The sequence below is a fragment of the Ectopseudomonas toyotomiensis genome (assembly GCF_900115695.1).
GTDB classification, from domain to species: domain Bacteria; phylum Pseudomonadota; class Gammaproteobacteria; order Pseudomonadales; family Pseudomonadaceae; genus Aquipseudomonas; species Aquipseudomonas toyotomiensis.
The window spans coordinates 113,821-339,283 of record NZ_FOXK01000005.1 but is presented as its reverse complement, the minus strand read 5'-3'; the positions used below and the strand labels follow the sequence as shown (position 1 = coordinate 339,283).

Here is a 225,463-nt window from a genome sequence, read left to right as displayed (position 1 = left end):
CGGGCGGCGTTATGGCTGATCTGTGCGGCGTAGGGGTGGGTCAGATCCAGCAGCAGCTCGATGCCTTCGCTGGCGATAAAGGCCGCCAGGCCTTCGGCACCGCCAAAGCCACCGACGCGCACGCGGCAAGCCAGGTCATCCGGCACGCGACCAAGGCCGGCCAGGCTGTAGATGGTTTCCGGCCCCATCCGACGCGCCAGACGCAGCGCCTCGGTGGTGCCACCGAGCAACAGGATGCGTGCGCTCACGGTTTGCGCACCGCCAGCAGGGTGATCGGCAGCGCCGCGCGCCAGGTGTCGAAGCCGCCCAGCGGCTGCGCCTGGGCCACGGTGAGCCGCAGCAGCTCGCCGCCCTGCTGCTCACGGAAGGCCACCAGCGCCGCCTCGCTCTGCAGGGTAACGGCATTGGCCAGCAGGCGCCCATTCGGCTTGAGCGCGGCCCAGCAATCATCCAGCACACCGGGCACGGTGACGCCGCCGCCGATAAAGATCGCATCCGGTGCCGGCAATCCGACCAGCGCCTCAGGTGCATGCCCGGCGACCAGTTGCAGACCGGGTACGCCGAGGGCATCGCGGTTGTGGCGGATATGATCCTGACGGCCTTCGTGGGCCTCGATGGCGATGGCGCGGCAGGCCGGGTGTGCTCGCATCCACTCGATGCCGATGGAGCCACAACCAGCGCCGACATCCCACAGCAGCTCGCCAGGCAGCGGCGCCAGCCGCGCCAGGGTCACTGCGCGCACGTCACGCTTGGTCAGTTGGCCGTCGTGGCGGTAGGCCTCGTCCGGCAGGCCGCAGGTGGGCGGCAACAGCGTTGTCCCGGCGTCCGCCAGGCACTCCACCGCCAGCAGGTTGAGGTCGGCGCCGCGCGGCAAGTCCCAGCTCGCGGCCAGGCCTTCGATGCGGCGCTCATCCGGCCCGCCAAGGTGTTCCAGCAGGGTCAGGCGACTGGCGCCGAAACCGCGTACGCACAGAGCTGCGGCGACTTGCGCGGGGGTGTCACCATCGGCGCTCAACACCAGCAGGCGCATGCCGGGAAACAGTTTGCCATTGAGCATGGCCAGCGGCCGCCCGACCAAGGAGACCACTTCCATCTCCTGCAGCGGCCAGCCCAGGCGCGCCGCCGCCAGCGACACCGAGGACGGCGCCGACAACACCTGCAACTCGTCGGCCGGCACCTGCCGCGCCAGGCTGGCGCCCACGCCGTAGAACATCGGGTCGCCACTGGCCAGCACGCACACCGCCTCACCACGCCGCGCCAGCAGCGGTTGCAAGTCGAAGGGGCTGGGCCAGGCTTCCCGCTCGCCCGTGATGCACGGCGGCAACAGCGCCAGCTGGCGCGGCGCACCGACGATGCGCGTGGCTGCCAGCAAGGCGCGACGCGCGGCCTTGCCCAGGCCGGGGTAGCCGTCTTCGCCGATACCGACCAGGGTCAACCAGGGTTTCATCCAATGTCCTCGCACAGGCCCGACGGACCGCCTGTCCGCGCTCCGGGCAAAGCGGGCATAATACAACCTTCGTCGGTGCCCAAGAGCCTGAACAGGTGTCTGCTGCGCGTCGGCCATGCTGCGTTGGAAGTGGCTTCGAACTGCTCATTTACTACTCGTAAACTCCGCGTTCTCAGCCACTTCCGCCTTGCCTGGCTCTAGCTCGCTAACCCCCTGGATCAGGCTCGATAACGGGCCTAAGAGGGAATCCGGAACGATCATCGATCGCCACCGAGCTGCCCCCGCAACTGTAAGCAGCGAGTCCAATGCAATCGGCCACTGGGTAACCGGGAAGGCGCGGCGGACGAAGACCTGTCAGCCAGGAGACCTGCCGACGAACGCTGGTCGCGAGTGCCAACATCGGGCGGGGTGTACCGATGCCATGGAGTCCCCTATGGGATTTCGCTGGTTCGGTCGCCGCGTCGTTATCCACAGGTGACCGCTTGCCCACATCCGTCCGTCCTTCCGCCTGCCCCGGCCTGCTACGCATCGTGCCTGCGCTGGATGGCGGCATCTGCCGGGTCAAACTGCCCGGCGGCGTGCTGCGCAGTGCCCAGGCGCGAGCGATTGCCGAAGCAGCGCGGCAGCATGCCAGCGGCGTGCTGGAGCTGACCAACCGCAGCAATCTGCAGATTCGTGGCGTACTGCCCGGCCAGGAAAGCACACTGATCGACGCCCTGCTCGGCACCGGCCTCGGCCCGCGCGTGGCCAGCGCCGACGACGTGCGCAACCTGCTGCTCAGCCCCGCTGCCGGCCTCGACCCGCAGGCGCGGATGGACGTGCGCCCTTTGGCCAGTCAGTTGCTCGACCTGCTGCAGGACACCCCGGCGCTGCACGCGCTGTCGCCCAAGTTCGCCCTGCAACTGGACGGCGGCGAAGCCCTGGCCGTGCGCGAACACCCGCACGACCTGTGGCTGGCCGCCGAAGACGAACAGCACCTGCTGCTGGGCCTGGCCGGCTGCCCCGTCGACGCGCCGCTGGCGCGAGTCGAGGCGACCCAGGCAGTCGAGTTGGTGCGTCAGCTTCTGCTGCTGTTCCTCGAACTGGCCACGCCCGAGCAGTCACGCATGCGCCAATTACTGGCAAAGAACCCGGCCAACGAGCTGTTGCAACGCCTGCAGACGCGTCTGGATTTTCCCCTGCAGCCGGCACCGGCCAGTTGGCAGCCTGCCGCGACGATCAAACGCACGCCGGCTGGGCTTTATCCACAGGCACAGAATGGCCTGCACATGGTGGTAGCCGGCGCCCGACTCGGCCGCCTGCACGCCGAACAACTGCTGGCGTTGGCCGAGCTGAGCGAGCACCACGGCGATGGCGAGCTGCGCCTGACGCCCTGGCAAGGCGTGCTGCTGGGCAACGTGCCCGAGGCAAAGGCCGCTGAGCTGCTGACGGCGCTGAACGATCTGGGCCTGCTAATTCACGCCGACGAGCCGCTGCTTGGCCTGGTCGCCTGCACCGGCTCGGCAGCCTGCGCGCGCGGCCTGGCCGACAGCAAGCACCACGCCCTGCACCTGGCGGAGCTGCTGCGCGAAAGCGGCGTCCGCCCACAAGTGCATCTCAGCGCCTGCCCGCGCAGCTGCGCCAGCGCACGCGTGCAGCCCTACACCCTGCTGGCCAGTACGCCCGATCACTACCAGCTCTACCAACGCATGCCCGAGGCGCCCGGTTTCGGTCGTCTGCTGGCGCCAGCCATGACCATCGACGAGGCCGGCGCCTGGTTCGCCCGCCAACACCCCGCAGGAACACCCGATGCTTGATTACATCCGCGACGGCCAGGAAATCTACCGCCGCTCCTTCGCCACCATTCGCGCCGAGGCCAACCTCTATGGCATCCCCGCCGATATGGAAAAACTCGCCGTTCGGGTAATCCACGCCTGCGGCATGGTCGACGTCGTGGAAGACCTGCGCTTCTCCCCCGGTGCCGGCGCGGCCGGCCGTGCGGCGCTGCTCGCTGGCGCGCCGATTCTCTGCGATGCGCGCATGGTCGCCGAGGGCATCACCCGCCCGCGCCTGCCGGCGAACAACGAGGTGATCTGCACCCTGCACGACGCTGGCGTGCCGGAGCTGGCCCGCGAGTTGGGCAACACCCGCTCGGCGGTGGCCCTGGAGCACTGGCGCGAACACCTGGAAGGCAGCGTGGTGGTGATCGGCAACGCCCCCACGGCGCTGTTCTACTTGCTGGAGATACTCGACGCCGGCGCGCCGAAGCCGGCACTGATCATCGGCATGCCGGTGGGCTTTATCGGCGCGGCGGAATCCAAGGATGCCCTGGCCGCAGACAGCCGTGGCGTGCCCTACGTGATCGTGCGGGGCCGCCGTGGCGGCAGCGCCATGGCGGTAGCGGCGGTCAACGCCCTCGCCTCGGAGGTGGAATGATGGCCGGTCGTCTGCTCGGCCTCGGTGTCGGCCCCGGCGACCCTGAGCTGCTTACCCTCAAGGCCCTACGCCTGCTCAAAGGCGCGCCGGTGGTGGCCTACTTCGTGGCCAAGGCCAAACATAATGCCGGCCACGGCGGCAATGCCTTCGGCATCATCGAGGCCCATCTGGACGCCACCCAACAGCGGCTGCCGCTGGTCTACCCGGTGACCACCGAGAAGCTCGCCCCGCCGCTAAGTTACGAGGATGTGATCGCCGATTTCTACGACACCTGCGCGCAGCAGATCGCCCAATTGCTGGACGCGGGCCAGGACGTGGCGGTGATCTGCGAGGGTGACCCATTCTTCTACGGTTCCTACATGTACCTGCATGACCGCCTGGCCGGCCGGTATGAGGTGGAAGTGGTGCCCGGCGTGTGCTCCATGCTCGGCTGCGCCTCGGTGCTCGGTACTCCGCTGGTGTACCGCAACCAATCCTTGAGCGTGCTTTCCGGCGTGCTGCCGGAAGACGAGCTGGAACAGCGCCTGCGCGACGCCGAAGCGGCGGTGGTGATGAAGCTCGGACGCAACTTCGACAAGGTGCGCCGCGTGCTGCGCAAGCTCGGCCTGGATGGCCGCGCCCACTACGTCGAACGTGCCACTATGGCCAGCCAGAAGATCGTGCCGCTGGACGAGGTGGAGCCGATGGATTCGCCGTACTTTTCCATGATTCTGGTGCCCGGCCAAAAATGGCGGGGGTGAACGAGCTGCTGCGCGTCGGCCCTACTGCGTTAAAAACAGGCTCGGCAAGCCGGTTGCGGCTAACGCGCTTTAGCGCGGCCCGTAGGGCGAACGAAGTGAGTACTGCTCATGTACAAAAGTACACTCCGCTTCCTCCCCTGTTTTTGCCTTGTAGAGCTCTAGCTCGCGAGCTCGTTCGAATCAGTTTGTAGGGTGCATGGGAGGGGCTTCAGCCGCGACAGTCGCCGCTGAAGCGCCTCCCACGGATCGCGCCCCATTCCCCGGATTGCATCCGGGCTACAGGATATGCCGCATGAATATCGTCATCCTCGGCGCCAGCGCACTGGCCACTGCACAACGCCTCAAGGCGCTTTATCCACAGGCCTTGATCCATGGCCTACGCGGGCGCGCCGATGGCGCCGAGCGCCACTACGATGAGTTCGGTGAAACCCTGCGCGCCCTGTACCGCGCCGGCCAGCCGCTTGTGGTGCTATGCGCCGCCGGGATCGTCATCCGCAGCCTGGCCGCGCTGCTAGCGGAGAAAGGCGCCGAGCCGCCGGTGCTGGCCCTGGCCGAAGATGGCAGCGCCGTGGTGCCGCTGCTCGGCGGGCTGGCCGGGGTCAATCGCCTGGCCCGCGAGATCGCCGCGCACCTGGGCGTGACGCCGGCCATCACTACCAGCGGCGAGCTGCGCTTCGGCACCTGCCTGCTGGAGCCGCCGGCCGGCTACGCCCTGGCGGACCTGCAACAGGGCAAGCGTTTCGTCAGCGATCTGCTCGGCGGCGAGACGGTACGCATCGAAGGCCAGGCACCCTGGCTGGAAACCGCGCAACTGCCTGTGGATAACACCGCCAGCCGGGTTATCCACATCACCGCACAGGCGCGCCCGGCGCAACCGGACGAACTGTTGATCCACCCGCGCGTCGCCGCTGCGCTGATCGAACGCCCGGATGCCGAGTTGCCGGCACGTCTGCAACAGGCGCTGGGCGATGCCAAGCTGGCGCCGCAGGCACTGGCCTGCCTGTTGGCCGACAAAGGCTGGATGGCCAATACCGAGCTGCACGCCGCAGCGAACAAACTGAAGCTGCCGCTGCGTTTTATCCACAGCGACTCCCAGCTACCCGCCGAATGCCACCGAGGCGAGGGCCTGAGCCTGCTTTTGGCCGAGCAGCCCATCGATATCGACCGCCTCGGCCAACGCCGTGGCCGCCTCAGCGTGGTCGGCCTCGGCCCCGGCGCAGCCGAGCATATGACCCCCGCCGTGCGCCGCGCCCTCAACGAGGCCGAAGATCTGCTCGGCTACGACACCTACGTGAAAATGGCCGGCCCACTGCGAGCCGATCAGTGCCTGCATCCCAGCGACAACCGCGAGGAATTGCAGCGCGCTGCCCACGCCTTCGAACTGGCCGCCAGCGGCCGCCGCGTGGTGATGATTTCCTCCGGCGACCCCGGCGTATTCGCCATGGCCGCCGCCGTGATGGAGGCGCTGGAAAGCCCGCAAAGCGAGACCTGGCAAGGTGTCGAACTGGAAGTGCTGCCGGGCGTCTCCGCCGCCCTGGCCACCGCCGCCAAGGCCGGCGCGCCGCTGGGCCATGACTTCTGCCTGATCTCCCTGTCCGACAACCTCAAGCCCTGGGCAGTGATCGAAAAGCGCCTGCAGCACGCCGCCGCCGCCGACCTGGCCATGGCCTTCTACAACCCGATCTCCAAGTCGCGCCCCTGGCAGCTCGGCCGCGCGCTGGAGCTGCTGCGCCAGCACCGCGAACCGCAGACCCTGGTGGTGCTCGGCCGCGATATCGGTCGCCCCGCCGAAGCCCTGCGCAACCTCACCCTAGGCGAGCTGACCCCGGAGATGGTCGATATGCGCACCCTGGTGATCATCGGCTCCAGCCAGACCCGCCGCTTCCCCCGTGCCGATGGCGGCGAGTGGGTCTATACGCCGCGCTGGTATCCCGATCTGTAGGAGCCCGCTTGCGGACGATGCAGCTCCGCCGGACACATCGATCGCCGGCAAGCCGGCTCTTACGAAAGGCGCGTGCACAAACCTTCTAGTCCTGTTCGCCGAACGCGGTAAGCTCAAGCGTTCACAGCACAAGCGGGCAGCAGGCGATGAACACGCAGTCATGGGTCGACCTCAAGCAGGATGCCGATACCGGCATCGAGGTGATCCGTGCGCATTTCGAGGGCCACGCCTACGACCCGCACTGGCACGACAGCTACCTGATCGGTTTCACCGAGCAGGGCGTGCAGCAGTTCCATTGCCGCCGTGCGCTGTTCAGCAGCGTGCCGGGACAGACCTTCTTCCTCGAGCCCGGCGATATCCACGACGGCCATGCGCCGACACCGGGCGGCTTCACCTACTCCACCCTCTATCTCGAGCCGGCCTGGCTGGAGCGCGCGCTGCCGGCGCTGTTCGAGCAGGCACCTGCCGACTGCCTGCCCGGCGTGCCGCGCACCCAACCGGACGACCCCGGCCTGCTGCCCTGTATCGCCAATGCCCTGCAGGCGTTGAACGACAATGAGCCGCGCATGGTGCGCGACGCCGCGCTGGATGCGCTGCTGGAGCGCATCTCACGCAGTCTTTATTGGCGCCAGCGCCTGCCGGGCAATCCGCAGATTCCCAGTGTGGCCCTGCGTGCCCGCGACTACCTGCACGCACACTTTCACCAGAACGTCGGCCTCGACGAACTGGCGCGAGTCTGCGGCGTCGACCGCTTCCGCCTCAGCCGTGCGTTCAAGGCGGCCTTCGGCATCGCTCCGCATGGTTACCTGATCCAGCTGCGTCTGGTGCGCGCACGCCGGTTGCTGGCCCTCGGCACGGCACCGGCGGATGTCGCCAGCGACTTGGGCTTCGCCGACCAGAGTCACCTGGGCCGCTGGTTCCGCCGCGCCAACGGCCTTACCCCGGGCGCCTACCGCAGCCTCTGCACAAAGCTTCAAGACCACTGAATCAGCCAGCCGGACAATCGCGCCATACCCGATATGGAGCGATACCCGATGCCCTTCACTGCTCAACGAGCGCGGCCATGAACCAGTGGCTGCCCTTCATCCTCTTCGCCTCGGTGGCGTCGATCACCCCCGGCCCGACCAACCTGCTGATCCTCGGCAGCGCCGCGCGCTTCGGCCTGTCCATCGCCCTGGCCATCGCCTTGGGCGCCAGCCTCGCTGCCAGTCTGATGCTGCTGGTGGTCGGCCTGGGCCTCGGCGAAATACTGGCCCGCGCCCCGCTGTTGCAGACGGCGATGACCTGGGCCGGCGCGGCCTGGATCAGCTGGATGGCCTGCAAGCTCATGCGCGCCGAGGCAGCCGGCCTGGACCAACGCAGCGTCGACCGGCGCCAGGGCTTCGCCCAGGGCGCCGGCCTGCAACTGATCAACCCCAAGACCTGGCTGATGACCGTCTCGGTCACGGCGATCTTTCTCGACGGCCAGGCCTCGTTCGGCGCGGTAGCGAGCTACGCGACGCTATTCCTGCTGGTGTCCACGCCCTGCCTGCTGGCCTGGGGCCTGCTCGGCATCGGCAGTGCACACTTGTTGCGGCAACCGACCAGGCTGCTGTTGTTCAACCGCTGCATGGCCGCGCTGCTGCTGGCTTCGGTTTGGCTGCCGCTGCTGGCAAGCCTGTAGGAGCGCCGCCCCCGGCGCGAAGCGATTATGGCGATGCAGCGATACCTACATTATTCGCAGCATTCGCCGCGGGGGGCGGCTCCTAAAACGCTCCGCCCTGACGACGGAAGGTGCCGGGCGCCACACCGAAGCGCTGCCGGAACAGCTTGCCCAGATGGCTGGCATCGCTGACGCCGATCTCGTCGGCGAGTTGCGCCAGGCTGTGGCTGGAATTGAGCAGGCGCCAGCGCACGTGTTGCAGGCGCAGCTCGTTCCAGTATTCGCGCGCACTCATGCCCTGGCTGGCGTGAAACAGGCGGTCGAGCTGACGCCGGCTGATACCGACGCTGGTCGCCAACTGCTCGATGCCGTCGGCACTGGCCAGGCCGTGGTGCATCAGGGCGATGGCGCGGTCGACGTGACGCTCGCCGCTCGGCATGGTGTGCAGCGAACGCAGCGCGTGCTGGCCGCTGCGCGTCTCGTCCACCAGCATGTCGGCCAGGCCCTTGAGCGCCCGCGCCCGGCCGCTGCCCTGGGCCAATAGCTCCACCGCCAGGTCGATGGCTCCCGTGCCGCCAGCGCAGGAAATCCGCGCGCCATCGACGCAATACAGACGCTCATGGGCCAGACGCAGGTGCGGGAAGCTGGCACGGAATTCCGCCTCATGACGCCAGTGCACCGCCACCCGATGGCCGTCGAGCAGACCGCAGGCGGCGAGCAGGAAGCTGGCATTGTCGATCGCCACCAACTTCACCCCTGCGCGCGCGGCACGACGCAGCAACGACCGATAGGCCGGGGCCAGCCCCGCGGTGGCCTGTGCGTTGCGCCCACCGAACAACACTAGATAGTCGAAGTCGGCCAGAGCGATTTCCTCCGGCGTGGCCTCGATACTCAGCGCCGCGCCGCTGCTGGACAGCACATGCCCCGGCTGCAGGCCGAGAATGGTCCAGGCGCAATAGCGCTGGCGGCTGTAGTCCTCGTCGTCGGCGCTGAAGCGTAATTTGTCGAGAAAACCACCGAACGGCAGCAGGGCAAATTCCGGCAGGGGCAGCAAGAGAAAATGCAGGTCGGGGTTTTCGGCCATGTGATGTCCAGAATCAACCGTTAAATACCCAGAATCTACCTCATTCAAGTGCCTGTCGCTGACTAGACTGGCCGCGCCCAAACAGGAGACCCGCATGGCCCTCGAACTCTGGCTCGTCTACTTCGTCGCCACCCTCGGCCTGGCACTCACGCCCGGCCCCAATAGCCTGTTGGCACTGACCCACGGCGGGCTGTATGGCGCACGCATGGCGATGGCCACCATCCTCGGCGGCGTGGTCGGCTTCAGTACCTTGATCGCCCTGGCCATGTTCGGCCTCGGCGCCCTGCTCAAGACCGCGCCCAACGCGCTGCTGGCGCTAAAGTGGATCGGCGGCGCCTACCTGATCTGGCTGGGCGTGCAGCTGTGGCGCTCGCCACCGATGAACCTGACTCTGGCCGACAGCGGCGTCCGCCCCAGCGCCAGCCGGCTGTTTCGCCAGGGACTGCTGTCGGCGCTGTCGAACCCCAAGGTGATCCTGTTCTACGGCGCCTTTCTGCCGCAGTTCGTCGACCCGCAACGCGGCCTGGCCGTGCAGTTCGTGGTGATGGCAGCGACCTTCGCCGCGGTCGAGTTCCTCGTCGAACTGCTGCTGGCGCTACTGGCGTTTCGCGTACGCCCCTGGTTGCAGCGCGGCGGCCGCACCTTCAACCGCGGTTGCGGCGTGCTCTTCGTGCTGATCGGTGTGGCGCTACCGCTGGCGCGTTAAGCGAGCGCTGGACCACCGCGTCAGGGATAGGCCCCTCTCACTCGGGGCGGTGGCATACCACGCAAAGCTTGTTGCCATCGAGGTCGCGAAAATAGGCACCGTAGTAATCCGGGTGATAGTGCACGCGCAGGCCTGGAGCGCCCTCGCAACGCCCACCCTGAGCGAGCGCCAGCCGGTGAGCCTGATCGACCTGTGCACGGCTCTGCGCCAGCAGCGCCACCATCTGCCCGTTGCCGGAGTGGTGCGCTGCGCCATCGTAAGGTGTGCTGATCAGCAACAGAGGCCGGGGCTCCGGGCTCGACTGCCAGACCGCCCAAGGCTTTTCCGCATCGAGTAAACGCAACTCGACACCCAGCAGATCCATCAGCGGCTGGTAAAACCTCAGGGCGCGTGGAAAATCGCTCACGCCGATGCAGATATGGGAAAACATACTGCCCCCTCTCCTTTGAACGAAACGGCGCCTGCATCCTGGCCTAGTGCAGCCCGGTATCGCAAGCGCCTGGAAAGGGGCCAACCTGCCGCAGACGCGGCAGGCGCGGATCAGAATTCCTGCACGGTCGGGCGCAGGACGATCTCGTTGATGTCGACGTCGGCCGGCTGTTCGATGGCGTAGGCGATGGCACGCGCCACCGATTCCGCCGGAATCGCCTGCTTGTAGAAGTCGACGACGAAGTCGCGGCTCTGCTGATGGGCGCTGCCGAACTTCAGCTCGGAGTCCACCGCGCCCGGCTCGATGGTGGTGGTGCGGATGCTGCCACCGACCTCGTGACGCAAACCTTCGGAGATGGCCCGCACGGCAAACTTGGTGCCGCTGTAGACGGTGCCGCCCGGGCTGAACACCTTGATCCCGGCCACCGAGGCGATGTTGATGAAATGCCCGGCGTTCTGCTGCTGGAACACCGGCAGCGCCGCGGCGATGCCGTACAGCACGCCCTTGATGTTGATGTCGATCATGCGCTCCCACTCCTCGACACGCACGTCGCTCATCGGCGCGATGGCCATCAGCCCGGCGTTGTTGACCAGCACATCGACGCGGCCGAAGGTGTCCAGCGCCCCCTGGATCAGCGCTTTCACCTCATCGGCACGGGTCACGTCGGTCTGGTAGGCCACGGCCTCGCCGCCAGCGGCGACCAGCTCGCTGACCAGTTGCTCGAGACGCTCCTTGCGCCGTGCGGCCAGCACCACCTTGGCGCCCAACTTGCTCAAATGACGGGCGGTCGCTTCGCCCAGGCCGCTGCTGGCGCCGGTGATGACCACGACCTTGCCGGAAATGTTGTTGCTCATGGTGATGCCCTCTCGATTCGTTGGAGTGTCCGGCGTCGCTCGCTGGACATGGGCTCACGTTAGAGGCGATTTAAGTTTCAATGAATGGAAGAGTTTGGATTAGGCTATTCCACATTCTGGAATACAGAGGCGCCCCGACATGCTCAACCGCATGGAGATGATCCGCATCTTCTGCAGCGCGGCCGACTGCAGCAATTTCCGCGAGGCAGCGACTCGCCTGGGGGTTTCTCCGCAGACGGTGGCCCGCGCGATCAAGGCGCTGGAGGAAGAACTCGGCGAGATTCTTTTTCACCGCAACACCCGCCAGGTGCATATCACCGCTTTCGGCGAGGCCTATGCGGTGCGCGCCCGGCAGATGCTGGAGGATTTTGACGCGCTGTTTCGTGGCCACCGCGCCGAGGGCGAATCGGCCATCGCCGGGCGCATCGGCATCACCGCACCACAAGCCATCGGCAAGCGCTTTCTGGTGGCGTTCCTGCAACCCTTGCTCAAGCAGCACCCGCAACTGGTGCTGAACCTGCGCCTGGAGGACGAGATCACCGACGCGGTGGAAGCGCAGATCGACATCGGCATCCGCGTCGGCTTCCTGCGTGACAGCCGCTACGTCGCCCGCGCCCTGGCACCGGTGCCGTTGCAGGTGGTGGCCACGCCGCAACTGATCAAAGCCACCGGCAAGCCGCACACCCTCGACGAGCTGCAGCAGCGGCCGCTGTCGGTGCTGATCGACCGCAAGAACGGCCGCCCCTGGCCGTGGACCTTCGCCCATGGCCCCAGCCTGCATCCGCCCACGCCAGCGCTGGTGTGTGACGACCCCGAAGCCGAGCTGGAGGCCGTGCTCGCCGGCCTGGCCTACGGCCAGTTACCCGCCTACCTGGCGCAGCCCTATCTGCAGAGCGGCCACCTGCAGGCGGTGCTGACGGAGCAGGCGCCCGAGCCCTGGCAGCTGTTCATCTACCGCCCACAGCAGGGCCCGGTGCCCCCAAGGGTGCGCCTGGTGTTCGATCACCTGCGCGCCTGCTTCTGCGATCCGGCGCAGTTTCCCCAGGGCTGAGGTCGCTCACGGCAACGCCACTGTCGCCTGCGAAGCGCCCGCCCCGGCTATCGCTCCGTAACCTGCCTGAAGCCGTCTAAATCAGGGATCAGGAGCGTCGCATGAATGCCATCAACACGGGCCAGCAGGTCAGCCCGGCCACCTTGCACAAGGTGATCGCCGCCTCGGCCATCGGCAACTTCGTCGAGTGGTTCGACTTCGCCGTCTACGGTTTTCTCGCCGTGACCATCGCCTCGCTGTTCTTCCCACCGGGCAATCCGACCCTGGCGCTGCTGCAGACCTTCGCCGTGTTTGCCGTGTCGTTCGCCCTGCGCCCGCTCGGTGGCATCGTCTTCGGCATTCTCGGCGACCGCATCGGACGCAAGCGCGTGCTGTCGATCACCGTGCTGCTGATGGCCGGCGCCACCACGCTGATCGGCCTGCTGCCAACCTACGCCAGCATCGGCCTGTTCGCCCCGCTGCTGCTGGCGCTGGCGCGTTGCCTGCAGGGTTTCTCCGCCGGTGGCGAGTATGCCGGCGCCTGCGCCTTCGTCATGGAACACGCGCCCACCGAACAGAAGGCCCGTTATGGCAGCTTCGTGCCGGTCTCGACCTTCATGGCGTTCGCCTGCGCCGCCGGGTTGGTATTCGGCATGGGCTTGTGGCTGGACGAAGCGCAGATGCAGGCCTGGGGCTGGCGCGTGCCCTTCCTGATCGCCGCACCGCTGGGCCTGGTCGGCCTGTACATGCGCCTGCGTCTGGACGAGTCACCGGCCTTCCAGGCCCTGGCCGCGCAACCTCATCCGGAACATTCGCCGCTGCGCGAAACCCTGCGCGAGCACGGCGGCACCGTGCTCTGCCTGTCGGCGTTCATCTCCGCCACGGCGCTGTCGTTCTACATGTTCACCACCTACCTGACCACCTACATGCAGGTGGTCGGTGGCGCAGCACGGCCGGTGGCATTGCTGGCCAGCCTGATCGCGCTGTTCTTCGCCGCCCTGCTGTGCCCTTTCGTTGGTCGCTATTCGGATCGCGTTGGCCGCCGCCGCACCATCCTGACTGCCGGGGTGGCGCTGATCGTCGCGGTGTATCCGGCCTTTGCCCTGGCCGCCTCGGGCACCCTGCTGGCTTCAGCTCTGGGCGCCATGCTGCTGGCAGTGGGTGCGGTGATCTGCGGCGTGGTAACCGCCGTGCTGCTGTCCGAGCAGTTCCCCACCCGGGTGCGTTACACCGCCTCGGCGTTCACCTACAACCTGGCCTACACCATCTTCGGCGGTACCGCGCCATTGATCGCCACCTGGCTGATCGAGGCAACCGGTAATCGCATGTCGCCGGCCTACTATCTGATCGTCATCGCCCTGCTGGCCCTGGCGGGTGGCCTGGCACTGCCCGAGTCGTCAAGGCGGCCGCTGAACTATCAACCGGCCTGAGGCCTCGCCGAGTCTCGGCTGCGGCACACAGGTCGCAGCCTACCTCCTACCACCCCGGCTGGCGCTGGCCGTCATCGATGGCCACATAACGAAGGACTCAGTTGCGCAAAGTGGACCAGTAAAAATCCACAAAAATGGATCTATGTGGCTAGACCACTGGTGCGTACATTCGTCCTCACCGGGCCGCAGTGGTACTGCCAGTTGCAGAGGGGCATCGGTTTCTTCTCAACTCGCATATGGATGAAAACCATGAGCAAGCGCCTCGATTACTTCGCACTCTCCCCCAAGGCCTCCGGCAAGTACGCCGAATTCTCCACACTGCTGACCCGCAGCCCGTTCCTCGCACCGCTGGCTCATCTGGTCATGCTGCGTGCCTCGCAGATCAATGGCTGCGCCTTCTGCGTCGACATGCACGTCAAGGAAGCGAAGATCCATGGCGAGCGCGAGCTGCGCCTGCACCATGTCGCCGTCTGGCGCGAATCGCCGCTGTTCTCCGCGCAGGAGCGCGCCGCGCTGGAGTGGACGGAAGCCCTGACCCAGCTGTCGCCGCATGGCGTGTCCGACGCTATCTACGCCAGCGTGCGCGAGCAGTTCTCCGAGCAGGAACTGTCGGACCTGAGCTTCCTGGTGGTCGCCATCAATGGCTGGAATCGCCTGAGCGTGGCCTTCCGTAACGTGCCGGGCTCCGCCGACAAGCAGTTCGGCCTGGACAAGGCCGACCTGGCCTGAAGCCCGATCTCAGAGAGGTTACGCCCATGTCTGCAGCTATCCGCGTGCTGCGCCTGATCAGCAGCCCGCGTGGCGCTGAATCAGAAAGCCTGCGTCTGTCTCACCTGGTGCTCGACGGCCTCGCTGGCCAGCACTCACTGCAGGTGCAGGACGTCGACCTCAACGATCTGCAACATGTCGACCGCGACTATGCCATGGCTCTAGCGTCCCCCTCTGACGCTGACCAGGCAGAGCCCGGCAGTGCCCTGCAGCGCTCCGCCGAGCTGATCAGTCAGCTCGACGAAGCGGATGTGCTGCTGATCGCCACCCCCATGCACAACTACACCGTGCCCTCGACACTCAAGGCCTGGGTCGATCACATCGTGCGCATACGTATGACATTCAACGGCACACCGCAAGGCAAGGTTGGCCTGCTACGTGATTGTCCGGTGTACGTGGCGCTGGCCTCAGGCGGGCTGATCAGCGGCGAGCAGGCGCGGCAGCCAGACTTCCTGCGCCCCTACCTGCAGGCGGCCCTGGCCACGGTGGGCCTCAGGAACATGCACTTCTTCTGTGTGGAGGGTACCGCCAGAGGTGAGCAGGCCCTGCTGGAGGCCCGCGCCATGGCGCAGTCACAGGTAGCCGCGTTCTTCTCTGCCGAGTGAAACGGCTGACAACATGTCAGGCGTCTGAGCGAAGGATTCTGTAGGGTTGCGGACGATGGTGACGAATAGCCTGCGTCATCCATCAGACAGACTCGTAGCCCGCTCAATGGAACCTTCGCATGTTGCCCCAGCCGCTATACGCTCGACCGGCCCGCCTGGCCCTGCTGACCTTCAACTGCCTGGCAGCGCCAATCGCCCTGGCTCAGCAGCCTATGCAGCTGGACGCCATGCAAGTCAGCGGCGCACCGCTGAGCGAAATCGAGGCCGCGCAGGAAGAGCTGAAACAGGTCCCCGGCGCCACCAACCTGGTGGACATGGACAAGGTCGAGCAGGGCCGCGTGGCCGGCGTCGCCGACGTGCTGGCCTACCAGCCCGGCGTCTACGCGCAGTCCCCCGGCAACGAAGGGGTGAAGATCAGCCTACGTGGCTCGGGCATCAACCGAGGCCCCGGCTCGCACGCCTCCGGCACCCACATCATGCTCGACGGCCTGCCGCTGACCGGCTCCGGCGGCACGCCCTACGAACTGCTGGAGCCCCTGTGGATAAGTCGCGCCGAGGTGCTGCGTGGCGCCAATGGCTTCGACCGCGGCTCGCTGGCCCTCGGCGGCGCCATCGACTACATCACCCACACCGGCTACACCGCGCCCAAGCTGCAACTGCGCTATGAAACCGGCAGCTACGGTTACCAGAAGCGCAACATCGCCTCCGGTCAGGTGCTGGGCGATTTCGACTACTACCTCGCCCTCACCGACAGCCGCACCGACGGCTATCAGGATCACTCATCGGGCAAGGGCAAAGGCATCGCCGCCAACTTCGGCTATCAGCTCAACGAGAATCTGGAGACGCGCTTCTACCTGCGCTACCGCGAAACCGAGCACGAAACGCCCGGCCGCCTGACCAAGGCCCAGCTCAAGGACGACCCGCGCCAGGCCGCTGCGGCCAATCGCAGTATCGACGCCCACCGCGACCAGCCCGGCAGCACCTGGCTGGCGAACAAGACCACCTGGCGCATCGACGATGACTCCACCCTGGTCGCCGGCCTGGCCTATCACCACTACCCCATGGATATCACCGAGACCGCCTATCGCGGCGGCGCCTACCGTATCCGCGTGGACTACAGCGATATCAGCGGCACCCTGAACTACACGCGCCGGCATACCCTGTTCGGCCTCAATAGCAGCACCACCATCGGCTGGCGCAGCACCACCAACCTGCCGAGCAGCAAAGCGAAAGAGACCGCGGCGTTGCCGATCAACGTCAACGGCACACCCTATCCGGCCGGCACACTGATGCGCGACTACGAGCACCTGGGTTCGGACAACGTGCTGCACTTCAGCAACGACACGGAGCTGACCCCCGATCTGTGGCTGACCAGCGGCCTGGCGCTGATCTACACCTGCCGTGAAGCCGAAGTGACCTGGCCGGCCACCGACGACAGGCTCAGCGAACACACCTGGGACTACGCCCCGCGCATCGGCCTGCGCTACCAGCTCAATCCTGATGTGCAGTTATTCGGCAATATCAGCCGCTCGGTGGAACCGCCACATGCCTGGTCGATGCTCTGGGGCTCGCCGCTACGCTTCTCCAGCACCACCACGCAGCCCTATGCCGCGCGCCAGCGCGCTGCCATCAGCCTGGACAACCAGACCGCCACCACCTTCGAGGTCGGCGGCCGCGGCAATTCCGCGCTGGGTCAGTGGGAGCTGACCTACTACTACTCACAGGTGCGCCACGAATTGCTCACAGTCGAGATCGAGCCCAACGTCTTCGCCGAATCCAACGCCAGCCCCACCGTGCACCAGGGCATCGAAGCCGGCCTGACCAGCCCGCTATGGCAAGGTGGCGCCGCCGGCGCCCTGAGCCTGCGCCAGGCCTACACCTTCAGCGACTTCCACTACCGCGACGACGATGCCTTCGGCGACAACCGCCTGCCCGGCCTGCCGCGCCACTACTACCAGGCCGAACTACGCTACGACCACCCGAGCGGTTTCTACGCAGGCCTCAACAGCCAGTACGCCTCCAAGGTGGCGGTGGACTACGCCAACTCCTACTATGCCGACGCCTACGCCACCTTCGGCGCCACCCTCGGCTACGCCTCGCCCAAAGACGACTGGCAAGCCTGGCTCGACCTGCGCAACCTGACCGACAAACGCTATGCCGCCACCGTTACACCGGGCTATGACGACAATGGCGCCGATGTGGCGCGATCCACGCCTGGGGAAGGGTTTGGGGTGTATACCGGACTGTCCTGGAGTTGGCTCTGATGGCACAGACCTACACAACGTACTACCTGGAGATGACCTCGCCGGATCAACTGAAAGCCAAGCCTCAGCGCAGCGATCTGCAGATCGTCGAATGCGAAGAACCGCAACCTGAACTCAATCGCTTTCTCTACCAACTGGTCGGCTCGACCTGGGAATGGGGTGATCTGGACGACTGGAGCGACGAACAATGGCGCACCGTGGTGGAAAACCCAGCGCACCGAACCTGGGTCGCCTATCACCGTGGCTCCATCGCTGGTTACTACGAGCTATTCCGTCCTGACGGTCGCAGCACGGAGATCCGCTACTTCGGCCTGGCTCCGCAGTTTCTAGACCGCGGCTTCGGCGGCACATTGCTCAGCCATGCCATTCACTCGGCCTGGCAGTGGCCGGGGACTGAGCGCGTTTGGGTGCACACCTGCACCTTCGATCATCCGGCGGCCCTGGCCAACTATCAGGCGCGTGGTATGCGGGTTTATCAGGAAGAAGTCTGCGATATATCCAGCTAAAGAAGACTTTTACCCAGCTTCCAATACTGCTGCATCATCGGGGGGTGATCGCCCAGCACGTAGGGTGGACAGCGCTCTTCCTGTCCACCGCCCCTCACATTACGCCCCCGCCACACCCTCTTTGCGCAGCAGATAGCTGTCCATGATCCACCCATTGCGCTCGCGCGCCTCGGCGCGGGTGGTGACGATGCGTTCAGCCACTTCGTCCAGCGGGCCGGCGATCAGGATTTCATCGGCAGTACCGACGTAGGCGCCCCAGTAGATATGCAGGCCCTGGCCGACGAAACGGCGGTAGGTGTCCTTGGCGTCGAGCATCACCGCCACGCTGTCTACGCCCTGCGGCCAGCCTTCTGCGAGCAGGCGGCCGGTGGTGATTTCCACGGCGCGACCGATGCTGTTGAGCGGGATGCGGTGGCGCGCGGTCAGCGCCTGCAGGCTGGTGATGCCAGGGATCACGTCATAGACGAAATCGCTACGCCGCGCGGCGATGCCTTCGATGATGCGGATGCTGCTGTCGTACAGCGAGGGGTCGCCCCAGACCATGAAAGCCGCCGTCTCGCCATCGGCCATCTGCTCGTCGATAAGCTGCTCGAACACCGCCTGTTTGTCGCGGTTGAGTTCGTCGACGCTGGCGCGGTAGTCCGCCGCCTCGCGTTCACGCTCCGGTTGCAGGCCTTCGGCGAAACGAGGCGTGTGACCATCGAGGAAACGTGCGCAGATCTCGCGGCGCAGGGCGTTGAGCTTGTGCTTGGCCGCGCCCTTGTCCATCAGGAAGATCACATCGCTACGGCGCAGTGCCTTGATCGCCTGGTAGGTGATGTAGTCCGGGTCGCCGGCGCCAATGCCGACCAGCAGCAGGGTTTTCATGAGGTTCTCCAGGTGCGCCCCAGCACGCCGGGCGCCAGGTCGTCGATATGGTGGTAGTCGGCTTCCAACGCCTGCGCCAGTTGGCGGGCTCGGCCCAAGCGGATGGGGGCGAGCTCGGTATCGAGCAGCAGGGTTGGGCACGGCAAGGGCGCCAGTGGCGGCAGGTCACGCAAGCGGCCATCGGTCAGGATCAGCAGGCGCTGGCGTTCGCTCGGCTTCGCTCGTTGCCGACGCAGCAGCCAGTCACCCGCCTGATTGAGCGCATCGAGCAACGGCGTGCCGCCTCCGGCGCCCAATTCTTGAAGCCATCGATGCAACTCCGCGCTGGCCTTGCGCCCGTGCCATAACCATTGCGCCTCACGGCCCCCGGCTTGCAGCACGGCCAGTCGCGCGCGCTGGCGATAGGCGCTGTCGAAGACTTCGGCGAGCACGCCCTTGGCCAGGCTCAGGGCGCCATGGCGGCGGGTGGAGGCAGAGGCATCGACCAGCACCAGCCACAGCTCGTCGGCCTGCTGGCTGCGCGGGCGCAGCACCAGTTGTTCACGGCGTTGCGGCCGGCCCTGGCGCAGGGTCGCCGGCCAATCGATACGCCCGTCCGCACCGCTGCGGGCGGCACCACGCAGGCCGCCGCCGAGTCGTCCGGGCCGGTTACGGGCATCCGCGCCTGTGGCTGTGCGCGGGCGGATGCTCAGGGCTTTTTTGGCCAGCGTGGCGGAACGCGCCGCTCACCCATAGCCTGCGGCTGCGCCGGCAGTTCGCCCCACTGACCTTCAGCCTGATTCTGTTCCTGCGCCTGCTGCGGCGCCTGGTTCTGCTCGGGCGGCGTGACAGCAGGCGGTTGTGGCTGGCGACGGCGGTGACGCAGGACGAAGTCCTCCACCGCGTCGATATCCACAGGCTCGATGCCCGCCGCGCCACGCCAGGCGGCATGTGCTCGGGCGGCGCGCAGCCAGACCAGATCGGCGCGCAGACCATCGACGCCGGCAGCGAAGCAGCGCTGACTGATCTCGCCCAGGGCGGCGTCATCCAGCGGGATATCGACCAGGCACTGGCGGGCATTGCGGCAGCGCTCGGCGAGGGCATCCTGCTCGCCCTGCCAGCGTTGCAGGAAGGCAGCAGAGTCGGCATCGAAGGCCAGCCGGCGACGCACGATCTCAGCGCGCTCGGACGGCTGCGGCTGGCCATCGAGGGCCAGGTTGAGGCCGAAACGGTCGAGCAGTTGCGGGCGCAACTCGCCCTCCTCGGCGTTCATGGTGCCAATCAGCACGAAGCGTGCGGCATGCCGATGGGAGATGCCGTCACGTTCGACATGGTTGACCCCGCTGGCGGCGGCATCGAGCAGCAGGTCGACCAGATGATCGGGCAGCAGGTTGACCTCATCGACATAGAGCACGCCGCCATCGGCACGGGCCAGCAACCCAGGGGAAAACTGCGCCCGGCCTTCGCCCAGCGCTGCGTCCAGATCCAGGGTGCCGACGATGCGCTCCTCACTCGCCCCCAGCGGCAGGGTGACGAAGCGTCCACCATCGAGCAGATCGGCCAGGCCACGGGCCAGGGTGGACTTGGCCATGCCGCGCGGCCCCTCGATCAGCACCCCGCCGATGGCCGGATCGATGGCCGCCAGGCACAGCGCCAGCTTCAGCGAATCGGCACCGACCACAGCGGCGAGGGGGAAGTGATGTTCGGTCATGGCTTATCTCAGATCAATGACGATGGGTGGCGCGCACCAGATTGCTTATGGCCCACGCTCAATTCCCAATACCGCAGATGCTCAGTGGAAACAGGATGATCCCGACGACACGGGGAAGAAGGGCTCCCAATCCGGCGCAGACCAATGCCCCCAGCAAAGCCCAAATGCCCAGTTCTCCCAGGCCAACCGGCTCACTGGTCAGCAGTACGCACATCAGCAAACCGACCCATATTCCAGCCACAGCACCAATACAGGCCGAACGAATACGCTCGCGCCGGGTGATCGGGCTTCGCCACCAAAGCTGTAAACGGTTAAGTACGCCGAGAGTCATGGGTGCCTCGCGATCCGTAGGGTGGGTTAGCGGCGCTGAACGCCGGCCTTATATCTGCAGAAAAACTCGGCGCGCCGCGTAACCCACCAGGCGATACTCCGTGTGACGCCGATGGTGGGTTACGCCGCACCCGCTTCAGCGAGTTGGCCAGCAACCATGACAGGCGGCTAACCCACCCTACGGGAACGTGTCGCGTCATGCTTCCTCGCTATCGAGCAGCAGGTTTTCCAGCGCTTCGCGGTAAGGCCCGGGATTCTCCCACAGGCCGCGCTGCTGGGCTTCCAGCAGCCGTTCGAGGATGTCGTTGAGGGCGCCGGGGTTGTGCTGCTGGATAAAGTCGCGAGTGTCCTTATCGAGCAGGTAGGCATCGGTCAGCAGCGCGTACTGGTGGTCATCGACCAGCTCGCTGGTGGCGTCGAAGGCGAACAGGTAGTCGATGGTCGCGGCCAGCTCGAAGGCGCCCTTGTAGCCGTGGCGCTTCATGCCCGCGATCCATTTGAGATTGGCGGCGCGGGCACGCACCACGCGGTTGAGTTCTTCCTTCAAGGTGCGAATACGCGGCGTATCAGGGTGGCTGTTGTCACCGTGATAGCTGGCCACCTTAAGCCCGCGCAGGGTTTCCACTGCCGCCAGCATGCCGCCCTGGAACTGGTAGTAGTCGTTGGAATCGAGGATGTCGTGCTCGCGGTTGTCCTGGTTGTGCAGCACCGCCTGCATCTGCTCCAGGCGCTCGACGAAGCGCTGCCGTGCGGGCGCGCCCTCGGCGCCGCTACCGTAGGCGTAGCCGCCCCAGTTCAGGTAGACCTCGGCGAGATCGGCACGGCTCTGCCACAGACGCTCCTCAATGGCGTTCTGCACCCCGGAGCCATAGGCCCCCGGCTTGGCGCCGAACACCCGCCAGCCAGCCTGACGCCGCGCTTCGGCTTCATCCAGGCCACCATCCTTGAGCGCCAGCGACTCGCGCCAGACCTGCGCCGAAAGCGGGTTCATGTCTTCCGACTCGTCCAGCTCGATAACCGCCTGCACGGCGTCATCGAACAGGCGAATCAGGTTGCTGAAGGCATCGCGGAAAAAGCCCGAGACGCGCAGGGTGACATCCACCCGGGGTCGACCAAGCTGTTCCAGCGGCAGCACCTCGAAGCGCTCGACGCGCTGACTGCCCGGCTGCCACACCGGCCGCACGCCCATCAGCGCCAGTGCCTGGGCGATATCGTCGCCGCCGGTACGCATGGTCGCCGTGCCCCACACCGACAGGCCGAGCTGGCGCAGGTGGTCGCCCTCGTCTTGCAGATGGCGCTCCAGCAGGCGATCCGCGGCCTGCACGCCAAGACGCCAGGCAGTCGGTGTAGGCAGATGGCGCACGTCGACGGTAAAGAAGTTGCGCCCGGTGGGCAGCACATCGAGGCGACCACGACTCGGTGCGCCGCTCGGCCCGGCGGAGACGAAACGCCCTTCCAAAGCCGCCAGCAGGCCGTTCATCTCTGCATCGCCGCAAGCATCCAGCAAAGGCGCGATATGCTCAGCCAGGCCATCGAGGATCAGCGCCACCTCGGTGCCGAAATCTTCGATGCGCTCGCCGGCCAGACGCCGCTCGATCAGCCCCAGCGCCAGCAGCTCCAGGCGCTCGCGGGTATCACCGACCGTGCGCCACAGGCTGTTATCCACAACCTGCAACGTCTGTGGACATGGCCCTTGCCAGGACTGGCCCATATCGCAATCCAGCGGATCGAGGCCCAGTTCCAGGCCACGGGCCAACGCGCGCAGCAGGCTGGCATTGGCACCCTGACCATCGCCACGGGGAATGCGCAGCAGCGCCAGGAGCGTGTCACGGCGCAGTTGCCCGGCAGGCGATTCGCCGAACACATGCAGCCCATCACGAATCTGCGATTCCTTGAGGTCGCACAGATAGGTGTCGAGCTGCGGTAGCCAACTGTCAGCATCGTCGTTTAGCTGCAGACCCAGTTCGCGGTCAAGGCTGGCCTCGCGCACCTTGGCCAGTATCTCGCCACGCAATTCCACGGCGCGGCGCAGGTCGAGCTGGCTGGCGTCGTAATACTCGTCAGCCAGGCGCTCCAGATCGCGCAGCGGGCCGTAGCTTTCGGCGCGGGTCAAAGGCGGCATCAGGTGGTCGATGATCACCGCCTGGGTGCGGCGCTTGGCCTGCGCGCCCTCGCCCGGATCGTTGACGATAAAGGGATAGATATTCGGCAGCGGGCCAATCAGCGCCTGCGGCCAGCAGCCCTCGGACAGGCCGACGCTCTTGCCCGGCAGCCATTCCAGGTTGCCGTGCTTGCCGACGTGGATCAGCGCATCGGCGTCGAAAGCCGTGCGCAGCCAGGCGTAGAAGGCGATATAACCGTGCGGCGGCACCAGGTCGGGGTCGTGGTAAACCGCTGCCGGGTCGAGCTGGTAGCCGCGCGCCGGCTGGATACCAACGAAGGTCAGGTCGAAGCGCAGGCCGGCAACCATCATCCGCCCACTGCGGAACATCGGATCGTTCTGCGGCTCGCCCCAGCGCTCGCGCACCGCCTGCTGATTGGCCGCTGGCAGGCTGTGGAAAAACCCCAGGTAGTCGTCCAGCGCCAGGCTCTGCGCGCAGGGCCGTGTATCCAGACCATTGAGGTCATTGGTGACGCCACCGAGCAGGCTGTGGACAAGTGCGGTACCGCTGTCCGGCAGGTTATCCACTGGATAGCCATGGGCCTGCAGGGCGCGGAGGATATTCAGCGCGGCAGCCGGTGTATCCAGGCCGACGCCGTTGCCGATGCGGCCATCGCGGGTCGGGTAGTTGGCCAGGATCAGGCCGATTCGCTTCTGATCGTTGCTTTTGATCGCCAACTGGCACCAGTTCCTCGCCAGTTCCGCGACATAAGCCATACCCGGTTCATGCGCCTGGTAGCACACCACATCGCTCTGGCTACGCTCGCTGCGCCAGGCCAGACCTTTGAAGCTGATGGCGGTACCAATCAGCCGGCCATCCAGCTCAGGCAGCACCACATGCATGGCCAAGTCACGCGAGCCCAGACCTTGGGCGCTGGCCTGCCATTGCGCGTGATTGTCCAGCGAGCAGATAGCCTGCAGCACCGGGATATCACGGCGAAACACCCGCGCCTGTGGCGCCTCGGGGTTGGAAAGGGCGAAGCCGGTGGTGTTGATGATCAACGCAGCGTTGGTTTCGTCCAGCCAGGTCTGTACCTGATCCAGGCAGGCAGATTCCTTGAGGCTGGCCACGGCGATAGGCAGCGGGTTAAGGCCGTGGCCGAACAGGTGCTCGCAGAAGGTATCGACGAAGGCGGTGTTCGCCGACTGCACATGATTGCGGTAGAACAGCAGCGCCACCACGGGCGCCTCCGGCAGCCACTGCGTCTGCCAGTCAGCCAACTGAGCAGGGCTACGCTGCGGGTGATAGAGGCCGACACGCGGTAGCGGCTGCGGCTCCTGCCAACTGTCGTCACGCCCCAGCCAGCGGCTGCCGATGCAGCGAAACAACTGCCGGGCATTGTCCAAACCGCCCTGGCGCAGGTACTTCCAGAGGCGCTGGCTATCTTCTTCACTGACATTACCGAGCGCATTCAGCTCCGGGTCGGGCTTGTCGTCGCCGGGCACCATGATCACCGTGGCGCCGCGCGCGCCCAGCTCCACCAGACGCTCGACGCCATAACGCCAGTAGCTGACCCCGCCATGCACCGAGATCAGGATGACCTTGGCGTACTGCAGCACCTGCTCGAAATAGAAGTCTACCGAGGCGTTGTTGCTCAGCTGCGCCGGGCTGGCCAGGCGCAGGCTGGGGTAGTCGTCCGGCAATTGCCGAGCGGCCTCGGCCAGCAGGGAGAGGTGCGAATCACCCGTGCACAGCAGCACCAGCTCGGCAGGCGTCTGGCCAAGGTCGGCGATGCTGTCGGCCGGCAGTTGGGCGCCGGGTTGGGTGCGCAATAGGTGCATGTTCGTTCCGTGGTAGGGGCTTTAACCGCGACTGGTGGTAGCGCCGTAGGGTGGACTCAGTTATCCGGCGGACTGTTCGCTTCGCTCCTGAGTCCGCCCTACGATCGAGTACGTCCTACGCTCCGTATCCGGCCAGCGACGCTTTCAGCTCGGCCTCGATGGCCGCGCGGTCAAGCTGCTGGCCGATCACCACCAGGCGACTCAGGCGCGGCTCGTCGGCCTGCCAGGCGCGGTCGAAGTGGCGGTCGAAGCGCTGGCCCACGCCCTGCACCAGTAGGCGCATGGGTTTGCCAGGGATCGCCGCGAAGCCTTTCACGCGCAGGATGCCGTACTTGGCCACTGCCTCCTTCAACGCGGCGAGCAGGCGCGCCTCCTGGGCTTCCGGTAGTTCCACGTGGAACGAGTCGAATTCCTCGTGATCGTGGTCTTCATCTTCATCGTCGTGATGAGTGCGGCGGCTGTCGATATGCAGCTCAGCTTCACTGTTCAGGCCGAGCAGCACGTCCAGCGGCAGCTCGCCGCCGTGCGCCTCGATCACCTTGACTGCCGGCGGTAGCTCTTCGGCCACCTCGGCGCGCACGGCAGCCAGCGCCTCGGCGTCGAGCAAATCGGCCTTGTTGAGGATCACTAGGTCGGCGCTGGCCAACTGGTCGGCGAACAGTTCATGCAGCGGCGATTCGTGGTCGAGGTTGGGGTCGAGCTTGCGCTGCTCGTCCACCTGATCGGGGAAGGCGGCGAAGGTGCCGGCGATCACCGCCGGGCTGTCGACCACGGTGATCACCGCGTCGACCGTACAAGCGTTGCGGATTTCCGGCCAGTTGAAGGCCTGCACCAAAGGCTTGGGCAAAGCCAGGCCACTGGTCTCGATGAGGATATGGTCGAGATCGCCGCGGCGCGCCACCAGCTCGCGCATCACCGGGAAGAACTCTTCCTGCACGGTGCAGCACAGGCAGCCGTTGGCCAGCTCGAAGACGCGGCCATTGGCTTCTTCCTCACTGCAGCCGATGGAGCACTGCTTGAGGATCTCGCCATCAATGCCCAGCTCGCCGAACTCGTTGACGATCACCGCGATACGGCGGCCGCCGGCATTGGCCAGCAGGTGGCGCAGCAGAGTGGTTTTGCCGGCACCGAGAAAACCGGTGACGATGGTGACAGGCAGTTTGGCGAGGGTTTTCATGGATGGCCCCGTGGCGTCGGTAAGTTCGGCGGACGGGTACGCGCAGGCGGACACGCAGGAGCGTGCTGGCCGCGTCGGATCACCCCGTCCGAGCATATGGCTGGTCATTCGAGGCAGGTCTCCTGGCTCACGGTCTGCGCGTTGCGCGTCCTTCACCTTCCCGCTGTTGAGCAGTGGCGTATCGAAGGGTTTAAGACCGTTTACAGTTGCGGGGGCAGCCAGGGCATCGACCCTGTTCCCTCTTAGCTCCCCGGCGGTTTGCCGGGAAGAACCTCGAAAGCGAGAAGGCTACGCAGGCCGCGGCGGCCGGTCAATCGCGGTTGACCGCTGGCAGGTGCCATGATGAGCTACATCACCCTCCGACACGAATACCGCTCATGACCGCCAGCCACCTCGATCACCCCGCTGCCCCCCCTAAGGTGGTTGCCGGCCTGGGTTGCCGGCGCGGTTGTGCACAGGACGAGCTGCTCACCCTGCTGACCCACAGCCTGGCCCAACATGAGTTGACTGTGGATAACCTCGTTGGACTGGCCAGCATCGCCCACAAGCTCGACGAACCGGGGCTGCGTGAACTGGCCATGCACGTGAATCTGCAGCTGACATTCTTCACTCCCGAAGCGCTCACGCTCCACCAGCCAGAGAAAGCCGGCAGTCCCCTCATCCGATCCATAACCGGCAGCCCCGCAGTGGCTGAACCCTGCGCCCTTGCCCTGGCCTCACGACTGGGCAAGGCAGCTCGCCTGCTGGGCGATAAAACCCGCACGGCCAACGCCACCTGCGCGTTGGCCACCTTCGATAGAGAACCCGCAGCATGACCGTCTACTTCATCGGCGCCGGCCCCGGCGACCCCGAGCTGATCACCGTCAAGGGCCAGCGCCTGATCTGTTCGTGCTCGGTGATCCTCTACGCCGGCTCGCTGGTACCCGAAGCGGTGCTACAAGGCCATAGCGCCGAGCAAGTGGTGAACACCGCCGAGCTGAACCTGGGCGAGATCATCGAGCTGTTGCGCCAGGCCCATGAGCGTGGCCTGGACGTAGCCCGGGTGCATTCCGGTGACCCGTCGCTGTACGGCGCCATCGGCGAGCAGATTCGCGAGTTGCGTGCCCTGGGCATTCCCTTCGAGATCATTCCCGGCGTCACTGCCACTGCCGCCTGCGCAGCCCTGCTGGAATCCGAGCTGACCCTGCCCGGCATCGCCCAGACGGTGATCCTTACCCGCTACGGCACCACCTCGCCGATGCCCGAGGGCGAGCAGCTGCATGACCTGGCCAGGCACCGCGCAACAATGGCCATCCACCTCGGCGTACGCCATCTGCCGACCATAATCGCAGAACTGCTGCCGCACTACGGCGCCGATTGTCCCATCGCGGTTATCCACCGAGCGAGCTGGCCGGATCAGGACTGGGTACTGGGCACCCTGGCCGATATCGAAGAAAAGGTCGCTGCCAAGGGCTTTCGCCGCACGGCATTGATCCTCGTTGGGCGGGTGCTCGACGCGGGTGCTTTCGCCGAGTCGGCACTGTACGACGCTACCCATCGGCATCTCTACCGTCCCGGGCGCGATTGACCTGGCGATAAACTGAGCACATCGCTGAAAGCCTTGTATTCAGAGGCTTTCGACCACTTATCAACAAGAAAGGCGGGACGTTATCCCAGCCTACTGTGGATAGCCATTCGATGAGGATCAGTTTTTGTACAATTGACTGAAAGACCCATTATTAAGGGGCTGTAGCCAAGTATAACGAGGATATCCACAGGATGATCCACGCCAATTGTTAGCAACTGTGGATCAGAGTTGTACCTCGACCCGCTTGATACCCAATGCCCGCAACTCCACCATCAGCTCGTTCAGGCTGGAGAAGCTCTCCACCTGCTCGGCTTCGTCCACCAGAAAGAAGCTGCGCCCTGCGTCCTTCTTGAAGAATACGATCCATTCGGACGTATTGGCCGGGTTGACCATGACCTGGGTGTCGAACAGCACCCCTTCGTCTGTTCTGCGTTTCACATCTACGCGCTTCATCCTCTCTCCTCTACCAACATGACTCCATGCGACCCGCACCTGAACTGGGCCAGTCAGCGGATTTGCCGCCCAGTTTAAGGGATCGGAACACTTACCGGCGCTGGCGACGATCAGACTTAGCGACCGCAGGATGAAATTCCCGGGGAAGCTCTATATGATTTATATACGAAACATATATGAGGAAGTTTCCATGGGCATCGTCAATATCGATGACGAACTGCACGACCAGATTCGCAGAGCGAGCGCCGTCTCGGGCCGTTCGATCAATGCACAGGCGGGTTTCTGGATTCGCATCGGCATGCTCTGCGAGATGAACCCGACGCTGAGTTTCAATGAACTGATGGTCGCCGAGATGCGTGCAGCCGGCGTGGTGATTCCGCCAAGAATGGCGGACGCCTCATGAGCAAGACGCCGCAACAGATCGCCCTGATGGCGGAATCCGGCAGGTTGCTCGCGTCCGTGTTCGGCTACCTGGATCGCTTGGATCTGCTCGGCATGTCGACTCTGCAGGTCAATGACCTTGTGGATAACTACATCGTGGGTGAACTCAAGGCGCGTCCGGCGAGCAAGGGGCAGTATGGTTTCGCCTACGCCATGAACACGTCGCGCAACGAAGTGGTGTGCCATGGCGTACCCAGCGCCAACGATATTCTGCGCGATGGCGATCTGGTGAATTTCGACATCACCCTGGAGAAGAACGGCTACATCGCCGATTCGAGCAAGACCTACCTGATCGGCGAGGTGTCGGACCAGGCTCGTCAGCTCGCCCAAGTGACCTATGAAGCGATGTGCAAGGGCATCGAAGCCGTCAAACCCGGCGCCCGCCTCGGCGATATCGGCCATGCCATCGAACGGCACGCTCGCGCCCATCGCTACTCGGTGGTCAAAGAGTACTGCGGCCACGGCATCGGCCGGGAAATGCACGAACCACCCGAAGTGCTGCACTGGGGCAAAGCCGGCACCGGCCTGACGCTGCGCGAAGGCATGACCTTCACCATCGAACCCATGCTCAACCGGGGAACGGAGGATGTACGCACCCTGCGCGACGGCTGGACGGTGGTGACCCGCGATGGTCAGCTCTCGGCGCAATTCGAACATACCGTGGCGGTCACCCGCGACGGCGTTCGCGTGCTTACACTGCGCCCCGAAGAGCTGCACCTGAGCAGGATTTCGGCGTGATGGAAACGCAAAAGCCCGTCCAGATGGACGGGCTTTTCTTCGTCAGCGGTCTTATTCGACCGTGACGCTCTTGGCCAGATTACGCGGCTGGTCGACGTCGGTGCCCTTGAGCACAGCGACGTAGTACGACAGCAGTTGCAGCGGCACGGTGTACAGGATCGGCGCGAGCAGGTCGTGGATATGCGGCATGGCCACCACGTGGGTGCCCTCGCCGTTGCTCATGCCAGCCTGCTGGTCAGCGAATACGATCAGCTCGCCGCCACGGGCGCGCACTTCCTGCAGGTTGGACTTGAGCTTCTCCAGCAGCTCGTTGTTCGGCGCCACGGTGACCACCGGCATGTCGGCGTCAACCAGGGCCAGCGGGCCGTGCTTGAGCTCGCCGGCCGGGTAGGCCTCGGCGTGGATGTAGGAGATTTCCTTGAGTTTGAGCGCCCCTTCCATGGCCACCGGGTACTGCGCGCCACGACCAAGGAACAGGCTGTGGTGCTTCTCGGCGAACAGTTCGGCGATCTTCTCCACAGTCTTGTCCATGGCCAGGGCTTCGCCCAGGCGGGTCGGCAGGCGACGCAATTCTTCCACCAGTTCGGCGGCCAGCGTCTTGTCCAGGCTGCCGTGCACTTGGCCGAGGGCCAGGGTCAGCAGCATCAGACCGACCAGCTGGGTGGTGAAGGCCTTGGTCGAGGCCACACCGATTTCCGGGCCGGCCTGGGTCAGCAGGCACAGGTCGGATTCGCGCACCAGCGAGCTGGTGCCAACGTTGCAGATCACCAGACTGGCCAGGTAGCCGCCCTGCCCCGGTGCCTTCTCCTTGGCATTGCGCAGCGCGGCCAGGGTATCGGCGGTTTCGCCGGACTGCGAGACGCTGACGAACAGGGTGTCCGGCTGCACCACCACCTTGCGGTAGCGGAATTCGCTGGCCACTTCGACCTGGCAGGGAATCCCGGCCAGCTCTTCCAGCCAGTAACGGGCAACCATACCGGCATGGTAGCTGGTGCCACAGGCGACGATCTGCACGTTCTTCACCTTGGCGAACAGCTCGGCGGCCTGCGGGCCAAAGGCCTGCACCAGCACGTGGTCGCTGCCCAGACGGCCTTCCAGGGTGCGTTGCACCACCTTGGGCTGCTCGTGGATCTCCTTGAGCATGAAGTGGCGGTACTCGCCCTTGTCCGCTGCCTCGGCACCTTCGTGGTACTGCACGGCTTCACGCTGCACCGGATTGCCGGCGGCGTCCCAGATCTGCACGCCGTCTCGGCGGATCTCGGCGATATCGCCCTCTTCCAGGTACATGAAGCGGTCGGTGACCTGGCGCAGGGCCAACTGGTCGGAGGCGAGGAAGTTCTCGCCCAGGCCCAGACCGATCACCAGCGGGCTGCCACTGCGCGCGGCGAGCAGGCGGTCCGGCTGCCTGGCGCTGATCACCGCCAGGCCGTAGGCGCCATGCAGCTCGGGTATCGCGGCCTTGAGCGCGGCGCTGAGGTCGCCCAACTGCTGCAGCTTGTGCTCGAGCAGGTGGACGATGGTTTCGGTGTCGGTGTCGGAGGTGAAGACGTAGCCCAGGCCCTTGAGGCGCTCGCGCAGCTCTTCGTGGTTCTCGATGATGCCGTTGTGCACCACGGCGAGCTCGTGCCCGGGCTCTTTACCAGAAAAATGCGGGTGGGCATTGCGCTCGCTCGGCGCACCGTGGGTGGCCCAACGGGTGTGGGCGATACCCAGACGCCCGCCCAGTGGCTCGGCCTGCAGCGCAGCCTGCAGCTCGCTGACCTTGCCAACACGACGACGGCGATCCAGTGCACCCTGCTCGGTCAGAAGCGCCACGCCAGCGCTGTCATAGCCGCGGTATTCCAGGCGCTTGAGGCCTTCTACCAGAACAGCGGTGATATTGCGCTCCGCGATAGCGCCTACGATTCCACACATGGTTGTCTCCTCAAGTTTCCAGCGGCGCGAGGATCAGCTGGATGCCGCGCGCGCGTATTTGTTCGGCCGCCTGGGCATCCAGGCGCTCGTCGGTGATCAGGGTATTCAGGCTGCTCCAGGGCAGCTCCAGATTGGGAATGCGCCGGCCAATCTTGTCGCTCTCGACCATGACGATGACCTCGCGTGCCACTTCGGCCATCACCCTCGACAGACCGAGCAGCTCGTTGAAGGTGGTGGTGCCACGCTCCAGGTCGATGCCATCGGCGCCGATGAACAGCTGGTCGAAGTCGTAGGAGCGCAGCACCTGCTCGGCCACCTGGCCCTGAAAGGATTCCGAATGCGGGTCCCAAGTGCCGCCGGTCATCAGCAGAACCGGCTCGTGCTCGATATCGCGCAGGGCGTTGGCCACGTTGAGCGAGTTGGTCATCACCACCAGACCAGGCTTGTGGCCAAGCTGCGGGATCATCGCCGCCGTAGTGGTGCCGCTGTCGATGATGATGCGTGCGTGTTCGCGGATACGCGCCACCCCGGCGCGGGCAATCGCCTGCTTGTACGGCGAAATGGGTTGGCTCGGCTCGCTGATCAGCTCCTGCGGCACCGGCACGGCGCCGCCGTAGCGACGCAGCAGCAGGCCGTTCTTTTCCAGGGCGGCGAGATCCTTGCGAATGGTCACTTCGCTGGTGGCGAAGTGCTGCGCCAGGGCGTCCACGCTCACTTCGCCCTGCTCGGCGAGCAAGGCAAGGATGGTGTGGCGACGTTGCGGCGTGTTGCGCTTCGACATGCTTAAGTTTCGATTCGAAAGATAATGGCGCGAATCAAAACATATGATCAAAAAACCCGCAAGCGTCCGTCGATCAGTTCAACGTCAGTTTGACCCCGAAGCCGACCAGGCACAGCCCGCCCAGTTTCTCCAGTCCCCGCGCGATACGTGGGTTGGCGCGCATGCGCTCGGCGAGAAAGTGCGTCAGCAGCACGATCAGCAGGCCGTAGAGAAAGGTCAGCGCCATGATGGTCACGGCCATGAAACCGAAAGTAATCAGACCCTGATGGCGCTGCGGATCGATGAACAGCGGAAAGAACGCCATGTAGAAGATGATGGCCTTGGGGTTGAAGACGGTGATCACCAAGGTTTGCCACAGGTATTGGCGCGGCTTGATGTCCAGCGTCGGCGCCGCCCCCGGCTTGGCCAGGATCATGCGCAGGCCGAGGTAGACTAGATAGGCCGCGCCAAGCCACTGCACCAGATGGAAGGCTGCCGGATAGGCCTTGAGCAACGCGGCGACGCCGGCCACCGCCAACCACAGCAGTACCTGATCGCCAAGCATGATCCCCAGGGTAGAGGCCAATCCACCACGAATCCCGCCTTTGCCGGTGGACAGGATCAGCGCCAGGTTACCTGGGCCAGGAATAGCCAGCAGGATGATGAAGGCCACCACGAAGGCGGCGTAATCCGTCACACCGAACATACAGGACTGCCTCCGGCAGGTTATCCACAGGCCTGGTCACCCAGGCTGGATCGGGTTCACTTCTTGGTGGGGCGCTTCCAGCCTTCGATATTGCGCTGCTTGGCCCGACCCACTGCCAGCGTATCTGCCGGCACATCGCTGGTCACTACCGAACCGGCACCGGTGGTGGCGCGGTCACCCAGCGTTACCGGTGCGACCAGGGCGCTGTTGGAGCCGATGAAGACGTCCTCGCCCATTACCGTGCGGAATTTGTTGGCACCGTCGTAATTGCAGGTGATGGTGCCGGCACCGATATTCGTCCGCGCACCTATCTGGGCATCGCCCAGGTAGCTCAGGTGGCCGGCCTTGGCGCCTTCACCCATTACTGCATTCTTCAGCTCGACGAAGTTACCCACATGGGCCTTGGCACCCAGTTTGGTCCCTGGACGCAGGCGAGCGAACGGACCACAGTCGGCGCCCTCGCCCATCTCGGCACCTTCCAGGTGGCTGTTGGCCTTGACGATGGCACCCCTGCGCAGAACCGAGTCCTTGATCACGCAGTTCGGACCGATCTGTACATCATCCTCGATCACTACCTTGCCTTCGAGGATGACGTTGATGTCGATGGTCACGTCGCGGCCAACGCTCACCTCGCCGCGTACATCGAAGCGATGCGGATCGCGCAGGGTGACGCCCTGGGCCATCAAGCGGCGGGCCAGGCGCTGCTGGTAATGGCATTCGAGCTGAGCCAGCTGGATGCGGTCGTTGGCACCCAGCACTTCCATCTCGTCGGCGGCGCGCTCGGTGGCCACCACTAGGCCATCGGCCACGGCCATGGCGATCACGTCGGTCAGGTAGTACTCACCCTGGGCATTGCTGTTGGACAGGCGGCCCAGCCAGTCGGCCAGGCGCTTGCCCGGTACGGCGAGGATGCCGGTGTTGCCCTCGCGGATCTGCCGCTGCGCTTCGCTGGCGTCCTTGTGCTCGACGATGGCCTGCACCACGCCATCGGCGTCACGAACGATACGGCCATAGCCCGTCGGGTCAGCCAGCTCGACGGTAAGCAGGCCCAACTGATCATCGCTGACCAGGGCCAGCAGGCGCTGCAGGGTGGCCGTTTCGATCAGCGGCACATCGCCATAGAGGATCAGCACGCGCTCGGCGCTTAGCTGCGGCAGGGCCTGGGCCACGGCATGGCCGGTGCCGAGCTGCTCGGCCTGGATGACGAAATTCAGGTCATCGGCGGCCAGCCGTTCGCGCACCTTGTCGGCGCCATGCCCGATCACCACCTGGATGCTCTGCGGCTGCAGGCTGCGCGCGGTGTCGATGACATGCCCGAGCATGGGCTTGTCGGCAACCGGGTGCAGCACCTTGGGCAGCGCCGAACGCATGCGCGTGCCCTGGCCAGCGGCAAGAATGACGATATCCAGACTCATAGAAAGCTCCTTGCTGGGCAAGAGTTGGCCGCGGCCAGAGAGCCGCGCGAAGAAAGCGCTATTTTGCCAGAAACGCAAAGGGGCGACCTAAGTCGCCCCTTTGCGTGATACCGCGATACGCGATCAGCGGCTGCGGCCGCCGAACTTCTTGCGCATCTCTTCGATGGTGCGCAGCTGGGCAGCAGCCTCGGCCAGGCGTGCCGAAGCACTGCCGTAGTCGAACTCGGTACCCTTCTCGCTCAGCGCCTTCTCGGCAGCCTTGCGCGCCTCGATGGCAGCGGCCTCATCCAGGTCGCCGGCACGAACGGCGGTGTCGGCAAGAACCTTCACCATGCTCGGCTGGACTTCCAGGAAGCCACCGGAGATGTAGAACACCTCCTCGGTGCCACCCTGCTTGATCACTCGCACCGGACCCGGCTTGAGATCGGTCAGCAGCGGGGTGTGGCCCGGCAGGATACCCAGGTCACCGAGGTGACCGTGGGCGATGACCATTTCCACCAGCCCCGAGAACAGCTCTTCTTCCGCACTGACGATATCGCAGTGGACTGACATAGCCATAACAATGCCTCGGTTGAGAGGCCGGATCGGGCTGCTGCCCGCTCCGGCCTGGACGCCCTCTGGAGGGCGCACCCGTTACTTACAGTTTCTTGGCTTTCTCGATGGCTTCGTCGATGCCGCCTACCATGTAGAACGCTTGTTCCGGCAGGTGGTCGTAGTCGCCTTTGAGAATGCCGCTGAAGCCGGCAATGGTGTCCTTCAGGGACACGTACTTGCCCGGGGCACCGGTGAAGACTTCAGCCACGAAGAACGGCTGGGACAGGAAGCGCTGGATCTTACGAGCACGCGATACCAGCTGCTTGTCGTCTTCGGACAGTTCGTCCATACCCAGGATCGCGATGATGTCCTTCAGCTCCTTGTAGCGCTGCAGAACATACTGAACGCCACGAGCAGTCTCGTAGTGCTCCTGGCCGATCACGTTCGGGTCCAGCTGACGGCTGGTGGAGTCCAGCGGGTCAACGGCCGGGTAGATACCCAGGGAAGCGATGTCACGGCTCAGAACGACGGTGGCGTCCAAGTGAGCGAAGGTGGTCGCCGGGCTCGGGTCGGTCAGGTCGTCCGCAGGTACGTATACAGCCTGGATCGAGGTGATCGAGCCTTTCTTGGTGGAGGTAATACGCTCCTGCAGAACGCCCATCTCCTCGGCCAGAGTCGGCTGGTAACCTACTGCCGACGGCATACGGCCGAGCAGTGCGGATACTTCGGTACCGGCGAGGGTGTAACGGTAGATGTTGTCGACGAACAGCAGAACGTCACGACCTTCGTCACGGAACTTCTCGGCCATGGTCAGGCCGGTCAGTGCGACGCGCAGACGGTTGCCTGGTGGCTCGTTCATCTGACCGTAAACCAGGGCTACCTTGTCGAGAACGTTGGAGTCCTTCATCTCGTGGTAGAAGTCGTTACCCTCACGAGTACGCTCACCCACACCGGCGAACACGGAATAACCGCTGTGCTCGATGGCGATGTTACGGATCAGTTCCATCATGTTCACGGTCTTGCCGACACCGGCACCACCGAACAGACCGACCTTACCGCCCTTGGCGAACGGGCAGACCAGGTCGATAACCTTGATGCCAGTTTCCAGCAGCTCGTTGGAGCCAGCCTGTTCGGCATAGCTCGGCGCAGGGCGGTGGATTTCCCACTGCTCTTCTTCACCGATGGGGCCGGCTTCGTCGATCGGGTTGCCCAGCACGTCCATGATCCGGCCCAGGGTCGCTTTACCGACCGGTACGGAGATGGCCTTGCCAGAGCTGTTGACGTCCAGGCCACGCTTGAGGCCTTCGGTCGAACCCATCGCAATGGTACGTACCACACCGTCGCCCAGCTGCTGCTGAACTTCCAGGGTGGTTTCGGCGCCAACTACTTTCAGCGCTTCATAAACACTCGGCACCTTGTCACGCGGGAATTCCACGTCGATGACGGCGCCGATGATTTGAACGATACGTCCGCTACTCATCTTTGGTTCCTCTGAATATTTGAACCGTTCTTAAACCGCGGCAGCGCCGCCGACGATTTCCGAAATTTCCTGGGTGATCGCTGCCTGACGTGCCTTGTTGTAAACCAGCTGCAGGTCTTTGATGAGCTCACCGGCGTTGTCGGTTGCGTTCTTCATCGCGATCATCCGCGCAGCCTGTTCGCACGCGCTGTTCTCGACCACGGACTGATAGACCTGCGACTCGACGTAGCGTACCAGCAGCGCATCCAGCAATTGCTGGGCGTCCGGCTCGTACACGTAGTCCCACAGACCTTTCTGTACGCCTTGCGCATCGCTCGCGGCCAACGGCAACAACTGCTGCACTTCCGGCTTCTGCGTCATGGTGTTGACGAACTTGTTCGACACCAGATACAGACGGTCGATACGGCCCTCGGCGTAGGCATCCAGCACGACCTTGACGCTACCGATCAGGTCGTTGATGGACGGCTCTTCACCCAGCTTGCTGATGGCGGCAACCACGTTGCCCCCGTTGCTGCGGAAGAAGCTCGCGCCCTTGCTGCCCACCACGCAGAAATCAGCCTCGACCTTCTGGTCGCGCCATTCCTTCAGGCTTCTGAGCAGCGCCTTGAACAGGTTGATGTTCAAGCCACCACACAGACCACGGTCCGAGGTCACCACGATATAACCGACGCGCTTTACATCACGCTCCACCATGAACGAGTGGCGGTATTCCGGGTTCGCCTTGGCCAGGTGACCGATCACCTGACGAATACGCTCGGCGTAGGGGCGACCGGCAGCCATGCGCTGTTGAGCCTTGCGCATTTTGCTGACCGCCACTTTTTCCATGGCGCTGGTGATCTTTTGCGTGCTTTTGATGCTCGCAATCTTGCTGCGAATCTCTTTTGCGCCTGCCATTTCACACCTTTTGGTTCAAGCAGGCGGGGGCCGAAGCCCCCGCTGCGGTTACCAGGTTTGGGTGGCCTTGAACTTCTCGATACCGGCTTTCAGGCCAGCGTCGATTTCGTCGTTGAAGTCACCCTTCTCGTTGATCTTCGCCATCAGGTCGGCGTGATCACGCTTGAAGAAGGCGATCAGGGCCTGCTCGAAGCTGATGATCTTGGCGACTTCGACGTCCTGCAGGAAGCCACGCTCGGCTGCGTACAGAGACACCGACATTTCGGCAATGGACATCGGCGCATACTGCTTCTGCTTCATCAGCTCGGTTACGCGCTGACCATGCTCGAGCTGCTTGCGGGTGGCTTCGTCCAGGTCAGATGCGAACTGGGCGAAGGCCGCCAGCTCACGGTACTGAGCCAGAGCGGTACGGATACCACCGGAGAGCTTCTTGATGATCTTGGTCTGAGCCGCGCCACCTACACGAGATACCGAGATACCGGCGTTGACGGCCGGACGGATACCCGAGTTGAACATGGCCGATTCCAGGAAGATCTGACCGTCGGTGATCGAGATCACGTTGGTCGGAACGAACGCGGAAACGTCACCGGCCTGAGTTTCGATGATCGGCAGAGCGGTCAGGGAACCGGTCTTGCCAGTCACGGCGCCATTGGTGAACTTCTCGACGTACTCTTCGGAAACGCGGGAAGCGCGCTCCAGCAGACGGCTGTGGAGATAGAACACGTCGCCCGGGTAGGCTTCACGGCCTGGCGGACGGCGCAGCAGCAGGGAGATCTGACGGTAGGCAACGGCCTGCTTGGACAGGTCGTCGTACACGATCAGGGCATCTTCACCGCGGTCGCGGAAGTATTCACCCATGGTGCAACCGGAGTACGGTGCGAGGAACTGCAGGGCAGCCGATTCGGAAGCCGAAGCTGCAACCACGATGGTGTTGGCCAGGGCGCCAGCTTCTTCCAGCTTGCGTACCACGTTGGCGATGGTCGATTGCTTCTGACCAATGGCGACGTAGACGCAACGGATGCCGCTGTCTTTCTGGTTGATGATGGCGTCGACGGCCAGAGCAGTCTTACCGATCTGACGGTCACCGATGATCAGCTCGCGCTGGCCACGGCCTACCGGGATCATGGCATCGACCGACTTGTAACCGGTCTGCACCGGCTGGTCGACCGACTTACGCCAGATCACGCCCGGCGCAACCTTTTCAACGGCGTCTGTAGCGGCGGCGTTGATCGGGCCTTTGCCATCGATCGGGTTGCCCAGTGCGTCAACGACGCGACCCAGCAGCTCCGGACCAACCGGAACTTCCAGGATGCGACCGGTGCACTTGGCGCTCATGCCTTCGGCGAGGGTCAGGTAACCACCCAGTACTACGGCACCTACGGAGTCTTGCTCCAGGTTCAGGGCCATGCCGTACACGCCACCAGGGAATTCGATCATCTCACCGTACATGACGTCGGCGAGGCCGTAGATGCGCACGATACCGTCGGAAACGCTGACGATGGTGCCTTCATTACGGGCTTGAGCGGATACATCAAGCGACTCAATGCGCTGCTTGATGATTTCGCTAATTTCGGAAGGATTCAATTGCTGCATGCCAGTTCCCTCAAATCAGGATTTCAACGCTTCGGCCAGCTTGTTCAGCTTGCCGCGGACCGAACCGTCGATGACCAGGTCACCTGCACGAATGACAACACCGCCGATCAGGGCGGGATTGACCACGGGCGTGGGCTGGACGGTGCGATCGAGCCGCTTGGAAAGGGCGGCAGCCAGAGTTTGCAATTGCTCAGCACTGAGCTCGAAAGCCGACTCGACCTCGACATCGAGGGCGCGTTCGGCTTCAGCCTTCAGCACTGCGAATTGTTCGCGTACTACCGGCAGCAGCGACAGTCGGTCGTTGCTGCCCAGCGAGCGCAGGAAGTTGCTGAACGAAGCGTCGATGTGACCGGCACAGAGCTGCGCCAGCACATTGACTTTCTGCTCATCGGTCAACGCCGGGTTGACCAACTGCTGAGCCATGGCCGACGCTTGAACCGCGGCCGCGGACAGCGACAGCATGTTCAGCCAGGCATCGGCCTGCTGTGCAGCACTGGCAAACTCAAACGCAGCTTTCGCGTAGGGCCGAGCGAGCGTGTTGGTATTGATCATCGCGAGCCTCGCTTAGAGTTGAGAGGCCAGTTTTGCGACCAGATCGTTGTGCGCAGCGCCGTCCACGGAGGACTGCAGGATCTGCTCGGCGCCGGTGACAGCCAGAGCTGCTACCTGCGAACGCAGTTGATCCTTGGCACGGTTCACTTCCAGATCGATTTCGGCTTTGGCGCCAGCGATCAGCTTTTCACCTTCAGAGCGGGCCTGGGCCTTGGCTTCTTCGACGATTGCGTTGGCGGTCTTGTTCGCCCGATCGAGAATCTCGGCAGCTTGCTCTTTGGTTTCACGAAGCATCTGGGCAGCGCGTTCCTGGGCCAACTGCAGATCGCGCTCAGCGCGCCCGGCAGCATCCAGACCTTCTGCGATTTTCTTCTGGCGTTCCTGCATGGCCAGCGTCAGCGGCGGCCATACGAACTTCATGCAGAACCAGACGAAAATAGCGAAGGCAATCGTTTGACCGAACAGGGTCAGGTTAATGTTCACAGCGATTTACCTCGTGCTATCTCGTGTTCAGGGAAGAAAAGCCTGAAGAGGCAGCACTCATCATGCTGCCTCGAACTCAGGAACTCTTAACCCGCGACAACGAAGATCAGGTACATCGCGATACCAACACCGATCATCGGAACGGCGTCGAGCAGACCGGCCATCAGGAAGGTCTTGGTTTGCAGCTGCGGGCCCAGCTCAGGCTGGCGAGCGGTGGATTCCAGCAGCTTGCCGCCCAGCAGGGCGAAGCCGATACCGGTACCCAGGGCACCCAGACCGATCATGATGGCAGCGGCGATGTAGACGAGTTCCATAGTTAGCTCCAGAGTTTTTAGAGGTTAAGGTTACGAGTTAGGGGTTTTCGGGTTTTTCGATGTTGATCAGTGGTGATCTTCGTGCGCAGCACTCAGATAAACCACGGTCAGCACCATGAAAATGAACGCCTGCAGCGGAATGACCAGGATGTGGAAGATAGCCCATGGCACGTTGAGACCCCACTGAACGTAGAAGGGCAGCAGCGCGATCAGGATAAACACCACTTCACCGGCATACATGTTGCCGAACAGACGCAGGGCCAGGCTCAGCGGCTTGGTCAGCAGGCCGATGATTTCCAGGAACAGGTTGAAAGGAATCAGCGCCCAGTGATTGAAGGGGGTGAACGACAGTTCCTTGGTAAAGCCACCGATACCCTTGACCTTGATGCTGTAGAAGATGATCAGCAGGAACACGCCCAGGGAGATACCGAAGGTACCGTTAGGGTCGGCGGTGGGGACGATCTTGAAGTAGGGCAGACCCATGGCATGGGCCAGGCCAGGAATGTAGTCGACCGGGATCCACTTCAGGCTGTTCATCAAAAACACCCAGACGAAGATGGTCAGGGCCAACGGCGCAACCAGCGGGTTCTTGCCGTGGAAAGTGTCCTTGACGATGCCCTGGACGAACTCGATGCACATCTCGGCCATGTTCTGCAGGCCGGTCGGTACGCCGGTGACGGCGCGCTTGGCGGCAATGCGGAACAAAGTGATGAAGATCAGGCCCATGAACAGGGACCAGCCCAGAGTGTCCACATGGACAGCCCAGAAGCCCATCGCTTTCACCTCTTCCGGGGTCTGGGCAATGATCCAGCCCTTATCCGGATGAGAGCCGTAGACCAGGTTCTGCAGGTGATGCTGGATATATTCTGCTGGGGTATCAGCCATAAACGCCTCAAACGGTCCAATGCTTCAGAAAACTTTCATGAGTAGGGGGGCACAGGCTGCTGCCAGAAGGCCAAGCAGATAACCGATGAACAGCTGCATCGGTGCAAGTGGTTCAACCCCTACGAACGCCAGTGCAAACAGCACCGCCGTGATAATCCATTTACCCATGGCCCCGGCCCAGATCGACTGGACGATGGCTCGGGCCGAACGCGCGCCAAAGTAACGAAAGGCCTTGAATGCGAAATACGCGTTGGCCAGCAGGGCGATCAGCCCTCCCAGCAATGCCGAATAGGCCGCAACCCATCCGCCACTGACGGCAAAAATCACTGCAATCACAGCCGTCACGATGGCCTGAAGAATCAGGATCGGAAAACCTGGCTGACGATGAAACGGGACCTTACTGGGGATGCCCATCGACCTCTCCCTGCAAGGTGCCGAAGCTCGGCCCGTAGCCGACAAAATTGCGCGGGGAGTATAGGGTTCAGCCTGCGCCCGATCAACCGTGCTGTAGTAGGAGTGAAGTAGGACTACAGACTGAATTGTTTCAACGAATGTGCGCCAGTACACCCTGCAATTCGTCGAGGGAGCTGTAGCGAATCACCAACTGCCCTTTGCCCTTGCTGCCGTGCTTGATCTGCACGGGCGAGCCCAGACGCTCTGCGAGCTTCTGCTCCAGGCGGCTGATGTCGGGGTCGGCCTTGGCTTTGGCCGGGGCAGGTTTGGCGCTCAGCCACTGGCGCACCAGGGCCTCGGTCTGACGAACGGTCAGGCCACGTGCGACAACATGTCGCGCGGCTTCGACCTGCTGTTCGAGGGGTAGACCGAGCAGCGCACGAGCATGACCCATCTCCAGATCGCCATGGGCGAGCAGGGTCTTGATCTCCTCCGGCAAGGCGATCAGGCGCAGCAGGTTGGTGATGGTGACGCGCGATTTGCCCACGGCATCGGCGACCTGTTGCTGAGTCAGCTCGAATTCCTGCTGCAGGCGCTGTAGGGCCACGGCTTCCTCGATCGGATTGAGGTCTTCGCGCTGGATGTTCTCGATCAACGCCATGGCGATGGCGGCTTCATCCGGCAGCTCACGGACCATGGCCGGAATCTTGTCCTGACCGGCCAGTTGGCTGGCACGCCAACGGCGTTCACCGGCGACGATCTCGAAACGACCACCACCGATGGGGCGCAGGACGATGGGCTGCATCACGCCCTGGGCGCGAATGGAGGCGGCGAGTTCTTCCAGAGCGGTCTGGTCCATGTCACGACGCGGCTGGTACTTGCCACGCTGGATCAGCTCCAGGGGCACGTATTGCAGTTCACGGGTGTCGACCTGGGCGGCCTCTTCCTGCAGTGCATTGACGGAGTTGCCGCCGAGCAGTGCGTCCAGACCTCGACCCAGACCTCGTTTCTTCGCAGCCATGCGGATGTTCCTTAAGCGGTAGCGGTTTTCGCGGCGGCGCGCTGACGGCGCACCAGCTCGCCGGCCAAAGCCAGGTAGGCGATGGCCCCACGGGATTGTTTGTCGTAGACCAGCGCCGGCATGCCGAAGCTCGGTGCTTCGGCCAGGCGCACGTTGCGCGGAATCACGGCGTCATACAGCTTGTCGCCGAAGTGTTCCTTGAGCTGAGCCGTGACGTCATTGGTCAGGCTGATGCGCGGGTCGTACATGGTGCGCAGCAGACCTTCGATCTGCAGCTTGGGATTGAGCAGCTGGGCGATGCGCTGGATGCTGTTGACCAGGTCGGAAAGCCCCTCGAGCGCGTAGTACTCGCACTGCATGGGGATGATCACGCCATCGGCGGCGACCAGGGCGTTGATGGTCAGCATGTTCAGCGATGGCGGGCAGTCGATGAGGATGTAGTCGTAGTTCTCGCGGATCGGCGCCAGGGCATAACGCAGGCGGCTTTCCTTCATCTTCATTTCCAGCAGGGCGACTTCCGCGGCGGTCAGGTCACGGTTGGCCGGCAGCAGCTGGTAGCCACCGTGCTCGGAGAACTGCATGGCCTGGCTCAGGTCGCATTCGCCGATCAGCACGTCGTAGATCGAGTGCTCTAGACCATGCTTGTCGACACCGCTGCCCATGGTCGCGTTGCCCTGCGGGTCGAGGTCGATCAGCAGCACGCGGCGCTTGGTCGCCACCAGAGAAGCGGCCAGGTTGATGCACGTCGTGGTTTTGCCCACGCCGCCTTTCTGATTGGCGATCGCGAATACCTTGGCCATCTTCTTTCCCCTTAGACCGAGCGACGCAGTATCAACAGATGGCGCTGGCCTTGGCAACCGGGAACCCGCAACACATGCGTGGCGCTGAGACGGAAGTCCGTCGGCAGGGCCTGCAATTCGTCATCCGGGTGCACGCCTTTCATCGCCAGCCACTGGGTGTCGACGCTGCCAAGGTGACGCGTCCAGTTGCTGAAGTCTTCCAGGCTGCTGAACGCGCGCGAGCTGATGCCATCGAACGGCTGCTCGGGGCGATAGGCTTCGACCCGGCTGTGGACAACCTCGAGGTTGGCGAGTTTCAGCTCCAGCTTCACCTGGACCAGAAAACGGGTTTTCTTGCCGTTGGAGTCGAGCAGGGTGAAACGCCGCTCGGGGAACATGATCGCCAGCGGCACGCCGGGCATACCGCCGCCACTGCCGACGTCGAGCCAGTTATCCCCAAGCTCGGCCACGAACGGCACTACCGACAAGCTGTCGAGCAAGTGGCGCGACACCATCTCGTCGGGATCGCGCACGGCGGTGAGGTTGTAGGCCTTGTTCCACTTGATCAGCAGGCCCAGATAGGCGAGCAGTTGTTCCTGCTGCTGCGCGCTGAGTTCGATACCCAGTTCGCGGGCACCCTGCAGCAGTTCTTCGGCGTGACGCTGAGTGACCGACATCAGGCGCTCTGCTCCAGCTTCTGTCCCGCGCTGCGTTTTTTCAGGTGAATCAGCAGCAGGGAAATAGCCGCCGGAGTGACCCCAGGGATACGTGAGGCCTGACCGAGTGTCGCCGGGCGAGTGTTGCCGAGCTTGAACTGGATCTCCTTGGACAGCCCGGAGATCGAGGCATAGTCCAGATCATCCGGCAGCTTGGTGTCCTCACTGGCCCGTAGCTTGGCGATTTCGTCCTGCTGGCGGTCGATATAGCCGGCGTACTTGGTCTTGATCTCGACCTGCTCGGCCACCTGGTTATCCACAACCGGCGCGTCGGTCAGCTCGACCAGGGTGGCGTAGTCGATCTCCGGGCGAGCCAGCAGGTTGAGCAGGTTGTATTCGTGGGCCAGCGGCGTGCCGAAACGTGCGGCGATGGCATCGCCCTGCGGCGTGCCCGGGCGCACCCAGGTGCTCTTCAGGCGCTGCTCTTCCTGCACGATGCCTTCACGCTTGGCCTCGAAAGCGGCCCAGCGCTCATCGTCGATCAGGCCCAGCTCGCGGCCTTTCTCGGTCAGGCGCAGGTCGGCGTTGTCCTCGCGCAGGATCAGCCGGTATTCGGCGCGCGAGGTGAACATGCGGTACGGCTCCTGGGTGCCGAGGGTGATCAGGTCGTCGACCAGCACGCCGATGTAGGCTTCGTCACGACGGGGGCACCAGGCTTCTTTGCCCTGCGCGCGCAGGGCAGCGTTGCAGCCCGCCAGCAGGCCTTGAGCACCGGCTTCTTCGTAGCCGGTAGTGCCATTGATCTGGCCAGCGAAGAACAGGCCGGCGATGACCTTGGTTTCCAGGCTGTACTTGAGATCGCGCGGGTCGAAGTAATCGTATTCGATGGCGTAACCGGGACGCACGATATGCGCGTTCTCCATGCCACGGATGCTACGCACGATCTCCAGCTGCACGTCGAACGGCAGCGAGGTAGAGATGCCGTTGGGATACAGCTCATGGGTGGTCAGGCCTTCCGGCTCGATGAACACCTGGTGGCTGTCCTTGTCGGCGAAGCGGTGAATCTTGTCTTCGATCGACGGGCAATAACGCGGGCCAACCCCTTCGATCACTCCAGAGTACATCGGCGAGCGATCGAGGTTGGCGGCGATGATCTCGTGGGTACGCGCGTTGGTGTGGGTGATCCAGCAGCTGATCTGCTTGGGCTGATGTTCACGCTTGCCAAGGAAGGACATCAGCGGCGTGGGGGTATCGCCCGGTTGCTCGGTCATCACTGAGAAATCCACCGAACGACCGTCGATGCGTGGTGGCGTACCGGTTTTCAGGCGACCGACGCGCAGTGGCAACTCACGTAGGCGATGCGCCAGAGCGATGGAGGGCGGATCACCGGCACGGCCGCCGGAGTAGTTCTGCAGACCAATGTGGATAAGTCCGCCGAGGAATGTGCCTGTGGTCAAAACCACGGAATCCGCATGGAACCTGAGGCCCATCTGGGTGACCACGCCTTTGACTGCGGCGTTTTCCACAATCAGGTCATCGGCTGCCTGTTGAAAAATCCACAGGTTGGCCTGGTTTTCCAGAATCTCGCGTACCGCAGCCTTGTACAGCACGCGGTCAGCCTGTGCACGCGTGGCGCGAACGGCTGGGCCCTTGCGGCTGTTGAGGATACGGAACTGGATGCCGCCCTTGTCGGTAGCGATGGCCATGGCGCCACCCAGGGCATCGATTTCCTTGACCAGATGGCTCTTGCCGATCCCGCCAATGGCCGGGTTGCAGCTCATCTGGCCGAGGGTCTCGACATTGTGGGTGAGCAGCAGGGTCTTCACGCCCATGCGTGCCGCAGCCAGGGCTGCTTCGGTACCGGCATGACCGCCACCGATCACGATCACGTCAAAACGGGAAGGAAAATCCACCACGCACCTCGTGCCTGTTGAGAAGGGGTCTGAAAGAAAGGCGGCAAGTATAGGGACTTAAGCCTCTTGAATGAAGCCTTCTGCACAAAAAATAGCCAGCAGATTGGCTGTGTTCCTCTCTCCTCGAGCCTTTACCTGATGACCCCTTCCTGATGAAAAGTACGCTCAGGCTTATAAAGAATAGAAAAGAGAGATTTTTTATAAAGCTTGTTCTTTATGTTTATGTATAGAGGGAGCCTTTTCTGTGGATAAAGCTTTACAAGCCCTGCGGCTACTGGTGTACAGCGAATAATAAGCCTGTGTTATTCCTGCTCGGTTCCGCTGGGCAAGCTGCTGAATCACTGTGGATGAAAGTGCAGGTTACCCACAGGGGCAGTTACGCCCAGCTTTGTCATAGGGTTATGGGCAGGGTTCAGGGCCTGTTTTCCACAGGGTTTATTTCGCTATGAATAACTCTTCGGAACACCCGCAATCCGGCTGAAAACCGGGCATTGGCACGGTGCCGTGTTAGCCCTCAAGGGGCCTCAAGCTTATGTAAGGTGGGCTGGGCGAGCCGACGATTGCCATCGGTGTCAGCCCGAGACGCAGCCGGTGTCTGGGCTGCATTTCGTAGCCCGGATGAAATCCGGGTAGGCAGGAAGAGGCGTATTGACGGCGCGACCTATGCTCTTTTTGCGGATAAATCCGCTCCTACAGGCTAGCTGTGGATAAGAGGGCGGTGAGTGCAGAGTGCCTGAGTATTTGCTTTCACTTGCCAATACAGAAGCTGGAGAAGATGCGCCCCAGCAGGTCGTCGCTGCTGAAGGCGCCGGTGATCTCGCCCAGGGCTTGCTGGGCCATGCGTAGGTCCTCGGCCAGCAGTTCACCCGCGCCCATCAGGGTGAGTTGGTTGCGGCCGTGCTCGAGGTGCTGCTCGGCCTGATGCAACGCCTCAAGATGACGGCGGCGGGCGCTGAAGCCGCTCTCGGCGGTCTGTTGATAACCCATGCAGGCCTTCAGGTGTTCGCGCAGCAGATCGAGGCCATCGGCAGATTTGGCTGACAGGCTGAGGGTGACGTGGCCATCGGCGCTGGTTTCAAGTGTTACTGCCTCGCCGGAGAGATCGGCCTTGTTACGGATCAGGGTGACGTGTGCCGGATCCGGGCGCTGCTCCAGAAACTCTGGCCACAGGGCAAAAGGATCGGCGGCTTCCGGCGCGGTGGAGTCCACTACCAACAACACGCGATCGGCTTCGCCGATGGCCTTGAGCGCGCGTTCCACGCCGATGCGTTCGACCTGGTCGTCGGTATCACGCAGGCCGGCGGTGTCGACCACATGCAGGGGCATGCCATCGATGTGGATATGTTCGCGCAGCACGTCGCGGGTGGTACCGGCGATATCGGTGACGATGGCCGCTTCGCGCCCGGCCAAGGCGTTGAGCAGGCTGGATTTGCCGGCATTGGGCCGGCCGGCGATGACCACGGTCATACCGTCACGCAGCAGGGCGCCCTGGCCCGCTTCGCGCAAGACTGTGGATAAGTCGGCGCGCACGCTGTCGAGCTGGTTCAGTACATGGCCGTCGGCGAGAAAGTCAATCTCCTCCTCGGGAAAGTCGATGGCCGCCTCGACGTAGATGCGCAGCTGGATCAACGACTCGGTCAGCGCGTGCACGCGCTTGGAGAACTCGCCCTGCAGCGAACGCAGCGCATTGCGCGCGGCCTGTTCGGAGCTGGCTTCGATCAGATCGGCGATGGCCTCGGCTTGAGCCAGGTCGAGCTTGTCATTGAGGAAGGCTCGTTCGCTGAACTCGCCGGGGCGCGCCAGGCGTGCTCCCAACGCCATGCAGCGGCGCAGCAGCAGATCGAGCACCACCGGGCCACCGTGGCCCTGCAGCTCCAGGACGTCTTCACCAGTGAAGGAGTTGGGGCCGGGAAAGTAGATGGCCAGGCCTTCGTCCAGAGTCAGATCGCTCTCGCCATAGAACGGCCCGTGATGAGCAAAGCGTGGCTTCAACTCGCGTCTGCAGATGGCCTGAGCCAATTGACCGGCCAGTGGACCGGATACCCGCACGATGCCCACACCACCACGACCCTGGGCGGTAGCGACGGCGGCAATGGTGTCTCGGGCATGGTTCATGGCGGTTTACTCGATGTTTACGGGGCTAGTAGGCGCGAGGGAGAAGCTGTGGATAACAGCGATTCGCGAGCAGAGCTCGCTCCTACGACAAATGTTTGGATAGCAAAACGCCCCAATCATGGGGCGTTTGCTTGATGCTTGGAAGCCTTGGCGAATCAGGCGTTGGCCGGTTTCGCTGCCGCTTCGATCTTGCGCGTAATGTACCACTGCTGGGCGATGGACAGGCAGTTGTTGACCACCCAGTACAGCACCAGACCAGCCGGGAACCACAGGAAGAAGAAGGTGAAGATGATCGGCATCAGCTTCAGCACGCGGGCCTGCATGGGGTCCGGCGGCGTCGGGTTGAGCTGCTGCTGGATGAACATGGTCGCGCCCATGATGATCGGCAGGATGAAGAACGGATCCTTGATCGACAGGTCGGTGATCCACAGCAGCCAGGGCGCCTGACGCATCTCGACCGATTCCAGCAGCACCCAGTACAGGGCGAGGAATACCGGCATTTGCACCAGGATCGGCAAGCAGCCGCCCAGCGGGTTGATCTTCTCTTTCTTGTACAGCTCCATCATCGCCTGGGACATCTTCTGGCGATCATCTCCGTGCTGCTCTTTCAGCGCCTGCAGTTTCGGCGATACGGCACGCATGCGCGCCATGGAGCGGTAGCTGGCAGCCGACAGCGGGAAGAAGATCAGCTTGATGATGATGGTCAGGACGATGATCGACCAACCCCAGTTGCCGAGCACGCCGTGGATCACTTCCAGCAGCCAGAAGATCGGTTGCGCCAGGAACCACAGGAAGCCGTAGTCGACGGTCAGCTCCAGACCCGGGGACAGGGTGCCCAGGTGCTCCTGCAGCTTGGGACCGGCATAGAGAATCGCGCCAGTTTCGCCCTGCGCGCCGGCAGCGACCTGCACGGACGGGCCGGTGAAGCCGACGATGTAGTTACCCTGGCTGTCCTTGCGGGTCTGTACCAGGTTGGTGCTGTCCTTGTTCGGCACCCAGGCGGTGACGAAGTAGTGCTGCAGCCAGGCGACCCAGCCGCCCTGCACGGTTTCCTTGAAGGACTGCTTGTCGATGTCCTTCATCGACACCTTCTTGTACGGCTCGTCGGTGGTCCACAGTGCCGCGCCAAGATAGGTGGCGGTGCCGGTAGCGGTGGTCGAGGACGGGTCGCCGCTGTTGTCGCGCTTGAGCTGAGCGAACAGGTTGCCGCTCCAGGCCTGCTCGCTCTGGTTGTCGATCAGGTAACGCACGTCAACCTGATAGGCGGAGGGATCGATGCAGCCAGGCTTCTTCAGTTGTTGCTCACGCGCCGAGCACTGCGGGTTGAGGCCGCGTTTGAAGCTGTAGCGCTTGATATAGTTGATGCCGTTCTCGCTGAATGTGAGATCGACCACCAGGCTGTCCTGGCCTTCGGCCAGTTCGTAGTTCTGCTTCTCGCTGCTCCACAGGGAACGACCGCTGGATTTGTCCGGCGCGTTCTGACCGATCAGGCCGCTCTGCGCCAGGTAAGTACGCTCGTTGCCGTTGTCGAACAGCTGGAACGGAACGTCCGGGCGGTCTTGACGACGCGGGTACTGCGGCAGACGCAGCTGCACGATATCGCCACCACGCGGGTCGATGGCCAGGTCCAGCACATCGGTCTTGACGCGAATCAGCTCGTCGCTGACAGCGGCGGTAGGCGCAACGGCAGCAGCAGTCGGCTCGGCCACGGCAGTGGGAATGTCGTCGCCGCCAGTGCTGGCGGTTGCAGCAGGTGTGTCGGGCAGGGCAGGCGTCGCAGCGGTCGAGGTACTAACCTCGGCTGGCAAGGCAGCCTGGCCGTAGTCCTCGTTCCATTGCAGGACCATGAGGTAGGACACGACTGCCAGGGCGACGATCAGGATCGAGCGTTGGATATCCATGATTATTCGGCCATCGAAGGGGAACGGGATTTTTTAACGGGTGGAACCGGATCGAAACCGCCGGCATTCCAGGGGTGACAGCGACCGAGACGGCGCACTGTCAGCCAGCCACCACGCAGGAAGCCATGTTGTTCGATGGCTTCGTAGGCATAGCAGGAGCAGCTGGGATAGAAGCGACAATGACTGGCCATCAGCGGACTGATGGCGTAGCGATAAACCTGAATACAGGCTAGAGCCGCTTTACGCATGGGGATTGTCGCTTGTCCCGGGGGATAAGTCTGCGTCGCGACTGGGCCGGCTTCGGGCCAAGCGTTTCCAGAGTTTGCCGAACTGCTGAGCAAGTTCGCCATTCTCTAGATCACCTAGCCCTTTGCGGGCGACCACCACGATGTCCCAGCCTGTCAGGTTGTCCTGATTGAGGCGAAAGGACTCGCGGATTTGACGCTTGATGCGGTTGCGCTCGACGGCGAGCTTGACGCTCTTTTTGCCGATCACCAAACCTAGGCGGGGATGATCAAGCTGGTTATCGCGCGCTAGCAGCAGGACACTTTTGCCCGGAGCTTTACCGCTTGGGGAGTCGAAGACTGCCTTGAATTGCCGGGGAGTCAGCAGTCGCTTTTCCCGGCCGAAGCCTCGACTCACCACCTGTCAGGATGAATTAGACAGTCAGACGCTTGCGGCCCTTGGCGCGACGACGCGACAGGACGGCACGGCCGTTCTTGGTGGCCATGCGGGCACGGAAACCGTGGGTGCGAGCGCGCTTGATGGTGCTGGGTTGGAAAGTGCGTTTCATGGTGCGTTACCTGGGTGATCGACTAGGGTCGGAATGACCCTGGTTTAAAGAGACCGGCAATTCTAGAGAAAGCCGCGCGGTAGGTCAATTTCCAACCAACCTTATTCGCTAGATAGAAATAGAAAGGAGAAAAAGGGTTTAAAGCTCTTTTTCTATGTTTATGTTGAATGGTGCTGCCAGCGTCTGTGGACAACCCTTTGGCTGCAGCGCCCTGCTTGCTCATCCGGCGATGATAAGTCTGTCCAAAAGGCGTGGTTCCTCTGTGCGTGTCCTGCAGACAGCCTGAGGATAGAATGCCGTGTTACCCACAGCAGGGTTATCCGCCCGTTCATCCCCAGGCTTTTACAGAAGCTTATGGGGTGCTTATCCACAAGGCTCATGCCGCTACTGATAAGTCTGGTGAATGGAACTAAGGCTTTGATTTTGCTTGGCCATCTAGTCCCTGCTGTGTGGATAACTCGGTCGTTGGCCGTTACAATGGCGGCTGTTTTTGCATCGCCGCCTGGATAGGGGATAGTCAGTGTCAGTGGAACTATGGCAGCAATGCGTCGAGCTTTTGCGCGACGAGTTGCCGGCCCAGCAATTCAACACCTGGATCCGTCCTCTGCAGGTCGAAGCCGAAGGCGACGAGCTGCGCGTGTATGCGCCGAATCGTTTCGTACTCGATTGGGTCAACGAGAAGTACCTGAGCCGTTTGCTCGAGTTGCTCGGTGAGCGCGCTGGGGGTCTGGTTCCTGCGCTTTCCTTATTAATAGGCAGCAAGCGTGCAGCGACTGCCCGTGTCGCGCCAACGGCCCCTTTGCCTGCTGCTGCGCGTGCCGCTCAGGTTCAGGCCGCCGCATCCGTCAGCAAGCCGGTGCCGCCGCCTGCACAGCAGGAGCCGTCGCGTGCCAGCTTCGACTCCATGGGCGGCGCCGCGCCACAACCGCCGACCCCCGCGGTGGCGCCACGCACCGAACGTACCGTACAGGTCGAAGGTGGCCTCAAGCACACCAGCTACCTCAATCGCACCTTTACCTTCGATAACTTCGTCGAGGGCAAGTCGAACCAGTTGGCGCGCGCTGCCGCCTGGCAGGTGGCGGACAATCCCAAGCACGGTTACAACCCGCTGTTCCTGTATGGCGGCGTTGGCCTGGGCAAGACTCACCTGATGCATGCTGTGGGTAATCACCTGCTGGCGAAGAATCCTAACGCCAAGGTCGTGTACCTGCACTCCGAGCGCTTCGTCGCCGATATGGTCAAGGCGTTGCAGCTCAACGCCATCAACGAATTCAAGCGCTTCTACCGTTCGGTCGATGCGCTGTTGATCGACGACATCCAGTTCTTCGCCAAGAAGGAGCGCTCCCAGGAGGAGTTCTTCCACACTTTCAACGCACTGCTCGAGGGTGGTCAGCAGGTGATTCTCACCAGCGACCGCTACCCGAAAGAGATCGAAGGTCTGGAAGAGCGCTTGAAGTCGCGCTTTGGCTGGGGCCTGACCGTAGCGGTGGAACCGCCGGAACTGGAAACCCGCGTGGCGATCCTGATGAAGAAGGCCGATCAGGCCAAGGTCGATCTGCCGCACGATGCCGCGTTCTTCATCGCCCAGCGCATTCGCTCCAACGTGCGGGAGCTTGAAGGCGCGCTGAAGCGCGTGATTGCCCATTCGCACTTCATGGGCCGCGACATCACCATCGAGCTGATCCGCGAGTCGCTCAAGGATCTGCTGGCCCTGCAGGATAAACTGGTCAGCATCGATAATATTCAGCGCACCACCGCTGAGTACTACAAGATCAAGATCACCGATCTGCTTTCCAAGCGTCGTTCGCGTTCGATCGCCCGGCCACGTCAGGTGGCCATGGCATTGTCGAAGGAACTGACCAATCACAGCCTGCCGGAAATCGGTGTGGCCTTCGGCGGCCGCGATCACACCACGGTGTTGCACGCATGCCGTAAGATTGCTGAACTTAGGGGATCCGACGCGGACATCCGCGAGGACTACAAGAACCTGCTGCGCACCCTGACTACCTGATCAAATCAATGCAGCTCCACGAGGCAAGGGACTAGACCATGCATTTCACTATTCAACGCGAAGCCCTGTTGAAACCCCTGCAACTGGTCGCCGGTGTCGTGGAACGACGCCAGACGCTGCCGGTTCTGTCCAACGTCCTGCTGGTGGTCGAAGGCCAGCAGCTATCGCTCACCGGTACTGACCTCGAGGTCGAGTTGGTTGGTCGCGTCACGCTCGAAGATGCCGCCGAGCCGGGTGAGATCACCGTGCCGGCTCGCAAGCTGATGGACATCTGCAAAAGCCTGCCGAGCGATGCGCTGATCGACATTCGCGTCGACGAGCAGAAGTTGCTGGTCAAGGCCGGGCGCAGCCGTTTCACCCTGTCGACTCTGCCGGCCAACGACTTCCCCACCGTCGAGGAAGGTCCGGGGTCGCTGACCTTCAACCTGCCGCAAGCCAAGCTGCGCCGTCTGATTGAACGCACCAGCTTCGCCATGGCCCAGCAGGATGTGCGCTACTACCTCAACGGCATGCTTCTGGAGGTACAGAGTGGTCTGCTGCGAGCGGTTGCTACCGACGGTCACCGTCTGGCCATGTGCTCCATGGAAGCGATCATCCAGCAGGAGGGCAAGCATCAGGTCATCGTGCCGCGCAAAGGTATTCTTGAACTGGCTCGCCTGCTCACCGAGCAGGACGCCGAAGTCGCCATCGTTCTTGGTCAGCATCACATCCGTGCCAACACCGGCGAGTTCACCTTCACCTCGAAACTGGTCGACGGCAAGTTCCCGGATTACGAGCGCGTGCTGCCGCGTGGTGGTGACAAACTGGTGCTGGCGGATCGTCAGGGCCTGCGCGAAGCCTTCAGTCGCACCGCGATTCTGTCCAACGAGAAGTACCGCGGCATTCGCCTGACCCTGGCTTCTGGTCTGCTGAAGATTCAAGCCAACAACCCTGAACAGGAAGAGGCCGAGGAAGAGATCGTTGTCAACTATGCGGGCAGCGGCCTGGAGATCGGTTTCAACGTCAGCTATCTGCTGGATGTGCTGGGCGTGATGGGCACCGAGCAGGTGCGCCTGATCCTCTCCGACTCCAACAGCAGTGCCCTGCTGCAGGAAGCCGACAATGACGATTCTGCCTACGTTGTCATGCCGATGCGTCTTTAATGTCCCTAAGCCGTATCACGGTCACCGCGGTGCGCAATCTGCACCCGGTGACCCTCTCCCCCTCCTCCCGCATCAACATCCTTCACGGCGCCAACGGCAGCGGCAAGACCAGCGTGCTCGAGGCGATCCATCTGCTTGGCCTCGCCCGTTCCTTCCGCAGCACACGCCTGCAGCCCGTTATCCATTACGAACAACCCGCCTGCACCATTTTCGGTCAGGTGCAGTTGGCCGAGGGCGGCTCGAGCAATCTGGGTATATCTCGTGATCGTCAGGGTGAGCTGCAGATTCGTATCGATGGGCAGAACGCGCGTAGTGCTGCGCAGCTAGCCGATCTGTTGCCACTACAGCTGATAAACCCCGACAGTTTTCGCCTGCTTGAAGGTGCACCGAAGATTCGCCGGCAGTTTCTCGATTGGGGAGTGTTCCACGTGGAACATCGCTTTCTCGGCGCCTGGCAACGCCTGCAGAAAGCCCTGCGGCAGCGGAACTCGTGGCTGCGCCATGGTACACTTGACGGTGCTTCGCAGGCCGCATGGGACCGTGAACTGTGCAGTGCCAGCGAGGAAATCGACACCTACCGACGCGCCTACATTCAGGCCCTGAAACCGGTGTTCGAACGGACCCTGGCCGAGCTGCTGGAGTTGGAAGGACTGACCCTGAGTTACTACCGCGGTTGGGATAAGGATCGTGAGTTGAGCGAAGTGCTCGCCACCTCCCTCCTCCGCGACCAGCAACTCGGGCATACCCAGGCCGGACCGCAGCGCGCTGATCTGCGTCTGCGACTGGCGGGGCACAACGCGGCAGAGATCCTGTCGCGAGGACAACAGAAATTGGTGGTGTGCGCTTTGCGCATCGCCCAGGGCCACTTGGTCAACGAAGCCAAGCGTGGCCAGTGTATCTATCTGGTGGACGACTTACCGTCGGAGCTGGATGAACAGCATCGTCAGGCATTGTGCCGGCTGCTGGAAGATTTGCGCTGCCAGGTGTTCATCACCTGTGTAGATCATGAATTGTTGAGGGAAGGCTGGCAGACGGATACGCCGGTTGCCATGTTCCACGTGGAACATGGCCGTATCACCCAGACCCAAGACCATCGGGAGTGAAGGCATGAGCGAGAACCAAACGTACGACTCCTCCAGCATCAAGGTGCTGAAAGGACTGGACGCCGTACGCAAACGTCCCGGGATGTACATCGGTGACACTGACGATGGTAGTGGTCTGCACCACATGGTGTTCGAGGTGGTCGACAACTCGATCGACGAAGCGCTGGCAGGCTACTGCAGCGAAATCACCATCACCATCCACCCGGATGAGTCGATCAGTGTGCGCGATAACGGCCGTGGTATCCCGGTCGACATGCACAAGGAAGAAGGCGTCTCGGCGGCCGAGGTCATCATGACCGTGCTTCACGCCGGCGGTAAGTTCGATGACAACAGCTACAAGGTGTCCGGCGGCCTGCACGGCGTGGGTGTCTCAGTGGTGAACGCCCTCTCCAAGGAGCTGGTGCTGACCATCCGCCGTAGCGGCAAGATCTGGGAACAGACCTACGTGCATGGTGTACCGCAAGCGCCTCTGGCCGCTGTGGGTGATACCGACGGTACCGGTACGCAGATCCACTTCAAGCCGTCCGAAGAAACCTTCGCCAACATCCACTTCAGCTGGGACATCCTGGCCAAGCGTCTGCGCGAACTGTCCTTCCTCAACTCCGGCGTGGGCATCCTGCTGCGCGACGAGCGCACCGGCAAGGAAGAGCTGTTCAAGTACGAAGGTGGTCTGAAGGCTTTCGTTGAGTACCTGAACACCAACAAGACAGTGGTCAACCAGGTGTTCCACTTCAACGTTCAGCGCGAAGAAGACGGCGTTGGTGTCGAAGTTGCCCTGCAGTGGAACGACAGCTTCAACGAGAACCTGCTCTGCTTCACCAACAACATTCCGCAGCGCGACGGTGGTACTCACCTGGCGGGCTTCCGCTCTGCCCTCACCCGCCACCTGAACAACTACATCGAATCCGAAGGCCTGGCGAAGAAGTTCAAGGTTGCCACCACCGGTGATGACGCCCGCGAAGGCTTGACTGCGATCATCTCGGTCAAGGTTCCGGATCCGAAGTTCAGCTCGCAGACCAAGGACAAACTGGTTTCCAGCGAGGTGAAAACCGCAGTCGAACAGGAGATGGGCAAGTACTTCTCCGACTTCCTGCTGGAGAACCCCAACGAAGCCAAGGCCGTGGTCGGCAAGATGATCGATGCCGCTCGCGCCCGCGAAGCGGCTCGTAAAGCGCGTGAAATGACCCGCCGTAAAGGCGCCCTGGACATCGCCGGCCTGCCCGGCAAGCTGGCCGACTGCCAGGAAAAAGACCCGGCGCTGTCCGAACTCTACATCGTGGAGGGCGACTCCGCGGGCGGTTCTGCCAAGCAGGGCCGTAACCGCAAGACCCAGGCGATCCTGCCGCTCAAGGGCAAGATCCTCAACGTCGAACGTGCGCGTTTCGATCGCATGATTTCCTCGCAGGAAGTCGGCACGCTGATTACTGCACTCGGCTGCGGTATCGGTCGTGAGGAGTACAACATCGACAAGCTGCGCTACCACAACATCATCATCATGACCGATGCTGACGTCGACGGTTCGCACATCCGTACCCTGCTGCTGACCTTCTTCTTCCGCCAGCTGCCGGAGCTGGTTGAGCGTGGTTACATCTATATCGCTCAGCCGCCGCTGTACAAGGTGAAGAAAGGCAAGCAGGAGCAGTACATCAAGGACGACGAGGCCATGGATGAATACATGACCCAGTCGGCCCTGGAGGATGCCAGCCTGCACGTCAACGAGAACGCTCCAGGTCTTTCTGGCAGCGCGTTGGAGAAACTGGTCGGTGAATACCGTGGCGTGATGAAGACCCTGGACCGCCTTTCGCGCGTCTACTCCAAGGACATCACCGAGCACTTCGTCTATCTGCCGCGCATTTCGGTGGAACAGCTCGCTGATCAGGCCTTCATGCAGAACTGGTTGGAAGGCTTCGCTGCACGTCTGAAGACGACCGAGAAGTCTGGCCAGACCTACAGTGCCAGTTTGCGTGAAGACCGCGAGCGTCACCTGTGGTTGCCGGAGGTCGAGGTCAAATCTCACGGTCTTTCCAGCTACACCACCTTCAACCGCGACTTCTTCGCCAGCAATGACTACAAGACCGTCACTACCCTGGGCGAACAGCTGAACAACCTGCTGGAAGAAGGCGCCTACGTGCAGCGTGGCGAGCGCAAGAAACCGGTCAGCACCTTCAAGGAAGCGCTGGACTGGCTGATGACCGAAAGCACCAAGCGTCACAGCATCCAGCGATACAAAGGTCTCGGTGAAATGAACCCGGATCAGCTGTGGGAAACCACCATGGACCCGGAAGTGCGCCGCATGCTCAAGGTAACCATCGAAGACGCCATCGCTGCCGACCAGATCTTCAACACCCTGATGGGCGACGCCGTGGAGCCGCGCCGCGACTTCATCGAGTCCAACGCTTTGGCGGTGTCGAATCTGGACTTCTGATGGCCTGCTAGCTGAACTGTTAGCTGGCGTGAAATGAAAAGCCCCTGCCAATGCGAGTTGGCAGGGGCTTTTTAATTTGAGCGGAGCTTCTGGAGTTAACGCTGGCGTTCTTACTTGAAGCGCTGACGCCACGCCGCCCGCTGCCCTCTTACTTCCACCATGGCCACAAGCATGGCGCGGTAGCGCTTGCTATTGAGGGTCAGCAGGGTACTCAACGGCAGCAGCAGGCCAATGGAATACAGCAGGTAAGGTGCACGCCTGCCCCAGTGTCCGATGACCAGCAACATACAGATCACCATGGCTGCGACGATCAGCCATACCGCCCAGGGACGACCTCGAATCACCAGAAGGTTTGCGCCACACAGGTACAAGGATATGCCGCAGCTGCCCAACATCATGTAGATGCCATAGTCATCCAGGCTGGGTGGATAGACCTCCAGCAGCAGAATCTGACTGATCGCCAGGGAAAACAGCGCTAGAAAAAAAGCAGCGATGAAAACCGGAAAGTGCCGGCGCAGAATTGTTAAGAAGTCTAAAGACTGATTCACCTCTTTGTGAGCTCCATTCAAGAATAGTCCTAATGTCTATTGCATAGTTTACGCTTATTGCCGTTCCTTTATCGTGATGATGGACAGCCGTAGCAAATAATAATGGACATAAAGATGGAGATCATCTCAGATATTTTTGATTGGAGGTTCCCAGCGTGAAACTCCTATGATCAACAAATTTTGATCTTTGTCTGGGTTTAACATTCGGCGCCGAAAAATCGATGGCTAGGAATGAAAAACTCTGAGCTACCTAGGGCCAAAGTATTAGATATCTAAAATATCCAATAAATAGGGAAAGACGGCTATATCAACCTGAAATACATAAATATTTTTAAGGAGACAAAAGAAAGAAAAAGACGGGTAAATGTTTATTCTTTTAGTTTTGATTAAAGTGAAAAGGCAGCCTTTCTTCTAGATCAATCGATTAATGCGTAGATTAAGTGCTGTTCGAGACAGTTTTCTCTACCTAGTCAAGGAGCCGACATGAGCAAGCATCTTCGTATACTTCTACTGATGCTCGGTATGCTGACCAGTCTTTGTGTATACGCCGAATCGACACCACCGCTTGCCAAAGACAAATCCAGCTACCCGGAGCAAGTAGCTCTGGCAGGGCAGACTTACATACTGGAGAGCGCCAGGCGGGCCTGCATATTGCGCAAGCCAGACCAGAGCGTACTGACGCTGGACATTCCCTCGCCGTGTCATTTCAGTGTTGGCAAGGACGGCCAGGCACATGTGGAAATTTTTCAGAATGTGCCTATCGTCATGGTGCTGCATGTAGCCCCCATGGCGGATAGCAAGCCGGAGTGTCGTTCGCAATACAAGGCAATTCGACTGATGAAGGGCCAGCTGGAGCCATCAGTGCTGGCTCAGAGCGCCAGTTGCCTGCGCGGTGTCGGCGATCAGAAGAGCTACACCGCTATGTTCGACTGGTAAACCTTCGTATGACTATCCCATAGCTTGGAGCGGCCTGCGCCTGCTCAGCGAAACCCGCAACGGCCGGCACAGCCTCTACCTCTACGACGAAGGCAGCTACGACCCGCTGGCGCGCGTCGACGGTCAGGGTGAACACGCACGCCTGCGCTACTACCACACCGATCCAAACGGCCTGCCGCAGCAACTCACCGAAGAGGACGGCCGCTGCATCTGGCAGGCCCGTTATCAGGTCTGGGGCAACACCCTGGCCGAACAGCAGGAAAGCTTCTTTGTCGAAGAGCAGAACCTGCGCTTCCAGGGCCAATACCTGGACCGCGAAACCGGGCTGCACTACAACACCTTCAGGTTCTACGATCCGGATATCGGACGGTTTATCAGCCCGGATCCGATTGGGTTGGCGGGTGGGATCAATCTGTTTCAGTACGCGCCGGAGCCGTTTGGGTGGGTGGATCCGTGGGGTTGGGCTGGAAATCCTGCGAATGCTACCCATATCACCTACGAAGGAGTAAAAAATGGAAAACCATATATTGGATATGCGAGTAAGCCCGGTTTAGGCCACTCTGCAGAAGACGTGCTGCGGTATCGCTATCCTAGTACCAGTCATTTTGATATTGCTCCACAAGTGGTATTTGTTGGTGATGGTCAAGAAGGAAAGAATATTGCCCGAGGATTGGAACAAAGAATTTTCGAGGATCGAGGCGGACTAGCGGGGACGTCTAATAAACAAAACCCCGTAGGGCTCGGAAATAAAAACAGAACAACGTACTTGAGCGCCGCAGACTCTCATAGAGCTGCGTCAGCCGCTAAAAGCAAATCGTCATCCAAAGGAATCAGTAGATGTTGAAGTCTGTTAGATGGGTTGAAGACAGAATTTTAAGCCTTAAAATATCAGAGAATAAATATGGCTTAGCGCAAATGCGAAAGAATCATCTGATGGAGTTCTTCGGGTTGTTTCAAGATGAAGACAAGTGGGAAAATGTCGATCTCAACAAAGAACAAATTCTATTCTGCCTATTTGTCGCAGAAAACAGACTAAAGCCGCTTTACTCATCAATAATTGAGAGTGAGACGGTAATACCAAATTCCAGGCCAATCATAAAAAGGATGCTTAGTGCCAATCTTGGGCAGGGCCTATATGGAGGTGCCAAGCTAATAGAGCTAACAGATGATTATTCTCAGCTTCCAGAAAAAGTAATAAGACCGAACCTGTCAACGAAGGATGACCTCGAAATTATTTATTCGCATGAGCTATGTGGAATGTACGGAGACCCGGAGAAGATAAGGAAGCGCATACAAGTTTTCATTGAGAGCGGAATAAATTGGGATGAGTCGAAAGATTTTGTATTCAGAGGAGTACCTCTGCCTCGCCGAGCAAACGAATAAGACATTCGGATATTCCGTAATCGAACACCGCAATACTGCCTTCGAGTAGCAGACCACGACTTAGGTCGATTTCTCTCACAGGCGAGGGTGGCTGCGTTCGGAAAGGTAAGACCGGTAATTTATGGTGTTATCGTCCCTCTCCCCCAACCCCTCTCCCATAAATGGGAGAGGGGAGCTGATCGTGTCGCTGCCACGTGAACCGTGTTAGGCCTTCACGCATCGTTTTCTATGTCTGCCTCTATGGCAAAAGACTTACACGTCGAAGCGCAACGGGCCTCTCCCGTCGCCTGCGTAGGCTGGTTAATCTACACACACCTACTGGGAACTGGATGTCCCGGGTCACGGAAGACAGACCGCGCCAGGACGGCAAACGACAGGATGTCGGAAGGTCATGAAAAACCCGCTTCGGCGGGTTTTTTGTTGCCTGCAGGAAAGTCAGGCGACGCTGAACGCTGGTAGCCAGGCATGATACAGGTCTGCCGGTAAATCCGAGCCCCTCCTATCAGTCCGCCGTAGCCAGGACTTGTGTGTTACGCCCGGCATCCTTGGCGCGATAGAGCGCGGCGTCGGCCTTGAGCAGCATGCCGGTGATGTCCTCGGCGACGGGGCTGGTGCTGCCGTAAACACCGGCGCTAAAGCTCAAGGCGATGTTCTTGTCGTCAACCTGCGCCGCGTGCTGGGTGAGGGATTGGCGAAGCTGATCGACCAGCTCCAGTGCTCCGTCAGCGTCGGTGCCGGGCAGAATCAGCAGGAATTCCTCACCACCATAACGGCCGATGCTGTCGTTACGCCGTAGCCGTTGCTGAAGATGGTCCGTGCAGTGCCTGAGCACGGCATCGCCGACCAGGTGGCCGTGGCTGTCGTTGATCTGCTTGAAGTGATCCAGATCGAGCATGGCGATGGACAGCGGCGTGTGTTGGCGGCGAGCGCGTTCCAGCTCGTCGGTGAGTTGTTCGAGTATCGCCAGGCGATTAGGCAATCCGGTAAGCGTGTCGCGCAGAGCGGTCTGGCGCAGCTCCGATTCGATGCGCTCGCGCGACAGCAGCACCAGACCGAAAGAGAACATGATGATGGTGGCGGCGCCGAGGGCGACCGATACGGTCTGTTTCAGGTTGCTGACGTCGTAATGCATCTCCGCCGGCGCACCGCTGAGGATCACTACCACGCGGATGCCCAGGCCGAACAGGCTGATGCCTGCACCGATCATCAGGATTCGATGGGCACGCCCACCGGGCACCGCATGGAGGCGGCTCAGGTGCAGGATGACCAGGCATTGCGTGAACAGCAGCAGGCAGGCTACCAGTTGGCGGGGTTCCTGGGTATCGATCAGCACGCTGAGCAGCACGCCCAGCAGCAGCGGGAAGGCGAAGGCCAGCCGCCATGGTGGGCGGCGGCCGTGGATCAGCGGCAGGCTGACCGTGTAGAACGCCAGCGCGGTGGACAGCAGCGTGTTGGCCAGCACATAGCTGAACCACATCGACACCTGCCCGAACAGGGTGAAGCCGATGTAGGCCAGCGAGTGGGACAGCATGCCCAGACCGGTGGTGAGCATGCCGTCGCGATGACGCAATTGGCCGACCAGGATCAGACAGCTGCCCATGATCACGGCGACCAGCGCGACGGCTCCGAACAGTGTCTGGGTGTGGGCGATCATGTCGGCCTTCTTGTTCTCTGGAGTTGCTTAACTCTAGTGCAAGCCTCTGCCCCAGTACTTGCGCCAGATCAGGCCCACCAGTAGCGCACCATATGGAAGAAAACCGGCGCGGCGAAGCACACCGAGTCCAGGCGATCCAGCATGCCACCGTGGCCTTCGATCATATGGCCCCAGTCCTTCACCCCGCGGTCGCGTTTGATCGCCGACATCACCAGGCCGCCGGCGAAGCCGAGGATACACACCAGCAGCGCGAACAGTGCGGCCTGCCAGAAGGCGAATGGCGTGATCCAGCACAGCATGGCGCCGATCAGCGTGGCCAGCGCTACGCCGCCGACAAAGCCTTCCACGGTTTTCGAGGGTGACAGGTTGGGCGCGATCTTGTGTTTGCCGGCCAGCTTGCCGCAGACGTACTGCAGTACGTCGGAGAGCTGCACGACAATGATCAGCCAGGCGATCAGCAGCAGGTTGCGCCCCTCATAGCCGGGAATGTCCAAAGTCAGCAGAGCGGGTACAGAGGAAATGCAGTAAACGGCGATCATCAGGCCCCACTGCACCTTGGCCGCACGCTCGAGGTAGCGGGTGGTGTCGCCGCCCAGCGAAGCGAGGATCGGTAACAGCAGGAAGAGATAGACCGGGATGAAGATGGCGAACAGGCCGTACCAGCCGAAGGCGATCAGCAGGTACTGCATCGGCAGGGCGAAATAGAAGGCCGCCACCAGCGCCGGATAGTCGCTGCGCCGGGTCGGCGTCAGCGTCATGAACTCGCGCAGGGCGTAGAAGGAGACGAAATAGAACAGCATGATCACGCCGTTGTTGCCGAACAGGAAGGCGATGCCGATCACCAGCACCATCACCCACCAGGCGTTGATCCGCGCGTTGAGGTTGTCGATCACCGGGTTCGGCTGATCGCCACTGCGCCGCTTGAGGACGAAGCCGACCAGGCTGGCCAGCAACAACAGGGCACCGATACCGGCGAACAGCAGCAAAGTGTTGTTATCCATCTCAGGCCTCCTCGGGTGCCAGTGCCAGCAGGGCGTTACGCGCGCGTTCCAGGAAGGCGTCTTTGCCCTCCCCCTCGATGGGTTCCAGTGCCGCACCGAAGCTCAGGGTGCACAGCAGCGGCAGCGGCAGCGCCCTGCCCTTGGGCATGACCCGGTTGAGGTTGGCGATCCACACCGGTACCAGTTCCACATCCGGGCGCGCCTGAGCCAGGTGATAAAGGCCGCTCTTGAAGGGCAGCAATGGTTCATCGCCGAGATTGCGCGTGCCCTCGGGGAAGATGATCAGCGAGTCGCCGCCGTCCAGCGCGTCGAGCATCGCCTGCAGCGGGTTGGCGCCTTCCTTGCGCTCGCGGTCTACCAGCACGCCGTTGAATACCTTGTTGATCAGGAAGCTGCGTATGCCCGGCTTCTGCCAGTAGTCGGCACCGGCTACCGGTCGAGTGCGCTTGCGCAGCTCCGGCGGCAGCGAGGCCCAGAGCAGGACGAAGTCGCCGTGGCTACTGTGGTTGGCGTAGTACAGGCGTTGCGTCGCCTGCGCGGTGCTGCCGAGCCACAAGGCTCGGGCACCGGTCAGCAGGCGAGCTGCCGAGGTGATGGCGAAAGCGGTCAATGCGGCGAGCATGGCGACTCCTTAAGCGAAAACGATGAAGAACCCGAGTGCGACGATGACGATCTGTAGCAGCAGGCACAGTGCCTGTTTACGTAGCAGGCCCAGCGCACCCTGAGCGCGCAGGCTCCAGTCGCGGCCAGCCTGCTGCGCATTCTGCAGCCCCAGCTTCTGCAGTGCCTGATCCAGCGCATGAGTCTGGCTGTCGAGCTGTTCGCCAGCTTCGGCCAGACGCTGGAACAGTTCGGCATCCAGCGCCACGCGCAGCTCCCAGTATTTTTCGGCCAGGCCGGCGACTAGCAGCGCTGCGCAGAGCAGCGCCAGGATCAGGCTTGGCGGGGTGCCAAGCCATGGCGCCAGGCCGAAGAGCACGGCAACCAAACTCAGCGTGCTGGAAAAGTGATCGAGGCTGCGTCCACGTCGTAGCAGCGCGGCGACCAGCAGCAGATCAGCCTGCATGGGCGACCTCCAACCCCGGTTGTGCATCGACCATGGATTGCAGCGCGGCCAGATGCTGTGGGCCGAGCACGACCTGTGGCCGCGCCTGGCGGATCAGTGCCACGGCCGCATCCACGCTCTGGCAGCGGCCGCTATACAGCAGCCAAGCCGCCACGGCGGTGGCACTGCGCGAGTAGCCCAGTGCGCAGCACACCAGCACCGGGCCCTTGTGGCGTAGTCGTTCGATAGCCTCGGCGGCGTGTTGGCAAGTGAGCGCATCCGGCGCCACCAGATCCAGTGAAGGCAGGCTGCAGTAGTTCTGTGGCATGTACTGCAGCGGCAGCTCGGCGCAGAGGTCGACCAGGGCGGCATAACCATCGAGATCGCCCATGGCGGGCAGGCGGCCGAGGTGGATGCCCTCCACGACGTGGCTCGGCGCTGGCTGGCGGTATGTCCATAGCCGTGAATTGATCCAGGCACCGAGCAGATAGGGGGCGAGCAATGCCGTGGCGGCTGGGCTGAGGCGCCCATTGGCCTGCTTCTGGAAACCGCCAGCACCGAACAGCAGGTAGTTGAGCGCAACCAGCGCCAGTGAAACCACCGGCCAGAACAGCCATAGCCAGGCACCGCCCAGCTTGACGGCCAGCACGGCGCACAGCGTTGCGCCAAGCCCATAGCGCAGCGCCAGGCGCCAACGCCGCGGATCGCTGGCCAGGCGTATTTGCGTAAGCGGCGTAGCGCCCTGCAGCGGTAGCAGCCACAGGCAGAAGAAGCCCGCCAGCGCCCCGGTGGGCAGGTCGATGAAGTGATGCTGCCAGGTGGTCAGCACCGAGATGCCGATCAGCGCCATCCACCCGTGCAGCAGGCCACGCCAGAACGGGCCGCGGGTGTGATTGGCGAACATCGCCCAGATGATCACCAGCAAGGTGATATGCAGCGACGGCGCCTGATTGAAGGGTTTGTCGAAGCCCATCAGCACGTCGAACATCAGGCCGAAGGTGCCGTCCAGCGGCGGCCGCTCGAAGGTGAAGCGCAGCGGCCAGAGCAGGAAGCAGGCGACGCAGATGACCTGAGCGGCGAGCAGGCGCAGGGCGTGGCGATCCATCTCGCGGCGGCAGGCCGGCAACAGGAAGGACAGGCCATAGAGCAGGTCGATCGACCAGTACGGCACGATGGTCCAGGGCCAGAGCGGGATCTGCGGCTCCCAGGCGAAGACCAGGCTGCCGACATCCTCGCGTTGCCCGGTAAACCAGTTGGCGAAGCCGTAACTGGCGAAGAACAGCGGGCCGAGCACCAGCAGCCAGAGTACGCCGCGCTTCCACAATCCCTGTTCGCGCGTGTTGTCCATCACTTCACCCGTTGTGCCAGGGACACGCTGAAGATGCCCCATTGGTCGATGCGCTGAGCCACCTTGCGGAAGCCGGCTGCTTCTACCAACTGGTCCATCTCCGCCTGGCTGCGCCGGCGCATGACCCAGGCTTGGCCATCGCGATGGCTGGTCAGGGCGCGAGCGATCAGTTCCAGCTGCGGGTGCCAGGGCTGCCCGGTGTAGACCAGGTAGCCGCCCTCCTCGACGGCGGCCGCCAGGCCAGCCAGCGAGTCGCCGACCATCTGGTTGCTGCCGAACAGCTCATACAGGCCGGAGACCACCGCCAGGGTCGGTTTCGGGTCGAGCGCGGCCAGGTCTTCACGGTCGAAGGCATCGCCTTTGACGAAGCGGGCGATGTCGCCCAGGCCCTTGTGCTGGATCAGGGCATTGCCGTCGCGCACGTTGATGTCGCTGTAATCGCGCAGCAGGATCGAGTCGGGACGCTGCTCCTGGCCTTCCAGCGATTCGAGGATGTAGCGGCCATGGCCGGCGGCGATATCGACGATGCGCACTGCCCTGCCCGCTTCGCGCAGCCTGGCCATGGCCAGGCGCAGCAGCTCTTCGGCGTGCAGCTTGCGCTGGCGGATACCACGCCAGCCGATGGAATCCAGGTAGTTCGCATCGATCAGCCGGCCCAGTACACCCTTGCCGGTCGGTTGGTTGCGGTAGACGTAATCGAGTGTGCTGCCGGAGTCGAAGCCGGTGTCGAAGCCCAGCTTCACTCCTTCGGATAGCGTGCTACCCAGGCGCATGCCGGTACGGGTGGCGCGCCAGTAGAGATCGCGCAGCGAGTTTTTCGGCAGCGGTGCGGCCAGCTCTTCGGCCTCGGCGCAGGTGGCGCCCAGGCGGTCGGCATCGAGCAGCGAGGGACGCGCTAGCGGCTCCTCGAAGTTGCGCAGGATAAAGCGCCGTGCGCGGCTCAGGGCATGGGCGCGGTCGCGTTCACCGAGGGTGTCGTGGAAGAAGCCGGGCAGCAGGTGCTTTTCCTTGCGCAGGCTGCCGAGGCGTTCGAAGAAGTCTTCCTGCGGTTTGCGATGGACGACGAAGTCGGCGCCGGAGATCAGTAGTTGGGTCGGAACCTGGATCGCCTGGGCGTCGGCGACGACGCGCTCGGCGGCCTCGTACAGGCCGAGCAGCATGGTCACCGAGATTGGCCGGGCGATCAGCGAGTCGTTCTCGAAGGAGGCGATACGCTCGGGATCGTGGCTAAGGAAGCGCGCCTTCACGTAGCTGTTGACGAAGAAGTTGCCACGCCAGGCGTGCAGCAGCTTCAGCCCAGGGCGGGCGAAGGGTACGTAGAGTTTGACCTTGAAGGCCGGCGAGGCGAGCACCAGGCAGCGCACCTTGGGCGCGTAGTCGTGGGCCCAGGTGGAAACGATCACCGCACCGACGCTCTGCGCAACCACCGCCAGGTCCTGTTCGGCAATGGCGTGCTGGCTGCCGATATGCTCGACGAAGGTCTGCACGTCACGCACGTTGGTGGCGAAGCTTGGGCTGTCGCCGCGTGCGCCGGGCGACAGGCCATGGCCACGGGCATCCCAGGCGAAGAAGTCGCAGTGCGGCAGCTCCAGTTCGTCCACCAGGTGGGTCATGCGCCCACCGTGCTCATGCCCACGATGAAACAGCACGACGGCCTGGCGTGGGCCGTCTGCGGGCGCAGTCGCCGGCCAGTGGCGATAGCTCAGCTCGACGCCGTCATGCGTGGTGAAGGTGTGAAGCTGTACGGGGCGCATGGAATCTCCTTATTCCTTAGGACGAGTCAGACCGCTTCGGCCAAACCCCGGCGAACGCGGTTGTAGAGGGTATAGAGCAGCAGGGCGAGGATCAGACCCAGCAGCAGATTGATCCACAAAGCCGGAAGCAGGCCGCTGGCGACGCCAGCGCCGAGCACGCCGAAGCAGAAGGCGCGATCACTCTTGCCCATCGGCCCGTCGTAGCGCCGTGAGGCGCCGACCATGGGGCCGAGCACGCCGGCGTATTCGCTGATCACCGCCATCACCACTACCAGGATCACCAGCAGCGGCGAGACGCCTGCCAGCAAGGCGAAGGGCAGATACAGGGCGCTGTCGGCGATCACGTCGCAGAGTTCATTGAGATAGGCGCCTAGCTTCGATTGCTGACCGAATTCACGGGCGAGCATGCCGTCGACGGCGTTCAGCGCCATGCGCAGCAGCATCCACAGGGGAATCAGGGCGAACAGCCAGGTGATGTGACTGAAAGCAGCGAGCAGGGCGCCGAGCAGCACGGAGACGGCGGCTGCGGCCAGAGTGACCTGGTTGGCGGTGACGCCGTGTGCGTAAAGGCGTTCGACGCCGGGACGCAGCAGGTTCTGGAAGGCCGGTTTGAGCTGGTAGATCGACGGCATGGCAGCGAATTCCTTTTCGTGTCTCATCTTCGGCCATTGCCGCGGGCGAGACTGTGAACCCATCGAGGTAGAAGCGGCTTTATCGACGGCTGGTGCCCGCTGGAAGCCAAATGGCGGTTAGGCCTTTCCTACATCTGAGCCACAACTTATACCCCGCTGCGGGATTTTCCTAGCGCTGGTGATTCGCCAGTAAAATCAGTTCGATGCAGGGGTTGATGGCGCTTTGATTGCATTTCCTGCACAGCTTATCCACAGATCAGGCGGTTTCGCCCAGACGGCTCAGCTGCGGCTCTTCGCCACGCAGTTCGGTCTGTTGCTGGCGTACCCACTGAAAAGCACGTTCGTTGAGCTCGGCGATGGCACGCGGCCCTTCGCCTTCTGCGTACATCGGCTGGCCGATGATCACCTGAATAGTGCCCGGGCGCTTGCCCCAGCCAGCCTTGGGCCAGAACTCACCGGCGTTGTGTGCGATGGGCAATACCGGCAGGCTGGCATTCACTGCCAGGGCAGTGCCACCTCGGGAGAACTTGCCGATCTGGCCCGGCGGAATCCGCGTGCCTTCGGGGAACACCAGTACCCAGGCGCCCTGCTTGAGGCGTTCGTCGCCCTGCTTGGCCAGTTGCTTGAGCGCCGCCTTGGGGTTGCTGCGGTCGATGGCGATGGGCTTGAGCAGCGCCATGCCCCAGCCGAAGAACGGCACGCGCAGCAGTTCGCGCTTGACCACCTGCGACAGCGGCTCGAAGAAGCCGGAGAGGAAGAAGGTCTCCCAGGTGCTCTGGTGGTTGGCGAGGATCACGCAGGGGCGCTCGGGGATGTTCTCCAGGCCGCGCACTTCATAGCGAATGCCGACGATCACCTTGGCCAGCCACACGGCGCAGTTGCACCAGGCCTGAACGACGAAGCGGTAGCGTTGGCGGAACGGCAGCAAGGGGGCGACCACCAGGCTGATCAGGCACCAGAAGAACGAGCTGGACGACAGCAGCAGGTAGAAAAGCGTGACTCTGAATGCCTGCACTAGCGCCATGAACCTTCACACCTTATGAGAGCAATTGATCGGCGACAGCCGCCAGATCATCGAATACCAGGGTTCCTGGCGGCAGTGGCTTGGCCAGGGTCCGTTCGCCCTTGCCGGTTTTCACCAGCACAGGCTGACAATCGACGGCCAGCGCGGCCTGCAGGTCACCGCTGGTATCGCCGACGAACCAGATTCCTGCCAGATCCGTGGCGTAGTGCGCGGCGATCTGCCGGAGCATGCCTGGTTTCGGTTTGCGGCATTCGCAGCCGTCATCCGGCCCGTGCGGGCAATGGACTATCAGGCCGACCTCACCGCCCTGCTCCGCCACCAGCTGGCGCAGGCGCGCGTGCATCGACTCCAGGGTCGCCAGATCGTAATAGCCACGGGCAATGCCGGACTGGTTGGTAGCCACGGCCACTGTCCAGCCCGCTTGCGACAGGCGCGCGATAGCAGTGATAGACGAAGGGATCGGTATCCACTCGTCAAGCGTCTTGATATAGGCGTCGGAGTCTTGGTTGATGACACCGTCGCGGTCGAGGATCAGCAGTTTCATGCAGCCACGCCAGAGGCAGAGATGGAAACGACCGCTGGCCGCGAAAACCTTCGCGGCCAGCGCCGGGCGTCAGCCCAGTACCGAGATGTCCGCCACGCCGAGGAACAGCCCGCGCAGGCGGGCCAGCAGGGCGTAACGGTTGGCGCGTACGCGCGCATCCTCGGCGTTGACCAGCACCGCCTCGAAGAAGGCGTCCACCGGCTCGCGCAGACCAGCCAGCTTGGCCAGGGCCTCGTTGTACTGGCGGGCGGCGGCCAGGGGCTGTACGGCCTGGTCGGCCTGCTGGATGGCAGCGTGCAGGGCGAACTCGCTGGGGTTGTCGAAGTAGTGCGCTTCGACCTGGGCGGCGACGCCACCTTCGGCCTTGCTCAGCAGGTTCGACACACGCTTGTTGGCAGCGGCCAGGGCAGCGGCCTGCGGCAGCTTGCGGAAGGCCTGCACGGCCTGCACGCGCTGGTCGAAGTCCAGCGGCGAGGTCGGGTTCACCGCACGCACGGCCTGATACACGGCCACTTCGATGCCTTCGTCCTCGTAGCGCGCACGCAGGCGGTCGAAGATGAACTCCAGCACCTGGGCGGCCAGGCCTTCGGTCTTGATCTTGCCGGCGTACTGGGCGACGGCGAAGTCGACTGCAGCGGCCAGGTCCAGATCCAGGCCCTTCTCGATCAGGATGCGCAGCACGCCGAGGGCGGCGCGGCGCAGGGCGTAGGGGTCTTTCGAGCCGGTCGGCAGCATGCCGATACCGAAGATGCCGACCAGGGTGTCGAGCTTGTCGGCCACCGCCACGGCTGCGCCGGTCAGGGTGCTTGGCAGTTCGGCGCCGGCACCGCGCGGCATGTACTGCTCGTTCAGGGCCAGGGCGACGTCCTGCGGCTCACCGTCGTTGAGCGCGTAGTAGTAGCCGGCAATGCCCTGCATTTCCGGGAATTCGCCGACCATCTCGGTGGCCAGGTCGCACTTGCTCAGCAGGCCGGCGCGGGAAGCGCGCTGGGCGTCGCCACCGACTTCGCGGGCTATGAAGCCGGCCAGGGCGGAGACGCGCTGGGCCTTGTCGAACACCGAGCCGAGCTGGGCCTGGAATACCACGTTGGCCAGGCGCTGGTTGAAGCCTTCGAGCTTCTGCTTCTTGTCCTGCTTGAAGAAGAACTCGGCGTCGGTCAGGCGCGGACGCACGACTTTCTCGTTGCCGGAGACGATCTGCGCCGGGTCCTTGGACTCGACGTTGGCCACGGTGATGAAGCGCGGCAGCAGCTTGCCGTTCGCATCGAGCAGGCAGAAATACTTCTGGTTGTCCTGCATGGTGCTGATCAGCGCCTCCTGCGGTACCTCGAGGAAGCGTTCCTCGAAGGAGCAGACCAGCGGCACCGGCCATTCGACCAGGGCGGTGACTTCGTCCAGCAGCGCTGGCGGCACGATGGCGCTGCCCTGCTCGGCGGCGGCCAGTTCGTCGACGCGGCGGCTGATGAGCTCGCGGCGTTCGGCGAAGTCGGCCAGCACGAAGGCACTGCGCAGGTCTTCGGCGTAGTTGGCCGGGCTGCTGATGCGCACGTCGCGGTTGGCGTGGAAGCGGTGGCCACGGGACACGCGACCCGCTTTCTGCGCGAGGATCTCGCAGTCGACCACGGCGTCGCCGAAGAGCATCACCAGCCACTGGGTCGGACGCACGAATTCGTCACGACGGGCGGCCCAACGCATGCGTTTCGGGATCGGCAGGTCGTTCAGTGAGTCCTGCACGATGGTCGGCAGCAGGTTCACCGCCGGCTGGCCAGGGATGTGCTGGGCGAAACGCAGTTTCGCGCCGCTGCGGTCGATCTCGGCGATGTCCACACCGCACTTGCGCGCGAAGCCCAGGGCGGCCTGGGTCGGGTTGCCGTCGGCGTCGAAGGCGGCCTGGATGGGCGGACCGTCGAGGTTCATGCTGCGGTCGGCCTGCTGCTCTTCGAGCTGCTCGACCAGCACCGCCAGGCGGCGCGGCGCGGCGTACACGCGGCTGGCGGCGTAGTTCAGACCGGCGGCCTTGAGGCCTTTCTCGATACCGGCGAGGAAGGCGTCACCGAGGCTTTTCAGCGCTTTAGGTGGCAGCTCTTCGGTGCCCAGTTCGACCAGGAAATCTTTCGCACTCATGCTTGTGCCTCCAGCTTGGCCAGTACTTCGTCACGCAGTTCGGGGGTGGCCATGGGGAAGCCGAGCTTGGCGCGCGCCTGCAGGTAGCTCTGCGCCACCGCGCGGGCCAGGGTGCGCACGCGCAGGATGTACTGCTGGCGCGCGGTCACCGAAATGGCGCGGCGGGCGTCCAGCAGGTTGAAGGTGTGCGAGGCCTTGAGCACCATCTCGTAGGTCGGCAGTGGCAGCTCCAGCTCGATCAGGCGGTTGGCTTCGCTCTCGTAGAAATCGAACAGCTCGAACAGCTTCTCGACGTTGGCGTGCTCGAAGTTGTAGGTGGACTGCTCCACTTCGTTCTGGTGGAACACGTCGCCATAGGTCACGGTGCCGAACGGGCCGTCGGTCCAGATCAGGTCGTAGACCGAGTCGACGCCCTGCAGGTACATGGCCAGGCGCTCCAGGCCGTAGGTGATCTCGCCGGTCACCGGGTAGCACTCGATGCCACCGACCTGCTGGAAGTAGGTGAACTGGGTGACTTCCATGCCGTTGAGCCAGATTTCCCAGCCCAGGCCCCAGGCGCCGAGGGTCGGCGATTCCCAGTTGTCCTCGACGAAGCGGATGTCATGGACTTCCGGGTCGAGGCCGATGGCCTTGAGCGAACCCAGGTACAGCTCCTGGAAGTTCTCCGGGTTGGGCTTCAAGACCACCTGGAACTGGTAGTAGTGCTGCAGGCGGTTGGGGTTTTCGCCGTAGCGGCCGTCGGTGGGGCGACGCGAAGGCTGCACGTAGGCGGCGTTCCAGGTCTCCGGGCCGACGGCGCGCAGGAAGGTGGCGGTGTGGAAGGTGCCGGCGCCCACTTCCATGTCGTAGGGTTGCAGCACCACGCAGCCCTGCTCGGCCCAGTAGTTCTGCAGGGCCAGGATCAGGTCCTGGAAGGTGCGCACGGCAGGCTTGGTCTGGCTCACGAAAAAATCACCTGTGGAGGCTTGCGAGGGAAAGCCGGGGAGTATATCGAAACTCGACGCAGGCCGCAGGGTACGGCATATCGGCATCATTCGCGGTTGATGTTGACTGTATTTATATCCAGTTATTTTGCCGCTATAGTCGTCGCTTCGACCCCGACCGAGGCTTACCGCCATGCCCCGCTGCTTCTGGTGTACCGACGATCCGCTTTACCAGGCCTACCACGACGAGGAATGGGGCGTGCCGCAGCGCGATGCCGGTCATCTGTTCGAGATGCTGCTGCTTGAGGGCGCGCAGGCCGGCCTGTCGTGGATCACCGTGCTGAAGAAGCGCGAGCGTTATCGCCAGGTGCTGCATGGCTTCGATCCCGAGCGTCTGGCCCGCCTCACTGACGAAGAGATCGAGGTGCTGATGCAGGACCCCGGGATCATCCGCAACCGCCTCAAGCTCAAGGCCGTGCGGCAAAACGCCCAGGCATGGCTGCAGCTGGAGGATCCGGTGACCTGGCTCTGGTCGTTCGTCGGCGGCGCACCGAAGATCAACCATTTCAGCGACCGCAGCCAGATGCTGGCAGTGACGCCTGAAGCCGAGGCGATGAGCAAGGCGTTGCGCAAGGCGGGCTTCAACTTCGTCGGACCGACCATCTGCTATGCCTTCATGCAGGCCACGGGTATGGTGATGGACCACACCACCGACTGCGACCGCTATGCGCAACTGAAGGGCTCATGACCACCATCACCACGCTGGATGAACTGCAGGTACTGTACGGCGAAAGCCATGAGCGCTCGCGGCGCAAGGAGTTGCCGCGGCTGATCGAACCCTACCGTGCGCTGATCGAAGCCTCGCCCTTCGTGGTGTTGGCGAGCGTTGGCCCGGATGGCCTGGATTGCTCGCCGCGTGGTGATGCGCCGGGCTTCGTGCAGATTCTCGACGACCAGACCCTGCTGCTGCCGGATCGCCCCGGCAACAATCGCATCGACAGCCTGCGCAATATCGTGCTCAACCCGCAGATGGCGCTGCTGTTCCTGATTCCGGGCGTTGGCGAGAGCCTGCGCATCAACGGCCGCGCAGAAATTTCCCTCGACCCCGAACTGCTCGAATTGGGCCGTGCCCAGGGCAAACTGCCGCGCAGCGTGCTGCGCATCCATATCGATACCTGCTACTTCCAGTGCTCCAAGGCGGCGGTGCGCTCGGGCCTGTGGGATGCCTCGCGTCAGGTCGAACGCGCCAGCCTGCCGAGCGCGGGCGATATCTTCCGCTGCATCTATGAGGAATTCGACGTCGAGGCCTACGAGCGCGATCTGCAGCAGCGGCTGCGGACGAGCCTTTACTGACTGGGTCGGCACAGGTCGTTACGCCTTGTCTTGCCTGCCTCACCAACGTTTTTGAACGTCCTGTTAAACTGGGCGCTTTGCATAAACGCTTGGAGTCTCTCGTGGAAAAACTCAAGGGCGCCCTGGTGGTGGGTTTCCTGCGCCTGTTCGCACTGCTGCCCTGGCGCGCCGTGCAGGCCGTGGGCAATGCCATCGGCTGGCTGATGTGGAAACTGCCGAACGGCTCGCGCGACGTGGTGCGCATCAATCTGAGCAAGTGTTTCCCCGAGTTGAACGAGGCCGAGCTGGACAAACTGGTCGGTCAAAGTCTCAAGGACATCGGCAAGACCCTGACCGAAAGTGCCTGCGCCTGGATCTGGCCGGCGCAGAAATCGCTCAAGCTGGTGCACGAAGTGGAGGGCCTGGAGGTGCTGCAGCAGGCGCTGGCGTCCGGCAAGGGCGTGGTCGGCATCACCAGCCATCTGGGCAACTGGGAAGTGCTCAACCATTTCTACTGCAACCAGTGCAAGCCGATCATTTTCTACCGCCCGCGGAAGCTCAAGGCGGTCGACGAGCTGCTGCAGCAGCAGCGCGTGCAGATGGGCAACCGCGTGGCGCCGTCGACCAAGGAAGGCATCCTCAGTGTCATCAAGGAAGTGCGCAAGGGCGGCGCCGTGGGTATTCCGGCCGACCCGGAGCCGAGCCGTTCGTCGGGTGTGTTCGTGCCCTTTCTCGGTACCACCGCGCTGACCAGCAAGTTCGTGCCGGGCATGCTCACTGGTGGCAAGGCGGTCGGTGTGTTCCTGCATGCGCTGCGTCTGCCGGATGGCAGCGGCTACAAGGTGATCCTCGAGGCGGCCCCCGAAGGCATGTACAGCGAGAACGTCGAAGAAGGCGTGGCAGCGATGAGCGAAGTGGTATCGCGCTACGTACGCAACTACCCGAGCCAGTACATGTGGAGCATGAAGCGCTTCAAGAAGCGGCCCGAGGGTGAGGCCAAGTGGTACTGACGTACTTGCCACTGAGCATGATGATGAACGAAGGCGCCTCGATGGCGCCTTTTTTCTGTCGAGCGTTGGGAATTGTTTCGATTTTGCGTTATTAAAGGCTGCATCGTCCGCCTACCCCCGGAGCCTCCATGCCGAACCAGCGCCAGCAGGTGCGTACCCCGATGAAGTGCCGGATCAAGATCAGCCACCCCAGCTTCGGCGAGCTGCTGGCGCAGACTCGTGATCTGTCCGATAGCGGTGTCTACGTGAAGCACCCGGACATGGCCAGCTTGTCGGTCGGCACCGAAGTGATCGGCCAGGTACAGGATCTGCCTTTCCCCGCCCCGGTATTGAAGATGGAAGTGATGCGCGTGGATCCCGAAGGGGCCGGCCTGAGGTTTCTCGGCGAGGCCTGAACGGCGTCAGCCAGTTCAGACATTCGCAACGAGCGTTTCGGCTCAATGGAACATTTTGTTACATCTACACTCTGATCTAGGCCTCACTCCGAGGTGGCGTCCATCAGAGGCGTTTTCGACATGAGTCGAGCGGTATCCGAACTCCCCGTCCAGGGCGCTGATGCGCCTGATCTTCTTCCTCCTTCACAACCCGGCTGGTTGCAACGCAACCGCCAGCTGATCGGCCTCGGTCTCTCGCTATTGCTGTTCGGCGTCGCGCTGGTCGCCTGCTGGCACCTGGTACGCGAAATTAACCCGGACCAGGTGCGCGAATCCCTGGCAGCTGTGCCGCCGCAGGCGCTGCTTGGTGCCCTGCTGGCGACCATGCTGGGCTTTGCGGTGATGCTCGCCTACGAGTGGTCGGCCAGCCGCTACGCCAACGTCGAGCTGCCGACGCCGACCCTGGCGCTGGGCGGCTTCTGCGCCTTCGCCATCGGTAATGCCGTCGGCCTCTCGGCGCTGTCTGGCGGCTCGGTACGCTACCGTCTGTATGGGCGCAACGGCCTTGGGGCGGGCGATGTGGCGCGCATGAGCCTGTTCGCCAGCCTGTCGCTGGGCGTCAGCCTGCCGATCCTCGCAGCATTGGCGGCGCTGTTCGATCTCGAGGATGCCTCGGCCGCGCTGCGCCTGTCCGAGCCGGTGCTGGCAGTCGTGGCCGTCGCCGTGCTGGTCGCCGCCGCGGCCGTGGTGCTGCTGGTCAGCCGTAAACGCCTGGCCGAGCGCCCCGCCCCTGGCTGCTGGCAGGTCGATCTGGGACGTTTCAGTCTGCGTCTGCCAGGCCTACGCATAGGCCTGACGCAGCTGCTGATCAGCAGCTTCGACGTGCTGATCGCCGCCAGCGTGCTGTATCTGTTGCTGCCCGAGGCACCGCCTTTTTCGTCCTTCGTGCTGGTCTACATGCTGGCGCTGGCGGCCGGGGTGCTGAGCCATGTACCGGGCGGTGTCGGGGTGTTCGAGGCAGTGCTGCTGGCGGCCTTTTCCTCGCGCATCGACCCGGCCGGGTTGGTCGCCGCCATGCTGCTCTACCGCCTGCTCTATGTGGTGCTGCCACTGGTGGCGGCCGGGCTCCTGCTGCTGGCTGCCGAGGCGCGCCGCTTGTGGTTTCCACGGCAAGTGGCGCGGGTGGCCAGTGATATGGCGGTGCCGCTGCTGGCGCTGTTGGTGTTCTGCGCCGGCATGGTGCTGCTGTTCTCCGGTGTCACCCCCACTGTGGATGAGCATCTGCAGGCCCTGGGCTTTCTCATGCCACCGCAATTGATCGCTGCCTCGCACCTGGCGGCCAGCCTGGTCGGCACGCTTTGCCTGTTGCTGGCGCAAGGGCTGCGTCGTCGTTTGTCGGCGGCCTGGGCACTGACCCTGGTGCTGCTTTGCCTGGGCGTAGTGCTGTCATTGCTCAAGGGCTTCGACTGGCCGGAGGCCCTGGCCCTGGCGGCCATCGCCGGCCTGCTGGCGCTGTTTCGCCGCGAGTTCTATCGGCGTAGCCGCCTGATGGACGTGCCGGCATCCGGCCTGGCGCTGGCGGCCACGACCGGAGTGATCGCCGCCTCGGTGTGGCTGCTGCTGTTCGCCTATCAGGATGTCGCCTACAGCCATCAGTTGTGGTGGCAGTTCGAGCTGGATGCCAACGCTCCGCGTGGCCTGCGGGCGGCGCTGGGCAGTGCCCTGGTGTTATTGGCGGTTAGCCTGACCTGGCTGCTGCGCGCCACGCCGCCAAGTATCAGCCTGCCGGACGAGGATGCATTGCTGCGTGCCCGTGCCATCGTCCAGGCCTCGCGCCAGCCGGAAGGCGGTCTGGCACTGAGTGGCGACAAGGCGTTGCTGTTCCACCCCGATGGCGAAGCGTTTCTGATGTACGCGCTGCGCGGCCGCAGCCTGGTGGCGCTGTTCGACCCGATCGGCCCGCCGGCGGCGCGTGCCGAGCTGATCTGGCAGTTCCGTGACCTGTGCGACCGCCACCATGCGCGGCCGGTGTTCTATCAGGTGCGCGCGGAGAACCTGCCCGGTTACATCGACATCGGCCTGACCGCGCTGAAGCTCGGCGAAGAGGCGTTGGTGGACCTGAAAACCTTCGACCTGGCCAGTAATGGCAAGGAGATGAAAGCGCTGCGCTACACCTGGAACCGCGGTCAGCGCGACGGCCTGAGCCTGGAGTTCCATGCCCCCGGCCAGGTGCCGATGGCGGAGCTGCAGGCGATCTCCGATGCCTGGCTGGAGGGCAAGAACGTACGCGAGAAAGGCTTTTCCCTCGGCCGTTTCAGCCCCGAGTACCTGGCGCACTTCCGTGTCGTGGTGGTGCGTTTCGAAGGTCGCGCGGTGGCCTTCGCCAATCTGCTGGAGTGCGAGACGCGCTCGGTGGCCAGCCTCGACTTGATGCGCGTGCTGCCGGATGCGCCGAAGTCGACCATGGAGTTTCTCATGCTCGGCCTGATCCAGCAGTTCCAGAGCGAGGGCTACGCGCGCTTCAGCCTCGGCATGGTGCCGCTGGCCGGTCTGCAGACGCGCAAGGGGGCGCCACTGCCGCTGCGCCTCGGTGCACTGGTGTTCGATCGTGGCGAGAACTTCTACAACTTCCAGGGTCTGCGCCGCTTCAAGGACAAATTCCTGCCCCAGTGGGAGCCGCGTTACCTGGCCGTGCCGGCCGGGCTCGATCCTTGGGTGGCACTGGCCGACACCGCTGCGCTGATCGCTGGCGGCCTGGGTGGACTGGTGAGGCGCTGAGATGAGCAGGATGACAAGGAGGCTGGGCGCGGTGTTGCTGGTCGTGGCGCTGGCAGCGGGAGCGGCAGGCTGGTGGTGGTCGATGCGCGCGGCCACGCAGTTCGAGACGGTGCAGATCCAGGGTAAGTCGGCGCAGTTGTTCAGCCAGGGCGAGGCACGTCAGCGCGTGCTGCTGCTCGCGCCGGCCGAGCAGACGCTGGATGCAGCCACGCTGCGCCGTCTTGGCGAAGCCGGCGATCTGCGCCTGCTGCAATTGCCCTTCGTCGCGGGCGACTGCGAGGCGCAGCAGCAGTTGCTCAGCCTGGCCAGTGAGCGCCTGGGTGGCGCGCCGACCTTGGTGGCCGGTATCGGTCCGGCGGCGGCCTCGGCCTGGCGCTGGCTGGCGGCGCAGCACGATGATCAGGCCCAGGCGCTGTCGGTCGGTTTCGACCTGGCCAAGCTCGATTGCGCTGAGCCCCTGCCGAGCAAGGCCGAGCATGGTCACTGGATCGCCCTGTGGAACGACAACCCGGGTGACGACAACGCCCGCTTCCTGCGTGAACAGGCTAACGGCGAGCCACGCATCGGCGCATTGGGCACGCCGCTGCCAACACTGCTGGCTGACCAGCTGCAACACCTGCTTGCTGGCCAGGGCGCGGCGATGCCGGTGATCGAGCATCCCTCGGCGCAACCGGCCGATACCCTGACCCTGTTCTATTCCGGTGATGGCGGCTGGCGTGACCTCGACCGCGCTTCCGCCGAGCACATGGCCGCTGCCGGTTATCCGGTGGTGGGTATCGACACCCTGCGTTACTACTGGCAGCACAAAAGCCCGGAACAGAGCGCCGCCGACCTGTCGCGGCTGATGCAGCAGTACCGCGACAAATGGCATGTGCAGCGCTTCGTGCTGGCCGGTTATTCCTTTGGCGCCGACGTGCTACCGGCGATCTACAACCGCTTGCCGGCCAGTGATCAGCAGCAGGTCGACACCATGCTGCTGCTGGCCTTCGCCCGCAGCGGCAGTTTCGAGATCGCCGTCAGCGGCTGGCTCGGCAAGGATGGCGCGGAGGCGCCGACTGGCTCCGAACTGCGCAAGGTGCCGGCAGCCAAGGTGTATTGCATCTACGGCAGCGAGGAAGCGCCCGAAAGCGGCTGCACCGAAGCCGGTGCCCCGGGCGAGCACCTGATGATCGAGGGCGGCCACCACTTCAATGGTGACTACGCTGCGCTGGCGCAGAAGATGCTGGCGGCGATAAAGGCGCGGCAGCCGTGACGCATGCTAATGAATTGCCGTGATTCTGTAGGAGCGGATTCATCCGCGAAAAATCGCGGCTAAAGCCGCTCCTACAAGATTGCGCGCAGCAGGGCGTGAACCAGCCTCAATTGGCCTCGTTCACCGCACTCAGAAACGCCTTGGTTCGCTCCTGCTGCGGGTTGCCGAATAGTTGATCCGGCGTGCCCTGTTCATGGATGCAGCCCTGGTGGAAGAAGCACACGCGGTCAGCGAACTCGCGGGCGAAGCCCATCTGGTGGGTGACCATGAGCATGGTCAGGTTGTGCTCGCTGCCGAGTCGGCGAATCACGTTGAGCACTTCGCCGCACAGCTCCGGGTCGAGCGCCGAGGTCACCTCGTCGAACAGCATCACCTTGGGGCGCATCGCCAGGGCGCGGGCGATGGCCACGCGCTGCTGCTGACCGCCGGAGAGCTGCGAGGGGAAATGGCGCAGCTTCTCGCCCAGACCGACCATCGCCAGCAGGTCTTCAGCGCGTTCTGTCGCTTCTTTCCTGCCCATGCCGAGCACCTGCATCGGCGCCTCGATCACGTTCTGCAGCGCGCACATGTGCGGGAACAGGTTGAAGCTCTGGAATACCATGCCGATCTTGCCGCGCACCTTGCGCTGGTGGCTGGCGCTGGCTGGCACCAGGCGACCATCGCGCGCCGGCATGTGGGTCAGCGGCTCGTCGTCGACGCAAATCACGCCTTCGTCGATGCTCTCAAGGGTCATCAGCGCGCGCAGCAAGGTCGACTTGCCCGAGCCGCTGGGGCCGATGATCGCCACCTTCTCGCCAGGGGCGACGTCCAGGTTGAGCTTGTTGAGCACGGTGAGGTTGCCGTAACGCTTGGTCACGTCGGTGAAGCGGACGATGGGCTGGGTCATGGAGGAACTCCCTGCGGCGTCTTTAGAGTTTATAAAAGCAGTCATCGGGCAGTGACCTCCAGCCGATCTTCCACGCGCCGCACGCACCAGGCCAGGGCCAGGCTCAGCAGCAGGAAGAAAAGACCGACCATGGTGATGGGCTCGAGGTAGCGGAAGCTCTCCGAACCGATGTTCTTGGCTTGCTGCATGATCTCTACCACGGTGATGGCCGACAGCACCGGGGTGTCCTTGAGCATGGCCACCAGGTAGTTGCCCAGCGCCGGCAGGATCGGGCGCAGCGCCTGCGGCAGGATGATCTGCCGATAGGCCGACAGCGGCGACATGTTCAGCGCCGTCACCGCCTCCCATTGGCCACGCGGCACCGCATCCAGGCCGGCGCGGTACACCTCGGCGGTGTAGCAGGCATAGTGCAGGGCAATACCGAGGATACCCGCCTGCAGCGCGGTGAGGTTGAGCCCGTAGTTGGGGAACACGTAGAACAGGAAGTAAACCTGGATCAGCAGCGGCGTGCTGCGGATGAACTCGATCAGCCCGGCCACCGGCCAGGACAACCACAGGTGCTTGCTGCGCCGGGCGATGGCCAGCAGCAGGCCGACGACGATGGCGATGGCAAAACCGGCGAAGGTGATCAGCAGGGTGTTGAGCGAGGCCTTGAGCAGGTCCGGGAGGATGCTCAGGGCGAAATCCCAGTCGAAGAAATTCATTGCAGGCCTCCGCGCATCCGGCCACGGCTCAGGCGTTTTTCCAGCAGGCGCATGCCGAGGTTGATCACCTGGGCCATGAGGAAATACAGCACCAGGGCCAGGGCGAAGATCTCCAGGGTCATGAAGGTCGCCTGATCCAGCTGACGGGCACGGAAGGCCAGGTCGGACAGGGTGATCAGCGACACCAGCGAGGTGTTCTTCAGCAGTTCGATCAGCAGGTTGGTGCCCGGCGGAATCGCCGCCAACAGCGCCTGCGGTAGGATGATGCGCAGGAAGCGTTTCGAGGGACGCATGTTCAGCGCGGTGCAGGCCTCATACTGACCCTTGGCCACTGAGCGGATGGCGCCGCGCATCACTTCCGCGCCATAGGCGCCGATGTGCAGGCCGAGGCCGACGATGGCCACGGCGAAGGCGCTCATCTCGACGTTGAACGGCGGCATCGGCAGCACGAAGTACAGCCAGAACAGCTGCACCAGCAGTGAAGTGCCGCGGAAGATCTCGATGTAGGTGATCGCCAGCCAGCGCAGCGGAGCGATCGGCGACAGGCGGCCGAGGGCGGCGATCACTGCGCTGACGATGGCCAGTAGCGAGCCCCAGAAGGTGACTTGCACGGTGACCCAGGCGCCTTGCAGCAGCAGGGGGAGAAGATCGGTCATGGGTGTCTACCGCTCTATGCAGGGAAATACGCCACGCACCTGGGTGCGCGGCGTAACCCGTGCATTACTGGCCGCAGAGTTCGGCGGCGGTCTTGTCGGTGATGTTGGACTGGTCGAAGCCGAAGGGCTCCACCGTGGCTAGATGCTCTTCGCTGCCCAGCCACTTTTTCAGCTCGGCATTCACCGCATCGCGCAGCTCCTTGTCTTCCGGGCGGAAGGCCAGGGCGCCGTAGCCGGTGTGGGCTGGATCGTCCTTGAATTCGGCGATGGCTTCGACGCTGTCGCCACCCTTGTCGGCCAGGCCCTTCATGGTCAACTGGGTGCCGACTGCAGCGTCGGCGCGACCGGCGCGCACGGCCTGCAGCTGTGCGGTGGTGTCCGGCACCTGGAGGATCTGCTCGTCAGTGATACCGGAATTACGGGCATAACCCAGGTTCACCGTGCCGGACATGATTGCCACCTTGGCACCGCTCTTGGCGATGTCTTCGTAGCTGTGCAGGCCCTTCGGGTTGCCGGCTTTCACCAGCAGGGTATCGGGCAATTGGTAGTGCGGGTCGGTGAACAGCACCTGCTTGCAGCGCTCGGGGGTGATGTACATGCCGGCGGCGATTAGGTCGAAGCGGCTGGCGCGCAGGCCGGGGATCAGCGAACCCCATTCGGTCAGCACCGGGTTGATCTTCTCGACACCCATGCGCTCGAAGATCTTCTTGACGATCTCTGGCGACTCGCCGGTGACGCTGCCGTCCAGGGCGGTGTAGGCGAACGGCGTTTCGTTGGCGTAGCCGATGCGCACGCTGCTGCTGTCCTTGACCTTGTCCAGGGTCGAGGCCTGGGCGCCGGCGGCGAGACCGCTGAGCAGGGCACAGGCCAGTGCGAGGTGGCCGAAGCGGGAGGGGATAACGCTACTCATCTTGGTGTTCTCCTGTTTCTTGTAGTCCGCCAACGGCGGCGTGCTGTGTTAGGAGGCAGGTAAATCAAGAGCGTTGGAGCGCTGTTCGCGCCAGGTGGTCATTCTTCTGAGGTGCCAAGGCACTGTTTTCCACCCTTGGCCCGAGCATACAAAGGCTATTTTCGCTACGGCATTGCACTAGGACAATTGAATCGTAACGCCTCGCGCGGGATGCTTGAGCGCAATCGCCAGAGGAGCCATCGATGCACAACTGGAAGAAGGCCCTGGCCAACGCCCGTCCGGGCGAATCGAAATACAAGCTGCTGGTCCAGGCGGTCGCCGCCGACATTGAACAGGGTACCTTGCTCGACGGCCAGCGGTTGCCACCGCAACGCCAGGTTTCGGATGCCCTGGGCATCAGCGTGCAGACCGTGACCAACGCCTACAAGGAGCTGGAGCGCCAGGGCCGGGTGCGCTGCGAGGTGGGCCGTGGCAGCTTCGTTTCGCGGCGTACCAGTGAGCGTGTGGCCACCAGCATGCTCGATCAAACCGAGCAGGCGCTGATGGACTTTTCCAATGCGCGTATCCTGCATACGGCTGATCACGACCGCCTGTGGCGGCAGACCTGCCTGGAGCTGGCGCAGGAGCCGGACCAACCGTGGATTCACGCCTTCCGCCCGATTGCCGGCATGCAGCACCAGCGCGAGGCCGCGGTGCGCTGGCTGGCGCGCCTGGGTATGGATGTGGGCACCGAGGACGTGCTGCTGACCAGCGGCGCCGCCCACGGTATTTTCCTCGCCTTGGCTACCCTGGCCGGCCCGGATGACGTGGTGCTCTGCGAAGGGCTGACCGACCACGGCGCCATCGGTAGCTCGCAGGTGCTCGGCTTCACCCTCAAGGGCCTGGAGATGGATCGCTACGGCCTGAACCCCGAGCATTTCGAGGACATGTGCGGCAACGAGCGCATCACCGCGCTGGTTTGCACGCCCAACCTCAACAACCCCACCAGCGCGCTGATGCCCGACGAGCGCCGCCGCGAGATCGCCGAGATCGCCCGCCGCTATGGCGTGTACATCATCGAGGACGACGTCTACGGCCCGCTGCTGGCCGGCCAACAGAGCACCCGGCCGCTGAGCCATTATGCGCCGGAGCTGTCGTTCTACTGCACCAGCATGACCAAGTCGGTACTCACCGGCCTGCGTATCGGCTACCTGGTGATGCCCAAGCGCCTGGCCCTGCGCACCGAGAGCATCCTGCGGGTCAACAGCTGGATGGCGCCGTCGCTGCTCGGTGAAATCGCCACGCGCTGGATCGACTCCGGCGAGGCCGAGGACCTGGTGCAGCTGCAGCGGCAGCTGCTGGCCAACCGACAGGCGCTGGTGGAACAGGAGCTGGGAGAGCACCTGATCGGCAACCACCCCTATTCGCTCAACAGCTGGCTGCGCGTGCCCGAAGGCTGGGAAACCGATGGCCTGCTGCGCGAGCTGCGTCGGCGCAACGTCGCGCTGACCCTGCCCGACCCTTTCGTCCCGCCCGGCATGCCGCGGCCGCGCGCGGTACGTTTGTGCGTCGGCGCCGAATGCAGCGAAGCGAAGATGCGCCAGGGCGTGCAGATCGTGCGGGACGTGTTCGAGCAGTATCCGAAGGTGCATGATTTCTGAGTGATGGCTTGGGGTTGGTGCGCACGGCGCACCCTACGTGCCCGACGGTGCGCGGACTCAGCCCCCTCTCCCGCTTGCGGGAGAGGGTTGGGGAGAGGGGCTCTTGTAGCCGGATGAAATCCGGGAGCGGTTTGCACCAATGCTTCTGGGTTACATCGGTGCGCACGGCGCACCCTACGCAAACGCACCGATTTTTTACCTCTTGAAGTGCCCGAATAAAAAATCGTCCTAGTACATTCAGCCGCTCAATTTCCCGCTCATACACTCGGCCGCACACCTTCACGGAATGTGTGCCATGTCTTCCATCCCCTTCGATGAACTGCTGCAGGCCCGCCAGCGTATCGCCGGCCTGGTGCGCCAGACGCCGCTGGAGCACTCGCCCAGCCTGAGCCGCCTGGCCGGTGTGCCGGTGTGGCTGAAACTGGAGTCGCAGCAGGCGACCGGCAGCTTCAAGCTGCGCGGCGCGAGCAATGCGGTGGCGCAGCTGGATGCCGAGCAGAAACGCCTCGGCGTGGTCACTGCCTCCACCGGCAACCACGGCCGCGCGCTGGCCTACGCCGCCTCGCAGCAGAGTGTGAAGGCCATCGTCTGCCTCTCCGAGCTGGTGCCGCAGAACAAGGTGCGTGCGATTCGCGAGCTGGGCGCCGAGGTGGTGATCAGCGGCCGCAGTCAGGACGATGCCCAACTCGAAGCCCTGCGCATCGCTCGCGAACAGGGTGCCGCGTTTATCCCGCCCTTCGACCACCCGCACGTGATCGCCGGTCAGGGCAGCCTGGGCCTGGAGATTCTCGAACAGTGCCCGGACGTCTGCGAAGTGCTGGTGCCGCTGTCCGGCGGTGGTCTGTTCGCCGGTGTGGCGCTGGCGATCAAGGCGGCCAGTCCAGCCATTCGCACCCACGGCATCAGCATGCAACTGGGCGCGGCGATGCACGCCAGCCTGCAGGCCGGCGAACCGGTCGAGGTAGAGGAACTGCCAACCCTGGCCGATTCCCTCGGCGGCGGTATCGGTCTGGATAACCGCTTCACCTATTCCATCACTCGCGAGCTGTGCGACCAGCTGCACCTGCTCGACGAGGCTTCCATTGCCCGTGGCATTCGTCACGCCTATCGCGAAGAAAGGCTGGTGGTCGAGGGCGCAGCTGCCGTCGGCATCGCCGCCCTGCTCCACGGCCTGATCGAACCACGCGGCCCGGTGGTGGTGGTGATCAGCGGCCGCAACATCGATATCGACCAGCACCTGCGCGTGCTCAATGGCGCCGACGCCTGAGGAACTCCCATGGCCAAGACCCTGATACTCAACCAGGCCGATTTGCGTGGGTGCGTCGGCCTAGACACTGACAGCCTCGCGGTGGTGGAGAACGCCTTCCGCCTGCTCGCCACGGCCGCTGTGGCGATGCCGCCGATCCTGCGTCTGGACGTGCCCGAGCATAACGGCGAGGTGGACGTGAAGACCGCCTATCTGCCAGGCGTCGCCCATTTCGCGATCAAGGTCAGTCCCGGCTTCTTCGATAACCCCAAGCTCGGCCTGCCCAGCCTCAATGGCCTGATGATGCTGTTTTCGGCACAGACCGGCCTGGCCGATGCGCTGCTGCTGGATAACGGCTACCTCACCGCCGTACGCACCGCCGCCGCTGGTGCCGTCGCCGCCAAATGGCTGGCCCGCGAGGACGCCAAGGTGGTCGCCATCCTCGGCGCCGGCGAGCAGGCGCGCCTGCAGTTGCAGGCTCTGCGCCTGGTGCGTGAGGTGCGCGAGGTGCGTATCTGGGCCCGTGACCCCGCCAAGGCCCAGGCCATGGCCGCCGAGCTGGACGATGCGCGCGCGGAGGACAGCGTCGACGCGGCGCTGGATGGCGCCGATATCGCCATCACCACCACGCCCAGTCGCGAGCCGCTGATCCAGCCGCAGCACCTGCGCCCCGGCCTGCATATCACCGCCATGGGCTCGGATGCCGAGCACAAGAACGAGATCGCCCCGGCCGTGCTGGCGCGGGTCGATGCCTATGTCGCCGATCGTCTGAGCCAGACCCGCGTGCTCGGTGAGCTCAATCACGCTATCGCCGCCGGCCTGGTTGCCGCCGATGCTGACTTCGCCGAGCTCGGCCAGGTGATCGCCGGCCAGCGCCCCGGTCGCACCGCGCCCGAGCAGATCACCCTGTGCGACCTCACCGGTACCGGCGCCCAGGACACCGCCATCGCCAGCCTCGCCTATCAGCGCGCCGTCGCGGCCGGCAAAGGCCTCAGTTTCGATTCCTGAAACCTGCGGGCGCGGCACGCCGCGCCTGAATAATTGTTCCATCACGAGGGCAACGCAATGTCCGAAATCGTCGTCAACCTCCCCTTCACTCGGGAGGAATATGCCCAGCGCCTGGCCAAGACGCGTAGCGCCATGCAGGCCAGGGGCATCGAGCTGCTGATCGTCACCGACCCGTCGAACATGGCCTGGCTCACCGGCTATGACGGCTGGTCGTTCTACGTGCACCAGTGCGTGCTGCTGGCGCTCGATGGCGAGCCGGTCTGGTACGGCCGCGGCCAGGACGCCAACGGCGCCAAGCGCACGGTGTTCATGCAGCAGAGCAACATCGTCGGCTACCCCGATCACTACGTGCAGTCCACCGAGCGCCACCCGATGGACTACCTGGCCAAGGAGGTCATTGCCGCGCGTGGCTGGAACAGGCTCAGCATCGGCGTCGAGCTGGACAACTACTACTTCAGCGCTGCCGCCTACGCCTCGCTGCAGCGCAATCTGCCCAACGCGCGCTTCGTCGATTCGACTGCTTTGGTCAACTGGCAGCGGGCGATCAAGTCGTCCACCGAGATCGGCTACATGCGCATCGCGGCGAAGATCGTCGAGCAGATGCACGCGGCGATCTTCGACAAGATCGAGCCGGGCCTGCGCAAGAACGAGCTGGTGGCCGAGATCTACCGCACCGGCATCCTCGGTGCAGACGGCCATGGCGGCGACTATCCGGCCATCGTCCCGCTGCTGCCCACCGGCGCCGATGCCAGCGCGCCGCACCTGACCTGGGACGATTCGCCGATGACCAGCGGCGCCGGCACCTTCTTCGAGATCGCCGGCTGCTACAAGCGCTACCACTGCCCGCTGTCGCGCACAATCTACCTGGGCAAGCCGCCGCAGCATTTCCTCGACGGCGAGAAGGCCGTGGTCGAAGGCATCGCCGCCGGCCTGGAAGCGGCCAAGCCGGGCAATACCACCGGCGATATCGCCCGCGCCTTCTTCAAGGTGCTGGAGAAATTTGGCATCCACAAGGACAGCCGCTGCGGCTACCCCATCGGTATCAGTTATCCGCCGGACTGGGGCGAGCGCACCATGAGCCTGCGCCCGAGCGACGAGAGCGTGCTGCAGCCAGGGATGACCTTCCACTTCATGCCCGGCCTGTGGCTGGACGACTGGGGCCTGGAAATCACCGAGTCGATCCTGATCACCGACAGCGGCGTGGAAACCTTCTGCGACGTGCCGCGCAAGCTGTTCGTGAAGGACTGACGCCATGACCGACGTTCTGCGCGACAACCCCATCAGCCCCACGGTCGATTTCGACCGTGACGGTGTGCAACACGGCTTCCTCAAGCTGCCCTATTCCCGTGACGATTCGGCCTGGGGCGCGGTGATGATCCCGGTGACCGTGGTGAAGAACGGCAGCGGCCCCACCGCGCTGCTTACCGGCGGCAACCACGGCGATGAATACGAAGGCCCGCTGGCGCTGAGCAAGCTGGCCCAGCGTCTGCGCGCCGAGGACGTCGCTGGTCGGGTGATCATCGTGCCGTTCATGAACACCCCGGCGGTGCAGGCTGGCACCCGCACCTCGCCCATCGACAAGGGCAACCTCAACCGCAGCTTTCCCGGCAAGCCGGACGGCACGGTGACGCAGAAGATCGCCGATTATTTCCAGCGCAGCCTGCTGCCGCTGGCCGACGTGGTGCTGGACATCCACTCCGGCGGCAAGACCCTCGACTTCCTGCCATTCGCCGCCTGCCACGTGCTGCCCGACAAGGCCCAGGACGCCGCTTGCGCCGCCGGCATGCGCGCCTTCGCCGCGCCCTACTGCATGCGCATGCTGGAGCTGGACGCAGTGGGCATGTACGACACCGCTGCCGAGGAGCAGGGTAAGGTGTTCGTCACCACCGAGCTGGGTGGTGGTGGCAGCAGCACGGCGAAAAGCCTGGCCATCGCCGAGCGTGGCGTGCGCAACCTGCTGATCCATTTCGGCCTGCTGCAGGGCGAGATCGAGGCGGGTGAGTCGGTGATGCTCGACATGCCCGACGGCGACTGCTTCGTCGCCAGCGAGGATGACGGTCTGCTGGAGATGTGCCGAGATCTCGGCGCCAGGGTGGAGAAGGGCGAGGTGATCGCGCGGGTGCACAGTGCGCGTCGTACTGGCGAGCCGGCCACCGAATACCGCGCCAAACGCAGCGGCCTGCTCGCTGCCCGGCATTTTCCGGGGCTGGTGAAAGGTGGTGATACCCTCGCAGTCATCGCCGAGGTGGTAGGTTGAGAAAGTCAACCTGCAGCTGCTGTGAGAGTACCTGGCCATGCTCGTGAACACCGATAAGGCAAGAGCTTCGCGAGCAAGCTCGCTCCTACAGGCCTCGCATCGTTCCCAGGATAGGCGTACTGCCGATGCACAAGCTCGACCGCTATGACCTGAAGATTCTGCGCATCCTTGCCGAGGATGGGCGGATCACCAAGTCGGCCCTGGCCAAGGCGATCAACCTCTCGGTGACGCCGGCCTGGGAACGGGTGCGCAAGCTGGAAAGCGCCGGGTTGATTCAGGGATATCGCGCGCAGATCGATTGGGCTGCGCTGTTTCGCAGCCAGCGGGTGCTGGTGGAAATCACCCTGGCCCGCCACACCGCGCAGGATATGCGCCGCTTCGAGCAGCGCCTGAACGAGGCGCCGGAAGTGGGCTTCTGCTACGCCACCGGCGGCGGTGTCGATTACATCGCGATGATCCGCGCCCGCGACATCGACCACTACCAGCGCTTCATCGACCAGCTGCTGCTGGAAGACCTCGGCATCGAGCGCTACTTCACCTATATCGTCACCAAGACCATCAAGGCGGACACGTCGGGCGCGCCCGCCGAACTGGACGACTAACGTACGCCACCATGAGATGTCGGGCATCTGTAGGGTGGATTAGCCGCCTGCCGAGGTGACCGAGCGTTTCACCTTCACCGCCGCCAAGCCATCGCCCTGACCTTAACGGCCTGTGGGGGCGGCTCAGCTGCAGAGGCGTAATTGGGCGCGAATGGTCGGGAATGCGGAGGCATAAGCGGCAAACCGTTCGTCGACTACTACCCCCTGGAACTGAACCAAAGACTTTTCCCGGGAGTCCGTCTCCGGGACGGGCAGGAGGTCCGTTTCCGATGCAATGCCTTGATTCGGAAGGGCTTCCGCGCAAAGGCCAATCACCAGGGTCACTGGGTTTGAATAAGTTCTTCATGTCACTTTGCCTGGGAGGCGCTCTTTTACTGGGAATTTGTACCCAAGCCTCCGCTACCTTTCGCATTCACACCATTCCTGCCACTGCGCCAGCGGCCGCGCCCAAACCGGCCAGCGAAGTGATCGACCGCGCCCTTGGTGCACTGGGCACGCCTTACCGCTGGGGCGGTACCAGCCTGCGCCACGGCTTCGATTGCAGCGGCCTGGTGCAATACGCCTTCAAGACCCAGGACGACCTCGACCTGCCGCGTACCTCCCGCGCCCTGTCGCGCCTGGACGCGCCCTCGGTGAAACGCAGCGACCTGCAGCCGGGCGATCTGCTGTTCTTCCGCATTCGCAGCCGCTCGGTGGATCACGTGGCCATCTACATCGGTGAGGGCCGCTTCGTCCACGCGCCACGGCGCGGCACCAAGGTGCGCATCGACCGCCTCAACAATTCGTACTGGCAGCGGCATTTCCAGTTGGCCAAGCGGGTGGTGCCGGAGGCCTGAGTCAGCGACGGCGCGACCTTTCATCCGGGCGGTCTGAACATCTGCGGGAAAACCTATCCCGCGGGTCAACAACGCGCTAGAATGCGCGCCGCTCGCGGTCATGCCGGCTGCGGCAGTGGGTTCCCTCACCCCACTTCATGAAAAAGGACATCGACATGACCCTGATTCCTGCGTCGGTCAGTCGGCCCGTGCTGGCCGGCCTGATCGCTTTCCATATCCTCATCATCATCGCCAGCAACTACCTGGTGCAGCTGCCGATCACCCTGTTCGGCTGGCATACCACCTGGGGTGCGTTCAGCTTTCCGTTCATCTTCCTGGCCACCGACCTCACCGTGCGTCTGATCGGCAAGCATGCCGCACGCGTGGTGATCGCCCGGGTGATGCTGCCTGCGCTGGTCGCCTCCTATGTGGTGTCTGTGCTGTTTCACGAAGGTGCTTTTGGCGGCCTGGCGACGCTGGGCGACTTCAACCTGTTCGTCTTCCGTATCGCCGTGGCCAGCTTCCTGGCCTACGCCTTCGGCCAGTTGCTCGATATCCAGGTGTTCGACCGCCTGCGCAAGATGCGCCAGTGGTGGGTCGCGCCGACGGCCTCGACCATCTTCGGCAACCTGCTCGATACCTTCCTGTTCTTCTCGGTGGCCTTCTGGCGCAGCGACGATCCCTTCATGGCCGCCAACTGGGTAGAGATCGCCACGGTGGACTACGTGATCAAGCTGGCCATCAGCCTGATCCTCTTCGTGCCGCTGTACGGCATGCTACTCAGCGCCATCGTGCGGGCGTTGCCGCAGCGCACCGCTACCGCCTGAGTCAAACCTTAGCAATCCGGGGGCAGCGGTGCGCACGGCGCACCCTACAGAAGGAGCACGGCGGTTTCGGATGTGAGCAGAAAAACCGCCTGTTCGCCGATCACCTTCAGAAAAAACTGCTGTCACGCCGCACCGGCTTGGAAAAAACGCCAAGCCACCCTTCCCTAGCATGTCTCCCATGCCCATCGGCCCGGAGACATCGCCATGCCCCTCGACCATCCCCTGCTGTTCAAATCGCTGTGCTACGTCGACGGTCACTGGCTGCACAGTGACGACGGCGCCAGCATCGCCGTGCACAACCCGGCCGACCAGAGTGTGATCGGCCATGTGCCGATGCTTGGTCAGACGCAGATCGTCGCCGCGGTGGACGCCGCCCAGCGCGCGCTCGCCGACTGGCGCGAGCAGAGCCTGGAAACCCGCGCGGCGTTGCTGCGGCGCTGGGCCGAGCTGATCCTGCAGCATCAGGAAGATCTGGCGCGCATCCTCAGTCAGGAACAGGGCAAGCCGTTGGCCGAAGCCCGTGGCGAGATCCGCTACGCCGCCAGTTTCATCCCCTGGTTCGCCGAGGAGGCGCGCCGGCTCTACGGCCAGACCATTCCCAGTCATATCCCCGGTGCCCAGCTCGGTACGCTGAAGGAGCCGGTCGGCGTTTGCGCCCTGCTCACGCCCTGGAACTTCCCCAGCGCGATGATCACCCGCAAGGCCGCTGCAGCGTTGGCGGCTGGCTGCACCGTGGTGGTCAAACCAGCGCACGAGACGCCCTATTCAGCCTTTGCCCTGGCGCAACTAGCCGAGGAAGCCGGCTTGCCGGCTGGCGTGTTCAATGTGGTGTTGGGCGAGCCGCAGATGGCCATGGAAACCCTGGTGAAGGACACGCGGGTGCGCTCGGTTAGCTTCACCGGCTCGACCCGCGTCGGCAAGCTGGTGCTGCAGGCTGCCGCTGAGGATGTGAAGAAAGTGGCGCTGGAGTTGGGTGGCAACGCGCCGCTGATCGTCTGCGCCGACGCCGACCTGGATCACGCCGTGCAGGTGGCGCTGGATGCCAAGTTCCAGACCTCTGGCCAGGACTGCTGCGCCGCCAACCGCATTCTGGTCGAGCGACCGGTGTACGAAGAATTTCTACAGCGCTTCGCCAAGGCCGTGCGCGACCTGCGCGTCGGCCCTGGCCATGACGCGCGCAACCAGATCGGTCCGCTGATGCACCAGGCTGCGTTGGACGTAACAGCTGCCCGGGTTGCCGATGCCATCGAACAGGGCGCGCGCCTGCTGGCCGGAGGCGAGCCCCATGCGCTGGGCGGCTGGTTCTGGCAGCCGACGCTGTTGGCCGACGTTACCGATAGCATGCGCATCTACCGCGAGGAGAACTTCGCCCCTATCGCCGGTGTGCGCGCTTTCGACACCCTGGAGCAAGCCGTGGCCATGGCCAATGACACCGAATACGGTCTGGCCGCCTACATTTGTTCCAACCGCGTGGACGTCGTCCACCCGCTGATCCGCCGCCTCGACCACGCCATGGTGGCGGTCAACGGCACCAAGTTCACCGGCCACCCGATCCCATTCGGTGGCATGAAAGCCTCAGGCCTCGGCCGCGAGGGCGGCACGGAAGGCTTCGAGCCCTTCGTCGAAACCAAGTACTTCTGCATTCATCACCAGGGCCAGCGCTACTGAGCCCATCCGGAGGATTACCCATGAGCCATTACGACGAGCTGTTCGAGCAGGACCGTGCCCACTTCATGCACCCGTCCACCCACGCCCATGACCACGCCAGCGGCGCGCTCAAGGGCCGTATCATCACCGGCGCCTCGGGCATCCGCATTCAGGATCATGAAGGCCGCGAGCTGCTCGACGCCTTTGCCGGCCTGTACTGCGTGAACATCGGCTACGGCCGCACCGAGGTGGCCGAGGCGATCTACAAGCAGGCCAAGGAACTGGCCTACTACCACACCTACGTGGGTCACTCGACCGAGGCCATCATCGAGCTGTCGGCGCGCATCATCGACTGGGCGCCCAAGGGCATGAAGAAGGTCTACTACGGCCTGTCCGGTTCGGACGCCAACGAGACCCAGATCAAGCTGGTGCGTTACTACAACAACGTGCTCGGTCGCCCGGCGAAGAAGAAGATCATCTCCCGCCAGCGCGGCTACCACGGCTCGGGCATCATGACCGGCAGCCTCACCGGCCTGGCCAGCTTCCATCAGCACTTCGACCTGCCTCACGCGGACATCAAACACGCCGCCTGCCCGCACTTCTACAAGGCACCGACCGGCATGGACGAAGCGGCTTTCGTGCGCCACTGCGCCGAGGATCTGGAGCGTCTGATCCTGGCCGAAGGCCCGGAGACCGTGGCCGCTTTCATCGGTGAGCCGGTGATGGGCACCGGCGGCATCATCGTCCCGCCCACCGGTTACTGGCAGGCGATCCAGGCCGTGCTGGCCAAGTACGACATTCTGTTGATCGCCGACGAAGTGGTCTGCGCCTTCGGCCGTCTGGGCACGCCGATGGGCAGCCAGATGTTCGGCATGCAGCCGGACCTGATCACCACCGCCAAGGGCCTGACCAGTGCCTACGCGCCGCTGTCGGCGGTGATTGTCGGCGAGAAGGTGTGGAACGTGATCGATGAGGCCTCCAGCCGTGACGGCGCCATGGGCCATGGCTGGACCTACTCCGGCCATCCGATCTGCGCCGCCGCTGCGCTGGCCAACCTGGATATTCTCGAAAAGGAAAATATCTCTGCCAACGCCGCCGACGTCGGCGCCTACCTCAACCAGCAACTGCGCCAGACCTTCGAAGGCCATCCGCTGGTAGGTGAAGTGCGTGGTGTCGGCATGCTCGCCGCGTTGGAGTTCATGGCCGACAAGGAGGCGCGCACGCCATTCGACCCGGCGCTCAAGGTCGGTCCGCGGGTTTCCGCTGCCTGCCTGGAGCGCGGCATGATCGCCCGCGCCATGCCGCACGGCGACATCCTCGGCTTCGCCCCGCCGTTGGTGCTGACCCGCGCCGAAGCGGATGAAGTGGTGGGTATCGCCAAGGCGGCGGTGGATGCGGTGGCGAGTGAGGTGCTTTGAGGCGAACCGCTGCAATGGGCTTCAGCGTGAAAGTCGAAGCCCTTCGCCAATTCGGTGCGCACGGCGCACCCTACAACACCGTTGCGAACTGTAGGGTGCGCCGTGCGCACCGAGTCGATCAGCGTTGCTTGTCCAGCTTGCGCAGAAACACGGTCATTTCCTTCTCGGCCTGCTTGTCGCCCTTGGCCTGTGCCGCGGCAATGCCCTGCTGCCAGGCCTGCCGCGCGCCGTCGTGGTCTCCCTCGGCCTGCAGCGCCTTGCCCAGCAGCTTCCAGGCCGCTGAATAGGTGGGGTCGAACTCTACGCAGCGTTGCAGGTGCTCGGCCGCCTGGGTGGCGTTACCACCATCCAGATGGGCCTTGCCCAGGCCGAAGCGCAGCAGGGCGTTGTCCATGCCCTTGGCCAGCATCTTTTCCAGTGCCTCGGTGCTCATCTCGGCTCCCAGTCTGCTGCGCGTCGGCACTGCTGCGTTAAAAACAGGCTCGGACTGCTCATGTACTGCTCGTACACTCCGCGTCCTCGCCTGTTTTTGCCTTGCATTGCTCTAGCTCGCGAGACTTTGAAATCGTTAGAAGAGGGTCAGTCGTAGCCCGGATGAAATCCGGGACTCAGAAAAACGTCAACCCGGCCTGGAACAGGCGCTCGACGTCGCGGATGTACTTCTTGTCGACCAGGAACAGGATCACGTGGTCGCCGGACTCGATCACCGTGTCGTCGTGGGCGATCAGCACCTGTTCGTCGCGGATGATGGCGCCGATGGTGGTGCTGGGTGGCAGGGCGATGTCTTCGATGGCGCGGCCGATCACCTTGCTCGATTTGGCATCGCCATGGGCGATCACCTCCAGCGCCTCGGCTGCGCCGCGGCGCAGGCTATGCACGCTTTCGATATCGCCGCGGCGCACGTGGGTCAGCAGGGTGCCGATGGTGGCCAGCTGCGGGCTGATGGCGATGTCGATCTCGCCGCCCTGCACCAGGTCGACATAGGCCGGGTTGTTGATGATGGTCATCACCTTGCGCGCACCCAGGCGCTTGGCCAGCAGCGACGACATGATGTTGGCCTCGTCGTCGTTGGTCAGGGCGAGGAAGATGTCGGCATCGTTGATGTTCTCTTCCACCAGCAGGTCGCGATCCGAGGCACTGCCCTGCAGTACGATGGTGCTGTCGAGGTTCTCCGACAGGTAGCGGCAGCGCGCCGGGTTCATCTCGATGATCTTCACTTGGTAGCGGCTTTCGATGGCCTCGGCCAGGCGTTCGCCGATATTGCCGCCGCCAGCGATCACCACGCGCTTGTAGCTGTCCTCGAGGCGGCGCATCTCGCTCATCACTGCGCGGATGTGGGCCTTGGCGGCGATGAAGAACACCTCGTCATCGGCCTCAATCACGGTGTCGCCCTTGGGCATGATCGGCCGGTTGCGGCGGAAGATCGCCGCGACGCGCGTGTCGACGTTGGGCATGTGCTGGCGCAACTGGCGCAGTTGCTGGCCCACCAGCGGGCCGCCGTAGTAGGCCTTGACCGCCACCAGCTGCGCCTTGCCTTCGGCGAAGTCGATCACCTGCAGGGCGCCAGGGTATTCGATCAGGCGCTTGATGTAGTTGGTCACCACCTGCTCGGGGCTGATCAGCACGTCGACCGGAATCGCTTCGTTGTCGAACAGCGCCTCACGGGTCAGGTAGGCCGCCTCGCGTACCCGGGCGATCTTGGTCGGCGTGTGGAACAGGGTGTAGGCCACCTGACAGGCCATCATGTTGACTTCGTCGCTGTTGGTCACCGCCACCAGCATGTCGGCATCGTCAGCGCCGGCCTGGCGCAGCACGGTGGGGAAGGAGCCCTTGCCCTGAACGGTGCGGATGTCCAGGCGGTCGCCAAGGTCGCGCAGGCGATCACCATCGGTGTCGACCACGGTGATGTCGTTGGCCTCGCTGGCCAGGTGTTCGGCCAGGGTGCCGCCCACTTGGCCGGCGCCGAGAATGATGATTTTCACTGATCGCTCCGTTAGCTGTGGCTGGTCACAGCGGTCTTTATCAGCTTGGCATAGTAAAAGCCGTCGTGGCCGTCCAGCTGTGGCAGCAACTGGCGACCGTGGACGGGCTGCAGGCCGAAGTCGCCCTCGATGGCTATTTCTCGGGCATCGGGGGTGCGGGCGAGGAAGGCAGCGATGGTTTCGCTGTTTTCCGTCGGCAGCACCGAGCAGGTGGCGTAGAGCAGGATGCCGCCAGGCGCGAGGGTCGGCCACAGGGCATCGAGCAGTTCGCCCTGCAACTGCGCCAGGGCGGGAATGTCCTCGGGTTTGCGCGTCAGTTTGATATCCGGATGACGGCGGATCACCCCGGTGGCCGAGCAGGGGGCGTCGAGCAGGATGCGCTGGAACGGCGTGCCATCCCACCAGACCTTGGTTGCACGGCCGTCGGCAGCGATCAGGCGCGCCTCCAGACCGAGGCGCTCGAGGTTCTCGCGTACGCGCGCCAGGCGCTTGGCTTCCAGATCCACGGCGACCACTTCGCCCAGGCCCGGCTCGACTTCCAGCAGGTGACAGGTCTTGCCGCCCGGCGCGGCGCAGGCATCCAGCACGCGTTGGCCTGGTGCCAGCTCCATTAAGTCAGCGGCCAGTTGCGCGGCTTCGTCCTGCACGCTGACGCGGCCGTCCCTGAAACCGGGTAGTGCGGCCACATCGCAGGGCTGCAGCAGGCGCACGCCGTCGCGACTGAAGGTGCAGGGTTTGGCTTCGATGCCAGCGCTGCGCAGCTCAATGAGATAGGCATCGCGTGAACCGTGGCGGCGATTGACCCGCAGGATCAGCGGCGGGTGCGCGTTGTTGGCGGCGCAGATGGCTTGCCAGTGTTCCGGCCAATGCGCCTTGAGTGCCTTCTGCAGCCAACGTGGGTGCGCGCTGTGCAGCACCGGGTCGCGATCGAGTTCAGCGTACAACGCCTCGTGCTCGCGCTGGGCACGGCGCAACACGGCATTGAGCAAGCCCTTGGCCCAGGGTTTCTTCAGCGCGCCGGCGCAGCCGACCGTCTCGCCGATGGCGGCGTGCTCGGGGATGCGACTGTGCAGCAACTGATAGAGACCGATCAGCAGCAGCGCTTCCACATCCTTGTCGGCGGTCTTGAAGGGCTTTTCCAGCAGCTTGTCGGCCAGCAGTTGCAGGCGTGGCTGCCAGCGCGCGGCGCCGAAGGCCAGGTCCTGCGCCAGGGCGCGGTCGTGGTGTTCGACCTTGTCCAGCTGCGGCGGCAGGCTGCTGCCCAGCGAGGCCTTGCCGGACAGCACTACGGTCAGGGCGCGGGCCGCGGCCAGGCGTGGGTTCATTGACCGAGCACCAGGCCGGGCGCGAACTGCTCGCGGCGGCTGTTGTACAGATCGCTGAAGGCCAGCGGCTTGCCGCCGGGCAATTGCAGGCGAGTCAGGCGCAGTGCGCCCTCGCCGCAGGCCACGGTCAGGCCGTGCTTGTCGGCGGCGAGGATGGTGCCTGGGGTGCCCTTGCCCTCACTGATCTCGGCCGCATGCACTTTCAATGCATCGCCGTTCAGCGTGGTGTGGCAGATCGGCCAGGGATGGAAGGCGCGTACCAGGCGCTCCAGCTCGACGGCCGGGCGGCTGAAGTCCAGAAGTGCTTCGTCCTTGTTCAGCTTGTGCGCGTAGTTGGCCAGGGCATCGTCCTGCACTTCGCTTTTCAGCGTGCCGGCGGCCAGACCATCGATGGCTTGCAGTACGGCCTGTGGGCCGAGCTGGGCAAGGTGGTCGTGCAGGCTGCCGCCCGTGTCAGTGGCGCTGATCGGGGTGTTCACCTTGAGCAGCATCGGCCCGGTGTCCAGGCCGGCCTCCATCTGCATCACGGTCACGCCACTCTCGGCGTCGCCGGCCTGCACCGCGCGCTGGATCGGCGCGGCGCCGCGCCAGCGCGGCAGCAAGGAGGCGTGGCTGTTGATGCAGCCCAGACGCGGGGTGTCGAGCACCACCTGCGGCAGGATCAGGCCATAGGCAACCACCACCATCAGGTCCGGCTGCAGTGCGGCCAGCTCGGCCTGGGCCTCTTCGTTGCGCAGGCTGGCCGGTTGGTAGACCGGGATGCCATGTTCGACGGCGAGTTGCTTGACCGGGCTCGGCATCAGCTTCTGACCACGGCCGGCCGGGCGATCCGGCTGGGTGTAGACGGCGATGATCTGGTGCGGGCTGGCCAGCAGGGCCTTGAGGTGCTCGGCGGCGAATTCCGGGGTGCCGGCAAAGACGATACGCATAGGGCAGTTACCAAAGAAAAAGGCTTGCCATGGCAAGCCTTTCGGGTAAACGGAGGTCAAGCGCGTTGGCGATGCTGTTTTTCCAGCTTCTTCTTGATGCGGTCGCGCTTGAGGTTGGACAGGTAATCCACAAACAGCTTGCCGTTGAGGTGATCGCACTCGTGCTGGATGCACACGGCGAGCAGGCCTTCGGCAATCAGCTCATAGGGCTGGCCATCGCGATCCAGCGCCTTGATCTTGACCTTCTGCGGGCGGTCGACGTTTTCGTAGAAGCCAGGCACCGACAGGCAGCCTTCCTGGTACTGGTCCATCTCATCGGTCAAAGGCTCGAACTCGGGGTTGATGAATACCCGCGGCTCGGACTTGTCCTCGGACAGGTCCATGACCACCACGCGCTTGTGCACGTTGACCTGCGTCGCCGCCAGGCCGATACCAGGAGCGTCATACATGGTCTCGAACATGTCGTCGACCAGCTGACGGATGGAGTCATCCACAACGTCCACCGGTTTGGCGATGGTACGCAGGCGTGGATCAGGAAATTCAAGGATATTCAGGATCGCCATATGCGTTTGTGATGCACTTGTGGAATAAAGTCAAAATCCGCTGCTAAGATGATGAACAGCATTGAAAAACGGCTTCACGCCGCGTATTCAGCGGGTTTGGCACGCGGCGCTAGGGCGCTTCACGTGAAGGCACATAATAAAGGGATTCACCGTATGAGGAAATCACTACTCGCCCTGCTCTTCGCAGCTGGCGGACTGGCCCTGACCAGCTTGGCTCAGGCCGAAGTGCAACTCAAGGACGGTCACCCGGACCGCTACACAGTGGTCAAGGGCGATACCCTCTGGGACATTTCCGGCAAGTTCCTGCGCCAGCCGTGGAAATGGCCGGAGATCTGGCACGCCAACCCACAGGTCGCCAACCCGCACCTGATCTACCCCGGTGATACCCTCAATCTGGTCTACGTTGACGGTCAGCCGCGCCTGATGCTCAACCGCGGCGAGTCGCGCGGCACCATCAAACTGTCGCCGCAGGTGCGCAGCACGCCGATGGCCGAGGCGATTCCGACCATCCCGCTGGAGGCGATCAACAGCTTCCTGCTGAGCAACCGCATCGTCGATACGCCGGAAGAGTTCAACGGCAAGCCTTATATCGTTGCCGGCAACGCCGAGCGCGTGGTCAGCGGTGCTGGTGATCGTGTCTATGCGCGGGGTGCGTTCGACGAACAGAATCCGATCTACGGCATCTTCCGTCAGGGCAAGACCTACGTGGACCCTGAGACTCAGGAATTCCTCGGTATCAACGCCGATGACGTCGGCTCTGGCGAGATCGTGGCCGAAGAAGGGGATGTCGGTACGCTGCTGCTCAAACGCTCGACTCAGGAAGTGCGCCTGGGCGACCGTCTGTTCCCCACGGAGGAGCGTGCGATCAACTCCACCTTTATGCCCAGCGAGCCGATCACCGACATCGACGGCCTGATCCTCGACGTGCCGCGTGGCGTCAGCCAGATCGGTCAGTTCGACGTTGTCACCCTGAACAAGGGGCTGCGTGACGGCCTGGAAATCGGCAACGTGCTGGCGGTGTTCAAGACCGGCGAGACCGTACGTGACCGTGTTACCGGCGAAAACGTGAAAATTCCGGACGAGCGATCCGGCTTGCTGATGGTGTTCCGCACCTATGACAAGCTCAGCTACGGCCTGGTATTGCAGGCCAGCCGCCAACTGGCGGTGATGGACAAGGTCCGCAACCCGTAATACCCGACGAGCCCCGCACTAGCGGGGCTCGTGCTTTCTGGCCGCCAGGATGGCGGTGCAACTGCTCAGGGAAGAATCGTCATGCCTGCATCCTCCTCGCTTTCCCCCGCCGTTTCTCCTGCCGAGCTCGAAGCCCGCTTGCGTCTGCATCTATTGCCGGAGCTGGGGCCACGGCGCTTTCGCAAACTCCTGAGCGCTTTCGATAGCGCCTCGGCTGCGCTCAGTGCGCCGGCCACTGCCTGGCGTGCGTTGGGCTTGCCGGCTGCCTGCGCCGAGCCCCGGCGCAGTGCGCAGATCCGCGAGCGAGCGGCGGCTGCCCTGCACTGGCTGGATAAGCCTGGTCAGCATGTGCTGATGTGGGACGATCCAGCCTATCCGGCTCTGCTCGGCGAGCTGACGGATGCGCCGCCGTTGTTGTTCGTGGCGGGCGATCCGGATGTGCTGGAGGCGCCGCAACTGGCCATGGTCGGTAGTCGGCGCGCCTCGCGGCCCGGCCTGGATAACGCACGAGCCTTTGCCCGCAGCCTGGCGGGCGGTGGTTTTGTCATCACCAGTGGTCTGGCGTTGGGGATCGATGGTGCTGCGCATCAGGGGGCGCTGGACGGCGGCGGCAAAACGGTCGCCGTGCTGGGCACTGGCTTGCAGTGCCTGTACCCGCGGCGTCATGTGGGGCTGGCGGCGCAGATCATCGAGCAAGGTGGCGCGCTGGTGTCAGAGTTGCCGCTGGACTGTCCGCCGCAGGCGAGTAATTTCCCGCGGCGCAACAGGATCATCAGCGGGTTGTCGCTGGGTGTACTGGTGGTCGAGGCCAGCCCTTCCAGCGGCTCGCTGATCACCGCGCGCCTGGCCGCCGAACAGGGGCGCGAGGTCTACGCCATTCCTGGCTCGATCCATCATCCTGGCGCGCGAGGCTGCCATCAACTGATCCGAGATGGCGCCACCCTGGTGGAAAGCATCGAACATATCCTCGAAGCCCTGCGTGGCTGGCAGGCACCGGCCGTCCAGCCCACATCGGCGCCGCTCGCTAGTGTCGAGCATCCATTGCTGGCCTTGCTGCATGCCGCGCCGCACAGCACCGAGGCGCTGGTGCAGGCTAGCGGCTGGCCGTTGTCACAGGTATTGGCAGCGTTGACCGAGCTGGAACTCGATGGCCTGGTGTGTAGCGAGGCCGGGCGTTGGCTGGCGCGCAGTCGATAACAGTCCGTTAAGGCCCGTGGCAGGCAACGATTGGCTTGGATAGACTGCCGCCCATTGATTCCGCGGGAGACAGTCGATGGCCAGCAACTGGCAGATACAGCAAACGGCGCGAGTGGTGCGTGAGGGGGGCGTGATCGCCTATCCGACCGAGGCAGTCTGGGGCCTGGGCTGTGATCCCTGGAACGAAGCGGCGGTGGATCGCCTGCTGGCGCTCAAGGAGCGGCCGATGCACAAGGGACTGATCGTGGTGGCCGACGACATCGAACAGTTCGACTTCCTGCTCGATGATCTGCCAGAGATCTGGCAGGAGCGCCTGGCTGGCAGCTGGCCAGGCCCGAATACCTGGCTGGTGCCGCATCAGAATCGCCTGCCCGAGTGGGTCACAGGCCAGCACGATACCGTTGCCCTGCGCGTCAGTGATCATCCGCTGGTGCGTGCGCTATGTCGCTACACCGGGCCGCTGATCTCCACCTCGGCCAATCCGGCGGGGCGCCCTTCGGCGCGTTCGCGCCTGCGCGTCGAGCAGTACTTCCCGGGCGAACTGGACAAGGTCCTTGGTGGCGCGCTGGGCGGGCGCAAGAATCCCAGCCTGATTCGAGATCTGCGCACGGGCGATGTGATTCGGCCGTCCTAGAAGAGCGGCTCAAGCTGCAAGTCATTGCCGTAGGGTGCGCCATCTCGGCTATGCACCGTCACTCAGATCTGCTTGCAGCGTCGTAGCTCGGATTGCAACTGGGCTACGGGTTTGTGCCGCTGCATGGGGTGATTCATCTTTCGTAGGGTGCGCCGCGCGCACCGGCTTTCGCCACACCCTGTCCGAAAGAATCGCGACACCATCAATATCTATCAGTCCTCACGGCAGCAGGATGGTCGAACCGGTGGTTTGCCGTGAGCTCAGCGCATCCTGTGCAGCAGCGGCGTCCTTCAGCGCATAGCGGTTGCTGATTTCCACCAGCAGCTTGCCGCTGGCGATCATGCCGAATAGCTCGTCTGCCATGGCCTGCAGGCGCTGCGCGCTGGTGGCGTAACCGGCCAGGGTCGGGCGGGTGACGTACAGCGAGCCCTTCTGCGCGAGGATGCCCAGGTTGACCCCGGTGACCGCGCCGGAGGCATTGCCGAAGCTGACCAGCAGGCCGCGCGGTGCCACGCAGTCCAGCGAGGTTTCCCAGGTGTCCTTGCCAACGCCGTCGTAGACCACCGGGCACTTGCCGCCGTCGGTCAGCTCCAGCACCCGCTGCACGACGTTTTCATGGCTGTAGTCGATGGTCGCCCAGGCACCCTGTTCCTTGGCCCGCGCCGCCTTTTCCGCCGAGCTGACGGTGCCGATCAGCTTCACGCCCAGCGCCTTGGCCCACTGGCAGGCGAAGGAGCCAACGCCGCCGGCCGCAGCGTGGAACAGGATGGTCTCACCGCCTTTGAGTTCATAGGTCTGGCGCAACAGGTACTGCACAGTCAGACCCTTGAGCATTACCGCAGCGGCCTGCTCGAAGCTGATGTTGTCCGGCAGTTTCACCAACTTGTCGGCGGGCAGCACGTGCAGTTCGCTGTAGGCGCCGAGCGGGCCGGTGGCGTAGGCGACGCGGTCACCGACTTTGATGCCTTCGACCTCGCTGCCAATCGCTTCGACCACCCCGGCACCTTCGGTGCCCAGGCTCGAAGGCAGCGCGGGCGGCTGGTACAGGCCGCTGCGGAAGTAGGTGTCGATGAAGTTCAGGCCGATGGCCCGGTTGGCCACGCGCACCTCGCGCGGGCCAGGTGCTGCCGGCTGGTAGTCACGGTACTGCAGCACGTCACTGCCGCCGTGCTGGCTGAACTCGATACGCTTGGCCATCTCGGATTCCTTGTCTGATCGGCGCCGCTGCAAGCGGCGAAAGAGCCTATCCAATCGTCCCGATTGACCGACGTCAACTGCGGATGTGCCTGGGTGAATGCTATGCTGCCCGCCGATTTCGACCTGCTCCCTGTTCAAGGTGCCGCCGTGACTGACCGTACCGAGGCCGTGAAGGCCTACCTGCTCGACCTGCAAGATCGCATCTGCTCCGCCCTGCAAGCCGAAGACGGCCAGGCCGTGTTCGCCGAGGACGCCTGGCAGCGTCCGGCCGGTGGTGGCGGTCGCACGCGGGTGATCGAGAACGGCGCGCTGATCGAGAAAGGCGGGGTGAATTTCTCCCACGTGTTCGGCGACAGCCTGCCGCCGTCGGCCAGCGCCCATCGTCCCGAGCTGGCTGGACGGGGCTTCCAGGCTCTCGGCGTGTCGCTGGTGATTCACCCGGAAAACCCCTACGTGCCGACCTCGCACGCCAACGTGCGCTTCTTCAGCGCCGAGAAGGAAGGCGAGGAGCCGGTGTGGTGGTTCGGCGGCGGTTTCGACCTGACGCCCTACTACGCCAATGAAGAAGACTGCGTGCACTGGCACCAGGTCGCACATGACGCCTGTGCGCCGTTCGGCGCCGAGGTCTATCCCAAGTTCAAGGCCTGGTGCGACCGCTACTTCCACCTCAAGCATCGCGGCGAGCCGCGCGGCATCGGCGGGCTGTTCTTCGATGACCTCAACGAATGGGATTTCGACACCAGCTTCGCTTTCATGCGCGCCATCGGCGATGCCTATATCCAGGCCTACCTGCCCATCGTCCAGCGCCGCAAGCTCACCCCCTTCGGTGAGCGCGAGCGCGAATTCCAGGCCTTCCGCCGTGGCCGTTACGTGGAGTTCAATCTGGTGTTCGACCGCGGCACTCTGTTCGGCCTGCAGTCGGGTGGGCGTACCGAGTCGATCCTCATGTCGCTGCCGCCGCACGTACGCTGGGGTTACGACTGGAAGCCGCAGCCCGGCAGCGAGGAAGCTCGGCTGACCGAGTATTTCCTGACTGATCGTGATTGGCTGGCGCAGGCCTAGCTTCCATTCTCTCTATGTAGGAGCTGCGCCCCGCAGCGAATGACGGCGGCGTGTGCTACCGAGGCAAAGCGAAGGCTTCGCCCCGAGGCGGGGCTCCTACAGGACGGCGTCAGTTTCGTAGATTTCTACCGTTACAGGACTTTCCATGGACCGCTACTGCGTCTTCGGCAACCCCATCGGCCACAGCAAATCGCCGCTGATCCACCGCCTGTTCGCCGAGCAGACCGGTCAGGCGCTGACCTATGATGCGCGCCTGGCACCGCTGGACGATTTCACTGGCGATGCCCGCGCCTTCTTCGCCGAAGGCCTGGGCGGCAACGTCACCGTGCCGTTCAAGGAAGAGGCCTTTCGCCTGGCCGACGAACTCACCGAGCGCTCCCGTCGCGCCGGCGCGGTAAATACCCTGAAGAAGCTGGCCGACGGCCGCCTGCTTGGCGACAACACTGACGGTGCCGGCCTGACCCGTGATCTGCAGGACAACGCTGGCTTCAGCCTGGCCGGCAAGCGCATCCTCGTGCTGGGTGCCGGCGGTGCCGTGCGCGGTGTGCTCGAACCCTTCCTGGCGCAGAAGCCGGCGGTGCTGGTGATTGCCAACCGCACCGTGGCCAAGGCCGAACAACTGGTGCGTGAATTTGCCGACCTCGGCCCGCTGGTCGCCGCTGGCTTCGACTGGATCGATGCACCGGTGGACCTGATCGTCAACGGTACTTCCGCCAGCCTCGGTGGTGAGCTGCCGCCGATTGCGCCGAGCCTGATCCTGCCTGGTCATACTGTCTGCTACGACATGATGTACGGCCGTGAGGCGACCGCCTTCAACCGCTGGGCTGCCGAACAGGGCGCGGCGCGCTGCCTGGACGGCCTGGGCATGCTGGTCGAGCAGGCGGCCGAGGCGTTCGAGCTATGGCGTGGCGTGCGTCCTGATACGGCGCCGGTGCTGGCTGAGCTGCGCCGTCAACTGGCGGGCTGAGCGGGCATGGACGAGCAAGCGCTGCCGAGGATCAGGGGCTATCACGCCCATGTTTACTTTGACGCCAGCACCCTCGATCAGGCCCGTGCGCTGTGCGAAGAAGCCGCGCGGCTTTTCCCTCTGAAGATGGGACGGATGCACGAGCGCCCAGTCGGGCCACACCCGGATTGGAGCTGTCAGTTGGCCTTTCGTCCTGAGCTGTTCGGTGAGCTGGTGCCCTGGCTGATGCAACATCGCAATGGCCTTAACGTGCTGGTGCACCCGATCACTGACAACGAGCTGCGCGACCACCGCGACTGGCCGCTATGGCTCGGTCAGGTGCGCCCGCTGGATCTGAGCACGCTCGCAGACGAATGAGGGTTAGGACGAGCGGTCTCACTCAGTCTTCGAACAGTACCGGGCAGCGCTCGGCGCCTTCGAGCTTGAGGATTTCCTCCACCACTGGCGGCCGTGCCTGACGCAGCACCAGACTGCGCTTCAGCGCCTGCAGGCGGCGCGCCTCCTGGTGCAGCATCTCCACGCCGGCATAGTCGATGAAGTTGATGTGCCGCGCGTCGATCACCAGGCGTTGCCCGCGGCTGCGTTGCAGCAACTGCTGGATGTACTGGCAGGCGCCGAAGAAGATCGAACCCTCGATGCGCAGCACCTCGTCGTCGCCGTCCTGCCACAGGCGCACGCGCGGCTGCGAGGTACGCTTGAGGTAGAAGAACAACGAGGCCAGCACGCCGGCGTAGATCGCCGTCTGCAGCTCCAGCACCAGGGTGGCGGCGAAGGTCAGCAGCATCACCATGAACTCGGAGCGACTGACCCGACGCAGCGCACGGATCGCCGGCAGATCCACCAGGCCCCAGCAGATCAGCAGGATGCCGGCCGCCATCACCGGCAGCGGGATATGCGTCAGTAGCGCTGCGCCGAACACCGCGAACAGCGCCACCAGCAGCGCCGAGAACACCCCGGCCAATGGCGTACGCGCGCCAGCCTGCAGGTTCAGCGCCGAGCGGGTGAATGAACCGGCCGACAGCGAGGCGGAGAACCAAGGCCCGAGCATGTTCGACAGGCCCTGCGCGCGTACCTCCTGGTTGGCGTCGAGGAACTGGTGCGATTTCACCGCCAGCGCACGGGCGATGGACAGGCTGGTGACCAGCCCGAGCATGCCGCAGGCCACCGCTGCCGGCAGCAGGCGCAGCACGTCGTCGAGGTCGAAGCTCAGCATAGTCAGCGGTGGCAGGCCGCCGGCGAATGGTGCGACTAGGGCAATGTCAGCGGTGAAGCGCGCAGGCAGCAACCAGGCCAGCAGGCTGCCACAGACCAGGCCGATCAGCAGTGCAGGTGCCTTTGGCCAGAGCCTGCGCACGGCCACGCTGAGCAGCAGGGTGAAGGCCGCCAGGGCCAGACTCGGCCAGTGCGCTTCGGGCAGGTGCTGGCCGATCTGCAGCAGGCTGGTCAGGGCCGTGGGTTGGCTGGCGACCTCCACGCCGAGCAGATTGGGCATCTGCCCGATGGCGATCACCAGCGCCGCGCCAAGAGTGAAGCCGAGCACCACCGACTGCGAGACGAAGTTCACCAGGGCGCCGAAGCGCAGCATACCTAGCAGCCACTGGAACAGCCCGGCGAGAAAGGTCAGCAGCAGGATCAGGGCAATGAATTCGTCGCTGTCGATGCGCGCCATGGGGCTGACGCTGGTGAACAGGACGATGGAGATCGCGGCGGTCGGCCCGCAGATCAGGTGCCAGGACGAGCCCCACAGGCAGGCGATGATCACCGGTACGATGGCGGCGTACAGGCCGTATTCGGCGGGCAGGCCGGCAATCAGCGCGTAGGCCAGCGATTGCGGCAGGGCCAGGATGGCGCCGGTCAGGCCCACCAGCAGGTCGTTGCCGAGGGTCTTGCGGCTGGTGCCAGGCAACCAGCGGAGAAACGGCAGCAGGGTCTGTCGGTCGGGTAGGCGCATGATTTGGGTCGAGGGTGGGCCGCAGGCGACTCCACCCTACTCACTTGCGGCGGTTAATTCAAAGCCGCGCCTTCACCGCAGCCAGCCCGTCGCCACCGTCGCGGGTGCTGACGCCCTGCAGCCAGCCATCGAGTACCTGCGGGTTGGCCTGGAGCCAGGCCTTGATCGCGGCGTCGTTGCTGGCCTGCTTGCTCAGCACCTGGTCCATGATGTTGTTCTCCATCTCCTGGGTGAACGTCAGGTTGCTCAGCAGCTTGCCGACGTTGGGGCACTGCGCGGCGTAGCCCTTGCGCGCCAGGGTGTTGACCTGGCCGCTGTTGCCGAAATACTTCTCGCCGCCTTTCAGGTACTTCATGTCGTACTGCACGTTCATTGGGTGTGGCGTCCAGCCGAGGAACACCACGAACTGATCGCGCTTCACCGCGCGACCGACCTGCACCAGCATCGCCTGTTCGCTGGACTCCACCAGCGTCCAGTCGCCCAGGCCGAATTCGTCGGCGGCGATCATCTGCCTGATCGACTCGTTGGCGGGTGAGCCGGACGCGATGCCGTAGAGCTTCTTGCCGAACTTGTCGGCGTGCTTGTCCAGATCGGCGAAGGTCTTCACCCCGGCCTCATAGGCATAGGTCGGTACCGCCAAGGTGTACTCGGTGCCTTCGAGGTTCTGCGCCAGCTTGTCCACCTCGCCGCTGGCGACGAACTTGTCGTAGTTGCTCTGCTGCGCCGGCATCCAGTTGCCGAGGAAGACGTCGACCTGGCCCTTCTGTAGGCCGGCGAAGATGATCGGCACGGCCAGGGTCTGGGTTTGCGCCTTGTAGCCCAGGCCGTCGAGCAGGAAGCTGGCGATGCCGTTGGTCACGGCGATGTCGCTCCAGCCCGGATCACCCAGCTTGACCGTGGCACAGGCGGCGTCCTCGGCCCAGACGTTGCCGGCGCTGGTGAGCGCTGCCGCGAGTAACAGCACACTGAATCGGTTCATGGCGTCTCTCCTTTTTTCTTCTGGTTTGGGGGCGGCAGTGGGAAAAGGTTCATACCTGGGGAAAACGAGCGCGGCGTTCCAGGTCGTCGAGATCTACATGGTTGCGCATGTATTGCTGGCTGGCGTCGACCCAGGGCTGGTGATCCCAACTGGTCAGCTTGCCCTGGCTCAGCGCCTCGGCCACCAATCGGCGGCGGCGTTGGCTGGCCAGGGTGGCGGCGTGGATGGCCGGGATATCCCAGCGTTCGCGGGCCTCGGCCAGGAAGCCGGCGAGGATGCCCTTGTGCTCGCTGCAGTCGGCCAGGTTGTGAAGCTCCTGCGGGTCGCTGTCGAGGTTGAACAGCAGCAGCGGATCCTGCTCGGAGTAGACGAATTTCCATGGGCCGCGACGAATCATCATCAGCGGGCTGACGGTGCCCTCGGCCATGTATTCGCCGAGCACTTCGTCATGCCCGCCCTCACCCTTGAGGTGCGGCAGCAGTGAGTGACCTTCCAGCTCCAGGCCCTGCTCGATCTGGCCGCCGGCCAGTTCCACCAGGGTAGGCAGCAGATCGAGGGTGGAGACCGACTGGCTGATCCGGTGCGCGACGAAGCGCTTGGGCGCGTGCACCAGCAACGGCACGCGGGCGGACATCTCGAACCAGTGCATCTTGTACCAGAGGCCGCGCTCGCCAAGCATGTCGCCGTGGTCGCCGGAGAAGACGATCAAGGTGTCCTCGGCCAGGCCGCATTCCTCGAGGGTTTTGAGCAGCTTGCCGATATTGTCGTCGATGTAGCTGCAGGCGCCGAAGTAGGCGCGGCGGGCGTCGCGGATCTTGTCCTCGGGCAGTGGCTTGTCCCACAGGTCGATGACCTTGAGCAGACGCTGCGAGTGCGGGTCCTGCTCGCTCTGCTCGATGTGCTGGCGCGGCAGGGGAACGTCCACGCCCTCGTAGCGATCCCAGTATTCGCGGGGGATGGTGTAGGGGTCGTGCGGGTGGGTCATCGACACGGTCAGGCAGAACGGCTGCTCCGGGGTCATGCGCACATGGTCGTAGAGGTACTGGCGGGCCTTGAACACCACCTCCTCGTCGAAATCCAACTGGTTGCTGCGCACGCAGGGGCCGGCCTGCAGCACCGAGGACATGTTGTGGTACCAGCTGGCGCGTACGTCCGGCTCGTCCCAGTTCACTGCCCAGCCATAGTCGGCCGGATAGATGTCGCTGGTCAGGCGTTCTTCGTAGCCGTGCAGCTGGTCCGGGCCGCAGAAGTGCATTTTGCCCGACAGCGCAGTGCGGTAGCCGAGGCGGCGCAGGTAATGGGCATAGGTCGGTACGTCGGCGGGGAAATCGGCGGCGTTGTCGTAGGCGCCGATCTTCGATGGCAGCCTGCCGCTGACCAGAGTGAAGCGTGACGGCGCGCAGAGCGGGCTGTTGCAGTAGGCCGAGTCGAACACCACGGCCTGCTCGGCCAGCTTCATCAGGTTGGGCATCTGCACCGGCGAGGCGGCGTCGTGCAGCGGCAGGATCGGCGCGGCCATCTGGTCGGCCATGATGAAGAGGATGTTCGGGCGCTTCATGGTGGCGGCTATTCCATACTGTTGGTTTATGCGACAGTGCTGGCTCCATGATTCCGGTAGAACGGCAGCAGGGTAAACCCGGCTGTAGAACATGCCTCGGATAAGCAGAACTTATGTTCAAAGCCATCGATGGGCTGTCACTCGACGCGCTGCGGGTGTTCGAGTCGGCCGCCCGCCAGCTCAGTTTCACCGCTGCCGCCAGCGAGCTGGGCAGCAGCCAGCCAGCGATCAGCCAGCAGATCAAGCGCCTGGAGCAACAACTGGCCACGCGCCTGTTCGATCGCGTCTATCGCGGCATCGTACTGACCGAAGCCGGCGAGCTGTTGTTGGCCCATGTGCAGGAAGGGCTGGCCAGCCTCGATGCCGGGCTTGTCGCCGTTACCGCGCGTCAGCAGCATGAGGTGCTGCAGGTGGCCACCGACTTCGCCTTCGCCGCCTACTGGCTGATGCCGCGTCTGCAGCGTTTCAATCGCCTGTACCCGGAAGTGGACGTCAGCCTGATCACCAGCGAGCGCGACCCGGCCACGGTGCCCAGCGACATCGACGTGGCGATCCGTTTTGGCGATGGTCGTTTCAAGCATGGCGAAGCGCACCTGCTGTTCCGCGAGGAGGTGTTTCCGGTGTGCAGCCCGCGTCTGCTCGGCGAGCGACAGCTACCGCTGCCGACGGAGGTTCTGACCGAGCTGCCGCTGCTGCACCTACGCCCGGAGCACCGTTCGCGCTGGTTTGACTGGGAGGGGTTGTTTCGCGCGCTGGGTATCGCCAGCCTGCCAACGCCCGGCGCGCTGCGTTTCGACAACTACACCTTGCTGATCCAGGCGGCGATTGCCGGGCAGGGCGTGGCCATCGGCTGGCGCCATCTAGTGGATGAACTTCTGGCTCAGGGGCTGCTCTGTCGTCTGGGTGAGGCCGAGGCGCATTCGGCGCTTGGCTATTACCTGGTGCTACCCGAGCGCAAGCGTCGCCAGCGCCTGACCGCACGTTTCGTCGATTGGTTGCAGGCCGAGCTGGATTCGCCGGCAGCAACCGTTTGACCGGGCCATACTGCAATAGCCAAGCGTGATCCTTATACTGATCGCCGCCGCTCTAGCCGGTCGTTTTCCACGTCTGCCAGCGGCCCCCACACTCCAACCGGTGAAGTGAACCGTGAAACTCCGTCATTCGATTTTGGGCCTGCTGCTATGCGGCAGCCTTGTTGTTTCGAACCTCCAGGCCGCGCCTGCCCAGCCGAAGCAGGAGCTGGCCGCCGGTAGTGCATTGCTGATCGATCTGAAGACTGGCCAGGAACTCTATTCCAGCAACCCGGACCTGCGCCTGCCGGTCGCCTCGGTCACCAAGCTGATGACCGCCATGGTGGTGCTCGACGCCAAGTTGCCGCTGGACCAGGTATTGCCCATCACCATCCGCGACACCCAGGAGATGCAGGGCGTGTTCTCCCGCGTGCGCATCGGCAGTGAAATCACGCGCCGCGAAATGCTGCACCTGGCGCTGATGTCCTCGGAGAACCGCGCTGCCGCCAGTCTTGCGCACCATTACCCGGGTGGTCACGCCGCCTTCGTCGCGGCCATGAACGCCAAGGCCAAGGCGCTGGGCATGCACAACAGCCACTTCGTCGAACCCACCGGTCTGTCCGAGCTGAACGTCGCCACGGCGCGTGACCTGGCGCTGATGGTCAAGGCAGCCAATCAGTACCCGCTGATCCACCAGTTCAGCACCGACTCCGAAGCCACCGTGGCTTTCCGCAAGCCCAACTACACCCTGGGTTTTCGCAACACCAACGCCCTGGTGCGCAAGCCCGACTGGAATATCAATCTGAGCAAAACCGGCTTCACCAACGCCGCCGGCCGCTGCCTGGTGATGGCCACCACCATCGCCAACCGCCCGGTGGCCTTCGTGGTACTCGGCGCGTTCGGCAAGTACACCCATATGGCCGACGCCAACCGCCTCAAGCGCTGGATGGAGACTGGCAAGGTCACTCCGGTGCCGGCTGCGGCGCTCAGCTACAAGCAGCAGAAGCTGGCTGAGTGGAGTCTGCAGGCCGCGCAGTGATGCAGGCGTGACAGAAAGGGCGACTCGGTGAGTCGCCCTTTTTCGTGGTGTCTCAGCTCGGACAGCCCAGCCGCTCGCTGAGAAAATCGAGAAAGCAGGTGATGCGTGACGCCAGCGCGGTGTTGCGGTAGTACACCGCGTTGATCGGCTGGCGCACCTCCACGCGTTGCTCGGCCAGCACCTCCACCAGTGCGCCGCTGGCGCGGGTGGCATCGGTCATGAAGTCCGACAGGCACACCAGGCCTTCACCGGCCAGGGCCAGTTCGAGAATGGTGTCGCCGCTGGAGGCGCGCAGGCTCGGGGTGATGCGCCAGCGCTCGCCGAGGGCGTGACGCAGCGGCCATTCGTTGAGGCTGTCCGGCTCGGTGAAGCCGATCAGGCTGTGCCCGGTCAGATCCTCGGTACGCGCCGGCGTGCCATGGCGGCGCAGGTAATCGGGGCTTGCCAATACGCGGCGGCGGCTGTGACACAGGGGCCTGGCATGCAGGCTGGAGTCCGGCAGGTTGCCGATGCGGATGGCCAGGTCGGTGCGGCGTTCCAGCAGGTCAATGATGCGGTCGTCGCTGTTCAGTTCCAGCTCGATCTGCGGGTAAAGCGCGCGAAACTCGCCGATCAGCGGCACGATCACATGCAGCATGAAGGGCGAGGCGGTGTTGATGCGCAAACGCCCGGCCGGTGCTTGGCGGCGCAGGGTCATCTGCTCCTCGGCGTCCTCGACGCTGGCGAGGATGCGCCGCGCCTGGGCCAGGAACACCTCGCCCTCCTCGGTCAATTCCAGACGCCGCGTGGTGCGGCGTAGCAAGGTAACGGCGAGTTTTTCCTCCAGCCGGCTGAGGGCACGGCTGACGCCGGACGCGGTTTGCTCCAGCTGCTCGGCGGCGGCGCTGATCGAGCCGCAGTCGACCACGCTGACGAAGGCGAGCATTTCTTCCAGGCTGGTCTTCATTGTTGATCTTCAGTCAAAGGTGTTTGCTGGCTTGTCAGGTTTTTTCGCATGAGTCTGGCGCGGATACTGCTCCCCAGCAAGCCTGCCTGCGGCCCGCCCTTTGCCTTCGGCCTGCAAATTTTATCCGCTGAGTCAGGCCGAACCATTCAGTTCCAGCGTCGGTCTGCTGATCGGCCATCCATTCACGACCTGATGAGGACATCCGTCATGAAATTCATTCCCCCCTTCGGTCTCGGCACCTTCCGCCTCAAGGATCAGGTCGCCATCGACTCGGTGCGTACCGGTCTGGAGCTGGGTTACCGGCATATCGACACGGCGCAGATCTACGGCAACGAGGCCGCGGTCGGCCAGGCCATCGCCGCCAGCAACGTGGCGCGCGACGAGTTGTTCGTCACCACCAAGATCTGGACCGAGAACCTCGGCAGCGGCCGGGTGATCGCCAGCTTGCAGGAAAGCCTGCAGCGTCTGGGCCTGGAGCGGGTCGATCTGACGCTGATCCACTGGCCGTCGCCGAACGATGAGATTCCCGTGGCGCAGTATCTGGGCGAGTTGCTGGAAGCCAAGCGTCAGGGTCTGACCGCAGCCATCGGTGTGTCCAACTTCACCATCGCTCATTTGCGTCAGGCCATCGAAGCCGTGGGAGTGGACGAAATCGCCACCAATCAGGTGGAAATCCATCCGCTGTTGCAGAATCGCAAATTGGTGGAATTCGCCCGTCAGCAGGGTATCCATCTGACTGCGTACATGCCGCTGGCCTACGGCAAGGTGCTGGCCGAGCCAGTGATCCAGCGCATCGCCGCTGCCCATGGCGTCAGCCCGGCGCAGGTGGCCTTGGCCTGGTCGCTACAGCAGGGTTACGCGGTGATTCCGTCCTCGACCAAGCGCGACAATCTGGCCGCCAACCTGGTCGCCGCCGAGCTGCGTTTGAGCACCGAAGACATGGCTGCAATCGAGGCTCTGGAGCGTGGCGAGCGCGTCGCCAACCCAGGCTTTGCGCCGCGCTGGGATTGAGCACCCGGAAATTCGTCTGGATCGCTGGCGGTGCGCATAGCGCACCGGGCTCGGTGTCGCCTCAACGCCCGCCGGCGATATCGATCAGCGCGCCAGTGGTGTAGCTGGCCTTGTCATCGAGCAGCCAGACGATGGCCTCGGCGACTTCCTCGGCACGCCCGGCGCGGCCTAATGGTGTCGCCTTGCCCAGGCGCTCGGCACGGTCCGGCTGGCCACCACTGGCGTGAATCTCGGTGTCGATCAGGCCCGGGCGCACGGCGTTGACCCTTACCCCTTCGCCGCCCAGCTCCTTGGCCAGGCCGCGAGTCAGCACGTCCATCGCACCTTTGGCGCCGGCGTAGTCGACGTACTCGAACGGCGCGCCGAGACTGGCGGCGACCGACGACACCAGCACCATCGAACCACCCTCGCCGCCGCGGCTGCGGGCCATGCGCCGGGCGCCTTCGCGAGCAGTCAGGTAGCTGCCCAGCACATTGACGTCGAACATTCGTTGCAAGCGCTCGCCGCTCATCTCCAGCAGCGGCATGGGCGGGGCGACGATACCGGCATTGACCACCAGACCGTGCAGCGGGCCGAACTTGTCCATGGCCGCGAACAGGCGTTGCACATCCTCCTCATTGGCGACATCGCCAGGCAGGGCGATGGCCTGGCCCCCCATGGCCTCGATCTGCGCCACCACCTCGTCGGCGGCAGCGCGGTCGCTGCGGTAGTTCACTCCGACCGTCCAGCCGTCGGCGGCGGCCAGCAGAGCGGTAGCGCGACCGATGCCGCGGCTGGCACCAGTGATCAGCAGGTTCTTGTTCATGACTGGGTTCCTTTTCTGGGGGCTGGTTGCCGAATTTATCCCACAGCCGCCATGAGTGTGCCCTATAGAAGATGCTGGTGTTTTCAACTGCGGCGAATCTGACCTCAGGCATGACGAACAGGTGCTCAGGCGCTACCATGCGCGCCCCTTTTCGTTCCGCTGCCATCGCCCGGCCCCGCCGGCTTGCCGAGACGCCATGAAACCCGCACGCCTTCGCGCCGACCTGCTGGCCGGCCTGACCTCATCCTTCGCCCTGGTGCCCGAGTGCATCGCCTTCGCCCTGGTGGCTCAGGTCAATCCACTGATGGGCCTGTATGGCGCCTTCATCATCTGTACCCTCACCGCGCTGTTCGGCGGCCGACCGGGGATGATCTCCGGCGCAGCCGGCTCGATGGCGGTGGTGATCGTCGCCCTGGTGGTGCAGCACGGTGTGCAGTACCTGCTGGCCACGGTGCTGCTCGGCGGCCTGATCATGCTGGCGTTCGGCCTGTTGCGCCTGGGCAAGCTGATCCGCATGGTGCCGCACCCGGTGATGCTGGGCTTCGTCAACGGCCTGGCGATCATCATCGCCCTGGCTCAGCTCGAGCACTTTCAGCACGACGGCCACTGGCTGCAGGGCAAGGCGCTGTACCTGATGCTCGGCTTGGTAGCGCTGACCATGGTCATCGTCTACCTGCTGCCGCGCCTGACCCGCGCGGTGCCGCCGGCATTGGTGGCGATTCTCGGTATTGGCGCGCTGGTCTACCTGCTGGAGCTGCCGACCCACACCCTCGGCGACATGGCGCATATCGCCGGCGGCCTGCCGAGCCTGGTGCTGCCGGACATCCCCTGGAACCTGGAAACCCTCGCCATCATCGCCCCCTACGCCGTGCTGATGGCCCTGGTCGGCCTGCTCGAAACCCTGCTGACACTGAACCTGACCGACGAGATCACCGCCACCCGCGGCCACCCGGATCGTGAGTGTGTAGCCCTTGGCGTGGCCAACATGACCTCCGGCCTGTTCGGCGGCATGGGCGGTTGCGCGATGATCGGCCAGACCGTGATCAACCTCGGCTCCGGCGGGCGCGGGCGACTGTCCGGGGTGGTCGCCGGGGTGATGATCCTGCTCTTCGTGCTATTCCTCTCGCCACTGATCGAACGTATCCCGCTGGCGGCACTGGTGGGTGTGATGTTCGTGGTGGCGCAGCAGACCTTCGCCTGGGGCTCGCTGCGCGTCGCCGGCAAGGTGCCGGCCAACGATGTGCTGGTGATCATCGCGGTGACCGCCATCACCGTCGCCACCGACCTGGCCACGGCGGTGCTCTGCGGCATCGTCATCGCCGCGCTCAACTTCGCCTGGCAGCACGCCCGCGAACTCTATGCCGACAGCGATATGCAGGCCGACGGCAGCAAGCTGTACCGCGCGCACGGCACCCTGTTCTTTGCCTCCTGCACCACCTTCCTCGCGCAATTCGAGCCGGCCGACGACCCGCAGCAGGTGACCCTGGACTGCCGCCACCTGAGCTTCGTCGACTACTCGGCCATTGCCGCGCTGAAGACCCTGCGCGAACGCTACGAGCGCGCCGGCAAGCACCTGCGCGTGGTACACCTATCCGAGCGTTGCAAGCAGTTGCTCAAGCGCGCGGGCGAGTAGACGGCTGGCGCCGTAACGAAAAAACCGCTGCCCTGTCGCCAGGTGCAGCGGTTTTTCTTTGCATCGAGGACGATCAGCGCCGCGCGCCACGCACTCCTTCGGCCAGTTCGCGGCACAGGCCGAGTACGCCGTCGATGGCCTGCTGCGGGCTTTGCGCTGCGGCGATCTTGTCGATCAGCGCCGAGCCAACCACCGCGCCCTCGGCGCGCTTGGCCACTTCGGCGGCGTGCTCCGGGGTGCGGATGCCGAAGCCGATGCACACGGGCAGGTCGGTGTGGCGACGCAGGCGCGCCACTGCCTCTTCGACGTGATCCATGGTCGCCGCTCCGGCGCCGGTGACACCCGCCACCGACACGTAGTAGACGAAGCCGGAGCTGCCAGCCAGCACCGTGGGCAGGCGGTCGTCGTCGGTGGTCGGGGTGGTCAGGCGGATGAAGTCCATGCCTGCGCTCTGCGCCGGTTCGCACAACTCGTCGTTATGCTCCGGCGGCAGGTCGACCACGATCAGCCCGTCGACTCCAGCGGCCTTGGCGTCAGCGATGAAACGCTCCACGCCGTAGACGAAGATCGGGTTGTAGTAGCCCATCAGCACCAGCGGCGTGCTCTGGTTGCCTTCACGGAATTCACGAACCATCTGCAGCGTCTGCTGCATGCCCTGCTTGCCGGCCAGCGCGCGAATGTTGGCGAGCTGGATAGCCGGGCCATCGGCCATCGGGTCGGTGAAGGGCATACCCAGCTCGATGACGTCGGCGCCGGCGTCCGGCAGGCCCTTGAGGATGCTCAGCGAGGTGGCGTAGTCGGGGTCACCGGCGGTGATGAAGGTCACCAGCGCGGCGCGGTTTTCCGCTTTCAGTTCGGCAAAACGGCTTTGCAGGCGGCTCATGCGTGCTTCTCCTGGTTGTCCTGCATGTGGTGCATCACGGTCTGCATGTCCTTGTCGCCACGACCGGACAGATTGATCACCATCAGGTGATCCTTGGGCAGCTTGGGTGCGCGTTTGAAGGCTTCGGCCAGCGCGTGGGCGCTTTCCAGGGCCGGGATGATGCCTTCCAGGCGGCAGCACTGGTGGAAGGCTGCGAGGGCTTCGTCATCGCTGATCGGCACGTATTCGACGCGCTTGATCTCGTGCAACCAGGCGTGTTCCGGGCCGACACCGGGGTAGTCGAGGCCGGCGGAAATCGAGTGGGCATCGGTGATCTGGCCGTCGTCATCCTGCAGCAGGAAGGTGCGATTGCCGTGCAGCACGCCCGGCGCGCCGCCAGCCATGCTCGCCGCATGCTTGCCGGTGTCGATGCCGTGGCCGGCGGCCTCGACGCCTACGATCTGCACGCCTTGGTCATCGAGGAAGGGGTGGAACAGGCCGATGGCGTTGGAGCCGCCGCCGATGCAGGCCACCAGCGAATCGGGCAGGCGCCCTTCCTTCTCGAGGATCTGCTCGCGCACTTCGTTGCCGATCACCGACTGGAAGTCGCGCACCATGGCCGGGTACGGATGCGGGCCGGCGGCAGTGCCGATCAGGTAGAAGGTGTTGTGGACGTTGGTCACCCAGTCGCGCAGGGCCTCGTTCATGGCGTCCTTGAGGGTGCCGGTGCCGGCGGTTACCGGGATCACCTCGGCGCCGAGCAGCTTCATGCGGAAGACGTTGGCCTGCTGGCGGTCGATGTCGGTGGTGCCCATGTACACCACGCACTGCATGCCGAAGCGCGCGGCCACGGTGGCGGTAGCCACGCCGTGCATGCCGGCGCCGGTCTCGGCGATGATGCGCTGCTTGCCCATGCGCTTGGCCAGGAGGATCTGGCCGATGCAGTTGTTGATCTTGTGCGCGCCGGTGTGATTGAGGTCTTCGCGCTTGAGGTAGATCTTCGCCCCGCCGAAGTGCTGGCTCAGACGCTCGGCGAAATACAGCGGGCTGGCGCGGCCGATGTAGTCACGCTGGAAGTAGGCCAGTTCGTCGAGGAAGGCCGGATCGCTCTTGGCCTTCTCGTATTCGGCGGCCAGCGAGTTGATCAGCGGCATCAGGGTTTCGGCGACGAATTGACCGCCGAAGCGGCCGAACAGGCCGCGAGCGTCGGGGCCGGTGCGAAATGAGGTCATGATCGAGCTCCTGTCTGGGCTCCTCTGCCCACAAGCGGGCAGGAGGATTGGCAATGGCGCCATTCTACCCCTGGCGGACAGGCTGAAAAGCGATTAGATTGCCCTGACATGTCAGTAAAAGTCACAAGTAAATGAGCCGAGAACTGCCCCCGCTGAACGCCCTGCGCGCTTTTGAAGCCGCCGCACGCCTCCAGAGTGTCAGCCGTGCGGGCGAGGAGCTGCATGTTACCCACGGCGCGATCAGTCGGCAGATTCGTGCGTTGGAGGAACAGCTTGGGGTCAGCCTGTTCGACAAGGATGGTCGCGGCGTGAAACTCACCGATGCCGGAGTGCGCCTGCGTGATGCGGCAAGCGATGCCTTCGAGCGCCTGCGCGGCGTCTGTGCCGAGCTGCGCCAGCGCCAGGACGATGCACCCTTCGTCCTCGGTTGCCCCGGCAGCCTGCTGGCACGCTGGTTTATCCCACGTCTGGATCGACTCAATCGCGAGTTACCGGAACTGCGCCTGCAGTTATCCGCCAGCGAGGGCGAACTGGACCCGCGTCGCCCTGGAGTGGATGCCACCCTGTGCTTCGCCAGCCCGCCCTGGCCGGTGGACATGCAGGTATACGAGCTGGGCGTAGAGCGCATCGGCCCGGTGCTGAGCCCACGCTACGCCAGTTATGAGCAGCTCGGTTCGGCGCCCGCGGCCGCCTTGCTGGATGAGCCGCTGCTGCATACCGCGTCGCGCCCCCAGGCCTGGCCGCAATGGGCCCTTGCGCAAGGGCTCGACTCGCACAAGCTGCAGCATGGGCAGGGCTTCGAACATCTCTACTATCTGCTGGAGGCCGCCGCGGCGGGCCTCGGTGTGGCTATCGCCCCGCAGATGCTGGTAGCCGACGACCTGGCCGCTGGTCGCCTGGTCGCGCCTTGGGGCTTCGTCGAAACGCCGGCGCGCCTGGCGTTGTGGGTGCCTGGTCGCGCGCGGGACGGCCGCGCCCAGCAACTGGCGCGCTGGCTGGAGCGCGAGCTACGGGGTTAGGTCATTTCGGCGCGTGCTCTGGCTGCTGGTCTAGGCTGGTAGTAAAGCCACAGTGGAGCAATGACATGTCCAACCACCACACCTACAAGAAGATCGAGATCGTCGGCTCGTCCCGCACCAGCATCGAGGAGGCCATCGAGAACGCCCTGGCCGAATGCGCCAAGAGCGTGCGCAACATGGACTGGTTCGAGGTCGTCGACACCCGTGGCCATATCGAGAATGGCAAGGTGGGTCACTACCAGGTCACGCTCAAGATTGGCTTTCGCTTGAGTGGTAGCTGATGCCTTGGGCGGCGAGGAAGGCGTAGAAGGCTTCGCGGCTTGAATAGCGCGGTTGGTAGCCGAACTCCTCCTTCAGGCGCTGGTTGGCCAGCACCGGTCGGTAGCGCAGAAAATCCAGTTGCTCCGGGCCGTACTGGCTCAGCCCCAGTGGCTTGAGCAGGCGCAGCGCGCCACTGAGCAGCGGCGCCGGTAGCGGCCGGTAGGGTTTGCCGAGGATCTCGGCGATTTCCTTGAGGCTCAACGCGCCATCGCCGGCCAGGTTGTAGATGCCTTCGCGGTTCTCTTCCAGGCCCTGGCGGATGATGCCGACCACGTCCTGCTCCCAGATGAACACGAAACGGCTGCTGTGGCCGAGCACGCCCAGAACCGTGCGTTTCTTGAACAAGTCGCTGATCGGGTTATTCAGGCGTTTGCCAAGGATGGTGCCGGGGCGCAGCACCAGTTGACGCAGTTGCGGGTGCTGCTCGCGGCAGCGCGCCAACAGTTGTTCGATTTCCAGTTTGTGCTTGGCGTAGGCGAAATGCGGGTGGCCACGTAGCGGCTGGTCTTCGTCGATCCATTCGGCATTGTCCGCGGCATAGCCATAGGCTGCGCCGGAGCTGGTGAGCACCAGTTGGCGCACACCGTTGGCGAGTGCGCTATCGACCAGGCATTGGGTACCACCGACCTCGATGGCGTGCAGGTGGGCTTCGCTCATATGGCGTGGTGGGCGGATCACCGTGGCCAGGTGGACGATTGCATCCGGTTTCCAGCCGCTGATGCAGGCACGCACCTGTGCCGGGCGGCCCATGTCCAGCAGCACCGGCTCGACGTTGGCTTTCAGCCCTTGGCTGGCGAGGGGGCGGATGTCTGCGGCGATCAGTGTCCATTCGGGGTGCTGGATGGCCAGTTCGTCGAGCAGCTGATGGCCGATGAAGCCGGCAGCACCGGTGATCAGAACGCGCATGATTGCCTCCCGGCGGATACTGATATCCGCCCCGGTCCGTTCAAATACCGGAAGAGCGCCGGTACGACGGACGTGGCCCTTTGAGAAGCGGGCCTTGTGATTATGGTTTTTACCGACGCCAGGCTAGGCAGACGACCGCCAGCTGACAATGGCAGAAGTCGCCAGCGGCCGTGGCGATTTACGCCAGGCGCACGGAGGCTGTGGTACTGCGCACAGCCACGAGGGGTTGCGGCTGGCCACAGAGGCGAGGATCAGGCAAGCTGGCCGCGCTTATTCAGGGAGGATAGTCATGTTCAGGATGCTGCTGGTGTTGTTCGTCGCGCTGTCGCTTGGCGGCTGCATCGACAACGAACCGCCACTTGCCGAGGAACGCCGCCTGCTGCTCAGCGGTGAGGATTTCGCCGTTTACGAGGCGCCGGACGAAGGGCACTACGAGAAGCTGGTGACCTACGCTGCGCGCAGCATCGACCTCAGTTTCGAGAGCGAGGGCAGCGACTGGTTCTATCTCTACAGCGGTGTCTCTCTCTATCCGCGCGCCGCTGATGCGCTGATGACCAGTTACGCCGAGACGTTCGGCGCCTCGTTAGGCCTGCGTGACAGCGGGCTGGTGCAGCAGGATCTACCGCTGGAAACCAAGCTGGCCAGTCGCGCCAGCCTCAAGCTGCTGACCCAGGACGGTGAACCGGTGGGCAACCTGTTCTATGCCACGGTCGGCAACAAGTCGATGTTCACCATCTTCACCGGGGTGTATTTCGAGCAGCCCGAGGACTTCGAAGCGTTCATCGCGCCCAAGCTGCTGGCGTTGCGTGAATACCAGCACACCGATCCGTTGCTGAGCTGGGCGGGTGACAAGCTGGGGTTGGGCGCCGATTGAGCCGCCCCAGCGCGAAGACGATCAGCCGAAGAACCAGTAGCACACACCGATGGCGGCGATGATTCCGGCCGCATCGGCGATCAGGGCGCAGCCCACGGCATGGCGGGCGCGCTGCAGGCCGACCGCGCCAAAGTACACCGCCAGCACGTAGAAGGTAGTCTCGGTACTGCCCTGCACCGTGGCCGCAACCAGCGCCGGAAAGCTGTCGACGCCGAAGTTCTCCATGGTTTCGATCAGCATGGCGCGTGCGGCACCACCGGAGAAGGGTTTCATCAGCGCAGTGGGCAGGGCGTCGACGAAACGGGTATCCCAGCCCAGCGCTTCGATCAGCCAGCGAATGCCGTCGAGGCCGAAATCCAGCGCGCCGGATGCGCGCAGCACGCCGATGGCGCAGAGCATGGCGACCAGATAGGGCAGCAGACTCTTGGCCACATCGAACCCTTCCTTGGCGCCTTCGATGAAGCTCTCGTACACCGCCACCTTGCGCAGTGCGCCGACCACCAGGAACAGCAGGATCAGGCCGAACAGGGTGAGGTTACCGAGCAGCGATGACAGCGCCGCCAGGGCCGTGGCGCTCATGCCGGCGAGCAAGGCCATGAAGCCGCCCAGCAGCAGCGCGGATGGAATCAGGTAGGCCAGCACTACCGGGTCCCACAGGCGCAGGCGCTGCATCACTGACACTGCCAGCAGGCCGGCCAGGGTCGAGGCGCTGGTCGCGAGGAGGATGGGCAGAAACACCAGGGTGGGATCTTCGGCGCCTTGCTGCACGCGGTACATGAAGATCGATACCGGCAGCAGGGTCAGCGATGAGGTGTTGAGTACCAGGAAGAGGATCTGCGCGTTGCTCGCCGTGGTGGCGCTGGGGTTGAGATCCTGCAGGGCGCGCATGGCCTTGAGGCCGATGGGGGTGGCGGCGTTGTCCAGGCCCAGGCCATTGGCGGCGAAGTTCATGCTGATCAGTCCGAGCGCCGGATGGCCCCGTGGCACTTCCGGCATCAGGCGGGCGAACAAGGGGCCCAGAAGGCGTGCGAGCAGATCGACCAGTCCAGCCTTCTCGGCGATGCGCAGCAACCCCAACCACAGCGTCAGAGTGCCGAACAGCACCACCATCAGCTCCACCGAGAGCTTGGCCATGGCGAACAGGCTTTCGACCATGGCGCCAAACACCGTGGCGTCGCCGCCGATCAGCCAGCGTGCCAGAGCTGCAGCGGCTCCCAGCAGAAAAAAGCTCAGCCACAGGCCATTGAGCATTGCAATCCCCCTAGATTGGCCGGCGACGCCTTCCTTGGTGTCCTTCTCCCTGCGGGAAAGGTGGCGCGAAGCGCCGGATGAAGGAGGGCATGCCGTTATGGCGGGGGATGATAACGTGCCGGCAGTATCTATGGGACAGCCGGTAAACTGTCGTCACTCAATACCAGTTTGGATCGCTGCGCAGCTGTTCCATCAGCATCTGCTGGACCTCCTCGTCCGGGTCGCCCAACCAGCGCAGGCTGGCGTGTTCACTGGGCGCGCGATCCTCGGGCAGACCATCGGGCACCTGCAAGTACAGGGCATAGGCTTCGTCGTCTTCCCATTCGAAGGCGACATAGGCGCGCTGTCCGAAACATCTGTGCGCTTCGCAGATCTGGCCGACCAGATAGCGATCACTGTCGGCTTCCACTGCCTGCATGGGGGTAGAAAGGCCGCTGAGATTGATCAGCCAGTCCGGCAGGCGCTCTTCATCCTTTACCAGGTCCTGCCAGGCTTGGCGGTACTCGTCGTTGCTGGTCAGCAACTCGCCTGGATGGAAACTGGTGTCGCGGTCGGCGGCCTGAGCCGCCAGGGCGCCGCCCATCAGCAGGGCGGCAGCAATGGCGTGAATCGACTGCATCTATCTCTCCCTAAAGACGCGGGCGGCGGCCCATGACGAACGAGACGATGAACAGCACCAGGAACACCACGAATAGGATCTTGGCGATACCTGCAGCAGTGCCGGCGATACCACCGAAGCCCAATACTGCAGCGATGATGGCGATGATCAGGAAAGTGACTGCCCAACTAAGCATGATGTTTCTCCTCGATGGATCAGTGGGTAATGGCCCAGGCAGGCCAGGGGTCTTGCGCGTTGCTCGGGTCCTGAGGCTGGGGCGCAGCGCCCGTGGGCAGCTCCAGCTCGGCGGTATTGCGGCTCGCGCACAGGGTCTGGCCAATCAGTACAACGCTGGCGAGCGTCAGGCTGAGCAGAAGCAGCAAGGTGGCGAGCACCAGAGCAACTATCCACATGGCGATTCTCCTGTTGCGTTGGAGGCGAATAGCTCGGGTTCGTGGCATATCCGTCTCTTCCTTGTTCTGCATTGCAACCGGTGCATGACCGGTCACCCACTGGGAACATTGCAGCACCCGTGCCAGACTTTTTGTTTTTATAAAAACCTTTTAAATCATTGGCTTATGTTTTCTATAAGGTCTTGGGAGGCAGGCATACTGCCCGAACGAGGTTTGCCCGGTCGTGCGTTTTGCCCGACCCGGCATGGGTTGTGACGTTTTACGCCCCGCCAGAGTGGTCGCTCGTCGACTGCACAGTCGGTATACTCGCTGCGCCCGTGTGCCATGCGGGTTCCGCGCCCAGAACAACAACCGCGCCGCGAGTCTCGAACCGATGAACGACTACGAACAGGAAGACCCGATTCCCCAGGGTGACCTCGCCCTGCAGATCACTGCGTTGCCGCGCGAGACCAATGGTTTCGGTGATATCTACGGTGGCTGGCTGGTATCGCAGATGGATCTCGCCGGCACTGCGATGGCGAGCAAGGTTGCAGGTGGCCGCGTGGCGACCGTCGCCATCGATCGCATGGCCTTTCTGGTACCGGTATCGGTAGGTGCTCAGCTCTCGTTCTACACCCAGGCACTGGAGATCGGCCGCAGTTCGATTCAGATGATGGTCGAGGTGTGGAGCGACGATCCGCTGTCCAACGAGTGGCGCAAGGTCACCGAAGCGGTATTCGTGTTCGTCGCCATCGATGGTAGTGGCCGCACTCGTCCGGTCCCGCCGCGACGCTGAGACCGCAACGAATGCCTTGGCCTGAGCTGACAAGGGCTTGAGCCACCCGCCGTCAATTGCTGCGTCTCAGCGATCAGACGCTACAGGGCTGTATCCACGCTATTTCCCGGGGTTGTAACGGCCCGCTAGTCGTAGGGCACCCAACCATGGGCCAGGGCGTGCTTGAGCAGGTCCACCGGCTTGTCGATAGCCAGTTTGCGCCTGATGCTCAGGCGATGGGTTTCGACGGTGCGTACGCTGATATGCAGGGTGCGGGCCATGACCTTGTTGTTAAGGCCTTGGGCGAGCATCAGCAGCACCTCGCGTTCGCGCGGCGTCAGCTCCTCTTCGCTCGGAGCCGGCTTGACCAGCTTGCGTGCGATATCGCCGCTGTAGAAGCTGCCACCGGCGGCAATGGCTTCGATAGCCGCGACGATTTCGCGGGAAGGCGCTTCCTTCAGAACGTAGCCACTGGCGCCAACCGCCAGCGAGCTGCTCACATACTCCTGATTGTCATACATGCTCAGCATTAGCACCTTTATGGCCGGGTAACGCTCGCGCAACTGTCGGGTCAGCTCCAGCCCATTGATGTCGCGCAAGCCAACATCCATTAGCAGGATGTCGACTTGGGTGCTCTGTATCAGGTCGAATGCCTCGGCACCGCTGCCCGCCTCCCCGACGACCTCGAAATGAGGCACCACCTCGAGCAGTGCTCGAATACCTTCGCGCACCAGGGCATGGTCATCTATCAGGGCAATTCGTATGGCAGCGGTCATTCGTGCGTGCTCTTGTTGTTTTGGTTGCTTCGGTCGAGAGGGCTAGGTTGTTGACAGCGGCAGCGTCACCATCAGCTCCGTGTGGCCGGGTTGTGATGTAAGGGCGAAGCGCCCGCCAAAATGTTCGACACGCTGACGGATGTTGCGTAGGCCGATACCTCCAGTGAGGGTGTCGAAATGCCGGGAGCTGAAACCGACGCCGTCGTCACGAACCCGCAAGCGTACCCGTCGTGCCCTGCCGTCGAGGCTAATGGCAACGGTGTTCGCCTGCGCATGGCGCTCGATGTTGGTCAGCGCTTCTTGCAGAATCCTGAACAGCGCAACCGCCATCCCATCGGTGAGTAATATATCGCCCAGGTCATTCCTGTAGTCGATCAGCAGGCCGCTGCGTTGCTCGAACTCGGCAACCAGCTGACCAATCGCTGCGGGCAGGCCAAGGGTGTCGAGCAGCGAGGGGTGCAGGTCGTGAGAAATCCGCCGTACTTCGCCAATAGCACCTGCTAGCCGCTCGGTGCCTTTGTATAGCGTTTCCAGGCCCTGATCATTGCCTGATGCAAGTTCAAGGCTGGCCAATTCGAACTGGAACTTGATCGAGGCAAGCAGCTGGCTGATGCCATCGTGGAGTTCACGCGAAACCCGCGAGCGTTCCTCTTCCTGCAGGTTGACGATGCGTTGGGTGAGCAACTGCAGCTTGCGATCAGCCAGGCGATGCTCGCTGAGGTTCAGCGCCAGGCCGCCGACGAATACCAGCAACACCGCGACCAGGGCCAGACCGGCAATCGCCAGCATGGTGGCGTGGATGCCATTGGAGGCCTCGTCATGCACCTGGGCAATCGCCTGGTCGACGTCCTCCAGGTAAATCCCTGTGCCAAGCATCCAGCCCCAGCGCTCGAGCATAACCACATAGGCCAGCTTGTCGGTCACCTCGCCGGTCGATGGTTTCTGCCAGGCGTAAAGCTGGAAGCCGTCGCCGTTGTGCGCGCTTTGCATCAGGGCTTGAATGACCAGTAGGCCGCGAGGGTCGGTCATGTTCCATAGATCCTGACCGACCAGCTCACCCTGACGCGGGTGCATCAGGTTGCGCCCGTTGCTTTCATAAACGAAGAAGTAACCATCGCTGCCGAAGCTGATTCTGGCCAGCACTCCCAGCACCTGTTGTTTGATCTCGGCATCGTCGCGGCCGCTTTCGTACAACGGCGAAATGATGCTCAGGGCCATCTCGACATAGTGTTTGAGCTCGACGCGCTTGCTCGCCAGGATGCTGTCTTCGATCAGGCGCGCCTGTTGTTCGCCCAGGCGCTGGTTCTGGAAGAACACCAGAACGCAGACCACCGCCACGGCCAGCAGCAACGGCAGCACGCTGAGTGCGACTATCTTGTGTTTGAGCTGCATGGGTCAGGTCATTCCAGAAAGAACACAGCCAACTGAATGCGAAATTGGCGTAGCAGAGTACCTGGGTCATCGCCGAGTCTGGCGGGTCCGAGAGGCGTTGGCCTGACTCGCCTGCCCAGTGGCATGAAACGGCGCATCGCATCCATGTGTCTTCGGGGGCGTGTCTGCAGGCAGTCGATCATACCCGGATTTTCAGCGTGCTTTGTGGCGTGCGGCTGGCCGAGACGCGCACTTCGTCGGCGATCAGGGCAGATCCGCGACGGCTCTCACTTGACGCGTTGAGTGCTGGAGACATCCATGAGCTGGTGAAGGCGAGGTGTCATCTGACTGAATGGGCGCAATCGCTTCTGCTGCGTAGTCTGTTGGCCAAGTGGGACTGGCCGCGCATGAAGCGGCTGGGTTGGCATACAGCGAATCGAGTTGAGAAATCGCTCGATTTGCTGCGAGCGGTACGGACACCGGTCACCTGCCTTGGGTCAAACCGAAGACCCGGTGATTTCACCGGGTCTTCGATATTCACCAGGCTAGGCGAACGGCTCGCAGTGCGATGCCGACATTTTCGTGGCTCGGGAATCAGCCACGGATGTTGTAGATGTCCTTCTCGTTGCTTTCCGCGTATTCGTACAGGCGCTTGAGGTAGGCCTTCTGGTGTTCCCACACCTTGGTTGCTGCCGGGTCGGCCGCTGCGCTGGCATCGACCACCTCGGCCGCCACTTCCTTCAGGCGCGCCAGGACTTCATCCGGCAAGCGGCGAACTTCCACGCCGTCGGCCTTGAGTTGCTCCATGGCTTCCATGTTCTTGGCGTTGTAGTCGTCGAGCATGTCGCCGTTGACGTCACGGGCGGCTGCGCGAACGATGGCCTGCAGGTCTGGCGGCAGGGTTTCCCAGGCCTTGATGTTGACGTCCAGTTCGAACAGCACGCTCGGCTCCTGCCAGCCCGGGGTGTAGTAGTACTTGGCTGCTTTGTGCAGGCCGAGGGCCAGGTCATTGTATGGGCCGATCCACTCGGTGGCGTCGATGGCGCCAGTCTGCATGGCAGTGAAGATTTCACCGGCCGGCATGTTGACCACGGTGCCGCCCATCTTGGTCAGCACTTCGCCGCCCAGGCCTGGGGTGCGCATCTTCAGACCTTTGAAGTCGTCGACCGAGTTCATTTCCTTGTTGAACCAGCCGGCGGTCTGCACGCCGGTGTTGCCACAGGCCATCGGCAGCACGCCGAATGGTTTGTAGACCTCTTCCCACAGCTGCTGACCACCACCGCGGTGCAGCCAGGCGTTCATTTCCTGGGCGTTGGGGCCGAATGGCGAGGCGCAGAAGAACTGCGCAGCCGGGACTTTGCCTTTCCAGTAATACGGTGCGCCGTGACCCATCTCGGCGGTACCGCGGGAGACCGCATCGAACACTTCCAGTGCCGGTACCAGTTCACCTGCTGCGTACACCTTGACCTTCAGGCGGCCGTTACTCATTTCGTCGACCAGCTTGGCGAAGCGCTCGGCCCCGACGCCGACGCCCGGGAAGTTCTTTGGCCAGGAGGTGACCATTTTCCAGTTGAAGGTCTGAGCACTCGAACCCTCTTGGGGTGCTGCGGCGCTCTTGGAATCTTCTTTACAGCCAGCCAGTGCGGTTGCTGCAAGGCCTACGCCCGCTGCGGCGAGTATGTCGCGACGTTTCATGCAATGCTCCTTGTTGTTGTACTAGTTACCCGAACACCAGGATCGCCAGTATTCGGAGCGTTCTGACTATCATAGGCAGTAGCATCACTCAAGCGCAGCGACTACGTACGTAGTATTGCGGGTTGCGACGCTCTTGAGCGGCCCCCTAGAATCCCGAGCCCCTTGGCTATAAAAATAAGGTCCTGCCATGCCCAATCTCCCCCCTTTACTCGGGTTGGCACGCTTCATCGATGCGTGCAACGCCCTATTCGGCAAGGCCTGCGCCTGGCTGACGGTATTTTTGGTGATCGGTACCGCCATCGTCGTGGTACTGCGTTACGGTTTCGGTATCGGTGCGACAGCCCTGCAGGAAGCGGTGCTTTACGCTCACGCACTGGTGTTCATGGGCGCGGCGGCCTGGGTGCTGCAACGCAACGGACACGTGCGCGTGGATATCTTCTACCAGAAGTTCAGCGGCCGCCGTCAGGCGCTGGTGGAGATTTTCGGTAACCTGCTGTTCCTGCTGCCGGTCGCGCTGTTCCTCGGCTGGGCCAGCTGGGACTACGTCAGCAATGCCTGGTCAACGCTCGAAGCCTCCAGCGAGTCCGGCGGCCTCAAGTTCGTCTATCTGCAGAAAAGCATCATCCTGGTGCTGGTCATCAGCCTGGTACTGCAAGGTATTTCCAATCTGATCAAGGCGCTCTACGTCTTCAGCGGTCGCCTGCCGGCTCCGGAGGTGAAACATGGCTGAGTTGATGGCGATTCTGCTGTTCGTCAGTATTTGCGTGGCCTTGATGGCCGGCTTCCCGGTGGCGTTCACCCTGGCCGGCGTTTCCCTGCTGTTCGCCGCTATCGGTGTTGTCACGGGCACCTTCGACCCCGGTTACCTCAGCGCCCTGCCGAACCGCCTGTTCGGCATCATGAACAACCAGACCATGCTTGCCGTGCCGTTGTTCGTGTTCATGGGCGTGATGCTGGAACGTTCACGGGTGGCCGAGGACTTGCTCGAGTCCATGTCGCGCCTGTTCGGCACCCTGCGTGGCGGCCTGGCAATTTCCGTGTGCGTGGTCGGCGCTCTGCTGGCTGCTTCTACCGGTATCGTCGGTGCCACCGTGGTGACCATGGGCCTGCTGGCGCTGCCGACCATGCTGCGTCGCGGTTACGATCCGGCCATTTCCACCGGGACTCTGGCCGCCACCGGCACCCTGGGTCAGATCATCCCGCCGTCCATCGTGCTGGTGCTGCTGGGTGACGTGATGTCCAGCGCCTATCAGCAGGCGCAGTTGAAGATGGGCATCTTCTCGCCGAAGACCGTATCGGTCGGCGACCTGTTCGTCGGTGCGCTGATTCCCGGGCTGCTGCTGGTTGGCCTGTACATCGTCTACATCATCGCCGTGGCCATCTTCCAGCCGAAGAAACTGCCGGCGTTGCCGCAGGAGGAACTGGGTCCGATCGAGTGGGGCAAACTGGGCAAGGCGCTGATTCCGCCGCTGATCCTGATTGGCGCGGTGCTGGGCTCGATCCTCGCCGGTTATGCCACGCCTACCGAGGCTGCTGCATTGGGTGCCGTGGGCGCCATGTTGCTGGCCTTCAGCAAGGGCAAGCTGAACTTCGGCCAGCTCAAGGAAGTGGCCTACGGCACCACCGAAATCAGTGCCATGGTCTTCATGATCCTGATCGGTGCTTCGCTGTTCTCCCTGGTGTTCCGCGGCTTCGGTGGCGAGGCATTGATCGAGGACGTGTTCGCCCAGTTGCCAGGCGGCGTGCTGGGTGCGTTCTTCCTGGTGATGGTGGTGATCTTCCTGCTCGGCTTCATTCTCGACTTCATCGAGATCACCTTCGTGGTGGTACCGATCGTCGGGCCGGTGCTGCTGGCCATGGGCCTCGATCCGATCTGGCTCGGCGTGATGATCGCACTGAACCTGCAAACGTCCTTCCTCACTCCGCCATTCGGCTTCGCCCTGTTCTACCTGCGTGGCGTGACGCCGGCGAGCATTCCCACCAGCACCATCTACAAGGGTGTCGTGCCGTTCATCCTGATCCAGATTCTGCTGCTGGTAATCGCCTACATGTTCCCCGGGCTGATTACCTGGCTGCCGGAGCAGGTCTACGGCAAGTAAGCATCGCTGGCCTGGTTTGGCAAAACGCCCGTCCTTGTGATGGGCGTTTTGCTTTTTGCGTTGTCACACTATCTGTCATCTATCTCAGCGAGAGGTCGTCATGAGCACCGCCCAAGTCGAACGCGTGGAACTGGATCAATTGGTCTGCTGGCGCATCCGTGCCGCTGACAGCGAATTGCTGGTGGCCCAGCAGGGGGCGCAGGTTCTCAGTTACCAGCAGGGCGAGCAGCCGCCGCTGATCTGGCTAAGCCCGGATGCGGCCTACCAGCGCGGTCAAAGTGTGCGTGGTGGTGTGCCGGTCTGCTGGCCCTGGTTCGGTGACCTGCGGCGCAATCCGCAGGCCGTACAGGCGCACTATCATCAGGAGCAGGCGCCGGCCCACGGCCTGGTGCGAGCGCTGGACTGGGAGCTGCTGGGCATCGACGAGGAGGACGATACCGTCACTCTGCGCTTTGTCTATGACACGCGTACTCAGCCGCTGGAGGGCTGGCCCAGGGACGTCGGCCTGACTTTCGTCGTGCGTCTGGCGCAGGATCTCAGCATGAGCCTGGAAACCCACAATCGCGGTGACACGCCCCTGACCCTGAGCCAGGCGCTGCACAGCTACTTCGCCGTCAGCGACGTGCGCCAGGTCAGCGTCGAGGGGCTGCAGGCCTGTCGCTACATCGACACCCTGATGGACTGGCAGGAGCTGCGTCAGCAGGACGAACTGGGATTCAGCGCCGAGACGGATCGCATCTACCTCGATACCCCTGCGCGGCTAAGTATCGTCGACCCCGGCTGGGGCCGGCGCATCCATCTGGATGCCCGTGGTTCGCGTTCGGCCGTGCTGTGGAATCCCTGGATCGACAAGGCCAAGCGCCTCTCGCAATTTCCCGACGACGCCTGGCAGAACATGCTCTGCATCGAGACGGCCAATGTGCTGGAGGATGTCGTGCAGCTGAAAGCCGACGAGCGGCATCGTCTGGAGCTGCGCCTGTCCAGCGAGCCTCTGGTGAGCTGACAGGCGCTGAGCTGGCCGGCTGCCCTGGCATAAAGCCCGCTCTCTGGACAGTGGCTGGCATCACAAAAAATAATATCAATGCGCCAGCAAGTGTGATGCGCCACTAATTTGCTAGTAAGTGATTTCTTACAACTATCCAAGGACTTATCTGAAACGCAAAACATCGATAACAACTTGTCCTGAGTGCGAGACAAATAATCGGCACTGGCGTTCCGGTAATAATTTGAAAGATGTCGACGAATGTTAGGCGTTTCACACTTTGGGCGGTTGCTCACCTCCGGTCATGGGGCTAGGATGCCCGACTTATAAGGATCTTGCGCAATTTGTTGCACAAACAACTGCGCAAAAAGTTGCGCACTGCGATGTTTTCTCTAAGCCATAGTGGCGATATGAGGTTTCGCGGAAGTTGCCCACTTTAATAGTCGAGTCATGGAATGACGTACTCCAGCAAGCTCACCGCTCATTATCTCAATCTGGCCAAATCCCCTATTAATGAAGGGAACTTTGCCGGTGAAGACGTACGTTATTCCAGCGAATACGAAATGCTGGAAACCGAGCTGGGCAAGGCCTCGTCGCTGCATGAAACCGGCGCTATCGACTGGCAGAAGGTACGCGAGGGCAGCGAGAACCTGCTGACCACCCAGTCCAAGGATTTGCGCGCCGCCACCTGGCTGACCTGGGGGTTGTTCCAACGTGAATCCTTCGCCGGCCTGCAGGCCGGTCTGAACCTGCTGCACTACCTCTGCGAATACCACTGGCACGAGCTGCACCCGCGCAAGGCGCGGACCCGCACCGCCGCCATCAACTGGCTGCTGCCGCGCCTGGAGCAGGCGCTGGCCGAACACGTGCCGATCAGCGAACAGCTGCCGCTGTTTCGCCGTCTGGCCGAACACCTGCACGGTCTGGAAGCCGCCCTGTCGAGCCACCTCGGCGAGGACTCGCCGCTGCTGCTGCCGCTGTGCCGTCGACTCGACGAGCAGATCAAGCGCGCCAGCCAGGGCCAGGCCGAGCCGGGCGCAGTTGGCGCTGCCATCGCCCAGGTCAAGCAAGTCGCTACCCAGATCATCACCGGCAGCGGCCCCATCGAAAACGAGAAGGATGCGCACAAGGCCCTGCGCAGCCAGCAGGACGCCGCTCGCCCGCTGTGCGCCTGGTGGCTGAAGAACAAGGCCACCGACCTCAAGCCGCTGCGCCTGGCGCGCACCCTGCTGTGGCTGCCCATCGAGTCCCTGCCCGAGCGCAATGCCGAACAGATCACCGCCCTGCGTGGCTTGCCGGCCGACAAGCTGGCCTCGTACAAGGAGCGCTTCGCCCAGGGCGCCTACGCCGATCTGCTCGCCGATCTGGAAGCCAGCATCGCTCGCGCGCCGTTCTGGCTCGACGGCCAGCGCCTGGTCTGGGAGTGCCTGCAGGAGCTCAAGGCCGAACAGGCCATGCGCGAGGTGGAAATCCAGTTCGCCCTGTTCCTGCAGCGCGTTCCCGGTCTGGACGAGCTGCGTTTTCACGACGGTGTGCCCTTCGCCGACGCCGAAACCCGTGTCTGGATCGGCGCCCACGTGCTGCCACACCTGCAGGCGCCGGAAGTGGAGAAGAAGCCAGTTGCCAGCGAGCAGGGCGCCACACCGCCCTGGGAGGAAGCCCTGCAGCAGGTGCTACCCGGTCTGCGCAAGGACGGCCTGAAGGCCGCCGTGCAACAGCTCAAGCAAGGCATGTCGCGTGCCCGTGGCGGCCGCGAACGTTTCTTCTGGCAACTGACCCTGGCCCGCCTGTGCTTCGCCGCGAAGAAGTACGACCTGGCCAAGACCCAACTCGAATCGCTCGACCAGACGCTGCAAGCCACCGGTCTCGGCGAGTGGGAACCCGATCTCGCCCTGGATGTGCTGCGTTTGCTGCACAACTGCTGCGAGCTCCTGCCGCAGAACCATGCGGTGCGCGACAGCAAGGACGAGATCTATCGCAGGTTGTGCCACCTCGACCTCGAGGTGGTGCTGGAGTAAGGCGCCAACACGCCCAATCAAGGCCTCCGGGCCAATCAACGCAAAGGAGAACACCCATGGCCAAAGAAGGCTCGGTAGCCCCCAAGGAACGCATCAACGTCACTTTCAAACCCGCCACTGGCGGTGCCCAGGAAGAAATCGAACTACCCCTGAAGCTCATGGTGCTCGGCGATTTCACCCAGCGTGCCGACGATCGCAAGATCGAAGACCGCAAGCCCATCAGCATCGACAAGAACAGCTTCGACGAAGTGCTGGCCAAGCAGGAACTGAACCTGACCTTCGCCGTGCCGAACCGTCTGCAGGACGAAGAGACCGACGACGAGCTGGCCGTACAGCTGAAGATCAACTCCATGAAGGACTTCAATCCGGCCAACCTGGTCGATCAGGTGCCGGAACTGAAGAAACTGATGGAGCTGCGCGACGCTCTGGTCGCCCTCAAAGGCCCGCTGGGCAACGCCCCGGCTTTCCGCAAGGCCATCGAGAGCGTGCTCTCCGACGACGACTCGCGCGACCGCGTGCTCGGCGAACTGGGCCTGGCCGCCCAAGGCAAGCTCGATTCCTGATTCTCACTGACAAGGACGCATATTCATGAGCACGACTAGCGCAGCAGTAGAAGGTGGCCGTAGCGCCGCCGACCTCGGCATCCTCGACCGCATTATCGCGGAAACCAAGCTGACTCCGGACGACGAAGCCTACGACATCGCCAAGCGTGGTGTGTCGGCCTTCATCGAAGAGCTGCTCAAGCCGCAGAACGAAAACGAGCCGGTGAAGAAGGCCATGGTCGACCGCATGATCGCGGAGATCGACGCCAAGCTCAGCCGGCAGATGGACGAAATCCTCCACCACGAGCAGTTCCAGGCCCTGGAATCCTCCTGGCGTGGCCTCAAGCTGCTGGTGGACCGCACCAACTTCCGCGAGAACATCAAGCTGGAGATCCTCAACGCCTCCAAGCAGGATCTGCTCGATGACTTCGAAGACAGCCCGGAAATCGTTCAGTCCGGCCTTTACAAGCACATCTACACCGCCGAATACGGCCAGTTCGGTGGCCAGCCGGTCGGTGCCCTGATCGCCAACTACTTCTTCGATCCGAGCGCTCCGGACGTCAAGACCCTGCAGTACGTCGCTTCGGTGGCCTGCATGTCCCACGCTCCGTTCATCGCCGCCGCCGGCCCGAAATTCTTCGGCCTGGAGACCTTCACCGGCCTGCCGGATCTGAAGGATCTGAAAGACCACTTCGAAGGTCCGCAATTCACCAAGTGGCAGAGCTTCCGCGAGCAGGAAGATGCCCGTTACGTCGGCCTCACCGTACCGCGCTTCCTGCTGCGCAACCCGTATGACCCGGAAGACAACCCGGTGAAGACCTTCGTATACAAGGAAAATGTGGCCAACAGTCACGAGCACTACCTGTGGGGCAACACCGCCTACGCCTTCGCCAGCCGTCTGACCGACAGCTTCGCCAAGTTCCGCTGGTGCCCGAACATCATCGGCCCGCAGAGCGGTGGCGCGGTGGAAGACCTGCCGCTGCACCACTTCGAGAGCATGGGAGAGATCGAGACCAAGATCCCTACCGAGGTGCTGGTTTCCGACCGTCGCGAATATGAACTTGCGGAAGAAGGCTTTATCGCCCTGACCATGCGCAAGGGTAGCGACAACGCCGCGTTCTTCTCCGCCAACTCGGCGCAGAAGCCGAAATTCTTCGGCATCAGCGAAGAAGGCAAGACCGCCGAGCTGAACTACAAGCTGGGCACCCAGCTGCCGTACATGTTCATCGTCAACCGTCTGGCCCACTACCTGAAAGTGCTGCAGCGTGAGCAGATCGGCGCCTGGAAGGAGCGTACCGACCTCGAGCTGGAACTGAACAAGTGGATCCGCCAGTACGTGGCCGACCAGGAGAACCCCAGCTCCGAAGTGCGTAGCCGTCGCCCGCTGCGCGCCGCCCAGGTCATCGTCAGCGATGTCGAAGGCGAGCCGGGCTGGTACCGCGTCAGCCTGAACGTGCGCCCGCACTTCAAGTACATGGGTGCCGACTTCACCTTGTCGCTGGTCGGCAAGCTGGACAAGGAGTAAGCACGCATGGCCTACGGCAGCCTGTTCGAGCGCCTCGGTGGCGAGGTCGGCCAACGTGCCGGCTGGAGCCGCGAGGTCGCCGCCATGGCCTCGGTGGCTGCCCATCTGGCCAAGATGCTCAGCACCCGTGCGGGCAGCGTGCAAACGCTGCCCGACTACGGGTTGCCCGATTTGAACGATATGCGCCTGTCGCTGCACGACTCATTGCAGCAGGCGCGTATCGCCATCGAACGCTTCATCGAAGCGTACGAACCACGACTGACCCAGGTGCGCGTGATTTCCCTGCCGCGCACTCATGACCCTTTGCGTCAGGCCTTCGCCATCAACGCCATGCTGGAAATGGACGGTATCAAGCGTCAGGTCAGTTTCTCCGCGAGCCTGGATGGCAGCGGTCAGGTCAACGTCAACCCTGGAGCGTCACATGTCCGGTAAACCCGCCGCCCGCCTGAGCGATCCCACTGCCTGCCCGATCCCCGGCCACGGTACCAACCCGATCGCCGCCGGCTCGCCCGACGTGCTGTTCGACAGCCTGCCCGCTGCGCGCATGGGCGATGCCTCCGCCTGCGGCGGCGCCATGGCCGGCGCGGTGATTCCCACCGTGCTGATCAACGGTAAACCAGCGGCGGTGGTGGGCTCGGTGGGGAGCCACGGCAATGTGGTGGTGAGTGGGTCGGGCACTGTGTTGATCGGTACGAGTGGGGGTGGGGCGGCGTTCAGCCCGGTTGCGCCGCTGTCGCTGGTGGCTGCTGCAGCTAGCGTCATCAATGTTCTGGTGCCTCCGGCTCAAGCGGCCGAAGAGCGCGCGCTGGATTACACCATTGCTTTGCAGCGTGGAGGCAATCGTATGCTCACGCCTCTGCGGATTCCCGATTACGAGGAGATTGGACAAGGCACAACGAACAATCGAGAGACCATCGATTTCCAGATCCATAACCGCAAACAGCCGGCCGATAGCCTGACCCTGGAGGTATACGATGGCGAGACGCTGCTCCATAGCGAAGCGGATACAGCGGCGCTGCTTCCGACAGGTGAGCACCAGTGGCAGTGGGACGGCTACGACCGATCTGGCGTTCTCGATACTCGTGTTTTGAAAAGCCCCAACCTGCTTGTGCGTCTGACCGTGAAGAAAGGTGCTGAAGAGCAGGTATCGGAGCTGCGGCTGGACAATACCGCTGCAGCCGCACCGTGGGTCGATACCCGCGTTGATCGCAACGCTGGCTCCGTCGAGATCACCCTGCGCCTCAGCTTCTCCGATGGTGGTGTATCCGGCAGGAACAACCAATTGACGGCCCGCACATTCGATGAGCTGAAGGTATTGGCCAAGGCGGGGGTCGAATACTACTGGTCGCGTGAGGGCAGTCGTGCAGGCGGCATCGACAAGCCGATTCAGACAGCCAAAGGCGCGTTTCAGGTGAAGGTCATCGCTGATGTGAATGCCAAGCCCAGCGCCAAGAATTTCCCGCTCATTGCTTCAATCGGTGATGACTTCGGTCGTTCCACTAGCTTCGCGATGTTCAAAAAAATTTACCACAACTTGGGCATGTGGGCGGCTGCCAACTATCCCGCCAATTTTGCCGATGAGGATTTCGCGCACACCGCTGCGCATGAGGTGGGTCACCTCATCCTCAACGAGTACGGCGATGGTGGCTTGATACCTGCGTACTCGTGGAGCCACAAGTCGACTTCCACGATCCTCACTCAGGCGCCTGTGGACAATCACCCCATTCCAGCGGCAGGGGAGATAGACCTTATGCATTACCACTCCCACAGCCCACGCAACTACCAGGACTATTGGCAGCGTTCCATCGCCTCGGAGAACGACGTCAAGGGCCTGTTGTGGCTTACCCGGGTGAAATTCGATGACTAAGCACGTGCTGTGTCTACTTTCGATTCTGCTTGCTGGCTGCAGCAGCCAGCCGAAAAGCGTCTTTATCGCCAACTTCGAAAATGTGTGTGGCTACACGGTCGAAGTTTCCACCCATGACTACTCCAACGGAAAAGGCTCATTCCCTGCTGGACAGCGGCTGGCCGCTGACGACTCCATCGAGGTGCTGTCCTACATCGTGTTCAACGAAACACTGGAAGACAGCGTACCAGGCACTTATCGCCTGGATATCGCGGCACATGGCAAGTCGGTATCGCTCGACAAGCAGCGCCTGCTTGCTCATCTGAAGCACTCGCCAATTGAACAAAAAGGCAATGCCATAACGATATGGACGATCAACGACACCTCTCTGTGTCCATAACGGCAATGCGCCCAGGGATGAGCAAACAGCATGTCTTTTAACCACTACTACCAAAGCGAACTCACTGCCCTGCGCCAACTGGGCAAGCGCTTCGCCGAGCGCAGCCCGGCGTTGGCGCCGTTTCTCGGGCAGGCCGGGCGTGACCCGGACGTCGAGCGCCTGCTCGAAGGTTTCGCCTTCCTCACCGGGCGCCTGCGGCAGAAGCTCGACGACGAGCTGCCGGAGCTGACCCATTCGCTGATGCATCTGCTGTGGCCGAACTACATGCGCCCGCTGCCGGCTTTCAGCATGCTGCAGTTCGACCCGCTGACCCGCCCCGGTCCGGCGCTGCCGGTTGGTCGTGGCACGCCAGTGGAAGCCAAGGCCATCGAGGGCGTTACCTGCCGCTTTCGCACTTGCTACCCCACCGAGGTGTTGCCGCTGGCGCTGAGCGGCCTGGACTACTCGGTGAAGGGTGACGGTGCGCTGCTCAGCCTGCGTCTGGCCATGAGCGCCGACGGTCATATCGGCGAGATCGGCCTAAACAAGCTGCGTCTGCACTTGGCGGGGGAGCGTTATATCGGCCAGATGCTCTACCTGGCGCTGCTGCGCAACCTCGGCGGCATCCAGTTAGTGTTGCTCGATGCTGCTGGCAAACCGATGCAGGATGCCTTTGGCCAGACCCTGGGCACGCTGCAGCTCAAGCCCGAGAAGGTGCAGCCGGTGGGTTTCGCCGAAGACGAGGCGTTGATCCCCTACCCGCTGAATACCTTCCGCGGCTACCGCTATCTACAGGAATACTTCGCCTTCCAGGAGAAGTTCCTCTTCGTCGACCTGCTCGGCCTGGAGGCCATTCACAGCTTGCCCGAGGATCTACTCAAGCAGGCGCGCGGCCTGGAGCTACGTTTCGATATTCACAAGGCAGGCGTGCAGCGTATCCGCCCGACCCTGGAAAACGTGCGCCTGTACTGCACGCCGGTGGTCAACCTGTTCCAGCACGACGCCATTCCGATCCGCCTCGATGGCAAGCAGGATCAATACCTGCTGCTGCCGGCCGAGTTCGATTCACAGCATTGCGGTGTGTTCTCGGTGGACCGCGTCACCGGCTGGAAGCCGGGCGGCATGGGCTACGAGGAGTACGTGCCGTTCGAGTCGTTCGAGCATGACCCCAGCTTCGACGTACCGGTGGCGCGCCCGCACTACAGCGTGCGCCAGCAACCCTCGATGCTCGGCGACGGTCTGGAAACCTGGCTCAGCTTCGGCCTGCGCAACCTCGACCAGCACGAGACGCTGTCCATCGAACTGACCTGCACCAACCAGAATCTGCCGCGTCAGCTGCGCCTGGGCGATATCTGCCTGCCCAGCGAGGACACCCCGGATTTTCTCAGCTTCCGCAACATCAGCGCGGTCACCCCGTGCTACGCGCCGCCGCTGCACCGCGACTTCCTGTGGAAGCTGATTTCCAACATGTCGCTGAACTACCTGTCGCTGGCCAACGTCGAGGCGCTCAAGGTGATCCTCGAAACCTACGACCTGCCGCGTTACTACGACCAGCACGCCGAGCGCGTCAGCAAGCGCCTGCTCGGGGGCCTCAAGAATATTGGCCATCGCCACGTCGACCGCCTGCACCGCGGCCTGCCGGTACGCGGCGTACGCACCGAACTGACCATGAACCCGGAAGGGTATCTGGGGGAGGGCGACCTGTTCCTCTTCGCCTCGGTACTCAATGAATTTTTCGCCCTCTACGCCAGCCTCAACAGCTACCACGAGCTGCACGTACAGAGCACACAGGGAGAGTTGTACAAATGGACGCCACGTATGGGGCAGCAGCCCCTGCTCTAACTCGATTGAGCAAAGGCATCCGCGAGTACAGCCTGTTCCAGGCCGTACAGCTGGTGCTGGAGCGCCTCAAGGTTGCCCACCCGCAACTGGATGACGAGCGCCTCTACGAGTACCTGGAGTTCCAGGCCAACCCGAGCCTGGGTTTCCCCGGCAGCGATATCGATCGCGTGCAGTTCTTCGAGGAGCACGGCGAGCTGCGCGCGCGCATGCGCATCAATCTGGTCGGCCTGTTCGGCGGCGGTTCACCATTACCTGCCTTCTACAGCGAGCAGGCTCTGGGCGACAGCGAGGACGGCAACCCGACCCGCGACTTCCTCGACCTGTTCAACAACCGTCTGCAGCGCCTGTTGCTGCCGATCTGGCAGAAGTACCGCTACCGCGCCAGCTTCCAGAGCGGGGCGATGGACGCCTTCTCCGCACACCTGTTCGCTCTGATCGGCCTGGGCAGCGAGCAGATCCGTCAGGCCCAGGAGCTGAACTGGAAGCGCCTGCTGCCCTACCTCGGCCTGCTTAGCCTGCGCGCCCATTCGGCGGCGCTGATCGAGTCGGTGCTGCGTTACTACTTCAAGCACGCCGAGCTGTTCATCGAGCAGTGCCTGGAGCGCCAGGTGGTGGTGCTGGAAGAACAGCGCAACCGCCTCGGCCGCGCCAACAGCCTGCTCGGCGAAGACACCGTACTCGGCGAGCGCGTCCGCGACCGCGGCGGCAAGTTCCGCATCCACGTGCGCCAGCTGGGCTGGACGCGCTTTCACGAGTTCCTGCCGATCGGCACGGGTTACCAGCCGCTCTGCGCGCTGGTGCGCTTCACCCTGCGCGATCCGCTGGACTACGACATCCGCCTGGAGCTGCGTCAGGACGAAATCCGCGACCTGCGCATCGGCGAAGGCAACCCCTGCCTGCTGGGCTGGACCACCTGGCTCGGCCGTGAGAACGCCGACGGTCTGGTCACCCTCGGCAGCAAGATTCATTAAGGACAGATGAAATGATCAACGTCGACCTGCAACAACTGGTTCAAGCCCTGGACGCCGCGAGCAAGCGCGACCTGGAGATGGCCGCCGAACGCTGCGTGGTACGCGGCGGCAACAAGATCCTCGTCGAAGACCTGCTGTTGGGCCTGCTCGAGCGCCCGGAAAGCCTGCTGGCGCGTGCCCTGCAGGATGCCGAGATCGATGCCGGCGAGCTGGCCCAGGCGCTGCAGCCGCGCGGCGAGCACAGCGAGTCGCGCAACCCCGTATTTTCTGCCGAACTGGTGCAGTGGCTGCAGGACGCCCTGTTGGTGGCCAACCTGGAGCTGGGCGCCAGCCAGATCGACCAGGCCGCGCTGATCCTCGCCCTGCTGCGCAACCCCATGCGCTACGCCGGCAGCCGTTATCAGACGCTGCTGAGCAAGCTCAATGCCGAGCGTCTGCGCGACTTCGCCCTCAGCCAGCAGCCGCAGGCCGCAGGTGGCAGGCCGGCAGCCGGTGGTGAATCCAACCTGGCGCGCTTTACCCACAACTTCACCCAGCAGGCCCGCGACGGCAAGCTCGACCCGGTGCTGTGCCGCGACGGCGCGATCCGCCAGATGGTCGATATCCTCGCCCGCCGGCGCAAGAACAACCCCATCGTGGTCGGCGAGGCCGGCGTGGGCAAGACCGCCATCGTCGAGGGCCTGGCCCTGCGCATCGCCACCGGCGAGGTGCCGCAGGTGCTCAAGGGCGTCGAGCTGCTGTGCCTGGACCTCGGCCTGCTGCAGGCCGGCGCCAGCGTCAAGGGCGAGTTCGAGCGCCGCCTGCAGGGCGTGATCGACGAGGTCAAGGCCTCGCCCAAGCCGATCATCCTGTTCATCGACGAGGCCCACACCTTGATCGGCGCTGGTGGCCAGGCCGGCAGCGGCGACGCCGCCAACCTGCTCAAGCCGGCGCTGGCACGTGGCGAGCTGCGCACCATCGCCGCCACCACTTGGAGCGAATACAAGAAGTACTTCGAGAAGGACCCGGCGCTGGCCCGTCGCTTCCAGCCGGTGCAACTGCATGAGCCGACCGTCGACGAGGCGGTGACCATTCTTCGCGGCCTGGCGCCGGTGTATGAAAAGAGCCACGGCATCTACCTGCGCGACGACGCGGTGGTCGCCGCCGCCGAGCTGTCGGCGCGCTACCTGGCTGGCCGTCAGCTACCGGACAAAGCCGTGGATGTGCTCGACACCGCCTGCGCCCGTGTGCGCATCAGCCTGGCTGCTGCGCCCGAGGCGCTGGAGCGCCTGCGCGGCGAGATTGCCGAGGGCGAGCGCCAGGGTGAGGCCATGCGCCGTGACCTGGACGCCGGCCTGGCTATCGACGGCGAAACCCTGGATACCCTGGAAAGCCGCCTGGTCGCTGCCCGCGCCGAGCTGGAGCAGGTGGAAACCCGCTGGGCCGTGCAGCGCGAGCTGGCCGAACGCCTGCTGGAGCAGCGCAAGCAATGCGCCGCCGCGCGTCTGGGTAACGATGAAGAGGCCAGCGACGAACCCCGCCCGAGCCTGGAAGAGCTGGAAGCCGAACTGCGCGCCATCCAGGCCGAGCTGGCCGCCGCCCAGGCCAGCGAGCGCCTGGTCAGCTTCGAGGTCTGCCCGCGCCTGGTGGCCGAAGTGATCAGCCATTGGACGGGCGTGCCGCTGAGCCAGCTGGCCCGTGAGCACAACACCAAGGTCATCACCTTCGCCGACGACCTGCGCCAGCGTGTACGCGGCCAGGAGCAGGCGATCCAGGCGCTGGACAAGGCCATGCGTGCCACCGCCGCCGGCCTCAACCGGGCCGATGCCCCAGTGGGTGTGTTCCTCCTGGTCGGCCCCAGCGGCGTCGGCAAGACCGAGACCGCCCTGGCCCTGGCCGACCTGCTGTACGGCGGTGAGCGCTTCCTCACCGTGATCAACATGTCCGAGTTCCAGGAAAAACACACCGTCTCGCGGCTGATCGGCGCGCCGCCCGGCTACGTCGGTTATGGCGAAGGCGGCATGCTCACTGAAGCGGTGCGGCAGAAGCCTTATTCGGTGATTCTCCTCGACGAGGTGGAGAAGGCCGACCCGGACGTGATGAACGTCTTCTACCAGATCTTCGACAAGGGCGTGGCCAACGACGGCGAAGGGCGCGAGATCAACTTCCGTAACACCCTGATCCTGATGACCAGCAACCTGGCCAGTGAACGCATCGCCAGCCTCTGTGCCGGCGGCGAGCGCCCGGCCGCCGAGGACCTGGAGCTGGCCATCCGCCCGCAGCTGAGCCAGCACTTCAAGCCGGCCCTGCTCGGCCGTATGCGCGTGGTGCCTTACTACCCGATGGACAGCGAACTGCTGCGCCAGCTGGTCGGCCTCAAGCTGGCCCGTTTCGGCGAGCGCCTGGCCCGTCGTCAGCTCGCCTTCAGTCACTGCGACGGTCTGGTCGAGCACCTGGCCGAGCGCTGCACCCATGGCGAAAGCGGCGCTCGCCTGATCGATCACCTGATCGACCAGCACCTGCAGCCACTGGTGGTCGATCGCCTGCTCGATGCCATGGCCGCTGGCGAAAGCCTGCAACGTGTGCACGCCACGCTGGATGGCGATGCGGCCGTGACCTGCGAGTTCGCCTGAGGTGCCGCCGATGTTCGCCGAAGTTCCGCAACCGCTTCGCTACGCCGAAGCCCTGCTTGGCCGCTATGCCGAACTGGCCGGCGCTGCCAGCAGTGAGCGCCTGCTCGCCAACCTGGTGCGTGCCACGGCCGAACTTGCCGACTGTGCGCTGGGCCAGCTGTATCTGCTGGACCACACCAATACCCGCCTGACCCTCTCGGCCGAGTGGCTCGACGGCCTGCTGCAACCGCGCGAGTCAGCCAGCCTGCCCAGTGACTACGACGGCGAACAGCTGCTGCAGTACTGCCTGTGCCAGAACCAGGTGCTGTGTATCGACGAACTCGACAGCGGCCTGCACAGCATCGCCTGTTTGCCGGAAGGTAGCCGTGCCTGGCGCAGCTTGCTGTGCCTGCCGCTGCATGACGGCGTTGGTCGTACTCGTGGTCTGCTGCTGGTGGCCAGCCATGAGCGGCGAATCCTGCAGGGCTTTGCCGCCTCTTTCGCCCAGCTTGGCAGTTTCGCCTTGGCTCAGCTGCAGCTGTTGCAGCGTCTACGTGCACCGGCTGTCGACGGTGCCGCCAGTGCTGCAAGCGTCTCGTCTGTTCCAGGCACGCCCTGTGCCAGCGGCTACGGTTTGCTCGGTCAGAGTCAGGCCATGCGCCGTGTCTACCAGCTGATTGGCAAGGTGCTGCACAGCCCGGTCAGTGTGCTGCTCACTGGCGAGACCGGTACCGGCAAGGAACTGGTTGCCCGCGCCATCCACGATTGCGGCGCGCGGCGCAGCAAAGCGTTCATCGTGCAGAACTGTGCGGCGCTGCCGGAGAACCTGCTGGAGAGCGAACTGTTCGGCTATCGCAAGGGTGCCTTTACCGGTGCCGACCGTGACAAGCCCGGCCTGTTCGACGCCGCTGACGGCGGCACGCTGTTCCTCGACGAGATCGGCGATATGCCGCTGACGCTGCAAGCCAAGTTATTGCGCGTGCTGCAGGAAGGCGAAGTGCGACCGCTGGGCTGCAGCGAGACGCACAAGGTCGACGTACGCATCGTCGCCGCCACCCACCAGGAACTGCGCAAGCGTGTCGAGGAAGGACGGTTCCGCGAAGACCTGTTCTACCGCCTATCGCATTTCCCCATCGAGTTACCGGCTCTGCGCGAGCGGGGTGAGGACATCCTGCTGCTCGCCCGCCACTTCGCCAGCACCGCCAGCGGCCTGCTGCAGCGCGATGCCTGCCGCTGGAGCGACGCCGCCCTGGAGCACCTGGCCGGCTACGCCTTCCCCGGCAACGTGCGCGAACTCAAGGGCCTGGTCGAGCGCGCCGTGCTGCTGTGCGAAGGTGGCGAGCTGCTGCCCGAGCATTTCAACCTGGAGCAGACGCAACACCCCGATAGCGCGCCGCTGAGCCTGCGCGAGCGCATGGACCGGCTCGAACGCAACCTGCTGCTCGACTGCCTGCGCAAGAACCGCGGCAACCAGACCAACGCCGCCAACGAGCTGGGTCTGCCACGGCGCACCCTGCTGTACCGCATGCAACGGCTGAAGATCAGCCCGAGCGAGGTCTGAGCATGCCTGCCCATCTTTCATTCACTTCCACCCAAGGAGCGCATTCCATGCTGCATCGCTATCGGACCGCCGCCCTGCTCGCGCTGGCCATTGCCCTGGCCGGCTGCACAGGCAACTACAAGTTCAGCGACGACCAATACCGCCCGCTGGGCGACCCGCAAGCCGAGAAACGCGGCCACTGACCGCAAGGAGTAGGTTCACCATGGAACTGGTATTCGATGTGGTCAGCGCGCAGCAGTTCGTGCCAGGTCTGTTGACCACCAAGACATTCAAGCAGGCCGGCGGCGTGATCGGTCGAGCCGACGAGTGCGACTGGGTGATCCCGGATCGCAAGCGCATCCTGTCCAGTCGGCATGCAGAAGTGAGCTATCGCGATGGCGCCTTCTACCTGACCGACACCAGCAGCAACGGTATCCAGCTCAAGGACAGTGGCGCCAGTCTGGCCAAGGGCAGTCCGCAGCGCATCGAGCATGGCAGCGTGTACTGCCTGGGAGACTTCGAGATCCGTGCGCGCCTGGTGCGTGACCCGGCCATGTTCGAGGGTGATATCGGTCTGCCGCAGGCCGCTGGGAGCATCATCCCCGATGACGCCTTCCTCGACCTCGACCCGATCACCGCCCTGGAACAGCAGGAGCGCGTCTACGCCGAAGTGGACGATCTGACTGCCGTACTGCGCCCAAGTACGGCCCAGGCGCAGCAGCGCGATTACGCGCAGATCGACGAGGAAAACCTGCTGGTGCCCGAGTTAGTGATGCCGACGCCCGCGCCGCAGCCGAAAGCCGCCCCGGAGCCCGAGCGCCTGCCGCCGACTTTCTGGGAGAAGTTCGCCGATGCCCTCGGCGTGCGCCTCGACGACCTCGACGACGATGCCCGCGAGGCGCTGGCGCTAAACGCCGCCAAGCTGCTCCGGCAGAGTGTTGGCAGCCTGCAGCAGGCCTTGCGTACCCGCAGCGAGCTGAAGAATGAACTGCGCCTGGCTCTTACCACCGTGCAGAGCGCCGGCAACAACCCGCTCAAACATGGCCTGGACACCAGCGAAACCCTGAGCACCCTGCTGCGTGGCGGCAAGCCCGGCCAACTGCCGGCCGAGCAGGCCATCAATCGCAGCTTCCGCGACCTGCAGGCGCACCAAGTGGCACTGCTCGCCGCCAGCCGTGCAGCCGTTCAGGGCATGTTCGAACAGTTTGCCCCGGAGCAACTGACCCTGCGTTTCGAGCGTAACGGTCGCAAGCCTTTGCTGCCGACCGATGGCGGCCGCTGGCGTGCCTATCGTCGCCTGCATGCGGCGCTGGCGCAGAACGATGACTGGAGCGATCGTCTGTTCGCCCGTGATTTTGCCAGTGCCTACGAAGAGCAGGTTCGCCTGATCGCCACCCTCAATACCGACCTTCAAGGATGAACACCATGCCTCGTCTGCTTTCCCTGGCCCTATGCGCCGCACTCCTGACTCTCGCCGGCTGCGCCGCGATGTCGCCTTACTCGACCATGACCAAGCTGGACCTGAGCCTGGCCGGCAGCGACCAGCTCAACCCGGACCTCAACGGTCGTCCTTCGCCTATCGTGATCCGCCTGATGGAGCTCAAGCACCCGGTGGCTTTCGAGAATGCCGATTTCTTCTCCCTCTACCAGCGTCCGAAAGAAGCGCTGGCGCCGGACCTGGTGACCCAGGAAGAACTGGAGCTGCGCCCGGGCGAAACCCGCGAACTGAAAGTATCGGTGCAGGAGGGCAGCCGCTATGTCGGCGTGCTCGCCGCCTATCGCGACCTGCCGGAAGCCAGCTGGCGCTACGTCATTGCCATTGACGAGCAGCAACGCAACGCAGCCAACCTGCGGCTCGACGAGCGCGGTATTCGCAACCTGGATGACGAGCAGGAGCGCAACCGATGAGCCAGCATAAAGTCGTCTGGCAAGAAGGCATGCTGCTGCGACCACAGCATTTCCAGCAGAACGATCGCTACTTCGATCACCAGCTCAAGGTGCGTACGCAGAAACTGGACAGCTACGCCTGGGGGTTCTTCGAACTGGAGATCGACCGCCAGTTTCTCAACATGGGCAAGCTGGTGGTGAGCAAGGCCAGTGGGGTGCTGCCTGACGGCAGTCTGTTCGACCTCGGTGCCGAGCGCGAGCCGTTGGGCCTGGACGTACCGCCGAACACTGGCAACACCCCCGTCTACCTGGCGCTGCCGCTGGTCACCGGTAACCACATCGAGAGCCGTCGCCCGGACCAGCGCGACGTGCTGGCGCGCTACGTCGCCTTCGACGAGGAAGTAGCCGACTGCAACGCCGGCGACAGCAGCGTCAGCCAGGTCAGCACCGGTCGCCCGGACTTCCGCCTGCTGCTTGGCGAGCAGCAGAGCGACCAGGGCTACGTGAAGATGAAGCTGTGCGAAGTGTTGGACACCACACCGGACGGGGTGATCAGCCTCGACCCGGAATTCAGCCCCACCTATGTCAATTTCCAGGCCTCCGGCTACTTGCTGAGCTGCCTCAAGGAAGTGATCAGCATGCTCGCTCACCGTGGCGACATACTCGCCGAGCGTATCCGCGCCACCGGCAAGGTCGGCGGCGCCGAGGTTGGCGACTTCATGATGCTGCAGCTGATCAACCGCTACGAACCGATCCTGCGCCACCACCTGGGCGTCGAACAGGTGCACCCGGAGCAGATCTACCGCGAACTGGTCGGCCTGCTCGGAGAGCTGGCCACCTTTTCCAGCGAGACCAAGCGTCCGCGCCTGGAAGGCCGCTATCTGCACAGCGACCAGGGCATGAGTTTCCGCAAGCTGATGGATGCGATTCGCCAGGTGTTGTCGATGGTGCTCGAGCAGCACGCCATCGAGATGCTCCTGCAGCAGCGCCAGTACGGCATCCAGGTGTCGCCGCTGCACGACCACAAGCTGCTCGGCACCTCCAGCTTCGTCCTCGCCGCCAGCGCCCAGTGCGATTCCGAAGAGCTGCGCCAGCGCCTGCCCGCGCACCTCAAGGTTGGCCCGGTGGAGCGCATCCGCCAACTGGTCAACCTGCACCTGCCGGGGATCAAGGTCAAACCGCTGCCAGTGGCGCCGCGGCAGATCCCCTTCCATTCGGGCAAGACCTACTTCGCCTTGGAGCTCAGCTCCGAGGAACTGGCGCAGCTGGAACGCTCCGGCGGCTTCGCCTTCCACGTGTCCGGCGAATTCACCGGGCTTGAGCTGAAATTCTGGGCGATCAGGAACTGACCATGACAACCAAGGAAATGGAATACGGCCAGGATGACAAGACGGTCATCCTCAACCGCAAGGGCGAAGCCCGCGCCGAAAGCCCGCTGACCGATTTCAGCGCGCCACCGAAATTCGAGCAGCTTGAGGAGCGCATGATCTTCGCCGCGCGCCTGCGTCCGGCGGAGAGCTTCAACATCAGCCTCAACCCGCTGGTGGCGGCAGCCTCCACGCTGCTCTCGGAAGTGGTGCGGCTCAAGCACAGCTTCGAAAGCGAGGACATGGATGCGCTCAACCAGCGCCTGACCCGCGAGATCAAGCTGTTCGAGCACCGTGCTCTGCACGATGGCGCCGAAAGCAGCCAGGTGATGGCCGCACGCTACGTGCTGTGCACCGTGGTCGACGAAGCGGTGGTGACCACGCCCTGGGGCAACGAGAGCCAGTGGTCGCAGATGAGCCTGTTGTCCTCGTTCCACAACGAGACCTTCGGTGGCGAGAAGTTCTTCCAGCTGCTCGAGCGCCTGTCGCGCAACCCGGTCAAGCACCTGCCGATGCTGGAACTGATGTACCTGTGCCTGTCGCTCGGTTTCGAGGGTAAGTACCGCGTGCTGCAGCGCGGCATGCTCGAACTGGAAGCGGTGCGCGACAGCCTCTACCGACAGATCCGCCAGTTGCGCGGCGATGTGCCGCGTGAAGTCTCGCCGCATTGGCAGGGCCTCAAGGACACCCGCCGACGCCTGGTGCGCATCGTGCCCTGGTGGTTGGTAGCGCTGTTCACCCTGATGTGCCTGGTGATGATGTATGGCGGCTTCGCCTGGGTATTGGGCGAGCAGCGCGACACAGTGCTCAAGCCGTATCAGCAACTCGACCCGGCCTCGGGTGTCAGCATGGATGACGTGAAATGAAGAGCTTCTTCGCCAAACTTGGCGCCTTTTTCCGCAAGACCTGGGTCTGGAGCCTGCTGCTGGTTCTGATTCTCGCGTTGCTGGTGTGGTTCGTCGGCCCGCTGCTGGCCGTCAGTGACTACAAGTTCTGGGAGTCGGCCACCAGCCGTCTGCTGACCATCAGCCTGCTGTTCCTGCTCTGGGGCCTGGGCATGGTATTCGCCAGCTGGCGCGCCACCGCGCGCAAGAAGGCCGAGGAAAGTGACGCCGACGCCCAGGAGCGCCTGCGTCGCGAGGAGCAGATCAGCGAAGAGCAGAACGAACTGCGTCATCGCTTCAAGGACGCCCTGCGCACCCTCAAGCGCTCCAGTCTGTACCGCGGGCGCAGCGAGAAGTGGCGCAACGACCTGCCCTGGTACCTGCTGCTCGGCCCGCAGGGCAGTGGCAAGACCAGCCTGCTGGATTTCTCCGGCCTGGACTTCCCGCTCAACCGCGGCGAGAGCCAGCGCCTGACCAAGGACGTTTCCGGCACCCGCTACGCCGACTGGTACTTCGCCGACCATGCGGTGCTGATCGATACTGCCGGGCGCTACCTGACCCAGCCTGACGCGCAGGTCGACGGCCGCGCCTGGGGCACCTTGTTGGGCTTGCTGCGCCAGCGCCGTGCGCGCCCGCTCAATGGTGTGCTGGTGAGCATTCCGGTCGAGCAGTTGCAGGGCGGTAGCGAAGTGGAGCTGGAAACTCTGGCCCGTCAGACCCGCCAGCGCCTGCACGAGATCCACCAGCGCCTGGGCGCCGATGTGCCGGTCTATCTGGTGCTGAGCAAGGCTGACAAGGTGCTGGGCTTCGACGAGTTCTTCGACCAGCTGTCACGCGAAGAAAGCGAGCAGGTGCTCGGCGCCAGCTTCCGCAAGGAGCAGAACGCCAGCGATGTGGGCGTCGTACGCCAGGAGTTCGAAGAACTGCTGCGCCGCCTCAACAGCCAGGTGATCCTGCGCATGCACCAGGAGCGCGACACCCAGCGCCGTGGCCGCATCCTCGACTTCCCACACCAGCTCGGCCAGATCGGCGAGCGCCTGTGTCTGTTCATCGAACTGGCCTTCGCCGGCAACCGCTACCAGCGGGCCAGCAAGTTGCGCGGCTTTTACCTGACCAGTGCACCGCAGTTGAACGAACAGCTCGACCCGCTGACCGCCGGCATCGGCCGCAACCTCGGCCTGGCCGACAGCGCCCTGCCGACCTTCCGTAGCGGTCGTGCACGGTTCATCAATCATCTGCTCAGCCGGGTGATCTTCCCCGAGGCCGAATTGGCCGGCCTGGACCAGAAGGAGGTGCGTCGCATCGACTGGGGTCAGCGTGCCATGTACGCCACCGCCTTCGCCGTGCTGGCGCTGTTCGGTGTGCTCTGGGCCAGCGGCTTCTCGGCCAACCACGGCCGACTGGAAGAGCTGCGCGAGATCGCCCAGAAGCTTACCCGCGAGCATGGTTCGATCAATGCGCAGGACGATGCCCTGCAAACCCTCAAGGCGCTGGACAGCAGCTACGCCGCGACCCTGGTGTTCCCGCCCAAGGGCGAGGTGTCCTACCTACAGCGTACCGGCCTGTTCCAGGGTGAGGCCGTCAATCCTCCGGTGTATTCGACCTATCGCGCCGAGTTGGAAAACCTGCTGCTGCCGCGCGTGGCCCGTCAACTGGAAGCACAGATCCGCGCCAACCTCAGCGACCGCGAGCGTCTGCTCGGTAGCCTGCGTGCCTACCTGATGCTCAACCTGGAAGAACGTCGCGATGCCGACTTCCTCAAGGAATGGGTCGCCGCCGACTGGTCTCTGCGATATGCCGGCAACAGCCCGGCGCAGCATGGTCTCAATACCCATTTCGCGCGTCTGCTCGATGAGCCCTTCGCGCCTTACGCGCTCAACGCCCAGCTGGTTGCCCAGGCACGTCAGGTGCTGCGCAGCGAGTCGCTGGCCAACGTGGTCTACCGCATGCTGCGGGAACAGGCGCGCAATCTGCCGGAGTACCGTCTGAGCCAGAAACTTGGCCCGCAGGGTGGGCTGATCAGTGGCAGCGACTACGCCATTCCCGGCTTCTACACCCAGAACGGCTACAGCAAGACTTTCACCGCTCAGGGCGGCAATCTGGTGCGCGAGATTCTGCGTGACAACTGGGTGCTGGGCGAAGGCGAAACCCTCAGCGCAGGGGACCTGGGTCGCCTGATGGTGGAGCTGGAGCAACTGTACTTCCGCGATTACGGCAACTATTGGGGCGAGGCCATCGCTCAGCTTGGCCTGGAACCGATCGGTAGTGCCGGTCGCGGTGCTGCCCTGCTTAACGGCCTGACCGCTGCCAACTCGCCGCTGCTGCAGTTGCTGGTGGAAGTGCGTGACAACACCCGCTTCAAGGGGCTGGCTGAGGCAGCTGATGATGCTGGTGCCGCCGCCGAAGCGCTGGAAGGCGCCAAGGGCAAGTTGGGCAAAGCTGCCAAGCTGGCCAGTGCCGCCGCTGAACAGGCGCAGCAGGCGCTGGCCAAGAACACCCCGGATACGGCGCGCAAGACGCTGGAACGCCGCTTCGAGAGCTTGCACAAGCTACTCGACGATAGCGGCGGTGCCGGTGTCGACCTGGCGGCCAGCCTGCAGGCTCTGGACGAGCTGCAACGCCAGTTGGCCAGCCTGGCCAATGCCGGCGCCAGCGACCAGGCTGCATTCGAGATGGCCAAGGCACGCATGGGCGGCAAGCGTGATGCGATCAACCAGGTACGCACTGCCGCCGCGCGCCTGCCGCAGCCCATTGGCAACTGGTTGGCGCTATTGGCCGAGGACAGCTGGACGCTGGTGCTCAATGACGCCTACCACTTCCTCAACCAGCGCTACCAGAGCGAGCTATACGCCGCCTACGACAACTCGCTGAAACAGCGTTACCCCTTCACCGCGCACAGCGAAAGCGACGTGGCGGTGGCTGACTTCCGCGAGTTCTTCAAGGCGCAGGGCATCGCCGAGCGCTTCTTCGACCAGTACCTGCGCCCCTTCGTCAGTGGCAGCGCCGACGAATACCGCCTGCGCCGAGTCGATGGCCGCGGCCTGCCGCTGTCGCGCGAGTTCCTCCTGCAGATGAGTCGCGCCCAGGTGATCCGCCGCAGCTTCTTCGCCGAGAACCCGGCTGAGCCGCAGGTGCTGTTCAAGCTCGAGCCCTACTCGCTGGACTCCAGCCTGAGTCGCGCCGACTTCCGCTTCGGCAAGCAGCAGCTGGAATACCGCCACGGCCCGATCGTTGCCACGTCTTTCCGCTGGCCAGCGGCGAGCGAGGAGGATCGCACCAGCCTGGTGGTCGAAGAGCTTGGCGGTCGTCGCGTCGGCATCGAGAAGAACACCGGTCCCTGGTCGCTGTTCCGCCTGCTCGACCTGATGGACGTGGACTACCACAGCGGTCGAGACGTGCTGATCCTCAAGGCCAACCTGGGCGGTCTGCACGCCAACTACCTGCTGCACAGTCAGCGCTCGCCGAACCCGTTCGACATCGGCCTGCTGCGCAGCTTCAAGCTGCCGGCGACGCTCTGATGACTGCAGTCGCCAGCGCCTGGCGCAGCGCCGCGCGCACCGACACCGGCAAGGTGCGCGCGCGCAACGAGGACGCCTTCCTGGCCCTGCCCGAGCAGGGCCTGTGGGTGGTGGCCGACGGTATGGGCGGGCATCAGAACGGTGCCCTGGCCAGCCGTCTGATCGTCGAGCATCTGGCCGAGCTGCCGGAAGGCAGCCTCGCCCAGCGGCTGGTGGAGTTGCGCCAGGCGCTGCACCGGCTCAACCATCGGCTCGGCCAGGAGCTGACCGTCACCGCCGATCGCCCGGACACGGTGATCGGCAGCACCGTAGTCGCCCTGTTGCTCGAGGAGGACCGCGCCGCCTGCGTCTGGGCCGGTGACAGCCGCTGCTACCTGTGGCGCGGCGCGCGGCTGTATCAGCTCAGTCGCGACCATTCACTGGTGCAGCAACTGATCGACGAGCAGGGCCTGACGCCGCAGGAGGCCGCGCGCCATCCGGCGGCGCATGCCCTGACCCGTGCCATCGGCGCCAGCGAAACCCTGCAACTGGACATCCTCGAACTCGACGTGCTGCCTGGCGATGTCTTCCTGCTGTGCAGTGACGGCCTCTATCAGGGCGTTTCCGCCGACGAGCTGGGTGCCTGCCTCAACCTGCCCTCACCGCACCTGGCCGTGGAGCGCCTGTTCCAGCGTGTGCTCGACGGCCCGGCCCGTGACAACCTCAGTGCCGTGGTGATCCGCCAATGATCGAAGCCGCCGAAGCCAGCGACCTCACCTACTTCGCCCTGGCCGCCACCGCGGCCAAGGAACCTGTGCGCGAAACGCCGCGCCAGGCGCCGGGCGAGCTGCCCGATGTGCTTGGTGGGCGCTACAAGATCGAGCGCCTGCTCGGCGTTGGAGGCATGGGGGCGGTATATCGCGCGCGCGATCTGCTGCGCGAACAGTTCGGCGACCCCGAGCCCTATGTCGCGCTGAAGACTCTCAGCGACGACTTCGCCGAGTACCCGGACGCCAACGCACTGCTCTACAGCGAGTTCGCCCTCACCTCGCGGCTCAACCACCGGCATGTGGTGCGCCTGTTCGGCTTCGAAGTGGACACTGCCTGCGAGCGCGCCTTCATCACCCTGGAGCTGATGCGCGGCCTGACCCTGGATCAGTTGCTCTGCGAACGCCCGGAGGGGCTGCCCTGGGAGGAACTGCGCGATATCGCCATCCCCCTGCTCGACGCCCTCGCCTATTCCCACGAACTGGGTGTGCTGCACGGTGACCTGAAGCCCAGCAATGTGATGTTGGCCGACGACGGCCTGCGCCTGTTCGATTATGGTCTGGGCCAGCCTGTGGAGGGCTTGCTGCCTGGTCTGCCACGCCTGTGTCGCAACCGTATTGCCGCTTGGACACCGCGTTACGCCGCGCTGGAGCTGCTCGAAGGCGCCGCGCTGTCGGCTGCTGCCGACGTTTATGCGGTGGCTTGTGTGCTGGTCGAGCTGGCCAGCGGACAACACCCGTTCCGTCGGCTCAGTGCAAAGCAGGCCAGGAGCATGGAACTGGACAGGCAACTGCAACGCCCGGCGCAGGTTCCGCTGCACTGCTGGCAGGCCCTGCGCACTGCGCTGGCCTTTGAGGAAAGCCAGCGGCAGATCGGCTGCAGCGAGCTACTCGATGCGTTTTGCCGGCCACCGGCTTCGCGTTTGCGCCGCTGGCTGGGCAAGAAGGCATAACAGGCTGTTGAAAAACGTAGGCGAGGCAGGCAAGACAAGGCGAAAACGGCCGAAAAAGCGGAGTTTACGTGCTGTAAATGAGCATTTTGAGGCCGTTTTTAACGCAGTATTGCCAACGCAGGTAGTTTTTCAACGGCCTGAAAAGGACTCAATCGAAAGGATACGCACATGTTCAACCCGGCCAACGAAACCCATTTCAGCCTGAGCATCGAGGGCGTCGAGCACGACCTGCAGGTGCTCGAATTCAGCGGTCGTGAGGCCATCAGCCAGCCCTATCGCTTCGACGTCGAGCTGATCAGCGAGCGCCCGGATCTCGACCTGACGAGCCTGCTGCACCAGCGTGCGTTCCTCGCCTTCAGCCCCAATGGCGACGGTATCCATGGGCTGATCCACCGGGTCGAGCAGGGCGAATCCGGCAAGCGCCTGACCCGCTACCGCCTGGCCATCGTGCCGCAGCTTGCCTACCTCACGCACCGCACCAACCAGCGCATCTTCCAGCACCTGACGGTGCCGCAGATCGTCGCTCAGGTGCTCGAAGAGCACGGCATTGTCGAAGGCGGCTACCAGTTCCAGCTCGGCCCTACCGTCTACCCCGAGCGCGACTACTGCGTGCAGTACGACGAGAGCGACCTGCACTTCATCCAGCGCCTGTGCGAAGAAGAAGGCATCCACTACCACTTCCAGCACAGCGAAAGCGGCCACGTGCTGACCTTCGGCGACGACCAGACCGCCTTCGCCAAGCTTGGCCAGCCCACACCCTATATCCAGGACAGCGGCATGACCGCCGACGACCCGGTGATCAAGCGCCTGGCCCTGCGCCTGGAAACCCGCACGCGCAACACCACTCGCCGCGACTACGACTTCGAACAACCGCGCCTGCTGCTGGAGGCCACCTACCAGGGCGAGAAGGCCGGTGAAAACGACAGCCTGCCGACCCTGGAAGACTACGACTACCCTGGCCGCTACACCGACCGCACGCGCGGCAAGCACCTGGCCAAACGCGCCCTGGAACGCCACCGCGCCGACTACCAGCAACTCGAAGGCAAGAGCGACCAGCCGCGCCTGGTCAGCGGCCACCTGCTGGAAATCTCCGAACACCCGCAAAGCGAGTGGAACGACCTCTGGCTGCTCACCGAAGTGCTGCACGAAGGCAAACAGCCGCAGGTGCTGGAGGAGTCGGTCACCAGTGATTCAATGCTTGGCAAGGCTCTGAACACACTGCTGCACAACATGACTGGCAAAGCGCAGCCCTCGACAAAAGATGGTGATGACTTCACCCAAGGCTACCGCAACCGCTTCCTCGCCACCCCCTGGGCCGTGCCCTACCGCCCGCCGCTGGAACACCCCAAACCCAAGGTACTGGGCAGCCAGACCGCCGTGGTCACGGGACCTACCGGCGAAGAAATTCACTGCGACGAATATGGCCGGGTGAAAGTCCAGTTCTTCTGGGATCGCGAAGGTCAGGCCGACGAGAAAACCAGTTGCTGGCTACGCGTCAGTTCCAGCTGGGCCGGTGACCGCTACGGCGCCATCACCATCCCGCGCATCGGCATGGAAGTGCTGGTCACCTTCCTCGAAGGCGACCCTGATCAGCCCCTGGTCACCGGCTGTCTGTACCACGCCGAACACGTCGTGCCCTACGACCTGCCGGCAAACAAGACCCGCAGCGTGTTCAAAACCCTGAGCAGCCCCGGCGGTGGCGGCTACAACGAACTGCGCATCGAGGATCGCAAGGGCGCCGAGCAGATCTACGTGCATGCCCAGCGCGACTGGGACGAAAACATCGAGCACGACCAGAAGATCCGTGTCGGTAACGAGCGCCACGACACCGTGGAGAAGAACAGCTACACCGAGCTGATGGCTGAGGAACACCTCACCGTCATCGCCGACCGCAAGGTCGAAGTCAAACCGCAGGATCACCTGACGGTGGGCACCGACCAGCACATCAAACTCGGCACCGCACAACTGACCAAGGCCGGCCGCGAGATCCACCTCAAGGCCGGACAGAAAATGGTCATCGAAGCCGGCATCGAACTGACCATCAAGGCCGGCGGCAGCTTTATCAAACTCGACCCCGGCGGCATCACCATCTCCGGCCCGCTGGCCAGGATCAACGCCGGCGGTTCGCCAGGCAAGGGCTCGGGGCTCAAGATCAAACCGCCCGTGCTGCCGGGCGCGGCCGATAGCGACAAGGCGGGGAGTTTGTTGGAGCAGGCGGTTGGTAATGCGCTGACGCCCAAGGCAAAACCCAAACGCACGCTGAATTTCTCCGGTTAACAGGGACAAGCACGGGGTCATCTTCACGCCCGTGAATAAGGATTATCACCATGGCAGACAACAAACCGATCAATTGGGCCTATCCGTTCAAGACCGCCGGCGAAGACAGTAAAGAAGTCAGCGATCCGCAGATATATATCGATGCCTTGGCCAAAGCCAAAGATGGCTTCTATCCCATGGGGGCCAATGGTCTTTGGCATGGTGGCGTGCATTTCGACGCAGGTAGCGCCGCACTGCTCGATCAGAGCGCAATCCGCTGCATTGCCGATGGCGAGGTGATTGCCTATCGCATCGATGACAAGTATCCCGAGACGCCCTACGCAGCCACGAGCCAGCCTGGCATGGGGCCAGAGCCGGTGGGCGCCAAGTATTCAACGGGTTTCGTGTTGGTCAGGCATCACCTGGTGCTGCCGCCTGTACCTACACCTAGCGCTCCTAGCGGGGAGACAAGCGACAGCACAACGGCAGCAACGCCTACAAACACCGCCTCGCCAGCCGCTGCGGTCGCAGAAACCGCACCGGCCAGCGAAGGACTGACTTTTTACAGTCTGTACATGCACCTGCTCGACTGGGTCGGCTATCAGGCCACCAGTGCCCCTAAACCCGCCGAGTTCCTCGCGCCGACCTGTTATGCGGTCAAGTCCACCACCAATGATTCACTTGTGGGCTTGCGGATACGTGCTTTGACCGAGGATGGAACGAGCGAGGTGCTCGCCTTGCTCCCCAAGGGCTGTAAAGTCACGCTGGGTGAAACGCACAGCATAAAGTCCCAATACAAAAGGCTACTTAGCATCGATGAAGGCTCGGCTATACCCGCCTTACCGGCAGATACTGTCGGCTGGGTGTATGAGCCTGAACTGACCGGCAACACCGTGGCGGATAAAGCAACGGACACCGAACCTACGCTTGCCCTCAGCCATCAGGGCTTGAATGTGCGCCGCGAAAGTAACCGTACCGGCACCATCATTGGCGTATTGCCGCGTGGTGCAACACTCAAGGTGGGCGAGAAACAGAGAAGCGGTTATTGCAAGGTGCTGGAGGTCATGGACTATCGGGGCGTACCTGTACTGCCCAACGGGCCGGACGGCAAACCGCAGGGCTATGTGTACTTCGATGAACTCGAAACTCAGCACGGTGCCCCGAGCGTTATAGGCAGTGTTCACATTTTGCCCAAGCCTTACGCGATCAACGCCGGTGAACTGGTAGGGCATATAGGCAAGTACCAGAACCAAGACGAAGGCACAGCCAAGAAACGCCTGCACCTGGAAGTGTTCACCAGTGAGGACGTCCCGGCCTTTATCGAAAAAAGCCGTGCTATCGGGGAAAAGCTGCCGGATGAACAGAAGACCCTGATCAAGGTGGAAAAGGGCTCGAAGATCGCCCAGCCCGCCGCCGCCGATACCCAGGTTGAAGCGAACGTGGACGTGCGCCTCTGCAGCGACTCCCCCAAGGCCGGTTGCTGGGCCAAGGTGCAGAAGTACGCCATCTGCAACGCCGACAAGAACAGCGAACTGGGCAGTTATAACTCGACAAAGCTTACCTACACGCTAGGCGCTGCGCAGAAGACAACCCTGGCAACCCGAATGGGTGTTGATGCAGCGGATATGCCGGATCAGGTCGACTTTCTCAAGGTGTATTCCAACTCGGTCGAAGGGGGCGACCCTCACGATTACGAGAGCGGCAACATCCCCACGACCCATCCATGGCGCAAAATCGGTGCTGTGGTCGGAAAACCCTTTTGGGTCAAACGATCTGCACTGAACGCCCAGGGCCAGCGCAGTAATACAGCCGGCTCGCTCGATGCCTGGACGGAGTTCCCCCTGCATAGCGGTCTGGAAGGTAAAGCCAGTGGTTACGTACGCATACTGCCCGCGGGTTCCTGGGACGCCTTGCCCGATGAGCGCAAAGCCATCGACGCTGAACAAGCACGCTGGTGGTACGTCACCGTCGGTGACATGGAAGGCAACGACATCTCCGGTTGGGCGCCAGAAAAAGACCTGATCGTCACACGTCACTCCCCCTGGGAATGGCCAGGCTTCAGCACCCTGCAAGACACTCTCTCGCTGGACGCCCACCTGGCAAGAACCCTCGACGCCACCGGGCGCGCCAAGGAAGAGGAAACTACAAGCTACGCGGCACTGATCGAAGAAGCCGAGCGCGGCCCCATCCTCAGCAAGCTATACGAGATCATTGATCAGCCCGATGAAAAGGGCGTCCGCGATAACAAGCTCACTCCAGAGGAATTTAAGGCTGCCCTCGCCAAACCTTGGTTGGCACAGCAGCTTTCCCTGTTGATCAGCCAGCATGAAAGTGAATGGTTCTGGAACGAGAGCAAATGGAATCAGCTAGACAAGCTGATGGAGCACACGCCGGAAGATCCGAATCCTCAGTGGGTACGCGAGAAGGAGCGGATTAAAACGCTTAGCTGGTGGAAGGAGTTTGCAGGGCAACCAGGGATAGCGGCGGATGGGGTGGCTTGGCATTTCCAGCCGATAGGACTTACAAGTAACTTTTATACCTCCGCAGGAGAGGAAATAACAGTTCCATTTCTTGAGAAAATGCTCGGTAAAACTGGCGACTGGTTTACTGGTCGAGGAGGGCCGAGAGGGTTTGCTAAAATGTTTGAAGAGAACTACCCCGGTATATATAAGTTCGACAAGCATGAGTTTGTGAAGATGCTAAATGCGGCTTTGTCAAAGTATGAGATTACAACTGGCTATCAGAAAGCTCACTTTGTGGCCCAATGTTTTCATGAATCTGCACATTTCGAGACCACAATTGAGTTTGACTCTGGGGAGGGGTACAACCCTGGGGTGCACCCGAAGGCGGAATTGAATGGGAACACCGCTATTGGTGACGGCCCAAAATATAAGGGTAAAGGGCTAATACAGCTTACTTGGAAAAATAATTACGGGAGATACTCTGACTATCGAGGCGTAGACTTTGTCGCCAATCCAGATTTAATCGCATCTGATATGTTTAATGCGATAGATGCTTCCTGCTGGTTTTGGCGTAACAATGGTGGGGTTTACAAAAAGTATGATGCCAAAGGGGATATTAATGTGCTAATAGAGCATGAAAAAAATAATGTTTCCTTGGTGACGTTGGCCGTCAATGGCGGCGATAATGGTTTGATTGAAAGAAAATCCATTTTTGAAAAAATAAAAAAAGAATGGGGGCTAAAGTGAGAAGAATAGAAAGCTTTCTTAAGTGTTTTAATGTGAAGCTTAAATGTACTGCTGGCTCCCTATTTGTTTCTCTTCTTCTTTCAGTTGGGGTCTATGCTTATGCAGAAGGAAAAACTGAGGTCTCAGATACTAGGAATAACTTAAAGCTGCAGATCACTGGAGAATCATCTTTACTTTCAATCCAAGACTGTGATTTTTCAGAGTGTAAAGATGTAAGATTGCCCGCTAGTTTTTTGAAATCCTTTAATGAGGGCTACTCAAATATATACATAGAAGATGTAACATCTGACGGCCATCCAGAAGTAATATTAACTGGCCCTGAGCATGGGGTAGTTAATATTTGCTCTAAAATATATATCTACCATGGAGGGGGGGGAGAGCTTAAAGAAATAACTGGATTTAAGCATCAAATATGTAACTACCGGATTAAGAATGGTCGTCTAATCAGCAGCTATCGAAGTGAGGCGAAATGGCATGAAGACGTTTATTTGGTATCAGGCGATAAAATTGCTTTGGAGCTTTCAGATAGCTGCATAGGTTGTGACGAGGTAAATAGAACTATCTATTTACCTGATGGCGAGACAGAAAAAATGATGGTTTCAAGTGATGCGGACTATACACTCAGAAAGCCTATCTTTAGTAAAATTATTGCGGATCGGGCTGCGCTATATGGAGGGCCTGATGCAAGCAAAAAAACTAAAATGTACCTAATAAAAAATGACAGTGTCGCGCTTCTTGATTTCAGGGAGACAGAAAGTAGCACTAGGTATTGGTATAAGGTGAAATATATTACCAATAAAGGGAAAGAAATAAAGGCATGGGTGATATGCGATAGTCTTGAATATTGCAAATAGTACAGTGCGCTGAAAGTGACAAATTTGCTTTTCAATAAGGCCTGTTGATTTTATAGTGTGTTATATTCTATACCGTAGCTTTGTTGATGCCAATGTCAATCAATACATACTAAGCATACCGCCGGCATGCTAAAAAATATCGAAGGCAAGTGCTATGGCTATGATGCTGGGCTGGTGCGTAGCAGCAGCTTTCCCTTTATCTAAAATAATGTAAATTTGCTAACTGATGATGATCAGAGCAGCAGTGGATTCTGCTCCGCTCGGTTTTAATGTCGAAGGCTCTGGCGCTATCGGCTGGGCGTACTACGATATTTAGAATCACCAGTTGCTTAACACTTCGGCTGAGTTAGAAGAGTCGTAACCTTTGGCTTTTGAGCAGCACTACGCGGATTAGCGTGAGTGCTATATTTGTGCAAGCTGATGGTTTTCTATCGCAATCCTGTTTTCATATGAGTTTCCCGGTTGTGGTATTTTATTAAGGTTTCTGATGCTGTGAAATGTGCAAAGTAAACTCAATAACAATTGTTTTTCGGAAGCTACTGTTGATTGCATTAGTGTTTTGCGTGGCTGTAATAAGCGCATACGCTGAAAGCATCAAGCAACAGTTTATGGCGCAAAGTCTTTCCTGAAAGCTACCTATGAGTGATTTCCAGTGTTGTCGCAAATTCGGAGGCGAATGTGGGTGGTAACTTACTTCCAGCCAAAAACCGAATTCGTAACTTTAAACTCACTGATAACAAGTTTGTGCGTATCAAGACTGATTGACGATTCCTCAAGAGGTTTCTGAAAGAAAGGAAGCTGCTCAATATTTTTTGAAAGAGCGCTATTTACCTACCGCCTCCAGCGCATTCGTCAACGCCCCAGCCTCCTTGAACGCCCTCTGCTCTTCCAACTTCCCATCCTCCAACTGCAACCACAGCACTTCACCTTCGCTAGCCTGATAACGCGGGGCGATGCGGGCGTCGCGGTCGAGGAGGATGCGGTAGTTGTAGTCGCGCATCTTCGGCAGGGCAAACAGGGTGGCGATGACGCTGGGCATGCGGCTGATGTCGGCGAGGAAGACCGCCTGGCGCTCGTCCAGGTAGCCCTTGGGTTTGCCTTCCAGTGCAGCGTTGACTAGCTTGGCGCCGTCCATGTCGCGGGCGACCAGCAGGATGCGGGTCTCGTCATTCAGGGTGTAGGGCACGTCATGCTGATCCAGCAGCGTCCAGGGTGCCAGGCGTTCGCCGGGCTCCAGAGCCAGTACGGCGGTAGACAGCAGGCACAGCAACAACAGGGCGGCAGCTTTCATGCGCAGACTCCAGAGCGATCAGTAGAGGTCTTCGTCGGTCACCAGACGCACTTCGCCCGCTTCCATGGCATAGGCGGCGTCGGCCAGGTCGTTGCTGACCTGCTCCACCTTCAGCTCGCCACTGACCCACAGTGGGGCGTAGATGTCCTCGAGCGGGATGCCCTTGGGATAGCGCACCAGTACCAGCTGGTTGGGCGGCGGTGGTGGCACGTGGATGCAGGCGCCCGGATAGGGCACCAGGAAGAACAGGGTGCTGTTGCCTTTCTCGTCGTTCTCCAGCGGTACCGGGTAGCCGCCCAGGCGAATGGCCTTGCCGTCGAGTTCGGGCACGGTCTTGGCGGAGTACATCACTGCCGGCAGATCCTGATCCTGCTGGCGCAGGCCGCCCTCGCTGTAGAAGGTGCTGTCGCCTTCAGGACTGTCGTGGCTGATCTCGGGCATTTCCTCGAGGGCCTTGCGGTCTTCGGGTGGCATCAGGTCGAGCCAGTCGGTTTCCGGCAGTTCGGCGTGGGCCAGGCCGGTAAAAAAGAGCAGGGCGAGCAGCAGGTGGCGCATGGGGTATGGCATCTCGTGGCGGCGTTAACGAGGAGCCGACAAGTCGGCTCCTGCCCGTAATGCTGTTCACATAAGCAATGGTCGGACGCGATTAGTCTCCTCGCCCCTTTGGGGAGAGGGTTAGGGAGAGGGGAAAACTGGCAGTTTTGCGGTGTTTTCAGCCCTCTCCCCCAGCCCCTCTCCCATAAATGGGAGAGGGGAGCCAAGCGTTTGCAACCTTAAGTGAACGGCATTCGGCTCCTGACCTGGGCTTGTCAGCCCTTCTTGATCGCGCCGTAGATTACCAGCAGAACGATGGCGCCGATCACTGCGCCGATAAAACCGGCGGCCTGTCCGGCCTGGTAGATGCCCAGCGCCTGGCCGCCATAGGTAGCGGCGATGGAGCCGCCGATGCCGAGCAGGATGGTCATGATCCAGCCCATGCTGTCATCGCCAGGTTTGAGAAAACGTGCGATCAACCCGACGATCAGGCCGATGAAGATGGTGCCGATAATGCCCATTGGCGTGTCTCCTTGATGAGTGCCGCTCGTGCGGCAGGCCCGTCATGGGACAAGTCAATGGGGCTATCGGTTCGCCTCGTCTGGCGGCAGAACGCCATAGCGGTGGTAGATCAGGGCAACTTCGCCCTCTTCACGCATGCGTTGCAGCTCAGCGCCCAGGTGGTCGTAGAGCTCGCGCCGGTCGCTCTGGTAGCGTTTCAGCGACGCGCCGAAATGGTTGCCCAGTACCTGCTGGTGGGCGTAGTGCGCATAGCTGTAGGCGCGAAAGTTCATGGCCTGGAATTGCGCCTCCATCGGTACGGCGTCGAGCACTGCGATGGTGTCCAGGCGCCCAGCCCGGAACATCGCGGCCAGTTGCGCATCGTCGCTGGCATAGGCGCGACCGAGCATGTCATCGCTGTCGAAAGGTTCGAAATAGGCCGTACCGCGTTTGACACCCAGAGACAGGTCGTACAGATCCTCGTAGCGGCTCAGTCTGGCCTCTTCCCCCGGGCGCACGACGAAGCGAACGTTCAGTTGCTGATTGCCGATGCTGGGCAGGAAATGGATGTACTCGCGGCGTTGTTGAGTGAGCAATACGCGCGGTACCAGGTCGACTCGTCCGGAGCGCAGGTCGTCAAGACTGCGCAGGAAGGGCGCTTCACGCCACTGCAGCTCTACCCCGACACGGTGTGCGGCCGTTTCCAGTACGCTGATCAGTGGGCCGCTGGGCAGGCCGTCGACAGCACGCATCTCCGGTGGCCGTTCGCGAAAGTCGACGCGCAGCACCTCTTGCGCGCCAACGCAGGTCAGCGTGAACAGTAGAGGCAGTAAGGAAAGAAGACGCTTCATGGGGGGCTCTTGAACGACCACCGTCGTTCAAGAGTCTAGCTGCGAATCGATCTGTCAGTCTGCGGCGATCAACGCCTGAACGTCGGCGATACGCGCATCCAGGCTGGCGCGGTCGGCGCAACGCAGGGTGGCATGACCGACCTTGCGTCCGGCCTTGAAGGCCTTGCCGTAGTGGTGCAGATGGCAGTCGGCAACGCTGATCACCTTGTCCACCGGCGGCACCGAGCCGATGAAGTTGAGCATGGCGCTCTCACCCAACTTGGCGGTGGAACCCAACGGTAGGCCGGCGACGGCGCGCAGATGGTTCTCGAACTGGCTGCACTCGGCGCCTTCGATGGTCCAGTGCCCGGAGTTGTGCACGCGCGGGGCGATCTCGTTGGCCTTGAGGCCGCCGTCCACCTCGAAGAACTCGAAGGCCAGCACGCCGACGTAGTCGAGCTTGTCCAGCACGCGGCCGACGTAGTCCTCGGCCAGCGCCTGCAGAGGATGATCGGTGCTGGCAACGGACAGGGCGAGGATGCCGCTGTCGTGGGTGTTATGCACCAGCGGGTAGAAGCGCGTTTCACCGTCACGGGCGCGCACGGCGATCAGCGACACCTCGCCGGTGAAGGACACGAAGCCTTCGAGGATGCACGGCACGCTGCCCAGTTCGGCGAAGGCGCCAGTGACGTCTTCGGGCTTGCGCAGGACTTTCTGGCCCTTGCCGTCATAACCCAGGGTGCGGGTCTTCATCACCGCCGGCAGGCCGATGCTGGCCACCGCGGCGTCCAGATCAGCCTGCGACTGGATGTCGGCGAACTCGGGGGTGGGGATGCCCAGCTCGCGGAACATGGACTTCTCGAACCAGCGATCGCGGGCGATGCGCAGCGCCTCTGCACCCGGATAGACCGGCACGAACTGCGAGAGGAAGGCGACGGTTTCGGCCGGCACGCTCTCGAATTCGAAGGTGACCAGGTCGACCTCGTCGGCCAGCTGGCGCAGGTGATCCTGATCGCCATAGTCGGCGCGGATATGCTCGCCGAGCGCCTGGGCGCAGGCGTCCGGCGCCGGGTCGAGGAAGGCGAAGTTCATGCCCAGCGGGGTGCCCGCCAGGGCCATCATGCGGCCCAGTTGGCCGCCACCGATCACACCGATTTTCATAACAAAGCCCCTTTTCAGCAGGTGGCGAGACCAAGCATTTGAACGCTGCGCGCAGCGCAGGAAGCGGAGTTTACGCCGGTAAATGAGCATTCCGAGCAGCGCACGGCGTTCAAATGCGCCGTGTCGCAGCCCCTGATGGAATGGGCTTCAGGCCTCGCGCGGGTCCGGATTGCTCAGTACCGTATCGGTCTGTTCCTGACGGAACTGCTTCAGCGCCGCATGTAACTGCGGGTGCTGGTGACCGAGGATGCTGGCGGCCAGCAGGGCGGCGTTGACCGCACCGGCCTTGCCGATGGCCAGGGTGGCGACCGGAATGCCGGCCGGCATCTGCACGATCGACAGCAGCGAGTCGACACCCGAGAGCATCGACGACTGCACCGGTACGCCGAGCACCGGCAGGTGGGTCTTGGCCGCGCACATGCCCGGCAGGTGAGCGGCGCCACCGGCACCGGCGATGATCACCTGAATGCCGCGTGCTTCAGCCTCTTCGGCGTACTGGAACAGCAGGTCCGGAGTGCGGTGGGCGGAGACCACCTTGACCTCGTGGGGGATGCCCAGCTTGTCCAGCATCTCGGCGGTGTGGCTAAGGGTGGACCAATCGGACTTGGAGCCCATGATCACGCCAACCAGTGCGCTCATCGTCGTGCCTCTTTTCTCGGGCGCCTCGCGGCGCATCAAAAACCAACAAGCCACGCGGGCGGGCCAGCGTGGCTTGTCATGATTCGTTGGCCGGGTGCTGCCGGCCGGAGGCCGCGCAGTATAACGCAAAGCCACTGCTGGCGGGCAGTGGCGATGACCGTTTGTCATGCAAGCTGTGGCAGAGGATGAAAACCGCCTAAACCTTGCTCTGGAGCAATGCCGGTGCGGGCTGCGCGCGCACACTGGACAGACACTCGCATGCAAGAGGAACCGCGCATGAACCGGACCATGAAAGCCGCAGTCGTCCACGCCTTCGGGCAGCCGCTGCGTATCGAGGAGGTGAAAACCCCGCTGCCTGGCCCCGGGCAGATTCTGGTGAAGATCGAGGCCTCGGGCGTCTGCCATACCGACCTGCACGCCGCCGAAGGCGACTGGCCGGTGAAGCCGAGCCTGCCATTCATTCCCGGCCACGAAGGGGTCGGCTACGTGGCGGCGGTCGGCAGCGGCGTCACGCGGGTCAAGGAGGGCGACCGCGTCGGCGTGCCCTGGCTGTACACCGCCTGCGGCTGCTGCGAGCACTGTCTGACCGGCTGGGAAACCCTGTGCGAGAGCCAGCAGAATACCGGCTACTCGATCAACGGTGGCTACGCCGAATACGTGCTGGCTGACCCGAACTACGTCGGTATTCTGCCGAAGAACGTCGACTTCCTCGAGATCGCGCCGATCCTCTGCGCCGGCGTGACGGTATACAAGGGTCTCAAGGAAACCAGGGCGCGCCCCGGTCAGTGGGTGGCGATCTCCGGTATTGGCGGCCTCGGCCACGTTGCCGTGCAGTATGCCCGCGCCATGGGCCTGCACGTGATTGCGGTGGACGTTGACGACGCCAAGCTGGAACTGGCGCGCAAGCTTGGCGCCAGCCTGACCATCAACGCGCGCAAGGAAAACCCTGCCGAGGTGGTGCAGCGCGATATCGGCGGCGCTCACGGCGTGCTGGTCACCGCGGTGTCCAACGCCGCCTTCGGCCAGGCCATCGGTATGGCACGCCGACACGGTACGGTGGCCCTGGTCGGCCTGCCGCCGGGTGATTTCCCTACGCCGATCTTCGATGTGGTGCTCAAGGCCATCACCATCACCGGCTCGATCGTCGGCACTCGCGCCGATCTGCAGGAAGCGCTGGATTTCGCTGGCGAGGGGCTGGTCAAGGCCACGGTGCACAGCGACAGCCTGGACAACATCAATGGCATCTTCGATCAAATGCGCGGTGGGCAGATCGAGGGGCGGGTGGTGCTGCAGTTCTGATTCGAGCAAGGCCACGGATTGGCAACTTTCCTACAGAACGGACGCGGACGGGCGCACAGATCGCCGCCAGGCAGCGGGCTATACTGTGCGCTCTTCATCCGAACAAGGACGTGTCGTCATGAAACAGTACGTTTCGCTCGTTGCCCTCTCCGTGCTTTCCCTTCAAGCCGCTGCGCTGGATCTGGCCAAGCACCCGCAAGTCTTCGATGCCGGCCAGGGCGTGAGCCTGGCGCTGGCCCCTTCTGCCGACGGCAAGCAGGCGCTGGTGCAGGTGCGCGGCATCAATCACCCGCTCGACGAAGTGGTGTTTCTTACCGACGTTCGCGAGCTGGGCAACGAGCAGCGCGACTATGGCATCCGCCTCGATGGCCGCGACTACAACCTGCTGAACAAGCGCCGCGCCTGGAGCGGCGAGAGCTACCAGCTCAACCTGCCGAACACCCAGGGCTTCGAGCTCAGTTACAACGAGGACAAGACCAAGGCACTGAAGCCGAAGGACCTCCTGGCGATTTACCAGAAGCAGGAGAAGGATGGCCTGCAGGCGCGCCTCGCCGCCTTCGACCGCAAGCAGCGTGTTGCCGATTACAGCGCGCGCCTGCAGGAGATCGACGGCGAAGCCTCCAAGGCCTGCGCCACCCCGCTGAGCACCAAGGTGGACTGGAGCGCGATGTCCGATGAGCAACTGATCGGCCTCAGCGTGCCGAGTTTCTGCGGTGAGGTGGTCAACCAGATGGCCTACCTGTGTGGCAAGGACGACCGCTACAAGGCAGAGGCCAAGACCCTCAAGGGTGTCGACTGCCGTTTCGGCGAAAGCATGAAGTTGCGCGAGCAGGACGGCCAACTGCAGTTCACCACCCTCAAGGATGAACCGAATCAGGGCGACTTCATCAACGCCATTCTGCGTAATCGCTGATCCTCTCGGGCGGGCCACGGCCCGCCGCCTCGCGGCATATTTCTTGCGTTCCTTTGCGTTATCACGCTGACGGAACGCATCATGCTGCACGCCCCACTGACCACCCTGCATGTGGTTTCCCTGATCCTCCAGCGCTTCGCCGAGCAGCCCGAGCTACGCCCGCAATTGCTGGCTGGGAGCGGCATCGGTGCGGCTGATCTGGACAATGCCGACGCGCGCATCACCCGGGTGCAGGAGCTGCAGGTGTGCGCCAATGCCCTGGCCCTACGTGCTGATCTGGGGCTCGACCTGGGGCGCAGCCTGCATGTTTCCTCCTATGGGCTGCTGGGTTACGCCGCGCTGTCGGCTGCCACCTTTGGTGACGCCTGGCGTCTGTTGCTGCAGTACCCGGCGCTACTCGGTACCTATTTTCGCCTCGACATGCAGGTGGAAGGCGAGCTGGCCTGGATCTGCGCCAGCGGCTACCGTGATGCCGAGGCGCTGGAAGTGTTCAACGTGGAGATGTGCCTGGCCTCGCTGAAGCTGATCGGTGACGAACTGCTACGCCAGCCGCTGTCATTGGAAGGCGCCGAGTTCACCTACGCTCGGCCAGACTACGTCTCGCGCTATGCGCAGAGCTTTCCCTGTCCGCTGCGTTTCGAGGCGCAGCGCAATGCTTTCGCCTTTCCCGCCGCGTTGCTTGAGCGCCGGCTACCGCTGGCCGACAGCGTGACCCACGGCGACATGGTGGAACGCTGCCGCCGTCTGAACGCCGAGTTCAGCAGCCGTCAGGCCTGGCTGGAGCGGGTGCGCCAGTTGCTCGCCGCGCAGTTGGCCGAGCCGCCGGGGTTGGAGAACCTGGCGCAGCAGATGCACTGCTCGCCGCGTACCCTGCGCCGTCACCTGCAGGAGTTGGGTACCAGCTACCAGGGCTTGCTCGACGAGCTGCGCTTCGAACGCGCCAAGGCGCTGCTCAGCGAGGAGCAATGGCCGGTGTACCGTATCGCCGAAGTGCTCGGTTTCAGCGAAACCGCCAGTTTCCGCCACGCCTTCCAGCGCTGGAGCGGCGTGCCGCCGAGCCGCTTTCGCGCGTAGCTCGGATGTAATTCGGGCTACCGGGCTGGTGCGCACGGCACACCGACTCCTTACTCCTCCGCCTGCACGTTGCGGTACATCTGCAGCCGCGCTGCTTCATGCAAGCCACGGCTTAGCGCCAGCAGGCGCTGGAATTCCTCGGGGTAGTGTTCGGCAACGTTATCTCGCGGGGTCGGCGAGCGCAGGTCGTGCAGGGTTGGCGAGCTGCCGTGGTGTTGCATCTGCACGAGAAAATCTCGGGTTACCGCGCCGATCACCGGGAAGGTGCCTTCCTGCAGCACCAGCGGCACCACGCGTTCGCCTTCCGGCGCTGGCAGTTGCAGGTCGCGACCGAGTCCGCCGTTGTCGAAGGGCACACCGACCAGCCCGGCCACCGTCGGCAATAGGTCGGCGAGGCCCACGGCTTTGTCGAACTCGCGCGGCGCCAACCATTTCGGTGCGTGGATCAGCAGCGGCACGTTGTTGCTCTCCAGCCCCAGTTGCTCGAAGGCTGGCGCCATGTGCGGGATCTGGCTGATGCGGGTGTTGTGGTCGCCGAAGAAGACGAAAATGGTGTCGTCGTAAAAACCTTGCTCCTTGGCCAGCTCCATCAGGCGCCCGATATTGAAATCCAGCAGGCGCACCGCGTTGTACTGCTCGACGCTGCGCGATCCGGCCTGCTGCACCTGCTCCAGCGGCAGGTCGAGCGACTCGAAGCCGTCGTTGTCCTTGGGGATGGTGAAGGGCCGGTGGTTGCCGGAGGTTTGCAGGTAGGCGAAGAACGGCTTGTCCTTGGGCAGGGCGCCGAGAATCTGCGAACTCTCCTTGAAGAAATCCAGGTCGGAGATACCCCACACGTCCACCTGCGGCGACTGCCAGTGGCGTTCCTCATAGAGTTGCACGCCGTCGATACTCTGGCGGATCAGCGCATTGATGTTGGCCCAGCCGGCGTTGCCGCCGATCATGTAGAACTTCTCGTAGCCTGGCAGGGCGTTGATCAGCGTGCGTTGACGGGCGATCAGCGGGTTGCGCGTCGCCGTCTCCTGGCGCGACACATCGGGGATGCCGGTGATACTCGCCCACACCGTCTTGGCAGTGCCGGTCACCGGCACGTAGAAGTGGCGGAAGAACCAGCTCTCCTTGGCCAGACGATCCAGATTCGGCGTCGGGTTCAGCGGGTTGCCGTAGGCCCCAACGGCGCTGGTGCCGAGAGACTCGAGCATGACGAAGACCACGTTGGGCGGGCGCTCGGCCTGGATGCGGTGCGCATGCAGCGGCTGGTTGCGGAAGAAGTTCAGCGCCTGCGCATCGCGCTCGCTGACGCCCAGGTAATCGGCCACCACCTCGTAATGCTCGCGCGTGGCGGTCTCGTCGAAGGCGGCGGGTTCGAGCTTGAGGGTGTCGAAGAGAAACAGCGCCGGATTGATCCCGAGCGCGCCGATCTGGCTGTTGCCGCTGTAGAAGGCGTCGCTCCAGCGCAGCGGCACCGGGTTCTCCAGGTTCAGCGCGCTGGCGCGGCCGAGCAGGCCGAAGAACACCAGCACGCCCACCACCGCCACACCGCCGATTGCCGGCAACACGCCGACTCGTCGTGCTTGCGGTCGATCCAGGGTGACGCGCTCCAGGCGCAGCAGCGCCCAGGCCCACAGCGCCACACCGGCCAGCCAGGCCAGGGTTATCCACAGCACTGGGTAGGTCTGCCAGAGCATGCCGGCGGAGATCTGTGCATCACCGGCAAAGCGCAGCACCGTGGCGTTGAGTCGTACACCCAGGTAGGCGTAGTGGCCGAAGTCGATGATGTACAGCAGGCCCAGCGCGGCCACGGTCAGCAGCAGATAGCCGCGCAGCAGCCAGCGCACAGCGCGAAAACGCGCCAGGCGCAGCCTGGGCAGTGCCAACAGGAGGCCCACCGGCAACATCAACAGCAGGGCCAGGCGCAGGTCGAAGCGCAGGCCGATGCCGAGAGTAGGCAGCACATCCGGTTCGCTGATGCTTTCGACAGCGGAGAAACCCAGCAGAAACAGCCCGCGCAGGGCAGCGAAGAGTACGAACAGCAGCGCCGTCAGGCCTGCCAGGTAATGCAGGCGGCGTGATTTCAGCCAGCTCATGCGAGTTTCCTTGTCGGTCTGGCCAGCAGCCAGCGCACAGCGGCGCTCAGCAGCGCGCCCAGGCTGTAGAGGGCCAGGTAGGGGTCGATCAGGTAATCCCAGTAGTTTTCCGAGGCACCCAGGCGCAGGGCGAAGGCCAGGGTCGCCAACACCAGCGCCAGGGCGCCAAGCCAGCTGCGCTGGAGGATCAGCACCGCGCACAACAGGCCCAGTACCAGCAGCATCGGTCGGGGTTCGAAGCCGAGCTGGTAAGGGTCGGCATAGTTCAGGCCCAGCGCCGCCGGGTAGAGCAGCATGGCCAGGCCGGCGAACAGCGCCAGGCTGGCCAGGCGATCACGGGCGCCGGCGTGCGACAGGCCAAAACGGCATAGCGTCGCCCAGCCAAGCAGCACCAGGCTGGCCACCGACAGGTCGCCGATATAGGTGCGCAACTGCAGCGCCAGGCTGATGCCTTGGACCGGCACCAGGCTGAGCAGCAGGCAACCCGCCAGCAGGATGCCGCGCTGCGTCGCAGTGCGCGTCAGGCGCGCGAAGATCAGGAACGCGAGCAGGGTGAAGGCCAGATGCGGCAGCCAGAAATCAGTCATGTGGGCGGCGCTCCGAGAGCCAGGCCTCGTTGAAGCTCAGGTGCTTGATGAACATGTCGTTCCACGAATACACCAGGTGGTAGGCGCCTTTGCGGTCACGGGTGAAGTAGGGGTATTCGTAGTCGAAGGTGCAGCCCTTGGCGCTGCACATGCGCGCGCTCACTCGTTCGAGGAACTGCGCCTGCTGCTCCGGCTTGCCGCCGCTGGCGCGGAATTTTTCACTGACCACGGCCGGGAATTCATCTTGCGCAATCGGTTCGCCCCAGGGGTTAGGGCTTTCGTCGAGTTCGCCGAGAGTGCGCCAGTTGGCCAGGTTGGCGTCGGTGGCATAAAGGGTCAGGCGAAAGCGCCCGTCTTCGAGGTCGTTCATCGCCACCAGCAAGCTGCCGTCTGGGCGACCGACCGCCGCCAGGGACGAGTTGGGGTTGCTCGGCTCGACCGGCTGCGGATGGCTCCAGCTGCGCCCGGCGTCTTCGCTGTAGCTGGCCAGCACGCGGTGATGCTCCTCGCCGGCATAGCGCAAAAGGGCCACGGCGCGGCGTTCGCCCAGCGCCACCACGGTCGGTTGCAGGGAGTCTCGCCCCTTGCCGATGCGGTACTTGCCCAGTACTTCGCCTGCGGCGCTCAGGTGCAGGTATTCGGGAAACTTGCCGAGAAACTCGTGATACACCGGCAGGCCGATGCTGCCATCGGCGTGGAACACCGGCGCGGCACGCACCAGCGTGCTGATGTTGAGAAAGGGGCTGGTGACCAGTTGCCGGGGCGCCGACCAGGTTTCGCCAAGGTCGTCGGAAACCATGGCATTGACCGCGCTACCGGCCCATCCGCCGAGCGACACCGAGACGTAGAACAACCACAGGCGGTTGTCCGGCGCCAGGCTGATGACCGGATTGCCCAGTTTGCGGATGTGCTTGCCGACCGCGCGCTGGGTCGACTCGCGACTGGCCAGCACACGCTCGGCGCTCCACTGGCCGCTGGCGGCATCGAAGCGCGCGGCGCGAATCTGTACGTCGGCGGCGCCTTCGCGAGTACCGGCGAACCAGGCTGCCATCAGATCGCCGCCGGGCAGGCCGGTGATGGAGGCGGAATGAACGAAATCCTCCAGATCGGAGGAGGCGAAGTGTGCGGCCATGGCCGGTGGCGCATAGGCTGGCGCTGGTTGCTGGCTGACGAAGGGCGCCAGTGCGTGCGGGGCAGCACCGAACCAGGCGCAGGCGAACACCGTGGCAGCGCCCAGCAGCAGGGCGCAGGTCTTGAGGCTCGAGGTCATGTTCGGTGGTTCAGGGATGGCTGGGCGAAGCCAGGTGCGAGCTGGCGACTTCTTCTACCGGGTGGGCATCGACCGGGTCGTAGTAGATCTCCAGCTTGCGGCCGTCACGGTCGAAGCCATAGATCTCGTAGCAATTGCCGGGGGTGATGCGGAACTTGGTGATCTGCACGCCCTGGCGCTTCATCTGCTCGCGGAACTGCGACTCGGGCATCCAGGCGCTGCGGTCTTGCCGAGCGCAGTCGGTATCAGCGAGTGCGGCGCTGGATAGTGCAAGCAGTGCGAGCATCGTCAGGGCGCGAACTGGGCGGCGGGCCGGTGTCGACATGCTCGGCATCCTTTGGCGTGGCTGATGGTACGGGGCTTGGCCCCAGGCAGGTTGCCACCATCGGCCGTCAGGCTTAAGAAAAGCTTAAGCATCACGGGTTGTTACATTTGTCTGCCGTGGTGGTGGGGAGATTCATGGCCAGTCCTCCCTGGCGGCGACCTGGCAGGCAGCGTCGCTGCGCGCTGTTAAAAAATCGCTCTCGGCCATTTTTTGGCCATTTCGATCCCCTTTTGGCCGTTGCCAGCGTTCTCGATTCGCTGCCAGCGGGCGAACAATGCAGGCACAACAACGAGCCTGGAGCGCTTTGCATGCTCACCTACTACAGCGATGACCACCACCTGCACCATGGCAAATGCGAGTTGATCGACGGGCAACTGATGCCCTGCTTCGAGAAGCCGCAGCGCGCCGACCATATCCTTGCGCGCGTCAAGGCTCGCCAGCTCGGCGAAGTCCGCGCGCCCAAGGATTTCGGCCTGGCGCCCATCGAGCGGATCCACAGCAAGGCCTACCTGGAATTCTTCAAGGGCGCCTGGGCTCGCTGGCAGGAGCAGGGCGGCAAGGGTGACCTGCTGCCGTTCACCTGGCCGGCACGTACCCTGCGGCGGATGATCCCCAGTGACCTGCACGGCCAGCTTGGCTACTACAGTTTCGATGGTGGCGCACCGATCACTGCCGGCACCTGGCAGGCCGCCTACAGCGCTGCCCAAGTCGCGCTAAGCGCCCAGCAGGAGATTGCCAACGGTGCCCACAGCGCTTTCGCCCTGTGCCGTCCGCCAGGCCACCACGCCGCCGGCGACGTGATGGGTGGCTACTGCTACCTGAACAATGCCGCCATCGCTGCCCAGGCCTTCCTCGACCAGGGCCGCAAGAAAGTCGCCATCCTCGATGTCGACTACCACCACGGCAACGGCACCCAGGACATCTTCTACCAGCGCAGCGACGTGCTGTTCGCCTCGATCCACGGCGACCCGGCCGAGGAATTCCCGTTCTTCCTCGGTTACGCCGACGAACTGGGCGAGGGTGCTGGCGAGGGCTGCAACTTCAACTACCCGTTGCCGATGGGCAGCTCCTGGGAGACCTGGAGCGCGGCGCTGGAACAGGCCTGCCAGCGCATCGCCGACTACGGCGCGGAAGTCGTGGTGGTGTCGCTGGGCGTGGACACCTACATGGAAGACCCGATCTCGCAGTTCAAGCTCGACAGCCCGGATTACCTGGCCATGGGCCGGCGCATCGCCGCGCTGGGCCTGCCGACGCTGTTCATCATGGAAGGCGGCTACGCCGTGGAGGCCATCGGCGTCAACGCAGTCAACGTGCTGGAAGGCTTCGAGGGCGCCTGATCGGCGATCAATCTGCCAAACAAGAGCAACATTTCAGGGGTGAGAAACGATGAAAGTCATCAAACAGATGCTCGGCGCCGCCCTGTGCGGCGCCACCCTGCTCAGCGGCGCGGTGCAGGCCAAGGAGCTGCGCGTATACAACTGGGCCGACTACATCCTCCCGGAGGTGCCCAAGGACTTTCAGAAGGAGTCCGGCATCCAGATCACCTGGGACACCTTCGAGACCAACGAAGCGCTGGAAGCCAAGCTGCTCACTGGCAACTCCGGCTATGACCTGGTGATCCCCTCCAACCAGTTCCTCGAAACCCAGATCAAGGCCGGCGTGTTCGCCCCGTTGGACAAGTCTAAGTTGCCCAACTGGAAGAACCTCGACCCGGTGCTGCTCGGCCTGCTGGAGAAGAACGATCCGGGCAACCAGTATGGTGTGCCCTACATGTACGGCACCGTGCTGATCGGCTACAACCCGGACAAGGTCAAGGCCGCGCTCGGTGAAGACGCGCCGGTTAACAGCTGGGACCTGGTGTTCAAGCCCGAGTACATGGAGAAACTGAAATCCTGCGGCGTGGCCATGCTCGACTCGCCCACCGAGATCATCCCCATCGCCCTGCACTACCTGGGTCTGGACCCCAACAGCGCCAACCCGGCCGACTACGACAAGGTCACCGAACTGCTGCTCAAGGTGCGCCCGTACGTGGCCTACTTCCATTCCGCCAAGTACATGACCGACATCGCCAACGGCGACATCTGCGTGGCCATCGGTTATTCCGGCAGCTTCTACCAGTTCGCCAACCGCGCCAAGGAAGCCGGCAACGGCGTGGTGATCAACTGGCGCCTGCCCAAGGAAGGCGCACCGATCTGGTTCGACACCTGGGCCATCCCCAAGAGCGCGCAGAACGTCGACGAAGCCCACGCCTTCATCAACCACCTGCTCGAACCCAAGGTCATCGCCCCGATCAGCGATTTTCTCGGCTACCCCAACCCCAACGTACCGGGCATGGAACTGGTGGGCGCGGAAATCGCCGACGACCCCGACCTGACCCCGACCCCTGAGCTGCAGAAGTCGCTGTATGTGGTGCAGCCGCTGCCGCAGAAGATCGAGCGCGTGCGTACGCGGGCCTGGACGTCGATCAAGTCGGGCAAGTGAACGGTGGTCGGGCGCCCCACAGGCGGGGCGTTCAGGTCGGCCGATTGAAGCGCCGCCGGTAGGCGCCCGGCGACAGGCCGACGCGTTCCTTGAACAGGCGGCGGAAGGAACTGCCGTCCTCGTAGCCGACTTGTTGGGTGATGCGCTCGAAGTTCTCCTGGCTTGCCTCCAGCAGGTACTTGGCCCGCTCCAGGCGCAGGTTCTGCAGGTACTGCACCGGCGTCTGCCCGGTGGCGTCCTTGAAGCGGCGGATCAGATTGCGCGGGCTCAGGGCGAAGCGCGTGGCGACCTCGTCGAGGCCGATGCGCTCGGCGCTGTGCTTCTCCAGCCAGATCTGCACCTTGAGCACCTCGGCGTCCTGATGCGCCTTGTTGAACGAGGCACTCATGTAGGGCGTCTGCAGGCGCTCGGCGCTGTCGACCAGCAGCTTCTTCGAGCACTCGATGGCCAACTGCGGCGAGGCGAAGCGGCGGATGATGTGCAGCAGCAGGTCGCTGCCGGTGGTGGAGCCGGCCGAGCACAGCAGTTGGCCGTCGTCGGTGACGCTGCGTTCGGCCTGCAGCAGTACCCGCGGAAAGCGCCGGGCGAACTGCTCGCTGAAAATCCAGTGGGTGGTGGCGCGGCGACCGTCGAGCAAGCCGGCCTGGGCGGTGACGAAGGTGCCGGTGCACATGCTGGCGATGTAGCTGCCCTGCGCATGGCGCTCGCGCAGCCAGGCGCTCAGCGGCTCCAGGGCCGGCAGCACGCCGAGGATGTTGAACATGAAGCCGGGCACTATCACCAGATCGCTGTGCGGCACCTCGCTCAGCGCCCGCTGCGGGGTCAGGCGCAGGCCGCCGGTGCACTCGACGGGGGCGCCGTCGAGGGAGGCGCTGTGCACTTCGAACGGCGTCGCCGCCGGGTCGCCGGTGAGAAAGCGCTGCAGCACGTTGGCGCATTCGAGAAACTCCAGTGCCGCCGAGACGCTGGTGGCCGAACAGCGCTCGGCCATCACCACCGTGACCTTCATCCTTCCCGCCCCGCTGGCGGAATTATCCGCCTGTTATTGGTCGTTTTTGCCCATGGTGAGGCACCGCTGCGCTTCCTAGCATGGCCTCACCCGGTCGCCACTGGCGGCCCGCGACCCATCAGGCAGGAGAACAGCGGCGATGAAACATACAGCCTACCGGCTCTTCAAAAAACCCTTCTTCGGACGTTTCATGAAGCCCTGGCGCTGGCCCGAGCAGGTCGATGCCGCACGCTGGCAGCGCCTGTCGCTGACCAGCGAATCGGGGGCCAGCCTGGCCGCGCTGCTGGGTGAGGCGTGCGCGGTGCAGGTGCGCGGTGCGGTGCTGCTGTGCCACCCGATGGGCACCGCGGCCAAGGGCTTCTGGCTCAAGCACGGACATGCCGAGCTGCTGCGCGCGGCCGGTTATCACGTGATGCTGTTCGACCTCAACGGCTTCGGCGAGAGCAGTTCCACCACCATGGACTACCCGCTCGACGTGCTCGCCGCCGGGCAGACGCTGCAGGCGCGCTACCCGGATCTACCGGTGGCGCTGCTAGGCGCCTCGATGGGCGCGGCCATGGGCCTGTGCGCCCTGGCGCTGGCGCAGCATCCGTTCAAGGCGGCGGTGCTGGAGTCGGCCTTTCCCACCCTGTTGCACTTCTGGCGGCCCTATCCGCTGCCGCGCCTGGGCATCCAGCTCAGCCGCCTGGTCTATCCGGCCGGCGAACGTCGCCTGCGCCCGCTGCATGCCGCGCAGCGCCTAGTCGGTCGCCCGCCGCTGCTGCTGATCTACGGCGAGGAGGATCGCCACACCCCACTCGAGGACGGCCAGCAACTGCACGCGGCGCTGACCGCCGCCACCCATTGCGAGTTCTGGCAGGTACCGGGCGCCGATCATACCCTGGCCTATGTCGCCCAGCCGGAGGCCTATGCGCGGCGGGTGCTGGAGTTTCTCGATGGCCAACTGGGCGCCGCGGCAGGTTCCGCCTGTACGGCGGCGTAGTCCGGGGCGTGTATCCCGGTCGCCTGCGGTGCGCATGGCCTAGGCGGCCCCGCGACACCCTACGAGAGCGTGCTGCCGCGACCTAGGCGCCATGCCGTAGGGTGCGCCGCGCGCACCAGCTATCCGGCTCCCGCCGCTCATCTACATGGCCAGGCCACCCTCCAGCTTGCGCCACAGCAAACGCACCGCCGCCTTGCGCACCAGGGCGCAGCGGTACAGGCGGATTTCCAGCGGGATCTGCCAGTGTTCGCCGCCGCAGATCGCCAGCTCGCCACGGCCCAGCTCCGCCGTCACCGACAGCCGTGGCACCCAGGCCACACCCATGCCCTGCAGGGCCATGCTCTTGAGGCTGTCGGCCATGGCGGTCTCGTACACCGTGGTCGAGCGCAGGGCGCGCTGGCGCAGCAGCAGATTGACGGAGCGACCGAGGAAGGCACCGGCGCTGTAGGCCAGAAGAGGCACGCTCTGCCCGCCGTCGAGGTCGAACAGCGGCGCGCCGGCCTCGCCAACCGCGCACACCGGCAGCATGGAGGTGGTGCCCAGGTGCAGCGAGGGAAAGATCTCTGGGTCCATCTGCAGCGCCGCGTCGGGATCGTAGTAGGCGAGGATCAGGTCGCAGGCGCCTTCACGCAGCGAGTGCACCGCCTCGCCGACGTTGGTCGCCACCAGGCGGGTGGTCAGTGGCAGGCCTTCGCGGCGCAGGCGGGCGATCCATTCGGGGAAGAAGCCCAGGGTCAGCGAGTGGGCGGCGGCGATCGACAGCACCTCGCCCTGCTGGCCCTCCAGATTGTGCAGATGACGCACCACTTCGCCGAGCTGCTCGACCAGGCTGCGCGCGGTGACCAGAAACAGCCGCCCGGCCTCGGTGAGTTCGATGGGGGTGCAGGAGCGGTCGACCAGGGTCAGACCGAGCATGGCTTCCAGGCTGCGGATTCGTCTGCTGAAAGCCGGCTGGGTGACGAAGCGCTTTTCCGCGGCCTGGGAAAAGCTGCGGGTGCCGGCCAGGGCGACGAAATCTTCCAGCCATTTGGTTTCCAGGTTCATCGCAGGCTCCCGAGGCTTGCACGAGGCGTAGGGGGGTTAGCGACGCTGAACGCGGTTCGGCAGACGCAGCTGCCATGGTGCGTCGCGTAACCCACCAGGCGATGGATCATCGTTGCGCCGATGGTGGGTTACGCCGCGTCTCGAACGACGTGATGTTCGGCAATGGCAGCATGCGGCTAACCCACCCTACGTTTGCCGCTATCTCGCAGTCACATCCACATTATGCCGATTGTGCATGGGGCAGCAAGTAACGGCATTGGTAGCGAGACGGTCGGAGCCCATATTCTATGGGCATCGCGGCACTCGCCGTACTTCCCAAGAGCCATCGCTATCATGTCCTCTGCTGCATCTGTTCGCGTCGAAAAAGACCTGCTCGGCACCCTCGAAGTCCCTGCTGATGCCTATTACGGCATCCAGACCCTGCGCGCCGTGCAGAACTTCCGCCTGTCCGGCGTGCCGCTGTCGCACTACCCGAAGCTGGTGATCGGCCTGGCCATGGTCAAGCAGGCCTCGGCGGACGCCAACCGTGAGCTGGGCCACCTGTCCGCCGCCAAGCACACGGCGATCAGTACCGCCTGTGCACGCATCATCCAGGGCGAGTTCCACGAGCAGTTCGTGGTCGACATGATTCAGGGCGGCGCCGGCACCTCGACCAACATGAATGCCAACGAGGTGATCGCCAACATCGCCCTCGAGGCCATGGGTCACGAGAAGGGCCAGTACCAGCACCTGCACCCGAACAACGACGTGAACATGGCGCAGTCCACCAACGACGCCTACCCGACCGCCATCCGCCTCGGCCTGCTGCTCGGCCACGACAGCCTGCTCGGTGCGCTGGACAAGCTGATCCAGTCGTTCGCCGCCAAGGGCCTGGAGTTCGGCCACGTGCTGAAGATGGGCCGCACCCAGCTGCAGGACGCCGTGCCGATGACCCTCGGCCAGGAATTCCGCGCCTTCGCCACCACCCTCGGCGAAGACCTGCAGCACCTGAAATTGCTGGCGCCGACCCTGCTCACCGAAGTCAACCTGGGCGGTACCGCGATCGGTACCGGCATCAACGCCGACCCGAAATACCAGGCCCTGGCGGTCAAGCGCCTGGCCATCATCAGCGGTCACCCGCTGACCCCGGCTGCCGACCTGATCGAGGCCACCAGCGACATGGGCGCCTTCGTGCTGTTCTCCGGCATGCTCAAGCGCACCGCAGTCAAGCTGTCGAAGATCTGCAACGACCTGCGTCTGCTGTCCAGTGGCCCGCGTACCGGCATTAACGAGATCAACCTGCCGGCGCGTCAGCCGGGCAGCTCGATCATGCCGGGAAAGGTCAACCCGGTGATTCCCGAAGCAGTCAATCAGGTGGCCTTCGAAGTGATCGGTAACGACCTGGCCCTGACCATGGCGGCCGAAGGTGGCCAGCTGCAGCTGAACGTGATGGAGCCGCTGATCGCCTACAAGATCTTCGACTCGATCCGCCTGCTCACCCGCGCCATGGACATGCTGCGCGAGCTGTGCATCGACGGCATCACCGCCAACGAGGCGCGCTGCCGTGAACTGATGGAAAACTCCATTGGTCTGATCACCGCGCTGAACCCCTACATCGGCTACGAGAACGCCACCCGCATCGCCAAGGTCGCCCTGGAAAGCGGGCGCGGCGTGCTGGAGCTGGTGCGCGAGGAGCAGCTGCTGGACGAGGCCACCCTGGCCGACATCCTGCGCCCCGAGAACATGATCGCCCCGCGCCTGGTTCCGCTGCAGGGCTGATTGATCGAATGACACGCGCCGCCCCTCTGGGCGGCGTGCTCATTTCCGCCCTCGAGCCTGTTCATGGGGCGGCACCGCTGAAGGCCGCGCAGACGGCCCCACAACAACGACAATCCGGGTGTACAACCACATGAGTCAGAGCAACACCGCTTCCTCTTCCTTCCTTGCGCGCGTGCCGTTGTGGCAGCAGATTCTCGTCGGCCTGGTGCTCGGCGTGGTCGTCGGCATGCTGTTCAAGAGTCTCGCCCTGGCACTGGCGCCGGTCGGCGCGTTGTTTCTCAACGCGATCAAGATGCTCATCGTGCCGCTGGTGTTCGTCTCCCTGGTGGCGGGCATCACCGCCATGAGCGACAGCGCCAAGCTCGGTCGCATCAGCGTCAAGACCATCGCCATCTACCTGCTTACCACTGCCTTCGCGGTGAGCATCGGTCTGGCATTCGGCACCCTGTTCAGCCCCGGCGAAGGCATGAACATGGTCGCCAGCGGCAGCGAAGAGGCCAAGCAGGCGCCCTCGCTGGTACAGATCCTGGTGGGCCTGGTGCCGACCAATCCGGTGATGGCCTTCGCCGAAGGCAACATCCTGCAGATCATCGTCTTCGCCATCGCCCTGGGCGTGAGCATGAACCTGATCGGCGACAAGGCCGCGCCGGTGGTCAAACTGTTCGACAGCCTGGCCGAGGTCTTCTACAAGCTCACCGACCTGGTGATGCGCTTCGCCCCCATCGGCGTGTTCGCGCTGATCGCCGGCGTGGTCGCCTCCCACGGCATCGAAGTGCTGTTGCCGCTGGCCGGCGTGATCGGGGTGATCTACCTGGCCAGCATCGCTCACATGTTGCTGATCTATGGTGGCCTGATCGGCGGCCTGGCGCGCCTCAGCCCGCTACGTTTCTTCCGCGGCATCGCCCCGGCACTGGCAGTGGCCTTCAGTACCTCGAGCAGTTCCGGCACCCTGCCGGTGTCCATCGAGTGCGCGCGCAAGAACCTCGGCGTGTCGCAGGGTGTGGCCGGCTTCGTGTTGCCGGTGGGCGCCACCATCAACATGGATGGCACCGCGATCTACCAGGGCGTGCTGGCGCTGTTCATCGCCCAGGCCTTCGGCATCGACCTGAATGCCGGCCAGTACCTGATGATCATCCTCACTGCCACCCTGGCCTCGGTCGGCACCGCCGGTGTACCCGGCGCCGGTCTGATCATGCTCGGCCTGGTGCTGACCTCGGTTGGCCTGCCGCTGGAAGGCGTGGCGCTGATCGCCGGTATCGATCGCATCCTCGACATGGCGCGCACCACGGTGAACGTCGCTGGCGACCTGATGACCACCACCCTGGTGGGCAGCAGCGAGAAGGAGCTGGATCGCGAGGTCTACAACAGCGACAACGCTGCCTGAGCAACCGTTTTCATAGGAGGCCTTCACCAGCCTCAACCTTCAGGGATGGCCTCGGCCATCCCTTTTTTTGTGGCCTGCCGTCCCTGGCAGCCACCCTTGGGCGCCTCTAAAAACTACCTGCGTTGTCTCGCTGCGTTGAAAACAGGCTCAGAATGCTCATTTACAACACGTAAACTCCGCTTCTTCGCCTGTTTTCGCCTTGCGCTGACTGCCTCGCCAACGTTTTTAGAGGCGCCCCCTTCGGGCCGTCGCAAGCGACGTCAAGAACTGCTCACGGCAGTTTTTTGCCTGCCATTCAAGGGTGGCTGCCGTAGGGTGCGCCGCGCGCGCCGCCGGTTGGCCTGCGTTACAGCCTCCACGCTCGGCGTAGCGTCTGCACCGCCTCGACGATCTGCGCCTCGGGCACCGCGGCAAAACCCAGCACCAGGCCGGCTCGAGCGTCCTCGGCCGTCTCGCTGCCTGGCAGCCAGTAGTCGCTCAGGGGATTCATCTCGATGCCGGCAGCGTGTGCGGCACTGATCAGCTCGCGTTCACGCGCGACACTCTCGACCCTGATGCTCAGATGCAACCCGGCCTCCACGGCCGGCAGCGGCAAGCACCCTGGAATCGCCCTTGGCCAGGCCTGCAGCAGGGCATCGCGACGGCTGCGCGCGGCCTGTCGCATGCGCCGCACATGGCGCTGGAAGTACCCGGCAGCGATGAATTCGGCCATCACCGCCTGGGTGCCGACCTCCGAGTGACGCATCTCCAGTGCCTGGCGCCTGGCGAAGCTTTCGGCCAGCGCTGGCGGCAGCAGCAGATAACCCAGGCGCAGCGCCGGGAAGGCGAGCTTGCCGAAGGTGCCGACGTAGATCACCCGTTGTTGGTCATCCAGCGCCGCCAGAGGTGCGAGCGGGGTGCCGCTGTAGCGGTACTCGCCGTCGTAGTCGTCCTCGATGATCCAGCCGTCGACGCGCTTGGCCCACTCCAGCAAGGCCAGGCGCCTGGGCAGCGACAGGGTGACGCCGGAGGGGTACTGGTGCGCGGGCGTGACATAGGCCAGCCGGCAGTTTTCCAGGCGCTGCAGGGCGGTGACGTCCAGGCCTTCGCCATCCACTGTGATGCCGCACAGTTGCGCACCGGCCACGGCGAAGGCATGGCCGGCCGCGCGGTAGCCGGGGTTTTCGATGGCCACGCGGTCGTCCGGTTGAATCAGCAGTTGAGCGCAGAGACTGATGGCCTGCTGCGAGCCGCAGGTGATCAATATCTGCTGCGCCTCGCAGGTCAGGCCGCGGCTGGTGCGCAGGTAGGCGGCTATCAATTCGCGCAGCTGCATGTCACCGGCAGGGTCGCCATAGCCCAGCCGTGCCAGCGAAGGTTTGCGCCAGAAGCGCGCTTGCAGGCGTGCCCAGGTCTTGAAGGGGAACAGGTCGAAAGCCGGCACGCCGATGCGAAAGGCGCGCGGTGCGCCCTCGGTGGGCATCGCCAGATGGTGGCTCTGCAACAGCTGCAGTGCCGGGCTGGCCGCTGCTGGGGCTACGGCTGCCACTGGAGCAGGCCGATTGCGCGCCAGCTCGGCGACATAGGTGCCATCGCCAACCCGCCCGGCCACATAGCCCTCGGCATACAGCTGGTCCAGCGCGCGGGTCACGGTATTGCGCGAGATGCCGAGCAGGGTGGCCAGCTCACGGCTGGCCGGCAGGCGCGTGCCACTGGCCAGGCGGCCATCGAGGATGCGTTCGCGCAAGGCCTGGTAGAGCTGGCGCGCCAGCCCCTGGCCGGGCTGTAGATGAATGCCGGAAAGATCGAATGGCAGGGCAGGCGAGCGTTTCATGATGGGTAAATTGGCTCTATCAAAGTCGTCGACAATGGATCTTACGTCAGGCCAATATCCTGCCTAGCATGGCTCCATCACGCTAGGAGAAACCGCCATGTACTGCCCCGCTGCCTTTCGCCAGAACGATCTGCCCAGCCTGCACGCGCAGATACAGGCCAGTGGACTGGCCATCGTGACCAGCACTGGCGCACAGGGCCTTCAAGCCAGCCATCTGCCGCTGCTGCTCGAGCCTGGCGAGGGCGAGTTCGGCACCCTTTACGGCCACTTCGCCCGGGCCAATCCGCACTGGCGCGATCTGGCCGACGGGGCCGAGGCGCTGGTGGTGTTCAATGGGCCGGACGCCTACGTGCACCCTGGCTGGTATCCAGCCAAGGCCGAGCACGGCAAGGTAGTGCCGACCTGGAACTACATCGCCGTGCACGCCTGGGGTCAGGCCGAGGTGTTCGACGAACCCGAGCGCCTGCTCGAGCTGGTCAGCCGCCTCAGCGAGCGCCACGAACGGGGCCGCGCGCAGCCATGGGCGGTCAGCGATGCGCCACGCGATTACATCGACAGCATGTTGCGCGCCATTGTCGGTTTTGCTTTGCCGATACGCCGAATTGAGGGCAAGTGGAAGCTCAGCCAGAACCGCTCAGCCAGCGACCAGGCCGGCGTGCGTACCGGCTTGGCAACGTCCAACAACCCGCGCGACCAAGAACTGGCGGCGCGAATGAATCACACCGACTGATCACCAAAGGAAGGCCATCATGCTCGACATCCGCCCCGTCACCCCTGCTGATCACGCCGTCTGGCTGCCGCTCTGGCAGGCATACCAGCGCTTCTACCAGGCCGAGATCCCGGCAGAGACCAGCGCCCTCACCTGGCAGCGCTTTCTCGATCCGGCCGAGCCGATGCACGCCGCCCTGGCCTGGCAGGACGGCGAGGCGGTCGGCCTGGTGCACTTCATCTATCACCGCAGTTGCTGGACGAATGGTGACTACTGCTATCTGCAGGATCTGTTCGTCGCCGAGCACATTCGCGGTGGCGGCATCGGCCGCGCGCTGATCGAGCATGTTTACGCCGAGGCACGCGCTGCTGGCGCCAGCCGCGTGCATTGGCTGACCCAGGAAAGCAACTACCAGGGGCGTATGCTCTACGACCGCATCGGCGACCGCTCCGGTTTCATCCAATACAGGAAGCTCTTCTGATGACGCGTGATCTCGCTCACTGGCGACCCCGTCCAACACCGGATCAGCGCACCTTGCAAGGCCGTTTTGTTCGTCTCGAAGCACTCGATGTCGTGCGGCATGGCGATGATCTGTGGCGCGCGCTACAGGGACCGGACCCGGCGCTGTGGGATTATCTGCCCTACGGCCCCTTCACCGAGCGAGGCGTCTTCGATGCCTGGCTGGCCGGCAATGCACAGAGCCGCGACCCGCTGTTCTATGCGGTGGTCGACCTGGCCAGCGACCGCGCCCTGGGGCTGTTCAGCTACCTGCGTATCACCGCGCAGGACGGCAGCATCGAGATCGGTCATGTGGCCTTCGGCGCGCCGATGCAGCGTACGCCAGGCGCGACCGAGGCCGTCTATCTGCTGGCGCGCCATGCCTTCGACGACCTCGGTTATCGCCGCCTCGAATGGAAGTGCGACGCGGCCAATGCCCGCTCGCTGCGTGCCGCCGAGCGCTTCGGCTTCAGCCAGGAAGGGCTGTTCCGTCAGCATATGGTGCGCAAGGGCCGCAACCGTGATACCGCCTGGTTCTCTATCATCGACGGGGAATGGCCGGCACGCCGCGAGGCCTTCGAGCGCTGGCTGGCTGTGGATAACTTCGACGAGGCGGGGCAGCAGAAGCAGCGCCTGGAGGCGCTGCGGGGGTAACGCCCTACTCCATCTCGAACAACCCATCACGCAGCTGCGCACCGCCCAGGCGCTGACGAATATCGTCGTCGATGCGCGGGTCGTCGGGGGCGTAGAGCATCAGCTGGCGATAGGCGTTGACCCGGTTGATCTCGTTGCCCAGGTATTGCCAGACCACGCGGGTACAGGCCGGCGTGCGGCGGTCGCCGCTGGAGACGCCGGTCTTGATGCCGTTGAGGCGGATGATGCGGCTCTTGAAGCTGGGAATCAGGATGGTCTGGCTCATCTCGTTGCCGGTGAGCGACTCGTAGTCCACCAGAAACAGGCGGTCCTGCAGGAAGAACGCCGTGCCCAGGTAGCGACAGCGCACCCAGTCCTCACTGCCGCCACGCGTGGGTTCCTGGCGCTCCTGGCGTTCCTGGCGCTCGAACAGGTAGTTGCCGCGCTCCTCGCGCAGGTGCACCAGTGACAGCAGTACGTGCCCCGGTACCGACATGCAGTTGGAGTATTCGAAGTAGTAGCCGCAGTAGCGCTCCATCGGGCTGGCCTGACGGCGCAGTGGGGCGAACAGGTCCAGCAGTGGGTCATTGCCGCTGTGCTGCTGCGCATCGCCGCTGCGGGCGCCGATCAGGCGGGTGAACTGCTCGGCCGGCATGGCCAGTTCGAAGGGCTCGACGCCGAAGAAATCGCAGATGCGCTTGAGGTTGTGCGTGGTCGGTCGGCTCTGCCCGGCCAGGTAGCGGTTGAACTGCGCGCGGTTGATCGACAGCTTGCGACATACCTCGGCAATCGAGCGGTAATGGCTGCAAAGCAATTTCAGATTGCTGCCGAGGGAATCGGACATATGGCCGCTCCAGCTGATGCGAATGACGCGATTCTAGCATCAACTCGCATCAGGTCGCCGCGACCTGCGAAATTGTCCCGCACGGCGCCTTCACCAAAGATTGCGCCACCCGCCCGGCGCGGCGCATTCCCATTCAGAACAACAAGAGAGAAAGCCTCCATGCTCGATCTTCTCAATGACCTCATCTGGAGCAAGCTGCTGATCGTGATGCTGATCGGCCTTGGTCTGTTCTTCACCATCGCCTCACGCTTCGTCCAGTTCCGCTACTTCGGCAGCATGTTCCGTATCTTCAGCGAGGCATTCCAGCGTCAGCCGGGCCAGCTCAGCTCGTTCCAGGCGCTGATGCTGTCGGTGGCTGGCCGCGTGGGCGCCGGCAATATCGCCGGTGTATCGGTGGCGATCATGCTCGGTGGCCCGGGCGCCATCTTCTGGATGTGGATCGTGGCCCTGGTCGGTATGGCCACCAGCTACTTCGAGTGCTCGTTGGCGCAGCTGTACAAGCGTCGCGAGGCTGATGGCGGCTACCGCGGCGGCCCGGCCTTCTACATTCAGCACGGCCTCGGCCAGCGCTGGCTGGGTATCGTCGTATCGATCCTGCTGCTGGTGACCTTCGGTTTCGGCTTCAACGCCGTGCAGTCGTTCACCGTCGCCAGCTCGCTGCACGACACCTTCGGCATCCCGACCCTGGCCAGCGGCATTGCCCTGACCGTGGTAATCGGTCTGATCATCTTCGGTGGTATCAAGCGCATCGCCAAGTTCGCCGACGTGCTGGTGCCGGTGATGGCCTTCTCCTACCTGGCCATGGCGCTGCTGGTGATCGGTCTGAACATTGCCGAAGTTCCAGCCACCTTCGCCCTGATCTTCAAGAGCGCCTTCGGCCTCGAGCCGGCCTTCGCTGGCGGCATCGGCGCGGCCATCATCATGGGCGTCAAGCGCGGCCTGTTCTCCAACGAAGCCGGCCTGGGCAGTGCGCCGAACGTGGCTGCGGTCGCCGAGGTCAAGCACCCGGCTGCGCAGGGCATCGTGCAGTCGCTCAGCGTGTTCATCGACACCCTGATCCTGTGCAGCTGCACCGCACTGATCATCCTGCTGTCCGGCGTGTACCAGCCGGGCATGGAACAGGCCGGTGTGGTGCTGACCCAGAGCGCCGTTGCGGCCGTGGTCGGCGAGTGGGGCCGGGTGTTCGTCAGCCTGGCGCTGCTGCTGTTCGTCTTCACCACCCTGATCTACAACTACTACCTGGGTGAGAACGCCCTGGGCTTCTTCAGCCAGAAGCGCGGCCCGGTGATGATCTACCGTGTGCTGGTGGTTGGCCTGGTGCTGTGGGGTTCGGTGCAGGATCTGGGCACCGTGTTCGCCTTCGCCGACGTGACCATGGGTCTGCTGGCCATCGCCAACCTGATTGCCCTGGCGCTGCTGTTCAAGGTGGGCCTGCGTCTGATGCGCGACTACGATAGCCAGATCAAGGCGGGTGTTGAGTCGCCGGTGCTGGACGCCAAGCAGTTCGCTGATCTGGACCTCGACCCTGCCGTCTGGGGTAGTCAGCCGGGTAAAACCGCCGACCAGGCGGAAATCGGTGATCGCGTCTACCAGCGTTGATCTGACTCAGATGGAAGAAGGGGGCGAGGCCCCCTTTTTCTTGCCTGCCAGCTTTGGCAGCCATTGTTCGGGCAGTCGTAAGCGACGTTGTGAATGTCGCGCAGGCCCGTGATTTGTGAGGAGAGCCCATGGCGACCCCGGAAAGACTACTGGTGCTGTACACAGGCGGCACCATCGGCATGCAGATGAGCGCAGACGGTCTGGCGCCGGCCTCGGGTTTCGAGGCGCGCATGCGCACCCAACAAGCCAGCGAGAACGCCAGCGAGCTGCCGCAGTGGAGCTTTCGCGAGCTGCTGCCGCTGATCGACAGCGCCAACATGAACACCGGCCACTGGCTGGCGCTGCGTGACGAGATCGTCACCGCCGTGCAGGCCGACGGTCACGACGCCGTGCTGGTACTGCATGGCACCGATACCCTGGCCTACAGCGCCGCCGCGCTGAGCTTCCTGCTGCTCGGCCTCGACGTACCGGTGGTGCTGACCGGCGCCATGCAGCCGGCTGGTGTGGCCGGTGGCGATGCCTGGCCCAATCTGTTCGGCGCCATGCGCGCGCTGTATCGCGGTGTCGCACCTGGCGTGCATCTGTACTTCAACGGCCAGCTGCTGCATGGCGCACGTTGCTCGAAGTTGCGCAGCGACGCCTTCGACGCCTTCCAGGTGCTGCCGCGTCAGCGTCAGGCCGAACGAGCCACGGTCGATGCGCGGATCGACTTCCGCCAGCCGCGCCAGCCGGTCAATCTTGCCGTGCTGCCGCTGCATCCGGCGGTGCAGGCCGGGCAACTGCAAGCTCTGCTGGCCAGCGGCGTGCAGGGGCTGCTGCTGGAGTGTTACGGCAGTGGCACCGGCCCGGCCGGCGATGCGCAATTGATGAGCGTGCTGCGTGAAGCGCATCAGCGCGGCGTGGTGCTGGCAGCAATCAGCCAGTGCCCGCAAGGCCATGTGCAGTTCGGTGTGTATGCGGCCGGCAGCCGTCTGGCCGAGGTCGGCCTGGTGTCCTGTGGCGGCATGACCCGCGAGGCGGCACTGGGCAAGCTGTTCGCCCTGCTCGGCGCCGGTTTGCCACAAGCCGAGGTTGAGCACTGGCTGGCGCGCGATCTCTGTGGTGAGATGAGCGACTGATCCACCTGCCCGAACAGAGGAAGGACGATGAGCATCGAAATTCGCCCTGTAGTCGCTGCCGATCACCCAGCCTGGTTGCCCTTGTGGCAGGGCTACCAGCGCTTCTATATGACCGAGATTCCAGCCGAGACCAGCGCCGTTACCTGGCAGCGCTTTCTCGACCCCGCCGAGCCCATGGGCGCCGCCCTGGCCTGGCAGGGTGACCAGGCCATTGGCCTGGTGCACTGGGTCATCCACCGCTCGACCTGGACCACCGGCGACTATTGCTACCTGCAGGACCTTTTCGTCGCCAAGGGCCAGCGCAGTGGCGGCGTTGGTCGTCAGCTGATCCAGCATGTCTACGAGCAGGCGCGTGCTGCCGGCTGTTCACGGGTGCACTGGCTGACTCACGAGAGCAACAGCCAGGCCAAGCTGCTGTATGAGCGCATCGGTGAGCGCTCGGGATTCGTGCAGTACCGCAAGCTGTTGTAGGTGGGGGCGAGAGAGGGAGGTTGGCATGCATTGCGCATCGCCAGTGCTCCCTCGTCTTCAAGCTGACAGCCATGAACAAGCTCGACAATGCTCTGCTGAATATCCTGATCAAGGACTCGCGCACCTCTTTTGCCGATATCGCTCGCCAGCTCAATATATCCAGAGCCCACGCACGGACTCGGGTACAGGCCCTGGTCGATACTGGCGTCATCGAGAAATTCACCGCGGTGGTGAATCCGGAAAAGCTCGGCAAGGGTATTTCCACCTTCGTCGATCTTACTGTCGCGCCGCATGCTATCGAAGCCGTCGCCGAGCGACTCTCGGCCACCGTGGAGGTGGTCAGCCTGTACATCATGAGTGACCTGAAAAGCCTGCACATACACACGTTGACCGACAGCTACGAGACCTTCGATGCCTTCGTGCGCGAGCATATCTTCAACCACCCGGAGATTCTCACGGTTGACTGCAAGGCACTGATGACGCGGGTGAAGCACCGGCGCGGCGGTGCCCGTCTGTAACATCCTGATACATCGAGTTATTTCTCACTGTTCTGTAGGCGTCGGCGCCTTAAAAGAGCGCTCAGTGCGCTCATCTAGTGCATAACTGACATTCGTCAGTTGAAGGCAAGGTCAGCGGACCGATCGTATGCAAATGGTTTGGCACTGCTGACAAATGTATTCATTCCCCGCAGCGTATTGACGATTCGTCGCGAGCGACAGCCCAGAGGTGCTTATTTTTTGTGCAGTCTGGCTAACGGCCATATTCTTCAAAAAATAAATAAATCCTTATAAAACAATAATTTATATATATTTTTCTACTGGCACGCGTGTTGCTCTAGGGCTTCCAGACCACTTTACATCCGATAGGCCATCCCGCTGATCGGAGCCACTGTGTAACTGGAGACCGCCCCATGAGCCTTAACCGTCGTAAATTCCTCGGTGCTGGAGCCGTTGCCGCAGGCGCAGGCCTGACCCTGGGTGCCTCCGGCATCGCCGCTGCCAGCGAGAAAACCTTCAACTGGAAGATGACCAACGCCTACGCGCCCGGTTCACCGTTCTATGTGCAGGGGCCGGGCAGCCCGACCGATTTCTGCAAGCGCGTCGAGGCCATGTCCAATGGCCGTCTGAAGATCCAGCATTTCGCTGCTGGCGAGCTGATCCCGGCGCTCGAAGGCTTCGATGCGGTGTCCAGCGGCATGGTGGAAATGAACGCCGCCAACGCCTTCTTCTGGGCCGGCAAGATCCCCGCCGCGCAGTTCTTCACCGCCGTGCCCTTCGGCATGAATACCCAGGGTATGAACGCCTGGTTGTACAACGGCGGCGCGCTGCAACTCTGGGAAGAACTCTACGAGCCTCATGGCCTGGTGCCGATGCCAATGGGCAATACTGGCACCCAGATGACCGGCTGGTTCCGTCAGCCACTGGAAAATGTCGACAGTCTCAAGGGCCTGAAAATGCGTGTCCCGGGCCTGGCCGGCAAGGTCTACAGCGAGCTGGGCGTGGCGGTAAGGCTGCTGCCCGGCGGCGAGATTTTCCCGGCGCTGGAGCGCGGAGTGATCGACGCTGCCGAATTCGTCGGGCCCTATCAGGACCGCCGCATGGGCCTGCATAAAGCCGCGAAGAACTACTACACCACCGGCTGGCACGAGCCGACCAACGTCACCGAGCTGATCATCAACAAGAAGGCCTGGGACAGCCTGCCGGCCGACCTGCAAGCCATCGTGCGCATCTGCGCCCAGGCCTGCAATGCCGAGAGCCTGGCCTGGTCCGATGCGGTCAACGCCGATGCCCTGGAGGACCTGGTGACCAATGAAGGTGTGATCGCCAAACCGCTGCCCACCGACATCATCACCCGCCTGCGCGAGGTGACCAACGACACCCTGGCCAGCATGGCTGCCGCCGACCCGGCAACACGCAAGGTGCATGACCACTTCATGGCGTTCCGCAAGAAGTACAGCACCTGGTCGGCCACCGGCGAGAAAGGCTTCATGGACCTGGGGGTGTGAGGCGATGCATGCCGTGATCAACCGCATCGAGCAGTTGGTCGAGACCCTGGGCGCTCTGGCACGCAGCTGCGTGCTGGTGCTGGTCCTGTTGGTATCGGCCAACGTGCTGATCCGTTATGGCTTTTCCGTGAGCCCGGTGGCGTTGCAGGAGCTTGAATGGTTTCTGATTTCGCCCATCGCGCTGCTCGGCATCTCATACGTGTTGAAACACCGCGCCGATGTGCGGGTGGACTTCATCTACGAGAAATTCCAGCCGCGCACCCAGGCTGCGGTGGATCTGTTCAGTGCCCTGGCGACCTGCCTGATCGGCGCGTTCCTGGCCTGGGTCTGCTGGCATTACATGATGCAGTCCTACGCCATCGGCGAAGGCTCGCCGGACCCCGGCGGCCTGCCCCATCGTTTCCTGGTCAAGGCCTTCCTGCCGCTGGGCTTTGCCCTGTTTGCCCTGCAAGGCATTGCTGACACCCTGCGTGCCCTCAAGGGCCTGCTTGCATCCAACCCGACACCTGAGGAGGCCTTGCCATGAGCCCCAATGAATGGCTGGCAATTCTGATGGTGCTCGCCTTTTTCTCGATGATGATGGTCGGCGTACCGGTGGCCATCTCCCTGGCTGTGTCCGGTTTCGCCGCCGGCCTGATCGGTTTCGGCCCGATGCTGTTCAGCCTGCTACCGGCGCGCATGTTTGGCGTGGTCAGCAACTACACGTTGCTGGCGATTCCGCTGTTTACCTTCATGGGGGTGATGCTGGAGAAATCCAGGGTCGCCGAGGACATGCTGGAGACGGTCGGCCAGGCCATGGGTGGCCTCAACGGCGGCATGGGTCTGGCCATCGTGCTGGTCGGCGTGCTGCTCGGTGCCTCGACCGGTATCGTTGGTGCCACCGTGGTGACCATCGGCCTGCTGACCCTGCCGGTGCTGCTGCGCCGCGGCTACAAACCTAGCGTGGCCTGCGGCACCATCTGCGCCTCCGGCACCCTGGGGCAGATCATTCCGCCGAGCCTGGTGCTGATTCTGCTGGCGGATATTCTTGGTGAGTCGGTGGGTTCGATCTTCGCCGCCGCCTTTATTCCCAGCCTGATGCTGGCCGGCGTCTACATCGCCTACATGCTGCTGCTCGGCTGGCTGCGCCCGCAGTGGGTGCCGGCGATTCCTGCCGAAGAGCGCGCGCTGATCAGCCGCAAACAGCTGTGGCAGAACATCGCCAAATCGGTCTTGCCGCCGCTGCTGCTGGTGATCTGTGTGCTCGGCTCGATCATCGGCGGCCTGGCCGCACCGACCGAAGCAGCCTCCGTTGGCGCCCTTGGCTCGCTGGTCATCGCCGGCTGCGCCGGACGTCTGAACCGCGACACCCTCAAGCAGACCCTGCACGGCACCCTGAGCATCAGCGCGATGATCTTCCTCATCCTGCTCTGCTCGCAGCCGTTCTCCCTGGCCTTCCGCGGCCTGGGCGGCGAAGCCCTGGTGCATGATCTGTTCAGCCTGCTACCGGGCGGCGAACTGGGCGCGATCCTGTTTCTCATGGTGCTGCTGTTCGTGCTCGGTTTCTTTCTGGAGTGGATCGAGATCTCCTACATCGCCCTGCCGATGTTCCTGCCGGTGTTCATGGGTTATGGCACCGACATGGTCTGGCTGGCGATTCTGGTGGCGCTGAACCTGCAGATGTCGTTTCTCACGCCACCGTTTGGTTGGGCGCTGTTCTTCCTCAAGGGCGTAGCGCCACCAGGCATCAGCACCAAGGACATCTACATTGGCGCACTGCCCTTCGTGGCTCTGCAGATGCTCGCCGTGGCCCTGGTGTTCGCTTTCCCCACGCTCGCCACCTGGTTGCCCAAGGCAATCGGCTGGTAACCCTCTCATAAGAGAACGCCTATGGATTTTTTCTCTGCTTACAGCCCGCTGTGGCTGGCCGGTCTGGTCTGCGCCTTGCTGCTGACCGGCGCGGTGGCCGGCATCCTTGCCGGCCTGCTCGGCGTCGGCGGCGGTATCGTCATCGTGCCGGTGCTGTATCACCTGTTCACCCTGCTCGGCATTGACCCTGAAGTACGTATGCACGTGGCCGTCGGCACCTCGCTGGCAGCCATCGTGCCCACCTCGATCATCTCCGCCAGGGCGCACTACAAGCGCGGCGGGCTCAAGCCCGAACTGCTCAAGCCGCTGATCCCCGGCACCCTGGTCGGCGTGCTGATCGGTGCGTTGCTAAGCGGCTACCTCAGCGGCCAGGTGCTGGCGGCAATCTTCGCCGTGATCGCCCTGCTGGTGGCGCTGAACATGGCGGTGGAGCGCAACCTGAGCCTGCGCGACGGGCTACCCGGCACAGCCGGTACCGGTGTGCTCGGGGTGTTTATCGGCAGCCTGTCGACCCTGATGGGCATCGGTGGCGGCACCCTCAGCGTGCCGATCCTCAATGCCTGCCGCACGCCCATGCACATTGCCGTCGGCACCGGTGCCGCACTGGGCGTGGTCATCAGTCTGCCCGGCGCCCTGGCCTACCTGATCAACGGCTTGGGTGCGGACAACCTGCCACCGGCCACCCTGGGCTACGTCAACCTGCTCGGTCTGGCGATGATCGTGCCGGTGACCATGCTCACCGCGCCCTGGGGCGCACGCATCGCTCATGCCATCAACGCGCGCCTGTTACGCCGCCTGTTCGCCCTGTTTCTGGCCCTTACAGCAGTACGCATGCTGTTCGGCGCCTTTGCCCTCTGAGGATCGACCATGCTGAAAAGTACCCACGCCACCCGCGGCATTTTCGTCGCCCCCCATCACCTGGCCGCCCAGGCCGGCCGTGACGTGCTCAAGGCCGGCGGCAACGCCGTCGAAGCCATGGTCGCCGCCGCTGCCAGCATCGCGGTGGTCTATCCGCATATGAACGCCATAGGCGGTGACGGCTTCTGGCTGATCCACGAGCCGGGCAAGGCCCCGGTGGCCATCGACGCTTGCGGTAGCAGCGCGGCCCTGGCTGATCGCGAGTTCTACGCCGGTCTTGAGGCGATTCCCAGCCGTGGTCCGACGGCCGCGCTTACCGTCGCCGGGACCATTGGCGGCTGGGCCAAGGCCCTGGAAGTGGCGTCCGGCTGGGGCACTCCGCTGCCGCTGCACGACTTGCTCGCCGAGGCTATTAGCCAGGCGCGCAACGGTATCGTCGTCAGCCGCAGCCAGGCGCATCTGACGCGGGTCAAGTTCGATGAACTCAAGGACGTGCCGGGTTTCGCCGACGTTTACCTGAGCGACGGCCAGGTGCCGGCCGAGGGCAGCCTGATGAAGCAGACGGCTCTGGGCGATACCCTGGCGCATCTGGCAGAAAAAGGCCTGGATGACTTCTACCGGGGTGAGCTGGCCACGCGCATGGCTGCCGAGCTGGAACAACTGGGCAGCCCGCTGCGCCTGGCCGATCTGCAGGCCTACCAGGCGCAGGTGGTTACCCCGCTGCAGGTACGTCTGGGCGACGCCACCCTGTACAACATGCCGCCGCCGACTCAGGGCCTGGCCTCGCTACTGATCCTCGGCGTGTTCGAGCGCCTCAAGGTCGCCGAGGCCGAAGGCTTCGCCCATGTGCACGGCCTGGTCGAGTCGACCAAGCAGGCGTTCATGATCCGTGATCGTGTGGTCACCGACCCGCGCCGCGTGCCGGCCGACCCGCAAGGCTTCCTCGCCCCGGAAAACCTCGACGCTCTGGCGGCGGCGGTCGACCCTGAGCGCGCCCTGGAATGGCCGCGCCCGACCTCCCCCGGCGACACCATCTGGATGGGCTGCATCGACAGCGAAGGCCGCGCGGTGAGCTTTATCCAGAGTGTGTACTGGGAGTTCGGCTCTGGCATGGTGCTGCCATCCAGCGGCGTGGCCTGGCAGAACCGCGGCATCAGCTTCTCCCTCGACCCGGCCGCGCTGCAGGCGCTGGAGCCGGGGCGCAAGCCGTTCCACACCCTCAACCCGGCGCTGGCACTGTTCGACGACGGCCGCGTGCTGAGCTACGGCACCATGGGCGGCGAAGGCCAGCCGCAAACCCAGGCCGCGCTGTTCAGCCGCTATCGCCTGGGCAGCGACCTGCAGGCCGCCATCACCGCGCCACGCTGGTTGCTGGGACGCACCTGGGGCGACGTCAGCACCAGCCTCAAGCTGGAGAATCGCTTCTCCGCCGAGCTGGTCGAGCAGTTGCGCGCCGCCGGCCATGTGATCGAGGTGCTGGACGAAGCCTTCAGCGACACCATGGGCCACGCCGGCGCGTTGCTGCGTCACCCCAGCGGCGTGCTCGAAGGCGCTGCGGACCCGCGTAGCGACGGCAGCGTCTGCGGTTTGTAAACCTATGGTCGGCGCGCAATAAAGTCGATTTCCACCAGCGCATGCCGCGCCAGCCCGGTGGTGCCGATGCAGGTACGCGCCGGGCGTTTGCCTTCAGGGAAATAGCTGGCGTAAACCGCGTTGAAGCGCTCGTAATCGCCATGGAAGTCAGTGAGGAACGCGCGCGCCGAGACCACGTTTTCCAGGCCCAGGCCGAGGCCGCTGAGCACTACCAGCAGGTTGTCGAAGGTCTTGTGGGTTTGCGCCTCGATGCCCTCGGGTAGTGGCGCCGCTTCGTTGCCCGGATCGATGGGTAATTGGCCGGTGATGAACACCCAGCCATCGGCTTCGCAAGCGTGGGAGAACGGTGCGACCGGCGCGGGCGCAGCGGCGAACATGTGGTATTCGGGCATCGACATGGGCACTCCTGGTCATCGAGTCAGTGGCCGCACGACAGCGCGGCCTGCTGCGACCATACCCTATCGAATCAGAATACCGACCAGCCGATGCGCTCGCTGAGCAGCTCCAGCGCCTTTATCCCGGCCAGGGAGTTACCTGCTGCATTGAGCTCCGGTGACCATACGCACACACTGAACTGCCCTGGTACTACCGCGACGATACCGCCGCCGACGCCGCTCTTGCCCGGCAGGCCGACGCGGTAGGCGAAGTTGCCGGCCTCGTCGTACAGCCCACTGGTGGCCATGATGGCGTTGATCTGCTTGGTCTGCCTGGGCGACAGCACCTGCTCGCCGCTGTGCTGGCAGAAGCCTTCATTGGCAAGAAAACCGAAGGCACGCGCCAGGTCGACGCAGCTCATGCGCAGCGCGCAGCAGCTGAAGTAGCTGCGCAGCACGGCCTCGACTTCATTGTGGAAATTGCCGAACGACTGCATCAGGTAGGCCGCCGCCGCGTTACGCGCACGGTGCTGGTACTCCGACTCGGCGACATGGTTGTCTACCGTGACCTCGGGGTTGCCCGACAGGCGCCGGACGAAGTCGCGCATCGACAGCGCCGGTGCGGCGTAACGCGACTGGTTGATGTCGCAGATCACCAGGGCGCCGGCGTTGATGAACGGGTTGCGCGGCTTGCCACGCTCGAATTCCAGCTGCACCAGCGAGTTGAACGGCTGCCCGGACGGCTCGTGGCCGAGGCGCTGCCAGATGCTTTCACCACTATGACCGATGGCCTGTACCAGGCTGAACACCTTGGAAATGCTCTGGATCGAGAAGGGCGTACGCGCATCGCCGGCGACATGCACCTGGCCGTCGTTGCCATACACGGCGATGCCCAATTGGTCGGGCGCCACGCTGGCCAGTGCGGGAATGTAGTCGGCCACCTTGCCCTGGCCGATCAGTGGGCGGACTTCATCGAGAATTTCGTTCAACAACGCTTGCATGTTCAGGCTCGCGAGGGCGTCGGGCACTGCCCGGCAGTCTGAGCTAGACGCCCGTTGACGGACACGAATCACAGCCCATGACTTGCCCTGAGCGGCCGGCCCCCCTAGGCTCGGTCCTCCCCTGTCGTTGGCGTAGTTCGATGTCCACCGTTCTCAATGTGCTGCTGCCGATCTTCGGTCTGATCCTGGTCGGCTACATCTGCCGGCGAACCAATCGCCTGGGGCCGACCGCGGCATCGGAGATGAATCGCTTCGTGGTTTGGCTCGGCCTGCCGGCCCTGCTCTTCAGCCTCACGGCCAAGGCCGACTGGGCTCAGATCTGGCAGCCCGGTTTCCTGCTCGCCTTCACCGGCGGCATGCTCGCGGTGTTTCTGGTCACCCTGGCATACCGCTGGAAAACCACCGGCAGCCTGGTCGACGCCAGCATCGATGGGCTCAGTGCCGGTTATGCCAATACCGGCTATATCGGCATTCCACTGTGTGTGCTGGTACTGGGTGAAGACGGCATGGCGCCCGCGCTGATCGCCTCGCTGCTGGTGGTCTGCGTGCTGTTCGGCCTGGCGGTGGTGTGCATCGAGGTGGGCTTGCAGAGCAAGAAGGGTTTGGGCGGCGCCATCGTTCAGGTGGTCACAGCGCTGTTGAAGAACCCGCTGGTGGTCGCGCCACTACTCGGTGCTGCCTGGGCCTTTGGTGGCGTGCAGATGCCCGCGGCACTGGACGAGTTTCTGCGTCTGCTCGGCGCGGCCACGGTGCCCTGTGCGCTGGTGTCGCTGGGGTTGTTCCTGGCGCAGCGGCAGAGCGGGCCGAGCGAAGGCGCCTGGCCGCTGGTGGCGCTCAAGCTGGTGCTGCAACCGTTGGTGACCTGGTTCATCGCTTTTGTGCTGCTCGACCTGCCACCGTTCTGGGCGCATGCCGCGTTGCTGCTCAGCGCACTGCCAACGGGCACCGGGCCGTTCATGCTGGCCGAGTATTACCAGCGCCAGGCGGCGCTGGTGTCGCGGGCGATCCTGTTTTCCACCCTCGGCTCACTGCTGACCCTGTCGCTGATCCTGCTGGCGATCAGCCCTTGAGCTGCAGTTCCACGCCCAGTTGCTGTGACAAGCAGGGCCAGCGCTGCCAGGCCGATGCGGTGTCCGGCGCCGCCAGGCGCTCGCGGTAGGCCTGCACCGAGGGTTGGTCGAAGCTGGCGTCATCGAGCATACCGGTCAGGGCATGATGCACGGCTTCGTCGAGCTGGTTGGCAAAGGGTTCGCCAATCAGCTGGTGGGCGATCAGATTGGCGCGGGTGGTATCCAGCGGGATCAGCGGCTGGCCGAGGTGGGCGATATAGCGGTCATTGACCTCTTCCACCAGGCGATGAGCCAGATAGGCCTCGTCGAGCAGGCCTTCGAGTCCTTCGTGCCCCTCCATCAGTGCCGGTGGCTGCAGGAAGAAATGCTCGGCGATCTTCAGCACCGGTTTCACAGCAGCCTCGATTCCCGCTTCGCGCGCGACCTCGGCAGCGGCGTCGAGCACATCCGGCACCTCCTCGATATAGGCGATGACGAATGCGCTCAGTGCCCCTGGCGCATTCTCCTCAGGCAGGCGGATGGCCGGGTGCAGGCGCTCCAGCTGAGTCTGCAGCAAGCGCGAGAGAGCCTGGCTGCCGCTTTCCTGCTGGCGAGCCTGAGCGATCAATTGACGAAGGGCAGCGGTGTTCATGACGGCTCCTACATTTCAGGACATGGGCGTGAACATTAGCCGGCCGTTCGGCTTGGCTAAGACGCGATTGTCATAATTTTTTCATACTTATGCGAGTTAGCTATAACGACATGTATCAGAACGGCTACACCCCGCGTCAGTCGGGGCGTTTAGGACAAGGCCTGCGCGCCTTCGGCCATTTTTGCACGCACGTTGCGAGGTGAAACTCGCCGTCTATACTCGAGTTCGAAAGGCAGTACCTGATGGAACCGGACGAGCTCAGGCACGGAGAGGTTTCGGCAGTAGTCGCCAGCAGTTGAGCGCGGTGCGCGGACAGTGAGTCCGCCTTGTCGCTCTATGGCAGTCGATCCCTTAGCCGCAGGCTCAGCCGGCGGGATAAAAAGAACAATCAAGGGGAACCCGCAATGATGCGACATCCACGAGTCTGGATGGGCCTCCTGCTGTGGCTGGCATTAGGCTCGGCGCACGCGCAGTGGACGGTCAATATGGCGCCCGGTGTAACCGACGTCAGCCGCTCCGTCTTCGATCTGCACATGACCATTTTCTGGATCTGCGTTGTGATCGGTGTGATCGTCTTCGGCGCCATGTTCTGGTCGATGATCATGCACCGCCGCTCCACCGGCCAGAAACCCGCGCATTTTCACGAAAGCACCACCGTCGAGATTCTCTGGACCGTCGTGCCACTGGCGATTCTGGTGGTGATGGCGATTCCGGCAACGAAGACGCTGATCGATATCTACGACACCACCGAGTCCGAGCTGGATATCCAGATCACCGGTTATCAGTGGAAGTGGCACTACAAGTACCTGGGGCAGGATGTCGAGTTCTTCAGCAACCTGACCACGCCACGCTCGCAGATCAACAACCGCGAAGCCAAGGGCGAACATTACCTGCTCGAAGTGGATGAGCCGCTGGTGGTGCCGGTGGGTACCAAGGTGCGCTTTCTGATCACCGCGGCCGACGTGATCCACTCCTGGTGGGTGCCGGCGCTGGCGGTGAAGAAGGATGCCATTCCCGGTTTCATCAACGAGTCCTGGACGCGCATCGAGGAGCCCGGCATCTACCGTGGCCAGTGCACCGAGCTGTGCGGCAAGGATCACGGCTTCATGCCGGTGGTGGTCGAGGCCAAGTCCAAGGAAGACTTCGCCGCCTGGCTGGCCGAGCGCAAGCAGGCGGCTGCTGCCGAGCGCGAGCTGACCAGCAAGGAATGGACCATGGAAGAGCTGATGGCGCGTGGCGAGAAGGCCTACAACACCACCTGCGCCGCCTGCCACCAGCCCACTGGTGAAGGCCTGCCGCCGATGTTCCCGGCACTCGAGGGCTCGTCCATCGCCACCGGGCCGGCCGAGGGCCATATCGACATCGTCTTCCACGGCAAGCCGGGCACCTCCATGGCGGCTTTCGGCAAGCAACTGTCGCCGGTCGACCTGGCCGCCATCATCACCTACGAGCGCAACGCCTGGGGCAACAATGTCGGTGACATGGTCACGCCCAAGGACATTCTCGATTTCTCCAAGGCGCAGGAGTAAGGACATGAGTGCAGTGATCGACCACGGTCATACTGACCACCACCATGGCCCGGCCAAGGGCCTGATGCGTTGGGTGCTGACCACCAACCACAAAGACATCGGCACGATGTACCTGTGGTTCAGCTTCTGCATGTTCCTGCTCGGCGGCTCGATGGCCATGGTCATCCGCGCCGAGCTGTTCCAGCCGGGCCTGCAGATCGTGCAGCCGGAATTCTTCAACCAGATGACCACCATGCACGGCCTGATCATGGTCTTCGGTGCGGTGATGCCGGCCTTCGTCGGCCTGGCCAACTGGATGATCCCGCTGATGATCGGCGCGCCCGACATGGCCCTGCCAAGGATGAACAACTTCAGCTTCTGGCTGCTGCCGGCGGCCTTCGGTCTGCTGGTCAGCACCTTGTTCATGGAGGGCGGCGGGCCGAACTTCGGCTGGACCTTCTACGCGCCGCTGTCGACCACCTATGCGCCGGAGAGCACCACCTTCTTTATCTTCGCCATTCACCTGATGGGCATCAGCTCGATCATGGGCGCGATCAACGTGATCGCCACCATCCTCAACCTGCGTGCCCCCGGCATGACCCTGATGAAGATGCCGCTGTTCGTCTGGACCTGGCTGATCACCGCATTCCTGCTGATCGCGGTGATGCCGGTACTGGCTGGCTGCGTGACCATGATGCTGATGGACATCCACTTCGGCACCAGCTTCTTCAATGCCGCCGGCGGCGGTGATCCGGTGCTGTTCCAGCACGTGTTCTGGTTCTTCGGCCACCCCGAGGTGTACATCATGATCCTGCCCGCCTTCGGTGCGGTCAGTTCGATCATCCCGGCCTTCGCGCGCAAGCCGCTGTTCGGCTACACCTCGATGGTCTACGCCACCGCGTCGATCGCTTTCCTGTCGTTCATCGTCTGGGCGCACCACATGTTCACCGTCGGCATCCCGCTGACCGGCGAGCTGTTCTTCATGTACGCCACCATGTTGATCGCGGTGCCCACCGGGGTGAAGGTGTTCAACTGGGCCAGCACCATGTGGCAGGGGTCGATGACCTTCGAGGCGCCGATGCTGTTCTCGGTGGCCTTCGTCATCCTCTTCACCATCGGCGGATTCTCCGGGTTGATGCTGGCCATCGCCCCGTCGGACTTCCAGTACCACGACACCTACTTCGTGGTGGCGCACTTCCACTACGTGCTGGTGCCTGGGGCGATCTTCGGCATCTTCGCCTCGGCCTACTACTGGCTGCCGAAGTGGACCGGCCACATGTACGACGAAACCCTGGGCAAGCTGCATTTCTGGATGAGCTTCGTCGGCATGAACCTGGCGTTCTTCCCGATGCACTTCGTCGGTCTGGCTGGCATGCCGCGGCGGATTCCCGACTACAACCTGATGTTCGCCAACTTCAACATGGTTTCCAGCATCGGCGCCTTCATGTTCGGCGCGACCCAGTTGCTGTTCCTGTTCATCGTCATCAAGTGCATCCGCGGCGGCAAACCGGCTCCGGCCAAGCCCTGGGACGGTGCCGAAGGCCTGGAATGGACGGTGCCGTCACCGGCGCCTTATCACACCTTCAGCACGCCGCCGGAAGTGAAATAGGAGATCTGCCGTGAGCGAGGTCATCGCGACGCGTCGCCTGGTTACCCGTCTGCTGATCGTGGTGGTGGTGATGTTCTGTTTCGGCGTCTTCGTCCTGCCGCCGTTCTATGACGCCATGTGCCGCGTATTCGGGATAAACGGCAAGACCGCCGGGCCCTATCAGGGTGAGCAAATGGTGGATGAGCAGCGCCAGGTACGCGTGCAGTTTCTCGCCACCAACGCCGCCGGCATGGTCTGGGAGTTCGGCCCGCAGGCTGACGAGATACTGGTCCATCCGGGCGAGGCGCGCGACATGCTGTTCGTGGCCTACAACCCCAGTGACCAGCCGATGAGCGCGCAGGCGATTCCCAGTGTCTCGCCTTCGAAGGCGGCGGCCTTCTTTCACAAGACCGAGTGTTTCTGCTTTACCCAGCAGGTGTTGCAACCGGGCGAGCGCATCGAAATGCCGGTGCGCTTCATCGTCGACAGGGATCTACCCAAGGATGTGAAGCACCTGACCTTGGGCTACACCCTGTTCGATATCACCGCGCGCAAACCGCCAGTGGCACAGGCTCCATAAGGAGAACAACAATGTCGAGTCACGAAAGTCACGAGAACTATTACGTACCGGCGCAGAGCAAGTGGCCTATCGTCGCCACCATCGGCCTGCTGGTCAGCTTCTACGGTGTCGGCACCTGGTTCAACGATCTGTCGGCAGGTCGCGACGGTTCCAACGGGCCGCTGATCTTCTTCGTCGGCGGGCTGATTCTGGCCTGGATGCTGTTCGGCTGGTTCGGCAACGTCATCAAGGAAAGTCGCAGCGGTCTGTACAGCGCGCAGATGGACCGCTCCTTTCGCTGGGGCATGAGCTGGTTCATCTTCTCCGAGGTGATGTTCTTCGCCGCCTTCTTCGGCGCTCTGTTCTATATCCGCATGTGGGCCGGACCCTGGCTCGGCGGCGAGGGTGACAAGGGCGTGTCCAACATGCTCTGGGAAGGTTTCGAATACACCTGGCCATTGCTGCAGAACCCCGACTCCAAGCTGTTCCCGCCACCCAGCGCAGTGATCGATCCGTGGCATCTGCCGCTGGTCAACACCATCTTGCTGGTGTCCTCCAGCTTCACCATTACCCTGGCTCACCACGCGCTGAAGAAGAACCACCGTGGCCCGCTCAAGGCCTGGCTGGCGGCGACCATCGTCCTCGCCCTGGCGTTCCTGTTCTTTCAGGTCGAGGAATACATCGAGGCCTATACCGAGCTGGGGCTGACCCTGGGCTCAGGCATCTACGGCGCCACCTTCTTCATGCTCACCGGCTTCCACGGCGCGCATGTGACCTTGGGCACCATCATCCTGATCGTGATGCTGGTGCGCATCACGCGCGGGCATTTCGACGCCGATCAGCACTTCGGCTTCGAGGCGGCCGCCTGGTATTGGCACTTCGTCGATGTGGTCTGGCTGGGATTGTTCGTCTTCGTCTACGTACTGTAGCGGGGGCTACCACGTAACGTGGGACACCAATTGCCCTGAGTAGAAGCCCCAGGCGACCAGGGCGACGGTAATGGCGGTCAGGCCGACACGGACAGTCAGCGCGCCAACCACGCGGGAACCATGGCCCTCGTCCTTGACCAGGAAGAACAGGCCGCTGAACAGGCTGGCGATGGTTGCCAGCAGCATGAGGACGATCGCGGCCTTGAGCATGTGAGACTCCGGGGGATTGACGTGATGCATTGCAGTATAGCCAGCAACCCCGATCGTAACGGCAGGGCGCAATGAGCGCCTTCCGTCCTGGTTGGTTGCCCAGCGTGCTGGTTGCCCTGCTGCTGCCGGGGTTGCTCTGGCTGGGCCTCTGGCAGCTGCAGCGTGGCGATGAGAAGCGCGCGCTGCTGGCCAGTTTCGAGGCGCGGCGCCAGGCCGAACCGATCAGTCTCGAGCAGCTCGAGCCCATGCCGGACCCCGCCTACCGTCGCGTTCACCTGCGTGGGCACTTCGATACCGAGCACAGCCTGCTGTTGGACAGCCGCATTCGTGATGGCCATGCCGGTATCGAGTTGCTGCAGCCTTTTTACGATCAGTCCAGCGGCCTCTGGGTGTTGCTCAACCGTGGCTGGCTACCCTGGCCGGACCGGCGCACGCCGCCGCACTTCGATACGCCCGACGGCATGCTGCAGCTCACGGCCTGGGTCTACGTGGCGCCTTCTGGCGGTTTGAATTTGCGATCTGGCGCGGCATCCGAAGGCTGGCCGCGACTGATCACGCAGGTCGAGGCCGACAGCCTCTGGCGCCAGCTGGGCCGTGGTGGCCTGCCTTTCGAGGTGCGCCTGGAGTCCGGGCCGGCCAGTTATCGCGTCGACTGGCCAATCGTGGCCATGAGTCCCAGCAAGCATCTGGGCTATGCGGTGCAGTGGTTCTCCTTGGCTGCCGCGCTGCTTGGTCTGTTCATCTATCTCGGAATTCACAATGCACGGGAGCGTCGTCATGAACCCAGCCATCGCCATGCCTGAGGCACCGCGCAAGGGGCGTGGTCGCCTGCAGTTGTTGTTGATCCTGGCCATTGCCATCGGCCCGATGTTCCTGGCCAGCGCCATGTACCAGTGGCGCTTCTGGGTACCGGAAACGCGCAGCTACCACGGCGTGCTGATCGGCGATGGGCGCACCCTCGCCGACCTCGGCGTACAGGGTGAAGTCGAGCCGCGCTGGCAGATTCTGGTGACGGCGCCGGGAGCCTGTGAGGCCGACTGCCAGCAGCTGGTCTATCTGGCGCGGCAGATCCAGATCGGCCTCAACCGCGAGACCGCCCGCGCCAGTCACGGTCTGGCGCTGGCCGAACCACTGCCGGCCGAGTACGACGCCACGCTCAAGCGCGAGTACCCGCAGCTTGGACGCTATCAGCTGGATCTGCAGGCCTACGACAAGGCCGCCGAGGCGGTACCGGGTGCACAGCTGTGGCTGGTCGATCCACACGGTAACCTGGTGCTGCGCTATCCGGCCGGCAGCAAGGGCAAGGCCATTCTCGATGATCTGCGCTACCTGCTGAAAATTTCCCTGATCGGTTGACGCCGCGCTCTGTCCATATCGACAGAGCGTCAGGCCCAGTGCCCAAGGAGTAGACATGCACAAGCCCGGTTACCGTCTAGCGTTGTTCGCGACCCTCCTGACCGTGGTGGTGGTGCTGCTAGGTGCCTACACCCGACTGACCCATGCCGGTCTGGGTTGTCCGGATTGGCCGGGTTGCTACGGCTTTCTCGGCGTGCCGATGAGCGAGCACAAGCAGGCCATCGCCGAAGCACGTTTTCCCGAGGCCCCAGTGGAGGTCGCCAAGGGCTGGTATGAGATGATCCATCGCTACTTCGCCGGCGCCCTGGGCCTGGTGATCCTCGTCATTGCTGCCCAGGCCGTGCGCCGTCGTGCGGAGCCAGCCCAGCCGCTCAAGCTGCCGCTGGCGATTCTGGCGCTGGTGATCCTGCAGGGCGCCTTCGGCATGTGGACGGTCACCTTGCAACTTTGGCCGCAGGTGGTCACTGCTCATCTGCTCGGCGGCTTCGCCACGCTCAGCCTGCTGACCTTGCTCACGTTGCGTCTGTCTGGGCGATTCGCCCCGCTGCAGCTGCCAGGACACCTGCGGACATTGGCGGCGGCGTGCCTGCTTTTGGTGATCGGGCAGATCACCCTCGGCGGCTGGGTCAGCTCCAACTACGCCGCTGTCGCCTGCGTCGACCTGCCCACCTGTCACGGCGAGTGGTGGCCGGCGATGGATTTCGGCAAGGGCTTTCATCTGACCCAGCATATCGGCCCCAACTACCTGGGCGGACAACTCGACAGTGATGCGCGCACCGCCATTCACATGAGCCATCGCATCGGGGCGCTGCTGGTAACGCTGGCGCTGTTGGCACTGGCCTGGCAACTGCGCATTGCCAAGCTACCGCGCCTGGCCGGTCTGTTGCTGCTGGCGCTGGCCGTGCAGGTTGGCTTGGGCATCAGCAACGTGATCTTCCATCTGCCGCTGCTGGTGGCGGTGGCGCACAACGCAGGTGGCGCGGCTCTACTACTGGTGATGGTGCTGATCAACTATCGCCTGAGGGCTGTTTCTGCGGCGACTCGCGAAGCATCCGGTCTGGCGGGCAGGCGCACGACTCTGGTTTCCAACGGTCTGGTTCAAGGCCGGTAAATAACGAATCAAGGAGCAATGCCATGGCTACAATGCTGCGAGCTCACTCCGAACACGCCACCTGGCGCGACTATCTGGAGCTGACCAAACCGCGGGTGGTGATGTTGATGTTGATCACCTCGCTGGTCGGCATGTTCCTCGCTACCCGAGCCGGTGTGCCCTGGACCGTGCTGCTGTTCGGCAACCTCGGCATTGGCCTGTGCGCCGGCGCGGCGGCTGCGGTCAACCATGTGGTGGATCGGCGCATCGACTCGATCATGGCGCGCACGCACAAACGTCCGGTCACCGCCGGACGTGTCTCGCCGGTGGCGGCGCTGGCCTTCGCGCTGCTGCTGGCCATCGCCGGCATGAGCCTGCTGATGGTGTTCACCAATGAGTTGGCCGCCTGGCTGACCCTCGCTTCACTGCTCGGTTATGCGGTGATCTACACCGGCTTTCTCAAGCGCGCCACGCCGCAGAACATCGTTATTGGCGGCCTGGCGGGTGCTGCCCCACCGCTGCTGGGCTGGGTTGCCGTCACCGGTCACCTGAGTGCCGAGCCGCTGCTGCTGGTATTGATCATCTTCGCCTGGACGCCGCCGCATTTCTGGGCGCTGGCCATCCACCGCAAGGCCGAATACGCCAAGGCCGACATCCCCATGCTGCCGGTGACCCACGGCGAGCACTACACCAAGGTGCATATCCTGCTCTACACCCTGGTGATGTTCGCAGTGACTCTGTTGCCCTACGCCATCCACATGAGCGGGCCACTGTACCTCGCCTGCGCCTTGCTGCTGGGCGGCCGCTTCCTGCACTGGGCCTGGGTGCTGTACCGTGACAGCAAACCGCACGCGGCGATCAACACGTTCAAGTACAGTATCTGGTACCTGTTCCTGCTGTTTATCGCGCTACTCGCGGACCATTACCTGCTGCTGAATATCTAAGGCTCTTCATGACGCGTACCCACACTACGGTTTTCGTTCTTGTCGCCATCGTGGCCCTGGTGCTGGGCCTAACCGTCAACAAGGTGCTGAGCAGCAAGAGCCAGGGCGATCCGGCGGCGCTGCTCGATGCCGGTATCGTCCTGCTGCCACAGAACCGCAGCCTGCCGGCGCTGACCCTGGTCGATCAGGACGGCAAGGAGGTCGTGGTAGATCAGCTCAAGGGCGACTGGACGCTGCTGTTCTTCGGCTACACCTTCTGCCCGGACATCTGCCCGGCGACCCTCGCCCAGCTGCGTCAGCTGCAGACTCAACTGCCCGAGGAGACCCGTGCGCGGCTGAATGTAGTGATGGTCAGCGTCGACCCGCATCGCGATACACCGGAGCAACTGAGCAAGTACCTGGGCTTCTTCAATGCCGGCTTCAAAGGCCTGACCGGTGAAGAGGAAACCCTGCAGAAATTCGCCAACTCGGTGAGCATTCCCTACATCCCGGCTGACACCAGCAAGGAAAACTACACCGTCGACCACAGCGGCAACCTGGTGATCATCGGCCCGGATGGTACTCAGCGCGGCTTCATCCGCGCGCCGATCAACAACGCCAAACTGGCGGCGCAACTGCCGGGACTGGTTTCGGGTAGCTAACAGCACGCCCGTGTCTGCGTAGGGTGGATGACGCTCTTTTCATCCACCGCAGTGCGCGCCATGGTGGATCGATGAAGCGTGATCCACCCTACAAGGCGAACGGCAGCGGCAGGTTGACCTGCTGGCGCTGCGCCAGGCGCCGCTGGAATTCGGCCGGATCATGAATCAGCACCTCCTGCCCGGCGAAGGATTCGGCGGCGATCAGGCGCGACAGCCAGAAACGCACGCACGCCACGCGTAGCATGGCCGGCCACAGCTCCGCCTCGGCAGCCGTGAAGGGCCGCAGCGCTGCATAAGCGCCGAGAAGCGCACGGGCACGAGCGCCATCGAGGCTGCCGTCTTCGTGCGAGCACCAGTCGTTCAGGGTGATGGCCAGGTCGTAGAGCATCGGCCCCGAGCAGGCGTTGTAGAAATCAATCACCCCAGCCAGATGGTTGCCGTCGAACAGCACGTTGTCGCGGAACAGATCGGCATGCAGGTTGGCCCGCGGCAGGGCGAGGATGCGCGGCTTCAGCTCGGCGATCTCGGCCAGCGCATCACGCAGCAGCGGCAATGCCTCGTCATCGAGCTTCAGCGCCTGGCTCGGGCCTTCGGCCAGCATCCAGTCCAGACCACGGTCGCTGCGCCGCTCGATTGGCGCGTCACGCGTAGCCAGGTGAACTCGGGCCAGCAGGCTGCCCACTTCCTGGCAGTGATGGGCGTTGGCTTCGCGCACATGCTTGCCGGAAAGTCGCGGCTGCAGCAGTGCCGGTTTCTCCGCCAGGCTGCGCAGCGCCTCGTCATCCCGCGTACGCAGGGCGTAGGGTACCGGCAGACCGGCATCGTGCAGCACATCGAGCAGCTCGATGAAGAACGGCAGGTCGGCCACCGGGCCGCGTTCGACCAGGGTCAGAACGTACTCGCCCTGCTCCAGGCTGACGAAGAAGTTACTGTTTTCGCTGCCTGCAGCAATGCCCTGGAAATCACGCAACCGACCAAGCCCATAGGGCGCCAGGAAGACTTCGAGCTCATGACGCTCCAGGGGGGTGAATACCGACATATCAGACCTTAATCGCTTACCAGCTAAAGATTTCCCACGAGGGGATCAGCATGTCCGGATCGTCCGAACGTACGAAGTTGCCGTCGCTGCCATCGGCGCGAACGAGAAAGTAGGGTTTACCGTTCTTCGGGATGACCTTGATGGCATAGAGGAAGCCATTGACCCGGTATTCCTGAATGGTGCGGTCGCCGTCCTGGCGGATGGTCACGTCGGGATCGCCGGAGACCGGATCCTCGGCATGCGCGGCAAGTGGGACACAGGCCAGCAGGCCGACCAGCAACAAACGATTGACTGTACCCATGGTAATCTTGCTCCTTCGTTTTTACCGATGCAGCCATTCTACCGCTGCACCCGCCGAAAAGGTTGATCCCGCGCATGAGCCAAGCCCCCCTCGTTCTGGTCGACGGTTCCTCGTATCTGTACCGCGCCTTCCATGCCCTGCCGCCGCTGACCACTTCCAAGGGCATGCCCACCGGAGCGGTGAAGGGCGTACTGAACATGCTCAAGAGCCTGCGCAAGCAGTATCCGAACAGCCCCTTCGCCGTGGTCTTCGACGCCAAGGGCGGTACCTTCCGCGACGAGCTGTTCGCCGAGTACAAGGCCAATCGGCCATCCATGCCGGACGAGTTGCGCGTCCAGGTCGAACCGCTGCACGCCAGCGTGCGCGCCCTGGGGCTGCCGTTGCTGTGCGTCGAAGGCGTTGAGGCTGACGATGTGATCGGCACCCTGGCGCGCCAGGCGGCCGGGGAAAAGCGTGACGTTGTCATCTCTACCGGTGACAAGGACATGGCGCAGCTGGTCTGCCCGCACGTTACGCTGGTCAATACCATGACTGGAAGCGTCTACGATGCCGATGGCGTAAAGGAGAAGTTCGGTGTCGGCCCTGAGCTGATCATCGACTACCTGGCGCTGATGGGTGACAAGGTCGACAACATCCCAGGCGTACCCGGCGTCGGTGAAAAAACCGCCCTCGGCCTGCTGGTCGGCGTTGGCGGCGGTCTCGATATGCTCTATGCCAACCTCGACAAGGTGCCCGAGCTGCCGATCCGTGGTGCCAAGGGCTTGCCGGCCAAGCTCGAAGAACACCGCGAGATGGCCTACCTGTCGTATCAGCTGGCGACCATCAAGACCGACGTACCGCTGAATATCGAGATCGAATCGCTGCATCCCGGCGAGCCGGATCAGGCTGCATTGGTCGAGCTGTACGGCCAGCTGGAGTTCAAGAACTGGTTGGACGACCTGCTGCGGCAGAACAAGTCGCTGGCGGCCAAGGCCGCTGCGCCGGCTGGCGATCTGTTCGCCGAACCGACTGGCGAAGCCGCCGAAGAGGCCGCTGAACCCGCACCGGCAAGCACCGGTGATTACCAGCTTGTGCTGGAACAGGCGCAGTTCGATGCCTGGCTGCGGAAGCTGGAGCAGGCCGAGCTGATCGCCTTCGACAGCGAGACCACCAGCATCGACGCCCAGCAGGCGCAGCTGGTCGGCCTGTCCTTCGCGATCAAGGCGGGCGAAGCGGCCTATATCCCGCTGGCGCATTCCTACATGGGCGTGCCGCAGCAACTCGACCGCGATGCGGTGCTCAAGGCGCTCAAGCCGATTCTCGAGGACCCGGCCAAGGCCAAGGTCGGCCAGCACGCCAAGTACGACATCAATGTCCTGGCCAACGCCAGCACACCGATCATGGTGCAGGGCGTGGCCTTTGACACCATGCTCGAATCCTATGTGCTGGACTCGACAGCCACCCGTCACGACATGGACAGCCTGGCGCTGAAGTACCTGAACCACAGCACCATTCGCTTCGAGGACATCGCCGGCAAGGGCGCCAAGCAACTGACCTTCGACCAGATCGCGCTGGAGCAGGCCGGCCCCTACGCCGCCGAAGATGCCGACGTGACCTTGCGTCTGCATCAGGAGCTTTGGGGACGCCTCGAAGCCGTGCCCTCCTTGGCCAACGTGCTGCGCGAAATCGAGATCCCGCTGGTGCCGGTGCTGGCGCGCATCGAGCGCAACGGCGCGCTGGTCGACGCCAAGCTGCTTGGCGAGCAAAGTGTCGAGCTGGGCGAAAAACTGGTGGAGCTGGAGCGCAAGGCCTTCGAAATCGCTGGCGAGGAATTCAACCTCGCCTCGCCCAAACAGCTGGGCGTGATCCTCTACGAGAAACTCGGTTATCCGGTGATCAGCAAGACCGCCAAGGGTCAGCCCTCCACCGCCGAGGCGGTGCTCGCCGAGCTGGCCGAGCAGGACTACGAGTTGCCCAAGGTGCTGATGCAGTACCGCTCCCTGAGCAAGCTCAAGAGCACCTACACCGACAAGCTGCCGGAGCAGATCAACCCACGCACCGGGCGTATCCATACCAGTTATCACCAGGCAGTGGCCGCTACTGGCCGCCTGTCCTCGAGCGACCCGAACCTGCAGAACATCCCGATCCGCACCGCCGAAGGAAGGCGCATCCGCCAAGCGTTCGTCGCGCCCAAGGGCTACAAGCTGATGGCGGCGGACTACTCGCAGATCGAGTTGCGCATCATGGCCCACCTGGCCAAGGACAAAGGCCTGCTCGATGCCTTCCACCATGACCTGGACGTGCACAGGGCTACTGCTGCCGAGGTGTTTGGTGTGGCACTGGAAGAGGTGACCAGCGACCAGCGGCGCAAGGCCAAGGCCATCAACTTCGGCCTGATCTACGGCATGAGTGCCTTCGGTCTGGCCAAGCAGATCGACGTCGAGCGCAAGGAGGCGCAGGCCTACATCGACCGCTACTTCGCCCGCTACCCCGGCGTGCTGGCCTATATGGAAAGCACCCGCGCGCAGGCAGCCGAGCAGGGCTATGTCGAGACGGTCTACGGCCGTCGCCTGTACCTGCCGGAAATCCATGCGCAGAACCAGGCCATGCGCAAGGGCGCCGAGCGCGCGGCGATCAACGCACCGATGCAGGGCACGGCGGCTGACATCATCAAGCGCGCCATGATCAAAGTGGACGGCTGGCTGCAGGACAGCGGCATCGACGCGCGCATCATCCTGCAGGTGCACGACGAACTGGTGCTGGAGGTGCGTGAGGAACTGATCGACGAGGTCAGCGCCAAACTCAAGAGTCTGATGAGTGGTGCCGCCGACTTGGACGTACCGCTGTTGGTGGAAGTGGGTGTCGGCGCCAACTGGGACGAAGCGCATTAAGCCCCGTCGCCGCGGCGTAAAGCCGCGGCCGCTCTAGCTTTGGGGTTCCAGGGAATCAAAAGGCGCTTTCTTATTGCAAATGGTTTTTAAGAAGGCGATGAACTTTCCGCAAACCCACCCGGTCAGAGTTCATGAATGGCCGCAAAGCCCTTCAATGCTCCTTTGTTGTGTTAAGTGTTGGCAGACATCTGAACCCCGCCCTAGCGGTTCAGACCTTGAACCCCGAACTTCTCCCTCCCCATACGAAGCTCGGGGTTTTTTTTGCCTGTAAAAAGGCCGCTAGCGGCGATCTGATGACCCTCTCCCGCTTGCGGGAGAGGGTGCCCGAACGGCGGGAGAGGGTGGGGCTTGCTCCTGTTGTTCCGTAGTGGGCACCGAATACTCCCTACGATCTCGGTGCGCACAGCGCACCCTGCGCCTCATTCCTCCTCAGCGCTTTCCTCATCCTCTTCCGGCAACAGATCCAACCAGCCGGCCAGTACCATCTGCGCCTCTTCCACGCCCATGCGCTTGGGCGCCGAGAACAGCTGGATGCTGATGCCCTCGCCCCACTGCTTGTGAATTTCCTGGCGCACCTTGAGCAAGGTGGTCTTCGCCGCGCCGAAGGCCAGCTTGTCGGCCTTGGTCAGCAGGATATGCAGCGGCATACCGCTGGCCACCGACCAGTCCAGCATCATGCAGTCGAACTCGGTCAGCGGATGACGGATATCCATCATCAACACCAGGCCGCTCAGGCTCTCGCGGCTGCCCAGATACGCTTCCAGATGTTTCTGCCAGTGCTGCTTGAGCGGGATTGGCACCTTGGCATAACCGTAGCCGGGCAGGTCGACCAGGCGACGCTCGTCGTCCAGGCGGAAGAAGTTGAGCAACTGCGTGCGTCCCGGTGTTTTCGAGGTGCGCGCCAGGCTGGCGTGGGTAAGGGTGTTGAGCGCGCTCGACTTGCCAGCGTTGGAGCGGCCGGCGAATGCCACCTCCAGGCCGCTGTCCTCGGGGCACTGATCGACCTTGGCGGCGCTGATGAGGAAGCTGGCCTGCTGGCACAGACCGATAATGGGATTTTTCGGGAGCATGGGGGTATCCGGTGGATGCCTCGATTCCTGTTCAGTGGTTCGAGGGCTTGCGACATTTCCGCGCACCTGCTGCGCTCCAGAGGGGGCGGCAGGGGGCGTCGTTTCCGTTTCAGTGTTGCCAGTATATAATGCCGCAGATTTTGTGTGCGCTTTGTCCCACCCGCAGGAACCCAATTGCCGGGAGCGATTACATCTCTGCTCGATAGAAAGCAGGACGCTCCCAACCCTGATGAGGTTGATCTGATGAAGAAAATGCTGCTTGCTGCTGCCGTTATGATGTTGTCGTTCAACGGCTATGCTGCTCAGGATCCGCAAGCTGTGTATGACCGTTCCTGTGGTGTATGCCACAACGGCCAGATTCCCACGGCGCCCCAGAAGGGCGACAAGGCCGCATGGGAGCCGCGTCTGGCCAAGGGCATGGATACACTGGTGCAGAGCGTCACCAATGGTTTGAATGCCATGCCGCCGCGCGGCCTGTGCATGGACTGCTCGGCCGAGGATTACCAGGCGGTCATCAAGCTGATGACCGAGTGAGTAAGCCCGCTCGATAACCCTTTCTCTCTTAGCCGTAATTGGATTAGCTGATGAACAAAGTACTCGTGAGTCTGCTGTTGACCCTGGGCCTCACTGGCGTGGCACAGGCTGCTGGCGATGCCGAAGCCGGTCAGGGCAAAGTTGCTGTGTGTGGTGCCTGCCATGGCGCCGATGGCAACAGCCCTGCGCCAAACTTCCCCAAGCTGGCCGGTCAGGGCGAGCGTTACTTGCTCAAGCAGCTGCACGACATCAAGTCCGGTGCCCGTCCGGTGGTCGAGATGACCGGCATGCTGGATAACCTCAGCGATCAGGACATGGCTGACATCGCCGCTTACTTCGCCAGCCAGAAGATGAGCGTTGGTGCTGCCGATCCCAAGCTGGTCGAGCGTGGTGAAGCGTTGTTCCGCGGCGGCAAGCTGGAAGAAGGCATGCCGGCCTGCACTGGTTGCCACTCGCCTGATGGCGCTGGTCTGGCCGCCGCTGGCTTCCCGCACCTGGGTGGTCAACACGCTCAGTACGTGGCCAAGCAGCTGACCGACTTCCGCGAGGGTGACCGCACCAACGATGGTGACGCGATGATCATGCGTGCCATCGCTGCCAAGCTGAGCAACAAGGATATCGAAGCGGTATCCAGCTTCATCCAGGGTCTGCACTAAGAAGTTTTGTTAAGCGACCACTGTTGCAGTTGGTAAGACAAAGGGTGGCCACGGCCACCCTTTTTCATGTGCGCCATGGCTACAATGGGCGGAACCGGCCCAACGGTAGCGAGTCATAGTCTCGAATCGCCACTAGGGCGACGCTTATCCAGTCGAGGAGTACCCCCATGCGTAACCTGATTTTTGGCGCCGCTCTGGCGATCAGCAGCCTGTTCGGCCTTGCTGCCCATGCCGAACCGGTAGCCGGCCAGCAGTATGTCGAGCTGAAGAGCCCGGTGCCGGTGTCCAAGCCTGGCAAGGTCGAAGTGGTGGAGTTGTTCTGGTACGGCTGCCCGCACTGCTATCAGTTCGAAGCGACCCTCAACCCCTGGGTCGAGAAGCTGCCGGAAGACGTCAATTTCGTGCGCGTGCCGGCATTGTTCGGTGGCATCTGGAACGTGCATGGCCAGGCGTTCATCACCTTGGAAAGCATGAAGGTCGAGCACAAGGTGCATGACGCCGTGTTCACCGCCATCCACCAGGAGAAGAAGAAGCTGGCCTCGGCTGAAGAGTTCGCCGACTTCGTCGCCACCCAGGGCGTTGATCGCGATGCCTTCCTCAAGACCTTCAATTCTTTCGCCGTCAAAGGCCAGATGGAAAAGGCCAAGAAACTGGCCATGGCTTACCAGATCACTGGCGTGCCAGTGATGGTTGTCGGTGGCAAGTATCGCTTCGATCTGGGCTCGGCCGGTGGCCCGCAGCAGACCCTGCAGGTCGCTGACCATCTGATCGCCAAGGAGCGCGAGGCGCTCTAAGCGGCCGCAGGCGCGAAGCATGCTGCGCCGCTGGCGAAAGACACGTGCGGTTGGTCTGTGCGATCCACAGATCAACCCGCACTGCTCGCCCGAGAGCGACTGGCCAGCCGACGGCCTGTTGCGTCTGCTCAGTTTCAATGTCCAGGTCGGCATCAATACCCAGCGTTATCATCACTACCTGACCCGCAGCTGGCAGCACCTGTTGCCCCATGCCGGGCGTGCCGGCAACCTGCAGCGCATCGGTGATCTGCTCGCCGACTTCGATCTGGTGGCGTTGCAGGAGGTCGATGGCGGCAGCCTGCGCTCGGGCTACATCAATCAGGTCGAGTACCTGGCCCAGCAGGGCGCCTTTCCCTTCTGGTACCAACAGCTCAATCGCAATCTCGGGCGCTTCGCCCAGCACAGCAATGGAGTGCTCAGCCGCTTGCGGCCGACCCTGCTGGAAGATCATCCGCTCCCCGGTCCGCCCGGGCGTGGTGCGATTTTCCTGCGTCTCGGTGAAGGCGAGCACGCGCTGGGTGTGGTGATGATGCATCTGGCGCTGGGAGCGCGCACCCGTACGCGGCAACTGGCTTACATTCGTGAGCGCGTCAGTGAGTTTCGCCACCTGGTGCTGATGGGTGACATGAACACCCATGCTGTCGATCTGCTGGAAAACTCCCCGCTGCGTGACCTCGGCCTGATCGCGCCGCAGGTCGAGGCAACCTTCCCCAGCTGGCGACCGCAGCGCTGTCTCGATCATATCCTGCTCAGTTCCGAGCTCGAACTGGGGCGTGTCGATGTGCTCAGTCAGCCGATTTCCGATCACCTTCCCGTGGCCGTGGAAATCCGCCTGCCGGAAGCACAGAATGCTGCGCAGATGCCTATGCTGAACACGCCATCTCCCGAGTAAGCCGTATGAGCGATGACGCGCAACGCTGGAAAGACAAATACCTGAGTAGCCTGGAGCAGCAGGAAAAGCTCGACCGCCGTTGGGAGTCGCGCCTGGATCTGCTGCGCCGTGGTCTGGTGCGCAGCAGCCTGGCCGCCGAGGGCGCGGACAAGGCGGTCGATCAATGCATGCAGGAAATGCGCGAAATCCTTCGTCGCGATGATATGGACTCGGCATTGGGCGGCCTCATTCCGCGTCTGGAAAAGGCCGTGCTGGATTCCGAGCAGCGCCGTCAGCAGCGCGCTGGCGAGGCGGCGGCCGCACTGGCCGCCCTGATCGAGCAACTGCAGCGTCTGCAGCCGCCCCGTGAGGTGCGCAAGGCGCTCAAATCGCTGGGCAAACAGCTAGAGGACGCCACCACTCATCAGTATCTGCTGCCGGCGCTGCTCAGCCAGCTGAGCAACCTGCAGGGGCAGGCGCTGACCGTTCTGCAGGCGCCGGTGCAGGAGCAACCGGGCCTTCTCCAGCGCCTGTTCGGTTCGCGCGGCGAGACCAGCGAAAGCAATGCGCAGGTGCCGGGCATTGTCACCGAGGCCACTGGCGTTGCCGAGGAGCCCGCAGCAGAGTTGACGCCAACGCCAACGCCAACGCCAACGGCCGTAGCGGTGGCGAACGAGCCACCTCCCAGTGTCTCCAACGTGGCCAGCGTGCCGGCCCGGCACCAGGTCCAAGATGTCTCGCCTATGCTCGACAGCCTGCCGCTGCCGCCGGGTCTGGTACGGCAGGAGCAAGCCGGCGACAGCCCGTTCTCGTTGCCTAGCAGCGAACCCGGGTACAGCGCGGTGGCGCCGCATATCGCCAGCAGTCTGCGTAATCTGCTCGACGAGCTCGAACTGCCGGCGCGCCATCTGCCGCAAGGCGAAGCGCTGCGTTTGCGACTGGAGGGCAATCTCAACTGGTACGAGCTGGTGCCGGTGCTGGACGACCTGGCCGTGCTGGTGCTGGCCGTCACCGATAGCGGCCAGCGTGAGTTCGCCGGCTATCTCAAGCAACTCAACGAGCGCCTGGCTGCCTTCATCGAAACCCTCAGCGAGGCGCACGAGGGCTATAGCGCTTCAGTGGAGAATGCGCGCAGTTTCAACCAGCAGCTGCGGGATCAGGTCAGCGATCTGCAGAACAGCGTGCAGGAAGCTGCCGATCTGGAATCGCTCAAGCAGGCTCTGGAACAGCGTCTGGAAGGGCTCTTGCAAAGTGTCAGCAGTCATCAGCGTCAACGCGACAGTGGTAGCGATGACGTGGCTGAGCGGCTACAGGGCCTGGTCAAGCGTGTCGCCGAGATGGAGCAGGAAGCGCAGCAATTTCGCGAGCATATCGAGGAGCAGCGACAGAAGTCCTTGCTGGACCCCCTGACTGGGCTGCCCAACCGTGCCGCCTGGAGCGAGCGTCTCGACCTGGAAGTCGCTCGTCGCCAACGCTATGGCGGCCAGCTGTTGTTGGCGGTGCTGGATGTCGATCACTTCAAGCGGATCAACGACGGCTACGGCCACCTGGCAGGTGATCGAGTGCTGAAGATCATCGCCGGGGAGCTCAGCAAGCGTTTGCGCAAGACCGACTTCATCGCCCGTTTTGGTGGCGAGGAGTTCGTTCTGCTGATTCCTGCAACGCCGTTGGAAGGCGGTGTCCAGCTTCTGGAAACCCTGCGCGCTGCAATCGAGGCCTGCCCGTTCCACTTCAAGGGTGAGCCGGTGACCATCACCTTCTCCGCCGGTATCGCCGAGTTTCGCAATGGCGAGGCGACCGAGGTCACCTTCGAACGTGCCGACCAGGCGCTATATCGCGCCAAGGGCGCGGGGCGTAACCGAGTCGAGCAGGCTGCCTGATCCCGTCTACGTCGAGCCGCAGCGGCAGGCGCCGCGGCTCCCGTACGAACCACTCACTCCTTCTAGGATGTTGCCTCGGCCGGGTCCCTGCTGGTTGCTCCAGCGGTTCGTGCCCGTGGTGCGTGATCGTCCTCGTCCTGCAACGGCACCTCATTGCCCTGAGCGTCATACAGCTTGCCGCCGATGAAGTGGTCGCCATCGTGCAGGGCGGCGATGTCGCGGTAGCGCAGGCTGCGCTCGGTGCCGGCGACGAACACCGACTGCTGATCCGAGTTGCCGGCTGTGAAGTGGTTGAACAGCAGGTTGAGCAGGATCGCCATGATCGCCGCCGAGCTGATGCCGGAGTGGAAGATGGTTTCGAACCAGGCCGGGAAGTGATGGTAGAAGCTGGGCATGGCGATGGGGATCATGCCGAAGCCGATGGAGGTAGCGACGATCACCAGGTTCATGTTGTTGCGGTAGTCGACCTTGGCCAGGGTGCGGATACCGCTGGCGGCGACGGTGCCGAACAGCACGATGCCGGCACCACCAAGCACCGAGGTCGGCACCGCGGCGATCACTCGGCCCATGATCGGTAGCAAGCCGAGGGTGACCAGAATCAGCCCGCCGGTGGCGACCACGTAGCGGCTCTTCACGCCGGTAACGGCAACCAGGCCGACGTTCTGGGCGAAGGCGCTCTGGGTGAAGGAGCCGAATAGCGGCGCAACGACACTGGCGATCATGTCCGCGCGCAAACCGTTGCCGAGGCGTCTGGAGTCGACCTTGGTGTCGATGATGTCGCCGACGGCGAGGATGTCGGCCGAGGTTTCCACCAGGATCACCATCACCACGATCAGCATCGAGATGATCGCTGCCACCTCGAACACCGGCATACCGAAATGTAGCGGTGCCGGGAAGGCCAGCACCGGCCCTTCGCTGACCTTGGAAAAATCGGCCATGCCGAATGCCACCGCTACTAGAGTGCCAATGACCATGGCCAGCAGGATCGACAGGCGCGAGATGGTGGCGCTGCCGACCTTGCTCAGCAGCAGCACGGTGGTCAGGGTGAAGGCGGCCAGGCCGATGTTGGCCATGCTGCCGAAGTCAGCTGCACTGCTGTTGCCGCCCATGGCCCAGCGCGCGGCTACAGGCATCAGCGTCAGGCCGATGGTGGTGATGACGATGCCGGTCACCAGCGGTGGGAAGAACTTGGTGATCTTGGAAAAGATCGGCGTGATCAGCAGCCCGATCGCCGCTGCGCCTATCACAGCGCCGAATACCACCGGCAGCCCGCCTTCACCGCCGTTGGCGCCGACTATCGCCACGATGGTGGCGACGCTGGCGAAGGAAACGCCTTGCACCAGCGGCAACTGGCAGCCGAAGAAGGGCAGACCCAGGGTCTGCAGCAGGGTGGCCGCGCCGCCGACGAACAATGAGGCGGCGATCAACAGGCCGATGTCCGCAGGCGACAGGCCGGCCGCCTGACCAACGATCAAGGGCACCGCGACGATGCCGCCATACATGGTCAGCACGTGTTGCAGGCCATAGAGGAGATTGGAGCCGATACCGAGGTTCTCGTCCTCGGGGCGCTGAGAGGTGGAGGTCATGGGGCAAGCTACTCGCTGTTGTTCTTGTACGGTCAATGTAGACATTTTGTTGTCACATTGGCTACTACTTTGTATACATTTTTTCGAGTGTTGTTTCCTGGAACCATTGCGGCGCTACTGGTCATAAAATTTCCACGCGCGCTGAAGATGCCCGAATCTGACCGTGGTCCCGACTCGCGAGGCGACCCCCTCAGGCCCTAGACTATGCGCACTAGCCACCGGAGACGCCCATGGACATCTTCAGCATCGCCGTGCTGATCTTTTTGGTCACCGACCCTTTCGGCAATATCGCCATCTACATTGCCGCGCTGAAGAACGTCGAGCCGCGCAGACGATTGTGGATCGCCGCGCGCGAACTGCTGTTCGCCCTTGGCCTGTTGCTGCTGTTTCTCACCTTTGGTGACAAATTCCTCACCAGCCTCGGGCTGTCACGCGAGGCAACCGCGATTGCCGGCGGTATCATCCTGTTCGTCATCGCCATGCGCCTGATTTTCCCCAGCCCGCAGGGCCTGCTCGGCGACGTGCCGGATGGCGAGCCGATGCTGGTGCCGTTGGCCACGCCAGCGGTTGCCGGACCTTCAGCGCTTGCGGTGCTGATGACTCTGCGCAATACCCACACCGGGCCGCTCTGGGAGCTCTACTTGGCGGTCATCCTGGCCTGGGCGGCGACGGCATTCATTCTGTTGCAGGCTTCGTTCCTGCAGCGTTTTCTCGGTAATCGCGGGTTGATGGCAGTAGAACGATTGATGGGCATGCTGTTGATCATGCTCAGCGTCGACATGCTGCTGGACAACCTGCAGAGCGTATTCGGTCACGCATGAAGTCTCTTTGCCTTGCCCTCGTCCTTGTTCTGCTCGCCGGTTGCACCGGTGGTCTACGTATCGATGACAGTCACACCGCGACCGGCCAGAACAGCCGGGTGCAATACGTCGTGTTGCACTACACCTCTGCTGACCTGCAACGCTCGCTCGATCTGCTGACGCAGACCGAGGTGAGCAGCCACTACCTGATCGGTGATGCACCGCCGACCGTCTACCGCCTGGTTGACGAGAACCGCCGCGCCTGGCACGTCGGCGTCAGCGAGTGGCAGGGGCGAACCTGGCTCAACGCTTCGACCATCGGCATCGAGCTGGTCAACCAGGGGTACTACCAGACGCCGGCGGGGCGCTACTGGCAACCTTTCGCGCCGCAGCAGATCGATACCCTGATCGTGCTGCTCAAGGACATCGTCAAGCGTCACCAGCTAGCGCTGGGCTCGATCATCGCGCACAGCGATGTGGCGCCGCAGCGCAAGGTCGATCCGGGCCCATTGTTTCCCTGGAAGCGTCTGGCCGACGAGGGCCTGGTGCCCTGGCCGAACGAGGACGCCGTGGCGCGCCAACAGGCGCTGTTCAGCACCAGCCTGCCCAGCGTGCAGTGGTTCCAGGAGCAGTTGGCGCAAAATGGCTACACGGTGCCGCAGCACGGTGAGCTGGATGAGGCGACGCGCAACGTCATTGCCGCCTTCCAGATGAAGTATCGCCCGGCCAACTACGACGGCCAGCCGGACGCCGAAACTGCAGCGCGGTTACTGGTGCTCAATCTGCAGGCGGCTGGATAGAGCTCAGCTAGGCGTGGTGCCGATCAGCCGAGAGTCGGCCAGCGCTGCGCTGCGATGAACGGTGGCGGCCTGGTATTCGGGGTCCGCGAGCATGCTCAAAAAGGCTGCTGACGAGGGATAACGCACCAGCAGAAGCAGATCCCACTGCTCTTCCTTCGGTGCGATCAGCGCCAGGTGGACGTCTGCCATCACCTGCACCTCACCGCCCACCCCACGAACCTTGCTCAGCGCGGTGCGGCTGTAGCGCGCATAGGCTTCACGCCCGCTGCAGGGCGCATGGGGACTGTCTGCACCGTACGCAGCCTGGCTGTTGAAGCGCAGCAGATTGAGCATCAGAATCGGTGTATCACTGGGCATGCGCTCGGCGAACGCCAGCAGATCCTCGCGGGCAGGGTTGATGCTCGGCATATACGTTCCTCGGCTGGCGTTTTCCCTGAGCCTCTCGCCTGAAGCCGAGTGCAGCAAGTGCTATCGATCCGCCTGATAGCCGATCATCTGCTCAGCATGGTGCTGCGCTACGGTTGCTGTACCGGCAGGCCGATCAGCGCGGGCCAGGTTGGAAATCACGCGCATCACGCGCCCAGACATCCAGCACCGGTTTGAGATCTTCCAGGGTCAGTTGCGTGCTGCTGTTCTCCAGCGCCAGGCCGTGCCCCTTGCGCACCACGCGCAGCACCGGTTCGCTGGTGCGGGCATCGAGGCCCTCCAGTTCGATGAAGATGGCGCTGTCGCGGTCACGGGTGCCTGCTGCTGTGGTTGCCGCCGCCAGCACCAGGGCGACAGGAATCACCTCATAGGCCTTGAGCCCTTCGGTGGAAACCGTCACGCCAGTGATCGCGCTACGCAACACCAGGCTGTCCATGGTCGGTTCGTTGACCACCGTCATGCGCCCCTGCAACTCACGGATCAATGCCTGATGCAGATAATCACGGACACTTTCCAGCGTTTGCGCGCTGACCTGATCGCTGGGAACTGGTTCTGGATAGAAGGTCGGCTTCTCCACATACACCGCCGTGTAGCGCTCGTTCCTGAACTGCGGCGAAATCCAGCGCAGTACCGGTGCGCCGGTAGCTGAAGTGGCTGGCTGGAGCTGGGAGTAGTCGGCGAGGTAGCCGGAGAACTCTGTGGGTTTGGTGGTCTGGCTGGCGCAGCCGCTGAGCAGCAGCGCAGTGAGTAGAGCCAGGCAAAGCGGGTTGGCGTAACGCATCGGCGGACTCTCCTGTCCAGGGACCTGCAATCAGCCTAGATGCCGCTTCGTCAGCCCGCCAGTTCGCTCAATCGTTGAGCAAGAAGCTTGAAGTCATAGGGCTTTACGATGCTCTCGGTGGCTGCCGCGCTGTCGCGGGCGCGCACCTCTTCGAGCAGTTCGCGTTCGTAATAGCCGCTGGCGAACAGCACCGGCAGGGTCGGTCGCAACTGGCGCGCGGCTTCCACCAATTCGCGTCCGTCCATCCCGGGCAGGCCGATGTCGCTCATCAGCAGATCGAAGTGCTGCTCGCTGCGCAGCCGCTCCAGGGCGCTGTGCCCGTCGCGCAGGGCAAGGACGCGATAGCCGAACTCCCCGAGGACTTCAGCGGTGAGTTGGCGTACGACATCGTCATCCTCGACCAGCAGGATGGTCTTGGTACTGGCGCAGTCGATTTCGGTCATGGGGTTCTCTGTTTCAGCGCGCAGAATGCGCGAATGTTTGGCAAACTTCGGAGTCGGTGCACGGTCAGTGTGCCATACGCCTTCCCCGGACAGATAAGAACGAGCGAGACAATCATCGAATGGACGTCCCAATGTCGAATGAGTCCGCAATGGACGAAAAAGGGTTTCGCCGGATTCTCAACCGTAATGTCGGACTGCCGCTCGGCCTGGGGCTGGTCGGCGCGCTGTTCTTCGCGCTGTTGATCGGCTACCTGCTCAACGTGATCCGCTGGGTCGAGCACACCGACCAGGTGCTCAACCGGGCCAGCGAGGTGTACAAGCTGACGCTGGACCTGGAGACCGGCATGCGCGGCTTCCTGCTCAGCGGTGAGGAAGACTACCTCGCGCCCTACGAGCAAGCACGCGGCAAGTATCGTCCGCTGACCGAGCAGATCATCGGCATGGTCGGCGACAACCCACCACAGGTGCAGCGGCTTGAACGCCTGCTGGCGTTGCAGGAGCAGTGGGATCTCTATGCTCAGGAAGTGATTGGCAGCCGCCGCGATGGCGGCAACTTTATGGCAGAGGTCGGACGTGGCCGTGGCAAGAATCTCACCGATGGCATGCGCCGCGAGCTGGATACCTTCATCAACAGCGAGCGTGAACTGCGTCAGCAGCGCAATGCCGAGGTGAGCAGCACCACGCTCTGGGGGGCCGGCATCTATCTGGTGGTCAGCATCCTGTTCAGTGCCCTGTTGGCACTGTTCGGTCGCCGTGAGCTGATGAACCTTTCGCAAACCTATTCACAGGCGATGGCCAAGCAGTCCGATTACGCCGATGAGCAGCGTCGCCGTGCCTGGCTGGGCGGTGGCCAGACCCTGCTGGCCGAGCGTCTACTCGGCCAGCCTCAGGTGCAGGAATTGGCCGACCGCTCCCTTGAGTTTCTCGCTGAGTATCTCAATTGCGTGGTCGCCGCCCTGTATCTGCGCGATGCCCATACTGGCGACCTCACGCGGGTTGCGGGCTATGGCTTCAGCGAGGACGCCAGCCTCAAGGAGCATTTCTACCGCGGTGAGGGCCTGATCGGACAGGCTGCTCGCGGCCGTCGTCTGGTCTGCCTCGATGATCTGCCGGCGGATTACATCAAGGTCGCTTCGAGTCTCGGCGAAGGCCAGCCAGTGAGCGTTGCCCTGGTGCCGCTGCAGTCCGAAGATCGCGTCAACGGTGTGGTCGAATTGGCCTTCATGCGTGTACTGGAGCCGCGTGAGCGCGAGTTCCTCGAGGCAATCGCCAGCAATGTTGGGATGGCACTTGAAGCGGCGCGCTATCGCCAGCGCCTGCAAGAGGTGCTCGGCCAGACCCAGCAGCTCAACGAGGAATTGCAGACCCAGCAGGAAGAGCTGCGTGCCGCCAACGAGGAGCTGGAGCAGCAGGCGCGCGTGCTCAAGGAGTCTCAGGCGCACCTGGAAACCCAGCAGGCCGAACTGGAGCAGACCAACGAGAAGCTCTCCGAGCAGGCGCAGACACTGGCCGACCAGCGCGACGAGCTGGATCAGCGCAACACCACCCTCGGCCGTATTCAGGCGCAGCTGGAAGAGCGTGCCGAGGAGCTGCAGCGCGCCAGCCGCTACAAATCCGAGTTCCTTGCCAACATGAGCCACGAGCTGCGCACGCCGCTCAACAGCTCGCTGATCCTGGCCAAGCTGCTGGCGGAAAACGGCAACGGCAATCTCAATGACGAACAGGTCAAGTTCGCCGAGTCGATCTACTCGGCCGGCAACGATCTGCTCAACCTGATCAACGACATTCTCGACATCGCCAAGGTCGAGGCTGGCAAGCTCGAGATACGCCCCGAGCGCACGCCGCTGGCAAGCCTGCTCGAAGGCTTGCGTGATGTGTTCGTACCGCTGGCGGGCGAGCGCAGCCTGAGTTTCGAGATCGAACAGCAGGGCGAGCTGCCGCAGGTGCTGTTCACTGACCGCCAGCGCGCCGAGCAGATCCTGCGCAACCTGTTGTCCAACGCCTTCAAGTTCACTGACCGCGGCGGCGTGACCCTCAGCGTGTCGCGGCAGGATGACCAGTACCTGGCCTTCGCCGTGCGCGATACCGGTATTGGCATCGCTGCGGACCAGCAGCAGGCGATCTTCGAGGCCTTCCGCCAGGCCGATGGCACCACCAATCGCCGTTATGGCGGTACCGGCCTGGGGCTGTCCATCTCGCGTGACCTGGCCGGGTTGCTCGGCGGCTCGATCACGGTCAGCAGCGTACCGGGCGAGGGCAGCACCTTCACCCTGCTGCTGCCTGAGCGCCTGGTCGAGGGCGCTGCTCCGAGCCAGCCGATTGCCGCGCCTCGGGCGGTGGCTGAGCCGCCACTGCCGGTCGCCGCTGCCGCTGCCGCCCCGGCGATGCCGCGAGCGCCAGCGCCATTCGCCGATGACCGCGAGCACCTCGACGAGCGTGGCGGCCGCCGCGTGCTGGTGGTCGAGGACGAAGTGCGCTTTGCCCGTATCCTCTTCGATCTGGCTCACGAGCTGGGCTACGCCTGTCTGGTGGCTACCTGCGCCGATGAAGGCCTGGAGCTGGCGCGGCAGTACCGCCCGGATGCCATCCTGCTCGACATGCGCCTGCCCGACGGCTCAGGCCTTGGTGTGCTGCAACGGCTGAAGGACGACCCGCAGACCCGTCACATCCCGGTGCATGTGGTCTCGGTGGAGGATCAGAGCGAGGCCGCGCTGCACCTGGGGGCGGTTGGCTATGCGCTCAAACCCACCAGTCGCGATCAGCTCAAGGAAGTCTTCGGCAGGCTCGAGGCCAAGCTCAATCAGCAGGTCAAGCGCGTACTGCTGGTCGAAGACGACCCGCTGCAACGCGACAGCGTTGCCCGCCTGATCAGCGACGAAGACATCGAGATCACCGCCGTCGCACTGGCTGGCGATGCGCTGGAGAAGCTACGCGACACGGTGTTTGACTGCATGATCATCGACCTCAAGCTGCCCGACATGCAGGGCAACGAGCTGCTGCGGCGCATGGCCGAGGAGGACATTTGCTCCTTCCCGCCGGTGATCGTCTACACCGGGCGTAACCTGACCCGCGACGAGGAAGCCGAGCTGCTCAAGTACTCGCGCTCGATCATCATCAAGGGCGCGCGTTCGCCGGAACGTCTGCTGGACGAGGTCACCCTGTTCCTGCACAAGGTCGAGGCCGAGCTATCCAGCGAGCACCAGCGCATGCTCAAGACCGCGCGCAGCCGCGACAAGCTGTTCGAGGGCCGGCGCCTGCTGCTGGTCGACGATGACGTGCGCAACATCTTCGCCCTGTCCAGCGCGCTGGAGCAGAAGGGCGCCACGGTCGAAGTCGCGCGCAACGGTTTCGAAGCACTGGACAAGTTGCGCGAGCGTGAAGACATCGACCTGGTGTTGATGGACGTGATGATGCCGGAGATGGACGGCTACGAAGCCACCCGGCAGATTCGTCTGGAAGAGCGCTGGAAGAACCTGCCGATCATTGCGGTAACGGCCAAGGCGATGAAGGATGACCAGGAGCGTTGCCGCGAAGTCGGTGCCAACGATTACCTGGCCAAACCCATCGACCTGGATCGTTTGTTCTCCCTGATCCGCGTGTGGATGCCCAAGCTGGAGCGTCTTTGATGCCTGACGAAATCGAGCTGCGCCTGCTGATCGAGGCGATCTATCTGCGCTACAGCTACGACTTTCGTGACTACTCGAAAGCCTCGCTCAAGCGCCGTGTTCGCCAGGCGCAGGTCCAGCTGGATTGCCCGACCATCTCGGCGTTGCAGGCGCGTATCCTGCACGAGCCACAGGCGTTCATGCAGCTGCTGCAGTACCTCACCATCCCGGTCAGCGAGATGTTCCGCGACCCCGAATACTTCCTCGCCCTGCGCGAGCAGGTGGTGCCGCTGCTGCACACCTATCCCTCGCTGAAGGTCTGGGTGGCTGGCTGCAGCACGGGCGAGGAGGTGTATTCCTTGGCTATTCTGCTGCACGAGGAAGGCCTGCTGGAACGCACCATGATCTACGCCACCGACATCAATCCGCACTCGCTGGAGAAGGCCGAGCAGGGCATCTTCGCCCTCGACAACCTGCGCACTTACACCCAGAACTACCAGCTGTCCGGCGGCAAGCGGGCGTTCTCCGACTACTACTCGGCGGCCTATGATCGGGTGCTGTTCGACAAGTCGTTGCGCGCCAACGTGACCTTCGCCGATCACAGCCTGGCCACCGACAGCGTGTTCGCCGAAACCCATCTGGTGTCGTGCCGCAACGTACTGATCTATTTCAACCGCGACCTGCAGGACCGTGCGCTGGGCCTGTTCCACGACTCCCTTTGCCACCGCGGTTTTCTCGGTCTGGGCAGCAAGGAGAGCC

The 225,463-nt window shown here is 63.4% G+C and carries 213 protein-coding genes, 1 pseudogene and 2 riboswitches (2 of these 216 running past the window's edge); of the genes and pseudogenes, 118 read left to right on the top strand and 96 right to left on the bottom strand.

Annotated elements, in window-relative coordinates; genetic code table 11:
* Positions 1-248, bottom strand: partial view of a cobalt-precorrin-6A reductase gene (locus BM186_RS12580; RefSeq protein WP_074915633.1) — the beginning only. Its footprint begins 472 nt before the window's first position; 248 of the gene's 720 nt are visible here — the first part of the coding sequence; the start codon lies at positions 246-248; its stop codon lies off the left edge, out of view.
* Positions 245-1,447, bottom strand: coding sequence for a precorrin-6y C5,15-methyltransferase (decarboxylating) subunit CbiE (gene cbiE, locus BM186_RS12575; RefSeq protein ID WP_074915631.1), 1,203 nt, complete (start codon positions 1,445-1,447; stop codon positions 245-247). Before cbiE ends, BM186_RS12580 begins: the two co-directional genes overlap by 4 nt.
* 185 nt (positions 1,448-1,632) lie before the next feature.
* A riboswitch (cobalamin riboswitch) is annotated at positions 1,633-1,836 on the top strand.
* A gap of 93 nt (positions 1,837-1,929) precedes the next feature.
* Between cbiE and cobG the strand changes: the two genes are divergently transcribed.
* From cobG to BM186_RS12545, 6 genes are all read left to right on the top strand, one after another.
* Positions 1,930-3,243 carry a precorrin-3B synthase gene (gene cobG, locus BM186_RS12570; RefSeq protein WP_074915629.1) on the top strand — a complete coding sequence of 438 codons (1,314 nt, stop codon included), beginning with the start codon at positions 1,930-1,932 and terminating at the stop codon, positions 3,241-3,243.
* Entirely contained in the window at positions 3,236-3,862 is a 627-nt protein-coding gene (locus BM186_RS12565) for a precorrin-8X methylmutase (protein WP_074915627.1), read from the top strand. Before cobG ends, BM186_RS12565 begins: the two co-directional genes overlap by 8 nt.
* Positions 3,862-4,602 (top strand): precorrin-2 C(20)-methyltransferase, encoded by a 741-nt coding sequence (locus BM186_RS12560; protein WP_074915625.1) that lies wholly within the window; start codon positions 3,862-3,864, stop codon positions 4,600-4,602. The genes BM186_RS12565 and BM186_RS12560 overlap by 1 nt, the downstream gene beginning before the upstream one ends.
* Positions 4,603-4,894: 292 nt before the next feature.
* Positions 4,895-6,544: a precorrin-3B C(17)-methyltransferase gene (cobJ, locus tag BM186_RS12555; RefSeq protein WP_074915623.1), complete on the top strand. Its 1,650-nt coding sequence runs from the start codon at positions 4,895-4,897 to the stop codon at positions 6,542-6,544.
* 146 nt (positions 6,545-6,690) lie between these two features.
* Positions 6,691-7,530: an AraC family transcriptional regulator gene (locus tag BM186_RS12550; protein ID WP_074915621.1), complete on the top strand. Its 840-nt coding sequence runs from the start codon at positions 6,691-6,693 to the stop codon at positions 7,528-7,530.
* Between the two features lie 77 nt (positions 7,531-7,607).
* The gene (locus BM186_RS12545; RefSeq protein ID WP_074915619.1) at positions 7,608-8,207 is read left to right on the top strand and encodes a LysE family translocator; all 600 of its coding nucleotides are present in this window, start codon (positions 7,608-7,610) and stop codon (positions 8,205-8,207) included.
* Positions 8,208-8,289: 82 nt separating this feature from the next.
* Here BM186_RS12545 and BM186_RS12540 read toward each other — a convergent pair whose 3' ends face one another.
* Positions 8,290-9,270 carry a GlxA family transcriptional regulator gene (locus tag BM186_RS12540; RefSeq protein WP_074915617.1) on the bottom strand — a complete coding sequence of 327 codons (981 nt, stop codon included), beginning with the start codon at positions 9,268-9,270 and terminating at the stop codon, positions 8,290-8,292.
* A gap of 94 nt (positions 9,271-9,364) precedes the next feature.
* Here BM186_RS12540 and BM186_RS12535 point away from each other — a divergent pair, with 94 nt between their 5' ends.
* The gene (locus BM186_RS12535; RefSeq protein WP_074915615.1) at positions 9,365-9,976 is read left to right on the top strand and encodes a LysE family translocator; all 612 of its coding nucleotides are present in this window, start codon (positions 9,365-9,367) and stop codon (positions 9,974-9,976) included.
* Positions 9,977-10,013: 37 nt separating this feature from the next.
* Here BM186_RS12535 and BM186_RS12530 read toward each other — a convergent pair whose 3' ends face one another.
* Positions 10,014-10,406 carry a VOC family protein gene (locus tag BM186_RS12530; RefSeq protein WP_074915613.1) on the bottom strand — a complete coding sequence of 131 codons (393 nt, stop codon included), beginning with the start codon at positions 10,404-10,406 and terminating at the stop codon, positions 10,014-10,016.
* Positions 10,407-10,516: 110 nt separating this feature from the next.
* Entirely contained in the window at positions 10,517-11,260 is a 744-nt protein-coding gene (locus BM186_RS12525; RefSeq protein WP_072425183.1) for an SDR family oxidoreductase, read from the bottom strand.
* A gap of 139 nt (positions 11,261-11,399) precedes the next feature.
* Here BM186_RS12525 and BM186_RS12520 point away from each other — a divergent pair, with 139 nt between their 5' ends.
* The 6 genes from BM186_RS12520 (at position 11,400) to BM186_RS12495 (ending at position 17,863) form a co-directional block, all read left to right on the top strand.
* Positions 11,400-12,311 carry a LysR family transcriptional regulator gene (locus BM186_RS12520; protein WP_074915612.1) on the top strand — a complete coding sequence of 304 codons (912 nt, stop codon included), beginning with the start codon at positions 11,400-11,402 and terminating at the stop codon, positions 12,309-12,311.
* Positions 12,312-12,412: 101 nt separating this feature from the next.
* Complete coding sequence (locus tag BM186_RS12515) at positions 12,413-13,720, top strand: MFS transporter (RefSeq protein WP_074915610.1); 1,308 nt, start codon at positions 12,413-12,415, stop codon at positions 13,718-13,720.
* Between the two features lie 240 nt (positions 13,721-13,960).
* Positions 13,961-14,449 (top strand): carboxymuconolactone decarboxylase family protein, encoded by a 489-nt coding sequence (locus BM186_RS12510; RefSeq protein ID WP_083431595.1) that lies wholly within the window; start codon positions 13,961-13,963, stop codon positions 14,447-14,449.
* 26 nt (positions 14,450-14,475) lie between these two features.
* Positions 14,476-15,093: an FMN-dependent NADH-azoreductase gene (locus tag BM186_RS12505; RefSeq protein WP_083431594.1), complete on the top strand. Its 618-nt coding sequence runs from the start codon at positions 14,476-14,478 to the stop codon at positions 15,091-15,093.
* A gap of 119 nt (positions 15,094-15,212) precedes the next feature.
* Complete coding sequence (locus BM186_RS12500; protein WP_074915608.1) at positions 15,213-17,357, top strand: TonB-dependent receptor family protein; 2,145 nt, start codon at positions 15,213-15,215, stop codon at positions 17,355-17,357.
* The gene (locus BM186_RS12495; protein WP_074915605.1) at positions 17,357-17,863 is read left to right on the top strand and encodes a GNAT family N-acetyltransferase; all 507 of its coding nucleotides are present in this window, start codon (positions 17,357-17,359) and stop codon (positions 17,861-17,863) included. The genes BM186_RS12500 and BM186_RS12495 overlap by 1 nt, the downstream gene beginning before the upstream one ends.
* 99 nt (positions 17,864-17,962) lie before the next feature.
* Here BM186_RS12495 and cobF read toward each other — a convergent pair whose 3' ends face one another.
* From cobF to cobW, 6 genes are all read right to left on the bottom strand, one after another.
* Positions 17,963-18,730, bottom strand: coding sequence for a precorrin-6A synthase (deacetylating) (gene cobF, locus BM186_RS12490; protein WP_074915603.1), 768 nt, complete (start codon positions 18,728-18,730; stop codon positions 17,963-17,965).
* Positions 18,727-19,437: a vWA domain-containing protein gene (locus tag BM186_RS12485; RefSeq protein ID WP_074915602.1), complete on the bottom strand. Its 711-nt coding sequence runs from the start codon at positions 19,435-19,437 to the stop codon at positions 18,727-18,729. The genes cobF and BM186_RS12485 overlap by 4 nt, the downstream gene beginning before the upstream one ends.
* A complete protein-coding gene (locus tag BM186_RS12480; protein WP_074915600.1) occupies positions 19,419-20,420 on the bottom strand; it encodes a magnesium chelatase ATPase subunit I in 1,002 nt (333 codons plus the stop codon). Before BM186_RS12480 ends, BM186_RS12485 begins: the two co-directional genes overlap by 19 nt.
* Positions 20,421-20,478: 58 nt before the next feature.
* The gene (locus BM186_RS26295; protein ID WP_139228011.1) at positions 20,479-20,751 is read right to left on the bottom strand and encodes a hypothetical protein; all 273 of its coding nucleotides are present in this window, start codon (positions 20,749-20,751) and stop codon (positions 20,479-20,481) included.
* A gap of 195 nt (positions 20,752-20,946) precedes the next feature.
* A complete protein-coding gene (cobN, locus tag BM186_RS12475) occupies positions 20,947-24,693 on the bottom strand; it encodes a cobaltochelatase subunit CobN (RefSeq protein ID WP_074915598.1) in 3,747 nt (1,248 codons plus the stop codon).
* Between the two features lie 115 nt (positions 24,694-24,808).
* A complete protein-coding gene (gene cobW, locus BM186_RS12470) occupies positions 24,809-25,870 on the bottom strand; it encodes a cobalamin biosynthesis protein CobW (protein ID WP_074915596.1) in 1,062 nt (353 codons plus the stop codon).
* Between the two features lie 95 nt (positions 25,871-25,965).
* Positions 25,966-26,161: riboswitch (cobalamin riboswitch) on the bottom strand.
* 86 nt (positions 26,162-26,247) lie between these two features.
* Between cobW and BM186_RS12465 the strand changes: the two genes are divergently transcribed.
* Both BM186_RS12465 and cobM read left to right on the top strand, forming a co-directional pair.
* Positions 26,248-26,685 (top strand): cobalamin biosynthesis protein, encoded by a 438-nt coding sequence (locus BM186_RS12465; protein WP_074915594.1) that lies wholly within the window; start codon positions 26,248-26,250, stop codon positions 26,683-26,685.
* Entirely contained in the window at positions 26,682-27,437 is a 756-nt protein-coding gene (gene cobM, locus BM186_RS12460; RefSeq protein ID WP_074915592.1) for a precorrin-4 C(11)-methyltransferase, read from the top strand. Before BM186_RS12465 ends, cobM begins: the two co-directional genes overlap by 4 nt.
* Positions 27,438-27,659: 222 nt before the next feature.
* Here the strand turns inward: cobM and BM186_RS12455 are convergent, their stop codons facing one another.
* A complete protein-coding gene (locus tag BM186_RS12455) occupies positions 27,660-27,890 on the bottom strand; it encodes a hypothetical protein (RefSeq protein ID WP_017676253.1) in 231 nt (76 codons plus the stop codon).
* 190 nt (positions 27,891-28,080) lie between these two features.
* Between BM186_RS12455 and BM186_RS12450 the strand changes: the two genes are divergently transcribed.
* Together BM186_RS12450 and map are read left to right on the top strand one after the other, a co-directional pair.
* Complete coding sequence (locus BM186_RS12450) at positions 28,081-28,293, top strand: ParD-like family protein (protein ID WP_074915590.1); 213 nt, start codon at positions 28,081-28,083, stop codon at positions 28,291-28,293.
* Positions 28,290-29,069, top strand: coding sequence for a type I methionyl aminopeptidase (map, locus tag BM186_RS12445; RefSeq protein WP_074915588.1), 780 nt, complete (start codon positions 28,290-28,292; stop codon positions 29,067-29,069). The genes BM186_RS12450 and map overlap by 4 nt, the downstream gene beginning before the upstream one ends.
* Before the next feature lie 51 nt (positions 29,070-29,120).
* On the opposite strand, the gene glmS is transcribed toward map, so the two are convergent.
* The 22 genes from glmS to rpmH all read right to left on the bottom strand — a co-directional run bounded on the left by glmS (position 29,121) and on the right by rpmH (position 50,170).
* On the bottom strand, positions 29,121-30,983 hold the full coding sequence (glmS, locus tag BM186_RS12440; RefSeq protein WP_074915586.1) for a glutamine--fructose-6-phosphate transaminase (isomerizing): 1,863 nt from the start codon (positions 30,981-30,983) through the stop codon (positions 29,121-29,123).
* A 10-nt stretch (positions 30,984-30,993) separates the two neighbouring features.
* Entirely contained in the window at positions 30,994-31,764 is a 771-nt protein-coding gene (locus tag BM186_RS12435) for a DeoR/GlpR family DNA-binding transcription regulator (protein ID WP_074915585.1), read from the bottom strand.
* Positions 31,765-31,837: 73 nt separating this feature from the next.
* The gene (locus tag BM186_RS12430; protein ID WP_074915583.1) at positions 31,838-32,449 is read right to left on the bottom strand and encodes a LysE family transporter; all 612 of its coding nucleotides are present in this window, start codon (positions 32,447-32,449) and stop codon (positions 31,838-31,840) included.
* 56 nt (positions 32,450-32,505) lie between these two features.
* Positions 32,506-33,864: a bifunctional UDP-N-acetylglucosamine diphosphorylase/glucosamine-1-phosphate N-acetyltransferase GlmU gene (gene glmU, locus BM186_RS12425; protein ID WP_074915581.1), complete on the bottom strand. Its 1,359-nt coding sequence runs from the start codon at positions 33,862-33,864 to the stop codon at positions 32,506-32,508.
* 123 nt (positions 33,865-33,987) lie between these two features.
* Positions 33,988-34,422, bottom strand: coding sequence for a F0F1 ATP synthase subunit epsilon (locus tag BM186_RS12420; RefSeq protein WP_017676260.1), 435 nt, complete (start codon positions 34,420-34,422; stop codon positions 33,988-33,990).
* Between the two features lie 79 nt (positions 34,423-34,501).
* Positions 34,502-35,878, bottom strand: a complete 1,377-nt coding sequence (gene atpD / locus BM186_RS12415; RefSeq protein ID WP_064493638.1) for a F0F1 ATP synthase subunit beta — start codon at positions 35,876-35,878, stop codon at positions 34,502-34,504.
* A 30-nt stretch (positions 35,879-35,908) separates the two neighbouring features.
* Complete coding sequence (gene atpG, locus BM186_RS12410; RefSeq protein WP_072425164.1) at positions 35,909-36,772, bottom strand: F0F1 ATP synthase subunit gamma; 864 nt, start codon at positions 36,770-36,772, stop codon at positions 35,909-35,911.
* Between the two features lie 48 nt (positions 36,773-36,820).
* Positions 36,821-38,365, bottom strand: a complete 1,545-nt coding sequence (gene atpA, locus BM186_RS12405; protein ID WP_072425163.1) for a F0F1 ATP synthase subunit alpha — start codon at positions 38,363-38,365, stop codon at positions 36,821-36,823.
* A gap of 15 nt (positions 38,366-38,380) precedes the next feature.
* A complete protein-coding gene (locus BM186_RS12400; RefSeq protein WP_072425162.1) occupies positions 38,381-38,917 on the bottom strand; it encodes a F0F1 ATP synthase subunit delta in 537 nt (178 codons plus the stop codon).
* Positions 38,918-38,929: 12 nt separating this feature from the next.
* Positions 38,930-39,400, bottom strand: coding sequence for a F0F1 ATP synthase subunit B (locus BM186_RS12395; RefSeq protein ID WP_072425161.1), 471 nt, complete (start codon positions 39,398-39,400; stop codon positions 38,930-38,932).
* Between the two features lie 86 nt (positions 39,401-39,486).
* Positions 39,487-39,714 (bottom strand): F0F1 ATP synthase subunit C, encoded by a 228-nt coding sequence (gene atpE, locus BM186_RS12390; protein WP_003241387.1) that lies wholly within the window; start codon positions 39,712-39,714, stop codon positions 39,487-39,489.
* 66 nt (positions 39,715-39,780) lie between these two features.
* Positions 39,781-40,599 carry a F0F1 ATP synthase subunit A gene (gene atpB / locus BM186_RS12385; RefSeq protein WP_021487440.1) on the bottom strand — a complete coding sequence of 273 codons (819 nt, stop codon included), beginning with the start codon at positions 40,597-40,599 and terminating at the stop codon, positions 39,781-39,783.
* 24 nt (positions 40,600-40,623) lie between these two features.
* Positions 40,624-41,013 carry a F0F1 ATP synthase subunit I gene (locus tag BM186_RS12380; RefSeq protein WP_045733559.1) on the bottom strand — a complete coding sequence of 130 codons (390 nt, stop codon included), beginning with the start codon at positions 41,011-41,013 and terminating at the stop codon, positions 40,624-40,626.
* Between the two features lie 130 nt (positions 41,014-41,143).
* Entirely contained in the window at positions 41,144-42,013 is an 870-nt protein-coding gene (locus tag BM186_RS12375) for a ParB/RepB/Spo0J family partition protein (protein ID WP_072425160.1), read from the bottom strand.
* A gap of 11 nt (positions 42,014-42,024) precedes the next feature.
* The gene (locus BM186_RS12370) at positions 42,025-42,813 is read right to left on the bottom strand and encodes a ParA family protein (RefSeq protein ID WP_072425159.1); all 789 of its coding nucleotides are present in this window, start codon (positions 42,811-42,813) and stop codon (positions 42,025-42,027) included.
* Positions 42,814-42,824: 11 nt separating this feature from the next.
* The gene (rsmG, locus tag BM186_RS12365) at positions 42,825-43,472 is read right to left on the bottom strand and encodes a 16S rRNA (guanine(527)-N(7))-methyltransferase RsmG (protein ID WP_162843935.1); all 648 of its coding nucleotides are present in this window, start codon (positions 43,470-43,472) and stop codon (positions 42,825-42,827) included.
* A complete protein-coding gene (gene mnmG, locus BM186_RS12360) occupies positions 43,469-45,361 on the bottom strand; it encodes a tRNA uridine-5-carboxymethylaminomethyl(34) synthesis enzyme MnmG (RefSeq protein WP_074915578.1) in 1,893 nt (630 codons plus the stop codon). The genes rsmG and mnmG overlap by 4 nt, the downstream gene beginning before the upstream one ends.
* Positions 45,362-46,108: 747 nt before the next feature.
* Complete coding sequence (gene mnmE, locus BM186_RS12355) at positions 46,109-47,476, bottom strand: tRNA uridine-5-carboxymethylaminomethyl(34) synthesis GTPase MnmE (RefSeq protein ID WP_074915576.1); 1,368 nt, start codon at positions 47,474-47,476, stop codon at positions 46,109-46,111.
* Positions 47,477-47,631: 155 nt separating this feature from the next.
* Complete coding sequence (gene yidC / locus BM186_RS12350; protein WP_074915574.1) at positions 47,632-49,377, bottom strand: membrane protein insertase YidC; 1,746 nt, start codon at positions 49,375-49,377, stop codon at positions 47,632-47,634.
* 2 nt (positions 49,378-49,379) lie between these two features.
* Positions 49,380-49,625 (bottom strand): membrane protein insertion efficiency factor YidD, encoded by a 246-nt coding sequence (yidD, locus tag BM186_RS12345; RefSeq protein ID WP_072425154.1) that lies wholly within the window; start codon positions 49,623-49,625, stop codon positions 49,380-49,382.
* The gene (gene rnpA, locus BM186_RS12340; RefSeq protein WP_036994791.1) at positions 49,618-50,022 is read right to left on the bottom strand and encodes a ribonuclease P protein component; all 405 of its coding nucleotides are present in this window, start codon (positions 50,020-50,022) and stop codon (positions 49,618-49,620) included. Before rnpA ends, yidD begins: the two co-directional genes overlap by 8 nt.
* A 13-nt stretch (positions 50,023-50,035) precedes the next feature.
* The gene (gene rpmH, locus BM186_RS12335; RefSeq protein ID WP_003246698.1) at positions 50,036-50,170 is read right to left on the bottom strand and encodes a 50S ribosomal protein L34; all 135 of its coding nucleotides are present in this window, start codon (positions 50,168-50,170) and stop codon (positions 50,036-50,038) included.
* A gap of 520 nt (positions 50,171-50,690) precedes the next feature.
* On the opposite strand from rpmH, the gene dnaA reads away from it, so the two are divergent.
* From dnaA to gyrB, 4 genes are read left to right on the top strand one after another with little or no spacing between them, the layout of a single operon-like run.
* Entirely contained in the window at positions 50,691-52,181 is a 1,491-nt protein-coding gene (gene dnaA, locus BM186_RS12330; protein ID WP_074915572.1) for a chromosomal replication initiator protein DnaA, read from the top strand.
* Positions 52,182-52,219: 38 nt separating this feature from the next.
* Positions 52,220-53,323, top strand: a complete 1,104-nt coding sequence (gene dnaN / locus BM186_RS12325; RefSeq protein ID WP_074915570.1) for a DNA polymerase III subunit beta — start codon at positions 52,220-52,222, stop codon at positions 53,321-53,323.
* Positions 53,323-54,426, top strand: coding sequence for a DNA replication/repair protein RecF (gene recF / locus BM186_RS12320; RefSeq protein WP_017676277.1), 1,104 nt, complete (start codon positions 53,323-53,325; stop codon positions 54,424-54,426). The genes dnaN and recF overlap by 1 nt, the downstream gene beginning before the upstream one ends.
* A 4-nt stretch (positions 54,427-54,430) precedes the next feature.
* On the top strand, positions 54,431-56,851 hold the full coding sequence (gene gyrB, locus BM186_RS12315; protein ID WP_074915568.1) for a DNA topoisomerase (ATP-hydrolyzing) subunit B: 2,421 nt from the start codon (positions 54,431-54,433) through the stop codon (positions 56,849-56,851).
* A 110-nt stretch (positions 56,852-56,961) separates the two neighbouring features.
* On the opposite strand, the gene BM186_RS12310 is transcribed toward gyrB, so the two are convergent.
* Positions 56,962-57,420: a hypothetical protein gene (locus tag BM186_RS12310; RefSeq protein WP_239690008.1), complete on the bottom strand. Its 459-nt coding sequence runs from the start codon at positions 57,418-57,420 to the stop codon at positions 56,962-56,964.
* Positions 57,421-57,882: 462 nt separating this feature from the next.
* Between BM186_RS12310 and BM186_RS12305 the strand changes: the two genes are divergently transcribed.
* The 3 genes and pseudogenes from BM186_RS12305 to BM186_RS12295 all read left to right on the top strand — a co-directional run bounded on the left by BM186_RS12305 (position 57,883) and on the right by BM186_RS12295 (position 59,718).
* A complete protein-coding gene (locus BM186_RS12305) occupies positions 57,883-58,335 on the top strand; it encodes a hypothetical protein (protein ID WP_074915564.1) in 453 nt (150 codons plus the stop codon).
* Positions 58,336-58,360: 25 nt separating this feature from the next.
* A pseudogene (locus BM186_RS26865) lies at positions 58,361-58,798 on the top strand (RHS repeat-associated core domain-containing protein); the annotation flags it as partial.
* A 374-nt stretch (positions 58,799-59,172) separates the two neighbouring features.
* Positions 59,173-59,718, top strand: coding sequence for a hypothetical protein (locus BM186_RS12295; protein WP_074915562.1), 546 nt, complete (start codon positions 59,173-59,175; stop codon positions 59,716-59,718).
* Between the two features lie 502 nt (positions 59,719-60,220).
* Here the strand turns inward: BM186_RS12295 and BM186_RS12290 are convergent.
* The 11 genes from BM186_RS12290 to glyQ all read right to left on the bottom strand — a co-directional run bounded on the left by BM186_RS12290 (position 60,221) and on the right by glyQ (position 71,788).
* A complete protein-coding gene (locus tag BM186_RS12290) occupies positions 60,221-61,372 on the bottom strand; it encodes a GGDEF domain-containing protein (RefSeq protein ID WP_074915559.1) in 1,152 nt (383 codons plus the stop codon).
* A 68-nt stretch (positions 61,373-61,440) separates the two neighbouring features.
* Complete coding sequence (locus BM186_RS12285; RefSeq protein ID WP_074915557.1) at positions 61,441-62,373, bottom strand: phosphatidate cytidylyltransferase; 933 nt, start codon at positions 62,371-62,373, stop codon at positions 61,441-61,443.
* Between the two features lies 1 nt (position 62,374).
* Positions 62,375-62,995 carry a lysophospholipid acyltransferase family protein gene (locus BM186_RS12280; protein WP_072425143.1) on the bottom strand — a complete coding sequence of 207 codons (621 nt, stop codon included), beginning with the start codon at positions 62,993-62,995 and terminating at the stop codon, positions 62,375-62,377.
* A 9-nt stretch (positions 62,996-63,004) separates the two neighbouring features.
* Positions 63,005-63,439, bottom strand: coding sequence for a hypothetical protein (locus tag BM186_RS12275; protein WP_074915555.1), 435 nt, complete (start codon positions 63,437-63,439; stop codon positions 63,005-63,007).
* The gene (locus tag BM186_RS12270) at positions 63,429-64,766 is read right to left on the bottom strand and encodes a phosphatase PAP2/dual specificity phosphatase family protein (RefSeq protein ID WP_174892475.1); all 1,338 of its coding nucleotides are present in this window, start codon (positions 64,764-64,766) and stop codon (positions 63,429-63,431) included. The genes BM186_RS12275 and BM186_RS12270 overlap by 11 nt, the downstream gene beginning before the upstream one ends.
* Positions 64,766-66,520: a bifunctional alpha/beta hydrolase/class I SAM-dependent methyltransferase gene (locus BM186_RS12265; RefSeq protein WP_074915553.1), complete on the bottom strand. Its 1,755-nt coding sequence runs from the start codon at positions 66,518-66,520 to the stop codon at positions 64,766-64,768. Before BM186_RS12265 ends, BM186_RS12270 begins: the two co-directional genes overlap by 1 nt.
* A gap of 26 nt (positions 66,521-66,546) precedes the next feature.
* The gene (locus BM186_RS12260; RefSeq protein WP_083431593.1) at positions 66,547-67,152 is read right to left on the bottom strand and encodes a CDP-alcohol phosphatidyltransferase family protein; all 606 of its coding nucleotides are present in this window, start codon (positions 67,150-67,152) and stop codon (positions 66,547-66,549) included.
* Positions 67,153-67,408: 256 nt separating this feature from the next.
* Positions 67,409-68,176, bottom strand: coding sequence for a lysophospholipid acyltransferase family protein (locus tag BM186_RS12255; RefSeq protein ID WP_074915549.1), 768 nt, complete (start codon positions 68,174-68,176; stop codon positions 67,409-67,411).
* A 13-nt stretch (positions 68,177-68,189) separates the two neighbouring features.
* Positions 68,190-68,720, bottom strand: a complete 531-nt coding sequence (gmhB, locus tag BM186_RS12250) for a D-glycero-beta-D-manno-heptose 1,7-bisphosphate 7-phosphatase (protein ID WP_072425138.1) — start codon at positions 68,718-68,720, stop codon at positions 68,190-68,192.
* 69 nt (positions 68,721-68,789) lie between these two features.
* On the bottom strand, positions 68,790-70,844 hold the full coding sequence (gene glyS, locus BM186_RS12245; RefSeq protein WP_074915548.1) for a glycine--tRNA ligase subunit beta: 2,055 nt from the start codon (positions 70,842-70,844) through the stop codon (positions 68,790-68,792).
* Positions 70,841-71,788 (bottom strand): glycine--tRNA ligase subunit alpha, encoded by a 948-nt coding sequence (gene glyQ, locus BM186_RS12240; RefSeq protein WP_017676289.1) that lies wholly within the window; start codon positions 71,786-71,788, stop codon positions 70,841-70,843. The genes glyS and glyQ overlap by 4 nt, the downstream gene beginning before the upstream one ends.
* Positions 71,789-71,960: 172 nt before the next feature.
* Between glyQ and BM186_RS12235 the strand changes: the two genes are divergently transcribed.
* The 6 genes from BM186_RS12235 to BM186_RS12210 all read left to right on the top strand — a co-directional run bounded on the left by BM186_RS12235 (position 71,961) and on the right by BM186_RS12210 (position 78,513).
* Entirely contained in the window at positions 71,961-72,515 is a 555-nt protein-coding gene (locus tag BM186_RS12235) for a DNA-3-methyladenine glycosylase I (protein WP_074915546.1), read from the top strand.
* Positions 72,512-73,120 carry a pyridoxamine 5'-phosphate oxidase family protein gene (locus tag BM186_RS12230; protein ID WP_074915544.1) on the top strand — a complete coding sequence of 203 codons (609 nt, stop codon included), beginning with the start codon at positions 72,512-72,514 and terminating at the stop codon, positions 73,118-73,120. Before BM186_RS12235 ends, BM186_RS12230 begins: the two co-directional genes overlap by 4 nt.
* Positions 73,121-73,221: 101 nt before the next feature.
* On the top strand, positions 73,222-74,109 hold the full coding sequence (locus BM186_RS12225; protein ID WP_074915542.1) for a lysophospholipid acyltransferase: 888 nt from the start codon (positions 73,222-73,224) through the stop codon (positions 74,107-74,109).
* Positions 74,110-74,237: 128 nt separating this feature from the next.
* A complete protein-coding gene (locus BM186_RS12220) occupies positions 74,238-74,504 on the top strand; it encodes a PilZ domain-containing protein (protein ID WP_003458486.1) in 267 nt (88 codons plus the stop codon).
* 120 nt (positions 74,505-74,624) lie between these two features.
* Complete coding sequence (gene mprF / locus BM186_RS12215; RefSeq protein WP_074915540.1) at positions 74,625-77,261, top strand: bifunctional lysylphosphatidylglycerol flippase/synthetase MprF; 2,637 nt, start codon at positions 74,625-74,627, stop codon at positions 77,259-77,261.
* A 10-nt stretch (positions 77,262-77,271) separates the two neighbouring features.
* Positions 77,272-78,513: a virulence factor family protein gene (locus BM186_RS12210; protein WP_074915539.1), complete on the top strand. Its 1,242-nt coding sequence runs from the start codon at positions 77,272-77,274 to the stop codon at positions 78,511-78,513.
* Between the two features lie 106 nt (positions 78,514-78,619).
* Here BM186_RS12210 and ehuA read toward each other — a convergent pair whose 3' ends face one another.
* From ehuA to ehuB, 4 genes are all read right to left on the bottom strand, one after another.
* Positions 78,620-79,399 carry an ectoine/hydroxyectoine ABC transporter ATP-binding protein EhuA gene (ehuA, locus tag BM186_RS12205; RefSeq protein ID WP_074915537.1) on the bottom strand — a complete coding sequence of 260 codons (780 nt, stop codon included), beginning with the start codon at positions 79,397-79,399 and terminating at the stop codon, positions 78,620-78,622.
* Between the two features lie 41 nt (positions 79,400-79,440).
* On the bottom strand, positions 79,441-80,103 hold the full coding sequence (gene ehuD / locus BM186_RS12200; protein ID WP_072425130.1) for an ectoine/hydroxyectoine ABC transporter permease subunit EhuD: 663 nt from the start codon (positions 80,101-80,103) through the stop codon (positions 79,441-79,443).
* The gene (gene ehuC / locus BM186_RS12195; protein ID WP_072425129.1) at positions 80,100-80,759 is read right to left on the bottom strand and encodes an ectoine/hydroxyectoine ABC transporter permease subunit EhuC; all 660 of its coding nucleotides are present in this window, start codon (positions 80,757-80,759) and stop codon (positions 80,100-80,102) included. Before ehuC ends, ehuD begins: the two co-directional genes overlap by 4 nt.
* A gap of 64 nt (positions 80,760-80,823) precedes the next feature.
* Positions 80,824-81,669, bottom strand: coding sequence for an ectoine/hydroxyectoine ABC transporter substrate-binding protein EhuB (ehuB, locus tag BM186_RS12190; protein WP_074915535.1), 846 nt, complete (start codon positions 81,667-81,669; stop codon positions 80,824-80,826).
* 242 nt (positions 81,670-81,911) lie between these two features.
* Here ehuB and ehuR point away from each other — a divergent pair, with 242 nt between their 5' ends.
* The 10 genes from ehuR (at position 81,912) to BM186_RS12140 (ending at position 93,129) form a co-directional block, all read left to right on the top strand.
* The gene (gene ehuR, locus BM186_RS12185; protein WP_074915534.1) at positions 81,912-83,309 is read left to right on the top strand and encodes a MocR-like ectoine utilization transcription factor EhuR; all 1,398 of its coding nucleotides are present in this window, start codon (positions 81,912-81,914) and stop codon (positions 83,307-83,309) included.
* Between the two features lie 295 nt (positions 83,310-83,604).
* Positions 83,605-84,576, top strand: coding sequence for a hydroxyectoine utilization dehydratase EutB (gene eutB / locus BM186_RS12180; protein ID WP_074915532.1), 972 nt, complete (start codon positions 83,605-83,607; stop codon positions 84,574-84,576).
* 9 nt (positions 84,577-84,585) lie between these two features.
* Positions 84,586-85,563: an ectoine utilization protein EutC gene (gene eutC, locus BM186_RS12175; RefSeq protein ID WP_074915530.1), complete on the top strand. Its 978-nt coding sequence runs from the start codon at positions 84,586-84,588 to the stop codon at positions 85,561-85,563.
* 57 nt (positions 85,564-85,620) lie between these two features.
* Positions 85,621-86,811, top strand: a complete 1,191-nt coding sequence (gene doeA, locus BM186_RS12170; protein ID WP_074915528.1) for an ectoine hydrolase DoeA — start codon at positions 85,621-85,623, stop codon at positions 86,809-86,811.
* A gap of 4 nt (positions 86,812-86,815) precedes the next feature.
* Positions 86,816-87,820, top strand: a complete 1,005-nt coding sequence (gene doeB, locus BM186_RS12165) for a N(2)-acetyl-L-2,4-diaminobutanoate deacetylase DoeB (protein WP_074915526.1) — start codon at positions 86,816-86,818, stop codon at positions 87,818-87,820.
* 125 nt (positions 87,821-87,945) lie between these two features.
* Positions 87,946-88,422, top strand: a complete 477-nt coding sequence (locus tag BM186_RS12160; protein WP_072425122.1) for an Lrp/AsnC family transcriptional regulator — start codon at positions 87,946-87,948, stop codon at positions 88,420-88,422.
* A gap of 269 nt (positions 88,423-88,691) precedes the next feature.
* Positions 88,692-89,258, top strand: a complete 567-nt coding sequence (locus BM186_RS12155) for a C40 family peptidase (RefSeq protein WP_033377397.1) — start codon at positions 88,692-88,694, stop codon at positions 89,256-89,258.
* A gap of 155 nt (positions 89,259-89,413) precedes the next feature.
* Positions 89,414-90,064, top strand: a complete 651-nt coding sequence (locus BM186_RS12150; protein ID WP_072425121.1) for a 7-cyano-7-deazaguanine/7-aminomethyl-7-deazaguanine transporter — start codon at positions 89,414-89,416, stop codon at positions 90,062-90,064.
* A gap of 204 nt (positions 90,065-90,268) precedes the next feature.
* Positions 90,269-91,732 (top strand): NAD-dependent succinate-semialdehyde dehydrogenase, encoded by a 1,464-nt coding sequence (locus BM186_RS12145; protein WP_072425120.1) that lies wholly within the window; start codon positions 90,269-90,271, stop codon positions 91,730-91,732.
* A 20-nt stretch (positions 91,733-91,752) separates the two neighbouring features.
* A complete protein-coding gene (locus tag BM186_RS12140; protein WP_072425119.1) occupies positions 91,753-93,129 on the top strand; it encodes an aspartate aminotransferase family protein in 1,377 nt (458 codons plus the stop codon).
* 118 nt (positions 93,130-93,247) lie between these two features.
* On the opposite strand, the gene BM186_RS12135 is transcribed toward BM186_RS12140, so the two are convergent.
* The 5 genes from BM186_RS12135 to def form a co-directional block, all read right to left on the bottom strand.
* The gene (locus tag BM186_RS12135; RefSeq protein ID WP_072425118.1) at positions 93,248-93,562 is read right to left on the bottom strand and encodes a tetratricopeptide repeat protein; all 315 of its coding nucleotides are present in this window, start codon (positions 93,560-93,562) and stop codon (positions 93,248-93,250) included.
* 175 nt (positions 93,563-93,737) lie between these two features.
* On the bottom strand, positions 93,738-95,111 hold the full coding sequence (gene trkA / locus BM186_RS12130) for a Trk system potassium transporter TrkA (protein WP_017676312.1): 1,374 nt from the start codon (positions 95,109-95,111) through the stop codon (positions 93,738-93,740).
* Between the two features lie 11 nt (positions 95,112-95,122).
* Positions 95,123-96,436 (bottom strand): 16S rRNA (cytosine(967)-C(5))-methyltransferase RsmB, encoded by a 1,314-nt coding sequence (gene rsmB / locus BM186_RS12125; RefSeq protein ID WP_074915524.1) that lies wholly within the window; start codon positions 96,434-96,436, stop codon positions 95,123-95,125.
* Complete coding sequence (gene fmt, locus BM186_RS12120) at positions 96,433-97,365, bottom strand: methionyl-tRNA formyltransferase (RefSeq protein WP_072425116.1); 933 nt, start codon at positions 97,363-97,365, stop codon at positions 96,433-96,435. Before fmt ends, rsmB begins: the two co-directional genes overlap by 4 nt.
* Positions 97,366-97,421: 56 nt before the next feature.
* Complete coding sequence (def, locus tag BM186_RS12115) at positions 97,422-97,928, bottom strand: peptide deformylase (protein WP_004422862.1); 507 nt, start codon at positions 97,926-97,928, stop codon at positions 97,422-97,424.
* A gap of 153 nt (positions 97,929-98,081) precedes the next feature.
* Between def and BM186_RS12110 the strand changes: the two genes are divergently transcribed.
* The 3 genes from BM186_RS12110 to BM186_RS12100 all read left to right on the top strand — a co-directional run bounded on the left by BM186_RS12110 (position 98,082) and on the right by BM186_RS12100 (position 100,950).
* Complete coding sequence (locus BM186_RS12110; protein ID WP_072425115.1) at positions 98,082-99,119, top strand: LysM peptidoglycan-binding domain-containing protein; 1,038 nt, start codon at positions 98,082-98,084, stop codon at positions 99,117-99,119.
* Between the two features lie 81 nt (positions 99,120-99,200).
* Positions 99,201-100,316 carry a DNA-processing protein DprA gene (dprA, locus tag BM186_RS12105; protein ID WP_072425114.1) on the top strand — a complete coding sequence of 372 codons (1,116 nt, stop codon included), beginning with the start codon at positions 99,201-99,203 and terminating at the stop codon, positions 100,314-100,316.
* 76 nt (positions 100,317-100,392) lie between these two features.
* Positions 100,393-100,950 carry an L-threonylcarbamoyladenylate synthase type 1 TsaC gene (locus tag BM186_RS12100; RefSeq protein WP_072425113.1) on the top strand — a complete coding sequence of 186 codons (558 nt, stop codon included), beginning with the start codon at positions 100,393-100,395 and terminating at the stop codon, positions 100,948-100,950.
* Positions 100,951-101,169: 219 nt separating this feature from the next.
* Here the strand turns inward: BM186_RS12100 and BM186_RS12095 are convergent, their stop codons facing one another.
* Positions 101,170-102,147 (bottom strand): NADPH:quinone reductase, encoded by a 978-nt coding sequence (locus tag BM186_RS12095; RefSeq protein ID WP_072425112.1) that lies wholly within the window; start codon positions 102,145-102,147, stop codon positions 101,170-101,172.
* 147 nt (positions 102,148-102,294) lie between these two features.
* Between BM186_RS12095 and hemF the strand changes: the two genes are divergently transcribed.
* The 3 genes from hemF (at position 102,295) to BM186_RS12080 (ending at position 104,533) form a co-directional block, all read left to right on the top strand.
* A complete protein-coding gene (gene hemF, locus BM186_RS12090; protein ID WP_072425299.1) occupies positions 102,295-103,209 on the top strand; it encodes an oxygen-dependent coproporphyrinogen oxidase in 915 nt (304 codons plus the stop codon).
* A gap of 145 nt (positions 103,210-103,354) precedes the next feature.
* Positions 103,355-104,176, top strand: a complete 822-nt coding sequence (aroE, locus tag BM186_RS12085) for a shikimate dehydrogenase (protein ID WP_074915522.1) — start codon at positions 103,355-103,357, stop codon at positions 104,174-104,176.
* A gap of 6 nt (positions 104,177-104,182) precedes the next feature.
* The gene (locus BM186_RS12080; protein WP_064493673.1) at positions 104,183-104,533 is read left to right on the top strand and encodes a DOPA 4,5-dioxygenase family protein; all 351 of its coding nucleotides are present in this window, start codon (positions 104,183-104,185) and stop codon (positions 104,531-104,533) included.
* Between the two features lie 22 nt (positions 104,534-104,555).
* Here BM186_RS12080 and BM186_RS12075 read toward each other — a convergent pair whose 3' ends face one another.
* The 3 genes from BM186_RS12075 to betC are packed head-to-tail and all read right to left on the bottom strand — an operon-like array spanning position 104,556 to position 108,664.
* Positions 104,556-106,127: a SulP family inorganic anion transporter gene (locus BM186_RS12075; RefSeq protein WP_072425110.1), complete on the bottom strand. Its 1,572-nt coding sequence runs from the start codon at positions 106,125-106,127 to the stop codon at positions 104,556-104,558.
* 58 nt (positions 106,128-106,185) lie between these two features.
* Positions 106,186-107,106 (bottom strand): choline ABC transporter substrate-binding protein, encoded by a 921-nt coding sequence (gene choX, locus BM186_RS12070; protein ID WP_074915520.1) that lies wholly within the window; start codon positions 107,104-107,106, stop codon positions 106,186-106,188.
* A gap of 49 nt (positions 107,107-107,155) precedes the next feature.
* Positions 107,156-108,664, bottom strand: a complete 1,509-nt coding sequence (gene betC / locus BM186_RS12065; RefSeq protein ID WP_074915518.1) for a choline-sulfatase — start codon at positions 108,662-108,664, stop codon at positions 107,156-107,158.
* 113 nt (positions 108,665-108,777) lie between these two features.
* Here betC and BM186_RS12060 point away from each other — a divergent pair, with 113 nt between their 5' ends.
* Positions 108,778-109,698 carry a choline sulfate utilization transcriptional regulator gene (locus tag BM186_RS12060; protein ID WP_072425107.1) on the top strand — a complete coding sequence of 307 codons (921 nt, stop codon included), beginning with the start codon at positions 108,778-108,780 and terminating at the stop codon, positions 109,696-109,698.
* Positions 109,699-109,810: 112 nt separating this feature from the next.
* Positions 109,811-110,713: a D-alanyl-D-alanine endopeptidase gene (gene pbpG / locus BM186_RS12055; RefSeq protein WP_072425106.1), complete on the top strand. Its 903-nt coding sequence runs from the start codon at positions 109,811-109,813 to the stop codon at positions 110,711-110,713.
* 52 nt (positions 110,714-110,765) lie between these two features.
* Here pbpG and BM186_RS12050 read toward each other — a convergent pair whose 3' ends face one another.
* Positions 110,766-111,659, bottom strand: coding sequence for a LysR family transcriptional regulator (locus tag BM186_RS12050; protein WP_072425105.1), 894 nt, complete (start codon positions 111,657-111,659; stop codon positions 110,766-110,768).
* Between the two features lie 207 nt (positions 111,660-111,866).
* On the opposite strand from BM186_RS12050, the gene dkgB reads away from it, so the two are divergent.
* Entirely contained in the window at positions 111,867-112,670 is an 804-nt protein-coding gene (gene dkgB / locus BM186_RS12045) for a 2,5-didehydrogluconate reductase DkgB (protein ID WP_072425104.1), read from the top strand.
* A gap of 61 nt (positions 112,671-112,731) precedes the next feature.
* On the opposite strand, the gene BM186_RS12040 is transcribed toward dkgB, so the two are convergent.
* Positions 112,732-113,475 (bottom strand): SDR family oxidoreductase, encoded by a 744-nt coding sequence (locus BM186_RS12040; protein WP_072425103.1) that lies wholly within the window; start codon positions 113,473-113,475, stop codon positions 112,732-112,734.
* 196 nt (positions 113,476-113,671) lie between these two features.
* On the opposite strand from BM186_RS12040, the gene BM186_RS12035 reads away from it, so the two are divergent.
* Entirely contained in the window at positions 113,672-115,108 is a 1,437-nt protein-coding gene (locus BM186_RS12035) for a SulP family inorganic anion transporter (RefSeq protein WP_072425102.1), read from the top strand.
* A gap of 73 nt (positions 115,109-115,181) precedes the next feature.
* Here BM186_RS12035 and trpA read toward each other — a convergent pair whose 3' ends face one another.
* Both trpA and trpB read right to left on the bottom strand, forming a co-directional pair.
* Positions 115,182-115,991, bottom strand: a complete 810-nt coding sequence (gene trpA, locus BM186_RS12030; RefSeq protein WP_072425101.1) for a tryptophan synthase subunit alpha — start codon at positions 115,989-115,991, stop codon at positions 115,182-115,184.
* Positions 115,988-117,202: a tryptophan synthase subunit beta gene (gene trpB / locus BM186_RS12025; protein ID WP_074915516.1), complete on the bottom strand. Its 1,215-nt coding sequence runs from the start codon at positions 117,200-117,202 to the stop codon at positions 115,988-115,990. Before trpB ends, trpA begins: the two co-directional genes overlap by 4 nt.
* A 131-nt stretch (positions 117,203-117,333) precedes the next feature.
* Here trpB and BM186_RS12020 point away from each other — a divergent pair, with 131 nt between their 5' ends.
* Complete coding sequence (locus tag BM186_RS12020) at positions 117,334-118,221, top strand: LysR family transcriptional regulator (protein ID WP_074915514.1); 888 nt, start codon at positions 117,334-117,336, stop codon at positions 118,219-118,221.
* Between the two features lie 65 nt (positions 118,222-118,286).
* A complete protein-coding gene (locus BM186_RS12015; RefSeq protein ID WP_017676334.1) occupies positions 118,287-118,502 on the top strand; it encodes a dodecin in 216 nt (71 codons plus the stop codon).
* Here BM186_RS12015 and BM186_RS12010 read toward each other — a convergent pair.
* Positions 118,471-119,448 (bottom strand): SDR family oxidoreductase, encoded by a 978-nt coding sequence (locus BM186_RS12010; protein ID WP_074915512.1) that lies wholly within the window; start codon positions 119,446-119,448, stop codon positions 118,471-118,473. The genes BM186_RS12015 and BM186_RS12010 overlap by 32 nt on opposite strands.
* A 289-nt stretch (positions 119,449-119,737) precedes the next feature.
* On the opposite strand from BM186_RS12010, the gene BM186_RS12005 reads away from it, so the two are divergent.
* Positions 119,738-120,322, top strand: a complete 585-nt coding sequence (locus BM186_RS12005; protein ID WP_074915509.1) for a hypothetical protein — start codon at positions 119,738-119,740, stop codon at positions 120,320-120,322.
* Positions 120,323-120,343: 21 nt separating this feature from the next.
* Here the strand turns inward: BM186_RS12005 and BM186_RS12000 are convergent, their stop codons facing one another.
* The 4 genes from BM186_RS12000 to BM186_RS11985 all read right to left on the bottom strand — a co-directional run bounded on the left by BM186_RS12000 (position 120,344) and on the right by BM186_RS11985 (position 122,584).
* Positions 120,344-121,573: a nucleoside recognition domain-containing protein gene (locus tag BM186_RS12000; protein ID WP_072425096.1), complete on the bottom strand. Its 1,230-nt coding sequence runs from the start codon at positions 121,571-121,573 to the stop codon at positions 120,344-120,346.
* Between the two features lie 157 nt (positions 121,574-121,730).
* Positions 121,731-122,192, bottom strand: a complete 462-nt coding sequence (locus BM186_RS11995) for an inhibitor of vertebrate lysozyme family protein (protein WP_074915507.1) — start codon at positions 122,190-122,192, stop codon at positions 121,731-121,733.
* Between the two features lie 10 nt (positions 122,193-122,202).
* Positions 122,203-122,367 (bottom strand): DUF1328 domain-containing protein, encoded by a 165-nt coding sequence (locus tag BM186_RS11990; RefSeq protein ID WP_017676339.1) that lies wholly within the window; start codon positions 122,365-122,367, stop codon positions 122,203-122,205.
* 19 nt (positions 122,368-122,386) lie between these two features.
* Positions 122,387-122,584 (bottom strand): hypothetical protein, encoded by a 198-nt coding sequence (locus BM186_RS11985; RefSeq protein ID WP_072425094.1) that lies wholly within the window; start codon positions 122,582-122,584, stop codon positions 122,387-122,389.
* A gap of 373 nt (positions 122,585-122,957) precedes the next feature.
* Here BM186_RS11985 and BM186_RS11980 point away from each other — a divergent pair, with 373 nt between their 5' ends.
* Positions 122,958-123,359 carry an acyl-CoA thioesterase gene (locus tag BM186_RS11980; RefSeq protein WP_064493685.1) on the top strand — a complete coding sequence of 134 codons (402 nt, stop codon included), beginning with the start codon at positions 122,958-122,960 and terminating at the stop codon, positions 123,357-123,359.
* Positions 123,360-123,484: 125 nt separating this feature from the next.
* On the opposite strand, the gene BM186_RS11975 is transcribed toward BM186_RS11980, so the two are convergent.
* The 3 genes from BM186_RS11975 to BM186_RS11965 all read right to left on the bottom strand — a co-directional run bounded on the left by BM186_RS11975 (position 123,485) and on the right by BM186_RS11965 (position 127,180).
* Positions 123,485-124,114, bottom strand: coding sequence for a response regulator (locus BM186_RS11975; protein ID WP_072425093.1), 630 nt, complete (start codon positions 124,112-124,114; stop codon positions 123,485-123,487).
* Positions 124,115-124,156: 42 nt separating this feature from the next.
* The gene (locus BM186_RS11970; protein ID WP_074915506.1) at positions 124,157-125,506 is read right to left on the bottom strand and encodes a cache domain-containing protein; all 1,350 of its coding nucleotides are present in this window, start codon (positions 125,504-125,506) and stop codon (positions 124,157-124,159) included.
* A 573-nt stretch (positions 125,507-126,079) separates the two neighbouring features.
* On the bottom strand, positions 126,080-127,180 hold the full coding sequence (locus BM186_RS11965; protein WP_072425091.1) for a TRAP transporter substrate-binding protein: 1,101 nt from the start codon (positions 127,178-127,180) through the stop codon (positions 126,080-126,082).
* Between the two features lie 187 nt (positions 127,181-127,367).
* Here BM186_RS11965 and BM186_RS11960 point away from each other — a divergent pair, with 187 nt between their 5' ends.
* The 24 genes from BM186_RS11960 to BM186_RS26290 all read left to right on the top strand — a co-directional run bounded on the left by BM186_RS11960 (position 127,368) and on the right by BM186_RS26290 (position 159,189).
* Complete coding sequence (locus tag BM186_RS11960; protein ID WP_072425090.1) at positions 127,368-127,910, top strand: TRAP transporter small permease subunit; 543 nt, start codon at positions 127,368-127,370, stop codon at positions 127,908-127,910.
* Entirely contained in the window at positions 127,903-129,279 is a 1,377-nt protein-coding gene (locus BM186_RS11955; protein ID WP_072425089.1) for a TRAP transporter large permease, read from the top strand. Before BM186_RS11960 ends, BM186_RS11955 begins: the two co-directional genes overlap by 8 nt.
* Positions 129,280-129,379: 100 nt before the next feature.
* Positions 129,380-130,282, top strand: a complete 903-nt coding sequence (locus BM186_RS11950; RefSeq protein ID WP_074915504.1) for a D-hexose-6-phosphate mutarotase — start codon at positions 129,380-129,382, stop codon at positions 130,280-130,282.
* A 434-nt stretch (positions 130,283-130,716) separates the two neighbouring features.
* The gene (gene tssA, locus BM186_RS11945) at positions 130,717-132,279 is read left to right on the top strand and encodes a type VI secretion system protein TssA (RefSeq protein WP_074915502.1); all 1,563 of its coding nucleotides are present in this window, start codon (positions 130,717-130,719) and stop codon (positions 132,277-132,279) included.
* Between the two features lie 56 nt (positions 132,280-132,335).
* On the top strand, positions 132,336-132,842 hold the full coding sequence (gene tssB, locus BM186_RS11940; protein ID WP_074915500.1) for a type VI secretion system contractile sheath small subunit: 507 nt from the start codon (positions 132,336-132,338) through the stop codon (positions 132,840-132,842).
* A 25-nt stretch (positions 132,843-132,867) separates the two neighbouring features.
* Complete coding sequence (tssC, locus tag BM186_RS11935) at positions 132,868-134,346, top strand: type VI secretion system contractile sheath large subunit (RefSeq protein WP_072425085.1); 1,479 nt, start codon at positions 132,868-132,870, stop codon at positions 134,344-134,346.
* Between the two features lie 6 nt (positions 134,347-134,352).
* Positions 134,353-134,778, top strand: a complete 426-nt coding sequence (gene tssE, locus BM186_RS11930; protein WP_074915498.1) for a type VI secretion system baseplate subunit TssE — start codon at positions 134,353-134,355, stop codon at positions 134,776-134,778.
* Entirely contained in the window at positions 134,768-136,213 is a 1,446-nt protein-coding gene (locus tag BM186_RS11925) for a PAAR domain-containing protein (protein WP_074915496.1), read from the top strand. Before tssE ends, BM186_RS11925 begins: the two co-directional genes overlap by 11 nt.
* On the top strand, positions 136,206-136,592 hold the full coding sequence (locus tag BM186_RS11920; RefSeq protein ID WP_074915494.1) for a hypothetical protein: 387 nt from the start codon (positions 136,206-136,208) through the stop codon (positions 136,590-136,592). The genes BM186_RS11925 and BM186_RS11920 overlap by 8 nt, the downstream gene beginning before the upstream one ends.
* A gap of 30 nt (positions 136,593-136,622) precedes the next feature.
* Positions 136,623-138,413 carry a type VI secretion system baseplate subunit TssF gene (gene tssF / locus BM186_RS11915; protein WP_072425079.1) on the top strand — a complete coding sequence of 597 codons (1,791 nt, stop codon included), beginning with the start codon at positions 136,623-136,625 and terminating at the stop codon, positions 138,411-138,413.
* A complete protein-coding gene (gene tssG, locus BM186_RS11910; protein ID WP_072425078.1) occupies positions 138,377-139,384 on the top strand; it encodes a type VI secretion system baseplate subunit TssG in 1,008 nt (335 codons plus the stop codon). Before tssF ends, tssG begins: the two co-directional genes overlap by 37 nt.
* A gap of 11 nt (positions 139,385-139,395) precedes the next feature.
* Positions 139,396-141,996 (top strand): type VI secretion system ATPase TssH, encoded by a 2,601-nt coding sequence (tssH, locus tag BM186_RS11905; RefSeq protein WP_074915493.1) that lies wholly within the window; start codon positions 139,396-139,398, stop codon positions 141,994-141,996.
* A gap of 10 nt (positions 141,997-142,006) precedes the next feature.
* Positions 142,007-143,536 carry a sigma-54-dependent Fis family transcriptional regulator gene (locus BM186_RS11900; RefSeq protein WP_074915491.1) on the top strand — a complete coding sequence of 510 codons (1,530 nt, stop codon included), beginning with the start codon at positions 142,007-142,009 and terminating at the stop codon, positions 143,534-143,536.
* 47 nt (positions 143,537-143,583) lie between these two features.
* The gene (locus tag BM186_RS11895) at positions 143,584-143,718 is read left to right on the top strand and encodes a hypothetical protein (protein WP_017676356.1); all 135 of its coding nucleotides are present in this window, start codon (positions 143,584-143,586) and stop codon (positions 143,716-143,718) included.
* A gap of 20 nt (positions 143,719-143,738) precedes the next feature.
* A complete protein-coding gene (tagH, locus tag BM186_RS11890) occupies positions 143,739-144,935 on the top strand; it encodes a type VI secretion system-associated FHA domain protein TagH (RefSeq protein WP_074915489.1) in 1,197 nt (398 codons plus the stop codon).
* 5 nt (positions 144,936-144,940) lie between these two features.
* Positions 144,941-145,423: a type VI secretion system lipoprotein TssJ gene (gene tssJ, locus BM186_RS11885; RefSeq protein ID WP_021487503.1), complete on the top strand. Its 483-nt coding sequence runs from the start codon at positions 144,941-144,943 to the stop codon at positions 145,421-145,423.
* On the top strand, positions 145,420-146,751 hold the full coding sequence (gene tssK, locus BM186_RS11880; protein WP_021487504.1) for a type VI secretion system baseplate subunit TssK: 1,332 nt from the start codon (positions 145,420-145,422) through the stop codon (positions 146,749-146,751). The genes tssJ and tssK overlap by 4 nt, the downstream gene beginning before the upstream one ends.
* A gap of 2 nt (positions 146,752-146,753) precedes the next feature.
* Entirely contained in the window at positions 146,754-147,635 is an 882-nt protein-coding gene (gene icmH, locus BM186_RS11875; protein WP_017676360.1) for a type IVB secretion system protein IcmH/DotU, read from the top strand.
* Positions 147,632-151,171 (top strand): type VI secretion system membrane subunit TssM, encoded by a 3,540-nt coding sequence (gene tssM, locus BM186_RS11870; RefSeq protein WP_074915487.1) that lies wholly within the window; start codon positions 147,632-147,634, stop codon positions 151,169-151,171. Before icmH ends, tssM begins: the two co-directional genes overlap by 4 nt.
* The gene (locus tag BM186_RS11865) at positions 151,171-151,899 is read left to right on the top strand and encodes a PP2C family protein-serine/threonine phosphatase (RefSeq protein WP_017676362.1); all 729 of its coding nucleotides are present in this window, start codon (positions 151,171-151,173) and stop codon (positions 151,897-151,899) included. The genes tssM and BM186_RS11865 overlap by 1 nt, the downstream gene beginning before the upstream one ends.
* Positions 151,896-152,870: a serine/threonine-protein kinase gene (locus BM186_RS11860; protein ID WP_174892476.1), complete on the top strand. Its 975-nt coding sequence runs from the start codon at positions 151,896-151,898 to the stop codon at positions 152,868-152,870. Before BM186_RS11865 ends, BM186_RS11860 begins: the two co-directional genes overlap by 4 nt.
* A gap of 168 nt (positions 152,871-153,038) precedes the next feature.
* Positions 153,039-155,147, top strand: coding sequence for a type VI secretion system Vgr family protein (gene tssI / locus BM186_RS11850; RefSeq protein WP_074915485.1), 2,109 nt, complete (start codon positions 153,039-153,041; stop codon positions 155,145-155,147).
* A gap of 50 nt (positions 155,148-155,197) precedes the next feature.
* Positions 155,198-158,335, top strand: a complete 3,138-nt coding sequence (locus tag BM186_RS11845) for a glycoside hydrolase family 19 protein (RefSeq protein WP_074915483.1) — start codon at positions 155,198-155,200, stop codon at positions 158,333-158,335.
* A 32-nt stretch (positions 158,336-158,367) separates the two neighbouring features.
* Positions 158,368-159,189 carry a hypothetical protein gene (locus BM186_RS26290; protein WP_139228010.1) on the top strand — a complete coding sequence of 274 codons (822 nt, stop codon included), beginning with the start codon at positions 158,368-158,370 and terminating at the stop codon, positions 159,187-159,189.
* Between the two features lie 823 nt (positions 159,190-160,012).
* Here BM186_RS26290 and BM186_RS11840 read toward each other — a convergent pair.
* The 6 genes from BM186_RS11840 to purE all read right to left on the bottom strand — a co-directional run bounded on the left by BM186_RS11840 (position 160,013) and on the right by purE (position 164,145).
* On the bottom strand, positions 160,013-160,480 hold the full coding sequence (locus tag BM186_RS11840) for an FAD/FMN-containing dehydrogenase (protein ID WP_074915481.1): 468 nt from the start codon (positions 160,478-160,480) through the stop codon (positions 160,013-160,015).
* Positions 160,481-160,498: 18 nt separating this feature from the next.
* Complete coding sequence (locus tag BM186_RS11835) at positions 160,499-161,035, bottom strand: DUF3299 domain-containing protein (RefSeq protein ID WP_074915479.1); 537 nt, start codon at positions 161,033-161,035, stop codon at positions 160,499-160,501.
* Positions 161,036-161,289: 254 nt separating this feature from the next.
* Positions 161,290-161,535 (bottom strand): GlsB/YeaQ/YmgE family stress response membrane protein, encoded by a 246-nt coding sequence (locus tag BM186_RS11830; protein WP_017676370.1) that lies wholly within the window; start codon positions 161,533-161,535, stop codon positions 161,290-161,292.
* 63 nt (positions 161,536-161,598) lie between these two features.
* A complete protein-coding gene (locus BM186_RS11825; RefSeq protein ID WP_074915477.1) occupies positions 161,599-162,366 on the bottom strand; it encodes a substrate-binding periplasmic protein in 768 nt (255 codons plus the stop codon).
* A gap of 54 nt (positions 162,367-162,420) precedes the next feature.
* The gene (locus tag BM186_RS11820) at positions 162,421-163,506 is read right to left on the bottom strand and encodes a 5-(carboxyamino)imidazole ribonucleotide synthase (RefSeq protein ID WP_074915475.1); all 1,086 of its coding nucleotides are present in this window, start codon (positions 163,504-163,506) and stop codon (positions 162,421-162,423) included.
* A 147-nt stretch (positions 163,507-163,653) separates the two neighbouring features.
* A complete protein-coding gene (gene purE / locus BM186_RS11815) occupies positions 163,654-164,145 on the bottom strand; it encodes a 5-(carboxyamino)imidazole ribonucleotide mutase (protein WP_074915473.1) in 492 nt (163 codons plus the stop codon).
* Between the two features lie 276 nt (positions 164,146-164,421).
* Here purE and adhP point away from each other — a divergent pair, with 276 nt between their 5' ends.
* The 3 genes from adhP (at position 164,422) to BM186_RS11800 (ending at position 167,431) form a co-directional block, all read left to right on the top strand.
* A complete protein-coding gene (gene adhP, locus BM186_RS11810) occupies positions 164,422-165,444 on the top strand; it encodes an alcohol dehydrogenase AdhP (protein WP_074915472.1) in 1,023 nt (340 codons plus the stop codon).
* Between the two features lie 118 nt (positions 165,445-165,562).
* Entirely contained in the window at positions 165,563-166,357 is a 795-nt protein-coding gene (locus tag BM186_RS11805) for a hypothetical protein (protein WP_074915470.1), read from the top strand.
* 81 nt (positions 166,358-166,438) lie between these two features.
* Complete coding sequence (locus BM186_RS11800) at positions 166,439-167,431, top strand: AraC family transcriptional regulator (RefSeq protein ID WP_072423710.1); 993 nt, start codon at positions 166,439-166,441, stop codon at positions 167,429-167,431.
* A gap of 50 nt (positions 167,432-167,481) precedes the next feature.
* Here BM186_RS11800 and BM186_RS11795 read toward each other — a convergent pair whose 3' ends face one another.
* From BM186_RS11795 to BM186_RS11780, 4 genes are read right to left on the bottom strand one after another with little or no spacing between them, the layout of a single operon-like run.
* Positions 167,482-169,518, bottom strand: a complete 2,037-nt coding sequence (locus BM186_RS11795; protein WP_074915468.1) for an LTA synthase family protein — start codon at positions 169,516-169,518, stop codon at positions 167,482-167,484.
* Positions 169,515-170,105 (bottom strand): hypothetical protein, encoded by a 591-nt coding sequence (locus BM186_RS11790; RefSeq protein ID WP_074915466.1) that lies wholly within the window; start codon positions 170,103-170,105, stop codon positions 169,515-169,517. The genes BM186_RS11795 and BM186_RS11790 overlap by 4 nt, the downstream gene beginning before the upstream one ends.
* Positions 170,098-171,375, bottom strand: a complete 1,278-nt coding sequence (locus tag BM186_RS11785; RefSeq protein WP_072423707.1) for a sialidase family protein — start codon at positions 171,373-171,375, stop codon at positions 170,098-170,100. The genes BM186_RS11790 and BM186_RS11785 overlap by 8 nt, the downstream gene beginning before the upstream one ends.
* 10 nt (positions 171,376-171,385) lie before the next feature.
* On the bottom strand, positions 171,386-171,700 hold the full coding sequence (locus BM186_RS11780; RefSeq protein WP_074915464.1) for a PepSY domain-containing protein: 315 nt from the start codon (positions 171,698-171,700) through the stop codon (positions 171,386-171,388).
* Positions 171,701-172,008: 308 nt separating this feature from the next.
* Between BM186_RS11780 and BM186_RS11775 the strand changes: the two genes are divergently transcribed.
* Together BM186_RS11775 and BM186_RS11770 are read left to right on the top strand one after the other, a co-directional pair.
* Positions 172,009-173,037, top strand: coding sequence for a histone deacetylase family protein (locus BM186_RS11775; protein WP_074915462.1), 1,029 nt, complete (start codon positions 172,009-172,011; stop codon positions 173,035-173,037).
* A gap of 49 nt (positions 173,038-173,086) precedes the next feature.
* Positions 173,087-174,181, top strand: coding sequence for a polyamine ABC transporter substrate-binding protein (locus BM186_RS11770; RefSeq protein WP_074915460.1), 1,095 nt, complete (start codon positions 173,087-173,089; stop codon positions 174,179-174,181).
* A 31-nt stretch (positions 174,182-174,212) separates the two neighbouring features.
* Here the strand turns inward: BM186_RS11770 and BM186_RS11765 are convergent, their stop codons facing one another.
* Positions 174,213-175,190, bottom strand: coding sequence for a GlxA family transcriptional regulator (locus BM186_RS11765; RefSeq protein ID WP_074915458.1), 978 nt, complete (start codon positions 175,188-175,190; stop codon positions 174,213-174,215).
* Between the two features lie 139 nt (positions 175,191-175,329).
* On the opposite strand from BM186_RS11765, the gene BM186_RS11760 reads away from it, so the two are divergent.
* Positions 175,330-176,172 carry an alpha/beta hydrolase family protein gene (locus tag BM186_RS11760; RefSeq protein ID WP_074915457.1) on the top strand — a complete coding sequence of 281 codons (843 nt, stop codon included), beginning with the start codon at positions 175,330-175,332 and terminating at the stop codon, positions 176,170-176,172.
* 141 nt (positions 176,173-176,313) lie between these two features.
* Here BM186_RS11760 and BM186_RS11755 read toward each other — a convergent pair whose 3' ends face one another.
* Entirely contained in the window at positions 176,314-177,216 is a 903-nt protein-coding gene (locus tag BM186_RS11755) for a LysR substrate-binding domain-containing protein (RefSeq protein WP_074915455.1), read from the bottom strand.
* A gap of 333 nt (positions 177,217-177,549) precedes the next feature.
* Between BM186_RS11755 and aspA the strand changes: the two genes are divergently transcribed.
* Positions 177,550-178,974 carry an aspartate ammonia-lyase gene (aspA, locus tag BM186_RS11750; protein ID WP_074915452.1) on the top strand — a complete coding sequence of 475 codons (1,425 nt, stop codon included), beginning with the start codon at positions 177,550-177,552 and terminating at the stop codon, positions 178,972-178,974.
* 130 nt (positions 178,975-179,104) lie between these two features.
* The gene (locus tag BM186_RS11745; protein WP_074915774.1) at positions 179,105-180,358 is read left to right on the top strand and encodes a dicarboxylate/amino acid:cation symporter; all 1,254 of its coding nucleotides are present in this window, start codon (positions 179,105-179,107) and stop codon (positions 180,356-180,358) included.
* Positions 180,359-180,704: 346 nt separating this feature from the next.
* Here BM186_RS11745 and pdxR read toward each other — a convergent pair whose 3' ends face one another.
* Positions 180,705-182,171, bottom strand: a complete 1,467-nt coding sequence (pdxR, locus tag BM186_RS11740; RefSeq protein WP_074915450.1) for a MocR-like pyridoxine biosynthesis transcription factor PdxR — start codon at positions 182,169-182,171, stop codon at positions 180,705-180,707.
* Between the two features lie 97 nt (positions 182,172-182,268).
* On the opposite strand from pdxR, the gene BM186_RS11735 reads away from it, so the two are divergent.
* The 3 genes from BM186_RS11735 to BM186_RS11725 are packed head-to-tail and all read left to right on the top strand — an operon-like array spanning position 182,269 to position 184,032.
* On the top strand, positions 182,269-182,901 hold the full coding sequence (locus BM186_RS11735; RefSeq protein ID WP_074915449.1) for an FMN-binding negative transcriptional regulator: 633 nt from the start codon (positions 182,269-182,271) through the stop codon (positions 182,899-182,901).
* A gap of 19 nt (positions 182,902-182,920) precedes the next feature.
* Entirely contained in the window at positions 182,921-183,361 is a 441-nt protein-coding gene (locus BM186_RS11730; protein WP_074915446.1) for a GNAT family N-acetyltransferase, read from the top strand.
* Complete coding sequence (locus BM186_RS11725; protein WP_074915444.1) at positions 183,361-184,032, top strand: GNAT family N-acetyltransferase; 672 nt, start codon at positions 183,361-183,363, stop codon at positions 184,030-184,032. The genes BM186_RS11730 and BM186_RS11725 overlap by 1 nt, the downstream gene beginning before the upstream one ends.
* 4 nt (positions 184,033-184,036) lie before the next feature.
* Here the strand turns inward: BM186_RS11725 and BM186_RS11720 are convergent, their stop codons facing one another.
* Entirely contained in the window at positions 184,037-184,855 is an 819-nt protein-coding gene (locus BM186_RS11720; protein WP_072423695.1) for a helix-turn-helix domain-containing protein, read from the bottom strand.
* Positions 184,856-185,014: 159 nt separating this feature from the next.
* On the opposite strand from BM186_RS11720, the gene BM186_RS11715 reads away from it, so the two are divergent.
* The 9 genes from BM186_RS11715 (at position 185,015) to BM186_RS11675 (ending at position 194,347) form a co-directional block, all read left to right on the top strand.
* Complete coding sequence (locus BM186_RS11715) at positions 185,015-186,454, top strand: alanine/glycine:cation symporter family protein (RefSeq protein WP_072423694.1); 1,440 nt, start codon at positions 185,015-185,017, stop codon at positions 186,452-186,454.
* A 128-nt stretch (positions 186,455-186,582) separates the two neighbouring features.
* On the top strand, positions 186,583-187,572 hold the full coding sequence (locus BM186_RS11710) for an asparaginase (RefSeq protein WP_074915442.1): 990 nt from the start codon (positions 186,583-186,585) through the stop codon (positions 187,570-187,572).
* A 27-nt stretch (positions 187,573-187,599) separates the two neighbouring features.
* Positions 187,600-188,043: a GNAT family N-acetyltransferase gene (locus tag BM186_RS11705; RefSeq protein ID WP_074915440.1), complete on the top strand. Its 444-nt coding sequence runs from the start codon at positions 187,600-187,602 to the stop codon at positions 188,041-188,043.
* A 71-nt stretch (positions 188,044-188,114) separates the two neighbouring features.
* Entirely contained in the window at positions 188,115-188,561 is a 447-nt protein-coding gene (locus BM186_RS11700) for an Lrp/AsnC family transcriptional regulator (protein ID WP_017676395.1), read from the top strand.
* Positions 188,562-188,953: 392 nt separating this feature from the next.
* A complete protein-coding gene (locus BM186_RS11695; RefSeq protein ID WP_072423691.1) occupies positions 188,954-190,048 on the top strand; it encodes a TRAP transporter substrate-binding protein in 1,095 nt (364 codons plus the stop codon).
* Between the two features lie 4 nt (positions 190,049-190,052).
* Positions 190,053-190,574, top strand: coding sequence for a TRAP transporter small permease subunit (locus BM186_RS11690; RefSeq protein ID WP_072423690.1), 522 nt, complete (start codon positions 190,053-190,055; stop codon positions 190,572-190,574).
* Positions 190,571-191,896 (top strand): TRAP transporter large permease, encoded by a 1,326-nt coding sequence (locus BM186_RS11685; protein ID WP_074915438.1) that lies wholly within the window; start codon positions 190,571-190,573, stop codon positions 191,894-191,896. Before BM186_RS11690 ends, BM186_RS11685 begins: the two co-directional genes overlap by 4 nt.
* Before the next feature lie 21 nt (positions 191,897-191,917).
* Positions 191,918-192,754, top strand: coding sequence for a sulfite exporter TauE/SafE family protein (locus BM186_RS11680; RefSeq protein WP_074915436.1), 837 nt, complete (start codon positions 191,918-191,920; stop codon positions 192,752-192,754).
* Between the two features lie 9 nt (positions 192,755-192,763).
* Positions 192,764-194,347 (top strand): gamma-glutamyltransferase family protein, encoded by a 1,584-nt coding sequence (locus BM186_RS11675; RefSeq protein WP_074915434.1) that lies wholly within the window; start codon positions 192,764-192,766, stop codon positions 194,345-194,347.
* A 2-nt stretch (positions 194,348-194,349) separates the two neighbouring features.
* On the opposite strand, the gene BM186_RS11670 is transcribed toward BM186_RS11675, so the two are convergent.
* Together BM186_RS11670 and glsB are read right to left on the bottom strand one after the other, a co-directional pair.
* The gene (locus BM186_RS11670) at positions 194,350-194,745 is read right to left on the bottom strand and encodes a RidA family protein (RefSeq protein ID WP_072423686.1); all 396 of its coding nucleotides are present in this window, start codon (positions 194,743-194,745) and stop codon (positions 194,350-194,352) included.
* Positions 194,746-194,813: 68 nt separating this feature from the next.
* Entirely contained in the window at positions 194,814-195,722 is a 909-nt protein-coding gene (glsB, locus tag BM186_RS11665; RefSeq protein ID WP_072423685.1) for a glutaminase B, read from the bottom strand.
* 140 nt (positions 195,723-195,862) lie between these two features.
* Here glsB and BM186_RS11660 point away from each other — a divergent pair, with 140 nt between their 5' ends.
* On the top strand, positions 195,863-196,792 hold the full coding sequence (locus tag BM186_RS11660; RefSeq protein WP_021487540.1) for an AEC family transporter: 930 nt from the start codon (positions 195,863-195,865) through the stop codon (positions 196,790-196,792).
* Here BM186_RS11660 and BM186_RS11655 read toward each other — a convergent pair.
* Positions 196,782-197,423 carry a hypothetical protein gene (locus BM186_RS11655; protein ID WP_074915432.1) on the bottom strand — a complete coding sequence of 214 codons (642 nt, stop codon included), beginning with the start codon at positions 197,421-197,423 and terminating at the stop codon, positions 196,782-196,784. The genes BM186_RS11660 and BM186_RS11655 overlap by 11 nt on opposite strands.
* Before the next feature lie 404 nt (positions 197,424-197,827).
* On the opposite strand from BM186_RS11655, the gene coxB reads away from it, so the two are divergent.
* From coxB to BM186_RS11635, 4 genes are read left to right on the top strand one after another with little or no spacing between them, the layout of a single operon-like run.
* Positions 197,828-198,952, top strand: a complete 1,125-nt coding sequence (coxB, locus tag BM186_RS11650) for a cytochrome c oxidase subunit II (protein ID WP_074915430.1) — start codon at positions 197,828-197,830, stop codon at positions 198,950-198,952.
* A gap of 4 nt (positions 198,953-198,956) precedes the next feature.
* Positions 198,957-200,540, top strand: a complete 1,584-nt coding sequence (gene ctaD, locus BM186_RS11645; RefSeq protein ID WP_074915429.1) for a cytochrome c oxidase subunit I — start codon at positions 198,957-198,959, stop codon at positions 200,538-200,540.
* A 10-nt stretch (positions 200,541-200,550) separates the two neighbouring features.
* Positions 200,551-201,099: a cytochrome c oxidase assembly protein gene (locus tag BM186_RS11640; RefSeq protein ID WP_074915427.1), complete on the top strand. Its 549-nt coding sequence runs from the start codon at positions 200,551-200,553 to the stop codon at positions 201,097-201,099.
* 11 nt (positions 201,100-201,110) lie between these two features.
* Entirely contained in the window at positions 201,111-202,007 is an 897-nt protein-coding gene (locus BM186_RS11635; RefSeq protein ID WP_074915425.1) for a cytochrome c oxidase subunit 3, read from the top strand.
* Between the two features lie 6 nt (positions 202,008-202,013).
* On the opposite strand, the gene BM186_RS11630 is transcribed toward BM186_RS11635, so the two are convergent.
* The gene (locus BM186_RS11630; RefSeq protein WP_021487546.1) at positions 202,014-202,217 is read right to left on the bottom strand and encodes a twin transmembrane helix small protein; all 204 of its coding nucleotides are present in this window, start codon (positions 202,215-202,217) and stop codon (positions 202,014-202,016) included.
* A gap of 71 nt (positions 202,218-202,288) precedes the next feature.
* Between BM186_RS11630 and BM186_RS11625 the strand changes: the two genes are divergently transcribed.
* The 5 genes from BM186_RS11625 to BM186_RS11605 are packed head-to-tail and all read left to right on the top strand — an operon-like array spanning position 202,289 to position 206,248.
* Complete coding sequence (locus tag BM186_RS11625) at positions 202,289-203,020, top strand: SURF1 family protein (protein ID WP_074915423.1); 732 nt, start codon at positions 202,289-202,291, stop codon at positions 203,018-203,020.
* A complete protein-coding gene (locus BM186_RS11620; protein WP_074915421.1) occupies positions 202,995-203,573 on the top strand; it encodes a hypothetical protein in 579 nt (192 codons plus the stop codon). The genes BM186_RS11625 and BM186_RS11620 overlap by 26 nt, the downstream gene beginning before the upstream one ends.
* 55 nt (positions 203,574-203,628) lie before the next feature.
* On the top strand, positions 203,629-204,684 hold the full coding sequence (locus BM186_RS11615; protein ID WP_072423677.1) for a COX15/CtaA family protein: 1,056 nt from the start codon (positions 203,629-203,631) through the stop codon (positions 204,682-204,684).
* A gap of 23 nt (positions 204,685-204,707) precedes the next feature.
* Positions 204,708-205,607, top strand: coding sequence for a heme o synthase (gene cyoE, locus BM186_RS11610; protein WP_074915419.1), 900 nt, complete (start codon positions 204,708-204,710; stop codon positions 205,605-205,607).
* Between the two features lie 8 nt (positions 205,608-205,615).
* Positions 205,616-206,248, top strand: coding sequence for an SCO family protein (locus BM186_RS11605; protein ID WP_074915417.1), 633 nt, complete (start codon positions 205,616-205,618; stop codon positions 206,246-206,248).
* Between the two features lie 88 nt (positions 206,249-206,336).
* Here BM186_RS11605 and BM186_RS11600 read toward each other — a convergent pair whose 3' ends face one another.
* Together BM186_RS11600 and BM186_RS11595 are read right to left on the bottom strand one after the other, a co-directional pair.
* Positions 206,337-207,287: a homoserine kinase gene (locus BM186_RS11600; protein ID WP_074915415.1), complete on the bottom strand. Its 951-nt coding sequence runs from the start codon at positions 207,285-207,287 to the stop codon at positions 206,337-206,339.
* Between the two features lie 16 nt (positions 207,288-207,303).
* Positions 207,304-207,588 (bottom strand): DUF2782 domain-containing protein, encoded by a 285-nt coding sequence (locus tag BM186_RS11595; protein WP_074915412.1) that lies wholly within the window; start codon positions 207,586-207,588, stop codon positions 207,304-207,306.
* A gap of 74 nt (positions 207,589-207,662) precedes the next feature.
* Here BM186_RS11595 and polA point away from each other — a divergent pair, with 74 nt between their 5' ends.
* Complete coding sequence (gene polA, locus BM186_RS11590; RefSeq protein WP_074915410.1) at positions 207,663-210,458, top strand: DNA polymerase I; 2,796 nt, start codon at positions 207,663-207,665, stop codon at positions 210,456-210,458.
* 419 nt (positions 210,459-210,877) lie between these two features.
* On the opposite strand, the gene yihA is transcribed toward polA, so the two are convergent.
* Complete coding sequence (gene yihA / locus BM186_RS11585) at positions 210,878-211,528, bottom strand: ribosome biogenesis GTP-binding protein YihA/YsxC (RefSeq protein ID WP_072423674.1); 651 nt, start codon at positions 211,526-211,528, stop codon at positions 210,878-210,880.
* Positions 211,529-211,771: 243 nt separating this feature from the next.
* On the opposite strand from yihA, the gene BM186_RS11580 reads away from it, so the two are divergent.
* The 5 genes from BM186_RS11580 to BM186_RS11560 all read left to right on the top strand — a co-directional run bounded on the left by BM186_RS11580 (position 211,772) and on the right by BM186_RS11560 (position 216,263).
* Positions 211,772-212,062 carry a c-type cytochrome gene (locus BM186_RS11580; RefSeq protein ID WP_004423033.1) on the top strand — a complete coding sequence of 97 codons (291 nt, stop codon included), beginning with the start codon at positions 211,772-211,774 and terminating at the stop codon, positions 212,060-212,062.
* A 50-nt stretch (positions 212,063-212,112) separates the two neighbouring features.
* On the top strand, positions 212,113-212,718 hold the full coding sequence (locus BM186_RS11575; protein WP_021487555.1) for a c-type cytochrome: 606 nt from the start codon (positions 212,113-212,115) through the stop codon (positions 212,716-212,718).
* 167 nt (positions 212,719-212,885) lie between these two features.
* Positions 212,886-213,512, top strand: coding sequence for a thiol:disulfide interchange protein DsbA/DsbL (locus BM186_RS11570; RefSeq protein WP_021487556.1), 627 nt, complete (start codon positions 212,886-212,888; stop codon positions 213,510-213,512).
* A 19-nt stretch (positions 213,513-213,531) separates the two neighbouring features.
* A complete protein-coding gene (locus BM186_RS11565; RefSeq protein ID WP_072423673.1) occupies positions 213,532-214,404 on the top strand; it encodes an endonuclease/exonuclease/phosphatase family protein in 873 nt (290 codons plus the stop codon).
* Positions 214,405-214,409: 5 nt separating this feature from the next.
* The gene (locus BM186_RS11560) at positions 214,410-216,263 is read left to right on the top strand and encodes a GGDEF domain-containing protein (protein ID WP_074915409.1); all 1,854 of its coding nucleotides are present in this window, start codon (positions 214,410-214,412) and stop codon (positions 216,261-216,263) included.
* Between the two features lie 62 nt (positions 216,264-216,325).
* Here the strand turns inward: BM186_RS11560 and BM186_RS11555 are convergent, their stop codons facing one another.
* Positions 216,326-217,849, bottom strand: a complete 1,524-nt coding sequence (locus tag BM186_RS11555; protein ID WP_074915407.1) for a nucleobase:cation symporter-2 family protein — start codon at positions 217,847-217,849, stop codon at positions 216,326-216,328.
* Positions 217,850-218,079: 230 nt separating this feature from the next.
* Here BM186_RS11555 and BM186_RS11550 point away from each other — a divergent pair, with 230 nt between their 5' ends.
* Together BM186_RS11550 and BM186_RS11545 are read left to right on the top strand one after the other, a co-directional pair.
* On the top strand, positions 218,080-218,670 hold the full coding sequence (locus tag BM186_RS11550; RefSeq protein ID WP_017676425.1) for a MarC family protein: 591 nt from the start codon (positions 218,080-218,082) through the stop codon (positions 218,668-218,670).
* Complete coding sequence (locus tag BM186_RS11545) at positions 218,667-219,449, top strand: N-acetylmuramoyl-L-alanine amidase (RefSeq protein WP_074915405.1); 783 nt, start codon at positions 218,667-218,669, stop codon at positions 219,447-219,449. The genes BM186_RS11550 and BM186_RS11545 overlap by 4 nt, the downstream gene beginning before the upstream one ends.
* A 3-nt stretch (positions 219,450-219,452) precedes the next feature.
* Here BM186_RS11545 and BM186_RS11540 read toward each other — a convergent pair whose 3' ends face one another.
* From BM186_RS11540 to BM186_RS11530, 3 genes are all read right to left on the bottom strand, one after another.
* Positions 219,453-219,857 carry a DUF1330 domain-containing protein gene (locus BM186_RS11540; protein WP_074915403.1) on the bottom strand — a complete coding sequence of 135 codons (405 nt, stop codon included), beginning with the start codon at positions 219,855-219,857 and terminating at the stop codon, positions 219,453-219,455.
* 133 nt (positions 219,858-219,990) lie between these two features.
* Complete coding sequence (locus tag BM186_RS11535; protein WP_074915401.1) at positions 219,991-220,656, bottom strand: DUF3313 domain-containing protein; 666 nt, start codon at positions 220,654-220,656, stop codon at positions 219,991-219,993.
* Between the two features lie 50 nt (positions 220,657-220,706).
* Positions 220,707-221,099, bottom strand: a complete 393-nt coding sequence (locus tag BM186_RS11530) for a response regulator (RefSeq protein ID WP_017676429.1) — start codon at positions 221,097-221,099, stop codon at positions 220,707-220,709.
* 131 nt (positions 221,100-221,230) lie between these two features.
* Between BM186_RS11530 and BM186_RS11525 the strand changes: the two genes are divergently transcribed.
* Positions 221,231-224,725, top strand: a complete 3,495-nt coding sequence (locus BM186_RS11525) for a response regulator (RefSeq protein ID WP_074915399.1) — start codon at positions 221,231-221,233, stop codon at positions 224,723-224,725.
* A protein-coding gene (locus BM186_RS11520; protein WP_072423664.1) for a CheR family methyltransferase crosses the window boundary here: on the top strand, positions 224,725-225,463 show its 5' portion. Its footprint extends 71 nt past the window's final position; only the first 739 of its 810 coding nucleotides appear in the window; the start codon lies at positions 224,725-224,727; its stop codon lies off the right edge, out of view. Before BM186_RS11525 ends, BM186_RS11520 begins: the two co-directional genes overlap by 1 nt.

What these genes read in the sequence shown, in the direction of transcription:
- cbiE (WP_074915631.1), bottom strand. Translation starts at nt 1,447, where the DNA reads ATGAAACCCTGGTTGACCCTGGTCGGTATCGGCGAAGACGGCTACCCC.
- BM186_RS12565 (WP_074915627.1), top strand. Translation starts at nt 3,236, where the DNA reads ATGCTTGATTACATCCGCGACGGCCAGGAAATCTACCGCCGCTCCTTC.
- BM186_RS12560 (WP_074915625.1), top strand. Translation starts at nt 3,862, where the DNA reads ATGGCCGGTCGTCTGCTCGGCCTCGGTGTCGGCCCCGGCGACCCTGAG.
- cobJ (WP_074915623.1), top strand. Translation starts at nt 4,895, where the DNA reads ATGAATATCGTCATCCTCGGCGCCAGCGCACTGGCCACTGCACAACGC.
- BM186_RS12550 (WP_074915621.1), top strand. Translation starts at nt 6,691, where the DNA reads ATGAACACGCAGTCATGGGTCGACCTCAAGCAGGATGCCGATACCGGC.
- BM186_RS12545 (WP_074915619.1), top strand. Translation starts at nt 7,608, where the DNA reads ATGAACCAGTGGCTGCCCTTCATCCTCTTCGCCTCGGTGGCGTCGATC.
- BM186_RS12540 (WP_074915617.1), bottom strand. Translation starts at nt 9,270, where the DNA reads ATGGCCGAAAACCCCGACCTGCATTTTCTCTTGCTGCCCCTGCCGGAA.
- BM186_RS12535 (WP_074915615.1), top strand. Translation starts at nt 9,365, where the DNA reads ATGGCCCTCGAACTCTGGCTCGTCTACTTCGTCGCCACCCTCGGCCTG.
- BM186_RS12530 (WP_074915613.1), bottom strand. Translation starts at nt 10,406, where the DNA reads ATGTTTTCCCATATCTGCATCGGCGTGAGCGATTTTCCACGCGCCCTG.
- BM186_RS12525 (WP_072425183.1), bottom strand. Translation starts at nt 11,260, where the DNA reads ATGAGCAACAACATTTCCGGCAAGGTCGTGGTCATCACCGGCGCCAGC.
- BM186_RS12520 (WP_074915612.1), top strand. Translation starts at nt 11,400, where the DNA reads ATGCTCAACCGCATGGAGATGATCCGCATCTTCTGCAGCGCGGCCGAC.
- BM186_RS12515 (WP_074915610.1), top strand. Translation starts at nt 12,413, where the DNA reads ATGAATGCCATCAACACGGGCCAGCAGGTCAGCCCGGCCACCTTGCAC.
- BM186_RS12510 (WP_083431595.1), top strand. Translation starts at nt 13,961, where the DNA reads ATGAAAACCATGAGCAAGCGCCTCGATTACTTCGCACTCTCCCCCAAG.
- BM186_RS12505 (WP_083431594.1), top strand. Translation starts at nt 14,476, where the DNA reads ATGTCTGCAGCTATCCGCGTGCTGCGCCTGATCAGCAGCCCGCGTGGC.
- BM186_RS12500 (WP_074915608.1), top strand. Translation starts at nt 15,213, where the DNA reads ATGTTGCCCCAGCCGCTATACGCTCGACCGGCCCGCCTGGCCCTGCTG.
- BM186_RS12495 (WP_074915605.1), top strand. Translation starts at nt 17,357, where the DNA reads ATGGCACAGACCTACACAACGTACTACCTGGAGATGACCTCGCCGGAT.
- cobF (WP_074915603.1), bottom strand. Translation starts at nt 18,730, where the DNA reads ATGAAAACCCTGCTGCTGGTCGGCATTGGCGCCGGCGACCCGGACTAC.
- BM186_RS12480 (WP_074915600.1), bottom strand. Translation starts at nt 20,420, where the DNA reads ATGACCGAACATCACTTCCCCCTCGCCGCTGTGGTCGGTGCCGATTCG.
- BM186_RS26295 (WP_139228011.1), bottom strand. Translation starts at nt 20,751, where the DNA reads ATGACTCTCGGCGTACTTAACCGTTTACAGCTTTGGTGGCGAAGCCCG.
- cobN (WP_074915598.1), bottom strand. Translation starts at nt 24,693, where the DNA reads ATGCACCTATTGCGCACCCAACCCGGCGCCCAACTGCCGGCCGACAGC.
- cobW (WP_074915596.1), bottom strand. Translation starts at nt 25,870, where the DNA reads ATGAAAACCCTCGCCAAACTGCCTGTCACCATCGTCACCGGTTTTCTC.
- BM186_RS12465 (WP_074915594.1), top strand. Translation starts at nt 26,248, where the DNA reads ATGACCGCCAGCCACCTCGATCACCCCGCTGCCCCCCCTAAGGTGGTT.
- cobM (WP_074915592.1), top strand. Translation starts at nt 26,682, where the DNA reads ATGACCGTCTACTTCATCGGCGCCGGCCCCGGCGACCCCGAGCTGATC.
- BM186_RS12455 (WP_017676253.1), bottom strand. Translation starts at nt 27,890, where the DNA reads ATGAAGCGCGTAGATGTGAAACGCAGAACAGACGAAGGGGTGCTGTTC.
- BM186_RS12450 (WP_074915590.1), top strand. Translation starts at nt 28,081, where the DNA reads ATGGGCATCGTCAATATCGATGACGAACTGCACGACCAGATTCGCAGA.
- map (WP_074915588.1), top strand. Translation starts at nt 28,290, where the DNA reads ATGAGCAAGACGCCGCAACAGATCGCCCTGATGGCGGAATCCGGCAGG.
- glmS (WP_074915586.1), bottom strand. Translation starts at nt 30,983, where the DNA reads ATGTGTGGAATCGTAGGCGCTATCGCGGAGCGCAATATCACCGCTGTT.
- BM186_RS12435 (WP_074915585.1), bottom strand. Translation starts at nt 31,764, where the DNA reads ATGTCGAAGCGCAACACGCCGCAACGTCGCCACACCATCCTTGCCTTG.
- BM186_RS12430 (WP_074915583.1), bottom strand. Translation starts at nt 32,449, where the DNA reads ATGTTCGGTGTGACGGATTACGCCGCCTTCGTGGTGGCCTTCATCATC.
- glmU (WP_074915581.1), bottom strand. Translation starts at nt 33,864, where the DNA reads ATGAGTCTGGATATCGTCATTCTTGCCGCTGGCCAGGGCACGCGCATG.
- BM186_RS12420 (WP_017676260.1), bottom strand. Translation starts at nt 34,422, where the DNA reads ATGGCTATGTCAGTCCACTGCGATATCGTCAGTGCGGAAGAAGAGCTG.
- atpD (WP_064493638.1), bottom strand. Translation starts at nt 35,878, where the DNA reads ATGAGTAGCGGACGTATCGTTCAAATCATCGGCGCCGTCATCGACGTG.
- atpG (WP_072425164.1), bottom strand. Translation starts at nt 36,772, where the DNA reads ATGGCAGGCGCAAAAGAGATTCGCAGCAAGATTGCGAGCATCAAAAGC.
- atpA (WP_072425163.1), bottom strand. Translation starts at nt 38,365, where the DNA reads ATGCAGCAATTGAATCCTTCCGAAATTAGCGAAATCATCAAGCAGCGC.
- BM186_RS12400 (WP_072425162.1), bottom strand. Translation starts at nt 38,917, where the DNA reads ATGATCAATACCAACACGCTCGCTCGGCCCTACGCGAAAGCTGCGTTT.
- atpE (WP_003241387.1), bottom strand. Translation starts at nt 39,714, where the DNA reads ATGGAACTCGTCTACATCGCCGCTGCCATCATGATCGGTCTGGGTGCC.
- atpB (WP_021487440.1), bottom strand. Translation starts at nt 40,599, where the DNA reads ATGGCTGATACCCCAGCAGAATATATCCAGCATCACCTGCAGAACCTG.
- BM186_RS12380 (WP_045733559.1), bottom strand. Translation starts at nt 41,013, where the DNA reads ATGGGCATCCCCAGTAAGGTCCCGTTTCATCGTCAGCCAGGTTTTCCG.
- BM186_RS12375 (WP_072425160.1), bottom strand. Translation starts at nt 42,013, where the DNA reads ATGGCTGCGAAGAAACGAGGTCTGGGTCGAGGTCTGGACGCACTGCTC.
- BM186_RS12370 (WP_072425159.1), bottom strand. Translation starts at nt 42,813, where the DNA reads ATGGCCAAGGTATTCGCGATCGCCAATCAGAAAGGCGGCGTGGGCAAA.
- mnmE (WP_074915576.1), bottom strand. Translation starts at nt 47,476, where the DNA reads ATGAACCATGCCCGAGACACCATTGCCGCCGTCGCTACCGCCCAGGGT.
- yidC (WP_074915574.1), bottom strand. Translation starts at nt 49,377, where the DNA reads ATGGATATCCAACGCTCGATCCTGATCGTCGCCCTGGCAGTCGTGTCC.
- yidD (WP_072425154.1), bottom strand. Translation starts at nt 49,625, where the DNA reads ATGCGTAAAGCGGCTCTAGCCTGTATTCAGGTTTATCGCTACGCCATC.
- rpmH (WP_003246698.1), bottom strand. Translation starts at nt 50,170, where the DNA reads ATGAAACGCACTTTCCAACCCAGCACCATCAAGCGCGCTCGCACCCAC.
- dnaN (WP_074915570.1), top strand. Translation starts at nt 52,220, where the DNA reads ATGCATTTCACTATTCAACGCGAAGCCCTGTTGAAACCCCTGCAACTG.
- recF (WP_017676277.1), top strand. Translation starts at nt 53,323, where the DNA reads ATGTCCCTAAGCCGTATCACGGTCACCGCGGTGCGCAATCTGCACCCG.
- gyrB (WP_074915568.1), top strand. Translation starts at nt 54,431, where the DNA reads ATGAGCGAGAACCAAACGTACGACTCCTCCAGCATCAAGGTGCTGAAA.
- BM186_RS12305 (WP_074915564.1), top strand. Translation starts at nt 57,883, where the DNA reads ATGAGCAAGCATCTTCGTATACTTCTACTGATGCTCGGTATGCTGACC.
- BM186_RS12295 (WP_074915562.1), top strand. Translation starts at nt 59,173, where the DNA reads ATGTTGAAGTCTGTTAGATGGGTTGAAGACAGAATTTTAAGCCTTAAA.
- BM186_RS12290 (WP_074915559.1), bottom strand. Translation starts at nt 61,372, where the DNA reads ATGATCGCCCACACCCAGACACTGTTCGGAGCCGTCGCGCTGGTCGCC.
- BM186_RS12285 (WP_074915557.1), bottom strand. Translation starts at nt 62,373, where the DNA reads ATGGATAACAACACTTTGCTGCTGTTCGCCGGTATCGGTGCCCTGTTG.
- BM186_RS12280 (WP_072425143.1), bottom strand. Translation starts at nt 62,995, where the DNA reads ATGCTCGCCGCATTGACCGCTTTCGCCATCACCTCGGCAGCTCGCCTG.
- BM186_RS12275 (WP_074915555.1), bottom strand. Translation starts at nt 63,439, where the DNA reads ATGCAGGCTGATCTGCTGCTGGTCGCCGCGCTGCTACGACGTGGACGC.
- BM186_RS12270 (WP_174892475.1), bottom strand. Translation starts at nt 64,766, where the DNA reads ATGGACAACACGCGCGAACAGGGATTGTGGAAGCGCGGCGTACTCTGG.
- BM186_RS12265 (WP_074915553.1), bottom strand. Translation starts at nt 66,520, where the DNA reads ATGCGCCCCGTACAGCTTCACACCTTCACCACGCATGACGGCGTCGAG.
- BM186_RS12260 (WP_083431593.1), bottom strand. Translation starts at nt 67,152, where the DNA reads ATGCCGTCGATCTACCAGCTCAAACCGGCCTTCCAGAACCTGCTGCGT.
- BM186_RS12255 (WP_074915549.1), bottom strand. Translation starts at nt 68,176, where the DNA reads ATGGCGCTAGTGCAGGCATTCAGAGTCACGCTTTTCTACCTGCTGCTG.
- gmhB (WP_072425138.1), bottom strand. Translation starts at nt 68,720, where the DNA reads ATGAAACTGCTGATCCTCGACCGCGACGGTGTCATCAACCAAGACTCC.
- glyS (WP_074915548.1), bottom strand. Translation starts at nt 70,844, where the DNA reads ATGAGTGCGAAAGATTTCCTGGTCGAACTGGGCACCGAAGAGCTGCCA.
- BM186_RS12235 (WP_074915546.1), top strand. Translation starts at nt 71,961, where the DNA reads ATGCCCCGCTGCTTCTGGTGTACCGACGATCCGCTTTACCAGGCCTAC.
- BM186_RS12230 (WP_074915544.1), top strand. Translation starts at nt 72,512, where the DNA reads ATGACCACCATCACCACGCTGGATGAACTGCAGGTACTGTACGGCGAA.
- BM186_RS12220 (WP_003458486.1), top strand. Translation starts at nt 74,238, where the DNA reads ATGCCGAACCAGCGCCAGCAGGTGCGTACCCCGATGAAGTGCCGGATC.
- mprF (WP_074915540.1), top strand. Translation starts at nt 74,625, where the DNA reads ATGAGTCGAGCGGTATCCGAACTCCCCGTCCAGGGCGCTGATGCGCCT.
- BM186_RS12210 (WP_074915539.1), top strand. Translation starts at nt 77,272, where the DNA reads ATGACAAGGAGGCTGGGCGCGGTGTTGCTGGTCGTGGCGCTGGCAGCG.
- ehuA (WP_074915537.1), bottom strand. Translation starts at nt 79,399, where the DNA reads ATGACCCAGCCCATCGTCCGCTTCACCGACGTGACCAAGCGTTACGGC.
- ehuD (WP_072425130.1), bottom strand. Translation starts at nt 80,103, where the DNA reads ATGAATTTCTTCGACTGGGATTTCGCCCTGAGCATCCTCCCGGACCTG.
- ehuC (WP_072425129.1), bottom strand. Translation starts at nt 80,759, where the DNA reads ATGACCGATCTTCTCCCCCTGCTGCTGCAAGGCGCCTGGGTCACCGTG.
- ehuB (WP_074915535.1), bottom strand. Translation starts at nt 81,669, where the DNA reads ATGAGTAGCGTTATCCCCTCCCGCTTCGGCCACCTCGCACTGGCCTGT.
- ehuR (WP_074915534.1), top strand. Translation starts at nt 81,912, where the DNA reads ATGCACAACTGGAAGAAGGCCCTGGCCAACGCCCGTCCGGGCGAATCG.
- eutB (WP_074915532.1), top strand. Translation starts at nt 83,605, where the DNA reads ATGTCTTCCATCCCCTTCGATGAACTGCTGCAGGCCCGCCAGCGTATC.
- eutC (WP_074915530.1), top strand. Translation starts at nt 84,586, where the DNA reads ATGGCCAAGACCCTGATACTCAACCAGGCCGATTTGCGTGGGTGCGTC.
- doeA (WP_074915528.1), top strand. Translation starts at nt 85,621, where the DNA reads ATGTCCGAAATCGTCGTCAACCTCCCCTTCACTCGGGAGGAATATGCC.
- doeB (WP_074915526.1), top strand. Translation starts at nt 86,816, where the DNA reads ATGACCGACGTTCTGCGCGACAACCCCATCAGCCCCACGGTCGATTTC.
- BM186_RS12160 (WP_072425122.1), top strand. Translation starts at nt 87,946, where the DNA reads ATGCACAAGCTCGACCGCTATGACCTGAAGATTCTGCGCATCCTTGCC.
- BM186_RS12155 (WP_033377397.1), top strand. Translation starts at nt 88,692, where the DNA reads ATGCAATGCCTTGATTCGGAAGGGCTTCCGCGCAAAGGCCAATCACCA.
- BM186_RS12150 (WP_072425121.1), top strand. Translation starts at nt 89,414, where the DNA reads ATGACCCTGATTCCTGCGTCGGTCAGTCGGCCCGTGCTGGCCGGCCTG.
- BM186_RS12145 (WP_072425120.1), top strand. Translation starts at nt 90,269, where the DNA reads ATGCCCCTCGACCATCCCCTGCTGTTCAAATCGCTGTGCTACGTCGAC.
- BM186_RS12140 (WP_072425119.1), top strand. Translation starts at nt 91,753, where the DNA reads ATGAGCCATTACGACGAGCTGTTCGAGCAGGACCGTGCCCACTTCATG.
- BM186_RS12135 (WP_072425118.1), bottom strand. Translation starts at nt 93,562, where the DNA reads ATGAGCACCGAGGCACTGGAAAAGATGCTGGCCAAGGGCATGGACAAC.
- rsmB (WP_074915524.1), bottom strand. Translation starts at nt 96,436, where the DNA reads ATGAACCCACGCCTGGCCGCGGCCCGCGCCCTGACCGTAGTGCTGTCC.
- fmt (WP_072425116.1), bottom strand. Translation starts at nt 97,365, where the DNA reads ATGCGTATCGTCTTTGCCGGCACCCCGGAATTCGCCGCCGAGCACCTC.
- def (WP_004422862.1), bottom strand. Translation starts at nt 97,928, where the DNA reads ATGGCGATCCTGAATATCCTTGAATTTCCTGATCCACGCCTGCGTACC.
- BM186_RS12110 (WP_072425115.1), top strand. Translation starts at nt 98,082, where the DNA reads ATGAGGAAATCACTACTCGCCCTGCTCTTCGCAGCTGGCGGACTGGCC.
- dprA (WP_072425114.1), top strand. Translation starts at nt 99,201, where the DNA reads ATGCCTGCATCCTCCTCGCTTTCCCCCGCCGTTTCTCCTGCCGAGCTC.
- BM186_RS12100 (WP_072425113.1), top strand. Translation starts at nt 100,393, where the DNA reads ATGGCCAGCAACTGGCAGATACAGCAAACGGCGCGAGTGGTGCGTGAG.
- BM186_RS12095 (WP_072425112.1), bottom strand. Translation starts at nt 102,147, where the DNA reads ATGGCCAAGCGTATCGAGTTCAGCCAGCACGGCGGCAGTGACGTGCTG.
- aroE (WP_074915522.1), top strand. Translation starts at nt 103,355, where the DNA reads ATGGACCGCTACTGCGTCTTCGGCAACCCCATCGGCCACAGCAAATCG.
- BM186_RS12080 (WP_064493673.1), top strand. Translation starts at nt 104,183, where the DNA reads ATGGACGAGCAAGCGCTGCCGAGGATCAGGGGCTATCACGCCCATGTT.
- BM186_RS12075 (WP_072425110.1), bottom strand. Translation starts at nt 106,127, where the DNA reads ATGCGCCTACCCGACCGACAGACCCTGCTGCCGTTTCTCCGCTGGTTG.
- choX (WP_074915520.1), bottom strand. Translation starts at nt 107,106, where the DNA reads ATGAACCGATTCAGTGTGCTGTTACTCGCGGCAGCGCTCACCAGCGCC.
- betC (WP_074915518.1), bottom strand. Translation starts at nt 108,664, where the DNA reads ATGAAGCGCCCGAACATCCTCTTCATCATGGCCGACCAGATGGCCGCG.
- BM186_RS12060 (WP_072425107.1), top strand. Translation starts at nt 108,778, where the DNA reads ATGTTCAAAGCCATCGATGGGCTGTCACTCGACGCGCTGCGGGTGTTC.
- BM186_RS12050 (WP_072425105.1), bottom strand. Translation starts at nt 111,659, where the DNA reads ATGAAGACCAGCCTGGAAGAAATGCTCGCCTTCGTCAGCGTGGTCGAC.
- dkgB (WP_072425104.1), top strand. Translation starts at nt 111,867, where the DNA reads ATGAAATTCATTCCCCCCTTCGGTCTCGGCACCTTCCGCCTCAAGGAT.
- BM186_RS12040 (WP_072425103.1), bottom strand. Translation starts at nt 113,475, where the DNA reads ATGAACAAGAACCTGCTGATCACTGGTGCCAGCCGCGGCATCGGTCGC.
- BM186_RS12035 (WP_072425102.1), top strand. Translation starts at nt 113,672, where the DNA reads ATGAAACCCGCACGCCTTCGCGCCGACCTGCTGGCCGGCCTGACCTCA.
- trpA (WP_072425101.1), bottom strand. Translation starts at nt 115,991, where the DNA reads ATGAGCCGCCTGCAAAGCCGTTTTGCCGAACTGAAAGCGGAAAACCGC.
- trpB (WP_074915516.1), bottom strand. Translation starts at nt 117,202, where the DNA reads ATGACCTCATTTCGCACCGGCCCCGACGCTCGCGGCCTGTTCGGCCGC.
- BM186_RS12020 (WP_074915514.1), top strand. Translation starts at nt 117,334, where the DNA reads ATGAGCCGAGAACTGCCCCCGCTGAACGCCCTGCGCGCTTTTGAAGCC.
- BM186_RS12015 (WP_017676334.1), top strand. Translation starts at nt 118,287, where the DNA reads ATGTCCAACCACCACACCTACAAGAAGATCGAGATCGTCGGCTCGTCC.
- BM186_RS12010 (WP_074915512.1), bottom strand. Translation starts at nt 119,448, where the DNA reads ATGCGCGTTCTGATCACCGGTGCTGCCGGCTTCATCGGCCATCAGCTG.
- BM186_RS12005 (WP_074915509.1), top strand. Translation starts at nt 119,738, where the DNA reads ATGTTCAGGATGCTGCTGGTGTTGTTCGTCGCGCTGTCGCTTGGCGGC.
- BM186_RS12000 (WP_072425096.1), bottom strand. Translation starts at nt 121,573, where the DNA reads ATGCTCAATGGCCTGTGGCTGAGCTTTTTTCTGCTGGGAGCCGCTGCA.
- BM186_RS11995 (WP_074915507.1), bottom strand. Translation starts at nt 122,192, where the DNA reads ATGCAGTCGATTCACGCCATTGCTGCCGCCCTGCTGATGGGCGGCGCC.
- BM186_RS11990 (WP_017676339.1), bottom strand. Translation starts at nt 122,367, where the DNA reads ATGCTTAGTTGGGCAGTCACTTTCCTGATCATCGCCATCATCGCTGCA.
- BM186_RS11985 (WP_072425094.1), bottom strand. Translation starts at nt 122,584, where the DNA reads ATGTGGATAGTTGCTCTGGTGCTCGCCACCTTGCTGCTTCTGCTCAGC.
- BM186_RS11980 (WP_064493685.1), top strand. Translation starts at nt 122,958, where the DNA reads ATGAACGACTACGAACAGGAAGACCCGATTCCCCAGGGTGACCTCGCC.
- BM186_RS11975 (WP_072425093.1), bottom strand. Translation starts at nt 124,114, where the DNA reads ATGACCGCTGCCATACGAATTGCCCTGATAGATGACCATGCCCTGGTG.
- BM186_RS11970 (WP_074915506.1), bottom strand. Translation starts at nt 125,506, where the DNA reads ATGCAGCTCAAACACAAGATAGTCGCACTCAGCGTGCTGCCGTTGCTG.
- BM186_RS11965 (WP_072425091.1), bottom strand. Translation starts at nt 127,180, where the DNA reads ATGAAACGTCGCGACATACTCGCCGCAGCGGGCGTAGGCCTTGCAGCA.
- BM186_RS11960 (WP_072425090.1), top strand. Translation starts at nt 127,368, where the DNA reads ATGCCCAATCTCCCCCCTTTACTCGGGTTGGCACGCTTCATCGATGCG.
- BM186_RS11955 (WP_072425089.1), top strand. Translation starts at nt 127,903, where the DNA reads ATGGCTGAGTTGATGGCGATTCTGCTGTTCGTCAGTATTTGCGTGGCC.
- BM186_RS11950 (WP_074915504.1), top strand. Translation starts at nt 129,380, where the DNA reads ATGAGCACCGCCCAAGTCGAACGCGTGGAACTGGATCAATTGGTCTGC.
- tssA (WP_074915502.1), top strand. Translation starts at nt 130,717, where the DNA reads ATGACGTACTCCAGCAAGCTCACCGCTCATTATCTCAATCTGGCCAAA.
- tssB (WP_074915500.1), top strand. Translation starts at nt 132,336, where the DNA reads ATGGCCAAAGAAGGCTCGGTAGCCCCCAAGGAACGCATCAACGTCACT.
- tssC (WP_072425085.1), top strand. Translation starts at nt 132,868, where the DNA reads ATGAGCACGACTAGCGCAGCAGTAGAAGGTGGCCGTAGCGCCGCCGAC.
- tssE (WP_074915498.1), top strand. Translation starts at nt 134,353, where the DNA reads ATGGCCTACGGCAGCCTGTTCGAGCGCCTCGGTGGCGAGGTCGGCCAA.
- BM186_RS11925 (WP_074915496.1), top strand. Translation starts at nt 134,768, where the DNA reads ATGTCCGGTAAACCCGCCGCCCGCCTGAGCGATCCCACTGCCTGCCCG.
- BM186_RS11920 (WP_074915494.1), top strand. Translation starts at nt 136,206, where the DNA reads ATGACTAAGCACGTGCTGTGTCTACTTTCGATTCTGCTTGCTGGCTGC.
- tssF (WP_072425079.1), top strand. Translation starts at nt 136,623, where the DNA reads ATGTCTTTTAACCACTACTACCAAAGCGAACTCACTGCCCTGCGCCAA.
- tssG (WP_072425078.1), top strand. Translation starts at nt 138,377, where the DNA reads ATGGACGCCACGTATGGGGCAGCAGCCCCTGCTCTAACTCGATTGAGC.
- tssH (WP_074915493.1), top strand. Translation starts at nt 139,396, where the DNA reads ATGATCAACGTCGACCTGCAACAACTGGTTCAAGCCCTGGACGCCGCG.
- BM186_RS11900 (WP_074915491.1), top strand. Translation starts at nt 142,007, where the DNA reads ATGTTCGCCGAAGTTCCGCAACCGCTTCGCTACGCCGAAGCCCTGCTT.
- BM186_RS11895 (WP_017676356.1), top strand. Translation starts at nt 143,584, where the DNA reads ATGCTGCATCGCTATCGGACCGCCGCCCTGCTCGCGCTGGCCATTGCC.
- tagH (WP_074915489.1), top strand. Translation starts at nt 143,739, where the DNA reads ATGGAACTGGTATTCGATGTGGTCAGCGCGCAGCAGTTCGTGCCAGGT.
- tssJ (WP_021487503.1), top strand. Translation starts at nt 144,941, where the DNA reads ATGCCTCGTCTGCTTTCCCTGGCCCTATGCGCCGCACTCCTGACTCTC.
- tssK (WP_021487504.1), top strand. Translation starts at nt 145,420, where the DNA reads ATGAGCCAGCATAAAGTCGTCTGGCAAGAAGGCATGCTGCTGCGACCA.
- icmH (WP_017676360.1), top strand. Translation starts at nt 146,754, where the DNA reads ATGACAACCAAGGAAATGGAATACGGCCAGGATGACAAGACGGTCATC.
- tssM (WP_074915487.1), top strand. Translation starts at nt 147,632, where the DNA reads ATGAAGAGCTTCTTCGCCAAACTTGGCGCCTTTTTCCGCAAGACCTGG.
- BM186_RS11865 (WP_017676362.1), top strand. Translation starts at nt 151,171, where the DNA reads ATGACTGCAGTCGCCAGCGCCTGGCGCAGCGCCGCGCGCACCGACACC.
- BM186_RS11860 (WP_174892476.1), top strand. Translation starts at nt 151,896, where the DNA reads ATGATCGAAGCCGCCGAAGCCAGCGACCTCACCTACTTCGCCCTGGCC.
- tssI (WP_074915485.1), top strand. Translation starts at nt 153,039, where the DNA reads ATGTTCAACCCGGCCAACGAAACCCATTTCAGCCTGAGCATCGAGGGC.
- BM186_RS11845 (WP_074915483.1), top strand. Translation starts at nt 155,198, where the DNA reads ATGGCAGACAACAAACCGATCAATTGGGCCTATCCGTTCAAGACCGCC.
- BM186_RS11840 (WP_074915481.1), bottom strand. Translation starts at nt 160,480, where the DNA reads ATGAAAGCTGCCGCCCTGTTGTTGCTGTGCCTGCTGTCTACCGCCGTA.
- BM186_RS11835 (WP_074915479.1), bottom strand. Translation starts at nt 161,035, where the DNA reads ATGCGCCACCTGCTGCTCGCCCTGCTCTTTTTTACCGGCCTGGCCCAC.
- BM186_RS11830 (WP_017676370.1), bottom strand. Translation starts at nt 161,535, where the DNA reads ATGGGCATTATCGGCACCATCTTCATCGGCCTGATCGTCGGGTTGATC.
- BM186_RS11825 (WP_074915477.1), bottom strand. Translation starts at nt 162,366, where the DNA reads ATGAAGCGTCTTCTTTCCTTACTGCCTCTACTGTTCACGCTGACCTGC.
- BM186_RS11820 (WP_074915475.1), bottom strand. Translation starts at nt 163,506, where the DNA reads ATGAAAATCGGTGTGATCGGTGGCGGCCAACTGGGCCGCATGATGGCC.
- purE (WP_074915473.1), bottom strand. Translation starts at nt 164,145, where the DNA reads ATGAGCGCACTGGTTGGCGTGATCATGGGCTCCAAGTCCGATTGGTCC.
- adhP (WP_074915472.1), top strand. Translation starts at nt 164,422, where the DNA reads ATGAACCGGACCATGAAAGCCGCAGTCGTCCACGCCTTCGGGCAGCCG.
- BM186_RS11805 (WP_074915470.1), top strand. Translation starts at nt 165,563, where the DNA reads ATGAAACAGTACGTTTCGCTCGTTGCCCTCTCCGTGCTTTCCCTTCAA.
- BM186_RS11800 (WP_072423710.1), top strand. Translation starts at nt 166,439, where the DNA reads ATGCTGCACGCCCCACTGACCACCCTGCATGTGGTTTCCCTGATCCTC.
- BM186_RS11795 (WP_074915468.1), bottom strand. Translation starts at nt 169,518, where the DNA reads ATGAGCTGGCTGAAATCACGCCGCCTGCATTACCTGGCAGGCCTGACG.
- BM186_RS11790 (WP_074915466.1), bottom strand. Translation starts at nt 170,105, where the DNA reads ATGACTGATTTCTGGCTGCCGCATCTGGCCTTCACCCTGCTCGCGTTC.
- BM186_RS11785 (WP_072423707.1), bottom strand. Translation starts at nt 171,375, where the DNA reads ATGACCTCGAGCCTCAAGACCTGCGCCCTGCTGCTGGGCGCTGCCACG.
- BM186_RS11780 (WP_074915464.1), bottom strand. Translation starts at nt 171,700, where the DNA reads ATGTCGACACCGGCCCGCCGCCCAGTTCGCGCCCTGACGATGCTCGCA.
- BM186_RS11775 (WP_074915462.1), top strand. Translation starts at nt 172,009, where the DNA reads ATGCTCACCTACTACAGCGATGACCACCACCTGCACCATGGCAAATGC.
- BM186_RS11770 (WP_074915460.1), top strand. Translation starts at nt 173,087, where the DNA reads ATGAAAGTCATCAAACAGATGCTCGGCGCCGCCCTGTGCGGCGCCACC.
- BM186_RS11765 (WP_074915458.1), bottom strand. Translation starts at nt 175,190, where the DNA reads ATGAAGGTCACGGTGGTGATGGCCGAGCGCTGTTCGGCCACCAGCGTC.
- BM186_RS11760 (WP_074915457.1), top strand. Translation starts at nt 175,330, where the DNA reads ATGAAACATACAGCCTACCGGCTCTTCAAAAAACCCTTCTTCGGACGT.
- BM186_RS11755 (WP_074915455.1), bottom strand. Translation starts at nt 177,216, where the DNA reads ATGAACCTGGAAACCAAATGGCTGGAAGATTTCGTCGCCCTGGCCGGC.
- aspA (WP_074915452.1), top strand. Translation starts at nt 177,550, where the DNA reads ATGTCCTCTGCTGCATCTGTTCGCGTCGAAAAAGACCTGCTCGGCACC.
- BM186_RS11745 (WP_074915774.1), top strand. Translation starts at nt 179,105, where the DNA reads ATGAGTCAGAGCAACACCGCTTCCTCTTCCTTCCTTGCGCGCGTGCCG.
- pdxR (WP_074915450.1), bottom strand. Translation starts at nt 182,171, where the DNA reads ATGAAACGCTCGCCTGCCCTGCCATTCGATCTTTCCGGCATTCATCTA.
- BM186_RS11735 (WP_074915449.1), top strand. Translation starts at nt 182,269, where the DNA reads ATGTACTGCCCCGCTGCCTTTCGCCAGAACGATCTGCCCAGCCTGCAC.
- BM186_RS11730 (WP_074915446.1), top strand. Translation starts at nt 182,921, where the DNA reads ATGCTCGACATCCGCCCCGTCACCCCTGCTGATCACGCCGTCTGGCTG.
- BM186_RS11725 (WP_074915444.1), top strand. Translation starts at nt 183,361, where the DNA reads ATGACGCGTGATCTCGCTCACTGGCGACCCCGTCCAACACCGGATCAG.
- BM186_RS11720 (WP_072423695.1), bottom strand. Translation starts at nt 184,855, where the DNA reads ATGTCCGATTCCCTCGGCAGCAATCTGAAATTGCTTTGCAGCCATTAC.
- BM186_RS11715 (WP_072423694.1), top strand. Translation starts at nt 185,015, where the DNA reads ATGCTCGATCTTCTCAATGACCTCATCTGGAGCAAGCTGCTGATCGTG.
- BM186_RS11710 (WP_074915442.1), top strand. Translation starts at nt 186,583, where the DNA reads ATGGCGACCCCGGAAAGACTACTGGTGCTGTACACAGGCGGCACCATC.
- BM186_RS11705 (WP_074915440.1), top strand. Translation starts at nt 187,600, where the DNA reads ATGAGCATCGAAATTCGCCCTGTAGTCGCTGCCGATCACCCAGCCTGG.
- BM186_RS11700 (WP_017676395.1), top strand. Translation starts at nt 188,115, where the DNA reads ATGAACAAGCTCGACAATGCTCTGCTGAATATCCTGATCAAGGACTCG.
- BM186_RS11695 (WP_072423691.1), top strand. Translation starts at nt 188,954, where the DNA reads ATGAGCCTTAACCGTCGTAAATTCCTCGGTGCTGGAGCCGTTGCCGCA.
- BM186_RS11690 (WP_072423690.1), top strand. Translation starts at nt 190,053, where the DNA reads ATGCATGCCGTGATCAACCGCATCGAGCAGTTGGTCGAGACCCTGGGC.
- BM186_RS11685 (WP_074915438.1), top strand. Translation starts at nt 190,571, where the DNA reads ATGAGCCCCAATGAATGGCTGGCAATTCTGATGGTGCTCGCCTTTTTC.
- BM186_RS11680 (WP_074915436.1), top strand. Translation starts at nt 191,918, where the DNA reads ATGGATTTTTTCTCTGCTTACAGCCCGCTGTGGCTGGCCGGTCTGGTC.
- BM186_RS11675 (WP_074915434.1), top strand. Translation starts at nt 192,764, where the DNA reads ATGCTGAAAAGTACCCACGCCACCCGCGGCATTTTCGTCGCCCCCCAT.
- BM186_RS11670 (WP_072423686.1), bottom strand. Translation starts at nt 194,745, where the DNA reads ATGTCGATGCCCGAATACCACATGTTCGCCGCTGCGCCCGCGCCGGTC.
- glsB (WP_072423685.1), bottom strand. Translation starts at nt 195,722, where the DNA reads ATGCAAGCGTTGTTGAACGAAATTCTCGATGAAGTCCGCCCACTGATC.
- BM186_RS11660 (WP_021487540.1), top strand. Translation starts at nt 195,863, where the DNA reads ATGTCCACCGTTCTCAATGTGCTGCTGCCGATCTTCGGTCTGATCCTG.
- BM186_RS11655 (WP_074915432.1), bottom strand. Translation starts at nt 197,423, where the DNA reads ATGAACACCGCTGCCCTTCGTCAATTGATCGCTCAGGCTCGCCAGCAG.
- coxB (WP_074915430.1), top strand. Translation starts at nt 197,828, where the DNA reads ATGATGCGACATCCACGAGTCTGGATGGGCCTCCTGCTGTGGCTGGCA.
- ctaD (WP_074915429.1), top strand. Translation starts at nt 198,957, where the DNA reads ATGAGTGCAGTGATCGACCACGGTCATACTGACCACCACCATGGCCCG.
- BM186_RS11635 (WP_074915425.1), top strand. Translation starts at nt 201,111, where the DNA reads ATGTCGAGTCACGAAAGTCACGAGAACTATTACGTACCGGCGCAGAGC.
- BM186_RS11630 (WP_021487546.1), bottom strand. Translation starts at nt 202,217, where the DNA reads ATGCTCAAGGCCGCGATCGTCCTCATGCTGCTGGCAACCATCGCCAGC.
- BM186_RS11625 (WP_074915423.1), top strand. Translation starts at nt 202,289, where the DNA reads ATGAGCGCCTTCCGTCCTGGTTGGTTGCCCAGCGTGCTGGTTGCCCTG.
- BM186_RS11620 (WP_074915421.1), top strand. Translation starts at nt 202,995, where the DNA reads ATGAACCCAGCCATCGCCATGCCTGAGGCACCGCGCAAGGGGCGTGGT.
- BM186_RS11615 (WP_072423677.1), top strand. Translation starts at nt 203,629, where the DNA reads ATGCACAAGCCCGGTTACCGTCTAGCGTTGTTCGCGACCCTCCTGACC.
- cyoE (WP_074915419.1), top strand. Translation starts at nt 204,708, where the DNA reads ATGGCTACAATGCTGCGAGCTCACTCCGAACACGCCACCTGGCGCGAC.
- BM186_RS11605 (WP_074915417.1), top strand. Translation starts at nt 205,616, where the DNA reads ATGACGCGTACCCACACTACGGTTTTCGTTCTTGTCGCCATCGTGGCC.
- BM186_RS11600 (WP_074915415.1), bottom strand. Translation starts at nt 207,287, where the DNA reads ATGTCGGTATTCACCCCCCTGGAGCGTCATGAGCTCGAAGTCTTCCTG.
- BM186_RS11595 (WP_074915412.1), bottom strand. Translation starts at nt 207,588, where the DNA reads ATGGGTACAGTCAATCGTTTGTTGCTGGTCGGCCTGCTGGCCTGTGTC.
- polA (WP_074915410.1), top strand. Translation starts at nt 207,663, where the DNA reads ATGAGCCAAGCCCCCCTCGTTCTGGTCGACGGTTCCTCGTATCTGTAC.
- yihA (WP_072423674.1), bottom strand. Translation starts at nt 211,528, where the DNA reads ATGCTCCCGAAAAATCCCATTATCGGTCTGTGCCAGCAGGCCAGCTTC.
- BM186_RS11580 (WP_004423033.1), top strand. Translation starts at nt 211,772, where the DNA reads ATGAAGAAAATGCTGCTTGCTGCTGCCGTTATGATGTTGTCGTTCAAC.
- BM186_RS11575 (WP_021487555.1), top strand. Translation starts at nt 212,113, where the DNA reads ATGAACAAAGTACTCGTGAGTCTGCTGTTGACCCTGGGCCTCACTGGC.
- BM186_RS11570 (WP_021487556.1), top strand. Translation starts at nt 212,886, where the DNA reads ATGCGTAACCTGATTTTTGGCGCCGCTCTGGCGATCAGCAGCCTGTTC.
- BM186_RS11565 (WP_072423673.1), top strand. Translation starts at nt 213,532, where the DNA reads ATGCTGCGCCGCTGGCGAAAGACACGTGCGGTTGGTCTGTGCGATCCA.
- BM186_RS11560 (WP_074915409.1), top strand. Translation starts at nt 214,410, where the DNA reads ATGAGCGATGACGCGCAACGCTGGAAAGACAAATACCTGAGTAGCCTG.
- BM186_RS11555 (WP_074915407.1), bottom strand. Translation starts at nt 217,849, where the DNA reads ATGACCTCCACCTCTCAGCGCCCCGAGGACGAGAACCTCGGTATCGGC.
- BM186_RS11550 (WP_017676425.1), top strand. Translation starts at nt 218,080, where the DNA reads ATGGACATCTTCAGCATCGCCGTGCTGATCTTTTTGGTCACCGACCCT.
- BM186_RS11545 (WP_074915405.1), top strand. Translation starts at nt 218,667, where the DNA reads ATGAAGTCTCTTTGCCTTGCCCTCGTCCTTGTTCTGCTCGCCGGTTGC.
- BM186_RS11540 (WP_074915403.1), bottom strand. Translation starts at nt 219,857, where the DNA reads ATGCCGAGCATCAACCCTGCCCGCGAGGATCTGCTGGCGTTCGCCGAG.
- BM186_RS11535 (WP_074915401.1), bottom strand. Translation starts at nt 220,656, where the DNA reads ATGCGTTACGCCAACCCGCTTTGCCTGGCTCTACTCACTGCGCTGCTG.
- BM186_RS11530 (WP_017676429.1), bottom strand. Translation starts at nt 221,099, where the DNA reads ATGACCGAAATCGACTGCGCCAGTACCAAGACCATCCTGCTGGTCGAG.
- BM186_RS11525 (WP_074915399.1), top strand. Translation starts at nt 221,231, where the DNA reads ATGTCGAATGAGTCCGCAATGGACGAAAAAGGGTTTCGCCGGATTCTC.